Raw genomic sequence first — 210,877 nt, 5'->3', positions numbered from 1 at the left:
AGATCTTCCGGCAGCTCGCCGCCCGGCTCGGCTACGAGGAGGAGAACTTCAAGTGGACCGACTCCGAGTGCCTTGAGCACTACGTCGACTGGAACGCGCCGGCCTGCGAGGGCATCGACCTCGCCTATATGCGCGAGCACGGCTTCGCCGGCCTGAAGGTCGGCACGCCCGACGACCGGGCGCCGCACCGCGAGGGCAACTTCCCGACGCCGACCGGCAAGTGCATGCTGAAGGTCGAGGGCGCGACGAACTTCGTCGCGCCGCCGTTCCGCCAGATGTACGAGGGCTTCCAGCCCGGCGAAGCCCTTGACCCGCTGCCGGACTACCTCGGCCCGCGCGAGTCGCACACGAACGATCCGGAACTGGCCAAGCGTTTCCCGCTCAACATCGTCTCGCCCAAGAGCCACTACTTCCTGAACTCCTGCTACGCGAACATGGAGGACAAGCAGAAGGGCCAGGGCGAGCAGTTCGTGATGATCAGCGCCGAGGATGCGCGGGCGCGGGGCATCCTGGACGGGGACCGGGTGAAGGTCGCCAACGACCGCGGCGCCTTCAAGGGTGTGGCGCGCATCACCGACGACGTGAAGTCCGGCATCGTGGTGGCGACGCTGGGCTACTGGCGCCAGCTCAACGAGGGCACGGTGAACAGCATCTCGTCGGGCGCCTTCACCGACATGGGCCACGCGCCGTCCTTCTCGGACAACCTCGTCGAGGTCTCGCGCGCCAACTGAGGGGGAGTGGCGGGCGGGAAACCGCCCGTCACCCCGTTGGCACGCTCATCTCGAAGCGCAACCCGTCGCCGTCGATCGTGCGCGAGAAACGGCCACGCAGGCTGCGTTCGATGGTCTGCTTCAGCAGCCGCGAGCCGAAGCCCGTTCCCTCGCCCTTCACCGCGCCGGGATCGGCCCCGCCCTCGCGCCACGTGAGCCGGATCGTGTCGCCGGTCATGCTGCCCTCGACCCGCACCGCCCCGGAGCCGGACAGCGCCCCGTACTTCGCCGAGTTGGTGGCGAGTTCGTGGAAGATCATCGCGTAGTCGTTGGTGTATTCGGACCCGACGACGACACCCTCGTCGATGGCGACGGCGATGTTGTAGCCCTGGTGGTAGGGCGACAGGATCCGCTGCGCGAGGTCCTTCAGGTGCACGTGGCCCTGGTCTGACTTCTGCGAGCGCGTCGCCAGGGTCGTGGCCTCGTGGAGCACGCCGAAGCGGCGGGCGAGGTCTTCCGCGAAGGCGGGCGTCGAGGTCGCCTCCCGCGCGACGATGGAGGTCAGGGCGCGGGCCACGCTGAACATGTTCGAGACCCGGTGCGCCAGTTCGGCGGTGAGGAGGCGTTCGGCCTCCTCCGCGCGCTTGTGCTCGGTCACGTCCATGAAGATGGCCTGGAGCCATTCGCCGACGCGCCCGGCCTCGCCGCCGACGCCCCGCGCCGAGATCCACCGCGCCTCCGGCCCCACACCGATGCGGAAATCGAAGCTGTAGGGCTGCGGGTCGGTGGCGCTGGCCTCCCATTCCCGGACCATCCCGAGGCGGTCTTCGAGGTTCACCTTCGCGAACAGCTCATCGATGCCGATGACCGTCTGCGTGGTGCCCCAGAATTCCTGGCAGAGGCTGTCGAGCCGCGCGAGGCGCCGCACGGGCGACCACGCCCACAGGGCGACGCCGCCGCGATGGATCGTGTCGCTGAAGCTCGCCAGCGTCCACGCCTCGTCGGCCGTTCCACCCCGCTCGGTCATGGCTGTCCGGGTTTGCTCTGTCAGGTCGGAGGGATCGAGACCCATGGGCGGGATACTGTCTCCATAGCTCCCCGCGAGATGGCGGGCGGCGGGGCTTCGGCAAGGGGATCACGGTCATGCCTCACCGCGCGCGCCTATCAAACACGGCGGATTGCCGCCCGCCGGCCGATTAGCCATTTTCATTCACGCTGTGGCGAAGAAACCGCTGGTTGCGCAGATTCTGGCAATGCTCGTGTCTTAAACCGTGTGCCATAGCAGCTTCGACAACCAGTCGTCGCATCTTGCCGTTGGCACGAATGAAGATCATCGCCCTTGCAACCGCCCTGACCCTGGCGGGTATAGGCCTCATCACCGGCCGAGCGACGGCCGAGACCGGCCCGAGCGATCTCGGAAATCTGGTTTGGAGCGGGGAAGCGACCTCCCGCCGGGACGTACAGGGCAGGGACATCTCGCCCGGCGACCTCCGGGACCGGCTGACCGTCGTGTCCTTCGCGAGCGCGGGCTGCACGATCCTCTGCGTCACCCGGACGATGGACCTCGACAAGCTCGCCCGCGACCTGCCCGCGTCGCTGCGGGACCGTGTCCGCTTCCTCGTGATCGGCACCGACCCCGCCGCCGACGATGCCGCCCGGCTGCGGGCCTTCGCGGACGGGCTCCTCGGGCCGAACCGGCGCCTGCGCTTCCTCGCCTCCGATGCCGCGGAGACCAAGGCGCTCGCGGAGCGGCTGCGCTACCCGGCCGACCGCCTGCCGGAGCCGCCCCCGACGATCCTGCTGTTCGACCGCCGGGGCAACGTCGCCATGACCTACGGCGGCGACGCCGTGGACGCGTCCCGCCTGCAGCGGGACCTCGCGACCCTCGACACCTTCCCCCAGGGCATCGGCCAGCCGGCCACGCCCGCCTCTCACTGACCCCCAGCCCACGACTCCGGACCCCGACATGACCGTCTCGACCCCCTCCCACGCCGCTTCGCGGGCGCGCCGGATCGCGCTCCTCTCGGCCACGATGCTCGCGGGCGGGCTGATCCAGCCTGCCGACGCAGCCCTGTTCAAGGTGGTCGTGAACCAAGTGCCGGACCCGCTCCTGTCGGGCCTTTCGATCCCCGCCTCGGCGGCGACGACCGGCATGTTTTCGGGCGTCTCCACGTGGCCGATCAACGCCATCACCCTCGGCCTGCTGCCGAACGGCAAGATCGTCTCCTACGGCACGCCGGTGAACAACCCCGGCACTCAGGATGGCCGCACCTTCGACATCTGGGACCCGACCCGCGCGGGCGCCGCGAACGCGCACGTCACCGTGCAGGGCGTCGTCGGCGTGAACAGCTTCTGCGGCGCGCAGGCGTTCCGCTTCGACGGCTCGCTCATCTCCTCCGGCGGCATCTTCGACAACGGCCAGGACAAGGGCAGCGTCATCCTCAACAGCAGCGCCACCGCCATCGGCGCGGTGAAGGCCCAGATGGCCAACGACCGCTACTACTCGACCTTGCTCACCCTGCCGAACGGCAAGCAGATCATCCTCGGCGGCACCTATCCCTACGCCGCCGGCTACGGGAACCCGCAGGCCTCGATCAACAACGGCGAGATGAAGGCGATGACGCCGGAGATCTTCGACGGCAACCAGTGGAACAGCCTATTCGGCGCCAACAGCCGCGATGCGTTCGGCCCCGACAACAGCCGCTACTGGTATCCGCGCGCCTGGAACGCCCCGAACGGCAAGGTCTTCGGCATCACGTCCGACAAGATGTGGTACCTCGACATAAACGGGAACGGCTCCGTCACAACGATGAATTTCCGCGATGGGCAGAAGAACGTCGCCAACGCCGTGGACGCGCCGAATGTCGGCCCCGGCTCGACGGCCGTGATGTACGATTCCGGCAAGATCATCCAGGTCGGCGGCAATGCCTGGACGAACGGCGAAGGCTACACCGCCTCAAGCCGCGCCACCACCGTGGACATCAGCGGCGCGAACCCCGTCCTGAAGGACGTGGCGCCGATGAAGTACGGCCGCTCCTTCGCCAACGCGACGGTGCTGCCCCCCGGCCAGGTCGTCGTGAACGGCGGCAGCACGCATGTTGACGATGCCGGCAACGCCGCCGTCCTGCAGACCGAGATCTGGAACCCGGGTAGCGGCCAGTGGACCGTCGCCGCGTCGGCCGCGATCTATCGCGGCTACCATTCCACCGCGATCCTGATGCAGAACGGCGCCCTGCTCACGGCCGGCGGCGGTTCGCCCGGCCCGGTCGCGAACCAGAACGCGGAAATCTACTACCCGCCCTACCTGTTCACCTCGTCCAACGGCGCCGCCGCCCTCGCGCCGCGCCCGCAGATCGTCAGCCTCGCCTCGCTGCAGATGGCCTATGGCCAGAGCACGCAATTCGAGCTGACCTCGCAGAACGGCCTGTCGCAGGTGGTGCTGGTGGGGCTCAGCCTCGTCACGCACAACTTCAAGTCGACGCAGCGCCGCTACGTCGCGCAGTATTCGCAATCCGGCAACGTGGTGACGGTGCAGACGCCGTCCTCGGCCAACGTCGTCCCGCCGGGCTATTACCAGCTCGTCGCCGTCGATTCGAAGGGCGTGCCCTCGCCGGGCATCATCGTGGCGGTCGGCAACACCGTCGCCGCCCCGGCGCAGGCGACGACCTACGTCGCCTCTTCGCAGGGCGGTTCCGGCGGGACCAATGGCGGCGGGACCGGCGGCACGGGCAGCGGCGGTTCGGGCAACGGCACCGGAGACACCGGGACGGGTGGGACCGGCGGCGGGACCGCCAGCGTCCTGAAGGCCTCGCATTCCGGCCTCTGCCTCTCGGTGCCGGCCGGCAACACTGCCGACCGCACCCCCGTGACCCAGCAGGCCTGCACGGGCGGAAACGAGCAGTTGTGGCGCCAGACCTCGACCGTCACCGGCACGGCGTTCGTGAACGTCGCCTCGGGCAAGTGCCTCGACATGACCCTCGACAACCAGCCGGTCAATCCGGGGGCGCAGATCTATCAGTACGCCTGCCACGGCGGCAGCAACCAAGCGTGGACGCCCAAGGCCCAGGGCGCGGGCAACGCCCTCGTCTCGGCCTACAACAATTTCTGCGTCGGCGTGTACGGCGCCTCGACCCAGGCGGGCGCGGGCGTGGTGGGCTGGACCTGCACGGGCGTCCCGGACCAGACCTATACGGGTCCGAGCGCCAGCAGCACCGCGACCGGCCAGCCGCTGGTGTCGGCGCAATCCGGCCTCTGCCTCGCGGTGCCGGCCGGCAACAAGAACGACCGGGCTCCGGTGACGCAGCAGTCCTGCACGGGCGCGGCCGAGCAGATGTGGCGCCCGACGAGCGGCAACGGCGGCACGGCCTACGTGAACGCCGCCTCCGGCAAGTGCCTCGACCTGTCCCTCGACAACCAGCCCGCCGCCCCCGGTGCGCAGGTCTATCAATACGCCTGCACCAACGCGACGAACCAGGCCTGGACGCCGAAGGCCCAGGGCACGGGCAACAGCCTCGTCTCGGTGAACGCTAAGCTCTGCCTCGGCGTCTACGGCGGCACGGGTCAGGTGGGATCGGCGGCGGTCGGCTGGACCTGCAATGGCGCGGCCGACCAGCTCTTCACCTCAACTGCCTCGAAGCTCTGAGGTCGTCAGCGCCGCGCGGATCGCGGCGCAGGCGGGATGATCGGCGCCGGGCGTGGCGGACAAGGCCACGCCCGGTTGCCAGACGAGGAAGTCGGTTCCGGTCCGGGTGCCGCCGAGGGCATAGACCCCGACGCGCCCGGCCCGCGCCGTCCCCTGCACGAGGGTGACGGACATGCGGAAATATTGGCGCGGGGAGGGTGATCGTTTCCCGTCCTGCGGCGGCATCGGGCCCGAGGGCCGCAGCCTCCGCACCAGGGAGGCGAGGTCGAACGACCCGGCCTCGTTGTAGACCGTGAGCGCCGGCTGCAGCCGCGCCGCGATCTCGGGCGTCACGGACGGAAGCCGCCCGATCTCATCGACGCTGAGGAAGGGTCCGTTGCGCGGGCCGTAGGCGAGGCCCCGGGCGCGGTACTGCGCCAGTTCGGCGCCGCCATTGGGCTCCGGCACATCGTCCGCGTCGCGGTAGTCGGCGATCTCCGCGCCGAGGGCGAGGGCGGTGGAATCGGGCACGCCGAGAAGCCGGAAGACCTCCTCCATCGCCGGGCGCGGCGTGCGGTTCAGGTCGATCAGGCGGCCCTGATCCTCCAGGGACAGGACGGCCACGCGGCCGGAGGGGAGGGCGCAAGCGATGGGGCTGCCGTCTTCCGGCAGGCCGAGCCCGGCGAGGCGGTAGGTCCGGCCCACCGCGAGGTCGTGGGCGAGGAGGCGGGTGATGCCGTCCGCCATGCCCTGTAGGTTAACGAGGTCGGCGCGGGTGCGGGCAAGGGCGGCGTTGGCCCGCGTCTGCAGGATCGCCGTGGCGAGGACCGCGCTGACGACGGCGAGCACCATCACCACCGAGACGAGGACGAAGCCGTCCTCCCCCTGCCGGTCGCCGACGCTCACCGGATGTCTCCCGTGGCGATGAGGAGCGGTGGCCAGCGCCGGGCGTCCGCCGGGGCGAAGGCGACCCGCACCTCGATGAGGTCGGGTTGACGGTCGCGGCGCGCCCAGGCCTCCGCCCAGGTGGCGGGCATCCCCTTGGCCGGCGCTCCGAAATAGCGCAGCCCGAGGCCGGCGACCCGTTCGAGCAGCACCTCCGAGCGCGCCGTCGCCGCCGTGCCCTGGAGGGTTTCGAGGGGGATGCGCCGCTCCACGAGATCGAAGCCGCCATCCCCGCGCGGGATTCCCGCCAGCGTCGCGACGAGTTCGGCCGGGCGCTCGACGGCGCGGTCCGGGGCGATGGCCGCCGAGAGGCCGTCCGGCCCGCCCTGCAGGACCGGTTGGGTGCCGTCCATGTGACGGCTGGCGAGGCTCCCGAAGGTGCGGGTCAGGTGATCGCGCACCGCGCGGACCTGTCCCGATCCCTCGGCGGCGGCGACGGCGGCGGAGGTCCGCCCCGCGACGCGCACCGTCTCGATCAGCAGCACGCCGACGAGCGCGGCGAGCGCCAGGGAGACCAGCACCTCGACCAGCGCGAAGCCATCCTGCGAGCCGGGCTTGCCCTCACGCATCGGGCTTGCCCGGCACGAGGGTGGTGTAGACCGGCCGCCCCTCCGGGCCGCCGAGCGTCAGGACGAGGCGCCACACCGCCGGGCCGCGCCGCGCGGGCAGGGCGGCGCGCACGTCGCTCACCATGAGCGTCCAGGGTCGCCCATCCGCGAACCGCCCCTCGCCGATTCCCGCCGCCAGGGGGCCCGCCGCGATCCGGTGCAGGCAGATCGATTCGGCCTCGTCGGCTTCCGTCTGCCAGAAGGCCGCGCGGCGCAGGCCCGTCACCGTCTCCCCCGCGATCTGCAGGGCGAGGATCATGCCGATGGCGGCGATGGCGAAGGCCACCAGCACCTCGACCACGGTGAAGCCGTCCTCCCCGCCGGATCGGGATGCGCTCACGGCAGCGTCCCCCGCGAGACGCGGCCGAGCAGCATGCCGACGGTGAGCACCCGCCCGCCGATGACGATGCGCCCGCCGCTCGATCCGCCGTCCGGCAGGAAGCGGATCTCGCCCGGCGTCGCCGTCGCGGCCTCCTCGACCTGCACGAGGACCGGGAGGGGTACCGTCGCGATGGGCGCCGCGCCGGGCCTTGAGGAAAGGAAGCGCCCCGAATCGGGCTCGAACACGAGATGCGCGGTCTCGCCGGAGCGCAGGGCCTGCACCCGCAGCAGGGCCATCTCCGCGCCGAGGGTGGCGGCGATCCGGTCGGCCCGGCGCCCGACGCCGCTGCCGGCGAACTGCGTCGCGACCGCCGCCGCGAGGCCGAGAATCACCAGGGTCACGAGCATCTCCACCAGGGTGAAGCCCGCGTCCTCGCCTGCCTCCTCCGGGATTGCTCGGGCCGACACGTTCGCGAATTCTCCCAACCCCGGCGCGAGGTTGCCCGCGCGTGAGACAACCGGAGCGTGGTGAAGATTCGGTTTCGAGGCTTGGCCGGTGCCAATGGCCCGGCCCATGCTACGCTCGCGTGCCTTCCACAACGGAGCGTGTGATCGTGCTGAACAGACGTCGTTTCATGGCCGTGTCCGGGGCCGCGCTGGCCGCGCCGGCGCTCGCGCAGGGTGCGAACTCGCGGGTGCTCAAATTCATCCCGCAGGCCGACCTGACGGTCCTCGACCCGATCTGGACCACCGCCTACGTCACCCGCAACCACGGGCTGGCGGTCTTCGACACGCTCTACGGCCTCGACAGCAGCTTCCGCGCCCAGCCGCAGATGGCGGCGGGCCATGTCACGGAGGACGACGGCAAGCGCTGGAAGATCACCCTGCGGCCGGGCCTGAAGTTCCACGACGGCACGCCGGTCCTGGCGCGGGATTGCGTCGCCAGCATCGGCCGGTGGGGCAAGCGCGACGCCATGGGGCAGTCGCTCCTGAGCTACACGGACGAACTCACCGCGCTGGACGACACGACCATCCAGTTCCGGCTGAAGAAGCCCTTCGTCCTCCTGCCGGATGCGCTGGGCAAGGTCGGATCCAACATCTGCGCGATCATGCCGGAGCGGCTCGCCAAGACCGACGCCTTCACGCAGGTGACGGAGATGGTCGGCAGCGGCCCGTTCCGCTTCAAGGCGGACGAGCGCATCGTCGGCGCCCGCGTCGTCTACGAGAAGTTCGCCGACTACGTCCCCCGCGAGGGCGGCGAGGCGCAATGGACCTCCGGCCCGAAGCGCGCCTACGTCGACCGGGTGGAGTGGACGATCATCCCCGATCAGGCCACCGCCGCCTCCGCGATGCAGACCGGCGAGATGGATTGGTGGGAGCAGCCCCCGGCCGATCTCGTGCCGACGCTGCGGGGCCTCACCACCACCATCAAGGACCCGACCGGCCTCATCGGCACGCTGCGGATGAACCAGCTCCTGCCGCCGTTCGACAACCCGGCGATCCGCAAGGTGCTGCTCAAGGTCGTGGACCAGACCGACTTCATGCAAGCGGTGACGGGCACCGACCCGAAGCTGATGCACGCGCCTGTCGGCTATTTCTGCCCGAAGCTGCCGATGGCGAACGATGTCGGCCTCGAAGCCCTGACCTCGAAGCGCGACTTCGAGGCGGCCAAGAAGGAACTCGCCGCCGCCGGCTACAAGGGTGAGAAGATCGTGCTCATGGGCGCGTCCGACTTCCCGACCCTCAAGGCGCTGGCCGATGTCGCCGCCGACATGCTCTCCCGCGCCGGGTTCAACGTCGATTATCAGGTCATGGATTGGGGCACCGTCGTGCAGCGGCGGGCGAAGAAGGACCCGATCGCGCAGGGCGGCTGGAACGCGTTCTGCACCTTCTGGGCGGGGCTCGATCAGGCGAACCCGGCCGTCAGTTCGTTCCTGCGCGGCAACGGCGCGGGCGCGGCCATCGGCTGGCCGACCAGCGAGAAGATCGAGGCCCTGCGCTCGCAATGGCTCGATTCGCCCGATGTCGCGAGCCAGAAGACGGTGGCCGCCGAGATCCAGAAGCAGGCCTTCGTGGACCTGCCCTACCTGCCCCTCGGCCAGTACTTCGTGCAGACCTCCTACCGGCCCAACATCTCGGGCGTGCTCGAAGGCGTGCCGGTGTTCTGGAACGTCAAGAAGGGCTAAGCCCTGCGGCGTCCCGCCGGGCCTGCTGGCGGGGCGCCCTCCCGAACCTATCTCGGGGGCGGGAGGAGCACCGATGCAGACGATCGACCACGGCAGCCATGGCGAGATCCGCGATGCGGTGCGGGCGCTCTGCGCCGACTTCCCGGCGGAGTATCACCGCCGCATCGACGAGGCGCGCGGCTACCCGGAGGCGTTCGTCGAGGCCCTGACCAAGGCCGGCTGGATGGCCGCGCTGATCCCCGAGGCATACGGCGGCTCCGGCCTCGGTCTGACGGAAGCCTCCGTCATCATGGAGGAGATCAACCGCTCGGGCGGCAATTCCGGCGCCTGCCACGGCCAGATGTACAACATGAACACCCTCGTTCGGCACGGCTCGGAGGAGCAGCGCCGACACTACCTGCCGCGCATCGCGGCGGGGGAGTTGCGGCTGCAATCGATGGGCGTCACCGAGCCCGGCGCCGGCACCGACACCACCAAGATCAAGACCACGGCCGTGCGCCGGGGCGACCGCTACGTCATCAACGGGCAGAAGGTGTGGATCTCGCGGGTCCAGCACTCGGACCTGATGATCCTGCTCGCCCGCACCACGCCGCTCGATCAGGTGAAGAAGAAATCCGAGGGGATGTCGATCTTCATCGTGGACCTGCACGAGGCCATGAAGAAGGGCCTGACGGTGCGGCCGATCCTCAACATGGTCAACCACGAGACCAACGAGCTGTTCTTCGACGAGCTCGAGATCCCCGCCGAGAACCTGATCGGCGAGGAGGGCCAGGGCTTCAAGTACATCATGACCGGGCTCAACGCCGAGCGGGCCTTGATCGCCGCCGAATGCATCGGCGACGGCTACTGGTTCATCGACAAGGTCACCGCCTACACAAAGGAGCGCGTGGTGTTCGGCCGCCCCATCGGCCAGAACCAGGGTGTGCAATTCCCCATCGCGGAGAGCTTCATCGAGGTAGAGGCGGCCAACCTCATGCGCTACGAGGCCTGCCGCCTCTACGATGCCGGCGAGCCCTGCGGCGCGCAGGCCAACATGGCGAAATATCTCGCCGCCAAGGCGTCCTGGGAGGCGGCCAATGCCTGCATCCAGTTCCACGGCGGCTTCGGTTTCGCCGCCGAATACGACGTGGAGCGCAAGTTTCGCGAGACGCGCCTCTATCAGGTGGCGCCGATCTCCACGAACCTGATCCTGTCCTACGTCGCCGAGCATATCCTCGGGCTTCCGCGCTCGTTCTGAACCGCCCGGCCCGATTGGGCTTGAACCGGAGCGCCAACCTTGGCACTCCCCTTGGGGGCATGCACGCACCCCGCACGTTCCGTCGCCCGGCCTCCGCCCTCCGACGCCTGCTCGCCAGCGAGGCCGGCGGCGGGCTCGTGCTGATGGCAAGCGCCGCGCCGGGCGGCATCGAGACCCTGCGCGGCCGAGCGCGCGGTCGACCCCGTCCACCGCGACCGAACCGATCCCCGCTCGCCTGCCAGCCGCAACGTCGGGGCAGGGGAACCGGCCCCAGCCTTGGGCATTGCACAACTCAGGCTTTCAGAAGAGACGTGTGAAGGGTCGTGCTCGTGCCGAATTCCCGGCAACCGCTACAGTCTGAGCCCGCTGCGATCCGGCCGCTACCGACGCTGCGCCATGCGGGCCAGTTGTTCGAAACCGAGCGGCGGCTCAACGCGGTCCTCAACAACGCGTCGGTGTCCATCTTCCTGATGGATGACCGCCAGCATTGCATCTACATGAACCGCGCCGCCGAAGAGCTGACCGGCTGGACGCTGGACGAGGTCCTGGCGCGGGATTGCCCGCTGCACGACATCGTCCACCACACCTATCCCGACGGGCGCCCGTTCCCGCTGCACGAATGCGCCATCGACCGCGCCTTCCCGGAGAACAACCAGGAGCGCGGCGAAGAGGTGTTCGTCCACCGCGACGGGCATTTCTATCCGGTCGGGTTCACCGCGAGTCCGATCCGCGACGATTCCGCCAACATCATCGGCACGATCATCGAGGTGCGAAACATCAGCGAGGAGAAGGCCGCTGCCGAGCGTCAGCGCCTGCTGATCAACGAGTTGAACCATCGGGTGAAGAACACCCTCGCGACGGTGCAATCCATCGCCGCGCAGACCTTCCGGGGCCGCACCGATCTGGCCGTGCGCGCCGTGTTCGACGCACGCATGACCGCCCTCTCCACCGCCCACAACGTGCTGGTCGAGGACAATTGGGAGAGCGCCAGCTTGATCAGCGTGATCGAGCGGTCGCTCGCCCCCCATCTCCTGGCGGAGGTCGACATCAACCGCTTCCGGCTCAACGGCCCGGATGCACGGCTCCACCCGAAAGTCGCTGTGACCCTGGCGATGGCGCTGCACGAGCTGATGACCAACGCTGCCAAGTACGGCGCCCTCTCGACCGGCGAGGGCAGGGTCTCCGTCACCTGGGCGCTGTCGGACCTCGGCGGCGGGCAGCAGCAGCTCGACCTAACGTGGCAGGAACAGGATGGACCGCCCGTCACGCCGCCCACACGGAAGGGGTTCGGCTCCCGGCTGATCGAGCGGCAATTGCCGCTGGAGTTCGACGGCAGCGCCGTCATCACCTACGCGCCGGCCGGCGTCGTCTGCGCCATGCGCATCCCGCTGACGCAACTAGGCTGGATCGGCCAAGAGACGGTCGAAGGGTCCCTGGCCCCATGACCATGCTGACCGGACGCCGGGTGCTACTGGTCGAGGACGAGAGCCTCGTGGCCATGTTCGCCGAAGACATGCTTCTCGATCTCGGCTGCGAAGTCGTGATCGCGATGCGCCTCGAACAGGGGCTGGCCCTCGCGCGCAACGAGGACTTCGATTTCGCGGTGCTGGACGTGAACCTCGGCAACACGCGCAGCTACCCGATCGCGGATCTGCTGTTCGAGCGGTGCATCCCGTTCCTGTTCGCCACGGGCTACGGGCGGCAGGGCCTGGAGGCCGCCTATCAGGCCGTGCCGGTGCTGCAGAAGCCGTATCAGGCGGACCCGCTGGAGCACCTGCTCACCCGCCTGCTCACCTGCGAGGCTCCGGCGCACAAGGGTGCCTCGTCCGTGCCGGCGACCTGCCGGTGCCAACCCGCCGAAGCGGAACAGGGCCGCTTCCGCGCCGACCCGATTAGGTAGGGGTCGGCGCGGCCGCGCGATAGCGCGTCCGCTGCGTGCGCCCGTCGCGATCCGTGACCGCCACGTGGCCGGCTTCCTCCAACTCCGACAGGGCGCGCAGGACGAGGGCGTGCTCCACCGCGAAGGTGCGGGCGAAGGCGCGGCTGTCCCCCGGCAAACCGAGGGCGAGGGCGGCGAGGAGCCCCGCTTCGAGCGGGGGCAGCTCGGGGTGAACGGCCGACACCCGGCCGAGGGCGGCGACGAACGCCGCCTCGTCCAGTGTTTCGCTCACGCCGCCGCGCGCGGCTGAAGGGTCACGAGAACCGATTTGGAGGTCGGCGTGTCGCTCTTCTCGCCGAACGTCGAGAGCGGCACGAGGACGTTCAACTCCGGGTAGTAGCCCGCCAGCGAACCGCGCGGCATGTCGAAGGGCACGAGGCGGAAATCCTCCGCCCGCCGCGTGATGCCGTCGTCGTGGGTGCCGAGGATGTCGACGCGCTCCCCGAGCCGGTCGCGGATCTCCGCGAGGTCGTCGGGATGGGCGAAGATCACCCGGCGCTCGCCGTACACGCCGCGGTAGCGGTCATCGAGACCGTAGATCGTCGTGTTGTACTGGTCGTGGCTGCGGAAGGTCTGCAGCACGAACGTGTCGCGCGTCTTGGTCGCAGCCTGATGCTCCGTCTCGGCGGGCAGGGGCACGGCGGCGAAGTTGGCGCGGCCGGTACCGGTGTCGAAGACCCGCTCGGCGGCGAGGTTGCGCAGCATGAAGCCGCGCGGCTTGCGCACCCGCGCGTTGTACCCGGTGAACCCCGGGATCGTGGCCGCGATGGCCTCGCGAATCCGGTCGTAATCGGCGGCGAAGCCCGCCCAGTCGATGGCTGCGGAGCCCACGGTGGCCTGCGCCATGCCGGCGATGATGCCGATCTCGGAGCGCAGCTCCTTCGAGGCCGGTTTGTTGATGCCGCCGGAGCCGTGGACCATGCTCATCGAATCCTCGACGGTCACGATCTGGATCTTGCCCTCGGCGTTGCGGTCGATCTCCGTGCGGCCGAGGCAGGGCAGCAGGTAGCCGATCGCGCCGGGCACGAGATGAGCGTGGTTGAGCTTCGTGGCGATGTGCACGGTGAGCCGGCAGGAGGCCAGCGCCTTCGCCACCACCGGCGTGTCCGGCGTCGCCCGCAGGAAGTTGCCGCCGAGCCCGATGAAGGCCTTCGACGTGCCGTCGCGCATCGCGCGGATGGCGGCGAGCACGTTGTGCCCGTGCCGGCGCGGCATCGGCAGGCCGAAATGCTGTTCGAGCGACGCGAGGAAGGCCTCGGCGGGGCGCTCGTTGATGCCGACCGTCCGGTCGCCCTGCACGTTCGAATGGCCGCGCACCGGGCAGAGGCCCGCGCCCGGACGGCCGATATGGCCGCGCAGGAACAGGAGGTTGGCGATCTCCCGGATGGTCGCCACCGAGTGCCGGTGCTGGGTCACGCCCATCGCCCAGGTGGCGATGACGCGCTGCGCCCCGAGATAGACCTCCGCCATCGCGTCGATCTCGTCCCGGGTCAGGCCGGACTGGTCGAGGATCGCCTCCCAGGAGGTCGCCTCGACGGCGGCGCGATAGGCGTCGAGCCCGGCCGTGTGGTGTTCGAGGAAGGCGCGGTCGAGGATCGACGGGCGGCCCGCCGCCAGGGCTTCGGCATCGCGGGCGAATACGATCTTGGCGATGCCCCGGAAGGCGGCCATGTCGCCGCCGGAACGCGGCTGAAGGTAGTGGCTCGCGATGGGCTGGCTCGCGCCGCGCAGCATCTCGACGGTGTTCTGCGGGTCGGCGAAGCGCTCCAGCCCCCGCTCGCGCACCGGGTTCAGCACCACGACCTTCGCGCCGCGCTCGGCCGCCCGGCGCAGGTCGCCGAGCATGCGCGGATGGTTGGTGCCGGGGTTCTGCCCGACGCAGAAGATCGCGTCCGCCTTCTCGAAATCCTCGAGGAGCACGGTGCCCTTGCCGACGCCGATCGCGTCGATGAGGGCGACCCCGCTCGCCTCGTGGCACATGTTCGAACAATCGGGGAAGTTGTTGGTCCCGTAGGCGCGGGCGAACAACTGGTAGAGGTAGGCGGCCTCGTTCGAGGCGCGGCCGGACGTGTAGAACTCGGCCTGATCGGGGGAATCGAGCCCGCGGAGGGTCTCGCCGATCTCCGCGAACGCCGTCTCCCAGCTCACCGGAAGGTAGCGGTCGCTCGCCGCGTCGTAGCGCATCGGGTGGGTGAGGCGGCCCTGGCCTTCCAGGGCGTAGTCGCTCCAGCCCCGCAGCTCGGTGAGCGTGTGCCGGGCGAAGAAGGACGGCTTCGTGCGCTTGTCGGTGGCCTCCCAGGAGACCGCCTTCACGCCGTTCTCGCAGAATTCGAACGACGAGCCATGCTCCGGGTCGCCCCAGGCGCAGCCAGGACAATCGAACCCGTCGGGCTGGTTGGCCTTCAGAAGGGCGCGGGCTCCCGTCAGCGGCGCACGGCTGCCGAGCAGGTGCTTGCCGCAGCTCTTCAGCGCACCCCACCCGCCAGCGGCCGATGAGCGCTTGGAAGACCCTTCAGACTGGGCCATGAACCATCCTGGTTGGCTGACACGAGCAATCTCGCAGACGCGAGATAATCGTGCCGCGGCTCACGTCACAATGGCGTGCGCGCGCAGGCCCCTCATGCACAGAACACAGGCTAAGCTCCCGCTTCGCAAAGTCTTTCTAAACTGAACCGCGTTCGCGGACACTCGCATGATCAGGAGATCACCACCGTGACACGGATCGGTTACCACGTCTCGCACGAGCAGCATGCTCCCTCGGCGCTGCTGCGCGACGTCCAGGCGGCCGAGGCGGCGGGCTTCACCTGCGCCATGTCCTCCGAGCATTTCCGCCCCTGGAGCGTGAAGCAGGGTCACGCGGGCCACGCGTGGTCCTGGCTCGGCGCCGCCCTCGCGACGACGCGCCTGCCGTTCGGGATCATCACCGCGCCGGGCTACCGCCACCACCCGGCGGTGCTGGCGCAATCGGCCGCGACCCTGTCCGAGATGTTCCCGGAGCGCCTTTGGCTCGCCCTCGGCTCCGGCCAGCGCCTCAACGAGGACGTCACCGGCCTGCCCTGGCCGGACAAGGCCGAGCGCACGGCCCGGCTGGCCGAATGCGCCGCCGTGATCCGCGCGTTGTTCGAGGGCGAGACCGTCACTCACCGAGGGCGCGTCACCGTCATCGACGCCAAGCTGTACTCCCGGCCCGAACGCCCACCCCTGCTGATCGCCGGCGCGGTGACGCCGGAGACGGCCCGCAAAGTCGCCGCCTGGGCGGACGGGCTCGTCACCGTGGGCATCGACCCCGCCAAGCTGCGCCCGGTCTTCGAGGCGTTCCGCGAGGGCGGCGGCGCGGGCAAGCCGATCTTCATGCAGACGAAGGTGTGCTGGGATCCCGACCCCGCCAAGGCGCTCGCGCAGGCCCACGCCCAATGGGCAAGCAACATGCTCGAAGGCGACGCGAACTGGGATCTGCGCCGGCCGGAGGATTTCGACACGGCCTCGCGCTTCGTGCGGCCCGAGGACGTGCCGGGCTACGTGCGGGTCTCGGAGGATTTCGGGCGCCATGCCGCGTGGCTCGCCGAACTCATGGAGTTGGGCCCGGCCGAAATCATCATCCATCAGGTCGCGGGTGATCAGACCGCGTTCGTAGAGGCGTTCGGCCGGCATGTCCTGCCGGCCCTCGGCCATCGGGGATAATCAAGGAACGACTGCACAAACCTCCGGTTGTACTATCATACCGGAATGACCCGGCAGAAAGAATTGAGCACGCCATGATCAACCGTACCCTTCAATCGTCGGTCCTCGCGCTCGCCGTTCTCGCTGGCACGGTCGGCATGGCCGCCGCGCAAAGCACGCCGAACGGCAACACCTCGACGTCCGGCGCCGCCGCCGGTTCGGGCAGCACCGGCAACGGCGCCACCGGCAGCGGCGCGGCCCCCAGCGGGAAGTGACGGCGGCGGGGCCGCCATCGCGCGGCCCCACCACACCCGGGCGGTGATTCGCCAACTCGACAAGACCAGCCTCGGGCCGAGTCTTGTCGAGACATGATGCAAGGACATCGCAGACTGAGATTGTCTGCGGACTGACCTTCGTGGAAACACCACCGATAAAGGGTTGGCGTGCCACTCATTGACCGACTTGGTCGGAAAGATCACACGATCTTCGATCATCCCAAGCCGGTCGACCGCCTCTCAAGACGGTCCGGCGGCTGACGCGAGGTCGTCTTGATGCGGTTGCGGACGCTCCTTGCCCTCGTCTTTGCCGGTGGGGCATTGCTCCTCACCGTCGCCGCCACGCTCGTCGTGTCCCAGTTCGTCGCCCAGCGGGTGCAGATCCGCGCCGAGGCACACACGGCGGAACTCGCGGAACACCTGCGGCAGATCATCGACGCGAACATCACCGAGCGCCTCGGCGACATGACCGTGCTGTCCTCCGTGGCCCGCACCAACGCGACCACGCCCGAGGCCCGCCGCACCTGGGTCGATGCCCTGCGCGAGAGCTATCCCGCCTATGCCTGGATCGGCTTCGCCGACAGCAACGGCATCGTCCTCGCGAGCACTGGGGGCATGCTGGAGGGCGAGAGCGTTGCGGCACGCCCGTGGTTTCAGGAGGGCCTCCAGGCGCCGACCGTCATCGACATCCACGAAGCGAAGCTGCTCGCCACGCGTCTGCCGGCTCTGCCATACGGCGAGCCGCACCGCTTCGTGGACGTCGCCATGCCGTTCCGTAACGCGTCGGGCACGAAGGTCGGCGTCGTCGGTGGCCATCTGAGCGTCAGCTGGATGCGGGAGATGAGCCAAGCGGCCATCGCGACGGCGCTGAAGCGGGAGCCGAGCGTCGAGGTGATGATTCTCGCCGGGGACGGGACCGTCGTCCTCGGCCCGGGCGATCAGACCGGCCGCCGGATCGACACCGATCTGCCGGCCCTCTCGGCGCTCGCCGCCGGGGCCGAACTCGCCAGCGCCCGGGGACGGTGGCCCGATGGCGGCGATTACTTCACCGGCGCCAGCCGTGGCCAACCCTCCCTCCGGAGGCCGACGCTGCCCTGGACCATCCTGGTCCGGCAGCCGGTCGAATTCGCGCGGTCCATCTCCGATCCGATCATCAACCGGCTGGTGCTCGGCGGCGTCGCCTTCGCGCTGCTGTTTGCGCTCCTCGGCTGGTTGGCCGCCGAGCGGCTGGCCGATCCCCTCCGCGCTCTCGCGCGGGCGGCCGGCGTCATCGGCAACGCCCCCGCCCATGGCCAGTTGCCGAAGCCGCGCGGCTATCTCGAAATCACCGTGCTGACGGATGCGCTGAGTAAGCTGCTCGCGCGCCTCAGCGAGCGCGACCGCGCCCTCGAACAGGCCAATGCGGACCTTGAGGTGCGCGTCGCCGCCCGGACGACGGAACTGGCCGAAGCCTGCGACCGGGCCGAGGCGGCGCAGTGTCGCGCCGAAGCCGGCGAGCGCGCCAAGAGCGACTTCCTCGCCACGATGAGCCACGAGGTGCGCACGCCCCTCAACGCCATCGTCGGCTTCGGCGATCTCCTGCGCGACGATGCCAGCCTGACCCCGGAGCAGCGGCGCTGCATCGACCAGATGCGGGTCGGATGCGAGGTCCTGACCACGGTGGTCAACGACATCCTGGATTACGCCCGCATCGAAGCGGATGGCGTCACCCTGGAAGCTACCCCCTTCTCGCCGTTCGGCCTCGTGGAGGAAACCGTAGCGCTGGTCGCGGGCGCCGCCGAGCGCAAGGGCCTCGCCCTGGTGATGGAGGGCGACGCGGCGGACGATCATCCCGTCATCGGCGACAAGACCCGACTGCGGCAGGTTCTACTCAACCTCGTGAACAACGCGGTGAAGTTCACGCAGGCCGGCTCCGTCACCACCACGATCACGCAGACGGCGACGCCGGAGGGTATCGCGCTCCGCGTCACCGTCCGCGACACCGGCATCGGCATTCCCGAAGACGCCCAGGCCAGGCTCTTCGCGCGCTTCGTCCAGGCCGACAGCAGCACGACGCGACGCTTCGGCGGCACGGGCTTGGGCCTCGCCATCGCCAAGGGCCTCATCGAGGCGATGGGCGGCACCATCGGCTTGGAGAGCCGCGACGGCGAAGGCTCGACCTTCTGGTTCGATCTCGTCCTGCCCGCAGCACCGGCCGAGCAGCGGAGGCTCGACCCACCATCGCCCAGCGCGCCGCTTCCCGCATCCGGGACAGCGAAGACGCGGCCGGCGCATCTCCTCCTCGTGGAGGATGGCGCGATCAACCGCGAGATCGCGCAGATGGTGCTGGAGGCGATGGGCTACCGGGTCTCCACCGCCTGCGACGGACAGGAGGCCGTCGCCCTGGTCGAGGCCGAGCCCTTCGACCTCATCCTGATGGACATCGAGATGCCGGTGATGGACGGCATCACCGCGACGCGCCTGATCCGTGGCTTGCACAGCGAGATCCGCGATGTGCCAATCCTCGCGATGACGGCGCATGTGCTGCCGGAGCAGGTCCGCGCCCTGATCGCAGCCGGCCTGGACGACCATGTCGGCAAGCCCTTCGACCGGACCCGTCTGCAGACGCTGATCGAACGCCACCTCGCGAGGTCCCGCGCACGGGCGATGTCGGCGGCGTGACGGGGGAGCGAGACCGACGACGCCGGCGGGCCACAGGTCGCGAGGACGGGAATGGTGGGCCCGGTAGGACTCGAACCTACAACCAGACCGTTATGAGCGGTCGGCTCTAACCATTGAGCTACAGGCCCAAGCCGTTCACCCGGAACAGCGATTCGGCTTCCGCATCTTCGCAGCGAGCAGACACGACGACAGATGCGTCCAATTCAGTAGCCGCCGGGACAGGGCGGAGCAAGGGGTTGCGCCCCCTGACAAAGCCGGGGGCGCTCACTCTCGCGGGCGAACTGGAACGATGCGGTGTCGCGTTACGACGGAGGCCGCTCAGCGATGCTGGTTTTGCCGGCGCATCCGGGCTTCGCTGGCGAGCTTCTCGGTACGCAGGTCCGAGATGTGCTTCTGGCTCGCTTCCTTCTGAATCCGAAGCTCGCTTACCTCTTTCTCGGACCGCAGCTTCGCGACACGCGCCTCACTGGCCGCTTTCTCCGAACGCAGGCGAGCCACTCTAGCCTCGCTGGCCTGCTTCTCGACGCTCAACCGCTCCGCCCGATTCTCACTGGCGGCTCTGCCATCCTGAGCCTGGCTCACGGACTGCCCCATCGCGGAAACGACGGCAGCTACCAGAATGTACTTGGCAAAAGTCAGCTTTGTCCGGGACGAATCGTTCATATCGGCTACTTTCCCCTCACAACACAAATCTTCAACCTGCGATTTGTGACGATCACTGGCTAAATGCCAAATGTGTCGGCGTGAGGCTCGGCGGACGCACGAACGCTTGCCCTCACGCAGTTGTGCGAGCGGGGCGTCACTTCTGGAGATGGGCTTTTCGGCTGGGAACCTAACCGTCGGTGAGTTTCGCGAGCGGCGATGCAGGCGCCCTTTGCCTCCGCGCCTCAGTCGAGGTCAGGGCGCGGCAAACGGCGGATGTCTCTCCGTGGTCTCGCCGTGAGATTGGCCGGCCTAGATGCGGAAAACACCGATCTCGTGGTCGCCACGCCACACGATCTCGACAGCAAACATCTCCGCAGTCGATGGAATTTGCAGGACGAACTGATCCGGTACGCCGCTGAGGCTGGCAAGCTGAAGCAGCGCACCGCTCTCGGACCGGTTCCTCACCTTACAATCGAGGACACCGCCGTTGGGGAGAACGATCTTGCCGGCCTGCAGGACTTTTCGAAACCGCGCTTCCGAACGCCGATCGGACCGCGATCCTTCGGACGCCGTGGGCCTTCGAGAGTCGTGGGGTTTCGCCTCGCTGGGTTCCTCCGGTCGGGCACCTCCCTCTGCGCGGCCAGCGAGGATGCGCGCGAGATCATGTAGATCGAGGTTATCTGCGGCGAGCGCCCGGCGGATGGCCCTGGCCGCACCGGCGACTTCGCCGTCCTGATCGCTCGCCAGCAATGGGAGCAGCTTCACGAGTTTACGAGTTGATTCCGTCGAAAGCACTGTGGCTCCCTACCGTTCTTTTGCTTGTCTCCACTTCTGATGGCCCCCCGGTTTTGAGGGCGTTAATGGCTCAAATCGGCCTGTCTTGAGGGTTGATGGAGTCTTCAAATTCCTGGTTATTTTTACAATCCGTTATCGAGTTGGTGCTCACGCCACGGCGCGGGCCGGCGCGGCGGGCTCGTCCTCCTGCACGGCGTCGTCACCGTCGGCGTCCTCGCACAGGGCCGTCGCCAGCACTCGGGAGCGGTAGCGCCAGAGGTCGCGCTGCTCGCGCAGGTGATCGAGCCGGCCTTCGGCTTCGGCCAGGGCGACGCGCAGGGCGTCGAGTTCGCTGCGCAGGGTCGTCGTGCGGGTGCGCTCCTCCGCCAGGGCCGCCTTCAGGATGGCGATGGCCGCGGCATCGCCCGCGATCCGCGCGGGAACGGGCTCGGGCGCGGGTGACGGCACGACCTGCGGGCGAGGGAGGGGGGCGATCTCCTCGCGCAGGCGGGCGGTGTCGAGGGCGCGAGGGGCGGGGGGCGGGGCGGCCGGCGGGGCGGCCATGCCCTCTTCCTCGAGGACGAGGCCGTGCAGCATGGAGAAGACCTCGTCGCCGTCGAGGCGGCGCAGGTCGAAGCCGCTCTCGGTGGCGAGGCGGCTCCAGGCGGCCTGTCCGCCGGTCGAGCGGCCGACGAAGGCCATCGACCATTCCGCGAAGCTGCGTTCCGTCACCGGGCGGCATTCGAGCACCGTCACGTCGCCGTGGCGCAGGTCGCGCTGGATGCGCTCGAACGTGTCCTCGACGCCCTTCTGCGGGCCTTCCAGCACCTGGGCGAAGGCGCCGTCGTTGAACATCAGCGCCCCCGTCACACCGACCCGGGGATTGTTGCGGCGGGAGGCGTCGAGGATCGTCTCCACGGCCGCCCGGGCCTCCGGCTCCGAGCCGTTGAGCAGGTTCTTGCTGGCGTAGACGAGGCGGTAGAGGTCGCTCATGGGTGAACTCCCGGGGCGGACGGGTTGTCGTGCGGATCGCGCGGCAGCAGGCGCATCAGGTCGTCGAGGGGCACCGGCCGGCTGATGAGGTAGCCCTGCACGTCGGTGCAGCCTTCGGCCTGGATGCGGCGCATCTGCTCCTCGGTCTCCACCCCTTCCGCCACCGTCGTCATGCCGAGGCTGCGGCCGAGCCCGGCGATAGCGCGGATGATCGCGTCGCCGTCCGGCGCGGTGGCGATGTCCTTCACGAAGGAGCGGTCGATCTTGATCTTGTCGAAGGGGAAGCTGCGCAGATAGCTCAAGCTGGAATAGCCCGTGCCGAAATCGTCCATCGAGACGCGCACACCGAGCTTGCGCAGCCGGTGCAGGGTGTCGAGCGTGTGATCGTTGTTCTGCAGCAGCACGCCCTCGGTGATCTCGACCTCCAGGCGGCGCGGGGGCAGGCCGGATGTGGCGAGGGCGGAGACGATCATGTCCACCAGCCGGTCGCTCTTGAACTGGGCGGGCGAGACGTTCACCGCCACCGAGACCGTGTCCGGCCACAGGGCCGCGTCCCGGCAGGCCTGCCGCACCACCCATTCGCCGATCGGCACGATCAGCCCGACCTCCTCCGCCAGCGGGATGAAATCCGCCGGGGAGACCGTGCCGCGCTCGGGATGCTTCCAGCGCAGCAGCGCCTCGCAGCCGGTGACGCTCTGGTTCTTCAGGTTCAATTGCGGCTGGTAGTGCAGCACGAATTCCCGCCGTGCGAGCGCCTGCCGGATGTCGAGTTCCAGCCGGCGCCGAGCCTGCATCCGCACGTCCATCTCCGGCTCGAAGAACCGGAACGTGGCGCGCCCGTCGAGCTTGGCGCGGTAGAGGGCGAGGTCGGCATGCTTGAGCAGCCGCTCCGCGTCGGTGCCGTCCTTGGGCGCGAGGGCCGCGCCGACGCTGACGCCGATGGTCAGCAACTGCCCGTCGATGATGTAGGTGCGGCCGATCAGGTCCACGAGTCGCCGGGCGAGGATCGTCACGTCCTCCTGCCGCGCGGCGCCGGCCTGGATCACCACGAACTCGTCGCCACCGATCCGCGCCACCGTGTCGGCGCTGCGCACGGCCGAGCGCAGGCGGTCGGCCACTTTCTCCAGCAACGCGTCGCCCACGGCGTGGCCGAGGGTGTCGTTGATCGGCTTGAAGCGGTCGAGGTCGAGGAGGAGCACGGCGCAGGGCTCGCCGTAGCGGTTCAGGCGGTCGAGGGAGGCGCTGAGGCGCTCGCGCAGCATCAGCCGGTTGGCGAGGCCGGTGAGCGGATCGATCCGCGCCAACTCGGCCGAGTTCGCCTCGCGCGCGCGGACCTCGGTCATGTCCTCCAGGGCGACGGTCCACCCCCCGTCCACGGGGTGGATGCGCAGGGCGATGGTGCGCCCGGCCGTCACCGTCTCGAAGGCCTGCGGGCCTTCCTCCGCGCGGGCACGGCGCAGCATCGCGAAGCCGTCGCGTAGGCCGGAGCCGGTGATCGCCGCCAGGATGCGCAGCAAGTCTCGGCCCGAGGAGCCGGTGGTCGCGGTGAAGCCGAGGCCCGAGAGGATGGCGCGGGCGGGGGCGGTGGCGACCACGACGCGGCCCCGCCGGTCGATGGCGATCACACCCTGGTCGAGCCCATCGAAATAGGTGGCGAGCCGGCGTACGGGATCGGCCTCGACGGAGGGATTCGTGGAGACGACGCGGAGCGGCTGGGGGGCGGGCATCGGGGACCGATCGGACGTGACGGCGCACCGGGGCGCGCCGCTTCTCCACCAGAAGTGCAGGCAAGCGTCACCAATTCGTGACCAAACCGAAAAAGTCGGTGAAACGACTGCACGAATCGGCGGCGATACGCGTTCGCAATTGCCTATGTTTGCGGGCCGCCACCCTTTCCGTGATGTCGGCTCCGTCCGAGGCAAGTACAGCCGCAGGGAAGCTGCCCGATCCGGAAACGAAACGGCCCCGCCCGCACCGCCTCGCGAGAGACGGCACGACCGGGGCACGGGGCGGTGAGGCCGCGTCAGGTGTTACCAACGGCGCCAGCCGTGGTGCCAGCCACCGCGCCAGCCGACATGGCGGTGCCAGCCCCAGTGGCGATGCCAGCCATAGTGCCGACGCCAGCCGTAGCCATAGGCCGGACGGAACGCGTAGGGGCGGTAGAAGCCGTTCGGACGGCAGAAGCCGTAGATCGTGCGGTGGAAGCCGAGTCCGCACCCGTCGCGGGCTTCCGCGCTCCCCGCCGTGGCGGTGATGGTGCCGAGCGCGAGAAGGGCCGCGCCAATCAACTTCATTCGCATGGAAGTCTTCCTCCTTCGTGAGTGCCTGGAAACACCGGATGCTGAAGGGGAGTTGCAACTCAGCTTTGAAGGTTGTGTATCATTTTGTTTCAGGGGCGGAGTAGCCTGACATCCCTGCTCGGAGACTGTAGACGTGCCTTGTAATCCATCGAAAAACTTGGCCGCCCCGCCGCCGATCCGCGCGCCCGGTCGGCGCAGCATTCATCGTTCTCGACATTCTCGACGAGGCCAAAACCTACCTTAGATCTCTTATAATCAAGCAAAGTGCTGGCATTTCACGCCTGCAATGCTTGGGAAGGGCGCTTGATCGGGCCGGCTCCATCACCTACCCGGTGCCGCATGCTGCCGTCCCGGCGGACAGCCCGGAGCCCTTGCGATGCCGAGCCCCCGCGCGATCCTCTTCCGCCTGCATTGGGCGCTCGGCCTCACGGCCGGGCTGATCCTGGCGGTGATGGGCGCGACCGGGGCACTCCTCAGCTACGAAGAAGCCCTCACCGATTGGGCGAACCATGACCGCCTGACGGTGGCGACGCGGGAGGCGCCGCCGCTCGCCCTGCCGGATCTCACGAGGCGCGTCGAGGCGCAGAGGCCCGGCCAGCGCGTCTCGCGGCTGACCCTGCAGGACGACCTGACCGCCAGCGTCACCATCCGCTTCGCCCGCGATCCGGCGACGCGCCAGCGGCCGGACTCGGTCTTCGCCGACCCCTATGACGGCGCGGTGCTCGGGCCGGTGCGGGGCGAGCCCCTGTTCGACACGGTGCTCGCCCTCCACCGCTTCCTGCTCCTGCCCGGCAACGGCAATGGGTGGGGACGGCAGATCACGGGCGCCTGCGCCATCGCCCTGCTTGTGTTCCTCGTGACGGGGATCGTGCTGCGCTGGCCGCAGGTGCACCGCCTCAAGATCTGGCTGCGCCCGAGCCTGTCCCGGCCCGGGCGGGCGCGGTGGTGGTCGCTGCACGCGGTGGCCGGGACGTGGCTGCTGCCGGTCTACCTGATCATCGCCCTGTCCGGGCTCACATGGTCCTACGGCTGGTTCAAGGACGGGGCGAACGCCCTGCTCATCGGCGGGGCCAAGCCCGCCGCGATGGGCAAGCGCGCCAAGGCCGGGCCGGAGGGGCCGCCCAGCCTCGATGCGGTCTGGACCGCGTTCCGCGAGGGCGAGGGGCGCCATGCCGCCCGCGCGCAGATCCTGCTGCCGGAGGAGGGGCGGCAGCCGATCCGCATCCGCTGGTTCTCCCGCGACGACGACCGCCCCGCCGCCCGCAACGAGGCGCGATACGAGGCCGCCACGGGCACCCTCATGTCGGCCGAGCGCGCGGCCGATCAGCCGCTGGGCAAGCGGATCGCCGGCAACATGCTGGAAGTGCATCGCGGCCGGTTCTTCGGCGCGGGCTTCGCCCTGCTGTTCTGCCTCGCGGCCCTGGCGATGCCGGGTTTCGCGGCGACGGGGATCGCCCTCTACGTCCTGCGCCGCCGGGCCGCCGGGCGGCGGACCGCGCGCAAGCCGCTGGTGGCCGCGCCCGCCGAGTGAGGGCGCGCTACAGCTTCACGCGGATCGCGGCGATGGCCGAGAACGGCGCCCCCGGCGTGTTGTTGAACTGGTTGAACGGCTGCTCGATGTAGCGCGCATCCGTCAGGTTGCGGATGTTGACCGAGAGACGCCAGCGCTCGTCGAAATCGTACCAGATCGCGGCGTCCACGCGTGCATAGGCGCCGACGGAGTAGCTGTTGTTGAGGTCGCCCGTCCGCTGGCCGACATAGGTGACGCCCGCCCCGAGGCCGAGGCCGCGCAGCCAGCCCTCGTGGAACTCGTAGGTCGTCCACACGCTGCCGCTGAAGGTCGGCACGCCGGCCAGGCGGTTGCCGATGGCGAAGGTGGTGTCGCGGGTGATCTTCGCGTCGAGGAAGCCGACGCCGCCGATCACGTTCCAGCCCGGCAGGATCTCCCCCGCGAGGTCCGCTTCGAACCCCTGCGATTGCTGCTGCCCGGTGATGACCGAGAAGCCGGTGTTCGCGGGATCAGTGGCGGCGACGTTGTCGCGGGTGATGCGGAAGGCCGAGCCGGAGAGGGTCAGGGTCGGCAGGATGTCGATGCGGGTGCCGATCTCGACCTGCTCGCCGGTCTCCGGCGCGGGGTTGGCGACGTTCAGGACATTGGCCGTCTGCGGCGCGAACGAGGTGGCGTAGCTCGCGTAGAAGGTCAGCGGCTCGAAGGGCCGGTAGATCAGGCCGATCCGGGGCGAGGCGCCGAACAATTCCTGATCCGGCGGGATGGTCCGCGAGGCCGTGGTGCGGCTGAAATAGAATTGCGATCCGAGGTCGAACCGGGCGCCGATCACAAGCTGCAATTGCGGCGTGAGGGCGATCTGATCCTGCAGGTAGAAGCCGAACAGTTCGAGTTTCTGCTTCAGGTCCGATTGCAGGCTGAGGCCCACCGGGGAGACGTTGGAGAGGATCGGGTTCAGGAAGCTGGTCGAGGGCAGCACGCCCTGGAGCGAGTACGGGTGGCGGAACCCGTTCGTGTACTCGAAGCCGAGCAGCGCCGTGTGACTGAAGCCGAACGTGTCGAACTTCAGCACCGCCTCGCTCTGGGTATCCACCGCCGCGAAGGTCGAATCGACGGTCGATTCCCGGCGGGCGACCGTCGTGCCGGCGGCGTTCACCCCCGTGGCGCGGGACGCGAAGACGTGGAACACGCCCCATTGCCCGTTCACGATCTGGCGCAGGGTCAGATTCTCGTTGACGTCGTGCTCGATGCGCAGCGTCGTGGAATTGACCTCGCCGTAATAGCGCGACCACGGCGTGCCGTAATACCGGCCGACATCGTCCAGCGGCACCCGCCCCCGGAAGGCGATCAGCCCCTCGTCGTACTGGCTGTACTGCTTCGTGAACTCGGAGTTGAGGTAGACCCGCGTGTCGGGCGTCGGCGTCCAGCTGATCGCCGGGGCGATGAAGTACCTGGAATTGGTGTTGTCGCCGATGTTGCGGAAGGTCGGGTCTTCCTGCGCGGCGAAGCTGATCCGGCCGGCGAGGGTGTCGGATTCGAGCAGCGCGCTCGACACGGAGCCCTGCAGCCGGCGCAGGCCGAAGCCGCCGCCGAGCACCGAGAGTTCGCCGGAGGGCTCCAGCGTCGGGCGCCGCGTGACGATGTTCACGACGCCGCCGGGATCACCCCGGCCGAACAGCACCGAGGCCGGGCCCTTGATCACCTCGACCCGCTCGGCATTCGCGAGGTCGCGCTCGACCGGATAGAAGGCGATGGCCGGATTGATCAGCACGCCGTCGACGGCAAAGATCTGCGTGCTGAAACCGCGGATGATGTAGTTCTGCGAGCGCCCCTGGACGATGCTGCCCGGCACGACGTTGCTGACATTCGTCACCGCATCGGTGAGCCGCAGATCCTGCTGATCGCTGATCACCTGCCGGGGCACGACGTTGATGGTCTGCGGCGAGTCGCGCAGGGCCGTGTCGGTCTTGGTGCTGGTGGCGGAGCGGGTGGCCCGGTAGCCGCTGACCGGTCCGGTGGCGATCTCCGGGACGGGGCCGCCCTGGCCGACCACGCTCAGTTCTTCAAGGACGACCTCGCTCGGCACTGGTTGCGCCCGTACCGGGCCGAGGCTCGCCGCCGCCAGGGCGAGGCCGAGGGGAAGCCGGACCCGAGAGGGGGAACGGCGGTGACATAGGCGGGACATGGCTCATCGACTCGAAGCGGCGCGGCACGCGCGCCCTGTCGCGTCTTCTGCGGCCACGCTTCCCGGATCAACCGAGTAACGGCGTTTAGTTCTGGGTTTCCGTCTATTGCCGCCGCCTGTTCCTCAAACACAACAAAGATGAATTAGATCAATTCCAGACAACATACACGCGGCAATGGCGAGGCTCATCGTTCGACACCTGCCTAATAAGATCGTGCGCGATGAAAACAGAGCCATGCGGCGCCGGCCCTTGAGCGCGGCAGGCGCAACCGCTACCTCTCCCGACGGGGGGCCCCGCCACCCTTGGGCCGGGTTCCCCGGCAGCCTGCGGCCGAGAGGGCAGTCGTGGCGTCGAGTCTTCCCCCGATTCCGTCCCCGGATATCGATCCGGCCGCGCCGAAACGGCGCGTGAGCGCCCGAGGGCGGCTGCGGACCTACTTCCTGACCGGCGTGATCGTCGCGGGGCCCCTGGCCATCACCGCCTACATCACATGGTGGATCATCGCGCTCATCGATTCCTTCGTGAAGCCATTGATCCCGGCGAGCTACCTGCCGGACCATTACCTGCCGTTCTCGATTCCCGGCATCGGCCTCGTCATCGCCTTCCTCGCGGTGACGATGCTCGGCTTCCTCACGGCCAACCTCGTCGGCCGCTCGATCATCGAGTTCGGGGAGGTGTTGCTCGCCCGCACCCCGGTCATCTCCGGCCTGTACAAGGGGCTGCGCCAGATCTTCGAGACGCTGTTCTCGGCGAACGGCACCTCGTTCCGCACCGTGGGGCTGGTGGAGTTCCCGGTGAAGGGCACGTGGTCCGTGGTGTTCCTCTCCGCGCCGGCCGCGCCGGAGGTGGAGAACGCCCTGCAGGGGAGGGGCGTCTCGGGGGGCGACCTCGTGGGCGTGTTCCTACCCTGCGCCCCGAACCCGACGACGGGCTTCTTCTTCTACCTGCCGCGCTCGGAGGTGGTGGAGGTGCCGATCAGCGTCGATGACGCGGCCAAGCTCGTGATGTCGGCGGGCGTCATCCAGCCGGAGGATCCGCAGGCGCGGCTCAACGCCATGGCGGCGACCCTGCGCTCCACCCACGCCCCAGGTCCCCACCCCGCCGAGACGCGGCACGCGGCGCCGGAGGATGCCTGATATGCGAAGGGCCGCTCTATCCGGCGGATGGAGCGGCCCTTCACGAAAAGTCTTGGACCCTTTGGTCCGATCAGCGCTGCAGGGAAGCCTGCTGGGGCGCGATGGTCGGCGGGGTCGCCTGCGCCACCGAGACGGTGGTGCGCTGTGCGGGGGCCATCCAGCCCGTGCTCGCCTGAACGGTGAGCGCGAGCCCGAGGGCCACCACGAGGCCATTGGCGGCGATCCAGAACGGGCGAGACGCCCGCTTCACGGCGGCGTGAAGCTCGTCCGCAGTCCGGTTCGCGACGGTCTCCCGATCCGAGATGGGCATCAACCACGGCTCATTGGGGAGCGCGAAGTGGCCGGCCATCTCGTTGGAGCCCGGCAGGTGCTGGAACAGTCCGTTCGACATGTCCGTCCTCCAGATTCGTCCGTGACGACCCGGCGTACCGGGCCTTTCGTTCATCTGGAGTTAAGGGACGATTGTGTCGGATGCAAGGTCTTAGCCTACCTGAAGCTCGCCTGAACGACTGCGCCAGCTTGGCAGGAAATTTCTAAGCCTCTGTAATTGCTCGCATATTTCTGAGCGGCCGTCGCGATCCGATCGATTGTGCAGTAATTTTCCGCACATTTTGATCCTGTCGCTTTTCTGAACGAACCCGTTCAGCCGGCCCCGATCAAGCGGATCGCCGCCTCCCGTTCGAACAGGTAGAGCAGCACCCGGAGGGCCTGACCGCGCGGACTTTCGAGGCGCGGATCGCGCTCCACCACGAGCCTCGCATCGTCGCGGGCGGTCTCCAAAAGATCTCCGTCGCTCTCGATCCGGGCGAGGCGGAAGGCGGCCATGCCCGATTGGCGGGTGCCGAGCACTTCGCCCTCGCCGCGCAGCTTCAAATCGGCCTCGGCGATGCGGAAGCCGTCCTCGGTCTCGCGCATCATCTCCAGACGCGCCCGCGAGACCTGCCCGAGCGGCCCGCGGTAGAGCAGCAGGCAGGAAGACGCCTTGGCGCCGCGCCCGACGCGGCCCCGCAGCTGGTGGAGCTGGGCGAGGCCGAAGCGCTCGGCGTGCTCCACCACCATGATCGTCGCCTGGGGGACATCGACGCCCACCTCGACCACGGTGGTCGAGACGAGGAGCGTCGTCTCGCCGGCCGCGAAGCGGGCCATGGCGGCGTCCTTCTCCGGCCCCGGCATCTTGCCGTGAATCAGCCCGACGACCCCGCCGAAATGCTGTTTCAGGTCCTCGAACCGTTCGGCCGCCGCCGCGAGGTCCACGAACTCGGATTCTTCCACTAAAGGGCAGATCCAGTAGACGCGCTCGCCCTGTGCCATGGCCCGGCCGAGCCCGGCCACGACCTCGTCCAGGCGCTCGGTCGACATCGTCACCGTGCGGATCGGCTGGCGGCCGGCGGGCTTCTCGTCGAGGACCGAGACGTCCATGTCGCCGAAGAAGGTCAGCGCCAGGGTGCGCGGGATCGGCGTCGCGGTCATCACGAGGAAGTCCACGGCCTCGCCCTTGGCGCCGAGGGCAAGCCGCTGGTGGACGCCGAAGCGGTGCTGCTCATCGACCACGGCGAGGCCGAGATCGCGAAAGGTCACGGCCTCCTGAAACAGGGCATGGGTGCCGACCAGGATGTCGATCTCCCCCGCCGCGAGGTCGGCGAGCGTCGTCCGGCGCTCGGCCGCCTTGTCGCGACCGGTCATCAGGCGCAGGCGCAGGGCGCCGGCCATGGGCACGAGACGTTCGAAATGCTGCCGGGCCAGGATCTCGGTCGGCGCCATCAGGGCGGCCTGCCGCCCGGCCTCCACCGCCGAGGCCATGGCGAGGAGCGCCACCGCCGTCTTGCCCGAGCCGACATCGCCCTGGAGCAGGCGCAGCATCCGGCGGGGCTCGGTGAGGTCGGTGCGGATCTCGCCCACCGCCCGCTGCTGCGCCCCGGTGAGGGCGAAGGGCAGATCGGCCGTAAGCCGCGCGACGAGGCGTCCGTCGCCCGCGTTCACCCGGCCCGCCTTCCGCCGCTGGCGGGCGCGGGTGAGGGCGAGGGCCAGTTGCGAGGCCAGAAGCTCGTCATAGGCAAGGCGGCGCCGGGCAGGGGTCACGGGCGCCGGCTGAAGCGGGTCGGCCGGGCGGGGCGGCACGTCCTCCGGGCGGTGCTCGACGCGCAGGGCGTCGGCGAAGGGCGGGTAGCGGTTCTTGGCGAGCCAGGCCGGGTCCTGCCATTCCGGCAGGGGCGCCAGCTTGTCGAGGGCGGCGACGGCGAGCTTGTTGATCGCCCGCGAGGTCAGCCCCTCGGTGGCGCCGTAGACCGGCTCGACGGCGGGCAGGTCCGCGAGCCCGGCCTCGTCCATGATGCGCGAGGGATGCACCATCTGGCGCATCCCCTCCCAGACATCGATCTTGCCGGAGACGTAGCGATGCGAGCCGAGGGGCAGCATCTTCTCGATGCGCGCCCGGGGCATCCCGAAGAAGACGAGCGTGACCTCGCCCGTCGCGTCTTCCGTCACCACCCGGTGCGGGCGCCGGCCCGCGCCGACCGTGGGCGGCCGGTGGCCCACCACCGTCACGCCGATGGTGACGGGCTCGCCGGCCGGCGCCTCGGCTACGGAGCCGACGAGCCGGCGCGACACCCCGCCCTGCGGCAGGTGGAACAGCAGATCGACGATCCGCGCCTCGCGCTCGGGCGAGCCGAGAAGCTTCTCGATCAGCGGCGCGACCTTCGGCCCGACGCCCGGCAGGGTGCGGGCCGGGGCGAAGAGCGGATCGAGGAGGCTCGGGCGGAGGCTGGGTTCGGACATCGCTTTCGGCGAGGCTAGACCGGAGGGGCTTACCGGAGCCTTCCCCGCCATGCCACTCATGACGAAGGCCGCTCGCTCGTCGCACGCCCTTGGCAGGGGCCGGTGGGGAGGACAGATAGGACCCGAGCGGAGACAGAGACGGTGCAGGGCGTGTCGGCGGGAACAACGAATCCGCAGGTCGAAGTGGCCGTGGTCGGGGCCGGAGCGGCGGGTCTCGCCGCCGCCCTGGCTTGCGCGCAGGCGGGCGTGCCGACGGCCCTCGTCGGCCGCCATGCCCCGGTGGCGGATGGGCGCACCGTCGCCCTGCTCGACGGGTCCGTGCGCTTTCTGAAGGCCCTCGGCGCCTGGGACGAGGTCGGCGTGAAGGCGAGCCCTCTCTGCACCCTGCAGATCGTGGACGACACCGGCAGCCTGTTCCGCCCGCCGCCCGCCCGGTTCAACTCCGCCGAGATCGGCCTCGACGCCTTCGGCTGGAACGTGGAATCGTCCCACCTCGTGGCGGCCCTGCGCCGCTGCGCCCGCAGCCAGCCCAATCTCACCCTGATCGAGAGCGACGCCGTGGGGGCCGTGCCCGGCGAGGCGGCTTCCCGCATCACCCTCGCCGATGGCGGCACGGCCGAGGCGCGGCTCGTCATCGGGGCGGATGGCAGCCGCTCGCCCCTGCGCGCCGCCAGCGGCGTCTCCGTGCGCGAATGGACCTACCCGCAATCGGCGATCACCACGATCCTCGCCCACACCAAACCGCACGGCGACGTCTCGACGGAGTTCCACACCCGGTCCGGGCCCTTCACCCTGGTGCCGATGAGCGGCGGCTTCCGTTCCAGCCTCGTGTGGGTGGCGGGGAAGGGTCAGGCCGAGCAGCTGGCCGCGATGGACGATGCCGGCCTCGGCGCGGCCGTCGAGCGGCAGGCGCGGGGGATGCTCGGCACGATGCGCATCGATGGGCCGCGCGGCCTCGTGCCGATGCGCGGGCTCCTCGTCACGACCCCGGTGTCGGCGCGGCTCGCGCTGATCGGCGAGGCGGCGCATGTCTTCCCGCCCATCGGGGCGCAGGGCTTGAACCTCGGCCTGCGCGATGCGGCCTCGCTGCGGGACATGGTGGCGCGAGCCCATCGGGACGGGCGCGATCCGGGAAGCCGGGCCGTGCTCTCGGCCTATGCGGGTGGGCGCCGAATCGATGCTGCCGCGCGCACGGCCGCCGTCGATGCACTGAACCGCTCGCTCCTCACGGAATTGCTGCCGCTCGATCTGGCGCGGGGGCTCGGCCTGCTGGCCATGGCCCATCTCGGGCCGCTGCGGCGGATGGTGATGCGGGAAGGGGTGTTGCCGCGATTCGGCGCGCCCGAACTCATGCGGGCGGACAGGCGGGCGGCGTCGGCCTGAGGGCTGCCGCGTCCGCCGGTTTCAGAAGTCGGGCTTGGCCGCCACGCAGGCACCCAGCCGCGTCGCGAGATCGACTGGCGCGCCGCTGCGCGTCTCGCCGTTCTCGCCGATCAGGATGACGGGGATGCCGCGCTCGCGCATCCGTGCCCGAAGACGGGCCGCCCGCCGCGCATAGGTCGGATCGCGCCGGGCGGGCGCCTGGACCAGGACTGCGGCGGGAGGAGCGATGACGGCCAGCACATCGTCCGCCGCCTCGAGGGAGGCGGTGACGCTGGCGTAACCCAGCCCGGCAAGCTCGCCGGAGAGCGAGTGGTCCACGGCCCGAACGCCGTCATCCACCACGAGGACTTGCTGCAGCGCAACCATAAGCTTGAGCGATACCCCATCGGTTGCGCGCTGAAAAGATAGCCGCGCTCGGAAACCTAAGCCAAACCCACGAAAAGGCTGTTGGATCCACCTCTCGCACTCTGCCGCGAAGGTGAATCGTACAATCTGAGCGGGGGCTGAACCGATCCCGGGATGGGGTTCAGGGGGTGGGGATGACGGTCAGAACGCCCTTGGCCTGATGGGCGCAATAGGCGGTTTCCTGCCAGATCGCGTCGCCGGACGAATCGTCCGTATCGCGGTGCGAAGGGGCGGCGCGGCAGAGGAGCTGCCCGTCCCGTGGCCGGCGCACGAGCGGGTGGGGGACCTCCGACGCGCCTGATTCGTCGAGGCTTGGGATCTCCCACCGGCCGCGGGGGCGGGTGAGGATCGCGTCCTCGTCGAGGACGAGCACATCGAGGCAGGGCGGGCCCGCCACGTCGCGGGCGCTGGGTTCCGGCATCCGCGTGGGCGCCCGGTGAACGATGTCGATGGCCCGTACCGTCCAGGGCAGGGTGGTCTCGGCCAGGGCCGCCTCGAAGGCGGCGGGCACGACGAGGCGCGTCGGGACCGGGCGCATGAGGGCGACCCGGAAGGCGGCCGAATCGAAGGGAATCAGCGTTTCGAGGCTCGCGCCCGAGGCCACGGCCATGCCGAGGCCGGTGACGAGCCCGCGCAGGTCGTGCGGCGGCAGGAGGGTGAGCACCCGTTCCGGGGAGGGCAGACGCTCCCTGTGGGCGGCGACCGCCGCGCCGAACAGGGCGGCGTCCCGCCGGACGGGGCGGCGCGGATCGCCGCCGGCGAAGGTGAGAAGGCCGAGGCCGGGCGCGGGGTCGATGATGCCGCGTTCCAGCGCCATGGCGTCGAGGCTGATCACGCCGTCGGGCAGGCCCGGCCCGAAGGCGGCGAGGAAGCGCAGGCCGAAATGGCGCAGGGCCGTGAAGGCGAGTTCCTCCGCCGGGCGCCGCGTCCCGCGCCGTCCTTCGGTGAGGACGGCGACGAGCCCGGCCGATTCGATGGCGGCGGACAGGGCCTCGCCCTCCCAGACCGGCGAGAGCGGGCAGGGCAGGTGGCCGGCGGCCTCGACCGCGAGATGGGCGAGGGAGGATTCGGCGCCGCCCGCGAAGAAAAGGCCGATTCGGCTGCCCGGCGCGAGGCGCCATGCGGCGATCCCCCGCGCCAGCCGCCCGACGATCTCGGCGGCGGCCTCGTAGGTCCAGGTGATCGCGGGCCGGCCGCACCACGCGCGGCGGTCTCCGGCATCGCGCAGAAGTGTCCGCTGCGGGGCGAGGCGCGCCGCCGCCATCAGGGCGATGGCCAGCCCCTGCCGCAGCGGCTCGTCGGCCGGCTGTGACGGAAAATGCGCCGCGTGCGCGCTCACTCGGCCCCCTGACGGACAGCGTTCGGGGGCACCATTCCCCCTTCATGGTTAATCCCGCGTTGACGCTCGCCGGGCCGCGCCTCTTGCGGCGGAACGGCATGCGGCCTAGGGAGGCCCGCGTCCGCACGCGGATTCCCAAGAGACGACAGCGTCATGCCTTCGCCTCATTCGGAGGGAAAGCAGCCGCCCGGCCCTCCGGGTGGATCCATCCGGTTCGCAGCGGCCGACGGCCATACCGTTCCGACCGGGTTTCGAGTGGCGATCGTCATCGCGGCACGCTCCCCGGAGGCTTCGGCAAGCCGCCGCGCAGGTTCCACGTCCAGGTAACGAACGCCCTAAGGAATAAGAGCCGATGTCCTTCACCCGCTCCGCGCCGTTCGCGCGCGCCGCCTTCCTCGGCCTCGCGGGCCTCGCGCTGGCGACGGTTCCGGCCTCGGCTCAGCCGAAGAAGCCCGCCGCCCCGGCGGCTCAGGCCCCCGCTCCCACTGCTCCCGCCCCCGGCCAGACGCCGGCCGCGCAGACCCCCGCCGCCCAGACCGGGCCGCAGATCGTCACGCTGAAGTCCGAGCCGAGCCAGGCCGACTGGACCAAGGTGTGCGGCAAGGACCAGGGTTCAGGCACCGACATCTGCTACACGACCCGCGACTTCGTGTCGGACCAGGGCCAGCCGGTGCTCGCCGCCGCCGTCTACGACATGAAGAACCCGGCGCAGAAGCAGGAAATCCGCGTCGTCCGCTTTCTGCTGCCCCTCGGCCTGCTCCTGCAGCCCGGCATCCGCTTCAGCGTCGATGGTCAGGGCGCCACCGCCGGCCGCTTCGCCGTGTGCTTCCCGAACGGCTGCTTCGCCGAAGTCGGCGGCGTCGATGCGGCCGTGATCGCCGCCCTCAAGAAGGGCACGACCCTCAACGTCTCCGTGCAGAACCAGACCCAGCGCGAAGTGACCTTCGCCGTGCCGCTCGCCGGCTTCGGCAAGGCCTTCGACGGCCCGGCCATGGACCCGAAGGTGCTCGAGGAGCAGCAGAAGAAGCTTCAGTCCGAGCTGGAGAAGCGCAGTGAAGAGATGCGCAAGAAGCTCGAGACGCAGCAGGGCGCCGCTCCGGCCGCCCCCGCCGCCAAGTAAGCCAGCACAACAAAAGGGGCGCCCCAGGGCGCCCCGATACGACCGGAAAGGGTCGGGCAGGAATGCCCGGCCCTTTTTCAGTTGGTCGCCCTGTCGCGCATCCGATAGGTGCCGGAGGCGTCGCGCTCGAAGATCTCCTTGATCCCGGCATGGCGCAGGGCCTCCCCCGACGTGTCGGGCAGGAGGTTCTGCTCGGAGACGTAGGCGACGTATTCCGTCTCCGCGTTCTCGGCGAGCAGGTGGTAGAACGGCTGGTCCTTGCGCGGCCGGACTTCCTCCGGGATCGCGAGCCACCATTCCTCCGTGTTGTCGAACACGGGATCGACGTCGAACACGATGCCGCGGAAAGGATAGACCTTGTGCCGCACGATGGCACCGATGCCGAATTTTGCGGTCTTGAGTGTCACGTCCGTCATCAGTCGTTCCGTCCTCCGCGTGAGATAAGCGCGATGGACGGTTCTGTCACCGTGGACGCGGTGAGCTTCACGCCCCTGTCACGATCCCAAATTCCTGGGCGATGGCGCGGGCCGTGGCCTCCCGGCGGGCGATGAGGGTGGCGGACGCCGCCCGCACCGCCGCCACGGTCTCTGGCGAGGCGGTGTGCGGCGAGCCGCTGTCGAAGGGCGGCTCGGGCGCGTATTGCATCATGAGCTGGATCGCGCGGGCGGCCTCCTCGCCGCGCAGGATTGCCGCGAGGCGCAGGGCCCCGTCGATGCCGGCGGTGACGCCCGCCGCGAAGACCCAGTCCCCGTCGATCACCACGCGCTCATCGACGGGCGTCGCGCCGAAATGCGGGAGCAGGTCGACGGCGCTCCAATAGGTCGTCGCACGCCGCCCCCTGAGAAGGCCCGCCGCGCCGAGGAGCAGCGCCCCGGTGCAGACCGAGAACACCATCCTCGCCCCGGCTGCTTGGTCCCGCAGCCAGCCGAGGACAGCCTCGTTGCGCATCAGCGCCTCCTGCCCGGCACCGCCGGGGACGTGGAGCACGTCGAGTTGCGGCGCCTCCGCGATGGCCCCATCGGGCACGAGGCGCAGGCCTCGCACGTCGCGCACCGGAGCCCCGTCCGGCGAGTAGAGCCGCACGGTGGAGTTGGGCAGCCGCCCGAACACCTCGAACGGGCCGGTGAGGTCGATCTGGTCGATGCCCTCGAAGAGGAGCGAGCCGATGGCGAGCGGCTGGTCGTGGGGGATCATGGGAGCCTCCTGTCTGGACCCGCCGATCCTAATGCGGCATCGTCTGGCCGAAATGCCAAAGACCCCACACATTCCGCCAAAGCCGCGCATCGTCGAGATCCTGGCCTTCCCGCAGGTCCAGATCCTCGACGTCGCCGGGCCGTTGCAGGTCTTCGCGACGGCGAACGAGCGGTTGGGCTTGGCCCTGCCGCCCTACGCGCCGCGCGTGGTCGCGCCGGGCGGTGAAACGGTGTCGGCGTCCGCAGGACTCGGCCTCGCGACTCTGCCGTTGCCGGAGACGAAGGCCCCTATCGACACGTTCATCGTGGCCGGCGGCCCCGGCGTCACGGCGGCGTCGGGCGACCCCGCCCTCGTGGCGTGGGTCGCGGCGCGGGCGGATCGCGCGCGACGGGTCGCCTCGGTCTGCACCGGAGCGTTCCTCCTCGCGGCCACGGGCCGTCTGGACGGCCGGCGTGCCGCGACCCATTGGGCGCATTGCGACCGGCTGGCGGCCCTGCATCCGCGAGTCCGGGTGGAGGCCGACCCGATCTTCGTGCGGGACGGCGCGATCTGGACCTCGGCGGGCGTCACCGCCGGCATCGACCTCGCCCTGGCCCTCGTGGAAGAAGACCTCGGGCGGGACGCGGCTCTGGCGATCGCCCGCCACCTCGTGATGTTCCTCAAGCGCCCCGGCGGGCAGGCGCAGTTCAGCGCCGCCCTGGCGCTCCAGGGCGGGGAGGACCGGTTCGCGGCTTTGCATGAATGGGTCGGCGCGAACCTTGCCCGCGACCTCTCCCTGCCGGCGCTCGCGGCGCAGGCGGGGATGAGCGAGCGCAGCCTCAGCCGGCGCTATCGCGAGGCGACGGGATTGACGCCGGCCAAGGGCGTCGAGCGCCTGCGGCTGGAAGCGGCGCGGCGGGCGCTCGGGGAGACGCGGGCGCCGGTCAAACGGATCGCCCGCGAGTGCGGCTTCGGCACGGAGGAAACGATGAGACGGGTCTTCCTGCGCCACGTCTGCGCGACGCCGCAGGATTACCGGGCGCGGTTCGGAGCCTGACGGATCAAGCCGGCAGGGTGAGGAGCCCGGCCTTGCCGTCGCCGCAGCCGAAGATCAGGCGGGCGCCGCGCCCGTCCCAGGCCAAAGCGGTGACGCCGCTGCCGGCGACCGCCGGGCGGACCAGCAGTTCCGCCGCATCGGTGAAGCGCACCAGCAGAATGCAGCCGTCCTCGTAGCCCATCGCCAGCACGGGCGCCTTCGGATGGAAAGCGACGCAGGAGACGCGAGCCGGGCGCACGCCGCATTCGCGCGGGGGCTTGCCGGTCGGGCCTTCCTTGGAATCGAACGGCCAGACGATGGCCGCCTCGGCGCCGCTGGTGGCAAGCCAATTGCCGTCCGACGACCACGACAGGGAGCGGACCTTGCCGGGGTAGCCCGACATCCGCATGTGGCCCTTGTCGGGCTGGAGGCGCCAGCCGTGCAGGGAGTTCTCCTGCATGGTGGTGACGACGAAGCGCCCATCCGGCGACCACGACACGTCGATATGCGAACCCTTCCACGACAGGTCCTCGGGGGCCGTCTCCAGGTTCGGGTACCAGAGGCTCGCGCCGTTGTAGTGGGACACCGCAAGGCGGTAGCCCTTGGGGGCGAAGGCGAGGCCGCGCGCGGAGGAGGGGGCCTGGAAGGTCTTCTCGCGGCCCTTGGCATCGACGGCCACGACGTTGCGCCCGGCCGAGAAGGCCACCGCGCCGTCCCCGTGCAGGGCGATGGCGTCGATCCAGGCATTGTTCTTGGCGCTGGCGACCTCGCGGGTGGTGCCGTCGGCGCGGGTCTCGACCACGCGGCCGTCGTCGCCCCCCGTCACGAGGCGCGCCGGGCCGCCCGCCGCTACGAGCACGCCCGCTTCGGGATGGGCCGCCACGCGGGACACGTCACCGTCGCGGATCAGGGCGACATGGCCGTCGGCCAGCGCGAGGCAGGGGACGTCGCCGAGCCAATGGGCGGCGACCGCATGGGCGCCGGGTTCGAGATCGGCGACATGGCTCGTGAGCGAGGCGGTAGAAATGGAAGAGCTCATGAGGAAACCTTTGCGGCCGGACCGGCGCGGGCGACGATCAGGGTGGTGATCAAGGCCAGGAGCCCCGCGACGAGAGCCGGCGGGACCAGGGCGTAGAGGTTGACGGCCTGATAGGCCAGGGCGCCGCACAGGGCACCCACGAGAAGCGACAACCAGACGACGCCGTCGCCGGCCCAGCCGAACGGCGAGCCGGTGCGGGTCAACGCCTCGGCGATCTTCTGGCCGAAGCTGAACAGCGCGCCGGTCACGAAGGTGGTGCCGGCGCGGAACCCCTTCACGCGGGCAAGCACCGCGTTCTGCGCGCCCATCGCGGCGGCGAGGGCGAGGCTCGCGTTGCTCGGCTCCGGGAAGGACAGGCCGATGGCGAGGGCGGCGGCGATGAGAATCGTTTCGAAGGCCAGCACGGCCGGTGTCGCCCAGCGGTCGGACACGAGGATCGCCACCACGCTGCCGAGGATGGCGCCCGCCAGGAAGCAGGCGACGAGCCCGAGGGGCAGCAGCGTCCGGTTCCAGTCGGTCTCCCCGGCATAGACCGCCAATTGAGTCGTGTTGCCGCTCATGAACGACGTGTAGAGGCCACCGAGCCGCACGAAGCCGAGGGCATCGACGTAGCCGGCCAGCGCAGTCAGGACCAGACCCGCGCCCAACTGCCACCTGCGGTTCACGAACCGGCTTCCCACACGCAGCGCGTCAACCCTTCGTTAACCAAACCAGCGCCTCCGTTTACCACCCCGCCGACGCGGTTAACGCAACGCTCACCTAACCTCTGCAATTCGATGCAAATCCGGCGAACGCCGAGCCGCGGGGCTCCGTTTCCCCTGCGATCTGACACCGGGGCCGTATGCCCTGGCCAGGTGAGTTGGAGTTGCGTCATGATCCCGTTCGCGTTCGCCGTACCGGCCGTCCCGCACCTCGCCCCCGCCGCCACCACGGTGCTGGTCGTGGAGGACGAGCCCACCGTCTGCGAGCTCGCCGCCGAGGCGCTGCTGGACGAGGGCTACCGGGTGCTCACCGCCGCCGACGCCTGGGAGGCCGAAGCCATCCTCTCCCGCGAGAGCGTGGATCTGCTCTTCACCGATATCGACTTGGCCCGCAACACGAACGGCATCGTGCTGGCCCGCCACGCGCGGGAGCAATGCCCGCACTTGGCCGTTGTCTACACCTCCGGCGGCCGCGCCTGCCTCGCCACCGGCGAAGCGGTGCCGGAATCCCTCTTCGTCCCGAAGCCCTACCGTCCGAGCCAGCTCGTCGCCCTGACGAACGAGATCCTGCGCCCGGCGGATTCCCACCACGCCTGAGAGGACACACGACCCATGCGGCCCCGCTTCACCGCCCTGTTGTGCCTGATGCTCGGCACGCTGATGACGCCGGGGGCTGCCTTCGCCGCCTGTGACGTGCAGGGCGCGAAGATCGAGGAACAGATCGCCGCCAAGGCGGAACTGCAGAAGGATGCCAACGCCCAGACGGTGCGCGACCTGCGCACGCTGCGCGACGCGGCCATCGTGCTGGAGACCTACAAGTATCCCGGCGAGTGCGAGGTGCTGCTCGGCATCGCCCGTTCGCTCCTGTCCGACCCCGCCAAGACCATCGAGCAGGGCGGCGACACCGACGAGGACAAGGCCGAGACCCTGGTGGAGGCCCGCAAGCCCAAGGGCGGTGCCGAGAAGGCCCCCGAGAAGGCGCCGAAGTCCGAGTAGCCCGGCCCCTACTTGCCCCCGCCGCCCGCGTTGATCCTCGCCTTGGCGAGGGCGCGGGCGAGCTTCGCGGCGATCTCGCCCCGCAGGGCGTCGGCCATCTCGATGTCGGCGAGCCGCCACGTGAAGCCGCGCAGGCGCAGGCGGATCCGGGTTCGCTGCGCCCGCGGCCCCTCCGGCGGGATCGGGATCACCACCGCCCGGAAGCCCCGCATCTCGGCCGCCGCGTAATAGGACATCAGCCGGCCCGCGTTGCGGATCGACAGGCCGGTCGTCCTCGCGCTCTCCGGCTTCTTCAGGTCGAGTTTTTCCGGCCAGCCGTCATCGAGCAGATCGATCACCGTGTCCGGCGTCACGAGGCTCTCGGCCAGGGCGAGGGCGAGGCCGTAGGCCGCCTCGTTCAGCCGCTGCCGGTCCTTCGGGTCGAGATCCTCGTCGGCGTCCGTCGCCACGCGCACGGCGGCGACGATCTGCCGGACCAGCGACAGCCGCAGGGTGCGGAAGTTGACGTGCGTCTCGACATAGGCGGCATCGTGCCGCCGCACCGCGTCCGCGAGGCTGTAGAGCGACCACAGGGGGCTCAGCGTGAACAGGAGCCACGCGACCGCGATCGCGAGGGGGATCGCGAGCCAGCGCCGCATGGCTCAGACCGGACCGGGCCGGATCATACCCGCTCCGCCCAGGCGGACAGGCCGGCGAAGGCCGCCACCACCCGCTCGTAGACCGGACGCTTGAACGGGACGATCAGCCCCGGCAACTCATCGAACCGCGCCCAGCGCCACGCCTCGAATTCGGGCTTGTGCGCCCCGCCGCCGGGATTGAGCACGTCGATGACGTCCTCGCTGCCGACGAACCCGTAGGCGAACCATTTCTGCGTCTGGCCCCGGTAGCGGCCCTTCCAGGCCTGCTTCATCACCGCGGGCGGCAGATCGTAGGCGAGCCAATCCGGCACTTCGCCAATCAGCCGCACAGCCTCGGGCGGGACGTTAGTTTCCTCGAACAATTCGCGCCGGGCCGCCGCCTCGGGATCCTCGCCGGGATCGATGCCGCCCTGGGGCATCTGCCAGCTATGAGGGCCGTCGACATGCTCGGGGCCCGCATCCCGCCGCCGCCGGCCGACGAGGACGCCGCCCTCGGGGCCGATCAGGGTGATTCCGACGCAGGGTCGGTAGGGCAGGTCGTTCGAGTCGCTGTCGTGAGCCATCGCGGGCGACCATAGGCCGGCGCCCCGAGGCGCGGCAACGCGCATTCACGCCCGCGCCACGATCAATCGGCCTTGGAGACGCGTTTCGGCGTCCCGCGCAGGGCGACGCTGGCCGGCACGAGGCGGATGCCCCGCGCGTCGAGGTCGCGCGCCCAGCGCACGATGCGGTCCACCGCCATCAGCGAGCCGCCCGTCGAGACGAGGACGAAGCTGTTGCTGCGGGCCAACCCCTCGGCGCGGGCGAGTTCGGCGTCGATGGCGTCGGGGCGGGGCGTCGCGTCGAGGACGATCTCGGCGCGGGCCGAGGGCGTGCGCGACTTGTTGGCCAGGGGAGGGGACTTCGGCACCGTGCCGTCGTCCACGAAGCCGAGGCCCCGCGCGCCGATCTCTCGCAGGATCGGCTCGAAGGCGGGATCGCCCATCATCTTGCCGCCCATCAGGTTGACGAGGCCGACATAGCCGGGAAACCGCGCCAGGACCCAGGCGAGGCGATCCGCGTTCTCCGGCCCCTTCAGGGCGGTGAGCAGGGCCTGCGGGCCGGGATCGCTGTCCGGATAGTCGAAGGGCTCCATCGGCAATTGCAGGAACACCTCGTGCCCGGCATCGCGGGCGCGGGCGGCGGCGCGCTCCACCTCGTTGCCGTAGGGCGCGAAGGCGAGGCTCACCGCCTGCGGCAGGCGGGCGGTGGCGGCGGCCGTGGCCGATTGTCCGATCCCGAGCCCCGTCACGAGGATCGCGATGCGGGGGCCGGTGCCGGGCTCGTCGGGGCGGGCATAGACATCGAGGGCGCGCAGACGGCCCTCGCCGATGCGGGGCATGAGGCCGTGGCGGCCCGGCTCCGTCAGGCGCGGATCGGGCGCCGCCGCGAGGCGCGGCGCGTTGGCGGGCGGCACGCGGATCACCACGGCCTCGCTCGGGGCCGAGCCGGGCGGGCGCACCACCGTCACGCCGGAGGCGGTTTCGACTTCCTCGGCGCTGCGCTGCGCCGGTGGCGCGACCGCGTCCGGGGCGGGCATGGCGACGACCGCCTGGGGCGCGGGCTTCGCCGGAGGGGGATCGCGCAGCTCGATCATCGCCCGCGCGCTGGGCTCGCCGGCCTGCGGATCACCGAAGGCGAAGACGAGGCCGAGGGCGGCGACAAGGCAGCCCGCGCCGAGACCCGCCGCGACGCGCGGCTGGCGGGCACGGGCGATCAGCCCGGCGGCGCGACCGGTCGGCGGCGCCTTGGCGCCGGCTGCGGCGACCCCAAGGGGCCGGGTCAGGATATCGTCTGCGGGCTCGGTCACACGGAACTCGTCGCAGGAGCCATCCCGCAACCGAGAGCAGCGGGCGATCCTCGTCCATATCTGCCGGTCGTTGTAGTTAACGTTCCGCTAATGCCGCCCGACTGTTCAATCCCGTGACGTTTTCCGGCCACGCTGGATCAATCGTGCCGCCCCCAATCGCGACCCAATTATCATAGATCAGCACGCGTTGACTTATGTTGTTTCGATCATGCTTGGCAATATTCCCAAGCAAATGCGGCGATAAGCTCGGGCGGGAACTTTCACTCGGTGAAAGCATCGACGGAACGACGCCGTGATCGACGATCCCGGCCCCGGAGCGGAGCCATACAATGTCCACCAGCGCCAAAGAAATCTACGTCACAGCCCTCAAGAATACTCATGCCGTCGAGATGCAGGCGCTTCAGATCATGGAGCGGCAGGTCGAGCGGCTGGAACGCTATCCCGAAATGACGGATGCCCTGCGCAAGCACATCGACGAGACCCACGGGCAGCGCCGCCGACTCGAAGAGGCGCTTCACAGCTTCGACGAGACGCCCTCGGCTATCAAGGAGGGGTTTCTCGGGTTCGTCGGCAACATGATGGCCCTTGGCCATACGCCCGCGCAGGACGAGATCCTAAAGAACACCTACGCGAACCACGCCTTCGAGAATTTCGAGATCGCGGCCTACACCTCGCTCCTGGCGATCGGTGACGCGGCGGGTCTCTCGGCGCATCGGGCCGGGCTCACCCAGTCCCTGGACGAAGAAAAGGCCATGGCGCAGCGCGTCCATGACCTCATCGTGCCGACCACGCAGCGTTACGTCCAGTTGACCGCCAGCGGCGAGAAAGCCGACCGGTAGTCGACCGACAGCCGGTGCCCGCGCAAGGCGGGCACCGGCCGTGGCGGGTCTTAGTTCGGCAGGCTCGGCTTCGGCTGCGGGGCCTGGGTGCCGTTGGCGGCGCCCTTCTGGATGCCGTGCAGGAAGTCCACCGCCGAGATCAGCTGCTTGTCCTTGGCCGGATCCGGCGGGACGTAGGCGGACGATCCACCCCGCTCGTCGGTATCCTTCTGCTTCAGGTGGCCCTTCAGCCCGGCCTCACCCTTGGTCTCGTCCTTGCCCTTCAGCTCGTCCGGCACGTCCTGCAGCACCTCGACGTCGGGCTCGATGCCCTTCGCCTGGATCGAACGGCCCGACGGCGTGTAGTAGCGCGCGGTGGTCAGGCGCAGGGCGCCCGAGCCGCCCAGCGGGATGATCGACTGCACGGAGCCCTTGCCGAAGGAGCGGGTGCCCATGATGGTCGCCCGCTTGTGGTCCTGCAGGGCGCCGGCCACGATCTCGGACGCCGAGGCCGAGCCGCCGTTCACCAGCACCACGATCGGCTTGCCCTTGGTCAGGTCGCCGGACTTGGCGGAGAAGCGCTGCGTCTCGTCCGGGTTGCGGCCACGGGTGGAGACGATCTCGCCGCGATCCAGGAAGGCGTCGGAGATCATCACCGCCTGATCGAGCAGGCCGCCGGGGTTGTTGCGCAGATCGAGGACGAAGCCCTTGATCTTGTCGTTGCCGATATCGGTCGTCAGCTTGTCGATGGCGGCGCGCATCCCGTCGAAGGACTGCTCGTTGAACTGCGTCAGGCGGATGTAGCCGACGTCGTTGCCCTCGACCTTCGAGCGCACCGGCTTGATCTTGATGGTGTCGCGGGTGAGCGTGACCTCGATCGGGTCCTTCGACTCCTTGCGGGAGATCTTCAGCTTCACCTGCGAGTTGACCGGGCCGCGCATCTTGTCGACCGCCTGGTTCAGGGAGAGGCCCTGCACCTGATCGTCGTCGATCTGCGTGATCACGTCGTTGGCGAGCAGCCCGGCCTTCGAGGCGGGGGTGTCGTCGATGGGCGTCACGACCTTGATGAGGCCGTCCTCCATCGTGACCTCGATGCCGAGGCCACCGAACTCGCCGCGGGTCGTGGTCTGCATGTCACGGAACGCCTTGGCGTCCATGTAGCTCGAATGCGGATCGAGGGAGGTCAGCATGCCGTTGACGGCCGCCTCGATCATCTTCGACTCGTCGGGCTTCTCGACGTAGTCCGTCCGCACCTTTTCGAACACGTCGCCGAACAGGCTGAGCTGGCGGTAGGTCTCGGCGGAGGCCGCGACCGCACGGGGACCGGAGAGGAACTCCGTCTGCGTGGCCACCATCGAGGTGCCCGCGCCCAGGAAGGCGCCGAGCATAATCAGGGATGTCTTGCGCATCAGCCGCGAACCTTCTCGCCAAGAACCTTGTCATTGGGGCTTTTCGCCCAGAACGGCTCCGGATCGATGGAGCCGCCGTCTTTCTTGAACTCGACGTACAGGGTCGGATCCCCATCGGGTCCGGGCGTCCCCTCGCCCATAGAGCCCAACGGTTCGCCGGCCAACACGAACTGGCCGACCTCGACGCTGATCTGGTCCATACCTGCCAGCAAAAGATAGTAGCCGTCGCCAGCGTTGATGATCAAGAGTCGGCCGTAAGAGCGGAACGGGCCGGCAAACTGGACCCAGCCGTCGGCCGGGGAGGCCACGGTGGCCCTGGGCCGCGTAGCGAAGGAAACGCCCCGCGTCGAGCCGCCATTGCCGTCCGGCTGGTTGAACGCCCGCACCAGACGGCCCGCGACGGGGCGCGGCACTTCGCCCCGCGCCTCGGCGAACTTCACCTTGGGGGCCAGCCGGGCCGGATCACGGAAACCCGCTGCGGCAAAGCGCTCCTGCGTCACGCGCACCTCGCGCTCGGCCGCTGCCTTGGCTTCCTCGGCCGTCCGCTTGGCGGCGCTCACCTCGCCCTCGACCCGTTCCAGCAAGTCCTTCAGGCTCTTGGCCTGGACCCCGAGTTCCGCCGACCGCCTGCGCTCGGCCGCGAGCCCGCTCTCCACCTCGGCCTGCCGCGCCCGCCGGGCGGTCACGAGGGCCTTCAGACGCTGCTGCTCCCGCGCCCAGCCGGCGAGGTCGGCGGAGAGGCCTTCCTTGTCGCGGGCGATGGCATCGCGCAGGCGCACCATCTCGGTGAGGTCGGCGGCGAGCGTGTCGAGTTCGCCGCGCAGTTCCGGCACCACCGCGCCGAGGAGCATGGAGGTGCGGATCGCCGCGAGCACGTCCTCCGGGCTCGTCAGCACCGCCGGGGGCGGGCGCCGCCCCATCCGCTGGAGGGCGGCCAGGATCTCGGCCACCGTGCCGCGCCGTGCCTGGAGGGAGCGACGGATCGCCGCCTCGCTGTCGGTCATCGCCTTCAGGCGCTCCTCCAGGCGGGTCATCCGCTCCTCGGTCGCCTGCGCCTGGCGCCCGGCATCGAGCAGGGCCGCGTCGAGCTTGGCGCGGTCCGTACCGATGGACGCGATTTCCTTCTCGAACTGCGCCCGCTGGCCCTCGCTCGCCGAGAGGGCATCCTGCACGCGCTTCAGGTTCTCAGCGCGGCGGTCGCGCTCCTCGGTCGCCTGTCGGATCTTGTCCTGATCGAGCGCGTCCTGGGGGAGGGCGGGGGCCGGCGCGAGAACGAGGAGGGCCGTGCAGGCGAGCCACGCCAGCCGTGAACGATGCACCACGCTCACCCCGGCTCGCCGCGGTGATAGGGATGGCCCGCCAGGATGGTGAGGCTGCGATAGATCTGTTCGAGGGCGAGCACGCGCACGAGTCCGTGGGGCAAGGTGGCGGCCCCGAAGGACAGGATCAGGTCCGCCCGCGTCCGAAATGAGGCGTCGAGTCCATCCGGCCCGCCGATCACCACCGCCAGGGCGGGCTTGGCGGCATCGCGCCATGCGGCGATCCGCCGGGCCAGATCCTCGCTCGGCAGATCGGCCCGGCCGCGCTCGTCGTAGGTAAGGAGGGCGCTGCCCGGCGGCAGGAGCGGCAACAGCGCGGCCGCCTCCTCGGCGGCGCGGTCGGCGCCACGCCGCGCCCGCGATTCCGGGATCTCGATGAGGTCGCAGGCCGGGAAGCCGAGGCTGCGGCCGAGTTGCCCGGCGCGCTCGCGATATCGTGACGCCAAATCCCGCTCGGGACCGGCCTTCAGCCGGCCCACCGTGGCGACGACGAAACGCAACGGGGGTGTCGATCAGCCGGCGGCGACACCGAGGGGACGGTCTGCGCCCCACATCTTTTCGAGGTTGTAGAAACCTCGAACCTCCGGCCGGAAGATGTGAACCAGGATGTCGCCGGCATCGATCAACACCCAGTCGCAGGCCGGCAGGCCTTCGACGCGGGCGGTGCCGTAGCCCTGGTTCTTCATCTCCTGGATGATCTTGTCGGCGATGGAGCCGACATGACGCTGCGAGCGCCCCGAGGTGATGATCATCGTGTCGGCCAGCGATGTCTTGCCGGCGAGGTCGATTTCGACCGTCTCCTCGGCCTTCATCTCGTCGAGGCAGCCGAGCGCGAGGTCCCTCAGGGCTCCCACGCGGGCAAGGCCGTCATCCTCGGCGCCGGGGCGGGAAGGGGCATCGGTGCGCACGGTCTCTGTGCGAAGGGTCTCGGGCAGCGTCCTGATTCCTCGTGGGGCCGTCTCCCGGCCTTATCGCCTGAAAGTGGCGGCTTCGCACGGCGATTGCAACAGGTCTGTGCGACGGATGCACCGGATCGGGGCACCGAGCGGCTACCAGCCGCGCCGTTTCTCGCGGATCGCGGTCGAGGACAGTTTCGAGCGCGGCCCGTGCAGGAACACCCAGGCGGGGGGCCTGTGCCCGGCCAGCGTCGTCGCCGCCGCTTCGGGGATCCGCGCCCCGGCGAGCCGCCGGGCGGCCTTGGCCGAGACGGGCGTGAGGGTCGAGCCCGGCCGGTCGATCACCGCGATGGGCATCAGCCGGGCGATCTCGGCCGCCCCCTTCCAGCGGTGGAACGTCGCCAGCGAATCGGCCCCCATGATCCAGACGAACCGCACCCCCGGTCGCCGCCGGGCGAGATAGCGCAGGGTCTGCACGGTGAAGCGCACGCCCAGCGCCGCCTCGAACCCCGTCACCGCGATGCGCGGATGCGCGGCCACCCGCGCGGCCTGTGCGCAGCGGACCTCCAAGGGGGCGAGGCGGCTGCGGTCCTTCAGCGGGTTGCCGGGGCTCACGAGCCACCACACCCGGTCGAGGCGCAGGCGCCGCAGGGCGGTGGTGGAGACGTGGAGGTGCCCCTCATGGGCGGGATCGAACGACCCGCCATAGAGGCCGATCCGCATGCCGGGCGCGCTCGGCGGCAGGATCAGCCGCACGAGGCCCAACCGGAGATGGCGTGGATCACGGACGCGTCTGGCCGCGACCGTGGACCCGGTACTTGAAGGTGGTGAGTTGCTCGACGCCCACCGGGCCGCGCGCATGCATCCGCCCGGTGGCGATGCCGATCTCCGCGCCGAAGCCGAACTCGCCGCCATCGGCGAATTGCGTCGAGGCGTTGTGGGTGACGATGGCCGAATCGACCTCCGCGAGGAAGCGGCGGGCGGCCTCCTCGTCCTCTGTGATGATCGCATCGGTGTGGTGCGAGCCGTAACGCTCGATATGCGCGATGGCCTCGTCGAGCCCGTCGACCACCCGCGCGGCGATCACCGCGTCGAGGTATTCGGTGCTCCAATCGGCATCGCTGGCCTCCGTCACGCGCGGATCGACGGCGCGGGTCGCCGCGTCGCCGCGCACGGCGCAGCCGGCTTCCAGCAGCGCCGTCACGAGGGGCTTCAGGTGCGTCTCGGCGCAGGCCCGGTCCACGAGCAGCGTCTCGGCGGCGCCGCAGACGCTGACACGGCGCATCTTGCTGTTGAGCAGCACCGTGCGCGCCATGTCGAGGTCGGCCGCGCGGTCGATATAGACGTGATTGATGCCGTCGAGATGGGCGAAGACCGGCACCTTGGCCTCGGCCTGGACCCGCTCCACGAGGCTGCGGCCGCCGCGCGGGACGATGACATCGACGCAGCCGTCGAGGCCGGCGAGCATCAGCCCTACCGCCGCCCGGTCGCGGGTGGGGACGATCTGGATCGCGTCGGCCGGCAGCCCGGCCTCTTCGAGCCCCTGGCTCATGGCGCGGGCGATGGCCTGGGAGGTGCGGAAGCTGTCGGAGCCCGCGCGCAGGATCGCGGCGTTGCCGGCCTTCAGGCACAGGGCGCCGGCATCGGCGGTGACGTTGGGCCGGCTCTCGAAGATCACGCCGATGACGCCGAGGGGCACGGCGACGCGCTCGATCAGCAGCCCGTTCGGGCGCTCGATGGCCGCGAGCTGCCGCCCGACCGGATCGGCCAGCGCGCCCACCTTCTCCACCGCCTCGGCGATGGATTCGAGCCGCCGTCCGTCGAGCTTCAGCCGATCGATCAGCGCTGCGCTCTGCCCGGCCTCCTGGGCGGCGGTGACGTCGCGCTCGTTCTCGCGGAGGATGGCCTCCCGGTCGGCGCGCAGGCGCTCGGCGATGCGCTGGAGGGCAATGTCCTTGGTCTGGGCCGAGGCCAGGGCCATCTTGCGCCCGGCCTGCCGCGCCCGGCGGCCGATGGCGGCCATCTGCTCCGGCAGCGAATCCGCGCCCGCGAAATCGGATCTGAGATTCAGGACGGGCACGGCGGGGCCTCCGGGTTCCGAGGCTGAGGGGGCCGTCGTCTTGACACATCGCGGCGAGCCCCGACAAGGCCCGCCCCGTGCGCTAGAACATGGCAAGATCGTCCCGGTGCACCATCCAGGCGCGACCGGGATAGTTCAGCAAGTCCGGGATCCGCGCGCTCGGATGGCCGATGATGAGCGCGGCCTCCCCGCTGTCGTAGCCGACGAGGCCACGCCCGATGGCCCGCCCCTCGGCGTCGCGGATCAGCACCGCGTCGCCCCGCGAGAAATTGCCCTCGACCGCGCGCACGCCCACCGGCAGCAGGCTCGCGCCCCCCGCCAGGGCCTTCGCGGCGCCTGCATCGATGGTGAGGCTGCCGCGCGGTTCGAGGGAGCCGGCGATCCAGGTCTTGCGCGCGGCGTTGGGCGTCGAGCCCGAGAGGAACCACGTGCAGCGCGCCCCGTCCTGCACCGCCTTCAGCGGGTTCTTGGCCCGTCCGTCCGCGATGACGAGATGCGTGCCGCCGGCCACCGCGATCTTGGCCGCCTCGACCTTGGTGCGCATGCCGCCCCGCGACAGCTCCGAGGCCGGGCCGCCGGCCATGGCCTCGATCTCCGGGGTGATGCGTTCCACCAGCGGGAGGTGCTGCGCCGTCGGGTCCGCGTTCGGCGGCGCCGTGTAGAGGCCGTCGATGTCGGAGAACAGCACCAGCACGTCGGCGTCGATCATCGTCGCGACGCGGGCGGCGAGGCGGTCGTTGTCGCCGTAGCGGATCTCAGCGGTGGCCACGGTGTCGTTCTCGTTGACCACCGGCACCGCCCGCAGTTCGAGCAGCTTCTGCACCGTAGAGCGGGCGTTGAGGTACCGGCGGCGCTCCTCCGTGTCCTGCGGCGTCACGAGGATCTGGCCCGCGACGATGCCGTGATGGCCGAGCGCCTCCGCCCAATGGCGGGCCAGCGCGATCTGCCCCACCGACGCCGCGCCCTGGCTCTCCTCCAAGCGCAGTGCCCCTGGCGGCAGGCCGAGCACGGTGCGCCCGAGGGCGATGCTCCCCGAGGACACGACCAGCACGTCCACGCCGCGTGCGTGCAAATCGGCGATGTCCTCGGCCAGGGCCGCGAGCCACGCATGGCGCAGGCGGCCACGGGCACGGTCGACCAGCAGGGCCGACCCGACCTTGATGACGACGCGGCGGAAGGTGTCGAGGGCGGGGATCATGGGACTCGTCTACGAAAGCGCGGCCGAGATGTGGCCGAAGACGACGCCTTTGAACAGCGCTTACAGCGCCGGCATCAGAGACTTGGTCATCGCTTTAAAAGTCGCAACCTTAAGCCAAGATAATTATCCCAGCCTGTCCCTGATGTCACTCACGGCTGCCACTCCGCTGCAACCGGAGCCTCCTCCGCGCGGCCCGTCTCAATGGCGTCCTGCAACGCTCGCAGCGCCTCCGGCACGCCCTTCCGGCTGGCCGAGGAGAGCAGCAGCGGCGCCTTGCCCGCCGCCCGCTTCAGCTTGGCGGCCTGGCTCTTGAGCGTCTCCGGGTCGAGGGCGTCGACCTTCGACAGGGCGACGATCTCCGGCTTGTCCGCGAGGCTGTGGCCGTAGGCCTCGATCTCGCCGCGCACCAGCTTGTAGGCCTTGCCGGCATGCTCGCTCGTGCCGTCCACGAGGTGCAGCAGAACCCGGCAGCGCTCCACGTGCGCGAGGAACTTGTCACCGAGGCCGACACCCTCGTGGGCGCCCTCGATCAGCCCGGGAATGTCGGCCAGAACGAACTCGCGCTGGTCGTTGCGCACCACGCCGAGGCCGGGATGGAGCGTCGTGAACGGGTAGTCGGCGATCTTGGGCTTGGCCGCCGTGACGCTCGCGAGGAACGTCGACTTGCCGGCATTCGGCAGGCCCACGAGCCCGGCATCGGCGATGAGCTTCAGGCGCAGCCAGATCCACATCTCCTGGCCTTCCAGGCCGGGATTGGCATGTTTCGGCGCCCGGTTGGTGGAGGTGGTGAAATAGGCGTTGCCGAAGCCGCCGTTGCCGCCCTTGGCGAGGCGCACCCGCTGGCCGATCTCGGTCATGTCGGCGATCAGCGTCTCGCCGTCCTCGGCCAGGACCTGCGTCCCGGCGGGCACCTTGAGCACGGCGTCGGCCCCGGACGCGCCGTGGCAGTTCGAGCCCATGCCGTGCTCGCCCTTCTTGGCCTTGAAGTGCTGCTGGTAGCGGTAGTCGATCAGGGTGTTCAGCCCTTGGACGCACTCGATCCAGACATCGCCGCCCCGGCCGCCGTCGCCGCCGTTCGGACCGCCGAACTCGATGAACTTCTCGCGCCGGAACGACACGCAGCCTGCCCCGCCGTCACCGGAGCGGATGTAGACCTTAGCTTCGTCGAGAAATTTCACGGCACCGTCTCGTTGTCGCGGGCGGGCCGCCCGCGGCGGCCCTGCCTCAATACCTCATTCCGCCGCCGCGAGGGCAGGGGGTTCACCGGCCGCCCGGGCGAACCAGCGGCCCCGGTCCAGGCGGAACCGGTCGACTTCGTGCTCGCCGCCCCGGAGCGGGAAGGGCGTCATCGCCCGGCCGGTCCAGACAAAGCCGGTCTTCTCCAGCACCCGCCGGGAGGCGGCGTTCGTGACCCGCGCCGAGGCGTCGAGGCGCGTCGCCGGCGTCCACTCGAACCACGCCCGGACCAGGGCGTCCGCCGCCTCGGTCATCAGCCCGCTGCCCCAGGAGGAGCGGCCGAGCCAATAGCCGAGATGGGTGGGGGCGTCCGCGGCCTCCCGCGTGATGGAGACCACCCCGATGGCCCGGCCGGGCCGCGCCCGTTCGGCGAGCACCAAGATCAGGCCGGAGCCCGCGGCGTTGCCGGCCCGGCTCGCCACGATGAAGGCATCGGCGGCCGCCCGCTCGAAGGGCAGGGGAATGCCGGCTGTCATGTCCGCCACCGCCGGATCGCCGGCCAGCCGCAGGATGGACTCGGCGTCGCGGGCGGTCGGCCAGCGCAGCCACAGGCGGCGGGTCTCGATCCGGAAGACGTCGTCGCGAAACAGATCTGGGAACATGGCGCCCTCACCGGCGCCGCTCCCCTCGGGATGGCGGCGCCCAGAGACGACGAAGGGGAGGATGGTGTCCCATCCTCCCCGGCGTTCCGTCAGACCCATCCCGGTGAAGGGCGGCTCACGTCTCCGGTCCGGTGTGGGACACCGTCGCGGGACGCTCGCTTCGCCTTTCGGGCGCCCGCCTGTTACTCTGCGGCCTCGGCCAGCGGCACCACCGCTACGAAGGCACGCCCACGTCGCGTCTGGAACTCGACGGTGCCGGGTTTCAGGGCGAACAGGGTGTGGTCCTTGCCCATGCCGACATTGGCGCCGGGGTGCCACTTGGTGCCGCGCTGGCGCACGATGATGTTGCCCGGAATCACGGATTCCGAACCGAACTTCTTGACGCCGAGGCGCCGGCCTTCCGAGTCGCGGCCGTTGCGGGAGGAACCGCCTGCCTTTTTATGTGCCATCTCTCGAACTCCGAATCTGTCAGGGGGATCGCGCGGATCGCAGGCTTCCGGTCAGGAAAGCCCGCGCTCGATCACGCGGAAATGCCGGTGATGCGGACCACGGTGTGGTCCTGGCGGTGGCCGCGCTTGCGGCGCGAGTTCTGGCGGCGGCGCTTCTTGAAGGCGATGACCTTCTTGTCCCGGCCGTGACGGACGATCTCACCCGTGACGTTGATGCCCGACAGGGTCGGCGCGCCGACCTGGGTGGCGCCGGCGCCGTCGGCGAACAGGAGGACCTCACCGAAGGTCACGGCCTCGCCGGCCTCGCCCGGAAGGGTGGCGATGGTAATGGTGTCGTTAGCGGCGACGCGGTACTGCTTACCGCCCGTCTTGATGACTGCGAACATCGTTCTCTCGTGCTCTCGAACGGCCTCTGGGAGCCTTGCGGCGGCCCTGGACCGGCTTCTTGTTTGAGTCATTGGCCGGGCCGAGCCGGACAACGCGAAGACGCGCGAAAACCTACGGGAGGCCGCGCGTGCTGCGGGCTCTCTAGTGCGCGGAGCGGGCGAATGTCAATCCGGGCTCAGCGGGTCAGCACGTCCCTGGCCACGGTCCCCGCAGGCCCGAACGCGTCGTAGGCGGCATCGCACCAGGTCGCCTGCCCGTCCGCCGCGAGGCGCTGCCGCAATTCGGTGGCCCGGCTGCGGAGCTTGGCTTCGAGGGCGGCCTCCTGCGCCGGCACGACCTTGGCGGCGAGGCGCAGGGTGGTGAGCCGGCCCGCCTTGAGATGTGTGCGCGGGCAGTTCTGCTCGGCCAGGATCGTGGTCGCCGCCGCCTCGGCATAGGCGTCTAGGGGGCTGAGCGCCGCCGGCTGCTCGGCGGCGGAGGCGCCCGCCGCGCCGAGGGACGAGATCAGCGCGAAGAGGACGCTCCGTCTCATCACGGCGCCGCCTTGAACTCGCCCGCGATGCGCAGCGTCACCTCGTCGCCGACCATGGGCAGGAACGCGCTCACCCCGAAATCGGAGCGCTTGATGATCGTGCGCCCCTCGAATCCGACCGTGTAGCGGCGGTCGATCGGGTTGGTGCCGGCCTGGGTGAAGGTGGCATCTACCGAGACGGGCTTCGTCACGCCCCGCAGAGAGAGGTTCCCGGTGATGCGGGCCGTGGTGGGGCTCGTCGGCTCGACGCCCGTGCCCACGAAGGTCGCCTCCGGAAATTTCGCCGCGTCAAAGAAGTCCGGCCCGGCGAGGTGCTGGTCGAGGCGCTGGCTGCCGGTCAGCACGCCGCTCAGGGGCACCGTGGCGGTCAGGCGGCTCTTGGCCGGCGCCTTCGGGTCGAGGTCGAGGCGGGCGCTCACCCCGGTGAACTGGCCGTAATAGGTCGAGTAGCCGAGGTGGTTCACCGACCACGTGATCTTCCCGTGGTCGGGATCGAGCACGTAGGCGCCCGCCCGGACCTGATTCGGATCCTGGGTCGGGTCGGCGGCCTGCTCCTGCGCGAGGGCTCCGGTCGCGTGAAGGAGAAGGGCCGCGAGGGCGAAAGCGGTGGCGCGCATCTGGGCTCGTCGGTCGGTCTGGCCTGGACGGGCTCTTTCCACGAAGCCGCGCGCCACTCAAGGTTCGGCGCGTCCGTTCCCCTTTCGACCGCCGTGCTCTATCCCCCCGGGGATCGGACGGATGGGCAGGGCATGATCGGCAAGCTGAAGGGCGTAGTCGATTCCTACGGCGAGGATTTCGTGATCCTCGACGTGCAGGGGGTGGGCTACGTGGTGCATTGCTCGGCGCGCACGCTCCAGCGCCTGCCGACGGCGGGGGAGGCAACCGCCCTGTCGATCGAGACCTTCGTCCGTGAGGACATGATCCGCCTCTACGGCTTCCGTTCGGATGCGGAGCGGGAATGGTTCCGCCTGCTCCAGACGGTGCAGGGCGTCGGGGCCAAGGTCGCCCTCGCGCTGCTGTCGGTGCTGGAGCCGCCGGCCCTGGCGAGCGCCATCGCCACGGGGGACAAGGGGGCCGTCGCCCGCGCGCCGGGCGTCGGGCCGCGCCTCGCCGCGCGCCTCGTCGCGGAGTTGAAGGACAAGACGCCGGCCTTCGCGCCCATCGATCCGGCCCTCGTCGCGCTCTCCGGCGCGGTGGAGGAGAACCGCGCGCCCCAGCCGGTGAGCGATGCGATCTCGGCCCTCGTCAACCTCGGCTACCAGCAAGCCCAGGCTTCGGCCGCCATCGCCACCGTGATGAAGGGTGCGGGGGAGGGCGCGGAGGCCAAGGTGCTGATTCGCCTCGCCCTGCGGGAACTCGCCCGCTAGTTGCTCACGCCGAGGCCACCCGAAACGCTCATCGGCAGTGTGACTCCGGTGACACCGGGGCGTCATGCGCCCATGCGATCCCTTCGGCCGAGGCGCGGAATGGACTGTCCATCGCGGGGGCGTGAAGAGGTCGCGCTTGACCAAACGGCTCGGCGCTGTCATCTCCCCCCTCGCGCTAAGAGCTTGAAACTCTTGTAGTTTTTAAGAATTCCAAACTGCGCACGACCGGAACATGGATATAACGATCGCATGATCGTCTGCTCCTGCAACGTCCTGTCGGACGGCGCCGTCCGCGATTGCCTCGGCCCCGGACCCGGCTGTCCGCGCACCCCCGCGCAGGTCTATGCCTGCCTGGGTTGCAGCCCGAAATGCGGACGCTGCGCCCGCACGATCCGCGAGATCATGCGCAGCGCCCTCGGCGCCGTCGTGGGCGAAGACATCCCCTCCGCAGAACCCGCCCATGCCTGTACGACCGCTTGCGCTAGCGCTTGTACTCTGGTGAAGGTCCAAAAAGCGGAGGAGCGGGTCGGCGCCTGATGGGGCGGGTCGTCCTCCGAGGACAATCTCGGGGAGTATGGGGATGAAGGGCGACACCAAGGTCATCGAGTATCTCAATCGCGGCCTGCGCAGCGAATTGACCGCGGTGAGCCAGTATTGGCTGCATTTCCGCATGCTCAACGACTGGGGCTACGTCGAACTCGCGAAGTTCTGGCGCAAGGAATCCATCGAGGAGATGAACCACGCCGATCGGTTCATCGACCGGATCCTGTTCCTGGACGGTTTCCCGAACCTGCAGGAACTGGACCCGCTGCGCATCGGCCAGAACGTCGAGGAGATCCTGCACAGCGATCTCGCCGCCGAGAACGAGGCGCGCTCGCTCTACCTCGAAGCCGCCAAGTACTGCGATTCGATCAACGACCGCGTGTCGAAGCGCCTGTTCGAGGATCTGGCCGAGGACGAGGAAGGCCATATCGACTTCCTCGAGACCCAGCTGGAGTTGATCAAGCAGGTCGGCCTGCCGCTCTACGCGCAGAAGCACATCGGCGGCCTGGAGCAGATCGCGCCCGAGAAGGAGTAAGCCTCAGGGGCTTCCTCCGCGCGAACGGGTTCCGCCTCCGGGCGGAGCCCATGGCACATTCCGAGACGGACAGGTTCACGATGCGGCTCGTCGTGGTCGGCGCCGATGGGCGCATGGGGCGGATGCTGATCCGCGCGGTGGCACAGGCCGAGGGGTGCAGCCTCGCGGCCGCCATCGAGCGCGAAGGATCGGCCGCCCTGGGGCAGGATGCCGGCACCCTGGCGGGCCTGCCGGCTTTGGGCGTCCCGGTGACGGACGACCCGTTGCGGGCCTTCGCCGCCGCCGACGGCGTGCTCGACTTCACCGCGCCGGCCGCGACGGTGCATTTCGCCGAACTCGCGGCGCAGGCGCGCATCGTCCACGTCGTGGGCACGACCGGCCTGTCGGAGGACGACCACGCCAAGCTGAAGGCCGCCTCGTATCACGCTCGCATCGTGCGCTCCGGCAACATGTCGCTCGGCGTGAACCTGATGGCGGCCCTGGTCCGCAAGGTCGCGGCGACGCTCGGCGCGGAGTTCGACATCGAGATCCTGGAGATGCACCACCGGATGAAGGTGGATGCGCCCTCCGGCACGGCGCTCCTGCTGGGCGAGGCGGCCGCCGAGGGGCGGGGCGTCGACCTGCCCGCCGTGCGCGTCTCCACCCGCGACGGCCATACCGGCGCGCGCAAGTCCGGCGACATCGGCTTCGCGACCCTGCGCGGCGGTTCGGTGGTGGGCGACCACAGCGTCCTCTTCGCGGGCGCCGGCGAGACCCTGACCATCACCCACCACGCCGCCGACCGGGGCCTGTTCGCGAACGGCGCGGTGAAAGCAGCGCTCTGGGCGCAGCCGAAGCCGCCGGGCCTGTATTCGATGGCGGACGTACTCGACCTGTAAACGGCCACGCTCTTTTATAACCGTAAGCGGATCACCACCCTTTGGGCTCCGGCCTGGGGCTGTTACGAGCCCCTCGCAACAGCGGCATATCCGCCGCCGATCAGAGACCGAAGAGACCCGATTATGGAGCGCCTGCTCGTCCTCGCTCGCCACGGCCAGAGCGAGTGGAACCTCAAGAACCTGTTCACGGGCTGGCGCGACCCCGGTCTCACCGAGCGCGGCGTCGAGGAGGCGGTGAAGGCCGGGCGCTGGCTGAAGGGCGAGGGCTACGGCTTCGACGTCGCCTTCACCTCGAATCTCGGCCGCGCCCAGCGCACCTGCGCCCTGATGCTCGAAGAGATGGGCCTGTCGAACATCGAGGTGCTGCGCTCGCAGGCCCTCAACGAACGCGATTACGGCGACCTCTCCGGCCTGAATAAGGACGACGCCCGCGCCAAGTGGGGCGCGGAGCAGGTCCACACGTGGCGCCGCTCCTATGACGTGGCACCCCCCGGCGGCGAGAGCCTGAAGGACACCGCCGCCCGCGTGCTGCCCTACTACATCGAGACCATCCTGCCGCGCGTCATGGACGGGCAGCGGGTGCTCGTGGCCGCCCACGGCAACTCCCTGCGTGCCCTGGTGATGGTGCTCGACCATCTCGGCCCGGCGACCATCGCCGGCCTGGAGATCGCCACCGGCGTTCCGCTGGTCTACCGCATCAAGGGCGACACGACGGTGGCCTCGAAGTCCGTCCTGGAACGCGACATCGACGACGCGTGAGCGTCGAACTCCGCCCCGGCCTGATCCACCATCCGGGCTTCCTCGACGAGGCGGCCCGGATGCGGCTGGCCGGGGAGGTGGCGGCGGTGCTGAGGGCGTCGCCGCCCTTCACCCCCCGGATGCCACGCACGGGCAAGCCGTTCTCCGTGCGCATGGGCAATGCCGGGCCGCTCGGCTGGGTATCGGACGAGGGCGGCTACCGCTATCAGCCCACCCACCCGGAGACGGGCGAGCCCTGGCCGGCGATCCCGCCGATGGCGCTCGCGGCCTGGGACCGTTTGGCGGGCGACGCGCCGCCGCCGGAGGCCTGCCTCATCAACCTCTACGGGCCGCAGGCGCGGATGGGCCTGCATCAGGACCGGGACGAGGAGGATTTCACCGCCCCCGTCCTCTCCCTGTCCCTCGGGGCGCCGGCCCTGTTCCGCTATGGCGGACTCGCGCGCTCCGATCCGACCCGCTCCGTGCGGCTTCAGCCCGGCGATGCGGTGGTGATCGGCGGGGCCTCGCGGCTGGCTTTCCACGGAATAGACCGCCTCTACCCCGAGCCCGGCCTTCTCGCGCAGGATCTTCTCCCCGGTTTGCTGCCCGCAGGCGGACGCTGCAACCTCACCCTCCGGCGGGTGAGGCCGCACCATGCGGTAACGTGAACCGCCGGAACCGGCGCGGGTCGCTTGACTCCGGGCACGCGGCGTCGGACCCATCGTTCCCGTCCGTCCCCCCGTGGACGGCAGGTGGAGAGCGTTGAGTTCCATGCCGGTGCGCGATCTCAGGTGGTCTCTCGCGGCGCTCGTCGTCGCCGCCGGGCTGATCCCGGCATCGGCGGCGGACAGGGTGTTTCCAGCGGGCTCCCGCTTCGGCTTCGAGCCCCCCTCGGACATGGTGCTCTCGAAGCGCTTCACCGGCTTCGAACGCGAGGGCGGCGGGGCGACCGTCTCGGTGGTGGAACTGCCGCCGAACGCCTTCCCGGAACTCGTGAGCGGCTTCACCGACGCCAACCTGCGCAACCAAGGCTTCGCCGTCGCCAAGAAGGAGCCGATCAAGGTCGGCGACAACGAGGCGATGCTCTACACGGGCGAGCAGCCGAGCGACCCGGCCAATCCCGGCCAGACGATCCGCAAATGGATCACCGTCGTCGGCACCCCGACCGTCACCGGCCTCATCATCGCCCAGGCGACGCCGGAGGCCGAGACCGAGGAGACGATGCGCAAGCTCGTCACCGACATCGCCGTCCGCGCGCCCCTGTCGCTGACGCAGCAGGTGGATGCGCTGCCGTTCCGCATCGCCGACCCGGCGGGCTTCCGGCCGGTTCGCGTGCTGGCCGGCAATTCGGTCCTGCTGACCAAGGGCCCCAAGGACCAGATGCAGAATCTGGAGCAGCCGATCCTCGTGATCGCCCAGGCGGTGCAGCCCCCGCCCACGGCCGAGCAGCGCGACGCCTTCGCCCGCACGGCCCTCTACGCCAACCAGACCATGAAGGACTTCGTGATCGAGCGCGCCCAGAGCTACCGCTCGAACGGCGTCGATTGGCACGAGATCGTGGCGCGGGCGACCGACATGCCCACCAACAAGCAGGTGGTGGTCGCCCAGACGATCCGCTTTAACCCGGACGGCTACCTCCGCGCCGTCGGCGTGGTGCGCGAGGATCAGCGGGACGGCGTGCTCGCCGCCTTCCGGCAGGTGGTGGACAGCATCCAGATCAAGTGAGACCCATGCGGCGCCGGGGCCTGAGACCTGCATAGGCCCCGGTGACGGGTCCGGACGGTCGCGCGATGGCGGATTTCCGCAGCTTGGAAGTGTTTTACTGGGTCGCCACGCTCTCCAGCTTCCGCCGGGCGAGCGAACAGGTGAACACGACCCAGCCGGCCGTCTCGCAGCGCATCGCCGCCCTGGAGCACGAGTTCGGCACCCTGTTCGAGCGCCGCAGCCGCGATGTGGCCCTCACCGAGCGGGGCCGCGTGCTGCTGGGCTTCGCGGAACGCTTCCTCGCCCTGCAAGCGGAGATGGCCTCGGCCCTCGACGAGACCGGGCGGACCACGGGCACGCTCCGCCTCGGCGTCTCTGAAACCATCGTCCATCTCTGGCTGTCGCGTTTCATCGAGCGGATGAGGGCGGTGCATCCGGGGATCAGCGTCGACATCACCGTCGACATCTCACCGAACATGCAGGCGGCCCTGGTCGCCAACGAACTCGACCTCGCCTTCCTCGTCGGCCCCATCACCGTGCCGAGCCTCGTGAACCGCACGCTCTTCGCGGTGCCGGTCGCCTGGATCGCGGCCCCCGGCCTCGTGCCGGACGCGGAGCCCCTGAGCCTTGGGGCGCTGATGCGCCACCCCCTCGTCACCTATCCCCGCAACACCAGCCCCTACGTGGAATTGCGCGACCTCGTGCTGAAGGCGAACCTCCTGCCGAGCCAGATCCACACCAGCGCGTCGCTGGCCACCATCGTGAAGATGGGCGTGGAGCGGCTCGGTATCTGCGTGATCCCGCCGGCCATCGTCCGGAACGAGTTGGCCTCCGGCGCCCTGCGCATCCTGCCGACCGAGCAGGCCCTCTCGGACCTCACCTTCACCGCCACCCACGCCAAGCGCCCCGAGGGGCATTTCGTGGCCGATGCCGCCCGCATCGCGGAGGAGGTCGCGCGGGATTGGGCCGCCGCCCGATAAGGCCGGGTTATCGCCCGCCATTCGCAATGACGATTGGCGCGCAAAGCGGCAGGGTGGGATCGTGTCTCATAAGGCGGCAAATCGACCGCCCGACAGGGAGACATGCCGGTGCTCGCGCAACCCGACGCCCCCCGAGCGGCCATGGCCTTCGACGATGCCCGCGCCGCCCGCCGGGCGATCCGCCACGGTGAATGGCGCGGCCACACCTCCGGCCTCGCCCCGGCCCACGTCCAGGGCAACCTCATGATCCTGCCGGCGGCGCTCGCCCCGGACTTTCAGCGCTTCTGCCAGCAGAACCCGAAGCCCTGCCCGGTGATCGGCGTGTCGCAGCCCGGCGCCCGCGACCTGCCCGCCCTCGGCGCCGACCTCGACATCGCCACCGACGTGCCGGGCTACCGGGTCTACGAGCACGGCGAGATGGTCGCGGAGGTGCCGGACCTGACGCGGCACTGGCGCGACGACCTTGTGACCTTCGTGCTCGGCTGCTCCTTCTCCTTCGAGGCGGCGCTGATCGAGGCGGGCATCCCCCTCCGCCACGTCGCGGAAGGGCGCAACGTCGCCATGTACCGGACAGCGATTCCGACAGTGCCGGCCGGGCCGTTCCACGGCCCCCTGGTGGTCTCGATGCGGCCGATGAAGGCCGCCGACGCGATCGAGGCGGTGCAGGTGACGGCCCGCGTGCCCGCCGTTCACGGCGCCCCGGTCCATCTCGGCGATCCGAGCCTGATCGGCATCCGCGACATCGGCAAGCCCGATTTCGGCGACCCGGTCGCCATCGCGCCCGACGAGATCCCGGTCTTCTGGGCCTGCGGGGTGACGCCCCAGGCGGTGGCGATGGCCGCGCGCCTGCCCCTCTGCATCACCCATTCCCCCGGCTTCATGCTGATCACCGACGTGCTCAACCGGGACCTGCCGTACCGCTAGGGCGCCATCGCTGCCCCCACCCCGTCATTGCGAGCGGAGCGAAGCAATCCAGGGATCCGCCACGTCCTGAAGCGTCCCGCTGCCCTGGATTGCTTCGCTTCGCTCGCAATGACGGCGGAGACAAATGTCCCATCTGAAGAATGACCTGACCACCGATCCATCCTGAGGGAGCCAAACCATGTGGTTGAAAGACACGAGCCCGCCTGAACGCCGGGTGTTGGGTGCGGCATTCGCCGGATACGGCGTCGATGCCTTCGATTACATGATCTATACCTTCCTCATCCCAACGCTCGTCGTGGTGTGGGGGCTCACGAAGGTCGAGGCGGGCAACATCGCCACCGCCGCCCTCGTCACCTCGGCCATCGGCGGATGGGCCGCCGGCATCCTCGCGGATCGCTACGGCCGGGTGGTGATCCTGCAGGCCACCGTGGCGTGGTTCACCGTCTTCACCGTGCTCTCTGGTTTCACCCACTCCTACGAGCAGTTGCTTGTCACCCGCGCCCTGCAGGGCTTCGGCTTCGGCGGGGAATGGTCGGTCGGCTCGGTGCTGATCGCCGAGACGATCCAGGCCCGCTACCGGGGCAAGGCGGTCGGGCTCGTGCAATCGAGCTGGGCGGTCGGCTGGGCCTGCGCGGCCATCGCCTTCTGGGCGGTCTTCGCCCTGGCCGAGCCGGCCCAGGCGTGGCGCATCCTGTTCTGGCTCGGGGCCGCGCCCTCGATCCTGATCTTCTGGATCCGCCGCAACATCGAGGACCCGGAGGTCTACCGGCAGACCCGCGCGGAGATGCGCATCGTCGGCGACGGCGGCAACTTCCTCGACATATTCTCCCGTGACCTCATCGGCCGCACGGCCCTGGCGAGCCTCCTCGCGACGGGGATGCAGGGCGGCTACTACGCCGTGACGACGTGGCTGCCGACCTACCTGAAGACCGAACGCAACCTCTCGGTGCTCAACACCAGCGGCTACCTGCTGATGCTGATCTTCGGCTCGTTCCTCGGCTACCTGACGAGCGCCTACCTCTCCGACCGGATCGGCCGCCGCAGGGGCTTCATCCTGTTCGGTTTCTGCGCCGGCGTCCTCGTGCTCGCCTACACGCTGATCCCGATCACCGATACGGCGATGCTGTTCCTAGGCTTTCCGCTCGGCTTCTTCCTCTCCGGCGTGTTCTCCGGCATGGGCGCCTTCCTCAGCGAGCTGTTCCCGAGCCGGGTGCGCGGCTCGGCGCAGGGGTTCTGCTACAATTTCGGCCGGGCGACCGGCGCCGTCTGCCCCGCCCTCGTCGGCTCTCTCAGCGCATCGCTGACGCTGGGCGTCGCCATCGGCGTCGTGGCGGCCTGCGCCTATTGCCTCGTGATCGTGGCGGCGCTTCTCTTGCCTGAGACGGCCGGGCGCGAACTCGACACACAGGTCGAGTCGCCGACTGAACCCGTCCCGGCGGCGATAGCCTGAGTGGAGTGACGACGATGGGAAACGTCGATCTCAACGCGGACCTCGGCGAGGGCTACGGGGCCTATGCCTGCGGCGACGACGCGGCGATGCTCGCCGTCGTCACCTCGGCCAACGTCGCCTGCGGCCTCCATGCTGGCGACCCCGAGATCATGGCGAGTACCTTCCGCCTCGCGAAGGAGAAGGGCGTGGCGGTGGGCGCCCATCCGGGCTTCCCCGACCTGTGGGGCTTCGGACGGCGGCGGATGCCCTTCACCCCGGCCGAGATCGAGCGGCTGGTCGCGTATCAGGTCGGCGCCGCCGCCGCGCTCGCCGCCTATGCCGGCCACCGCATCACCTACGTGAAGGCGCACGGGGCGCTGGCCAACCTCGCCGCCGAGGACCGCGCCGTGGCCGATGCCATCGCGGGGGCGGTGCGGGCGGTGGACCGCGACCTCGCGCTGCTCGCCATCGCGCTGACCGCGCAGGTCCCGGCCGGCGAGGCGGCGGGGCTCGACGTGCATCAGGAGATCTTCGCGGATCGCGGCTACACCGAGGACGGGCAGCTCATCGCCCGCAGCCAGCCCGGCGCCCTCATCACCGACCAGGACGAGGCGGCCAGCCGCGTGCTCACCATGGTGCAAGAGGGCGCGATCCTCACCGCTTCGGGGAAGCACCTGCCGACGCCGATCCGCTCGATCTGCGTCCACGGCGATTCGGCCCACGCGGTCGGCACCGCCCGCGCGGTGCGGGCGACACTGGAAGGCGCGGGCGTCACCCTCGCTCCGTTCAAGCCGTGAGCGCCGCGCCCCGCATCCTCGACGCGGGCGAGGCGGCCCTGGTGGTCGAGTTCGGCACGCGCGTCGATCCCGCGATCAGCGACCGCGTGCTCGCCCTCGACGACGCGCTCCTGGCCGACCGGCCGGAGGGCATCGCCGAGACCGTGCCGACCTACCGCTCACTGATGATCCATTATGACCCGCTCATCCTCGACCGGGACACCCTGACGGGCCACGTCCTGGCGCTGGCAGGCGGCGCATCCCAGCGGGCCACGGCCCCGACCCGGTGGATCCTGCCCTGCTGCTACGAGGCGCCCCACGGGGAAGACCTCGCGGCGGTGGCGGAGCAGATCGGCCAGTCGCCGGAGCAGGTCGCCGCGCTCCATGCGGGGGCGACGTTCCGCGTCTACATGTACGGCTTCGCACCGGGCTTCGCCTATTGCGGCGGCCTGCCCGAGGCTCTGGCGGTGCCGCGCCGGCCGAGCCCGCGCCCGCCGCATCCGATGAACGCGGTGATGATCGGCGGCGGCCTCGCGGCGGTCGCCACCGTGCCGATGCCGACCGGCTGGTACGTCCTCGGCGCGACGCCCTCGCGCCTCTACGCGCCGGAGCGGGAGGAGAGCTTCTTCGTGCGCCCCGGCGACACGATCCGGTTCGAGCCCATCGACGCGGCGACCTTCGCCCGGCTCGCGGCGCGCGAGGCGGCGGGCGAGCGGGTCGCCCAGCGGGAGGAGGGGGTCTCGTGAGCGTGCTGGCGATCGAGGCCGCCGGGCCCGGCGTGACCCTTCAGGACGGCGGCCGGAAGGGCTACCTCCGCTTCGGCATCACCGCCGCCGGGCCGATGGACCCGCTGATGTTCGCCACCGCCAACCGGGCGGTGGGCAACCCCCTCGATGCCACGGCGATCGAGGTCTCGACAGGCGGCCTCACCATCACCGCGCGGGAGGGGCCGCTCGGCCTCGCCCTGGTCTCGGGCGGCTTCCGAGCCACCCTCGACGGCGCAGCACTGCCGCCGGCCTTCGCGCTCACCCTCGAACCCGGCCAGACCCTCACCGTGCGGGCGGGAAGCACCGGAGCCTGGGGCTACCTCGCCGTGGCGGGCCGGCTCGACGTGGCGCCGGTCCTCGGCGCGACCGCCACCCACACCCGCTCCGGCCTCGGCGGCCTGGACGGGCGCGGGCTGCGGGCGGGGGATCGCCTCGGCGTGTCGGAGGCCCGCGCGGGTGACGGGGCGCCGCAGCGTCTGCTCGCCCCCTGGCTCGACCGCGACCCGTCGCGGATCCGCGTCGTGCTTGGGCCGCAGGACGATTACTTCTCGGACGATCAGATCGCCGCCTTCCTCGCCGGGCCGTGGACGGTCTCGCCGCGCGGCGACCGGATGGCCTGCTTCGTCGACGGCACGCCGCTCACCCATGCGAAGGGCCACGACATCGTCTCAGACGGGGTGGCGATGGGGGCGATCCAGGTGCCGGGCAACGGCCTGCCGATCATTCTCATGGCCGACCGGCAATCGACCGGCGGCTATCCGAAGATCGCCACGGTGATCGGGCCGGATCTCGGGCCGCTGGCGCAGGCCCAGGGCGGCACCCGCATCGCGTTCGCTGCTGTCTCCGTCCCGGAGGCCGTCGCCGCCCGCCGCGCCGAGGCAGAGGCCCTGCGCCACGAAATCCCGCGCGAGCCGTTGCTGCGCACCGACTTCCCGGCGGAATTCCTGCTCGGGCTGAACCTCGTCGGCGGCGTCACCGATGGGCGGGACGGCGTCGCGAAGGTCGCCTGAGCCCACGAAAAAGGGCGCGGACCCTCTCGGATCCGCGCCCTGTGTTGAGAAACCGCCGAACCTTAGTACGGGCGGCCGTAGAGCGGCGAGGTCGGGTCGAGCCGGTCCACGAAGGACAGGTCGACGTTGCGCACCGCGCTCGACCGGGCGCCGATGAACGGGCCGTTGGTGATCGGATCGGGCAGGATGCCGGCGCCGTAACGGTCGCTCGGGCCGTAGGGCGGGGTCAGGGCGTTCGAGGCCGCGATCAGGTAGGGGTTCGTGGCCGGGTTCCGCGAGCCGCCGGCGCCGGGAACACCGGACGACAGCGGGACGTTGCCGGCATCGAGCCACGAGCGCGGACGGACGCGGATCGGGAGCGGGCGGCTGACGCGGTAGAACGGGCCGGGAGCGACGCCGTCCTGCGCCTGGGCCGGCGCAGCGGTCACGGCGGAGAGGCCGGCAGCGGTGAGGGCGCCCAGGAGGGCGATCTTAAGGGAGCGCATGGCCGTCCTTCGGATGAGAGTGCCATCATTGTGGCGGCCGAAGCTTAACAGTTCGCCGCCGTTGTGGAGAAGACGTTCGAGACCGGTCATAGTTCCGCTTGAATGGCTGCGCTTGTGCGCTTTGCCACATTGGTGCCTCAATTTTTCGTGGATGGCCGGCGCCGCTCGATGGAACCGGTTCGCCCGGTCGGGTCCGCGGTGGCCGTGCCGGCGGGCTCGCATGCGCTGCGGCCCTTGGCCTGCCGGAACAGGGCGCTGGCGGTGGGGTCCGACTGATCGTCGAAGTCGAGGGCGTCGAGGGTGCAGGCGAGCGCCTTCGGCTCGGCCGCGCCCCCGAGCGGCGCGCAGAGGAACCCGTCGATCCGCAGGCCCGCCTGGGCGAGCACGAAGCCGGTGCAGGTGCGGGTGAGGGGGCCGGAGAGGGTCGCCTCCGCAATCTCCGCGGGCCCGAAGCGGGTCGCGACGACGCCGCGCGGGACCATCCGCGACAGGGAGAGGGGCAGCTCGCCCCGCGCGGCCATCGCCGCCCGGCGGGCGACGAGGACGAAGAGGCCCGGCGCCCGTTCGGCCCCAATACCCCGCGTCACGGCGAGCCGCAGCACGGGCGCCTCGAGGGCGGAGAAGCTGCCGCGCCCGAGCACGTCCTCGCGCAGGCCGGTCTTCGGGTCGATGCGGCCGGGCTCGACGCGGACGGGGTCGATGCCGGGCTCGGTGAGCCGCAAGGGCGCCGTGCCGACGATGGCCGGCACCTCGCCGGTCCGGTTGAGCATCGGGACCGGCGCGGGGGCGGAGGGCATCCGTGCCGCGATGGCGATGAGGGCGACGATCAGGGACCCCACCGCGATGCGGACGGGCAGGCCGATCGCGGAGAATCCGCGCCCGGAGGGCCCCTCGTCCGCGTCGTCGATGGCTCCGATCCGCATGTGTGTCCCGTGTCCCTCGGCGCCCTGGCCGGCGCCACCCTGCACGGGGCGCAACGACCGAAGGGTTTCCGGGGCGGGGCTTTCGCGGGACAGGGTGAATCGTTGCTTGCCGTCGCGGTGGCGCCGCCATGCGGCCTTGACAGGCTCCCGCCTTCCTGTGCCTTGCTGACGCCCTGGCCGTCGATGCCGGCCCCACTGGGGACCGGGTCTGCGGCCGCGCCCGTTTGCGGGCGAGACGGACCGGTGCGAACGATCCCGCCGCCGGCACAACCCCGAGGAGAGGCGCAACCCCCGGATCGTTCGGGGTTCAGGACGCGCGGAGACGAGAGATGGGTTACAAGGTCGCCATCGTCGGCGCCACGGGCAACGTGGGCCGCGAGATGCTCGATATCCTGGCCGAGCGGGCTTTCCCCGCCGACGAGGTCGTGGCGCTGGCTTCGCGCCGCAGCCAGGGTCAGGAGGTCTCCTTCGGCGACAAGACCCTGAAGGTCAAAACCCTCGACACCTACGATTTCTCCGACACGGACATCTGCCTGATGTCGGCCGGCGGCGAGGCCTCCAAGGAGTGGTCGCCCCGCATCGGCCAGCAGGGCTGCGTCGTGATCGATAACTCGTCGGCCTTCCGCTACGACGCCGACGTGCCGCTGATCGTGCCCGAGGTGAATGCCGACGCCGTCGCCGGCTTCACCAAGCGCCACATCATCGCCAACCCGAACTGCTCGACGGCCCAGCTCGTCGTCGCCCTCAAGCCGCTGCACGACGCGGCGACGATCAAGCGCGTCGTGGTCTCGACCTACCAGTCGGTCTCCGGCGCCGGCAAGGAGGCGATGGACGAGTTGTTCCAGCAGACCCGCGCCGTCTTCACCGCCGGCGAGATCAAGCAGGGTGGCAAGTTCACCAAGCGCATCGCCTTCAACGTGATCCCGCACATCGATGTCTTCATGGAGGACGGGTACACGAAGGAAGAGTGGAAGATGGTCGCCGAGACCAAGAAGATGCTCGACCCGAAGATCAAGCTCACGGCCACCGCCGTGCGCGTGCCGGTCTTCATCGGCCACGCCGAGTCGGTGAACGTCGAGTTCGAGCAGCCTCTGTCGGCCGAGCGGGCGACCGAGATCCTGCGCGCGGCGCCGGGCATCCTGGTGATCGATAAGCGCGAGAACGGCGGCTACATCACCCCGCACGAGGCGGCGGGCGAGGATGCCACCTACATCTCCCGCATCCGCGAGGACGCGACGATCGAGAACGGCCTGAACTTCTGGTGCGTCTCGGACAACCTGCGCAAGGGCGCCGCCCTGAACGCGGTACAGATCGCCGAGGTGCTCGTGAACCGCAAGCTCATCAAGCCGAAGTCGGCGGCGTAGGCGCCAAACTCTCCCTTCTCCCTGGCGGGGGAAGGGAGATCGCTCTGCCGGTGTCCCGCATGGCCGCGTCATACGAAGTATGATAGCGTATGACTTCCCTTGGGAGGCGGTGAATGCCTGACCTCGAGCGTCTGACGGTCACCGTGCCGGCCGAGATGGCAGTCAGCATCAGGAATGCGGTCGAGGCCGGCGATTACGCCTCGACGAGCGAAGTCATGCGGGCCGCCCTGCGGGATTGGAAGACCAAGCGCGCCCTTCAATTGGACGAGTTGGCGGCGCTCAAGGCCGATATCGACCAGGGCCTCGCCGATGTGGCCGCAGGGCGTGTCAGGGACTTCGATTCCGATCGCATCGTTGCCCGGGGGAAAAAGCTATTAGCCGACCGCTCGTCCTCCGTCTGACCGAGGCGGCGGAGGACGATCTCGCCTCGATCTGGAGCTACCTCGCATCCGAAGCGTCGGAGGACGTGGCCAACCGGCTGATCGCCCGGATCGAAGGCGCCTGTCGGTCGGCCTGCCAATTTCCGGATTCGGGACCGGCTCGCGCGGCCCTGGCCATGGGGCTCCGCGTGACGTTCGAGGGTCGGTACGCGATCTACTACACCCATGACGAGGTCGCGCTCACGGTTGTACGTGTGCTGCACGGTGCCCGCGATCTCACCGCGCTTGTGAACGGGGGCACCTTCACCTGAGCGTCGTCAGCCTTTCCGTCATTGCGCGCGCCGCGAAGCAATGACGGCGAGGCTTGGCTCAATGCCCGCCGAGATAGGCGGCGCGCACCGCCGGATCGTTCTTCAGCTGCGCCGCCGGGCCCTGGAAGCGGATGCGGCCGTTCTCCAGCACGTAGGCGTGATCCGCCACACCCAGCGCCGCCATGGCGAATTGCTCCACGAGGAGCATCGTCACCTTCTCTTCCTTTAGCTGCCGAATAATACGGAAAACCTCCTCCACCAGCTTCGGCGCGAGGCCCATCGAGGGCTCGTCGAGGAGAAGGATCTCCGGCTTCAGCATCAGCGCCCGGCCCATGGCCAGCATCTGCTGCTCGCCGCCCGAGAGGGTGCCGGCCAACTGGTTGCGGCGCTCCTTCAGGCGCGGAAACAGGGCGAAGGACCGGTCCCGGTCGGCGGCGATGTCGCCTTTCGGCCGGGAGCCCGTCAGGCGCGGGAACGCGCCGAGCGTCAGGTTATCCTCCACCGACAGCGTCGGGAACACCCGGCGCCCCTCCGGCGAATGGGCCAGCCCCTCACGGGCGACATCGTGGCTCTCCAGCCCGGCGATGTCCTTGCCGTTCAGGCGGATCGTGCCCGAACGCGGACGGATCATGCCCGAGAGCGCCCGCATGGTCGTCGTCTTGCCGGCGCCGTTGGAGCCGATCAGCGTGACCACCTGACCCTTCGGCACTTGGAAGGTCAGGCCGTGCAGCACCTCGACCAGGCCGTAGCCGGCGTGGAGACCCTGGACCTCAAGCATGGGCGGCCTCCGTGGTGGTGCCGCCCATTTCGCCGGGTGCACCGAGATAGGCTTCGATCACCTTCGGGTCGGCCTGCACCTCGCGGGCGCCGCCCTCGGCGATCTTGTGGCCGAAATCGAGGACGCTCACCCGGTCGCAGAGACCCATGACCACGTCCATGTGGTGCTCGATCAGGATGACGGTGATGCCCGCGTCCCGGATCTTGCGGATGATCGCCACGAGGTCGGCGATGTCCGGCGCCGTCAGGCCCGCCGCCGGCTCGTCGAGGAGCAGCAGCACCGGATCGAGCGCCAGCGCGCGGCCGATCTCCAAGAGGCGCTGCTTGCCGTAGGGGAGGTTGCGCGCTTCCGTCTGCGCCAGGGCATGCAGCCCCATGAAGTCGAGGATCGCCATGGCGCGGGCGCGGGCCTCGCGCTCCTCCCGGCGCCGCCGGGGCGTGCCGAGGATCGCGTCGAACAGCGTGCCCTTGAAGGTGTGGTGGAGGCCGACCAGCACGTTCTCCAGGGCGGTCATCTCCCGGAAGAGCTGCACGTTCTGGAAGGTCCGCGCCACGCCCGCGAGGGCGATCTCGGACGGCGTGCGTCCGTCGAGGCGCTGGCCGCCCGCCACGGCGAGCGTCACCGTGCCGGCGGTGGGTTTGTAGATGCCGGTGAGCACGTTCATCATCGTGCTCTTGCCCGAACCGTTCGGGCCGATGAGCCCGTGGATCGTGCCGGGCTTTACCGTCAGGTCGACGCCAGCCAAGGCCTTCAAGCCGCCGAACTGCATCAGCGCCTGATCGACCTTGAGAAGCGCCTCGGCCCCCGCATCGCCGCGCTGGGCGATGAGCGCCGAGCCCTCGGCCGCCACGCTGCGGCCCTCGGCGGTGTGGGCTGGGCGCAGCGCCGGGATCATCTGGCGCAGGAAGCCCACGATGCCGTCCGGCAGGTAATAAACGACGAACAGGATCAGCAGGCCGAACACCGTCAGGCGGTAGTCGGTCACGGATTCCATCGCCATCGTGGCCGGGAAGAACAGGATGCAGAGGGCGACGGGGATGAGGATCGCGTAGCGGTTCTCACGCTTGCGCAGGAAAGCCTGCGCCCCCACGACCACGGCGGCGGCCGCGATGATGCCGGCCATGATCCGCACGAGGCCGATATCCGCCAGGATGTTCGGCATCATCACGATGATCACCGAACCGATCAGCGGCCCGGAGCGCGACTTGCGCCCACCCATGGTGACGGCGAGCAGGAACAGCACCGTCAGTTCGAAGCTGTAGGTGTTGGGCGAGACGTAGCGCTCCGACCACGCGAACAGCGCCCCCGCGAGGCCGGCGAGGCCCGCCGAGACCACGAAGGCATAGACCTTGTAGCGGTAGACCGAGACGCCCATGCAATCGCAGGCGATGGGGGAATCGCGCAGGGCCTCGAAGGCGCGGCCGAAGGGCGAGCGCACCACCCGATTCACCAGCACGATGGTGGCGAGCAGGCAGGCGCAGACGAGGTAATAGAATTCGAGCTTACGGCCGGCGGAGCCCCAGGGGGCCTGCATGCCGATCAACGAGAAGTCGAGGACGCGCACCGGGGGCAGGGTGATGCCCAGCGGACCGTTGGTGATCGGCGTCAGCTCGTTGATGAAGATCTGGATGATCGTGCCGAAGGCCAGCGTCACCATGGCGAGGTAGGGGCCGCTCACCCGGAGTGCCGGCACCGCGAGGATGGCGCCGAAGGCGGCGGTGAGCCCGATCCCGGCCACGAGGCCGAGCCAGATGCCGATCTTGAAGTGGAAGAACAAGGCGGCGGCGGCATAGGCGCCGATACCGAATAGGCCGGCATGACCCAGCGAGACCTGCCCCGTGTAGCCGACGACGATGTCGAGGCCGAGGATCAGTATGGCGTAGATCGCGATCACGATCATCAGATGCACGTAATAGGTGCTCGTGACGACGTGCGGGAAGCCGGCGAGGAAGGCGACGAGCAGCAATCCCCCGACCCAGCCGATGCCACGGCTGAGCGATGGGGTGGCGGCGGGCTCGGCCGCCGGCGCGAGGGCGGTGTTCGCCATGGCGGTCAGACCTTCTTGATCACGGCCTTGCCGAACAGGCCGACCGGGCGAATCGAGAGCACGACGAGGAGGAGGATCAGGCCCGGCACGTCCTTGTAGCCGGTCGAGATGTAGAAGCCGGTCAGCGTCTCCGCGACGCCGAGGATCAGGCCGCCGACGATGACGCCGAGGCCGGATTCGAGGCCGCCGATGATCGCCACGGCGAAGGCCTTCAGCGCCAGCACCGAGCCCATCGTCGCGCCCGTCAGGGTGACAGGGGCCACCAGCACGCCCGCGAAGGCGGCCGTCATGGCGCTGATAGAGTAGGAGAGGGTGATGACGCGCTTGGTGTTGATGCCCATCAGCCCGGCCGCGTCGATGTCGTTCGAGGTGGCGACGACCGCCTTGCCCCAGATCGACTTGCGGTTGAAGATTTCGACCGCGAGCATCATCAAGAGCGCGCCGCCGACGATCAGCATCTCCATGGGGAGGATGCGCACGCCGCCGATCTCGATCGGCGCGTCGGGGAGCGGGGAGGGGAAGGGAAGGTCATCCCGGCCCCAGATGTTCTCGGCGACGTTCTTGAAGATGATGCCGAGCGCGATGGTGGCCATGATCCACCCGTACTCGGACTTGATCGCGATGGCGGGGCGCACGCCCAGCCGCTCGACCACGGCGCCGAGGCCGAAGCCGAAGACGAGGACGAGCGGGATCATCAGCCAGTAGCCGGTGAAGGGCACCAGCGTGAGGCCGAACAGGGCGCCGACGGCCAGCGCCTCACCCTGGCCGAAGTTCAGGGTCTTCGACGTGGCGAAGGTGAGCTGATAGCCGAAGGCGATGGCGGCATAGATCATGCCGACCGCGACGCCCGAGGCCACGAGTTGCAGGAAGATGGTCATGGACGGCCGTCTTGATGAACGGGCAACGGGAATAGTCGCGAACGGCGCCCCGGGCTCTCACCCGGGGCGCTTAACCTCGAACGATCAGTTCGAGGACTTTTCCTTCACGCGGACGGTGCTCGCGTTCTTGGCGTCGTCCGGGTTCGCGTAGACGATCTTGCCGTCCTGCACCTTGCCGAACACGACCATGTTCCGCGAGATCGCGTTGTGGTCCTTGTCGGTGAACGGGTGATCGTAGGTCGTCACCACGCCCTCGACCTTGGTGTTCAGGTTCTCGAGGGCTGCGCGGATCTTCGGCCCGTCGGTCGAGCCGGCCTGCTTGATCGCGGCGGCGATCAGGTAGATCGAATCGTAGCCCTGCGCGCCGGCGACCGGGGTCGGAATCTTCGAGACGCCGTAGCTCTTGTAGTAATCGTCGAGGAAGGCGGCGCGCTTCGGCACGGACTTATCCTCGATGAAGGTCTGCGGCATCACCACGCCGTTGCCGTTGGTGCCGGCGATATCGATGAAGCTCTGCATCGAGGCCGGCCACGACGCGATCATCGGCACCTTCCAGCCGAGCTTGGCCATGCCGTTGGTGACCTGCGCCAGTTCCGGGCCGATGCCGTAGGCGAGGATCACTTCGGCGCCGGCTTCCTTCGACTTCAGGAGCTGGGCCGTCATGTCGACGTCCTTGATGTTGAACTTCTCGACGGCGACCGCCTTCATCTTCTTGGCGGCGAGCTGCTTCTCGATGTCCTCGCGGCCGAGCTGGCCGTAATTGGTCGAATCCGCGAGCACCGCGATCTTCTTGAAGCCCTGGCGCAGGGCCTCGTCGACCATCATGCCGGCCTGCAGCACGTCGTAGGCGGAGTTCCGGAAGACGTAGTTGTTGTCGTAATCCGGCGCCTTGAACTGCTCGGTGATGACCGTGCCGGTGGCGACGTTGTTGAACACCGGAATTTCGGCTTCCTGGTAGAAGCGCTGGGCGGCCAGCGCCACGCCGGTGTTGATGAAGCCGACGGTCGCGACGACCTTTTCCTTGTTGATGAGCTCCTGCGCGACCTGCGCGCCGACCTCGTTCTTGGCCTCGTCATCACGCTCGACGAGCTGGATCTGCTTGCCCAGGACGCCGCCGTTCTTGTTGATCTCGGCGGCGGCGAGCTTGGCGCCGTCGCGCATCGAGACGCCCATGGAGGACGAGCCGCCGGTAAAGGGTCCGGTCAGGCCGATCTTGATCGCGTCGGCGGCGAAGGCGGCGTGGAAGGGGGCGACGCTGAGGGCGGTCGCGCAAAGCAGCGCACCCACGAGGGCGCGTTTGGTCACGATCATCGTTTCCTCTCCCATGCCGGGACGGCGTTACGGCTCTGACGGTCTTTGAGTCGTACGACCGGCCGCGCCGTGTGCCGTCGAGGGCTACGTCGTCGCGGTTCGGTGCCCGCGCGGTATGCCCTTCAGCGTGGCAACTTTCGTGCGGTAACGCACCTTTGAAGGCAACGTCACCGTAACGTCAAGGTCTGGAAGAGGTTTCTGCGTAATGGATACAGGAAAGATCCCGGGAGACGTCACGTCTCCCGGGGTTCCTGGTATATTGGCTACGCCATACCCAGGGCCTGCAGGTACAGCTCCAGGATGGCTTCCTGCTCCTGGCGCTCGCTGTGGTCCTGTTTGCGGATGCGCAGGATGGTGCGGACGGCCTTCGAGTCGAAGCCACGGCCCTTCAGTTCGGCGAACACCTCCTTGATGTCGCCCATGATGCCGGCCTTCTCCTCCTCCAGGCGCTCAAGCCGCTCGATGAACTGCTTGAGTTCGTCGGCGGCCACGCCCTCGGCGGAGGAGACGTCGCCGGAGGCCGGCGTGCCCGCTCGGGGCATCGAATGCGCGTTCATGGAGATCTCCGCTGTTGCGCCAGATCGGGCGCCTCGGACCCGCTGGTTAAGCGGTCAAGCTTACCCGATTCTTATTGCGGGAGTCCCCGTTCAGTGGCCGCCCTCGCGGGTGGAGAAAGCCGCCTGCTGCGCCGGGCTGGCTTCCGTCTGGTGCTGCGCCTTCCACGTCTCGTAGGGCATGCCGTAAACCGCCTCGCGGCTCTCGTCCTTGGTGAGGGCGATGCCCTTCTCGTCGGCCGCGTCCTTGAGCCAGTTCGACAGGCAGTTCCGGCAGAAGCCGGCGAGGTTCATCAGGTCGATGTTCTGCACGTCCGTGCGGTTGCGCAGGTGCGAGACGAGCCGCCGGAACACCGCCGCCTCCAGCTCGGTCTGGGTCGCTTGGTCGATCTCGGCCATGGGATGGGTCCTTCGGTGACGGGGTCAGGCGGCGATGAGCGGCGCGAGGACGCGGGCGAACCTGTCCGCCCATTCGCGCTGCCCGTCCTCGCCCGCGATGAGGTCCTGGCGGATCTCCACCAGGGCGTTGGGCAGGCCGCGCAATGTGGCATGGCGGTCGATCGTGTCGCCGGGCAGGCCGCCGCCATAGGGGTCGTTGTCGCCCACGATGAGACCCGCCGGGTCGGCCTTCAGGGCGTCGATGAGCGGCCGGGCGAGGCGGTCGTCGCGGTCGTAGAGGATACCGACATGCCAGGGCCGGGGCACGCCGCGCCAATAGGGCGTGAAGCTGTGGATCGTCACGAGCGAGGGCACACGCCCCGCGCCCTCGGCCGCTGCCAGCGCGCCGGCGATGCCGGCATCGAACGGATCGTAGAAGCGGGCGATGCGCGCCGCCTTGCCGGCCTCATCGATCCGGGCGTTGCCCGGCACCACGGCGCCGTCCGAGAGGCGCATGACGAGGGTCGGGTCGGCCCGCCCGCGATTCGGATCGATGATCAGGCGCGAGAAGTGCGTGAGCACGGCCGGTGCGTTCAGCGCCCGGGCGAGCGCCCGCGTCACGCCGGCGGCGCCGATGTCGTAGGCGATGTGCCGGCTGAACTCCTCCGGCGCGACGCCGAGATGGATGTCCGGCGGCACGAAGTTCGAGGCATGGTCGCAGGCGAGGACCAGCCCGCAGGCGGGGTCGCCCTCGATGATCTCGCAAGGGTGGGAGGGCGCGTCAGGCTCCGGGCGGATCACGCAAAACTCGCTGGCCGGGACGGGAAGGGCGAAGAGCGCGGCGGATAGCGCGGGCGGCACGCTTGCCGTCGCGCGACGGCTCGGGCACAGCACCTATCAAGGATCGTGCGCTCACGGCAAGGAACGGGCCCGCCGCCCCGGGAGGGGCGGGGATCGCACGGCCTGGTCGGGCGCTCCCGCCGACGGGAGGCCCCCGGCAATCAAGAAACGCGCGCCGGCCCCGGGCCACGGCGCCGAGGGAGCCCGTTGCACGCCATGTCCGAGACCCCCGCCACCGACGTCCAAACCCAGCGCGCCCATCTGGACGCCTTCCTCACCGCCGCGATCCGCGCCGCCCATCCGGATCTCTGCCTGCCGGCCCACCTGCCGCCGCCAAGCCCCGGCCGGTTGATCATCCTCGCCGCCGGCAAGGCCGCCGGCAGCATGAGCGCCGTGGCGAGCCGGTTCTACCGGCAGGAACACGGCCTGGGCGATGATCGCATCGTCGGCCTCGCCGTGGCGCGCCACGGCTACGGCCAGGAGGCGCCCGGCATCCGCATGGTCGAGGCGGGCCACCCGGTCCCCGATCAGGCGGGCATCGACGCCACGGAGGAGGTGCTGCGCCTTGCGGCAGCCGCCGGGCCGGACGACGAGGTGCTGGTGCTGCTCTCCGGCGGCGGCTCGGCCAACTGGATCGCCCCGGCCGGCGACCTCACCCTCACCGAGAAGCAGGGCATCACCCGCGCGATCCTGCGCTCCGGCGCGCCGATCGGCGAGTTCAACACGGTGCGCAAGCACATCTCGCGGATCAAGGGCGGCCGCCTCGCCCGCGCCGCGCGCAACGCCCGTTCGGTGCTGACGCTCGCCATCTCCGACGTGCCCTTCGACGATCCCGCCGTGATCGCCTCCGGCCCGACCGTGCCCGACCCCTCGACGCTGGCCGATGCCCGCGAAATCTGCGAGCGCCGGAACATCCCGCTCCCCGAGGCGGCCAAGCGGCTGCTGAACGATCCCAATAACGAATCGCCGAAGCCCGGCGACCCGCTCTTCGCCAACAGCACGTACAAGATCATCGCCCGTCCGCAGGACGCCCTCGACGCGGCGGCGGCGGCGGCGCGGGAGGCCGGCTACGAGCCGGTGATGCTGGGCTCCGACCTCGAAGGCGAGGCCCGCGCCGTCGCCGCCGAGCACGCGGTGCAGGCCAAGCGCTATAAGGATGCGGGCCGGCGCGTCGCGCTCATTTCCGGCGGCGAATTGACGGTGACGATCCGGGGCGAGGGCCATGGCGGCCCGAACCAGGAATACGCCCTGGCCCTCGCCATCGCGCTGGACGGCACGCCCGGCATCAGCGGGATCAGCGCCGACACGGACGGCACCGATGGCGGGCGTGGCCTCGCCACCGACCCGGCCGGCGGCCTCGTGGACCCGACGACCCTCGCACGCGCCCGCGCCGCCGGCCTCGATCCGGCCGCGATGCTCGACCAGAACGACTCCACCGCGTTCTTCGCCGCCCTCGGCGATCTGGTGAATCCCGGCCCCACCTGCACGAATGTCAACGACTGCCGCATCATCCTCGTCGGCTGACCGCCTGCGCCCCCTCGTGCTCGCCCTCGGCCTCGCGCTCCTCGGCGCGGGGCCGGCGCGGGCCGACCTCCGTCTCTGCAACCAGACCGAGAGCAAGGTCGGGGTGTCCCTGGGCTACCGCGACACGCAGGGCTGGGTGACGGAGGGCTGGTGGGAGTTGAAGCCGAAGGGCTGCGAGACGCTGCTCTCCGGCTCCCTGGCGGCCCGGTTCTATTACGTCTTCGCCGTGGACTACACGCGCGGCGGCGAATGGGGCGGACGCTCGCTGATGTGCACCCGCGACGCGGAGTTCACGATCCGGGGGATCGAGGATTGCCTCGCCCGTGGCTTCGACCGGAATGGCTTCTTCGAGGTCGATACCGGCGAGCAGAAGAATTGGACGATTCAGCTCACCGAGCCGGACCGCTCGACGGCCAAGCCAATGGACAAGCCTTGAGGGTTGCCTCCGGGGGACGAATCCTGATATGGCGACGCCGATCCCGCGATGCCTGAGCCGTCATCGCCGGGCGCGCCTTGCGCGACCGGAGACCGGCCGGACGTTTTCGACGAACCCCGTTCCTGGACGGCCCCTCGCGGGCCGAGAGACCCATGAAGATCCGCAACTCCCTCAAGTCCCTGCTCGGCCGCCACCGCGACAACCAGCTCGTGCGCCGCAAGGGCCGCGTCTACATCATCAACAAGACGCAGAAGCGCTTTAAGGCCCGCCAGGGCTGAAGCCCGCCGCCCGGCTCCGGTCGGACGCGCGATTGCGATGGTTTGCGAAGCCGCGTCCGCGAGGGCGCGGCTTTCGCGCGTCGGGCTGCGCGGCACGACGGCGCGTTGACGGGAGCGCCCGTCCGCCGCAGCTTACAACCATGGCGCGCGTGAACCCCTTTCTGCTTCTTCTGGCCGTCCTGCCCCTGGCTGGTGCGGCCGTCGCGGCCCCGTCCGACGGCATGGGACGGGCTGGCCCCCGGTCCACGCCCGAGAGACAAGCACCCGAGAAACCGGCGGCCAAGCCCGTTCCGAAGCCGCCGAGCCTCGACGACCTGTTCGCCCGGTTGAAGGCCAGCGACGACCCGGCCGAGGCCAAGGGCGTCGCCCGTCTGATCGAGCAGCGCCTCGACCGCTCCGGCAGCGCCACCGTCGATCTCCTCACCGACCGGGCACGGCAGGCGATGACCGGCCGCGATTTCGCGCTGGCCGCCGAGCTGATGGACCGGGCCACCGCCCTCGACCCGACCTGGTCCGAGGGCTGGAACCGCCGGGCGACCGTGTTCTGGCTGCTCTCCGACAAGAGCGAGGCCCTGGCGGACCTGCAGCGGGCCCTGGTGCTGGAGCCGCGCCATTTCGAGGCGTGGTCGGCCATGGGCAAGATCTACGAATCGATGGACGACAAGGGCCGCGCGCTGGCCGCCTTCCGCCGGGCGCTGGCGCTGTATCCGAAGATGGACAAGGTGCAGGACGCGGTGGACCGCCTCGCCCCCGACGTGGACGGCCGCGACCTGTGATCGCCAGCACCGGCGCCCCGGTGGGCCTGTGATGGCGCGCGCCTCCGGTCTCCTGCTCGTTCTCCTCGCGCTGCCCTTCGCGGTGGCGGGGCTCGTCCTCGCCCTCGGGGCGGTGGCGAGCCTCGTCATCTCGTTGCGGGTCGGCTCCCTCTATCCGCCGGCCGGGCCGTTCGTGGATGTGCCCGGCGGACGGCTCGCGACGATCCAGGCCGGACCCGCCGACGGCAAGCCGATCGTGCTGCTGCATGGCGCCTCGGCCAATGCTGCCGACCCGATGGGCGGCGTCGGGTACCTGCTGGCCGCGCGGGGGTTCCGCGTCATCGCCTTCGACCGGCCGGGCTTCGGCTGGAGCGACCGCCCCCAGGGCGGTGCCGACGCCGCGCCGCAGGCCCAGGCGACGCTGATCGCGGACGCCCTCGCGGCGATGGGGGTCGGCCCGGCCATCGTCCTCGGCCATTCCTGGGCAGGGGCGCTGGCCCTGGCCCTGGCCCTCGACCACCCGGAGCGGGTGGCGGGGCTGGTCCTCGCGGCGCCGGTCGGGATGCCGATGCCGGGGCCGATCACCCTGCCGTGGTACTGGCGTCTCGCGTTGAAGCCGCCGATCCTCTGGGTGCTGAGCCGGACGGTGGGGCCGCCCATCGCCCTGGCCTATTTCCGCGAAGCCGGGAACCGGGTGTTCAAACCCGAGGAGCCGGTGCCCGGCTACATCGAGACCTCCCGCGCTGCCCTCGTCCTGCGCCCGCACACGCTGCTCGCCAACGTGCAGGACCTCGTGGGCCTGACGCCGAGCCTCGCCGCCATGAGCCCGCGCTACGGCACCCTGCACGTGCCGACCACCGTCGTCTCCGGCGCGGCCGACCCGATCGTGCGGCCGGACCTGCAGGCCCAGCCCCTGGCCCGCGCCATCCCCGGCGCCCGCCTCGTCCTGCTCACGGGGCAGGGGCACATGATCCACTACACCGCCCCGGAGGCCCTGGCCGGCGCGGTGTCCGACCTCGAGGCGACCATCCGGCGCGACGCGGTGCCCGCCGCGTTGCCGTAGGGGCGGGAGGTCACGCCTTCTCGGCGTGCTCCCGCGTGATGAAGGTGAGGCGCACGAGGTTCGTCGCGCCCGGCGTGCCGAAGGGCAGGCCGGCGACGACGATGATCCGGTCGCCCACCGCTGCGAATTTTTCGCGAACGGCGAACTTGGCGGCGCGGAACGACATGTCGTCCACGTCGCTCGCATCCTTCGTCACGATGGGGTGGACGCCCCAGGCGATGGCCAGCCGCCGGGCCGTCTCGCGGCGGGGCGTCAGGGCGATCACCGAGGCGTTCGGGCGCTCGCGGGTCAGGCGCAGCACCGTCGAGCCGGAATTCGTCCAGGCCATGATCGAGCGCAGATCCAGGGCGTCGACCATCTGGTGCGCGGCCGCCGCGATGGCGTCCGCGGCGGTGTGGTCGGGCGTGTCCTTCTGCGCGCGGATGATCGACCAGTAGAGCGCGTCGCGCTCCACCTGCTCGGCGATCCGGCTCATCGTCGTCACCGCCTCGATGGGGAAGGCGCCGGCCGCGCTCTCGGCCGACAGCATCACCGCATCCGCCCCCTCGTAGACGGCGGTGGCCACGTCCGAGACCTCGGCGCGGGTCGGGACCGGCGCGGTGATCATCGATTCGAGCATCTGCGTCGCGACGACCACCGGCTTGCCGGAGCGGCGGGCGCCCCGGGTGAGACGCTTCTGCACCCCCGGCACCTGTTCGAGGGGCATCTCTACGCCGAGATCGCCGCGGGCGACCATCAGCCCGTCCGAGACCTCGATGATCTCGTCGAGCCGCGCCAGGGCCTGCGGCTTCTCGATCTTGGCCATCACCAGGGCACGCCCGGCGCAGACCTTCTTCACCTCGGCCACGTCCTCCGGCCGCTGCACGAAGGACACCGCGATCCAGTCGGCCCCGGCATTGAGCCCGGCTTCGAGGTCCAGGCGGTCCTTCTCCGTCATGGCCGGCACCGGCAGGACGGTGTGCGGCAGGGACACGCCCTTCTTGTTCGAGATGCGCCCGCCGACCTCGACGCGCGTCACCGCGCGGTCGCCCGTGGTCTCCAGCACGGTGAGGCGCAGCTTGCCGTCATCGAGCAGGATCGCGTGGCCCGGCTCCAGCGCCTGCAGGATCTCCGGGTGGGGCAGGTGGCAGCGACCGATGTCGCCCGGCGTGGTGTCGCCGTCGAGGATGAAGGTCGCGCCCTTCTCCAGGATCGCCGCGCCCTCGGCGAAGACGCCGAGCCGCAGCTTCGGCCCCTGAAGATCGACCAGAATGCCGATCGGCCGCTTAGCCTCGCGCTCGATGGCCCGGATCACCTCGACCTTCTCGGGCAGCTTCTCCCGCGAGAGGTGGCTCATGTTGAGGCGGAAGACGTCGGCGCCGGCCCGGAACAGCCGCTCGATCATCTCCGGCGTGTCGGAAGCGGGGCCGAGGGTCGCGACGATCTTGGTGCGACGGGAACGTTTCAAAACGGCGGCCCTCCCGGACTCGTCTCGGCCGCCCGCGGCGACCCCTTGGTCCGTTCCGGCGGTCTGAGCATCGGCCGCGCCACGCCGTCAAGCCGCGCCGTCATCCCGGCACGAAAAGCTACCCACAGATCCTTTGGTCGCAGCCCGGAACGCTGCCCGGGGCGTGAGGTTGCCGAAGGGCCGGGCAGGTACCGCCCAAGGCGTAAGCGTTCCTGAGTAATCGAGCAGCAGACCACCAATGGAATTTCCGCGCGACGACCGTGAGCATCCGCAAGCCCAGGCTTTGCGAGCGTTCATCCAAGATCCGCCTTTCCCCTGCGTCGGCGCGAAATCGGCGCTGTCTCGCGGAAAATTGAGGATCGTCGTCGCCCGCGACATCCGATCGGGGTGGGACGACATGCGGATTTACCCCGCTCTTCTGTCGTTCATTGCCAGCTACCGCGAGGCGCCGGACCTGTTCCAGAGCTTCGCCGTGGTGTTCGAAGAGCCCGAGCGGCTTTCCGAGGAGGCGTTCGAGACCTGCCTGTGGCAACGGGCGCAATCGCTGTCCGACAAGGATTCCTGGCTCGGCCAGCCCCATGACGGGCGCGTCGCCACCGATCCGGACAACCCGCATTTCTCCCTGAGCTTCGGCGGTGAGGCCTTCTTCGTCGTCGGCCTGCATCCCAATGCGAGCCGCCCGGCCCGGCGCTTCCCCTCACCGGTCATGGTGTTCAACCTGCACGCGCAGTTCGAGCGGCTTCGCAACGAGGGCCGCTATGAGAAGCTACGCGCCTCGATCCTGCAGCGCGACGAGGCCCTGGCCGGCAGCATCAACCCGATGCTCTCCCGCCACGGCGAGACCTCCGAGGCGCGCCAGTACAGCGGGCGGCAGGTCGGCCCGGAATGGCAATGCCCCTTCACCCCGCGCGCGGAGCGCGCCCCGGCGGACATCGCCAAGCTGCGGGAATCGATCCACCCGTTCGATCTCCCCCTGATCGGGAGCGGCGCGTGACCCAGATGGCGGGCACGGGGACCGGAGGGACGGGCGTGAGCGGCGAGCACCAAGAGATTTCACCGCGCTCCGGCGTGGCCTTCACCCTGAACAAGGGCGACCGGCTGACGGTGATCGACCCGCGCGGCGAGCAGGTCGCCGACCTCGTGGCCTTCAACCGGCACGATCTCGATGAAGTGATCTCGAACGGCCGCACCCTCGATTACGCGAGCAAGATCTATCTCACGACCGGCGATCCGCTCTACTCCAATCGCTCGAACGTGCTGCTGCGGATCGTGGAGGACACGGTGGGCCGGCACGATTTCCTGCTCACGCCCTGCTCGGCGGACACGTTCCGCATCATCTACGGCGACACGAACCCGCATCGCGGATGCTTCGGCAACCTCGCGGCGGCCCTCGACCCGTACGGTATCGCGCCGGATCGGATCCCGGTGGCGTTCAACTGCTTCATGAACGTGCCTGTGGATGGCACGACGGGCGCTCTGACCGTCGAGCCGCCCCTCAGCAAGGCGGGGGACCACATCGTGTTCGTGGCGGAGGCCGACCTCATCGTCGGCCTCACCGCCTGCTCGGCGCTGCAATCGAACAACGGCAGCTTCAAGCCGATCCACTACCGGATCGACCCGGCCGGCTGAGAATCAGGTCCGCGCGTAGGTGCCGATCAGGCCGCCCTTTGCGAGGACCTTGTCCCGCATCGCATCGACCAGCGCCTCACGGCCCGAGCCATCCTCCAGATCGAGGCGCTGCGACAGCGCGTAGACCTGGAACAGATATTCGTGGTCGCCGTGGCCGGTGGGCGGGTCCGGCGGGAGCCAGCCGGTATTCATGAAGCTGTTCTTGCCGAATATCGGGCCGGTGGCGCCCTCCGGGAGGGACGCGGCGGGGTCGAGGTTCCAGGCGAGGAGGTGGACGAGGGGGCGCGGCGTCGGGCTGCCGGCGTCCTCCACGATCACCGCGACGGACACGGCGCCCGTGGGCAGGCCGTCCCACGACAGGGGCGGCGAGACGCCCTCGCCATCGGCGGTGAAGCGCGGGGGCAGGGCGGCGCGGTCGGCGAAGGCCTCGCTGCCGACGCGGATCGTCTCCGCCACGCCGGGGAATTCGGAGAGGTAGGTGGTTCCGTCGAGACCGGCCTTCAGGCCCGACAGGGCCTCGCCCAGCACGCGGGGCATCTTCTCAAGCATCGGGCACTCCTTCTGACGCCGGTCAACGGCGGAAGGGTCCCACGGTTCAAGCGGGGCGGGCGGCGCTCAGCATGTAGTTCACCGCCGTGTCGCGCCCCATGCGCCAGCCGTCGGTCAGCGGGTTGTAGACGACGCCGGTCGTGTCGGTGACGTCGAGCCCCCCAGAGCGGATCGCGGCCGCGAGTTCGTCCGGCTTCACGAACTTCTCCCAGTTGTGCGTGCCCTTCGGCAGCCAGCCGAGGACGTATTCCGCCCCGACGATGGCCAGCGCGAAGGAACGCATCGTGCGGTTGAGGGTGGCGGCGAAGAGCAGCCCGCCGGGCTTCACCGCTGCGCAGGCGCTGCGCACGAAGGCCGGCATGTCGGAGACGTGCTCCACCACTTCCATGATGAGCACGGCGTCGAACGTCTCGCCGGCCGCGACGATCTCCTCGATGGTCCGCGCGCGGTAATCCACTGGCACGCCCGCCGCCTCGGCATGGGCGCGGGCGACGGCGAGGTTGCGCTCGGCCGGGTCGAGCCCCGTCACGGTGGCGCCGAGGCGGGCCAAGGGCTCGGACAGGACGCCGCCGCCGCAGCCGACATCGCAGATCGTCAGGCCGTCGAGGGCGAAGGGCACCGCCGGGTCGCGGCCGTGATGGCGGCACAGGGCGTCGCGGATGTAGCCGACGCGCACGGGATTGAAGCGGTGGAGCACCCGCATCGGCCCGGCCTCATCCCACCACGTGGCGGCCATGGCGTCGAACCGCGCGACCTCCTCCCGGTCGACGAACCCGCCCTTGCCTTCACCCGCCGAGACCATGCCGCTTCACCTCAAGGACCCTTCCGCGACCTCCACCCCATCCCGCGCCCGAGCGCAAGACGCCGGGCCTGCGGCGCGGCCTCGCGGGCGGGGGCCATGCTTGACCGGCAATTGACAGTGCAGGCAGGCCCGAGTACCCGCGAAACCCGTCCGGGGGCGGGCCCTGGCCGGTCTTCGGCGGGATGCCCGCTCCGGCTGCACGGGCTTGGAAACGTTCGAAGAATGCCCCGTCTGGTAATGAAGTTCGGCGGTACGTCCGTCGCCAACGTCGAGCGCATCCGCAACGTCGCGCGCCACGTCGCCCGCGAAGTCGCGGCCGGCTACGAGGTCGCCGTCATCGTCTCGGCGATGTCCGGCAAGACCAACGAGCTGGTCGATTGGGTGAAGGACGCCAACGCCCTCTACGACACCGCCGAGTACGACGCCGTCGTCGCCTCCGGCGAACTCGTGACCGCCGGCCTCCTCGCCATCGCCCTGCGGAAGGAGGGCATCGCGGCCCGTTCCTGGCAGGGCTGGCAGATCCCGGTCCTCACCTCGGACGCGCACGGCTCCGCGCGCATCGCCGACATCCCCTCCGCCAACCTCGACGCCGGGTTCGCGCGGGGCGAGGTCGCGGTGATCGCCGGCTTCCAGGGCATCCACCCCGAGAGCGGCCGGGTGACGACCCTCGGGCGCGGCGGCTCGGACACCTCGGCCGTGGCGATCGCGGCGGCCATCGGCGCCGAGCGCTGCGACATCTATACCGACGTGGACGGCGTCTACACGACCGACCCCCGCGTCGTGCCGAAGGCTCAGCGCATGGAGCGCGTGACCTTCGAGGAAATGCTGGAGATGGCCTCGCTCGGCGCCAAGGTGCTGCAGGTGCGCTCCGTCGAACTCGCGATGGTGCACCGGGTGCCGACCACCGTCCGTTCCTCCTTCGACCCGCCGGACGCCGCGCGCCCGGGTACCCTCATCTGCGACGAGGACGACATCGTGGAACAGCAGATCATCACCGGGATCGCGTTTTCCCGGGACGAGGCGCAGATCACCCTGCGCCGCGTCAAGGACAGCCCCGGCGTCGCCGCCGCGATCTTCGGGCCGCTGGCCGATGCCAACATCAACGTCGACATGATCATCCAAACGGTCTCGGGCGACCAGTCGACCACCGACATGACCTTCACGGTGCCCTCCGCCGAGTACGAGCGCGCCCGCGCCATCCTCGATCAGGCCCGCGAACATATCGGTTATGCGCAGATCGAGGGCGCCACGGACGTGGTGAAGGTCTCGGCCATCGGCGTCGGGATGCGCAGCCATGCGGGCGTGGCCGCCAAGGCGTTCCGGGCGCTGGCCGAGAAGGGCATCAACATCCGCGCGATCACCACCTCCGAGATCAAGTTCTCGGTCCTGATCGACGCCGCCTACACAGAGCTTGCGGTGCGCACGCTCCACTCGCTCTACGGGCTCGACCAAGCCTGAGGCGCGGAGGAGGCCGGCTCAAGCGCCGCCGGCCTTTGATAAGCCGTGCTTTGATGAACTAAACGCCCCGGGACGGATTGCCGTCCCGGGGCGATTGGCGCCAAGGTTGCAGGGGGCCGACGCCACGGCCGCCCGCCGACGCTGGAACGACGATACGATGCCCGCTGCGCTCGGAGGCCCGCGCCTTCTGCTGCGCCGCCTCCGCGAAGCGATGGCGGAGCCGGTGAGCCCGCAGGCGCGTCTCGACCGGATCGTCGTGTTGATCGCCGCGAACGTGGTGGCCGAGGTCTGCTCGGTCTACGTCCTGCGCGACGACAACATCCTCGAACTCTTCGCCACCGAGGGCCTGAACCGCGAGGCGGTGCATCTCACGCGGCTGCGCGCCGACGAGGGCCTCGTCGGCCTCATCGCCTCCACCGCCGAACCCCTCGCCCTCTCGGACGCGCAGAAGCACCCGGCCTTCTCCTACCGGCCGGAGACGGGGGAGGAGATCTACCACGCCTTCCTCGGCGTGCCGCTCCTGCGCGCGGGCCACACGCTCGGCGTGTTGACCGTCCAGAACAAGACCTACCGGGTCTATTCCGAGGAGGAGATCGAGGCGCTTCAGACCACCGCGATGGTGCTCTCCGAGATGATCGCCTCGGGCGAGCTCGACGGGCTCGGCTCGCAGGCGAGCACCGCCAACCGCCGCCCGGTCATGGCGCGGGGCGTCGCCCTCTCGGACGGAATCGGCCTCGGCCACGTGGTGCTGCACGAGCCGCGCCTCGTGGTGAAGACCCTCATCGCCGAGAACGTCGACCGCGAGGTCGCCCGTCTCGATGCGGCCATCGAGGGCGTGCGCTCGGCCATCGACGCCCTGGTGGAGCGGGGCGACCGGATCGGCACCGCCGAATCCCGCGAGGTTCTGGAAACCGTGCGGATGTTCGCCCACGATCAGGGCTGGCTGCGGCGGATGCGCGAGGCCGTCGCCTCGGGCCTCACCGCCGAAGCCGCCGTGGAGCGGGTGCAGTCGGACAACCGGGCGCGGATGCTGCGCCAGTCCGACCCGTACCTGCGCGAGCGCCTGCACGACCTCGACGACCTCGCCAACCGCCTCCTGCGGGCGCTGATTGGCCCCGGCGCGGCGGGGACGGCGCCGTTGCCGGAGAACGCGATCCTCGTCGCCCGCACCATGGGGCCGGCGGCGCTGCTCGATTACGATGCGGGGACGCTCCGGGGCATCGTGCTGGAGGAGGGCGGCCCGACGAGCCACGTCGCCATCGTGGCGCGGGCGCTCGGCATCCCCGCCGTGGGCGAGGTCGAGAACGCCACGGCGCTCTGCGAATCCGGCGACGCGATCATCGTGGATGGCGTCGCGGGCGAGATCCATGTCCGGCCGGGGCCGGAGATCGAATCCTCCTATGCCGAGATGGTGCGCCTGCGCGCCCGGCGGCAGGAGCAGTACCGTGCCCTGCGGGACGTCCCCGCCATCACCCGCGACGGGGTGAAGGTCGGCCTCAACCTCAATGCCGGGCTGCTCATCGACTTCAGCCATCTCGACGAGACCGGGGCGGAGGGTGTCGGCCTGTTCCGCACCGAGTTGCAGTTCATGGTCGCCCAGCGGATGCCCTCGGCGGCGGAGCAGCAGGCGCTCTATTCCCAAGCCTTCGCGGCCTCGGGCGGGCGGCCGGTGACGGTGCGCACCCTCGACATCGGCGGCGACAAGATCCTGCCGTACATGGCCAAGCTGGAGGAGGAGAACCCGGCTTTGGGCTGGCGGGCGATCCGCATCGGCCTCGACCGGCCGGCGCTCCTGCGGATGCAGCTGCGCGCCCTCCTGAAAGCGGCCGAGGGGCGGCCCCTGAAGATCATGTTCCCGATGGTCGCGACCGTGCACGAATTCGTGCAGGCGCGGGAGATCGTGGACCGGGAGAAGGCCCATCTCGCCCGGCACGGCTACAGGCTGCCGCAGCCCTGCGAACTCGGGGCGATGGTCGAGGTGCCCTCGCTCCTGTTCCAGATCGACGAGATCGCCCGCGAGGCGGATTTCCTCTCGGTCGGCTCCAACGACCTGATGCAGTTCCTGTTCGCGGTGGACCGCGAGAACCGGCGCGTGGCCGACCGGTTCGATCCGCTCTCCGTGGCGGCCCTGCGCGCCTTCCGCCTGATCGCCGAGCGGGCCAACGCGGCCGGCTGCCCGGTGACGGTCTGCGGCGAGATCGGCGGGCGCCCCCTCGACGCGATGGCGCTGATCGGGCTCGGCTTCCGCAACCTGTCCATGTCGCCCGCCGCCATCGGCCCCCTGAAGGCGATGGTGCTCAGCCTCGACGCGGGGGAGGTCGCCCGGCTGATCGAGGCCGAGATGGCGACGATGCACGACGGCCAGACCCTGCGGCCGCTGCTCACCGCCTACGCCCGCGACAACGGCGTCCCGATCTAGCGACGCCCGCCGCACCTTGCGAAACCTTCCGCCGGGGTTGTACCCCCTCGCGGAACCGGGCCGACACACCGACGTCCCTACAGAACAACCGGGCGATGATACCTTTTCCCCCCGAACGCCTCGACGCCATCCTTGTCCGGCACGACCTCGTCACCGCGCAGCTCGCCTCCGGCGAGGGCGATGCCGAGACGGTCGTGCAGCTCTCGCGCGAATTGTCCGACCTCGATCCCGTGGTCGCGGCGATCCGCGAGTACCGCTCCGCCCTCGATAACCTGAAGGGCATCGAGGCGATGATCGAGGAGGCCGGCACCGACCCGGAGATGCGGGCCTTCGCCGCCGAGGAGAAACCGCCGGCCGAGGAGGCTCTGGAGGCCGCCCACCGCGCCCTGCAACTGATGCTGCTCCCCAAGGACGCGGCGGACGAGAAGAGCGCCATCCTCGAAATCCGTGCTGGGACCGGCGGCGATGAGGCGGCCCTGTTCGCGGGCGACCTGTTCCGCATGTACGCCAAGTACGCCGAGACGAAGGGCTGGCGGGTCGAGTTGGTCTCGGAGAGCGAGGGCACGGTCGGCGGCTACCGCGAGGTGATCGCCGAGGTGAAGGGCCGGGGCGTGTTCGCCCGGATGAAGTTCGAGAGCGGCGCCCACCGGGTGCAGCGCGTGCCCGACACGGAGACGCAAGGGCGCATCCACACCTCCGCCGCCACCGTCGCGGTGCTGCCGGAGGCCGAGGATGTCGACATCGTCGTCAACGACGCCGACCTGAAGATCGACACGATGCGGGCGCAGGGGGCGGGCGGTCAGCACGTCAACAAGACGGAATCGGCGATCCGCATCACCCACCTGCCGACGGGGATCGTGGTCTTCGTCCAGGAGGAGCGCTCGCAGCACAAGAACCGGGCGCGGGCGATGTCGCTCCTGCGCGCGAAGCTCTACGACGCCGAGCGCACCGCCAAGGATTCCGCCCGCGCCGCCGACCGCAAGGCGCAGGTCGGCTCCGGTGATCGCTCGGAGCGGATCCGCACCTACAATTTCCCGCAGGGGCGGGTGACGGACCACCGCATCAACCTCACCCTCTACAAGCTCGAAGAGGTGATGGCCGGCACGGCCCTGGACGAGGTGGTGGACGCGCTCATCGCCGAGCACCAGGCGGAACTGCTCGCCGCCGAGGGGATGGCGTGAGCGGGGAGGGCGGCCTCGACGCCTCCCTGTCCCTGCGCGACGCGATCCGCCGGGCGGGCGCGGTCCTCGCCGCCGCCGGCATCGAACACGCCGAGGGGGATGCGCGCTTCCTCGTGCTCGGCCTGCTCGGTCTGTCCTCCCGCGACCTCGCCCTCGACGGCCACCGCCCCATCGGCGGGGAGGCACCCCGCCTGTCGGAGGCCCTGGCGCGGCGTGTGGCCGGGGAGCCGGTGTCGCGCATCCTCGGCGCCTGGGAATTCTGGGGCCTGCCCTTCGCCCTCGGGCCGGACACCCTGGTGCCGCGCCCGGACACCGAGACCGTCGTGGAGACGGCGCTCGCCGCCTTGCCCGACCGGCGGGCGCCCCTTCGCATCCTCGATCTCGGCACCGGCTCGGGTTGCATCCTCGTGGCGCTGCTCAGCGAGTTGCCGAACGCCACTGGCTTCGGCCTCGAGCGCTCGGAGGCGGCCCTGCGCACCGCCCACGCCAACGCCGGGGCGAACGGCGTCGGCGGGCGGGCCTGTTTCGTGCGGGGCGATTGGTGCGCCGCCCTGCGGGGGCCCTTCGACCTCGTCGTGTCGAACCCGCCCTACATCGCCGCCGCCATCATCGACGGGCTCGACCGGGAGGTGGCCGAGCACGACCCCCGCGCCGCCCTCGACGGCGGGGCGGACGGTCTCGACGCCTACCGCCAGATCCTCGGCGCCCTCGGGCAGGGCGGGATACTGGGGCCCGGCGCGCCCGCGATCCTCGAGATCGGATACGATCAGGCCGAGTCCGTCCGAGCAATCGGCGTGGCCAACGGGCTTCGCGTCACGGGATTGTTTCAGGATCTTGCCGGACGCGACCGTGCTCTCAGCTTCGTGCATTGAATTTGGCCGAGAGGGCGCCCAGATCGAGCCTTCGAATACAAGTCGAGCCGTCGCCCGCAGCCTGCGTAGCGCCCGCGAGGAGCCGCAAACCGAAAAAAGCTTGTTGCAGCGCGCATGAGACGGTAGACTCCGCTTGAAGATCGCGAACGTTTCGTTAAGACGAGCCGCGATAGGGTCGGTGGAGACCACGGCCGCCACGTAGTTCGCCGACCCCCTCAAGATCCGGAACAGGGTGTACGCGAGGCTCGCGCGCCGGTCCGGTACCGCTCGAATCTGACAATCGCCTTGTGGTCCGCGCCGATGCTTCGGCCTGCGACGCAAGCGGTGGCTCAGGCGAACGGTGAGGTTCGTGCGAGGTGTTGCACGGCTGCTTTTGGGCAGTACGGGTCGGGACGACGCACCGCAGCCGTGCGCGACCCCGAACGTCCCTTTGACTTGTCTGGCGTGAACTGAGGGTCACTGAAGACCGATGAGACCGAACCAGAATCGACGGATGCGCGGGCGTAATCGCCCCAAGGGTCCCAATCCGCTGACGCGCTCGTACGAATCGAACGGCCCCGACGTCAAGATCCGCGGTACCGCTCAGCACATCGCCGACAAGTACGCGCAGCTCGCCCGCGACGCGCTGGCGGCCGGCGATCCTGTCGCCGCCGAGAACTACTTCCAGCACGGCGAGCATTACTTCCGCATCATCTCCGGTGCGCAGGAGCAGACGCGCCCGGTCGCCGGCGGCTATGCCGCCCGTCCCTTCGACGAGGAGTTGGACGAGGGCGACGAGGAGGCCCAGGGCCAGGGCGGCCAGCCGAACGGGCAGGCCTATAACGGCCAGGGCTACGGCCAGGACGAGTACGGCGACCCCGGCCACCAGCCGCAGCCCTACGAGGGCCGCCAGGATTACCAGGACAACGGGCGCCAGAACCGCGACCGTTTCCAGAACCGCGACCAGCGCCGCTTCGACGGCCAGCCGCGCCAGGACAATGGACGCCAGGATTACAACCGGGACCGTCCGCGCCAAGAGAATCGACAGGACGGGAACCGGCAGGATTACAACCGGCAGGACCGGCAGGACTATCAGCGCCAGGACCGTCAGGAGTATCGCGGTCAGCAGGAGAACAACCGGCAGGACCGTCCGCGCCAGGATTACCAGCGCAGCGAGGGCCAGGAGTTCCGGCAGGAGCGCCAGGATCGTCCCGAGCGTCAGGATCGCGCCGAGCGGCAGGACCGGCCCGAGCGTCAGGACCGGCCCGAGCGTCAGGAGCAGCGGCGCGAGTTCCGCCCCGAGACGCCGCGCGCCGAGTTCCCGCGTTCCGAGGCGGCGCCCCGCCGTGAACGCCGTCGCGAGGAGCCGGCCGCCGTCACCGAGGAGGCCGCAGCCCTGCCGGCCTTCCTGATGGCGCCCGCCCGCCCGATCGCCTCGACCTCTCCGGCCGTCCCGACCACCGCGCCGGAGCCCGAGCCGCCGCCTGCCGTCGAGGCCACCGCCGCCGACGAGGCGCCCGCGGCGAAGCCCCGCCGCCGCCGCCGTCCGCGCTTCGAAAGTGCCGCCGCCGAGGCGGGTGAGGGCGGCGCCCCGTCCTCCGACGAGACGCCCACCGAGTGAGCCTTCCCCCGCCGCCCCGCCGTCATGGTGGGGCGGCGGGGATTGTCCTGCTCCCCAGGGCTGTCTATCTCGCGTCGGCCGTGAAACCCTGGATTCCGATGGCCGCTCTGCCCCGACGTCTCCTCGCAGGCCTGCTGGTGCTCGCGAGCCCCGCGCTCGCCGCCCCCGCCACGCCGGAGCCTACCGAGGCGCCAGCGCCCGCGCAGGCCCCGGTCGTCCTGGCCAACCACCGGGCGGTCTACGACCTCTCCCTCAGCGGCAGCACGAGCACCCGCGCCGTCGAGGCGGCGCGCGGGCGCATCGTCCTCGATTTCCGGGGGGATGCCTGCCGGGGCTACACGATGCAGACGCGGCAGGTCACGGAGCTGACCTCCGGCGAGACCGGCACCCGCGTCTCGGACCTGCGCAGCACGACCTTCGAGAGCGGCGACGCGCGGGAATTTCGCTTCAAGACGACCACCGTGTCCGACGGCGACAACGCGGCCCCCGTGGACGGGACGGCCACCGAGGATGCCAGCGGGCTCACGGTGAAGCTGAAGGGCAAGCCGAAGCCCGTCACGGCCTCGGGGCCGGTGCTGTTCCCGAGCGCGCATATGCGCAAGCTCGTGGAGATGGCCCGGGCCGGGCAGACCACGCTCTCGGTCAAGGTCTACGACGGTTCGGACGACGGCCGGAAGGTCTACGACACCTTCGCGGTGATCGGCCACGAGGCGGTCTCCGGCACCGATCTGGAGAAGCCGCTTCAGACGGGGCCCATCGCCTCGGTGAAGCGCTGGCCGGTGAAGCTCACCTACTACACCGAGGGCGCCGGCGAGCGCACGCCGATCTACACCCTGAGCTTCGACCTCTACGAGAACGGCGTCAGCGGCCGGATCAAGCTCGATTACGGCGAGTTCGTCCTGGCCGGCACGATGACCACCCTCGATCTGGACACGACGCCGCCGAAGGCGGGCAAGGGCTGCACGCCGTAGGCGTCACGCCCACTCGTCGTCAGGCCGGGGTGACAGGCGCTGCCACGCGGCGACGATCCGCTCCGGCTTGATCTCCAGGGCCTGCGCGCAGGCGAGCAGCACCGGCTCGTTCCCCGCGACATGATCGAGCACGCCCGCGAGGAACGCGGGGTCCTTGGCGCCGGCCCGAACCGCCTCCAGATCGAGTCCGGTGGCGGCGAGGAAAGGAAAAAGCCGGTCTTCATCCCCAAGGATCCACAGCAGAACATCGAGAGCGATGCCTTCCGCAGGGTCATCCGCTTGGTGCAATTTGCCTTTCGTCAACATGTAACCCTTAAAACCGACGCAATGGGGCTGATGGGTCCTTAATCATGATCGGCTCTGACCGAGGCAAGGAACCATGTCGAAGACGGTGCTCATCGTCGAGGACAACGAACTGAACATGAAGCTGTTCAACGACCTCCTGGAGGCGAACGGCTACGCGACCCTGAAGACCGCCAACGGCATCGAGGCGATCGAGCTGGCGCGCGCCCATCATCCCGACCTGATCCTCATGGACATCCAGTTGCCCGAGGTGTCCGGCCTGGAAGTCACGAAGTGGCTGAAGGAAGACGACGACCTGAAGTCGATTCCGATCATCGCCATCACGGCCTTCGCCATGAAGGGCGATGAGGAGCGGATCCGCGAGGGCGGCTGCGAGGCCTATCTGTCCAAGCCCATCTCCGTCGCGAAGTTTTTGGCAACCGTTCGCGCGTATCTTGAACCGAAATGATGCGGCGCAGGGCCGTCTCCCCCGTCGCGAGACCTTGAGTCGCGCCCGAGGTTTGGCGACGGCGAGCGACGCAAGCGAGGTAGCATGTCGGCCCGCGTCCTGATCGTCGATGACCTCTTCCCGAACGTCAAACTGCTCGAAACGAAGCTCGGCCTGGAGTATTTCGACACCCTCGCGGCGATGAACGGCCCCGATGCCATCGCGATCTGCGAAAAGGGCCTCTGCGACATCGTCCTGCTCGATGTGATGATGCCGGGCATGGACGGATTCGAGGTCTGCCGCCGCCTCAAGAGCAACCCCGTCACGGCGCATATCCCGGTGGTGATGGTCACCGCCCTCGATCAGCCCTCCGACCGGCTGAAGGGGCTCGATGCGGGTGCCGACGATTTCCTAACCAAGCCGGTCGACGACACCGCGCTGTTCACCCGCGTGCGCAGCCTCGTCCGCCTGAAGGCCGTCACCGACGAATTGCGCCAGCGCGCGCTCGCCTCCCGCGCCATCGGGATGGGCGATCCCCTCACCACCGCCGCCGCCGAGACCGGCCTCGACGCGCGCATCCTCCTCGTGGAGGATCGCCCCGGCGCCACGGAGCGGATGGCCATGGCGCTCAGCCAACTCCACCGCGTGACCGTGGAGGCCGACCCGCTCGTCGCGATCCAGGTGGCGGCCGAGGGCGATTTCGACCTCGCCCTGGTGAGCCTCGACCTGCAGGGCCATGACGGCCTGCGCTTGTGCAGCCAGCTTCGCTCCCTCGACCGGACGCGGGGCATGCCGCTGATCATGGTGGCGGAGGCGCACGACCGCGCCCGGATCGTCCGGGGCCTCGATTTCGGCGTCCACGACTACCTGATGCGGCCCGTCGACCGGAACGAGCTGCTGGCACGCGCCCGCACCCAGGTCCGCCGCAAGCGCTATTCCGACGTCCTGCGCGGGGCCATGCAGGCCTCCCTGCAGATGGCGGTGACGGACGGCCTCACCGGCCTGCACAACCGCCGCTACCTCGACAATCATCTCGGCGTGCTGTTCTCCGAGGAGGCGATGCGCCACCGGCCGCTCGCCGCGCTCATCCTCGACATCGACCGGTTCAAGGCGATTAACGACACCTACGGCCACGAGGCCGGGGACGAGGTGCTGCGCGCCTTCGCCGAGCGCGTGCGCCAGCACACGCGGCCCATCGACATCGTCGCCCGCTACGGCGGCGAGGAGATCGTGGTGATCCTGCCCGATTCCGGCCTTGCCGAGGCCCATGCCATCGCCGAGCGCATCCGCGAGCGGATCCAGGCCGTACCCTTCGCCGTCCAGCGCGACACGCGCAGCCTGTCCGTCACCGTCTCCATCGGCGTCGCGACCCGCTGCGCCGACGACGCCTCGCCGGGGGACATGCTGCGCCGGGCCGATGAGGGGCTGTACGAGGCCAAGGCCGGCGGGCGGAACCGGGTCGTCGCCCAGGCGGCCTGACCCGCCGCAGAGGTTGACAGCGTCGGCCTTTGCGCCAACACCTCGCGCCGGCCGCGGCCGGGCTCCCCACCGGGCGTGCGACATCCCACGACTCGGTTACGGAACTCCATGGCGGTCACGCGCTCCTATCTCGACTTCGAGAAGCCGGTGGCTGAGCTCGAAGCGAAGCTCGAAGAACTGCGCGCCGTCGGCAACCAGGACGGCGCCGTCTCGATCAGCGAGGAAGTCGGCCGGCTGGAAGCGAAGGCCCGTCAGGCCCTCGCGGAGATCTACGCCGCCCTCACGCCCTGGCAGAAGACGCAGGTGGCCCGCCACCCGCAGCGCCCGCATTTCGTGGATTACTGCGCCGGGCTCATCACCGAATTCACCCCGCTGGCGGGGGACCGCACCTTCGGCGAGGACGAGGCCATCGTCGGCGGCTTCGGCCGCTTCAACGGCCGCCCGGTCTGCGTCCTCGGCCAGGAGAAGGGCGCCACCACCGAGGCCCGCCTGCGCCACAATTTCGGGATGGCCCGCCCCGAGGGCTACCGCAAGGCCGTGCGCCTGATGGAGACCGCCGACCGGTTCGGCCTGCCGGTCATCGCCTTCGTGGACACGGCCGGCGCCTATCCCGGCATCGAGGCCGAGGAGCGCGGGCAGGCCGAGGCCATCGCCCGCTCCACGGAAGCTTGCCTCGGCCTCTCGGTGCCGAACGTCGCGCTGGTGATCGGGGAGGGCGGTTCGGGCGGCGCCATCGCGCTCGCCACCGCCAACCGGGTGCTGATGCTGGAACACGCGATCTACGGCGTGATCTCGCCGGAGGGCGCGGCCTCGATCCTGTGGCGCGATGGCGGCCGGGCGCATGAAGCCGCCACCGCCATGAAGATCACCGCGCAGGACCTGCTGCGGCTGGGCGTCATCGACGCCATCGTCCCCGAGGCGGTGGGCGGTGCGCACCGGGATCGCGAGGGTGCGGTGCAGGCGGCCGGTCAAGCCATCGCCGAATCCCTCGCCATGTTCGACGGGCTCGACGGAGCCGCAATCCGTGGGCGCCGGGCCGACAAGTTCCTCGAAATCGGCAGGCGCCTGTGACGGCAGCGGCCGGGCTGCGCGGCGCGCTCGGCCGGCTCGGCCGCCGTCTCGGCCGCCGCGACGGCCGCGAACCGGGGGCGTTCAACACGATCTCCCTCGGCTGCAATTGTCAGATGGCGCATGTCCTCAAGACCCTGGACCTGCGCACGTGGTCCGGCCCGTTCGACTGGATCTTCACCCTGCCGGGCATGGTGCGGGACTGCCTGGAGGACGATTTCTCCGCGCTGACAGACCGCCGCGAATTGGAGAGCATCCCCGCGCCGGAGCGCCGGGGGGAGGGCATCTGGAAGGGCCGCCACCGCCTCTACCGCGAGCGGCATGGCCTCGAATGCGTGTTCAACCATCACGATCCGGCTGCCGACCCGGCGGATTACGCCTTCCTCACCGAGGGCGTGCGCCGGATGCGCGTGGCCCTCGACACGCCCGGCACGCGCAATCGCCTGTGGATGATGACCCATCTCTACACCCCCCGCCCGGTGGTGGAGGAGATCGACGCGCTCCTCGGCCGGCGGGCGAGCACAAACCACCTGACCTTCGTGCAGCTCATGCCCGGCCAGGGACACGTGGAGCTGGCCGAAGCCGTGGACGTCTCCGCAAGCCTACGCTGTCTGACGATCCACAGCCCCACCGAACCGGTCGGCCTGCGCCTCGCCGATCCGGCCGACGATGCCGCCCTGCTCGGGATCCTTCGCGCCGAGGCCGACCGCAGTCCCGCGCGGCTGGCGTGATCCACAGATCGCGGCGCCGTGTTGCAACGGCGCCATTGCGGTAACGAAGGCGCAAGCTTAACGCAGGTAGACGGTTGGGGAGTGATGCCTGAAGCCGGCCGAGTCCAACGGCCTCCGGGCGAGAGTTCGAGGACGAGGTTCCCCATGACGGCGCGTCCCGCCTTTGCGAGGATGCTGGCGGCCGCTGCCTTGACCGCCCTACTGCTCGGCGCCTGCCAGGATGGCAGCGGGATCAACGGTCCCACGGCGCGCAGCATCGCACCCATCGCCCCGCAGACCCTGGCTCTGATGCAGACCAAGGGGATGCAGCAATCCGACCCGATCACGATCCGCGCCTACAAGAAGGAAGCGGAGATGGAGGTGTGGAAAAAGGGCGGCGACGGAAAGTACGCCCTGCTCAAGACCTTCCCGATCTGCCGCTGGTCCGGCCAGCTCGGCCCGAAGACGCGGGAAGGGGATCGCCAGACGCCCGAGGGCTTCTACACGATCACGCCGGGCCTGATGAACCCAAATTCCTCGTACTACCTCTCGTTCGACACCGGCTTCCCGAACGCCGTGGACCGGGCGAACGGGCGCTCCGGCCGCTACCTGATGGTGCACGGCACTTGTTCGTCGGCCGGCTGCTTCGCGATGACGGATGCGACGATCGCCGAGATCTACGCCATCGCCCGCGAAGCCTTCATCGGCGGCCAGCGCAGCTTCCAGTTCCAGTCCTACCCGTTCCGGATGACGGCCAAGAACATGGCCAAGTTCAGGAACGACCCGAACGCCCCGTTCTGGCGCAATCTGAAGGAAGGGTCGGACTACTTCGAGGCCCTGCGCGAGGAGCCGAAGATCGGCGCCTGCGGCACCCGCTACGTGTTCGGCGGGGCGGATGTCGCGGCCGGCTCGTGCAAGCCCAAGGTCGAGCCGCTCGTCGCGGAGAAGCGCGCGGAGGACGAGCGCGAGATCGCCGAACTGGTGGCCAAGGGCACTCCGGCGGTGCGCATGGCGTATCTGGACGGGGGCCAGAACGCGGTCTTCCGCCCGCAGAACAACCCGACCACCTTCGCGAGCCTCGGCGGCACCGAAACGGTCCTGCCCTACGACGCGAAGGAATACGGCCGCCACAACCTCGGTGAGGTGAGCCGGCCCGAGACCCTGGCCGCCGGGCCGGAGGAGGTCGAGATCGATGTGAAGGGGCGTCCGGTGATGCTCGCCGCCGTCCCGTCGCCGACCACCACGGCCTCCACCACGCCGAAGGCCGTGGCCGCCGCCAAGCCGGGAGAGAAGGCGAAGGGTCCCGTGCGACCGGCGCCGACGACGCTCATGGCCGCCCGCCCAACGGAACCCGCCGCCGAACCGGAGAAGCCCGCGCGGATCGCCATCGCAGACGCAGACGGCAACTCGGACGGCTACCAGCAACTGCTCGGGAAGCTGTTCACGAAGGACAAGCCGGCCCCGGTCGTCACCCCCGCCACCGACGCGGCGACGGTGGAGCCGATCAAGCTCGCGGCCCGGATCGAGCCCCCGGCGGCGAAGCCTGCCGCCAAGCCCGCTCATGCGGGCAAGGAGCACGCGGAGCACAAGGCCGAGGCCAAGAAGACCGAAATCAAGAAGACCGAGACCAAGAAGGTCGAAGCGAAGAAGGCGGATGCGAAGCCGTAACGGCTTGCCTCCTCAGAGCAGCGGCCGGTCGCGGTTCATCAGCCACAGGGCGTGGACCGTGCCGGGCAGCCAGCCTAGAATCCAGAGCACGATGTTCAGCAGGAACTGAATGCCAAAGCCCGTCGTGACGAGCACGGCGATGGGCGGGAAGAAGATCGCGAGCAGGATACGGATCAGGCTGGACACGGGAACTCCGTGGGAGGAGAGGGCAGTTGCGCTGCAGCAACGACGCGGGGCGGTGCCGGTTCCGCTGAGAGACTTGCCGCCTTGCTGGCAATGCAGATTCGCCTTACCTCTTGCGAGGAGGAGCACAGGCGAATGGCGATTCTCACCGTGACGGCGCGGGGCCAAGTGACCTTCCGCAAGGAAGTGCTCCAGCACCTCGGCATCAAATCCGGCGACAAGATCGAACTGGAATTCCTGCCCGATGGCCGGGCGGAGCTTCGCGCCGCCAAGCCTGCCGGCGGCTGGCAGGATCTGAGCGGCTGCCTGAAAGGCAAGGGCAACGGCGCGGCGCTCTCCCTCGACGACCTGAACGAGGCCATCGCCGCGATGGGCGCCGAGGCCGGACGCGGACAACCGTGAAGATCACCGCCGACACCAACGTGCTGGTTCGGCTGCTGATGGCCGACGACGCGGTGCAGAACGCCATCGCGGTCCGCACTGTCGAGGAGGCCGACACCGTGGCGATCGGCGTGCACAGTTTCTGCGAACTGGCCTGGGTGCTCCACCGCCATTACGGCGTGCCGCGCCCCGATATCGCGCGGGCGATCCGCCAACTCAGCGACACCCGCAATGTCGTGATCAATCGCCCGGCGGTCGAGGCCGGGCTCGAGGTCCTGGAAGCCGGAGGCGACTTCGCGGATGGGGCCATCGCCTATGAGGGGCGATGGCTCGGGGGCGACACCTTCGTTTCGTTCGATGCGAAGGCAGTGAAGCTCCTCGAGCGCCAGGGCAAACCGGCGCTCGTCCTCTCGTAGGCCAACGCGCGAAAGCTACTTCGGCGGCGTGGTCGCGCCCGGCATGGAGGTCGGCACGTTCGCCGCCTGCTTCTCCGGGTTCTTCACTTGGCTGTAGGCGACGTTCGAGAACGTGCCGATCACCGCCGGCCAGCTCGGGTTCGCGTATTGCGGGTCGTCGCGGCCGACCTTGCAGAAGGCGGTGGTGAGGCCGTTGACGATGTCGTCGTCGGTCACGCCGGTCTGCTCGGCCTTGATCTGCGGCGTCAGCCGGGCCAGCGTCGGCACGAAGTCCTGCTGCTTCAGGCCCTTCAGGCTGTCCTGGATGTTCAGCTTGTCGAAGGCAGTCTTGAGCTTGTCCTGCTCGATCTCGGCGCAGGGCGCCGTGCCGGACAGCATCGTCTTGGTCGCCGCCCGCGCGTCGGAGGCCTCGGAGCCGGACAGGACCGGCGCCTTGTTACCCCAGGCGTTGCGGATGTAGTCGGTGACGTTCTTCACCTCGACATCGGTCATCTGCTGGCCGATGGCGACCATCGGGGCGAGGCCGCTCTGCGCGGCGAGCCCGCCATAGATCACCCGCAGCACGGTCTCCGGCCCATGGGACTGCACGGAGGTGTTGCCGGCCAGCGCGGGCACGGCACCCTCGATGCCCTTGCCGTCCGGCTGGTGGCAGGACGAGCAATAGGTCAGATAGGTCGAGGCGCCGGGGGCGTCCTTGGTGTCGAAGGCGGCGAGGTCCTTCGCCTTGTAGGTCTGCTTGGCGGGCACCGTGCGCAGGTAGGCGACCATCGCCTTCAGGTCCTCCTCCTTCACCTTGGAGAGGGATTCCATGATGGTCTGGCGCATCGGGCCGGCGGCGACGCCCGGCCGGTCGCCGGGGGCGGTGCCGGTCTTGAGGTAAGTGACGACCTGCTCGTCGGTCCAGGCGCCGATGCCCTGGTGGCCGTCCGGGGTGATGTTCGGGGCGTACCAACCGTCGATGACGCCGCCGCCGAAGCGGCCCGCGAAGCTCGAATTGCCGACGAGCTTGTTCTCGTTATGGCACATGGCGCAGTGGCCAAGGCTCTCGACGAGGTAGGCGCCGCGGTTCACCTCGGCGCTGGCGTTCGGATCGGGCTCGAAGCGCTTCTCGGTGAAGAACGCCGTGCGCCACGTCACGAGGGCCGTGCGGACGCTGAACGGGAACGGGATCTGGCTTTCCTGCCGCTTCTCGTTCACCGCCGGAATCGACTGGAGGTAGGCCCAGATCGCCTTCGTGTCCTCGTCGGTGACCTTCGTGAACCAGCCGAACGGGAAGGCCGGGTAGAGATAGCCAACGTGTTTGCTGTAGCCCTGGCGGAAGGACTTGTCGAAATCCTCGTAGGAGTAATCGCCGAGGCCGGTTTCCTTATCGGGCGTCAGGTTCGGGGTCATGATGACGCCGAAGGGCATGTTCAGGGCGTAGTTGCCGGCGAGGTACTTGCCGCCGGGCGCCGTGTGGCAGGCGGCGCAATCGCCCATCGTGACGAGATACTTGCCCCGCTCGACGGGGTCCTGGCTGTCCTGCGCCCAGGCGGGCGCCCCGAGGATGGTTCCGGCAAGCAAGCCGGACGCAAGGACTAAGCTGCGCTGCATGGCCTGCACCTCCGGGGCGAGGACTTCAGAAGGATTCAAAACGGTTGCCGCGCGTGAACGCGGGGTCGGAAACTGTTGTTCCTGCCGCGCTAGCGCCGAACCTGCGGCCAAGCGTCCTTTTGTGGAGCGCAGTGCGAGGATGCCGCAGGGCGCAGGCTGTTCCGGCGCAGGATCAAGTCGGCGACGTGGGCCACGAGCCCGGCGAGCATGAAGCCAGCCACCACCGGCCAGGCCGAGCCGGTGAGGGCGGCACGCAAGGCCAACATCAAAGCGGCCCCGGCGGCGATGGTCGCGCCGAAGGGGGCGAACCGAGCCGCCCCCCGGCAGAGGAGGGCGAGCAGCACCGCCTCGGCCGCGACGCCGATGAGGATGAGATCCACGATGCGGCCGGAGGCGAACAGCCCCTCCATCACGCGAGGCTCCGTCGCGGGTTCAACTGCACGATGCGCAGGTTGAGGCAGGCCGCGACGCTGACCCAGGCGAGATAGGGGATGTTCAGAAGCGCGGCGGTGAGGCTCGTGCGGCCCACGGCGAGCATCAGCGCGAGGATCGAGAGCCACAGCATCGCGACCTCGACCAGCGCCCAATCGGGCCGGCGGAAGCGGAAGAACAGCACGCTCCACGCAATGTTGAGCACGCCGTTGACGGCGAAGACGGTGGCGATGAGAGGCCGGGCTGCCGGATCGGCGGTCCAGGCGAGGACGCCGGAAGTCGCGGTCATGGCGAAGATCGTGGTCCAGACCGGCCCGAAGGCCCAATCCGGCGGCTTCCAGGCCGGCACGCGCAGGCGCTGATACCAGCCGTCGGTGCGCGTTGCGACGCCGCCCGCCACCGCGACCAGCACGGCGCAGACGGCGGCGACGAGGGCCGTGCGCCAATCCACCTGCGCCAGGGCGCTCACGGCGACACCCAGCGGAACAGGTGGGCGAGATCCTTGAAGAAGATGCGGACGTGGGCCGCCGGCTTCGCCCGGACCAATTCCTTGTTCATGTAGGAATCCCAGGTGAGCTGCTGCACGTCCTTGTCACGGCAGATCGAGACGAAGCGCTCCCGCAGGCCGTCGCTGCGGTACCAGACCCACTGCATGATGCCGAGGATCAGGAACACGCGCCCGTGTTGCTTCATGAAGCGGCGGCGGGCGAGGCCGAGCGCCTTCGCGTCGCCCGTGGCGAGGAACGCCTCCGCCGCCTCCGCCGCGAGGCGCCCGCCGAGCATGGCGTAATAGATGCCCTCGCCGGAGGCCGGCGCCACGACACCCGCCGCGTCCCCAGCGAGGAGCACGTCGCGGCCATTGTCCCAGCGCTTCAGGGGTTTCAGGGGCAGGGGCGCCCCCTCGCGCCGCACCGTCTCGGCGTCGGCGAGGCCGGTCGCCTCGCGCAGGGCGCGGATCGAGGAGCGGAGCGAGAAGCCTTTGCGGGCGCTGCCCGTGCCGATGCTCGCGGTCTCGCCGTGGGGGAAGATCCACGAGTAGAAATCCGGCGAGTGCCGGCCCTGGTAGAACACGTCGCAGCGCGCGGGGCCGATGGCCGCCTCGCCCGCCTCTCCGGCGCGGGGCACCCGGACGATCTCGTGATAGGCGAAGACCTGCCGCATCTTGTCGTGGCCCGGCACCTCGGCGCGACCGACCGGCGAGGTGGCCCCGTCCGCGCCGATCACCAGCGTGGCGCGGACGCTGTGGTGTTCCAGGCTCTCGCCCTTACCGGTGGTGAAGTGGACCACGGCCGGGCCGGTATCCGGGCGCGAGAGACGGTCGAACGCGGCCTCGCGGAGGTCGGCACCGGCCTGCGCCGCGCGCTCGCGAAGCCACGGGTCGAAATCCTTGCGGTCGACCATGCCGACGAACCCGTCGCCGACCGGCATATCCACTTCCTTGCCGCTCGGCGCGATCATGCGCGCGGCGCGGATGCGGGCAACGAGGAGATGGTCGGGAATCGCGAAATCGCGGATCAGCCGGGGCGGGATCGCGCCACCGCAGGGCTTGATCCGGCCCGGCTTGTCGAGGAGCAGCACCGAGCGGCCCGCTGCGGCGAGGTCGTGGGCCGTCGTCGCCCCCGCCGGCCCGCCGCCGACCACCACGACGTCGAAGGTTTCGACCGCGCTATCGTGTTGGGTCATGGCTCACCTCGCCTCGAATGCCGGATTGAGCGGGAAGGAGGAGGGCGCCGCGTCGAGGCGCAGGGCCACCGCGACCGCCACGAGGAACAGCATGCCCTCGGCCACGAAGACGGTGGCGTAGGCATGGACCGGATCGGCCACGACGAGGCGCATGGCATCGACGGCGAAGGCGCCGAGCACCCCGCCGCCGCCGAAGGCGACGCCCTGCGCCGCCCCCCAGACGCCCATGCGGGTGCCGCGCTCGCGCTCGCCGCCGCTCCCGGCCAGCGCCATCATCGAGCCGATGGCGGCGACCGCGTAGATGCCGTTGGCGAGGCCGAGGGCGAAGACCGCACCGCGCAGGGGAAAGTCCGGCCCGGAGGGTCCGCCCGCCGCGATGGCGAACAGGGCGAGGCCCGAGGCGCCGCAGCCGATGGCGATCCAGAGCCGCAGGGAGGCGAGGGCGGTGCCCTTGGCCAGCAGCGTCACCGCCGCCACGAGGAGCATCCCCACGAGCACGCCGCCATGCTGGAGCCCGGCGAGCTTCGTCGTGGCACCCGGCCCCATGCCGAAGACGAGCCCGGCATAGGGTTCGAGGATCAGTTCCTGCGCGCTGTAGGCGAGCATGGAGACGAAGACGAAGACCGTGAAGCGCCGGGCGACGGGGTCGGCCAGCACCTTGCGCAGCACCTGCATGAAGGGCGGCTTGGCCTCCGGGGCCTCGGGCCGCGCGGCCGGCAGCCGGGCCTCGATCCCCATCACCGCGAGGCTCGCGACGCAAAGGGCGATGAGAGAGACGGTGCCGGAGACCGCGACGAGGCGCATCACCGTGAAGGGTTCGAGGAAATGCCCGGCGAGCGGCGCGGTGAGCGCGAAGCCGAAGATCATCATCACCCAGACGAGGGTCGCCGCCGCCCCGCGCCGCGCCGGGGCGACGCCGCCCGCGAGCAGGACGAGGAGCGAGGTGCCCGCCGCCCCGACGCCAAGGCCGACGAGGAGGAAGGAGAGGGCGGCGAGCGCCAAGCCGGCGACGAGATGCGTCTGCGCCAGCGCCGTGCCGCAGGCCGCGCCGAAGCCGCCGAGGCAGAGGGCGGCCATGCCGCCGAGGATCCACGGCGTGCGTCGGCCCGTCCGGTCGGAGCCGTAGCCCCAGCGCGGGCGCAGCACCTGCACGGCGTAGTGGATCGCCACCAGCAGCCCCGGCACCAGGGCCGGCAGAGCCAGTTCCACCACCATCACGCGGTTCAGCGTCGAGGTCATCAGCACGACGACGCCGCCCAGGGAGGTCTGCACGAGGCCGAGTCGCAGGATCGACGGCCAGGACAGTTGCGCGGGTTCGCGGGCCATCAGGCGCCTCCCACCAGCGGGCGCAGGGCGAAGGCGGTGGCGAGCATCCCGAGCACGTAGAGGGTCGTGCCGGTGCCGTTGTACCACGCCGCCCGGCCGCGGGGGTCGTCGAGGAAGCGGACCATCAGCGCCGCCTGCCCGGCGAGCAGCGCGACGATGATCGCGGCATGCCACGGCCGCCCCCAGGCGAAGAGCAGGCCGATCACCACCACCTGCGGCAGCGCCATGACGAGGCAGGCGAAGCGCGCGGCCCGCGCCGGGCCGAGTTGCACGGGCAGGGAGCGCACGCCGGTCGCAATATCCCCCTCCACCGACTTGAAGTCGTTGAGGGTCATGATGCCGTGGGCACCGATGGAATAGAGCAGCGCGGTGAGGAGCACCCGCCAATCCGGCATGGCGGCGGCCATCACCGCCGCGCCCGTGAACCAGGGCAGGCCCTCGTAGCAGATCGCCACCGCCGAGTTGCCCCACCAGCCATTGCCCTTCAGGCGCAGGGGCGGCGCGGAATAGAGCCACGCCAGCACCAGCCCGAACAGGGCGGCGCCGAGGATCCACGGTCCGAGCGCCGCCGCGACGACGAGGGACAGGGCGGTCCAGCCGAGGGCGAGGTAGAGGCCCCAGCGGCCGGGTATCCGGCCCGAGGGAATCGGTCGGTTCGGTTCGTTGATGGCATCGACATGCCGGTCGAACCAATCGTTCGCCGCCTGGCTCGTGGCGCACACCAAGGGGCCCGCCAGCACGATCCCCGCCGCGATCACCGGCCATTGGCCGTGGGCAGGCACGCCGGACGAGACCACGCCGCAGGCGAACGCCCACATCGGCGCGAACCACGTAAGCGGCTTCAGAAGCTCGACGACGGCACTGGGAGCGGGCGTGGCGGCCATGGCGGGAGGCTATGCGAGCCCCGCGAGGTGTCAAGTCAGAATGACACCTCGCGCGTCATGTCGCGGTGGTTTAACGAGGAGCGTGAAACCCGCCAGCGTGACGGATATAATATTCGTCTACTTGTCAGACGTCGTCGCCGGCATCGAGATCGCCGACGCCGTAGCGGCGCATCTTGGCGTAGAGACCCTGCCGCGACAGGCCCAGCATCTCGGCCGCCGACGCCCGGTTGTCGCGGGTGATCCGTAGGGCGGCCTCGATGCACAGCTTCTCGATTAGGTCGGTGGTCTCGCGGACCAGGGTCTTCATGGAGACGCGGCCGACGAGTTCGGCCATCTGCTCCACCGAGCGCGGCTCGGCGCGTGTGCCGACATTGAGCGCGGAGCGGGGCGGCAGCGCCCGGATCGAGAGGCCGATGCAGGCGGGAGACCCGGCCGACGCCACGGCGGCGACCTCGACATCCTCCATGCCGCCATAGGCGCCGCGCACCACGGTCGCGAATCGGCGGACGGAGCCGTGATCCTGCAAGGTCGCGAACAGCGTGCGCGCCTCGGTCTCGTCGCGGGCGAGCCATTCCTCGATCGGGCGGCCCCGCGCCTGCCCCTCGGCGGCGAGTTGCGCCAGTTCGAGGAAGGCGGCGTTCGCCCAGACCACCTTGTGCCCCGAATCGGTGATGACGAAGCCTTCCGGCATCGCCTCGATCAGGGCGCGGGTCGGCAGGGCGGCGGAATTCTCCTGGTTGAGACCGTCGGATGCGCCCTGTTCGGGGATCAGCCGCAGGATCGCGCTGGTCCCGCCCTCACCACGGAAGAGGGAGGCCGAGATCGTCACCTCGCCCCGTCCCTGAAGTAAGGCGGCGCGGATGTCGGCGGCCTGACCGGTCGCGCGCAGCGATCCGTGCTGCGCTTCGAGGGTCCGCAGGCTCGCCGGATCGAACAATTCCACCACATCGACGCCGATGAGTCGGCGCACGGCCCGGCCCAGCAGCCGCGCGGCGGAGGGATTCGCCTCGATGACCCGGCGGGTGGTGGAATCCACCACCAGCACCGCCTCGCCGCAGATCTGGAAGAGCAGGCGGTAGCGGGTCTCGGCCGCACGGAGGCGGTCGTAGTCGCGCTCCAGCGTCTGCTGCGTGTCGGCCAGCCGACGCTGCAGGGCGGCGACGGTGCGCATGTCCCGCCCGAGGACAAGGATCGGCCCGTCCGCCTCGGGGCGCAGGGCGGCATAGCGAATCGGGAGGTCGATGCCGGTGGGCGAGGGATGGTTCACCTGCCGCCAGCGGGTAACTGCCCCCGGCCCGGCATCGCGAAGCAATTCATCGACCTTGGTGCGGCTCTCGATGGTGACGGTGTCCACGAGGCGCCGGCCGAGCCAGCCGCCGATCTTTTCCTCGGCGAACTCCGCCGCACCCGTCGCACCACGAATCACCCCGTCCGCATCCACGATGAGCGACAGGTCTGAAGCAGCGGTCACGGCGAGCCCCGCCGCGTTGCCGCCGAGGAGAGCGGCGACTTTGGGCAGGGCCTCGTTCGAGACCGGCTCAGCGGTGCGTGGTCGTGGCGTCACGAGAATCTGTCGCAGTGCGTCGATTGGACTACCTTTCAGCAAGCCAGTGCCGGTCTGTCCAGCATGGCTTCCGCAAGACCGGGCGCCGACCACGCATCGGGAGCGTAGGCATCGGCGCCGAAGGTGGACGGATCGGCGCCGGTGCGCGCGAAGTACGGTCCGCCAACCAACACGAACAGCGAAGGGTTGCGTGAAGCACGCCGAAGAGCCGGGACGAGGGCCTGAAGCGCGGGCGCGCAGACATCGCAGGAGAGCGACAACCCGAGCATGTCGTACCAGCCGGAGCTGAGGAGTTCGGCCGCGTCCGCATCGGAATGGCCGAGATTCGTGACCTCCCACCCCGATTCGCGGAAGAAGCTCGCGAGGATCGACAGGCCGTAGACGTGGGTCTCGCCGGGGCAGGGCATCAACAGGATACTGCGTCCGCTCGGGGCCGCCGAACGCTCCATGCCCGCACAAAGGCGCCGCGTGAGCGCCTGGAGCCGGCCGAGCCCCTCCGTCACCGCGAGGAAGTCGCAGGTATCCTCCTCCCACATCGTGCCGAGGCGCTTGGCGGCCGGGGCGAGGATGTCGAGGAGCAGGTTGTCGAGGGTGAGGCCGCAGCCGAGCAGGGCCTCCACCGCCGTGTCGAGATCGAATGAGCCGGGATGCAGCAGCACCGCGGCCAGCGCCTCGGGATCGTGCAGCGGCGCCACCGGCACGGTGCGCGCCGGACGGCTGTGGGCGAGCATGAGGCGGGGAAGGATCTCGGCCTCGACCAGCCAGGACAGCACGTCCCGGTCGTCGTCGTTCCGGTCCCGGTCGAGCGTCATGCCCGAATAGCCGTCGTCACAGAGGTGCCCCAGATCGTCCATCGGCATCCCTCCCGGCATGACGGGCTCTGACGGCCCGCTCTCTAGGATCGCGTCGTCATACTTGGCTTGTCGCTTAAAACCTGCCGTCCCACGGCTGTAACGGGCGGACCCGGCAGCACAGGCGGGAACCGAACCTCGACAGCACCACACTAGCCCAGAATTAGACTTTGGCAACGCGTCGATGCGGACACCTCTCGTAAAAGTGTCACCAACCCAGACCGTCAAGCGGGATTGACACTTTCGGGCGGCTCGATAGGTTCGAGGCCAACCGGGACGGGTCACGGACCGGATTGGCAGGCGAGGGCGAACCCATGGGTCGGCAGGACCTCGGTCGCGGAACCCGGCCGGCACTTCCGCTCTACACGGCAGACGAGCGGCTGAGGCGGGATGCCTCGCCTTGGACGCTCGTGCAGGGCGTGCTCGCCCCCCTGCAATTCGCGATCTTCCTCGTGAGTCTCGGCCTCGTCCTGCGCACGCTGCTCACGGGGGAGGGTGCCGCCGCCGCCCAGGCCTCCGTCGTCGTCAAGACGCTCGCCCTCTACGCGATCATGATCACGGGCTCGATCTGGGAAAAGGACGTGTTCGGGCGCTACCTGTTCGCCCCGGCCTTCTACTGGGAAGACATGGTCAGCATGCTCGTGCTGGCCCTCCACACCGCCTACCTCGCCGCCCTGACGACCGGGGCGCTGGGCGAGCGGGGCCTGCTGCTCCTCGCGCTGGCCGCTTACGCCACCTACGTCGTCAACGCCGGGCAGTTCGTCCTGAAGCTGCGCGCCGCCCGGCTGCAGGGCGGTTCGGCGCTTCATCCGGCCGGGGCCCTGTCATGAACGCCCCGCTCCCCCATACGCCCGGCTGCGGCGGCATCGACCTGCACCGGGAGGATGGCCAGCGCGCCGTCTTCTGCGGCCTCACCGGCATCGTCTGGCTGCACCGGAAGATCCGCGACGCCTTCTTCCTCGTGGTCGGCTCGCGCACCTGCGCCCACCTGATCCAGTCGGCGGCCGGCGTGATGATCTTCGCCGAGCCGCGATTCGCCACCGCCATCATCGACGAGCGCGACCTCGCGGGGCTGGCCGATTGCAACGAGGAGCTGGACCGCGTGGTCGCGCGCCTCGTGGAGCGGCGGCCGGACATCAAGCTCCTGTTCCTTGTGGGCTCCTGCCCGTCGGAGGTCATCAAGCTCGATCTCAGCCGGGCGGCGCAGCGCCTCTCGGCCAAGCTCTCTTCGGTGAAGGTGCTGAACTATTCGGGCTCGGGCATCGAGACCACCTTCACCGAGGGCGAAGACGCCTGCCTCGCCGCCCTGGTGCCGGACCTGCCGGCCGAATCGCCCGACGCGGCGCCGTCGCTCCTCGTGGTCGGCGCGCTGGCCGACGTGGTCGAGGACCAGTTCCTCCGCCTCTTCGCCGCGATGGGCATCGCGGATGTGCGCTTCCTGCCGGCCCGGCACGCCGACGCGATGCCGGCGGTGGGGCGGAACACCCGCTACCTCCTGGCGCAACCCTTCCTCACCGGCACGGCGCGGGCGCTCGACGAGCGCGGCGCCAAGCGGCTGGCTGCCCCGTTCCCGCTGGGGGCCGAGGGCACCACCGGCTGGCTCGCCGCTGCGGCGGAAGCGTTCGGCGTGTCCCAGGCGACCTTCGAAGCCGCCACCGCCGCCGGCCGGGCGCGGGCCGAGACCGCGCTTTCTCCGTATCGCGAAAAGCTCGGCGGCAAGCGGGTGTTCTTCTTCCCCGATTCGCAGCTGGAAGTGCCGCTGTCGCGGTTCCTGGCGCGGGAGGTCGGGGCGGAACTGGTCGAGGTCGGCACGCCCTACCTGCACCGCGCCCATCTCGCCGCCGAGATCGAGCTTCTGCCGGAGGGCACGCGCGTCACGGAAGGCCAGAGCCTCGACGATCAGATGGACCGCTGCCGCGCCGCCCGGCCCGACCTGACGGTCTGCGGCCTCGGCCTCGCCAACCCGCTGGAGGCGGAAGGGCTGACGACCAAGTGGTCGATCGAACTGCTCTTCACCCCCGTCCAGGGCTACGAGCAGGCGGGCGACCTCGCCGAACTCTTCGCGCGGCCGCTCGGCCGGCGCGCGCTGCTGGAGGTGTAGGGCGATGCAGCTCACCCTCTGGACCTACGAAGGCCCTCCCCACATCGGCGCGATGCGCGTGGCGACCGCCATGAAGGGCCTGCACTACGTGCTGCACGCGCCCCAGGGCGACACCTACGCCGACCTGCTGTTCACGATGATCGAGCGGCGGGACCACCGCCCGCCCGTCACCTACACGACCTTCCGCGCGCAGGACCTCGGCCGCGACACGGCCGAACTGTTCAAGACCGCCTGCGCGCAGGCCTACGCCCGGTTCCAGCCGCAGGCGATGATCGTCGGTGCCTCCTGCACCGCTGAGCTGATCCAGGACGATCCGGGCGGGCTCGCCAAGGCGCTGGACCTGCCGGTGCCGGTGATCCCGCTGGAACTGCCGGCCTACCAGAAGAAAGAGAACTGGGGGGCGTCCGAGACCTTCTACCGGCTGGTCCGCGCCCTCTCCGGCCAGGTCGAGAAGCGCCCCGCCGGCAGCCGCCCGCTGTGCAACATCCTCGGCCCCACCGCGCTGGGCTTCCGGCACCGGGACGACCTGATCGAGATCCGCCGCATCCTCGTGGAACTCGGCATCGACGTGAATGTGGTGGCGCCGTTGGGCGCGAGCCCCGCCGACCTCGCCCGCCTCGGCGCGGCCGACTTCAACGTGGTGCTCTATCCCGAGACCGCCCGCTCGGCCGCGGAGCACCTGAAGCGCGCGCTGGGCCAGCCCTTCACCAAGGCGATTCCCATCGGGGTCGGCGGCACCCGCGCCTTCGTGGAAGAGGTCGCGGCTCTGGCCGGCGTCGATCCGGCGCCGGTCCTGGAGGGCGAAGGCTCGCGCCTGCCCTGGTACTCGCGCTCGGTCGATTCGACGTATCTCACCGGCAAGCGCGTCTTCGTGTTCGGGGACGCCACCCACGCGCTCGGCCTCGCCCGGGTCGCGACCAAGGAACTCGGCTTCAAGCTCGTCGGGCTCGGCACCTACACCCGCGAGTTCGCCCGCGAGGTCCGGGCCGAGGCGGAGGCCCACGGCATCGAGGCGACGATCACCGACGATTACCTCGACGTGGAGGCCGCCATCCGCGCCGCCGCGCCGGAACTGGTGCTCGGCACCCAGATGGAGCGGCACGTCGCCAAGCGGCTGGGCCTGCCCTGCGCCGTCGTCTCGGCACCGGTCCATGTGCAGGATTTCCCCGCCCGCCACTCGCCGCAGATGGGGTTCGAGGGCGCCAACGTCCTGTTCGACACCCTCGTCCACCCGCTGATGATGGGTCTCGAAGAGCATCTCCTGGGCATGTTCCGGGAGGATCCCGAATTCCACGATGGCGTCGGGCCGTCGCATCTCGGCGCCGCGCCGGTGGTGCGGCCCGAGGCCGTGGAGCGGGCGCCGGCTTCTCCCCCTCCGACACCGGCGCCCGCTTCCGAGGCCAACGGCCCGATCGTCCTCTCCTGGGCGCCCGAGGCCGAGAAGGAACTGAAGAAGATCCCGTTCTTCGTGCGCGGGAAAGCGCGCAGCAACACGGAGACCTTTGCCCGCGAGCGGCGGCTCCCGCTCATCACCCTCGAGACCTTGTACGATGCAAAAGCGCATTTCGGTCGCTAGACCTGACATCCGCGTCGTCATCGTCACGCTCGACAACCATTTGGCGAGCGCGGTGGAGCGGGCGCGCCTGCGCCTGCGCGGCGCCATGCCGGGCCTGCACCTCGCCTTCCACGCCGCCGCCGAGTGGGACAACGACCCCGCCGCGCTGGAAGCCTGCAAGGCCGACATCGCCCGCGCCGACATCGTCCTCTCGGCGATGCTGTTCCTCGACGAGCATGTCCGCGCGATCCTCCCCGCCCTGAAGGCGCGGCGGGATTCCTGCGATGCCATGATCGGCTGCCTCTCGGCGGGCGACGTGGTGAAGACCACCAAGCTCAACCGCTTCGACATGAGCGGCACGAAGCGCAGCGCGCTGGATTTCCTCAAGAAGCTGCGCGGCAAGCCCGGCGCCGAGGGCAACGCCGCCCGCCAGATGGCCCTCGTCCGCAAGCTTCCGAAGATCCTGCGCTTCATCCCCGGCTCGGCGCAGGACGTGCGAGCCTATTTCCTGACCCTGCAATACTGGCTCGCGGGCTCGGACGAGAACGTCGCCGCGCTGATCCATTTCCTCGTGCAGCGCTACGCGGCGGGCGAGCGGGCGGTGTGGCGGGACCTCCCCGCCGCCCCGTCGCCGCTGCACTACCCCGAGACCGGCCTCTACCACCCCCGCATGGCGGGCCGCGTGGCCGAGGACGCGGCGCGCCTGCCCCGGCGCCAGGGCACGAAGGGCCGCGTCGGCCTGCTGCTGATGCGGAGCTACGTGCTCGCCGGCAACACCGCCCATTACGACGGGGTGATCGCCGCCATGGAGGCCAAGGGCCTCGACGTAGTGCCGGCCTTCGCCGCCGGCCTCGACAACCGCCCGGCGGTGGAGGCCTTCTTCATGGCCGATGGGCGGCCGACCATCGACGCCCTCGTCTCCCTCACCGGCTTCTCGCTGGTCGGCGGCCCGGCCTACAACGATTCGAAGGCGGCCGAGACGACGCTCGCGCGTCTCGACGTGCCCTACCTCGCCGCCCACGCCCTGGAATTCCAGACGATCGAGCAATGGGAGGCGGGCGCGCGCGGCCTCTCCCCGGTCGAGGCGACGATGATGGTCGCCATCCCCGAACTCGACGGCGCCACCGCGCCGACCGTGTTCGGCGGACGCTCCATCGCGTCCGGCGCCGACAACGCCCGCGACATGCGCGCCCATCCCGAGCGCGTCGCGCAATTGTCGGAGCGGGTCGCGCGGCTCGTCGCCCTGCGCCGTACCGCGAAGGCCGCCCGCAAGGTCGCGGTGGTGCTGTTCAACTTCCCGCCGAATGCCGGCGCCACCGGCACCGCCGCCTTCCTGTCGGTCTACGCCTCGCTCCTCAACACCCTGAAGGGGATGAAGGCCGAGGGCTACAGCGTCGAGGTGCCCGACAGCGTCGATGCCCTGCGCGACGCGATCCTCGCCGGCAATGCCGGCCGCTACGGCACGCAGGCCAACGTCCACGCCCGCATCCCCGCCGAAGACCATGTCCGCCGGGAAAAGCACCTCGCCGAGATCGAGGCGCAATGGGGCCCGGCGCCGGGCCGCCACCAGAGCGACGGCGCGGGCCTGTTCGTGCTCGGCGCGCAGTTCGGCAACGTGTTCGTCGGCGTGCAGCCCGCTTTCGGCTACGAGGGCGATCCGATGCGGCTGCTCTTCGAGAGCGGCTTCGCCCCGACCCACGCCTTCAGCGCCTTCTACCGCTACCTGCGCGAGGATTTCCGCGCCGACGCCGTGCTGCATTTCGGCACCCATGGGGCGCTCGAATTCATGCCCGGCAAGCAGACCGGCCTCTCGGAGGCCTGCTGGCCGGAGCGGCTGATCGGCGCGATGCCGAACGTCTACCTCTACGCGGCCAACAACCCCTCCGAGGGCACGCTGGCCAAGCGCCGCTCGGCGGCGACTTTGGTGAGCTACCTGACCCCGAGCCTCGCGGCGGCCGGGCTCTATCGCGGCCTCCTCGATCTCAAGAGCAGCATCGAGCGCTTCCGGGGCCTCGACGCCGAAGCCACGAGCGAGCGCGCCGACCTCGCCGCCCTCATCCAGGCGCAGGGTGCGGGCGTCGATCTCGTGCCGGCCGAACCGGCCTGGGACGGCGACTTCACCACCCGCGTCGGAACCCTCTGGGCTGCCGTCAGCGAACTCGAACAGACGCTCATCCCGTACGGCCTCCACGTCGTGGGCGAGGGCGTGCCGGCGGAAGAGCGCGCCGACCTCCTCGCCGCCGTGGCGGAAGCCTCGCACGGGCTGAAGCCGGAGCGGGCCGCGATTCTCGCCCTGGTGGCAGGGGAGGGCGCGGAGGCGGCGTTGCGCCTCTCGGGCCTGCCCGCGACCGACGAGACCCGCGCCGCCTTCGCGAGCCTCGCGCAGACCGACGCGCTGCTCTCGACCGATCACGAGGTGGCCGGCATCCTCACAGCCCTCGACGGGCGCTTCGTGCCCCCGGTGGCGGGCGGCGATCTGCTCCGCAGCCCGGCGATCCTGCCCACCGGCCGCAACATCCACGGCTTCGACCCCTGCCGCCTGCCCTCCGCCTTCGCGGTGGCCGACGGCGCGCGGCAGGTCGCCCGCATCCTCGCCCGGCACGCCGAGGAGGGGAAACCCCTGCCCGAAAGCGTCGCCATCGTCCTGTGGGGCACCGACAACCTCAAGAGCGAGGGCGGCCCCATCGCCCAGGCGCTGGCGCTCCTCGGCGCCGCCCCGCGCTTCGACGGCTACGGCCGTCTCGCGGGCGCCGAACTGATCCCGCTCGAAACGCTGGGCCGCCCGCGCATCGACGCGGTCGTGACCCTCTCGGGAATCTTCCGCGATCTGCTGCCGCTGCAGACCAAGCTCATCGCCGAAGCCTGCTACCTCGCCGCCACCGCCGACGAGCCGGTCGAGCAGAACTTCGTCCGCAAGCATGCCCTGGCCATCCAGGCCGAGCAGGGCTGCGACATCGAGACGGCGGCGCTCCGGGTCTTCTCCAACGCCGAGGGAGCCTACGGTGCCAACGTGAACCACCTCGTGGATTCCGGCGCCTGGGACGACGAGGACGAGCTGTGCGAGGCGTTCTCCCGCCGCAAGAGCTTTGCCTATGACCGCTCGGGCAAGCCGGCGCCGCAGCGGGCCTTGATGAAGGCGGTGCTCGCCTCCGTCGATCTCGCCTACCAGAACCTCGATTCCGTCGAGGTCGGGGTCACGAGCGTCGATCACTACTTCGACGGCCTCGGCGGCATGGGCCGCGCGGTCGCCCGCGCCAAGGGCGAGGCGGTGCCGATCTACATCAGCGACCAGACCCGCGGCGAAGGCCGGGTCCGCACCCTGCCGGAGCAGGTGGCGCTGGAAACCCGCACAAGGATGCTCAACCCCAAGTGGTACGAGCCCCTGCTCGGCCACGGCTACGAGGGCGTCCGCCAGATCGAGGCGCATCTCACCAACACGGTGGGCTGGTCGGCGACCGCCAACGCGGTGCAGCCGTGGATCTACGAGCGCATCACCGAGACCTTCGTCCTCGACCCGGCCATGCGCGAGCGCATCGCCTCCCTCAACCCCACCGCCTCCGCCAAGGTCGCCCAACGGCTGATCGAGGCTCACAAACGCGGCTTCTGGACCCCCGACGCGGAGACCCGCGACGCCCTCGACCGGGCGGAGGAGGAACTGGAAGACCGGCTCGAAGGCGTCACAGCAGGAGTGGCCGCATGAACATCGCCATCCGAAACCCCGTCCCCGTGCGGAAAGAGGAAGGCAGCCTGCAGGTCGCCCTCGATCCCGATCTCAAGATCGACACCGCGAAGGTCTTCGCCGTCTACGGCAAGGGCGGCATCGGCAAGTCGACCACTTCGTCGAACCTGTCGGTGGCCTTCTCGAAGCTCGGCAAGCGGGTGCTCCAGATCGGCTGCGATCCGAAGCACGACTCGACCTTCACCCTCACCAAGCGCCTCGCCCCCACGGTGATCGACGCGCTGGAATCCGTGAACTTCCACTCGGAAGAGTTGCGGGTCGAGGATTTCGTGGTCGAGGGCTACAACGGCGTGATGTGCGTCGAGGCGGGTGGGCCGCCGGCCGGCACCGGCTGCGGCGGCTACGTCGTCGGCCAGACGGTGAAGCTCCTGAAGGAGCACCACCTGCTCGAAGACACCGACGTGGTGGTGTTCGACGTGCTGGGCGATGTGGTCTGCGGCGGCTTCGCCTCGCCCCTCCAGCACGCCGACCGGGCGCTGATCGTCACCGCCAACGACTTCGATTCGATCTTCGCGATGAACCGGATCGTGGCCGCGATCCACGCCAAGTCGAAGAATTACGGCGTGCGCCTCGGCGGCGTCATCGCCAACCGCTCGGCCAAGACCGACGAGATCGACCGGTTCAACGAGGCGGTCGGCCTCAAGCGCCTCGCGCACTTCCCCGATCTCGACGTGGTGCGCCGCTCGCGGCTCAAGAAGTCAACGCTGTTCGAGATGGACTCGTCCCCCGAACTCGACGCCGTGACCGCCGAGTACATGCGCCTCGCGGAAACCCTCTGGGCCGGCGGCGAGCCCTGCGAGGCGGCCCCGATGAAGGACCGCGACCTGTTCGAGTTCTTAGGGTTCGATTGATGGCCAGCGCCAGCTACGACGCCCGCCGGGGCGAACTCACCACCTATTTCGACCGCACCGCCGTCGAAGCGTGGTCGCGGCTGACCTCGGACGCGCCGGTCAGCAAGGTCCGGGCGACCGTCCGGGCCGGGCGGGACGCGATGCGCGGCACGCTGCTCTCCTGGCTGCCGGCCGACATGACGGGCCTGCGCCTGCTCGATGCCGGCTGCGGCACCGGGGCGCTCTCGGTGGAGGCGGCCAAGCGCGGGGCGGAGGTGGTCGCCATCGACGTCTCCCCGACGCTGATCGGGCTGGCGCGGGAGCGCCTTCCGGCGATCGCCGGCGCCGGCCGCATCGATTTTCGCGTGGGCGACATGCTCGATCCCGTCCTCGGCCGGTTCGACCATGTGGTCGCGATGGATTCGCTGATCCATTACCGCGCCGCCGACATCGCCCGCGCCCTGGCCCGGCTCGCCGAGCGGACGGACAACTCGGTGCTGTTCACCGTGGCGCCGCGCACCGCCCTGCTGACCGTAATGCACGCGGCCGGGAAGCTCTTCCCCCGAGGCGACCGCTCGCCCGCCATCGTGCCGGTGACGGAGCGCGGCCTGAAGCGCCGCATCGCCGCCGAGCGCGCGCTCGACGGCTTCGCCTGGGCGCAGAGCCACCGGGTGAACAGCGGGTTCTACCTGTCGAACGCCGTGGCGCTGACGCGGAGCGCGTCACGATGAACCTCACCCGCACCCTTATGCGCCTCGGCCCGTCGATCCTGCCCTTCGCGGATGCGGCCACCGTCGAGCTGCCGATGGGGCGGTTGCTGCGGCTTGCCCTGTTCCAGGTGACGGTCGGCATGGCCGCCGTGCTGCTGATCGGCACCCTGAACCGGGTCATGATCGTGGAACTCGGCGTGCCGGCCTGGGTCGTGGCGGTGATGCTGTCGCTGCCGCTGGTCTTCGCGCCGTTGCGAGCGATCGTCGGCTTCCGGTCGGACACGCACCGCTCGGTGCTGGGCTGGCGGCGGGTGCCCTACATCTGGTTCGGGACGCTGCTGCAATTCGGCGGCCTGGCGATCATGCCCTTCGCCCTGCTGATCCTGTCCGGCGATACGACCGGCCCGCTCTGGGTCGGGGACGTGGCGGCGGCGCTGGCTTTCCTCCTCGTCGGCGCGGGGCTCCACACCACGCAGACGGTGGGCCTCGCGCTCGCCACCGATCTCGCGCCCGCCCATGCCCGGCCGAAGGTGGTGGCGCTGCTCTGCGCCGCGCTCCTCGTCGGGATGATGGCGAGCGCCGTCGTCTTCGGGCTGGCGCTTGCGAACTTCTCGCAGGTGCGCCTGATCCAGGTGATCCAGGGCGCGGCCCTCGTCACCATCGTGCTGAACGGCCTCGCCCTGTGGAAGCAGGAGCCCCGCGACCCCAACCGCAGCCGCGAGGCCCCGCGCCAGAACTTCAAGGACTCCTGGCACGCCTATGCCGGCCAGGGCCATGCCCGGCGGCGGCTCATCGCCATCGGCCTCGGCACGGCGGGCTTCTCGATGCAGGACATCCTGCTCGAACCCTATGGCGGGCAGATCCTGCACCTGCCGGTGGCGGCCACCACGGCGCTCACCGCCATGCTGGCGGCGGGCGGCGGCCTCGGCCTGCTCGTCGCCGCGCGCTGGCTGAACCGGGGCGGCGACCCGTTCCGGGTCTCGGCGGCCGGCGCCGGCATCGGCATCCTCGCCTTCTCGGCGGTGGTCTTCGCCGCGCCGCTCGCCTCGCAGAACCTGTTCGCGGTCGGCGTCACCCTCATCGGCCTCGGCGGCGGCCTGTTCGCCCACGGCACGCTCACCGCCTCCATGGAGAAGGCGGGGCCGGAGGATACCGGACTCGCGCTCGGCGCCTGGGGGGCGGTGCAGGCCACCGCCGCCGGGCTGTCCATCGCCGCCAGCGGCATCGTCCGCGATGTCGGCGCCGCCATCGCCCAGACCGGCATCCTCGGCGAGGGGATGAACGAGCCGGCCATCGGCTACCTCATCGTCTACCACATCGAAATCGCGCTGCTCTTCGCCGCCCTCGTGGCCCTCGGGCCACTGGTGCGCAGCAGCGAGCGTCGCCGGCTCATCGAGAGAACCGCCTGAAGCCAGGGGGAGGATCACATGCCAACGGGTGCCTTGACCGGATATGTCGACGTCGCACAGGTCGTGCTCTACGCGTTCTTCCTGTTCTTCGCGGGGCTGGTCTTCTACCTGCGCCGGGAGGATCGCCGCGAGGGTTACCCCCTCGAGGACGAGGCGGTGGGCCTGCGCCATGCGCACAACCCGTTCCTGATTCCCCCGTCGAAGACCTTCCGCCTGCCCGGCGGCGAGGAGACCTTCGCCCCGCAGGCGATGCAGGGCCGCACGGACATCGAAACCGGCATCCCGGCCCGTAAGGTCGAGCCCTGGCCCGGCGCGCCCTACGAGCGCACCGAAGGCTCGCTCGCGGCCGGCGTCGGCCCCGGCGCCTACGTCATCCGCCACGACGTGACGGACAAGACCTGGGAGGGCGAGGACCGGATGGCCCCCCTGCGCGTCGCCACGAATTTCGTCGTCCACGAGCAGGGCCCGAACCCGATCGGCATGACCGTGTTCGGCACCGACAACGCGGTGGCGGGCGTCGTCGCCGACCTCTGGGTCGACCGGGGTGAGTCCCTGGTGCGCTACTACGAGATCGAGCTCACCGACGGCTCCCGCCGGCTGATGCCCTCGGTCTTCTGCCGGGCCGGGCGCTTCACGCGGACGGTGAAGTCCGAGGCGCTGCTCGCGGAACAGTTCGCGGGCATCCCGACGACCAAGAACCCCGATGTCGTGACCTTCCTCGAGGAGGAGCGGATCATGTGCTACTTCGGCGCCGGCACGCTCTACGCCACGCCCGAGCGCGCGGAGCCGATCCTGTGAGCGGCGGCGACTTCCTCCCCGAGGGCACCCTGCGCGGGATGCCCGGCCCGCTGCCGCGCGGCGAGCGGCTGCTCTGGCAGGGCGCGCCGACCACGGCCGGCGTGTTCGTGCGGGTGTTCCACGCCCGGCTCGTGGCCCTCTGGTTCTGCGCCTGGGCGAGCGTCTTCGCCGCCGGAGCCGGGTCCCCGGGCCGCGCAGTGGTCACGGCGGGCGCAATCCTGTTGACGGGCGCCGCCGCGCTCGCCCTGCTGTGGGGGCTGTCGTGGCTTACCCACCGCACCACCGTCTACACGATGACCAACCGGCGGGTCGTGCTCCACGCGGGCATCGCCCTGCCGGTGACGCACAACCTGCCCTTCGCGCAGATCGAGAACGGCGCCCTGCGCGGCTTCAGCGATGGCAGCGGCGACATTCCGCTGCGGTTGCAGCCGGGGCTGCGGATCGCCTACCTTCACCTGTGGCCGCATGCGAGGCCCTGGCATGTCTCGCGCACCGAGCCCATGCTCCGCTCGGTGCCGGAGGCCGAATCGGTCGCCCGTCTCCTGGTGCAGGCGTTGAACGCCTTCGCCGAGGATGGGGAGCCGCTGGTGCCGGTGGTCGTCGCACGGCCCAAGCCGCAGGCGCCTCGCCTCGTGGCGGCAGAATAGGGAGGACGCGATGGGTGGAGCCATCCCAGGCAGGGGTGCTCGGCGGCAGGAGGTCGGCCCGGTGCCGGCGCTGCTCCTGATCGGCGCGGGCGCGCTTCTCGGCTTCACCATGCTCGCCGTGGCCATCGGCCGGGGGGAGGGCGTCGGCCTGACGCAATTGCCCCCCGCCAAGCCGGTCGCCCGCCTCGAATTCCGCGCCGAGGATCAGGCGGACGGCTCCATCGCCCTGCGCAACGCGGCCGATGCGAAGATCGTCGCCTGGATCCGCCCCGGTGAGGACGGCTTCGTGCGCGGCACCCTGCGGGGCCTCGCCCAGGCCCGCCAGCGCGACGGGCTCGGCCGCGAGCCGCCGTTCAGCCTGACCCGCTTCGACGACGGGCGCCTCGATCTCGCCGACGAGGCCACCGGCCGGCACGTGCCCCTCGAAGCCTTCGGCCCGACCAATTCCGGCGCCTTCGCCCGGCTGCTGCCGGGGCAGGGCGCCCCGGCGACGGAGACCCGCTGATGGGCTGGCCCGGCTCCCGCACCGTCACCGTGCCCTGCACGGTCGAACTCGAGAACACGCCCGAGAGCCTGCACGCGCATGTCACCCTCGATGCCGGCTTCGACATCGAGCCCGGCGACGAGGTGCAGGTTCACGACGCCCCGACGGAAGTGCCCTACGGCGAGCGCCTCACGGTGCGCCGCACCGCCACCGTGGTCCGGGCCGGCGCGCTGGAGCGCGCCTGGACCAAGCTCATCGCCCATCTCGAACTGACCGAACTCTACGAGGTCAGCTTTTCCGAACGGAGGACGCTGTGAACGCTCCCGTCCCGAAGTTGCCGATCAACGAATCGACCAAGGCCGCCCAGGAGACGACCTTCCTGTCGCCGCGCTTCTACACGACCGATTTCGTGGAACTGGACCGCACGAATGTCGAGCCGGTCCGCCGCGATTGGGACGTGCTGATCGCGGAGCTGAAGGCGGACCCGAACAAGCGCCACTTCACCCGCAACGAGGAGTTCGATTGCGACCTCTCGGCCATGGAGCCGGAGCTGCGCAAGGAATTCCTCGACTTCCTCGTCTCCTCGATCACCGCCGAGTTCTCGGGCTGCGTGCTCTACGCGGAGATGCGCAAGCGCGCGAAGAACAAGGACATCAAGGAGTTGTTCGGCCTGATGAGCCGCGACGAGGCCCGCCACGCCGGCTTCATCAACGACACGCTCAAGGATTTCGGGATCGGCGTCGACCTCGGCTTCCTGACGAAGTCGAAGAAGTACACCTTCTTCAAGCCGAAGTTCATCTTCTACGCCACGTACCTCTCCGAGAAGATCGGCTACGCCCGCTACATCACGATCTACCGGGAGCTGGAAAAGCACCCGGAGCGGCGCATCCACCCGATCTTCAAGTGGTTCGAGAAGTGGTGCAACGACGAGTTCCGGCACGGCGAGGCCTTCGCCCTGCTGATGCGCGCGAACCCGAAGCTGACGAGCGGCGTGAACCGCTACTGGATCCGCTTCTTCCTGCTCGCCGTGTTCGCGACGATGTATGTCCGCGACCATCACCGGCCCGCCTTCCACGCGGCTTTGGGCGTCGATCCGTCCGACTACGATTACAAGGTCTTCCGCATCACCTCCGAGATCTCGAAGCAAACGTTCCCGCTGGAACTCGACATCGACAACCCGAAGTTCCGGGCCGGTCTCGACACGCTGCTGGCCCATTCCCGCGCCATCGCGGCGGCGCGGGCCAAGGGTGGGCTGATGGGCAAGGTCTCGCACGGGCTGCACGCGGCCGGCGCCGCGCTCACCTTCGCGCGGCTCTACCTCCTCCCGGTCAAGGCCAACGCCCTGCCGGCCGACATCCGTCTCCAACCGGTCTGGTAGAATGGCGACATACGCCGCCCCGGTCGTCTATGCGGTCCTGCTCTGGTGGTTCTCCACCGGGGTGATCCTGCTTCTCGACCACGCCCCCCGGCGGACCCATCCGTGGAGCATGGCGGCGGCGACGCTGCTGCTCGCCGGGGCGCTGGTGATGGTGCGGGGGAGCGCCGGGGATACGGGCGCGGGCGGAGCCTACACGGCCTTCACCGCCGCCCTGGTCGTCTGGGGCTGGCAGGAGATGAGCTACTACATGGGCTTCATCTCCGGCCCCCGGCCGGTGGCCTGCCCGCCCTCGCTGCGGGGGAGCGAGCGGTTCTTCGCGGCGCTGGCGACCAGCCTGTGGCACGAATTCGCCATCGTGATCGGCGGGCTCGCGATCCTGGCCCTTGTCTGGGGCCAGCCGAACAAGTTCGCCCTCTGGACCTACGCCACCCTGGTGGTGATGAACCTGTCGGCCCGGCTCAACCTGTTCCTCGGGGTGCGCAACCTCCATTCCGAGTTCCTGCCGGACCATCTCGGCTACCTCGCCTGCTACCTGACGCGGGCGCCGATGAACCGGCTCTTCCCGGTCTCCGTCACCCTCGGCACCGCCGCCGCCGCCCTCCTCGGGCGGGCGGCGATCGCCGACGAAGTGCTGGCGCATGAACTGATCGGCTTCACGGTGCTCGCGACGCTGATGGCGCTCGCGACCCTGGAACATTGGTTCCTGATGCTGCCGTTGCCCTCCGCCGCCCTGTGGCGCTGGAGCCTGCCGGGTCGCGGCCTCGACGGCGCGCGCGGCACGCCGGACTGATCCACCGTGCACGGTTTTCGCTCACGCGGGCGCCGTGCACCCCTCGATTTGGAATTCGTCGTATGCGAGTTCTAGAGCGAAGCGAGTCTAACGAAACAAGCGGGCCGAACCTGCGGCAACCGGGGAGTAGGGGAATGGACTACGAGGCCTTCTTCGGCGCCGAGATCGCCGGTCTCCACCGGGAGGGGCGCTACCGCGTCTTCACCGATCTGGAGCGCCATGCCGGCCGCTTCCCCCACGCCACCCACCACCATGCCGGCGGCACGCGGCCCGTGACCGTGTGGTGTTCGAACGACTATCTCGGCATGGGCCAGCACCCGACGGTGCTCGGCGCGATGCACGAGGCCCTGGACCGCTGCGGCGCGGGCGCGGGCGGCACCCGCAACATCTCCGGCACGAACCACTACCACGTGCTGCTGGAACGCGAGCTCGCCGACCTCCACCGCAAGGAAGCGGCGCTGCTCTTCACCTCGGGCTACGTCTCGAACTGGGCGGCGCTCGGCACGCTCGCCTCCCGCCTGCCGAACTGCGCGGTGTTCTCCGATTCCGAGAACCACGCCTCGATGATCGAGGGCATCCGCTTCAGCCGGGCCGAGCGCCACATCTTCCGCCATAACGACCCGGAAGACCTCGACCGCAAGCTCGGCCTCATCGACCCGTCCCGCCCGAAGCTGGTGGCGTTCGAGTCGGTCTACTCGATGGACGGCGACATCGCCCCGATCGGCGAGATCTGTGACGTGGCCGAGAAGCACGGTGCGCTGACCTATCTCGATGAGGTCCACGCGGTCGGCCTCTACGGCGAGCGCGGCGGCGGCATCTCCGAGCGCGACGGCGTCGCCCACCGGCTGGACGTGATCGAGGGCACGCTGGGCAAGGCGTTCGCGGTGCATGGCGGCTACATCACGGCGTCCGAGAAGCTGTGCGACTTCGTGCGCAGCTTCGCCTCGGGCTTCATCTTCACCACGTCCCTGCCGCCCTCGGTGGCGGCGGGCGCGGCGGCCTCGATCCGCCACCTGAAGGAGAGCGGCGTCGAGCGCGCCCGCCATCAGGAGCGCGTCGCCAAGACCCGCGCGGCCTTGGAGGCCGCCGACATCCCGACCATGCCGAACGACAGCCACATCGTTCCGGTGATGGTCTGTGATCCCGTGCTGTGCAAGGGGATCTCGGACACGCTGCTCGACGAGTTCGGCATCTACGTGCAGCCGATCAACTACCCGACCGTGGCGCGCGGCACCGAGCGCCTGCGCATCACGCCCTCGCCGCTGCACACGGACGAGGATATCGGTCATCTGGTCGATGCGCTCTCCACGATCTGGGGCCGCATCGGCCTCCGGCAGAAGGCGGCGGAGTAGGGAACCCGTCGTCCAACTCTCCCCCTCATCCTGAGGTGCCCGCGCCAGCGGGCCTCGAAGGAGCCCTCCAGAGGGCACCGCGATCCCTGGAGGCCTCCTTCGAGGCCTCCGCTGCGCTCCGGCACCTCAGGATGAGGGCGGTGAAGGGAGCGAGGTCGCCCTTCAACCTTGAGCGTATCCGTGCCCCCCTTTCCCTTCTCGGCCATCGTCGGCCAGGACGAGATGCGCCAAGCGCTGCTGATCGCGGCGGTGGATCCTGCGGTCGGGGGCGTGCTGGTCTTCGGGGACCGGGGAACCGGCAAGTCCACCGCCATCCGGGCGCTGGCCGCCCTCCTGCCGCCGATGAACGCGGTGGCCGGCTGCCCCTACAATTGCGACCCCGCGAGCCCGGCGGACCTCTGCCCGCACTGCGCGACCACACCCGGCGCGCGGAAGAAGTCCGAAAAAAAAGCCGTGCCGGTGGTGGACCTGCCGCTCGGCGCCACCGAGGACCGGGTGGTCGGCACCCTCGACCTCGAACGGGCGCTCGGCGCCGGGGTGAAGGCGTTCGAGCCGGGGCTGCTCGCCCGCGCCAACCGGGGCTTCCTCTACATCGACGAGGTGAACCTGCTGGAAGACCACCTCGTGGACCTGCTCCTCGACGTGGCGGCCTCCGGCGTGAACACCGTGGAGCGCGAGGGCCTGTCCCTGCGCCATCCGGCGCGGTTCGTCCTCGTCGGTTCCGGCAACCCGGAGGAGGGCGAGTTGCGCCCGCAGCTCCTCGACCGGTTCGGGCTGGCCTGCGAGGTCGCCACTCCCACCGACATCGCCACCCGCATCGCGGTGGTCCGCGCCCGCGACGCCTACGAGCGCGATCCGGACGCCTTCTGCGCCGCCCACGCGAAGGAGGATGCGGCAACCCGCAAGCGGATCGAGGCGGCGCGCAAGCGTCTCCCCGCCGTCACCGTGCCGGATGCGGCCCTCGAACAGGCGGCTCGCCTCTGCCTCGCGCTGGGCACGGACGGCCTGCGCGGCGAACTCACGCTGATGCGCACCGCCCGCGCGCTCGCCACCCTCGACGGCGCCGGCACCGTCACCGACGACCATCTGCGCCGGATCGCCCCGGCGGCGCTGCGGCACCGGCTGCGCCGCAACCCGCTCGATGAATCGGGCTCGACGGTGCGCGTCGAGCGGGCGCTGGCCGAGGTGTTTGCGTGACCACGGCGGGCGAGCCGGAGCGCGTCTGGGCCGACGCCCTCCTCGCCCTCCGACTCCTCGCCCAGGACCCGCACGGCCTCGGCGGCATCGTGGTCCGCGCCGGGCCGGGTCCGGTGCGCGAGGCCTGGATCGAGCGCCTGCGCGACGCCCTCGGGCCGGAGCGCGCCTTCCGCCGAATGCCCCCCGGCATCGGCGACGAGGGGCTGCTCGGCGGGCTCGACCTCGCCGCGACCCTCTCCGCCGGGCGGCCGGTGACGCGGACGGGCCTCCTCGCGGCGGCCGATGGCGGGGTGATCGTCGTGCCCATGGCCGAGCGGCTGGAGCCCGGCACCGCCGCGCGCCTCGCCGCCGCCCTCGATACCGGCCGCGCGGGGCCGGAGAATACGCCAGCCCGGTTCGGCCTCGTGCTCCTCGATGAAGGCCGGGACGACGAGGCCGCGCCCGTGGCCCTGGCCGACAGGCTCGCCTTCCGCATCGACCTCGATTCCGTGCCGCCGCGCGTCGCCCTCACCGAGGGTCGCGGGGTGGAGGAACCGGAGGTGGAGGAGGCCGATCCGGTCGCGATGCTGTGCAGCCTCGCGTCGGCCTTCGGCATCGCCTCGCCTCGCGCGCCGATCCTGGCCCTGCGGGTGGCGCGGGCGCTGGCCACGGACAACGCGGCCGTCACGGCGGCGCGGCTCGTCCTCGCCCCCCGCGCCGAGCGCCTGCCCGAACCCGCGCCGCCGCCGGAGACACCGCCGGAGAACGAGCGCGAGGAAACCCCGCCGGGGCAGGGCGAGGAGCGCGAGCCTGCGCCGCCGGAGGATGTGGTGCTGGACGCCGTGCGCGCCGCCATTCCCCCGCGCCTCCTCGACCTGCTGCTCGCCGGGGGCCTGCGCCGGTCGGACGCGAGGGCGGGGCGAGGGGGCAGACCGGAGGCGGTGTCGCGCACCGGGCGGCCGGTGGGCCACCGGCCCGGCGACCCGCGACGGGGCCGGCTCGATCTGCTGGCGACGTTGCGCGCCGCCGCCCCCTGGCAGCGCCTGCGCCAGGGCGAGGGACGCCTCACGATCCGGCGGGACGACCTGCGCATCCGCAAGCTGCGCCGCCGGGTCGAGACGACCACAGTGTTCTGCGTCGATGCCTCGGGCTCGGCCGCCCTGGAACGGCTCGCGGAGGCGAAGGGTGCCGTCGAAGCGCTGCTCGCGGAAGCCTATGTCCGGCGGGACCGGGTCGCACTGGTGGCGTTCCGGGGGACGGTGGCGGATCTCGTCCTGCCGCCGACGCGCTCGCTCACGCGGGCGAAGCGCGGCCTCGCGGGGTTGCCCGGCGGCGGGGGCACGCCCCTGGCCTCCGGGCTCGACGCCGCGCTCACCGTGGCGCTCGGCGTGCGCCGGGGCGGGGGCAACGCCGTCGTGGTGGTGCTGACGGATGGGCGGGCCAACGTCGCCCGCGACGGGGCGGGCGGACGGGCGAGGGCCGGCGACGAGGCGTTGCAGGCAGCCCGCGCCCTCCGGCAGGCGGGGCTCCCGGCCCTGGTCGTGGATACCGGCGCCAGGGGGGGCGGCGCGAAGGCCATGGCCGAGGCCATGGCGGCGCGCTACCTCGCGCTGCCCCGGCTCGACGGCGGCGCCATCGGCGCCGCCGTGAAGGCGATCCGGTGAGGGGCCTACGGCTCGCTGGCGATGCCGAGATCGGCAAGGCGCTGGTGATGGGCGATCCAGGATTCGAACGCCCCGCGCAAAAGGGCGGCGAAGTTCCAGCCGGCGAAGCTGGCGGCGTGCGGGCTGGTGGGGACGAGAGGTATCATGACCTGCTCCTGAGGTGGGGGCGCGTGTTCTTGTTGAGTGACCCTAGGGTGCGCCTCATCCCGCATCGCAACAAGCACCCTAAGATCACCCGTGGCATGCGGAGATCGCATGGTTCGCCAATACCTTACGAAATACTTCCGCCCATGAACGATAACGCCGGACCTGCTCTCGCCTTGCCCCGCCATGCTGCGATGCGGCAAGATCGGGCGGTCCACCCGGCGATTTTTGCGAGGCCCGTGCTGTGAGCGTCGACACCCGAGACCGGCCGGATTGGGAGCGGGACGGCCACGATTGGCCCCACCGCGCGGCGAGCCGCTTCGTGACGGCCGGCGGCCTCTCCTGGCATGTGCAGGAATTCGGCCCGGCCGACGCGCCCGTGCTCCTCCTCCTGCACGGCACGGGGGCGGCCAACCATTCCTGGCGGGGCTTCGCGCCACTGCTCGCCGGCCCGTTCCGGGTGATCGCGCCGGATCTGCCCGGCCACGGCTTCACCGATCCGCTGCCGGATGGCACGCTCTCCCTGCCGGGCATGGCGAAGGCGGTCTCGGCCCTGGTGCAGGGTCTCGGGGTGGCGCCCGCCATCGTGGCGGGTCATTCGGCCGGGGCGGCGATCCTGGCGCGGATGTGCCTCGACGGGATGGTCGCCCCGCGCCTGTTCGCGGCGTTCAACGGGGCGCTGGCGCCGCTGCCGGGGGCGGCGAGCTTCCTGTTCCCGAGCATGGCGCGGCTGCTGTTCCTGAACCCCTTCACCCCGCGCCTCTTCGCCTGGACCGCCGACAGCGCCGCCGTGCGCCGGCTGATCGAGGGCACGGGCTCGCGCCTCGACCCGGTGGGGCTCGACCTCTACCGGCGGCTCTTCGCCCGCGCCGGGCATGTGCGGGGGGCGCTCGGCATGATGGCGAACTGGGATCTCGACCGGCTGCACCGCGACCTGCCGAGGCTCGCGACGCGGACGCTCCTGATCGTCGGCGGCGACGACAAGGCGATTTCGCCCGACACCGCCTTCACCCTCGTGAAGCGCCTGCCCGATGCGCGGGTGAAGCTGGTGCGCGGCCTCGGCCATCTGGCGCACGAGGAAGCGCCGGAGCGTGTGGCCGAGATCCTGCTTGAAGAGGCGCGGGGGCTCGGGATCGTGTCGGCCCCGGGGTAGCGCCCAAACCCCGGCGCGCTTACCTCTGTATGCGAAATACGGTCGACGGGGAGACTGGTGCGAGGATGGGCAGGCCCGTAATCGGCGTGATCGGCAATGCGCGCCTGCTCGAGAATCGCTTCCCGGCCCAGATCGTGGGCATGAACAACCTGCGCGCCCTGGCCGAGGTGGCGGGCGCCCTGCCGCTGGTCTTCGCCGGCTGCCCGCAGGTGACGGATCTCGGCGACCTCCTCGACACGGTGGACGGCGTGCTGCTCACAGGCGGCCGGGCGAACGTCCACCCGCACCGCTTCGGCCTGCCGGCGGACCCCGCCCACGAGCCCTACGACGAATCCCGCGATGCCCTGGCCCTGCCGCTGGTCGAAGCCTGCGTGGCGCGCGGGGTGCCGCTCTTCGGCATCTGCCGGGGCTTCCAGGAGATGAACGTCGCCTTCGGTGGCACCCTCGACCCGGAGATCCGCAACCTGCCGGGGCGGCTCAACCACCGGATGCCGCGCCTGCCGAACGGCGAGCTGCACCCGGATTTCGAGGTGCTGTTCGCGGATCGCCACGACGTGACGCTGACGGAGGGCGGCGTGTTCGCCCAGTTGATCGGCCGCGACCGGATCCGCGTGAACTCCCTCCACGGGCAGGGCATCCGCGAGAAGGGCGAGCGCGTCGTCGTCGAGGGCATCGCGGAGGACGGGACCATCGAGGCGATCCGCATCGACGGGGCGCCGGGCTTCGCGCTGGGCGTCCAGTGGCACGCCGAGCACGGTACCGCCACGAGCGACGTCAACCGGCCCCTGGTGGCGGCCTTCGGCCGGGCCGTGGCGGAGAAGGCAAGAACCCACCGATAGGGCGCGATGTCGCCCTCGACAAAACCGCCGCGCGCCCGACCTCTGGCGGAATGCAGATCCATCTCGATGCCTTGGGCGGCGTCGCCGGCGACATGGTCGTGGCCGCTCTCCTCGACGCCTTCCCCGAGCACGAGGCCGGGGTCGCCCGCAGCGTGCGCGCCGCCCTCGCCGAGGCCGTGCCGGACGCGGCGGGCAGCGTTGCGTGCACCCTCTCCGCGCATTCCGACGGCATCCTCACCGGCCGCCGCTTCGCGGTGACGCGCGACGGGCGCCCGGCCGAGGAGAACGGGCACGATCACGGCCATCACCATCACGGGCATCACCACCATCACGCCCACCGGCATTGGGCCGAGATCCGCGATGGGCTGCGCCGGGCGGACCTCGCGCCGGAGGTGGCGCGGCATGCCCTGGCGATCTTCGGGCACCTCGCCGAGGCCGAGGCGCGGGTCCACGGCATCCCGGTGGATCGGGTCGCCTTCCACGAGGTCGGCGCCTGGGATTCCATCGCCGACATCGTCGCCACCGCCCATATCGTGGCGGCCCTCGGTGCGAGCGCCTGGACCGTCTCGGCCCTGCCGCTCGGCGGCGGGCGGGTGAAGACGCAGCACGGCTCCCTACCGGTCCCCGCGCCGGCCACGACGCTGCTCCTCGACGGCTTCGCCCTGATCGATGACGGCATCCAAGGCGAGCGCGTGACGCCGACCGGCGCCGCGATCCTGCGCCATCTCTGCGGGACGGCCCGTGTGCCCGGCGCGCGGGTGCTCGCCCGCTCCGGCACCGGCTTCGGCACACGGCGCCTGCCGGGCATCAGCAATTGCCTGCGCATCCTCGCCTTCGAGGAGGGCGCGGGGAGCCAGCCCGCCGGAGCGCGGGAGATCGGCATCGTCGAGTTCGAGGTGGACGATCAGACCGCCGAGGATCTGGCGCAGGGCCTCGACCGGATCCGCGCCCACGAGGCGGTGCTCGACGCGGTGCAGATGCCGGTCTTCGGCAAGAAGGGCCGGATGATGACCCATGTCCGCGTGCTCACCCGCGCCGACGCCATCGACGCGGTCATCGGCGCCTGCTTCCGCGAGACCACGACGATCGGCCTGCGTTACCGCAAGGAAGCCGGCATCGCCCTGGAGCGGGACAGCGTGAGCGTCGAGGCGGAAGGCCGGGAGGTCCGGGTGAAGCGGGTGGCGCGGCCGGGCGGGCGCACCGCCAAGGCCGAGGCCGACGACGCCCTCGCGGGCGAGGACCACGCCGCCCGCGCCCGCCTTCGCCGCGCGGCCGAACGCATCGCCCTCGATCAGGGAGACGGGGAATGACACGCCTCGAAGAGGTGCTGGCCGGCATCGGCCCCCTCGCCGTCGCGGTGAGCGGCGGCGTCGACAGCCTGACGCTCGCCGCACTGAGCCACCGGGTGCTCGGGGACGGCGCCGCCATGGTCCACGCCGCCTCGCCCGCCGTGCCCGCCGAGGCGACGGCGCGGGTGCGGCGCGAGGCGGAACGCGATGGCTGGGCGCTGACCGTCGTGCAGGCCGGGGAGTTCGACGATCCCCGCTACCGGGCGAACCCGGTGAACCGCTGCTTCTTCTGCAAGACGAACCTCTACGGCACGATCCGCACGGTGACGGATCGGCAGATGGTGTCGGGCGCGAACCTGAACGACCTCGGCGAGTACCGCCCCGGCCTCGATGCCGCCCGCGAGCACGGGGTGCGCCATCCCTATGTCGAGGCGGGGCTCGACAAGGCCGCCGTGCGGGCGCTCGCCCGCGCTCTCGGCCTCGGCGACGTGGCGGAACTGCCCTCCGCGCCCTGCCTGTCGAGCCGCGTCGAGACCGGCCTGCGGATCGAGCCGGAGACGCTGGCCTTCATCCACGCGGTGGAGGGAATGGTCGGCGGCACCCTTGGCGCAGGCGATGCCCGCCGGGCCGTGCGCTGCCGCGTCCGCGCGGCGGGTGTGGCGATCGAGCTCGACCCCGCGAGCCTCGCCGCCCTCGACGCATCGACGCGGGACGACCTCGCCGGCCGGATCGCGGCGGTAGCCCCCGTGGGCCTCGTCGGCGGCGGCGTGCGCTTCCTGCCCTACAAGGTCGGCAGCGCCTTCCTCACCGGAGACGCGGCGTGAGCACCAAGGACGAATTCCTCCTCGATTTCGGCCGGGCCGAGCGGATCGGCCTGGAAGAGGCGATCTACTGCGCCGGCAAGTCGGCGGCGCAGATCGACGCCATCCTCGATGCGGCTGCGGAGCGGGGCGCCCGCTTCCTCCTCACCCGTCTGGATGCCGACAAGCTCGACGCCCTGCCGGGCCACCACCGCCGCGCCCTCGATTACTGCCCGGTCTCGCGCACCGCCTTCTTCGGCGAGCCGCGCCCGGTGGAGGCGGTGCCCTCTGTGGCCGTGGTGGCGGCCGGCACCTCGGACGTGCCCGTCGCCCGCGAGGCCCTGCGCACGCTGCACTACCAGGGCCGGGGCGCGACCCTCATCGCCGATGTCGGCGTCGCCGGCCTGTGGCGGCTGACCCAGCGGGTCGAGGAGATCCGCGCCCACCCCATCGTCATCGTGGCGGCGGGGATGGATGCCGCCCTGCCGAGCGTCGTCGGCGGCCTCGTCGCCTCCCCCGTGATCGCGGTGCCGACCTCCGTCGGCTACGGCGTCGCGGAGGGCGGGCACACCGCCCTGAACTCGGTGCTGGCGAGCTGCGCGCCCGGCATCACCGTCGTGAACATCGACAACGGCTACGGCGCCGCCTGCGCGGCGCTCCGCCTCCTGCACGCGGCGGAGCGTCTCGCCCGCGCGGCCGAACGATGACGCCCTGCGGCGGTTGATCCCCACAGCCCGGAGCGCCCCGATGACAGACCCGAAGCGACCCTCACGGAGACCGACATGGAACGCCGCGACTTCCTCAAGGGCGCTGCCCTCGGCGCCGGCCTCGCTGCCGCAAGCCCTGCGGGGGCGGCCGTGAGCGACCCCGGACTGCCCAACACCCGCCCGCAGGATCCGGCCGACCTGCCGCTCATCACCGACGCAGGTGAGCGCCGGGGCGAGATGCTCTACCGGAATTTCGGCAAGACCGACGAGAAGATCTCCGCCATCGGCATGGGCGGGTTCCACCTCGGCAAGAGCGCCGTGACCGACGACGAGGCGACCCGGCTGATCCATGCCGGCATCGACCGCGGCATCACCTTCATGGACAATTGCTGGGACTACAACCAGGGCCGCTCCGAGGAGCGGATGGGCATCGCCCTGGAGCAGAACGGCTACCGCAACAAGGTCTTCCTGATGTCCAAGATGGACGGGCGGACCAAGGAGGAAGCCCTCAAGCAGATCGAGCAATCCCTCCGGCGCCTGCGCACCGACCATATCGACCTCGTGCAGCACCACGAGATCCTGCGCTTCGACGATCCCGACCGGGTGTTCGCCGAGGGCGGCGCCATGGAAGGGTTCATGGAGGCCAAGAAGCAGGGCAAGCTCCGCTACATCGGCTTCACCGGCCACAAGGACCCGCGCATCCACCTGCAGATGCTGTCGGTCGCGCAGGAGCGGGGCTTCCACTTCGATTCCTGCCAGATGCCGCTCAACGTGATGGACGCGCATTTCCGCTCGTTCGGCCATCTCGTGCTGCCGCACCTCGTGCGCGAGGGCATCGCGCCGCTGGCCATGAAGACCTTCGGCGACGGGGTGATCCTGAAGTCGGACGCGCCGATCAAGCCGATCGAATACCTGCACTTCTCCCTGAACCTGCCGGTCTCGGTGGTGATCACGGGCATCCAGAACCAGCGCGACCTGGATCAGGCCTTCGAGGCGGTGAAGACCTTCCAGCCGATGGACAAGGCGAAGGTGGCCGAGTTGCTGTCGCGCTCGAAGCCTTATGCCCTCGAAGGCAAGTACGAGCTGTTCAAGACCAGCGCGACCTTCGACGGCACCGCCAAGAACGCGGCGTGGCTGGGAGAGGACGTGCAGAGCGTCAAGAAACTCGCCCCCGTCATGGAGTGAGGCCCCTTGTCCCGCGCCTCCGGGCGCGGGACAGTGCCCGTGACGCCGCACAGACGGCGCGCGAGGGGAGACGCCGATGAACCCGCGCTGGACCCGCCGGCCGGAGGGCTCGACCTGGGGCGATTTCGGCCCCGACGACGAACGCGGCCGGCTCAACCTGCTGACGCCGCAGAAGGTGCTCCAGGGCGTCGCGGAGGTGCGCGAGGGCCTGACCTTCTGCCTCAGCCTGCCCCTCGACCTGCCGGGCGGCAACATCCTGAATGCCCGCCGCCACCCGCCGCGCATCACCCCGACCAAGCGCGCCAACGGCAAGCCGGTGACGAACTTCCTCGTCTGCGAGGAGGTGGACGGCGCGAGCGACGTGATCTGCGACGACCTCGCGGTGATCCACCTGCAATACTCGACGCAGTGGGATTCCCTCGCCCATGTCGGCTGCCTGTTCGATCCGGACGGGCGCGGCGCGGGGCCGACCTTCTACAACGGCTTCCGGGGCGGGCGGGACATCGTCGGCCCGAGCACCGCCGAGGACGCGAACAGTCCCTCGCGGGCGAAGCATCTCGGCATCGAACGCCTCGCCGAGGCCGGGATGCAGGGCAGGGCGGTGTTGATCGACCTGCGCGCCCATCTCGGCGACGCCAGGACGGTCGTGTCCTGGGAGATGCTGCGCGGCATCCTCGACGCGGACGGGATCACCGTCGAGGAGGGCGACATGGTCTGCCTCCATACCGGCTTCGCGCAGCGGCTGGTGGAGATGGGCGGGAACCCCGACCCGGACCTCGTGCACAGCCTCTGCGCGGCGCTCGACGGGCGCGACCCCGGCATCCTCGACTGGATCACCCGCTCCGGCCTCGTCGCCCTCATCGCCGACAATTACGCCGTCGAGGCCTATCCGGCCCGCCCGGCCAGGGGTGAGGGCTGCGCCATCCTCCCCCTGCACCAGCATTGCCTGTTCAAGCTCGGGGTGAATCTCGGCGAGTTGTGGCACCTCACGCCGCTGGCCGACTGGCTGCGCGCGCACGGGCGCCACCGCTTCCTCCTCACCGCGCCGCCCCTGCGCCTGCCCGGCGCCGTCGGCTCGCCCGCCACCCCCATCGCCACCGTCTGAGGAGCCAAGCGCCATGGAGATCGCTGTCGTCGGCGGTGGGCTGATGGGCCACGGCATCGCCCTGGTCCTCGCGCTGGCCGGGCATGGGGTGCGCCTCACCGACACCCGACCCGAGACCCGCGCGGCGGTGCCGGGCCTGATGGCCTCCGCCCTCGCGACGCTCCGCGAAGCCGGCGCCACACCGGAGGGCTGGGACGAGACCCGCCTGTCGCAAGCGGTGCGGATCGAAGCGGATCTGGCGGCCACGGTGGCGGGCGCGGGCCTCGTCATCGAGGCGATCACCGAGAACCCGGAGGCCAAGCGCGCCCTCTTCGCCGAACTCGACCGGCTGTGCGGACCGGAAACGATCCTCGCCAGCAACACGAGCTACCTCGACGTCTTCCCGCTGATGCCGGACTCCCGGCAGGCGCGGGCGCTGGTGATGCACTGGTACACCCCGCCCTACATCATCGACCTCGTGGACGTGGTGCCCGGCCCCGGCACCGATCCGTCGGTGATCGCGGCGATGAGCGACCTCGTGGTCGGCCTCGGCCAGAAGCCGGTGGTGCTGAAGCGCTTCGTGCCGGGCTACATCGCCAACCGCATCCAGCAGGCGATCAGCGCCGAGGTGTTCCACCTGCTGGACGAGGGCTACGCCAGCCCCCGCGAGATCGACGAGGCGATGATCCACGGGCTGTCCTTGCGCATCGCGATCCTCGGGCACCTCGCCAAGGCGGATTTCACCGGGCTCGAACTCACGCAGCGGGCGCTCGCCAACGGCAGCTACGCGCCCCCGCCGCAGCGCGAGCGCTCGGAGACCCTGGACGCCCTCTGCGCCGAGGGGCGCACGGGGGTGATGGCGGGGAAGGGCTATTTCGACTGGGGCGGCCGCGACCCGGCCGACCTGTTCCGCGAGCGCGACCGCAAGCTCCTGGCGCTCAAGGCGGCCATGGCCGGGATCGGCCGGATGGAGGGCACATGATCGGCGCCGACCTCTCAGGCAAGCGGGTGCTCGTCACGGGCGCCTCGTCCGGCATCGGGCTCGCCACCGTCGCCCTGTTCGCCCGCAACGGCGCGAGGGTCGCCCTCAACCACCTGCCCGACGATGCGCGCGGCCCCGCCGAGGCGGAGCGGCTGTCGGTCCTCGCCGTACCGGGGGACGTGTCGAAGCCCGGCGAGGCCGAGGCGATGGTGGCGCAGGCCATCGACCGCCTCGGCGGGCTCGACGTGCTCGTGAACAATGCCGGCACCTCCGGCACCACTGCGCCCATCGCCTTCGAGGATCTCGACGCGATGACGGAGGCGTTCTGGGACACGATCCTGTCCACGAACCTCATCGGGCCGTACCGCTGCGCCCGCGCCGCCGCCGAGGCCCTGCGGGAGACGCGGGGGGCCATCGTCAACACCGCCTCCGTGGCGGGTCTCGGGCGGCGGGGCTCGTCCATCGCCTATTCGGCGAGCAAGGCGGGGCTCATCAACCTCACCCGCAGCCTCGCACGGGCGCTGGCGCCGGAGATCCGCGTGAACGCCGTGGCGCCGGGCCTCGTGGAGACGCCCTGGACCAGCGCATGGCCCGCCGAGCGCAAGGTCGCCACCCTCGACCGGACCATGCTCGCGCGCCTCGCGACGCCGGAGGACATCGCGGAGACGATCTTCTTCCTCGGGGCCGGCGCCGCCTACATCACGGGCGAGACGATCACCGTGGACGGCGGGGCGAAGTAGGGACGCGCTTCGCCCCCGTCATCTCGGCCTCCCCCTCATCCTGAGGTGCCGGAGCGCAGCGCTGTCTGGAGCCCTCCTTCGAGGCCGCTGCGCGGCACCTCAGGATGAGGGAGAGGGCTGGAAGGACTTTCCCCTCAAGCCACCACCGGCTCCGCGTCGAGGTCGAGTTCGATCGTCGCGCAGTTCTCGAGGAACGTGCCGGTCAGGTGGTAGAAGAACGTGCCGTGGCCCACCACCGCGATGGTGCGCTCCGGCCGCGCCCGCAGCCATTCCCGGAAGGCGACCACCCGGTCGTCGAACAGATGACGGGGCTCGATCGGCAGGCCGAAGGTGGTCTCCGCGCCGTCCTCGGCGTGCCACCACACCTCCGGCAGGTGCCCGATGTCGAGATGCGGGAAATCCGCCGCCAGCTCGGAGGCCGCCCGGCCGACGTCGCAGCTGCTCTCCTGGCATTCCCGGTGCAGCACCTCCACGAGGATGCGCGGCTCGCTCGGGTGCCCCTCGAACGCCAGCGCAGCGGTCTGGATCGCCCGGGTGAGCGGCGAGACCACCACGAGGTCGAAGGGGATGTCGCGGAGCGCGGCGGCGGCGGCGCGTGCCTGCGCCTCGCCCTTGGGGGTGAGGCGCGCATCGCGGTGGTCCGGGTCGATCCCCGTCGCCCGGTGGGCGGCGTTGAAGGTCGATTCCCCGTGCCGGAGGCAGACGATGCGCGTGGTCTCTCTCATGGTACCTGAAGCTGGCCTGTGAAACGTGTGAGGGTGGAAGGCGTTACGAGAAGCGCCCGCCACGCTGGATGACCTCGATCTTGTAGCCGTCCGGGTCGGTGGCGAAGAAGAACGTCGCGAGCTGCGTCTCGCCGTGCTTGAGGGTCTTCACGTCGGTGACGGTGAAGCCCGCCTGCTTGTGCTTGGCGTGCTCGGCTTCGAGATCGTCCACCACGAAGGCGATGTGCCCGTAGCCGTCGCCGATGTCGTAGGGCTTCTCCCGGTCCTTGTTGACCGTCAGTTCCAGCTCGAAGGGCGAGGACGGGTCCTTGAGGTAGAGCAGGGTGAAATCCGGGAAGTCGTAGCGGTCGGACGGCTCCAGGCCGAAGGCGCGGGCATAGTAGTCGCGGGAACGCGCCTCTTCGCGCACGCGGATCATGCTGTGGACGGGCTTGGCCATGGTCTCGTCGCTTCCGTGGTCGGGTGGTGCCAATGTGGTGCACCGGGGCGATGCCTCAATGGCCGATGCGGACGGTCTCGATCATCGCCCCTGCCGGGGCGAAAGCCTCCGGGTCGGTGCCGGTCATCCACACTTGGCCGGAGAGGGCGTCCAGCGCCTCGAACAGGCCGAGCCGGCGGCGCGGGTCGAGATGGGCGGCGACCTCGTCCAGCAGGATCGCCGGGGGGATACCGCTCATCGCCCGCACCAGCCGCGCATGGGCGAGGACGAGGCCGATCAGCAGCGCCTTCTGCTCCCCCGTGGAGGCCGTGCCCGCCGGCACGTCCTTGGGGCCGTGGCGGACCACGAGGTCGCTGGTCTGCGGCCCGCTCAGGGTGCGCCCCGCCGCCCGGTCGCGGGGGCGGCCGTGCCGCAGGGCCTGCCGGAAGCGGTCCTCGGCCTCGATGGCAGGCCAGACGGCGACGAGGTCATCGAGGTCGCCTTCGAGGCGCACCGAGGCCCAGGGGAAGGGCTGCGCGTCGTCGCGGCTCTGGGCGATGAGGCGGTCGAGGCGTTCCACCGTCTCCCGGCGGGCGAGCGCCACCGCGACGCCGAGTTCCGCGATCTCCCGCTCGATGGCATCGAGCCAGCGGGCATCCTGGCCCGGCTCCTCCAGCAAGCGATTCCGGGAGCGCAGCGCCCGTTCGAGAGCCGAAACCCGCGTGCCGTGGCCGGCATCGACGGCCAGAACCAGCCGGTCGAGGAAGCGGCGGCGGTCGCCCGCCGGCCCCCGGAACAGGGCATCGAAATCGGGGGTGAGCCACACCACCCGGAAGAACTCGCTGAACGCCACGGGCGAGGAGGCGGCGGCGCCGTCGACCCGGCACAGGCGGCTCGCCCGGCCGTCGAAGCCCGGCGGCTCCATGCCGGTGCCGAGGCGGTGCTCCGCTCCGTCCCGGTCGAGGGTGAGGGAGACGGCGAAGCCCCCCGGCCCGCCGTTGCGCGCCATGGCCGAGAACTCGGCCCGGCGCAGGCCTCGGCCGGGGGCGAAGAGGGAGATCGCCTCCAGAATGTTGGTCTTGCCCGCCCCGTTCTCTCCCACCAGGGCGACGAGGCGCGCCCCCGGCTTCAGGTCGAGGTCGGCATGGTTGCGGAAGTCGCGCACGATCAAGCGGCTGAGGCGCTGATCGGGGACAGCCGAGGGGGACTCGTCGGACATGCGGGGCGCGCCGAGACCGGCCGTCAGGCCGCCCGGCCGGGATCGAGCAGGGCCGAGACACGGGTGGCGAGGTCCGCCGACCGGAACGGCTTGGCCAACACCGGCAGGTCCGCCGGGATCTGCATCGCCTCGGCATGGCCGGTGAGGATCAGCACCGGCATGCCGGGCACCCGCGCCTTCACCTCGGAGGCGAGTTCCACCCCGCTCATGCCCGGCATGGCGAGGTCGGCGACCACGAGGTCGAACCGTTCCCGCGTCAGCAGATCGAGGGCGGCGTGGCCGTTGCCGGCCTCGGTCTCGTCGTAGCCGAAGCCCGACAGGAACGAGGCGGTGACGTGGCGGACCTCCGGGTCGTCATCGACCACGAGGATGCGGGCCGGGCGGGCGGCGGCAGGCGCGGCGGGCTCACTGGCCTCGTCCACCTCCGGCGCCGAGGCGGCGAAGGGCAGGGCGAGTTCGACCCGCGTGCCCTTACCGACCTCGCTCTCGATGACGAGCCGCCCCTTCGATTGCTGGGCGAGGCCGAACACCATGGCGAGGCCGAGGCCGGTGCCCTGGCCCACGGCCTTGGTGGTGAAGAACGGCTCGCAGACCCGGCGCAGGATCTCCTCCGGGATGCCGGTGCCCTCGTCGCTCACGCGGATGGCGAGGTAGGTCCCGTCCCCGATCTCGGGATCGCCGTCGATCGCCATCTGCCGCGTGGCGATGGTGATGCGGCCGCCGTCCGGCATCGCGTCGCGGGCGTTGATGCAGAGATTGAGCACCGCCAGTTCGAGCTGGTCCGGGTCGACCTGCGCGGCGGGAAGGTCGGGGGCGAGGTCGGTGCTGACGGCGACGAGTCCGCCGAGGCTGCTCTTGAACAGCTCGCTCATGCCCTCGATCAGGGCGTTCACGTCGGTGGCCCGCGCCTGAAGGTCGTGGGCGCGGCTGAAGCTGAGGAGCCGCTTGGTGAGGGACGCGCCGCGCTCGGCCGCCCCGCGGGCGTTCTCGATCAGGCGCTGGACGCGCGGCAGGTCGGCGACCTTCGGCGCCGCGAGTTCGAGGCTGCCGAGGATCGCGGTGAGCAGGTTGTTGAAGTCGTGGGCGATGCCGCCCGCGAGGGTGCCGAGGGCCTGCATCTTGTCCGATTGGCGCAGCCGTGCCTCCAGGCTCTTCTGCTCGGTGACGTCCCGCTCGATCACCGCGATATGCGAGACCGCGCCGCTGGCGTCGCGGATCGGCACACGGGTGAAGTGGCTCCACGTCTCGGCGCCGGGCGGCCCCTCGCTGACGAGGGTTTCCGCCACCGTGCCGAGGCGCATCGCCTCCTCGTCGGCGGAGGCCTCGGCCTGGGCCTTGGGTTCGGGCAGGTCGGCCTCGCGCAGGCCGAGGCAATCGGGCAGGTCGCGCTTGAGGAGGGTGGCCTTGCGCGCGTTGAGGCGCACGAAACGCCCGCCCGCGTCCTTAAAGCTGATCGCGTCGGCGGCGTGGTCGAGGAGGCCGCGCAGCAGCGCCCGTTCGGTGGCGAGGTCGCGCCCGAGCTGATGCCGCTGGTAGGCCTGGGCGACGGTGCCGCGCAGGATGCCGGGGTCCCACGGCTTCGTCACGTAGCCGACGATGCCGCCCCGGTTGAGGGCCGCGATCACGGCGGTGATGTCGGCATATCCGGTGAGGAGGATCGCCTGCGCATCGTGGAAGGCGCGGGCCTCGGCGAGCAGGGCGTCGCCGGTCAGGCCGGGCATCCGCTGGTCGGAGACGATGACGGCGATGTCCGGTTCGGCGCGGAGGATGTCCAGGGCGTCGGCGGGCCGGCTCGCGGTCAGGACGCGGTAGGAATCCTCGAACAGGTCCTCGAGGGCGATGAGGATATCGGGCTCGTCATCGACAGCCAGAATCGTGCCCGTGCGAGCCGAAAGACCTCCCCCGATGTCACTCATGAGCGCGCGCCGCCTGCCGCGGAATCCCGATCACGAAGCAGGCACCTCCCCCTGGGGCCGTCTCCACGGTCAGCGAGCCGCTATGCGCCTGAACGACGCTGTATGCAATCGCCAGACCGAGGCCCGTCCCGGCCCCGACCGGCTTCGTGGTAAAGAACGGCTCAAAGATCTTCTCGCGCAGATCTTCGGGAATACCGGGGCCGGTGTCGCTGATGCGGATCTCGTCGCAAGTGTCGTCGGAATGGGTGGCCACGCGCACCGTGCCGCCCTCCGGCATCGCGTCGGCGGCGTTGCCGAGGATGTTCATCACCACCTGATTGAGCAGCGCCGGGGTGCAGTGGATCTCCGGCCGCCCGGAGAAGGTGCGCTCCACCGCGATCCGGTCCCCGAGCTTGTGCTGCAGGAGCGCGAGCACGGTCTCGATCGCCTCCGGCACGTTCACGAGGGAGCGCTCGCCCTCGTCGAGGCGCGAGAACTTGCGCAGGTTCAGGACGAGGTCCTGGATCCGCGTCAGGCCGAGCCGCATGGCGCCGACGCGGCTGCGGGCCTTCTCGATGGAGCGGGCGGCGGTGGGATCTCCGGTGGTGGGGAGTTCGCCCAGCACGCGCTCGACCGTACCCTGGTGCGCCAGGATGAAGGCCAGCGGGTTGTTGATCTCGTGCGCGATGCCCGCGACCAGCTCGCCGAGGGAGGCCATCTTCGCGGCCTGGACCAGCTTCGCCTGCGCATCGGTGAGGCGGCGGTTGGCGTCGGCGAGGTCGCGGTTCGCCCGCTCCAGGGCGTCGGCGAGGCTAGCCCGCGCCTCGGCGGCCTCGGCCTCGGCCAGCGCCCGCTCCACGGCGCGCTCGCGCTGCCCGAACTCCCCCGCGATGCGGCGGTCGTCCTCTTCGAGTAGGCGGCGGCGGACGTAGCCGCGCACCCGTAGCGCCAGCACCTCCGCATCGGTCTTGGAGATGACGTCGTCGGCGCCGGCCGCGAAGGCCTGGACGAGGAAATCCTTGGCCGGATCGCTGCCGGAGATGGCGACGAGGTGGAAGCCCGCCCCGGCCGCGCCTTCGCGCCGCCGGCCGATCTCCGCGCAGAGGGTCAGCCCGTCGTAATCGTGGCCCAGCAGGTCGAGGGTCACGCAATCGAAGGCGTTGCCGTCGCCGTCGAGGGCGGCCAGGGCCGCCCCGGCGCTCTCGGCCACCGTGACCTGATGCCCGTCCTGGCCCAGGAGGCCGGCGAGGAAGGTGCGGTAGGTGGCGCTCCCGTCGATCACGAGGACGCGGCCCCGGCGGAAGGCCGCCGCGCCGGGGTTGTCGTCCCCCGCCCGGCGCTCGCGCAGCAGGGCGCGGATGCGCAGGATCATCAGGTCGCGGTCGGCGGATTTCGGGAGGTAGGCGTCGGCGCCGCTCTCCAGCCCCTGGCGCTCGCCGCCGTTGCCGCCCGTCAGCATCAGCACCGGCAGGGCGCGGGTGCGCAGCGACAGGCGCATCTGCCGGATCAGCTCGTCGCCGTTCATGCCGGGCAGGTGATAATCGGCCACGACGAGGTCGGGCTGCGCCTCGTTGAGGGCGTCGAGCGCGGTCTCGGCGCTGGCGCAGCGCGACACGCCGAAGCCGTTGGCTTCGAGGAACAGCCGCAATTCGAGGGCCTGGGTCTCGGAATCCTCGACGAGGAGGATCCGCGCCGGCTCGCCTGCGGCCGGCGCCGTCACGGCACCGAACCCGGCACGGCGAGGCGCATGACGTGGGCGGCGATCCGGTCCAGCGGCAGCACCGCCCGCGCCGCGCCGAGGCGCACCGCCGCCGCCGGCATCCCGTAGACCACCGCCGTGCTCTCGTGCTCGGCCACTGTCTGGGCGCCGGCCCCGTGCATGTCGAGGAGCCCCGCCGCGCCGTCCTCGCCCATGCCGGTGAGGAGCGCGCCGATGGCCGAGGCCCCCGCCTGCCTCGCGATGGAGCGGAACAGCACCGTCGCCGCCGGGCGCTGGCCCGAGACGGCGGGGGTGTCGACCACCCGCAGCACCCGGTTGGAGCCGAGTTCGAGGTGGCGATCCCCGGGGGCGACGTAGACCCGGCCGGGCTCCGCGCGCTCGCCGTCGCGGGCGAGGCCCACGGGCAGGGCGACGACGCTGTCGAGCCACGCGGCGAAGCCTTCCATGAAGGCCGGGCCCATGTGCTGCACCAGCAGGATCGGCAGGGGGAAGGTCTCGGGCAGGGCGCCGATCACCTTGGCGAGCGCCGGCGGCCCGCCCGTCGAGGCGGCGATGCCGAAGACGCTCGGCGACTGGCCCGGCACGACGGGCATGGGCGATGGGGCGGCGGCGGGCGCGGTGCGCCCGGCCCATTCCGCGCCGATCGGCCGGCGCCGGATCACCGGCACCTGGGCCATGATGCGCAATTGCGTGCAGATCTCGCCCGCCACCGCCTCGTAGCCCGCATGGGTCGTAGCGACGGGCTTTTCCACCACGGAGAGGGCGCCGGCACGCAGGGCATTCATCGAGATGTGGAGGGAGGAATCCTCCACCGCGTCGGCGATGACGACGATGGGGGTCGGCCGCTCGGCCATGATCCGCCGCGTGGTCTCCAGCCCGTCGATGCCGGGCAGGCGGATGTCCATCGAGATCACGTCGGGGCGGTTGCTGGCGATCGACGCCAGGGCCTCCTCGCCGGAGGCGACCGCCGCGACGAGTTCGAGCCGGGGATCGCGCGAAACGATGTAGCGCAGCAGCTCCCGCACCACGAGGCTGTCCTCGACGATCATCACCCGGACGGGACTCACGGCAGGTCTCCTTCGGGAGCTTCTCGGGCGAAAGCGGGCCGGGTCACAGCAATTGTCCGATCGTGTCGAGGAGCTTGCGCTGGTCGAAGCTCTGCTTGGTCAGGTAGGCGTCGGCCCCGAGGTCGAGGCCGCGCGCCACGTCCTCGGCGTCGCCGCGCGAGGTCATCAGCACCGTCGGCAGGCGGGCGAAGCGCTCGTCGGCGCGCAGGGCCTTGAGCAGGCCGAACCCGTCGAGGCGGGGCATCTCCACGTCGGCGAGCACGAGGTCCACCGGCTCGACCTCGGCGCGCAGCCGGTCGAGGGCGTCCTGTCCGTCCACGCAGACGACGACACGGTAGCCTGCCGCCTCCAAGATGCCCTTCTCCAAGGTGCGGGTGGTGATCGAATCGTCCACGACGAGGATCGTCGTGCGCCCGGCGGCACGCCCGCCGGGTTTCGGCGTGGTGTTCGGGTCCGAACGTGGCGCCTGCCCCTGGGTTCCGGCCGCTCCCGCACGCGCGGCGAGACCGTCCGGGTCGAGGACGAGGACCGGCCGGTCGCCCGGCAGGATCGCGGTGCCGCCGATCAGCCCGGAATCGCCCCCGACCTCGGGCGCGGGCAGGACGAGGAGGGAGCGCACGTCGCTCAGGCGGTCGACCGCGATCGCCGCCCGCCCATGCTCAGAGCGCAGGACGATGGCGGTCAGCCGCGCGGCGTCGGGATCGGGCGCGGCGCCGAGCATCGCGGCGAGGTCGGCGATGGGCAGGGCCTCGCCGTCGCCCTCGGCGGGCAGGACGGTGCGGCCCATGGAGTGGGGCAGGTCGGCGCGGGGCAGGCGCACCAGCCGCTCCACCGCCGCCGAGGGCAGGGCGCAGGTATGCCCGCCGGCCTCCACGAGGAGCAGGCTGCGCCGCGCCGCCGAGAGGGGCAGGCTGAAGACGAGGCTCGTGCCTGCGGGGGAGCGGGGCTCCAGCCGGGCGCTGCCCTGGAGCGAGCGCGCGGCGTCGGCGGCGACCGACAGGCCGTAGCCCCGGCCCGACAGGGTGTCGATGGCGTCCGCCGTGGAGAAGCCCGGCTCGAAGACGAGGCGCAGCAGCGTCTCCGCGTCGGGGGTGGATTCGGGCGCGAGGAGCCCGCGCTCCCGCGCCACCGCCTCGATCCGGCCGAGGTCCGGCCCCGGCCCGTCGTCGTGGACCGCCACCCGCAGCCGGCCGCCGCGCAGGGCGACTTCCAGCACGAGGCCGAGCGTGTCCGGCTTGCCCGCCGTGCGACGGGCCTCCGGCGGCTGCCACGCATGGCTCAGGGCGTTGCGGAGCGCGTGGAGGAGGGGGTCCTTGAGCGCCTGAAGGGTCGCGCGCTCCACCGGGATGTCGAGGCCGGCGACGGCGAGATCGACCTCGCGGCCCTGCTCCCGCGCCGTGTCGCGGATCGTGCGGGCGAGGGGGCCGAGCACGGTCTCGGCCGGCACCAGGGCGAGGCGTTCCGTCTCGGCGCGCACCCGCGCCGCCGCGCCCTCGACGGCGCCGAGGGAGGCCGATTGCCGCCGCGCATGCTCGGCGGCTTCCCGCGCCAGGGTCGCGAGGCCGGCGGCCACTGCCCGCTGCCCCGGCCCGGTCTGGTCGAGGGAATCGGCCTTGGCCTGAAGGTCGCGCAGGGCGGCGGCGATCCGGCCCATCCCCTCGGCCACCGAGGCCTTGGCGGAGAGGGTCGTGGAGAGGTCGGCGCTGGCCCGCAGGAGGGCGGCCACCGTCTCCGCCGGCACCCGCAGGAAGGCGGTGGCGGGCTCCTGCAGCTCGGCCGGACGCTCCGGCGCGGGCTTCTTCGGGGCGGGAGCAAGAGCGGGCTGAGGCGGGGGCGCAGGCGAGGGAGGCGGCGGCTCCGCGGCGGCGGGGGCCGGGGGCGCGCTCGGGGTCAGGCCGAGGAGTCGGCCCAGCGCGTCGAGGCCGTCGCCCGGCATGTCCGGGCCGGTGCCGCCGTCGAGGCCCGCAACGTAGGCCTCGATCCGGTCGAGGGCGAGTTCCACCGCCGAGGCGGCCTCGCGGTCCAGCGCCATGCCGCCGGTGCGGACGCGCTCGAACAGCGTCTCCAGCCGGTGCGAGACCGCCTCCACCGGGGGCAGGTCGACGGCGCGGGAAGCGCCCTTCAGGCTGTGCGCCCGGCGGAACACGTCGTTCCAGTCGGGCGCGTCGGCGCGGAGTGCCGCCCGGATCGCCGTGATGTGCTCCCGGTGCTCGACGTCGAAGGCCGCGAGGAGCAGCTGGCGGATGTCCGTCGCCATGAATTACGCCTTCAGGTGCGGTACCGCTCCGCGAGCGCCATCAGCGCCTGCGCGAGCTCGGTCATGTTGGCCGAGGCGGTCTCGACCTGCCGCGTCCCCGCCGCCGTCTGCTGGCTCGCCTGACGGATGTTCTGCAAAGCCCCCATCACCTGCTCGATCCCGAGCTGCTGCTGGTTCGTCGAGGCCACGATCTGCTGGAACGTCTGCACGTTCTCCTCGAACCGCGCCGTGATCTCCTCGATGGTCCGCTGCGTCGTGTCCGAGCGCGTCTTGCCCACCGCCGAGCGCTTCACCGCCTCCTCCGTCAGCATCACCGAGGTGTTGATGCCCCGCTGGATCTCCCCGAGGATCGCCCGCACCTGACCCGTGGCCGCCTTCGCCTGATCGGCGAGCAGCTTCATCTCCGAGGCCACCACCGCGAAGCTGCGCCCGCTCTCGCCGGCCGCCGCCGCCTCGATGGCCGCGTTCAGCGCCAGCAGGTGCGTGCGCTCCGAGATGTCGTTGACGCTCTCGATGATCTCACCGATCGCCTGGGTCTTCTCCGAGACGCCGACGATGTTGCCGGCCACCGCCTCGGCCTGCTCGCGGATCGCATCCATCGCCTGGGCGGTGTCGGAGACGGCGCGCAGGCCCTGCCGCGAGGTCTTGGCCGTGGCCTGGGCGGTGGCGATGACCTCGCTGGCGCGTTTCGAGATCTGCGCCCCGGAATGGGTGATCTCGTCCACCGTGGCGGCGGTCTCCTGCACGGCGGCGAATTGCTCCTCGACCGAGGCCGCCTGTTCCTGCGCCGAGGCGCGGATCTCGGCCGCCGCCGCGTTCAAGTCGGCGGTCGCCGCCCGGTTCGTGCGGGCGAGGTCCGACAGGCTCTCGACCATGCCGTCGAGGGTGCGCCCGAGGCGGGCGATCTCGTCCTGCCCGCCGAGGCGCAGGCGCCCGGTGAGATCGCCGTCGCCGACCTTGCCGACGAAGGCCATGACGGTGTTCAGCGGCCGCACCACGGCGCGGGTGACGAGGTAGGTCACGAGGAAGGCGAGCAGCACCGCCGCCAGCAGCGTTAGGGTGATCGACAGGCGCGAGCGCTCGTAGATCTCCGTCGCCACCCGCTGGCCGACCGTGACGCTCTCGTCGAGGGAGGCGCGGGCACGCTCCACCGCCGCCGTGGTCGCCGCGTATTGCCGGCCGAGCTCGTCGTTGCCGTCCTCGACCGCCTGGATGTTGCCGTCGACCGCCGCCTGGATCTGCCGCTCGCCGCTGTCGCGGTAGCGGCGGAACGTGTCGCTCGCCAGGGTCAGGGCGGCCTGCAGCTTCTCGAAGGTGGCCGCCCGGTCGGACGAGATGGCGGCCTTCTGGAACTCCGCAGCCTCGCGCGACAAATCGCCGAACAGCTTGTCGGAGGACGCGCTGTTCTTGCGCCACTGCGTGAGGATATCCGCCTCGCGCGCCTGCCGGCCCTGTGCCTTCAGGAGCGAGGCGATCACCGCGTCCCGCCGGAGCACGCCGAGGTCGCGGGTCTGGTTCCCGAGCTCGTCGAGCTGGCGCATGATCAGCAGGTCGCGCGCGACGATGCGGTCCGTCGTCTCGCGCACGGCGCCGACCTGCCCGATGGCGTAGAGGCCCAGCGCCACCAGCACGGCCGTGACGGCGAAGAAGCCGAGGAGGATGCGTCGTCCGATCGAGATGGTCAGGGCCGGGCTCCGGAGGGTCAGAGGGTCAGGCGATCACCCGTCGCAGCACCTGCGCCGGGTCGATGATGGTGAAATCCAGGCTGCCCTCGGCGGCCGGGACATAGGCGGAAGCGGAGCCGTTGCCCAGGGAGCCGTCCTCGCCCTCGGGCTGGGCACCGTCCTGCACGGCACGCACGATGGCGAGCGCCCGCCCGACGCTGAGAGCCACGGGCGGCTCCCGGCGCAGGACCACGAGGTGGTCGCGGGTGCCGTCGGACGCGTCGGGCCGCCCCAGGGCGCGGGCGAGGCCGATCACCGGCACGATCCGCCCCGAGAGGGCGACGTAGCCCGAGAGGGCCGGGGCCGTCCCCGGCACGGGGGTGCAGGGGCGGCCGGGCAGGACCTGCGCCACGCTGGCGAGGGGCAGACCGATCCGGTCGTCGCCGCAGGTGCAGACGAGATACGGGAAGGTCGCCCGCTCCGGCGCGGCGGCGCCCTCCGCGCGGCGGGCGAGGGCGAGGGTGCGCGCGGCCTTGATGTCCCGGATGCGGGTGGAATCGCGCTCCGTCGCGTCGCGCATGGTCAGGCCCGCCCCCGCATCGTCTCAAAGCTCCGGCCCAGGGCGGCGGAGACGCCGGCCGCGACGTCACGCGCCAGCGCCCCGTCGCCTTCCGGCAGCACCGTGTCGGGGGGAAGGGATTGGCTGAGGGCGAAGGCATTGTCGAGGGCCCTGACCGCCTCGACCCGGCGGCCGAGGCCAAGGAGCAGCAGGCCGAGATGGTAATGGGCCATCACGAAATGGCGGTCGAGGTAGAGCGCCGCCCGCAGCGCCCGCTCCGCTTCCGCCTCCCGCCCGAGGCTTACGGCGACGAGCCCCTCGTAGAAACGCAGGCCCGCATGGGTCGGGTCCGCGTCGAGGGCTTCCCGCAGGACCCGCCACGCCGCGCCGGTCTCACCGGCATCGGCCAGTATCCGCACGCGGTCGAGGGGCGCGGCGTCCTCGTTCCCCTCTTCGGTCTCTCCCTCAACCTCATCCTGAGGTGCCGCGTCAGCGGCCTCGAAGGAGGGCTCCAGGATTGGCTTTGAGACCTCGACCGCCCTTTCGACGCTCGCCAGGACGGGCAGTTCGGGGAGTATGAACGGCACGGGAGGCACCGGCTCGGGAGACAAACGTCCCCCCGGCCGGTAGGCGACGGTGCCCGGCAGGCTGACCGGATCGAGGAAGGCCGAAAAGGTCGGGTTCGGCTCGGCATGGCCCAGCAGGAGCCAGCCCTCCGGCCGCAGCCGCCGGCCGAGGCCGTGGACCACGCGGGTGACGGTGGCCGCGTCGAAATAGATGAGCACGTTGCGGCAGAGGATGAGGTCGTAGCCCTCCTCCCCACCACCCGGAGGCTCGGCGACCTTGAGCAGGTTGCCCTGCGTGAACCGGACCATCGCCCGGAACTCGGGCCGCAGGGCGAAACCGCCCTCCCGGCGCAGGCCCGGCTCCGGCGGGAGGTGGGTGAAGTAGCGCAGGCGCTCCTCCGGCGGCATCGTCCGCAGGGCCCAGCGCCCATATTCGGCCGCCCGCGCCGTGGCGATGGCCTCCGCGCTGATGTCGGTGCCGAGGATCGTCACCCGCCATTCGGGCAGCGCCTCGCCCAGGATCTCACGCACGAGGATCGCCAGGGAATAGGGCTCGGCCCCCGTGGAGCAGCCCGCACTCCAGATCCGCAGCCGCTTCTCCGACCGGCGGAAGTCGACGAGATCGGGCAGGATCGTGCCGCGCAGGGCGGTGAACTGCTCGCTGTAGCGGAAGAAGAACGTCTCCCCGATGGTGATCTCGGCTTCGAGCCGCGCCCATTCCGCCTCGCCCTGGGTCGGCTCGTCGAGGAGGGCAGCGAAGCCCGCGAGATCGGGCGCCCCCGTCGCCCGCATCCGGCGATACAGGCGCTCCAGCAGCAGGTCGTCCTTGTCGCTGTAATAGGCGTGGCCGGTGCGCGCGATAATCCGCGCCTTGAGCGCGGCGTAGGCGGGCTCGACGGCGGGGTCGGGTCGGGGCTTGCCCGGCCGGCGCATCCGGGGTCAGGCCGAAGCGGGATCGGGCAGGGCGGACAGGCGCGCGGCGGCGGCACGGGCCAGCCCCTCGACGCGCGCACGCTCGGCATGGGTGAGAAGGCGCTCGGGGTCGAGGGCGGGCACGAGGCGGTCCTTGATGACGAGGCCTGATGCGACGCAACCGTTCAGACTCGCCTCCGGATCCGCCGCGCGGTGCGCGTCGGGCGTCACGGTCGCGAGATCCGCCACCCGGTCGACGAGCCACGCGAGGGAGCGGTCGCGGGCCAGGATCAGATGGGCATAGAGTCCTGGCCCGGCGGAGGCGTCGCGCAGGCCGAGCAACGCGGCGAGGTCGAGCACCGGCACGGGGCGCCCGCCGAGGTTCACGAGGCCGAGGAGCCAGCCGCCGGAGGCCGGGGCGGCCTGCAGTTCCGGCAGAGGCAGCACCTCCGCGACGGCCTCGCGGGGCAGGGCGCAGGCCGTGCCGGCCACGTCCAGGATCAGATAGGCCGTCGATTCGCCCGCCACGTCAGCCTCCCGAGACGGCTCAGGGTAAGCCGACGTTCTCGATCGGTCATTGCCCACCGAAAATGTCTTAACTGCGGAACCATGTCCTCGTTAGGGGCTTTGGCGAGGCGCGGCGCCGCTGTTCATGCGAGGGGCGAGCGCTCGCGGATGGAAGGACTACACCCATGAGGAGCATTCTGCTCGGCGCCGCGGCGCTCACCCTGATCGCCGGCTCGGCCTTCGCCCAGGGCGGCTCGCCCTACAACACGTCCGGCGCGCAGGCCGGTGGCCCCCGTGGCGGCATGGAGCGCCGCATGGGCGATGCCCCGATGACGGGCGCCCCGATGGCCGGTGCCCCGATGGCGGAAGGCCGCCCGATGATGAAGCGTCACCGGATGCACAAGCGCATGCACCATCGCAAGATGCATCACCGCAAGATGATGCGCCACGGCATGTAAGCCGATCAGGCCCGCGCCTCGCGGGCCTTTTTTTCGCGACGAGCCTCCCGGACGGCGCGTTTGCGCGCCCGCGCAACACCGTTATGTTGCGAAGCGAAAACGAGCCGGGCGGGAGGAATCGATGGCGCAGCCGGTGGAGCACCGGGGCGAGGGCGGCGTCGAGGCGCGGCGCGAGGCCATCGTCACCGCCGTGCGCCAGCGCGGCTTCATGACCATCGAGGCCCTGGCCGGTCAGTTCGGCGTAACCGTCCAGACGATCCGCCGCGATCTCAACGAACTCAGCGCCGAGGGCCGCCTGGAACGCTACCGGGGCGGCGGCGGCCTGCCCTCCAGCGTCGAGAACATCGACTACGCCGACCGGCGGGTGACGCTGCTCGCGGAGAAGACACGCATCGGCCGCCTCGCCGCGAGCCGGATCCCGTCGCACTGCTCGGTCTTCGTCAACATCGGCACCACGCCGGAGGCGGTCGCCCGCGAGCTGACCCGCCACGACGACCTCAGCGTCATCACCAACAACCTGCACGTGGCGCTGTCGCTCGCCGACGCCACCGCGTTCCGCATCGTCGTGGCCGGGGGAACCGTGCGCAACCGCGACGGCGCCGTGCTCGGGCAGCTCACCAGCGACACGCTGGGCCAGTTCCGGGTGGACGTGGCCGTGATCGGCATCAGCGGCATCGACGCGGACGGGGCGCTGCTCGATTACGATTACGAGGAGGTCCGCGCCACGCAGGCGATCCTGGCCCATGCCAAGCGCACCTTCCTTGTGGCCGACCACACCAAGTTCACCCGCCGCCCGATGGTGCAGGCGGGTCATCTCTCGCAGATCGACACGTTCTTCACCGACAGGCCGCCGCCGGCCGGCATCGCCGCCATGATGGAGCGGGAGGGCGTGACCCTGGCCGTCGCCGATGAGCCGTAACGAACATTCAATTTTCGCTTGCGAAAATCCGAATCGGGTCTAGGATCGCCGCCAACGAACAAGCGGAGGAACCCATGGCGACCGCCTCGCCCCCACGCGGAGAGCCCGACGTCTACGATCTCCTCGTCGTCGGCGGTGGGATCAACGGCACCGGCATCGCCCGGGATGCGGCCGGTCGCGGCCTCTCGGTCCTGCTCGCAGAGCGGGGCGATCTGGCCGGGTCCACCTCCTCGTCCTCGACGAAGCTGATCCACGGCGGCCTGCGCTACCTCGAATATTACGAGTTCCGCCTCGTCCGCGAGGCCCTGGCCGAGCGGGAGCGCCTGCTGCGCCTCGCCCCCCACGTCATCTGGCCGCTGCGCTTCGTGCTACCGCACGACAAGGGCCTGCGCCCCGCATGGCTGCTGCGGATGGGCCTGTTCCTCTACGATCACCTGGCGCGGTTGCGAACGCTGCCGGGTTCGGAATCGGTCGATCTACACCGCTCGCCCGTTGGGCGCCCGCTGCAGGACCGCCTGACCAAGGGCTTCCTCTATTCGGATTGCTGGGTCGAGGACAGCCGCCTCGTCGTGCTGAACGCCATGGACGCGCAATCGCACGGCGCCACGATCCTGACCCGCACCGGCGTCGCCTCGGCGCGGCGCGAGGGCGACCTCTGGGTGGCGCGGCTGCACGACGAGCGCAGCGGGACCGACCGCACCGTGCGCGCCAAGGCGGTGGTGAACGCCGCCGGCCCCTGGGTGAGCAAGACGCTCGGCGGCACGCTGGGCATCAACTCCCGCGCCGCCGTGCGGCTCATCAAGGGCAGCCACATCGTGGTGCGCAAGCTGTTCGAGGGCGATCAGGCCTACATCCTGCAGCAGCCCGACAAGCGCATCATCTTCGCGATTCCCTACGAGCGCGACTTCACGCTCATCGGCACCACCGACGTGCCCTATGATGGCGAGCCCGGACCGGTTTCGATCTCGGGGGAGGAGACCGACTACCTCTGCTCCTGCATCAACCGCTCTTTCAAGACGGCGATCGGCCCGTCCGACGTGGTGTGGAGCTATTCGGGCGTGCGCCCCCTCTACGACGACGCGGCGGAGAACGCCTCGGCCGTCACGCGGGACTACGTGCTCGATGTCGAGGATGCGGGCGGGCGGCTGCCGGTGCTCTCGGTGTTCGGCGGCAAGATCACGACCTATCGCCGCCTCGCCGAGCACGCGCTGGAGAAGCTGGCGCCGTATTTCCCCGGCCTGAAGCCGGCCTGGACGGGGGAGGGCGTCCTCCCCGGCGGCGACATGCCGGACGCCGACTTCGACACCTTCCTCGCGGACCTGAAGCGGCGCCGGCCCTTCCTGCCGGACGAGCTGGCCCGGCGCCTCGCCCGCGCCTACGGCACGAAGGTCGAGATCCTGCTCGGCCACGCGACCACGATGGCCGATCTCGGCGAGGCCTTCGATGGCGGCCTCACGGCGGCGGAGGTCGATTACCTGCGCGACCACGAATGGGCGGTGAGCGCCGAAGACATCCTGTGGCGCCGCTCGAAGCTCGGCCTGCGCACCAGCCCCGAGAGCGCGGCGCGGCTCTCCACCTATCTCGACCGCCACGCCGTGGCGGCCTGACCGCACCACATCCCACGACCCCGAACCGGCCTGAGACCGGAGGGGACCGACCAAGGAGGAAACGATGAGCCGTTACGTCGGGGCCATCGACCAGGGCACGACCAGCACCCGCTTCATGGTGTTCGACCGTGAAGGCACGGTGATCACGGTCGCGCAGGAGGAACACGCGCAGATCTATCCGGCGCCGGGCCATGTCGAGCACGACGCCGCCGAGATCTGGGCGAAGACGCGGAAGGTGATGCGGGAGGCCCTGGCCAAGGGCAACCTCACGCCGCAAGACCTCGCGGCCATCGGCATCACCAACCAGCGCGAGACGACGGTCATCTGGGACCGGACGACCGGCCGCCCCCTGCACAACGCCCTGGTCTGGCAGGACACCCGCAACGACCGGCTCGTTTCGGAATTCGCCCACCAGGGCGGGCGCGACCGGTTCCGCGACCTCACCGGCCTGCCGCTGGCGAGCTACTTCTCCGGCCTGAAGCTGCGCTGGCTCCTCGACCACGTGGACGGCGCCCGCGAGAAGGCGGAGGCCGGCGACGTGCTGTTCGGCAACGTCGACACGTGGCTGCTCTGGAACCTGACCGGCGGGCCGGAGGGCGGCCTGCACGCCACCGACGTGACCAATGCCAGCCGCACGCAGCTGATGTCGCTGAAGACCCTCGACTGGGACGAGGGGATGCTCAGGGAGTTCGGCATCCCCCGGGCGATGCTGCCGAAGATCGTCTCCTCCAGCGAGGTCTACGGCGAGGCGAAAGGCGATTTCGCGGGCGTGCCCATCGCCGGTATCCTCGGCGACCAGCAGGCGGCCCTGTTCGGCCAGACCTGCTTCACCCCCGGCGAGGCCAAGAACACCTACGGCACCGGCTGCTTCGCGCTGATGAACACGGGCGAGGAGGCGGTGCCCTCGAAGGCCGGTCTCGTCACCACGCTGGGCTACCGCCTCGACGGGCAGAAGCCGGTCTACGCGCTCGAAGGCTCCATCGCCATCACCGGCGCCCTGGTGCAGTGGCTGCGCGACAACCTGCACATGATCAAGGATTCGGCCGAGGTCGAAACCCTGGCCGCCACCGTCGAGGACAATGGCGGCGTCTACTTCGTGCCAGCCTTCTCGGGCCTCTACGCGCCGCATTGGAACGAGGGCGCGCGCGGCCTGATCATCGGCCTCACCCGCTACGCCAACCGGGGCCACATCGCCCGCTCGGTGCTGGAGGCGACCGCCTTCCAGACCCGCGAGGTGCTGGCCGCCATGGCCAAGGATTCCGGCATTCCGGTGAAGGAGTTGCGGGCCGATGGCGGCATGGTCGCCAACGGGACGCTGATGCAGTTCCAGGCCGACATCCTCGACGTGCCCGTCGTCCGGCCGAAGGTCTCGGAGACGACGGCACTGGGTGCCGCCTACGTCGCCGGCCTCGCGGTGGGCTACTGGAAGGGGCTCGACGACCTCAAGCGCAACTGGGGCGTCGACAAGCGCTGGACGCCGCAGATGGACGCCGCCCGCCGCGAGACCACCGCGGCCATGTGGAGCCGCGCGGTGGAGCGCTCCTTCGATTGGAAGGCCGACGAGGACTGATCGGCCGCCGAACCAGAACAAGACTGCAACTACGGGGAGAATACGTCATGGCATCGCCGTTCCTGGGCGAGATGCTGGGCACGATGACGCTCATCGTGCTCGGCGACGGTGTGGTGGCGGGGGCGCTGCTGAAGCGCTCCAAGGGCGAGGCGATGGGCTGGATCGGCATCACCGCCGGCTGGGCCTTCGCGGTGCTCGCAGGCGTGTTCGTGGCGAACGCCACCGGCAGCGCCGACGCTCATATCAACCCGGCGGTGACGCTGGGCGGGGCGATCAGCACGGGCGATTATACGAGGCTCGCAATCTACCTGCCGGCGCAGTTCCTCGGGGCCTTCCTCGGCGCGGTTCTCGTGTGGCTGCATTACCTGCCGCACTGGGCGGAAACGCCGGACAAGGACCTGAAGCTCGCCGTGTTCTGCACCGGCCCGGCCATCCGCAACGCGCCGGCCAACATGATCTCCGAGATCGTGGGTACCTTCTTCCTCGTCCTCACCATCGCCGCCCTGGTGGCCACCACCTCCGGCAATGCCGGCGCCTTCCCGCGCGGCGTCGCGCCCTACCTCGTGGCGATGCTGGTCTGGGGCATCGGCCTCTCGCTCGGCGGCACCACCGGCTACGCCATCAACCCCGCCCGCGACCTCGGCCCCCGCATCGCCCACGCCGTGCTCCCCATCGCGGGCAAGGGCTCGTCCGATTGGGGCTACGCGCCGATCCCCGTGGCGGGGCCGGCCATCGGGGCGATCCTGGCGGGATTGTTCGTGCGGCTGCTCGGGATCTGATCCGCACCAACCCCGTGACACCGCCCGCATTCGGTCGCGCTCCGTGGTCGCGCCCGTTTGCGGCGGCGGCGTGAAGCGCCTAAGTCAGCGGCATCCTTTCTGAATGCGCGCCCCGGCGCGACCCGGTTGCCCATGGCCGTCGTCCTCGACATCCTCAAGAATGACCCGCGGCCGCCGCGCCATCCGGAAAAGGCCCACCGGCCCGACCAGCAGGTCGCGCTGAAGAAGCCGGACTGGATCCGCGTCAAGGCGCCGGGCTCGAAGGCCTGGGGCGAGACGCGGGCCATCGTGCGCGAGCACGGCCTCGTCACCGTCTGCGAGGAAGCGGGCTGCCCGAACATCGGCGAGTGCTGGGAGAAGCGGCACGCCACCTTCATGATCATGGGCGACACCTGCACGCGGGCCTGCGCCTTCTGCAACGTGCGCACCGGCCTGCCGGAGGGCCTGGACGCCGCCGAGCCGGAGAAGATCGGCGACTCGGTCGCCAAGCTCGGCCTGCACCATGTCGTCATCACCTCGGTCGACCGCGACGACCTCAAGGATGGCGGCGCCGAGCATTTCGCCCGCACCATCGCGGCGATCCGCCGGGCGAGCCCCGGCACCACCGTCGAAATCCTGACCCCCGATTTCCTGCGCAAGGACGGCGCCCTGGAAACGGTCGTCGCGGCCCGGCCCGACGTATTCAACCACAACCTGGAAACGGTGCCCGCGAAGTACCTGACGGTGCGCCCCGGCGCCCGCTACTTCCACTCGGTGCGCCTGCTGCAGCGGGTGAAGGAGCTCGATCCGACGATCTTCACCAAGTCCGGCATCATGGTCGGTCTCGGCGAGGAGCGGAACGAGGTGCTGCAACTGATGGACGACCTGCGCTCGGCGGACGTCGATTTCCTCACCATCGGCCAGTATCTCCAGCCGTCGAAGAAGCACCACGCGGTGATGCGTTTTGTCCCGCCGGACGAGTTCAAGGGTTACGAAACCACGGCCTATGCCAAGGGTTTCCTCCTCGTGTCGGCGACGCCGCTGACGCGCTCGTCCCACCATGCCGGCGAGGACTTCGCCCGGCTTCAGGCGGCCCGGCTCGCCAAGCTGTCGCCCGCACTGTCCGCCTGAGGAAAGTCCCTTCGGAATGCCATCCTTCCGGGTCACGCGCCGGGTGCGGCACACTGCCCAGCAGATGTACGACCTCGTCGCCGACGTCGAACGCTATCCCGAGTTCCTGCCGCTCTGCGAGTCCCTGCGCGTCATCCGCCGCCAGGACATGCCGGAGGGCGGGCATGTCCTGATCGCGGAGATGGGCGTCGGCTACAAGGCGATCCGCGAGCGGTTCACCACCCGCGTCTCCCTCGATCCCGGGGGGCGGAAGATCGTGGCCGAATACATCGACGGCCCGTTCCGGCATCTGGAGAACCGCTGGACGTTCAAGGAGGCCGAGGGCGGCACCTGCGACGTCGACTTCTTCATCACCTACGAGTTCAAGAGCCGGGCGCTCGGCCTGCTGATGGGCTCGATGTTCGACCGCGCCTTCCGCAAGTTCACCGACGCCTTCGAGGGCCGGGCGGCGCGCATCTACGGCGTCGCCTGACCGCTCAAGCCGCCGCCGGCCCCGCCACCTCGACGCGGTTCCGCCCGAGCGCCTTCGCCCGGTAGAGCGCCCGGTCGGCGTTGGCGAGAAGCTGGCCGAGATCGCCCCGGCCGGGCCGCCCCTCCGCGAGGCCGACGCTCACCGTAGCCCGGATGCCCTCGACGGAGGTCTCCGCGAACCGCGCGGCCACCGCCTCGCCGATCCGGCGCGCCTCCGCGAGGCCGCGCCCCGGCAACAGCGCGGCGAACTCTTCCCCGCCGAGCCGCGCGACCACGGGGTCCGGCACCTCGACGTCGCGGATGAGGTCGCGCACCACGATGGCGAACAGGCGGATCACCGCGTCGCCGGCCGCATGGCCGTGGCGGTCGTTGATCGCCTTGAAGTGGTCGAGGTCGAAGGCGAGCAGCGAGACCGGGGCGTCGGTGCCGCGCGCGGCCAGCATGAACTCCCCCTGCTCGAAGAAGCCGTGCCGGTTCGAGAGGCCGGTGAGGTAATCCGTCCGCGCGGCGGCGCGCAGGCGGTCCTGAGCCTCCTCGCGGACCAGGGAGACGAAGGTCATCGGCACCGCGATGGAATACAGCACCGCCTCGTACATCGTGATGTTGGCGACCACCGAGAGGATGTCGGCACCGTAGGTGGCGGCCAGCGGCGGCACCACGAAGGCGCGGGCGCAGTAGAACAGGGCGTGCCCGGCGGGGATCGCCACGGCGAGGGGCCGGGAGCGCAGGCGCCGCAGGGCGCGGCTGCGATAGGTGACGAGGGCGGTCAGGCCGCAGATCGCCGCGATAGGCAGCGCGGCGACGTGGTTCCAGAAGGCCGCCGGGAAATGCACCCCCGCCACGGCCCAGAGCAGGGCGAGGCCGAGGAGCAGGGCCGCGTACCAGCGCAGCCCCCCGACCGGTCCGTCGAGAAGGCGCACGCCGTGTAGCCACGTCAGGTAGCCGGAGACGAACAGGATGTTGGCCGCCGCGAGCCCGGTGATGCCGGGCAGGCTGAAGCGGTTCATCGCCATGATGGCGCCGGCCGTGAAGATCACGGAGCCGGAGGCCCAGAAGCCGAGCTCCGCCGCGCGGAACGGCTGTGCCATCCGCTCCCACAGCATCATCGCCGCTCCGGTGAGCAGCGTGCCGACGAGCAGGAAGTAGAGAGTGTGAAGATCGATCTGCATCGTGGTCACAGCGAGATGCATCGGCAGTATCACCACCGCGCTCGAATAATCCCTTACTGCACCGCCATCGCGTTCGATCGTGGTTAAGGCCGCTTGTTTGCTTTCGCTTGAAAGCCCACAGTCGCCCTCTACTCGGCCGGTGTGAGCGCGCCTTCGAGGAGACCGAGCGCGTCGGCGACGGCGGCGCGGCGGATGCCGGCCCGGCCGAGATCGCCATAGCGGCGCGCGAGGTGGCGTGTCCCGAGCGGCCCGGCGACGGCGAGATGAACGAGGCCCACGGGCTTCTCCGCGCTGCCGCCGCCCGGCCCGGCGATGCCGGTGATGGCGACCGCGACGTCGGCGCGGGAGGCCGTCCGCGCGCCCTCGGCCATGGCGCGGGCCACCGGCTCGCTCACCGCACCGTGGCGCGCGATCAGGTCCGGATCGACGCCGATGGCCTCCGCCTTGGCCGCGTTGGAATAGGTGACGTAGCCGCGCTCCACCACCGCCGAGGAGCCCGGTACCGCCGTCAGCAGCGCGGCCACGAGGCCGCCGGTGCAGGATTCCGCCGTGGCGAGGGTGCGCCCGGCGCGGGCATAGGCCGCCACGAGGGCGTCCGCGCGGGCGAGGAGGTCGGGATCGTCGATCACGGGCGAGGACTTCCTTGGGCCGCAGGCGCCCTATGTCGCGGAAGCTTCGACCTTAGCCCCGCGTTGCAGGGCTGCTCAACCATGGAGACGATGGCCTCATGATCTTTCCGGCAACGACGGCTTATTACGCGGCGATCCTCGCCTTGGTCTATCTTGGTCTGTCGGGGTGGGTGATGGCCGGGCGCCTCTCCGGCAACGTCCTGCACGGCGACGGCGGCGATGCCGATCTGCAGAAGCGTATCCGCAGCCAAGCCAATTTCGGCGAGTACGTGCCGATCGCGCTGATCCTGATCGGCCTGCTGGAAGGGCGCGGCGCCAGCCACACCACCGTCCAAGCCCTGCTGATCGCGCTGCTCGTCGGCCGTCTGCTGCATCCGGTGGGCATGTTCGCCCCCGCCAACTCCCCGCGCCAGTTCGCCTGCCGGGGCGGCGGCATCCTGCTCACCTTCGGCGCGGTGCTGGTCGCGGCGGTGCTGCTGCTGGTATGACGCGGGACGGGGCGCCCTCAGGCGCCCGCCTCCTCGTCCGGCAGCCGGATGGTCGCAGCGGCCTGCGCGGCCAAACCCTCGGCGCGGCCGACGAAGCCGAGCTTCTCGGTCGTCGTCGCCTTGATCGACACCGCGCTCAGCGGCACCCCGGCGATGGCGGCGATGCGGGCGCGGATCTCCTCGCGGTGCTTGCCGATGCGCGGGGCCTCGGCCAGCACGGTGATGTCGAGATGGTCGATCCGGCCGCCCCGCGCCCGCACCAGCCCGCAGGCATGGGCCAGGAACTGGTCGGACGAGGCGCCGCGCCACTTTTCGTCGGAGGGCGGGAAGTGGGTGCCGATGTCGCCGTCGGCGATGGCGCCGAGCAGCGCGTCGGTGAGGGCGTGCAGGGCCACGTCCCCGTCCGAATGGGCGAGCACGCCCCGGTCGGCCGGGATGCGGATGCCGCCGAGCCAGACATGATCGCCCTCGGTGAAGGCGTGGACGTCGAAGCCCGTGCCGAGGCGGGTCACATACTGGGTCATGGCTGGCGCTCCGGCGCGGCGGCTGAGAAGGCCCGCTCGGCCTCGATGAGGTCGGCGGCCTGGGTGATCTTGCGGTTGTCGAGGTCGCCCGCGAACACCACGACGGGCAGGCCCGCCCATTCGGCGAGGGCCCCGTCGTCGGTGAAGGCGTGGAGGTCCTGCGCCGCCGCCGCCCGGTGGGCGTCCAGCAGCGGGCCGAAGGCGAAGGATTGCGGCGTCTGCACCGCGCGCAGCGTCTCCCGCGCCGGGGTCTCGACCACGCGGCCGATGCCGGGCTCGATCTCCTCGACGCGCTTGACCGTATCGGTCACGGCCACGCCCGGCACGGCGGCGCCGTAATCCCGCCCGGCGCGGATTGCCCGCGCGATCAGCTCCGGCCGGATGAACGGCCGCGCCGCGTCGTGGACGAGGACGATGGACGGCGCCTCGCCCCCGGCCAGGGCCTCGAGCCCGGCGCGCACCGACATCTGCCGCGTCGCGCCGCCCTCGACGGGCGCGGCGATGCGGGCGCGAATCGCCGGGTCGAGGTCTTCGAGGCATTCGCGGAAGAAGTCCGCCGCGTCGGCGGCGATCACCGGCTGGATCGTCGCGATGGCCGGGTGGGCGGCGAGCGCGGCGAAGGTCCGGGTGAGGACAGCCTGCCCGCCGACGCGCCGGTATTGCTTGGGCACCCCGCCGCCGATGCGGATGCCGCGCCCGGCCGCCACGACGATGGCGGCGACGCTCTCACTCTCTGCGGGGGCGGACATGGGGCGGTGGAGATCCTGGCGCGGACGGCGGCAGACCTGCCGCGCGGCCGGCGCCATACCTGTGAAACGTGCCCTGCGTTTAAGCGGGGGAGGGGGCGAAATCAACGCGAAGGCCGCGCTTGCGTCCGGCCCCGCTTTGCCTCATTGTTGAGCAGAATGAAGACTGACCATTATTTGGGCGCCCTGCGCCGCGGACGTTCGGCAGAGGATCCGCCTCTCTGCCTGCTGGCGCCGCTGTCCGGCGTGACGGACCTGCACATGCGCCGCATCGCCCTGCGCTGCGGGGCGAGCGCGGTCGTCTCCGAAATGGTCGCCGCGCGGGAATTCGCGAAGGGCTCGGCCGAGGCGACGCTTCGGGCGGAAGGGGCGGGCATCGACACCCACATCGTCCAGCTCGCGGGCTGCGAGGCCGCTCCGCTCGCCGAGGCCGCCCGCCTCGCGGAGGCGAACGGTGCCGACGCCATCGACGTGAACATGGGCTGCCCGGCCAAGATCGTGACGGGCATCGCCTCCGGCTCGGCGCTGATGCGCGACCTCGACCATGCGGAGCGCCTGCTCGCCGCCGTGCGCGCGGCGGTGGCGATCCCGGTAACGGTGAAGATGCGCCTCGGCTGGGACGATGCGACCCGCAACGCCGCCGACCTCGCCGCCCGCGCGGAGCGGCTGGGGCTCAACGCGGTGACGGTCCACGGCCGCACCCGCCAGCAATTCTACAAGGGCCGGGCCGACTGGCCGGCGATCCGCGCCGTGGTGGAGGCGGTCTCGATCCCCGTCATCGCCAACGGCGACGTCACCGGCCTCGACGAGGCCCGCGCCTGCCTGTCCGCCTCCGGCGCGGCGGGGGTGATGATCGGCCGGGCCGCGACCGGGCGTCCCTGGCTCGTGGGGCAGGTGGCGGCGGCGCTCGCGGGCCGCGAGGCGCCGTCCCCGACCCGCGCGGAGCAGGCCGCCCTGGCCGCCGAGCATTACGAAGGGCTGCTGTCGCTCTACGGGCCGCAGATGGGCGTGCGCCACGCGCGCAAGCACCTCGCCGCCTATGCCGAGACCGGCGGGGCCTTGAGCGGGACGGAGCGCACGGCACTCCTGACCACCACCGATCCGCAGGCGGCGCTCGCCCTTCTGACGCGCGCCTTCGCGGGCGCGGAGCCCATGATGAGGGAAGCGGCGTGAGCGGCGACGACTTTCCCCCTCCCGGCTACAAGCTCTCGGGGAGCGAGGCCGTGCTCAACGCCCTGCCGCTGCCGGTGCTCACCATCGGCGGGGACGAGCGCATCCTCCAGTGCAACCACGCGGCGGAGGCGTTCTTCGAATACTCGGCGCGGCTGATGCAGCGGCGGCGCCTGCGGGACATCATCCCCTTCGGCTCGCCGATCATCTCCCTGGTGAACGAGGTGCGCCGCCGCCGGGCGAGCGTCAGCGAGTACCGGGTCGACCTCACGCAGCCGCGCCTCGGCACCGAGCGCAGCGTCGACGTGTTCGCGACGCCCCTCGACGAGGGCGACGCCGTGGTGATGATGCTGCAGGAGCGCACCATCGCGGACAAGATGAACCGCCAGCTCACCCATCGCGGCGCGGCGCGCTCGATGGTGGCGCTCGGCGCGATGCTCGCCCACGAGATCAAGAACCCGCTCGCCGGCATCCGTGGCGCGGCGCAGTTGCTGGAGAGCACCGGCGCCGAGGAGGACCGGCTGCTCACCCGCCTGATCTGCGACGAATCCGACCGGATCGTGCGCATCGTCGAGCGGATGGAATTGTTCGGGGACGAGCGCCCGGCCGAGCGCGGCCCGGTGAACGTCCACGGGGTGCTCGATCAGGTGAAGCGCTCGGCGCAATCGGGCTTCGCCCGTCACATCCGCTTCGTCGAGACCTACGATCCTTCGCTCCCGCCGGTCCTCGGCAACCGCGACCAGCTGGTTCAGGTGATCCTCAACCTCGTGAAGAACGCCGCCGAAGCCATCGGCCCGGACGCGGTGGAGGGCGAGATCACCCTGGCCACCGCCTTCCGCACCGGCCTGCGGCTGCAGATTCCCGGTTCGCGGGAGCGGGTGAGCCTGCCCATCGAAGTGGCGATCCGCGACAACGGCCCCGGCATCACCAGCGAGATGCTGAGCGACATGTTCGACCCGTTCGTGACCACCAAAGCACAGGGTTCCGGCCTCGGTCTTGCTTTGGTCGCCAAGATCGTCGGCGACCATGGAGGGATCGTCGAGTGCGATCCCGCCCCACGCCGGACGACGTTCCGCATTCTCCTTCCGATGTCGAGCGCACGCGACGGGCGCGAGCCGACGGTCGAGCCATGATCGGGATGCCTGCCGGAGGTTCTGAGTAACAGTCATGCCGAACGGCCACATCATCGTCGCGGACGACGACGCCGCCATCCGTACCGTCCTCAATCAGGCGCTGTCCCGGGCGGGCTACGAGGTCCGCTCCACGGGCAACTGCGCCACCCTCTGGCGCTGGGTCGCCCAAGGGGAGGGCGACCTCGTCATCACCGACGTGGTGATGCCGGACGAGAACGTGTTCGACCTGCTGCCGCGCATCAAGCGCGTGCGGCCGGAACTGCCGATCATCGTGATGAGCGCGCAGAACACGTTCATGACCGCGATCCGCGCCTCGGAGCGCGGGGCCTACGAATACCTGCCAAAGCCCTTCGACCTGAAGGAGCTGATCGCCATCGTCGGCCGCGCCCTGTCGCGGCCGCGCGGGGCGCCTGCGCAGGGGGCCGGGCCCGAGAACGAGGACATCCCGCTGGTCGGCCGCTCGCCCGCCATGCAGGAGATCTACCGGGCGCTCGCCCGGCTGATGCCCACCGACCTCACCGTGATGATCACGGGCGAGTCGGGCACCGGCAAGGAGTTGGTCGCCCGCGCGCTCCACGATTACGGCCGCCGCCGCACCGGCCCGTTCGTGCCGGTCAACATGGCGGCGATTCCGCGCGACCTCATCGAATCCGAACTGTTCGGCCACGAGAAGGGCGCCTTCACCGGGGCGCTCCAGCGCTCCGCCGGCCGGTTCGAGCAGGCCGAGGGCGGCACGCTGTTCCTCGACGAGATCGGCGACATGCCGATGGAGGCGCAGACCCGCCTGCTCCGCGTGCTGCAGCAGGGCGAGTACACCACCGTCGGCGGCCGGGTTCCAATCCGCACCAACGTGCGCATCATCGCGGCCACCAACAAGGACCTGCGGGTCTCGATCCAGCAGGGCATCTTCCGCGAGGATCTGTTCTTCCGCCTGAACGTCGTGCCGCTGCGGTTGCCGGCCCTGAGGGAGCGCTCGGAGGACGTGCCCGACCTCATCCGCCACTTCTTCGTGCTGGTCGAGCGCGAGGGTCTGACCCGCAAGACCCTCGACGGCGACGCGATGGAGAAGCTCAAGCGCTACCGCTGGCCGGGCAACGTCCGCGAGCTGGAAAACCTCGTCCGCCGGCTCGCCGCCCTCTACCCGCAGGAGACGATCACCGGCCCTGTCATCGAGGCCGAACTCGACACCCTGCCGCTCGCGCAGCCTGCCTCCGCGGGGGGCACCAACGGCGCGTCGCGCAAGGCCGCCGGGGAATCGGAGAGCCTGTCGAGCGCGGTGGAGCGGCACCTGTCCGACTATTTCTCGGGCTACCGCGACACTCTGCCGCCGCCCGGCCTCTATCACCGCATCCTGCGGGAGATCGAAGGCCCGCTGATCGGCGCGGCCCTCGCGGCGACGCGCGGCAACCAGATCCGGGCCGCCGAACTGCTCGGCGTGAACCGGAACACCCTGCGCAAGAAGGTGCGCGACCTCGACCTGCAGGTGTTCCGCACCGCCCGCTGAGGCAAGGGGGCGGGGCCGGCCTACCGGCCCCGCATGATCGGATCGCCCGCCATCAGCGCGCGCAGCCGCTCGGTGTCGTAGCCGTTCGGGATCGCCGGGGCGACCTTCTTGGGCGCGGCCACGGGGGCCGGGAGCGGCGCCGGGATCGAGCCGGTTGCGGAGGGTTCGAAGGCGACGGCGCGGGCCACCGGCGCCGGAGGCGCGAGATGGGTGAGCCTATCGGCGCTGATCAAGACCACGATGGCGGTCGACAGCGTGACGACGAGGCCGCCGAGGAAGGGACGCAGGATACGCACGCCGCAGGACTCGGGAACACGGGATCGGGACGGCAACAGAATAGGCCCGTGGCCGTTAACGAAGCCCCACCCCAGACGCCCGCGAGACTTCATGTCGAACGTCCAGGCCACCGCCAGCGACAGCCCCTTCATCCAGGGCCGCAACGCCCGGCTCTACGGCAAGCCGAAGAGCGAGTGCCCCTATGCCGAGGGCACCGAGGACTACAAGGCCTGGATGCAGGCCTACGACGAGGCGCAGCAATGCGACCCGCCGCAAACACTCCGCTAAGCTAAAGTCGCGGCACATGGCGCTTTTCGGCCGTTACTGCGAGAATCCGAAGATCGACCGGACGGCCTATTAAGGAACGGCTCCCCCATTATTCGCCCATGAGTTGTGGTGGAGCGAGTCCGATGAGCGCGAGGCAGGGAAAGCGGGTACCCCTCGACCGCCCCGGACGGGTCGTGGCGGGCGAGGGCGCACAGCATGCCTGCATCGTGCGGGACATCTCGGCGGCGGGCGCCCGCCTGCTCCTGCCCGAGGCGGGGCATGTGCCGGAGACCTTCACGCTGTCCCTCGATCCCGGCGGCGATCCCTGGACCTGCCGGGTGGTGTGGCGCAGCCTCGGCGAGATCGGCGTGCGGTTCAACTGACCGTATGTCTTGACGGGGGAGGGCGGCCTCGGCTTCGTGCCGGGAACCCTTCACCCTCACCCATGGTCCCGATGTCCCTGACGCCGAAGCCTGATTCGAAGAAGCGGTTTGGCCCCGCCACGCGCCTCGTCCATGCGGGCCGCGATCCGTCCGAGCAGCACGGCTTCGTCAACACGCCGATCTATCGCGGCTCCACGGTCCTGTTCCCGACCTACGACGACCTTCAGCATCGGCGCGGGCGCTACACCTACGGCACCCACGGCACGCCGACCTCGGACGCGCTCTGCGACGCCTGGAGCGAGATCGCCGGGGCCGCCGGCACGGTCGCGACGCCCTCGGGCCTCGCGGCCCTCTCCATGGGCCTGATGGCCGCCGTCTCGGCGGGGGACCATCTCCTCGTCACCGACTCGGCCTACCGCCCGACCCGCATCTTCTGCGACGAGGTGCTGAAGCGGTTCGGCGTCGAGACCACCTATTACGACCCGCTCGTCGGCGCCGGCATCGGCGACCTGATGCGCGGGAACACGAAGGCCGTGCTGGTCGAGGCGCCGGGCTCGCTGACCTTCGAGATGCAGGACATCCCCGCCATCGCCGAGGCGGTGCATGCGCGCGGCGCCTGCGTGATCATGGACAACACCTGGGCGACGCCGCTCCTGTTCCCGCCGCACGAGCGCGGCGTCGACATCGCGGTGGAGGCGGGCACCAAGTATCTCAGCGGCGGCTCGGACCTGCTCCTCGGCCTCACCTCCGCCAACGCCCAGTACTGGCCGGCGCTGAACCGCACCTACCACCAGTTCTCGGTCTGCGCCGGGCCGGAGGACATGTTCCTCGCCCTGCGCGGGATGCGCACGATGGGCCTGCGCCTGCGCGAGCACGAGCGCCAAGCCCTGGACATCGCCCGCTGGCTCCAGGCCCGGCCGGAGGTGCTGCGGGTGCTCCACCCGGCCCTGCCGGAGGATCCCGGCCACGCCCTGTGGAAGCGCGACTTCTCCGGCGCGTCGGGCCTGTTCGGCGTGGTGCTGAAGCCCGTGCCGGAGGCGGCCGTGGCCGCCATGCTCGACGGGCTCGAACTTTTCGGGATGGGCTTTTCCTGGGGCGGCTTCGAGAGCCTGTGCATCCCCTTCGACTGCACGAGCTTCCGCACCGCCACCCGCTGGCAGCCGGGCGGGCCGACGCTGCGCTTCCATATCGGCCTGGAAGACCTCGCCGACCTGAAATCGGACCTCGATGCCGGCTTCGCGCGGCTGCGGGCGACGGCCGGCGGGATTTGACTTTCCCCGCCCGATCCCGATTGAGGAACCGGGATCGGAGAGCCGCGACCCGGAGCTTATGACCACACGTCTCTCAGCCGGCGCGCTCGCGCGCGACGGCGACGCCCCGTCCGGTCCTCTGCGCGAAGGCCGCATCGCCCTGCTCGACCGGCTGTCCGCCAGCCATGCCCGCGCCTGCGCTGGCCTCGCCCTGCTGTGCCTGCTCCTGTTCCTGCCGGGGCAGATTTCCCTGCAGCCGATGGACCGGGACGAGCCGCGCTTCGCCCAGGCCTCCAAGCAGATGCTGGAGACCGGCGACTTCGTGTCGATCCGCTTCCAGGACGAGGCGCGCAACAAGAAGCCGGTCGGCATCTACTGGGCGCAGGCCGCCGCCGTCGCGGCGGGCGAGGCGCTGGGCGTGCCACACGCCCGCACGCAGATCGCCCTCTACCGCCTGCCCTCGCTCCTCGGGGCGCTGGGCTCGGTGCTGCTCGCCTATTGGGGGGCGCTGGCCTTCCTGCCGCGCCGGAGCGCGCTCCTCGCCGCCGCCCTCTACGGCGCTTGCCTGATGCTGAACGCCGAGGCGCATCTCGCCAAGACCGACGCACTGCTGGCCGCCTGCGCCACCGCGAGCCTCGGGGCGCTGGCGCGGGTGTGGCTGGGGCGGGAGTCGCGCCTCGGCAACCCGATCTTCCTCGCCTTCTGGCTCGGCCTCGCCGTGGGCATCCTCGTGAAGGGGCCGATGGTGCCGCTCTTCGTGGCGCTGCCCGCCCTCTTCCTCTCGTGGAAGGCGCGATCCGGCGCGTGGCTGAAGCCCCTGCGCCCCTGGGCCGGGCTCGCGCTGACGGCGCTGATCGTCGCCCCGTGGTTCGTGGCGATCACGCTCAAGAGCGGCGGCGCCTTCTATGCCGAGGCGGTCGGGAAGGACATGCTCGGCAAGGTCGGCGGCGGGGCCGAGCGGCATTGGGGTCCGCCCGGCGCCTACAGCCTCGCCTTCTTCGCGACCTTCTGGCCCGGTGCCGCCTTCGCCGCCATGAGCCTGCCGCTGGCGTGGCGCGAGCGCCGGGACGATGCCATCGCCTTCCTGATCGCGACGGTGCTGCCGGCCTGGCTCGTCTTCGAGGCCGTGCCCACGAAGCTGCCGCATTACGTCCTGCCGCTGATGCCCTGGATCGCCGTGCTCACGGTGATCGCCCTGGAGCGGGGTGAGATTACGCCCCGCCGTCGCGGCGCGCGGGCGGTGGCCTTGCTGGTGCCGGCGATCCCGATCGGGCTGACGCTGGGCCTCTGCGCCACCGGCTGGAAGCTCGACAACCACGCGATCCCCTGGTTCGCACTGCCGGTACTGGGCGCCGCCTGCCTCGTGGCCGGGGCGAGCTGGCTCGCCTTCGCCCGCGCCCACCCGGAGCGGGCCTTCGGTCTCGCGATCCTCGCCTCCTGCCTGCTCGGTCCGGCGGTGCTCGGCCTCGCGCAGCGGCAATTGCCGGCGCTGAAGGTCTCGCCGCGCCTTGCAGCCTTGAAGGACACGCTGCCCTGCCGCGACCCGCTGATCGCGAGCCTCGGCTACCGTGAGCCGAGCCTCGTCTTCCTCACCGGCACCAATCTCGACCTCCTGCCCGACGCCGACGCGGCCAAGGCCTTCCTGCAGGGGGGCGGCTGCCGGCTGCTCTTCGTGGAGGGCAAGGAGCGCGATGCGTTCAACTTCGCCTGGCCCGTGGGCCGCCCCGCTCCGCCGCCGGTCGGCGTGGTCGAGGGCTTCAACCTCAACACCGGCCGCCGCGTGTTCGTGACGGCCTATGCGGCAACCCCATGATGTCCCCGGACGCCCTCCGCCTGACCGTCGTCGTCCCCGTCAAGAACGAGGCCGGCAACATCGCCCCGCTGGTGGCCGAGATCGAGCAGGCCTGCGCCGGCCTGCCCTTCGAGGTGATCTACGTCGATGACGGCTCGACCGACGCGACCCCCGCCGCCCTGGAGGCCGCCCGCGCCGGCCGCCCCTGGCTGCGGGTGCTGCGGCATCAGGCCAGCGCCGGCCAATCGGCGGCGGTGCGCAGCGGGGTGCTGGCCGCGCGCGGCGCCATCGTCGCCACCCTCGATGGCGACGGCCAGAACGATCCAGCCTTCATTCCGGCGCTGCTGGAGGCCCTGGAACAGGCCGGGGAGGGCGCCGGCCTCGCACAGGGCCAGCGGCGCGGCCGCAAGGACGGGCGCTTCAAGATGATCCAGTCGCGCATCGCCAACGGGGTGCGCGGGCGGATCCTCAAGGATTCCACCCGCGACACCGGCTGCGGGCTGAAGCTGTTCCGGCGGCACGTCTACCTGCGCCTGCCCTACTTCGACGCGCTCCACCGCTTCATGCCGGCCCTCGTCGCCCGCGAGGGCTACACGGTCGTCCACCGAGACGTGATCGACCGGCCGCGCCTCACCGGCACCTCGAATTACGGGCTGTTCGACCGTCTCTGGGTCGGGCTCCTCGATCTCGCCGGGGTGTGGTGGCTGATCCGGCGCAAGCGCGCCACCCCGCGCGCCGTCGAGGCGGCGGCGGGGGAGGCGGATGCCACGAGGGACGAAGACGTCGGATGCTGATCCAACTCGCGCACGACCTACCGGACTACTTCTACGACGTGTTCGTCACGCGCTTCGATTTCTGGCTCGTGTTCGGCATCCTGGCGCAGCTGATCTTCGGCTCCCGCTTCATCCTGCAATGGATCGCCAGCGAGCGGGCCGGGAAGAGCGTGATGCCGCTCTCCTTCTGGTTCCTCTCCATCGCCGGGGGCTTGATGACCCTGGTCTACGGCTTCGTGCGCAAGGAGCCGGTGATCATCATCGGCCAGGGGCTCTCGACGGGCATCTATGTCCGCAACCTCGCGCTGATTTTCCGCGAGCGGCAGCGCAAGCGCGGCGCGGCGGCATGACCCCGCTGCCGCCCTTCTACGACGACCTCGACGCCACCCTGTCGGAGCTCTGGCGGCTCCTGGCGGACGGGGCCGCGCACGGGCGCAGCGGCTTCCACCTGCCGACCCTCGCGACCGTGGCGGGGGAGGGGCCGCGCCTGCGCACGGTGGTGCTGCGCGAGGCCGATCCCGTCGCCGGGACCCTGCGGTTCCACTGCGACCGCCGCTCGGACAAGGCATTCGAGCTGGCCGAGAACCCGGCCTGCGCGCTCGCCGTCTACGATGAGGCGGCGAAGATCCAGATCCGCATCGAGGGCCGGGCCGTCCTGCACACGGACGACGCATTGGCCGAGGCGGCCTGGGCCGGCTCCCGGGCGATGAGCCGGGTCTGCTATGCGGCCGAACCGCCCCCCGGCACGGCGCTGACCGCCGGCAACGCCTACACCCTCCCCGACGAAGCGACAGCGGAGACGGCGGGCCGCCGGCATTTCTGCGCGGTGGTGGTGCGGGCGCAGCGCCTCGATTTCCTCTACCTCGACCGCAGGGGCCACCGCCGCGCGGCATGGTGCCGGGACGGGGCCGATTGGGAGGGGGGCTGGGTGGCGCCGTAAGCCTTGCCGGGGTGCAGCTCGTCTCCTAATGTAGGCAATCTCACTAGATTGGGGGTCGCCCATGGAGAAGACCATCTCGGCGGCGGAAGCCAACCGCGGGTTCTCCGAAATCCTGCGTGGCGTCCGCGACGGTCACAGCTACGTCGTGACGAACCACGGACGCCCCGTCGCGCGCATCGTCCCGGCCGAAAGTGACGATGCCGCGCGCGACGCGAAGAAGGAAGCTTTGCTTGAACGCCTGAGAAATCAGCCCCTCATGAATGCTGGACGTTGGACGAGGGAGGAATTGTACGAGGATGAACCGTGAAGGTCGCCTTCGACACCAATGTCCTGATGTATGCGGAAGGCATCGACACGGCGGAGAAGCGTGACATCGCGGTCAGGATGATCAACGAGATCCCCAGGGACAAAACGATCATTCCCCTTCAGGCCTTCGGAGAATCCTTCAACGTCCTGGTCCGAAAGGGAAGACGGACGCGAGATCAAGCCCGCGCCACGGTTCTCGGCTGGCTCGATCTCTATACCACCGTACCGACGACGCCTGAGATCTTGGCGGCGGCGACGGATATTGCCACCGAGCATCGCCTCGCGATCTGGGACGCGGTGATCCTCGCCGCTGCCTCGCAGGCGGGCTGCCGCCTCCTCCTCACCGAGGATCTTCAGGACGGCTTCCGCTGGGGTGGCGTCACCGTCGCCAACCCCTTCGCGTCCCCGCGCCATCCTCTGCTCGAGGCCGCTCTCGCCAGATCCGGCCCGCTGTCCTGAGGAAGCGGGCCGGCGAAGGAGCGATCAGGCGAACATATCCGGCTGGGTCGCCGCGATGTGGTTGTAGATGGTCTGGAAGTGCAGCCAGCCGATATAGTCGCTGCCGACATGCTCGCGGCTGTAGCGGGCGGTCTTCTCGGAGAGCAGCTGCGGCTTGATGCCGGTGGCCTCGACCATCAGCTGCTGCTTGCAGGCGCGCTCCAGGGCGATGAACCAGAAGGCCGCGTCGTCGATGCTGTGCTGCGAGCAGGTCAGCAGGCCGTGGTTCTGGTGCAGCACGCCGCGGTTGCGGCCGATCTGCTGGGCCACCGACATCCCGCTGCCCTTCTCCACCGCCACCGCGCCGGCCGAGGCGCCGATCACCGCGTGGCTGTTGTAGAAGGCGGCGGCGTCCTGGCTGATCATGTCGAGCGGACGGCCCGTGGCGCACCATGCGGTGCCGTAGGTGGTGTGCGCGTGGCACATCGCCATGACCTCGGGATACTCCTCGTGCACGGCGGCGTGCAGCACGAAGCCGGCCCGGTTGATCGCGTAGCGGCCCTCGACCACCCGGCCGTTATGGTCGGCGAGGATGAGGTTCGACATGTTCACCTGCGAGAAGTGAACGCACATCGGGTTGGTCCAGTACAGCTCGGGACGCTCCGGGTCGCGGATCGTCAGGTGCCCGGCGAAGCCGTAATCGAAGCCGTGCATCGCGAAGGAACGGCAGGCGGCGACGAGGTGCTTCTTGCGGTACTCGCGCTCCTCGGCGTGGTTGGCGAAGTCCGGGATTTCCGGGAAGATCAGGCCGGCCTGCTCGGGCTGGTAGATCGAGGTCCGCTTGCGGCCGGAATCGTCGTTCGGCAGGTCGATGGCGACGGTGTCGTGGTGATCGTGTTCGTCGAGCATGGCGTGTCCTTTCGGTGAGGGTGAGGGGTCGAGGAGGGAGACGCGCCGTCAGCGGTTGACGAGGCGCTTGGGCATGGTGAGAGCGAGCATGCTGCCGATCGCGAGGCAGGCGGCCAGGGTGTAGACACCGAGGCTCGTCGACTTCGTCGCGTCGATGATCCAGCCGATCAGGTAGGGGCTGACGAAGCCCGCGAGGTTGCCGACCGAGTTGATCACCGCGATCCCGGTGGCCGCCGCCGCGCCGGCGAGCACCGCGGTCGGCAGGCACCAGAACTGGGCGAGGGTGACGAGCACGCCGATGGTGGCGACGGTGAGCGCGGCTTCGGCGATGACGAGGTCCCGGCTGAACCAGATGCTCACCAGCCAGCCGGCGGCGCCGACGAGGCCGGGGACCACGATGTGCCAACGCCGTTCGCGGGCCGCGTCCGACATCCGGCCGACCGCGATCATCGCCGCCGCCGCCGCGCCGTAGGGGAGCATGGTGAGCAGGCCGATCTGCAGAGGATCAGAGACGCCCGCGCCCTTGATCAGCGTCGGCAGCCAGAAGCCGACACCGTAGAGGCCCATGATGAAGAAGAAATAGATCCCGCTCAGCAGCCACACCCAGCCGCTGGTGAAGCCGTCACGGAAGCGATGCGCGGCCACGGTCGAGGCGTCGGCGGCGATGTTGCGCTGAAGCAGCGCCTTCTCGTCGGCGCTGAGCCACTTCGCCTTGGCGATGCCGTTGTCGAGGTAGGCAAGCACGCAGAAGCCGAGGACGAGCGAGGGCAGGGCCTCGATCAGGAACAGCCATTGCCAGCCGGCGAGCCCGTGCATCCCGGTGAAGGCGTTCATGATCCAGCCCGAGAGCGGGCCGCCGATCAGGCCGGCGATCGGGATGCCGGTCATGAACAGGGCGATGATGCCGCCCCGGCGCTCGGACGGGTACCAGTAGGTCAGGTACAGGATCACGCCCGGGAACAGGCCGGCTTCCGCCACGCCGAGCAGGAAGCGCAGGACGTAGAAGATGGTCGGGCTCGTCACGAACATCATCGCGGCCGAGATGATCGCCCAGCTGATCATCACGCGGGCGATCCACACCCGCGCGCCGACCTTGTGCAGGATCATGTTGCTCGGCACTTCGAACAGGAAGTAACCGATGAAGAAGATGCCCGCGCCGAGGCCGTAGATGGTCTCGCTGAACTGAAGATCGTTCAGCATCTGCAGCTTGGCGAAGCCGACGTTGACGCGATCGAGATAGGCCGCGACGTAACAGGCGAACAGGAACGGCACGAGACGCCACGTCACCTTTCGGTAGACCCGTGTCGCCTCGTCGATGACCGGTCCGGCAAGAGTTGCGACCCCCTGCGCCATTGTCGTTATCCTCCCAGGATCATTGGTTTTGTGTCTGCCGTCTGCGCGGCATGGGAATTATTTTTCTGCCTCTCGCCGCCCTTTGACAAACGACGATTTTTCACCGACAGGTGAATGGAATTCATGGATCGGGCGATGCGGCGGATCCCGAGCTTTCCGGCGCTTCGCGCCTTCGAGGCGGCCGCGCGGCTCGGCAGTTTCGCGCGGGCAAGCGAGGAACTGTGCCTCACGCCCTCCGCGATCAGCCATCAGATCCGGGCGCTCGAACGGCAGTTCGGCCGGGCCCTGTTCCGGCGGGAGAACCGGCAGGCGAGCCTCACCGCCGACGGGGAACGCCTGCTCGCCGGCCTGTCGCGGGCCTTCGACGGGATCGAGGCGGCCTGCGCGGAGCTGATGCCGGCCACGGGTCAGGCGCTCGCCGTCCATTGCACCCCGAGCTTCGCCACGAAATGGCTCGGCCCGCGCCTGCCGGGCTTCGTGGCGGCCAACCCAGCCATCGCGATCCGCCTGTCCTCCGGCGCCGAACCCGTGGACCTGATGCGCCACGCCGAGATCGACGTGCTGGTCGCCTACGGCCAGCCGCCGCGCGGGGCGGGGCTGCGGGTCGAGCCCCTGGGGCCGGAGGAGATCGCCGCCCTGTGCCGGCCGGACCTCGCGCGCACGGCCGCCGACCTCTCCCCCGCCGCCATCGCCCGGCTGACCTGGCTCGAATCCTCGTTCAGCCCCGTGCGCTGGGCGGATTGGTTCGCGCAGAACGACCTCGCGCCGCCGAAAGCGCGCGGCGGCCCGGCCTTCGACCGGGGCTCCCTCGTGATCTCGGCGGCGGTGCAGGGGCTGGGCGTCGCCCTGGAGACCCTGCGCTTCGCGGAGGACGAGATCGCCTCCGGTGCCCTGGTGCGCCTAGGCGAGGGCCGCTGCACGGGGATCCGGCGCGACCTGCATTTCCTCTGCTGGCGCGCCCGTGACGACGACGCCCCCGGCATCCGCCGCTTCCGGGATTGGATCCTGGCGGAGGAACGCCGCCGGGGTGACGCCCGGATGGCAGCTTTGCATCCAGGCGCCTGACGACAGGGCCCCGTCTCGGTTAGAGACGCACGAGCCGGTTCCTCGAACGCGAGCCGGGTTGAGGGAAACGCCGTGGGCCTCGTCTACGCGCTCGCCGCCTATCTGAGCTGGGGCCTCGTGGTCCCGCTGCATTTCCGGCTGCTCGGCGGGTTCAGCCCCTGGTACATCCTGGCCGAGCGCGTCGTGTGGTCGACCGTCTTCGCCGGGTGCCTCGCGCTCGCCTGGCGCAACCGCCTGCGGCTGCCGATCCCGCTGACGCGCAAGCACGGGCTGCTCGTGCTCTCGGCGCTGTTCATCGGCGTGAACTGGCTGCTCTACCTCATCGCCATCGACCGGGGGCACCTGCTCGATGCGAGCCTCGGCTATTACATCAACCCGCTGATGAACGTGGCGCTCGGCCGGCTCATCCTCGGGGAGCGGCTGCGGCCGGTGCAGGCGGTCGCCATCGGCATCGCGGCGGCCGGGGTCTTGGTGGCGGTGATCTGGGCGGGCGACCTGCCGCTCATGTCGCTGGCGCTCGCCACCTCCTTCGCCCTCTACGGGCTGGTGCGGAAGATCGTGGCGGTGGATTCCCTCGTGGGCTTCCTGGCCGAAACGCTGCTCCTCCTGCCCATCGCCATCGTCTGGCTGGTGCTGACGCCGGAGCCATTCCTGCCCGCCGACCCGCACAAGCTCGGCCTGCTCCTGCTCACCGGCCTCACCACGGCGCTGCCGCTGATCTGGTTCGCCGCCGCCGCCGTGCGCCTGCGCCTGACGACCCTCGGCCTCCTCCAGTACGTCGCCCCGACCTGCCTGCTGATCCTGAGCTTGATGGTCTTCGGCGAGCATGTGGAGCCGCACCGGGCGGCGATGTTCGGGCTGATCTGGCTCGGCCTCGCCCTCTACACCGTCGATGCCCTGCGCGGCCGGCGGGCCGAGATGAAGGCGGCACCGCTGCGCGCGTGAGCCGCGCGGATACCTTTCGCGGGCACGCGCCCTACCTCTTGCGCAATCCAGGACCGGCGGGACCGATGAGCGAACCAGTGGGCGGCGATGCCGTCACCGACGACGATTTCCGCAACCTCGCGGATGCCCTGCCGCAGCTCGCCTGGATCGCCCGGGCCGATGGGCACATCGTCTGGTACAACGCCCGCTGGTACGCCTACACGGGCACGACCTTCGACGAGATGCAGGGGTGGGGCTGGCGCAACATCCACCACCCGGACCACATCGCCGCCGTGGAGGTGCGCTACCGCCTGTCCGTCGAGGCGGGAGTGCCGTGGGAGGACACGTTCCCCCTTAAGGGCGCCGACGGCGAGTACCGCTGGTTCCTGTCCCAGGCGATGCCGCACCGGGCGCCGGACGGGACGATCCTGCGCTGGTACGGCACCAACACCGACATCTCCCGCCGCCGCGTCACCGAGGAGCGGCTGCGCCATTCCGAGGAGCGGTTCCGGGCGTTGGTCGATGCCTCGGCGGCGGTGATCTGGAACACCAACGCGGAGGGCGAACTGCTGCCGCCGCAGCCGCGCTGGGGCGCCTATACCGGCCAGACCGAGGAAGGCTACCAGGGCTGGGGCTGGATCGATGCGATCCATCCCGACGACCGGGGGGAGATCGCCGAGGCCTGGGCACGCTCCGTCGAGGAGCGGGTGCCCTACGCGGTGACGCACCGCCTCCTGCGGCACGACGGCGTGTGGCGGGACATGGAGGCGCGGGGCGTGCCGGTCTTCGCCACGGACGGGTCGCTGCGGGAATGGGTCGGCACCCATACCGACATCACCGCCCGCAAGGAGGCCGAGGCCGAGGCCGAGCGGGCGCGGCAGGCCGCCGAGGCGGCGAACCGGGCGAAGAGCCAGTTCATCGCCAACATGAGCCACGAGTTGCGCACGCCGCTCTCGGCGGTGATCGGCTATTCGGAGATGCTGGGCGAGGAGCTGGAGGATATCGGCCAGGCGGCGCTGCTGCCGGACCTGCGCAAGATCGAGTCGGCCGCCCGCCACCTGCTCTCGCTCATCAACGACGTCCTCGACATCTCGAAGATCGAGGCCGGGCGCGTCACCGCCTCCGCCGAGACCTTCACGGTCGCCGACCTGCTGCAGGACGTGACCGACGCCACCGGCTCCCTCGTGGAGAAGAAGGCGAACCGCTTCGTCCTCGATGCCGGCCCGGATCTCGGCGCCATGCATCAGGACCAGACCAAGATCCGCCAGTGCCTGCTGAACCTCGTCGGCAACGCCGCGAAGTTCACCGAGAACGGCACGATCACCCTCACCGCGCGCCGCCACCGGGAGGACGGCGCCGACTGGCTCTCCTTCGCCGTGTCCGATACCGGCATCGGCCTGACGAAGGAGCAGATGGGCAAGCTGTTCCAGCGCTTCGTGCAGGCCGACGACTCGACGACGCGGCAATTCGGCGGCACCGGGCTCGGGCTCGCCATCACCCGCGCCTTCTGCATCACCATGGGCGGCGAGATCGGCGTCGAGAGCCAGCCGGGCCAGGGCGCGACCTTCACCATGCGCCTGCCCTCGATCCTCATCACGGAGGACGATCCGGCGGAGGAGCTGCCCGCCGTGGAGGCGCATGAGCAGCACGACACCGTGCTCCTCGTGGACGACGACCCGGCCGCGCGGGAACTGCTCCAGCGCTTTCTCGAACGGGAGGGTTTCCATGTCCGCACCGCCGCGGACGGACGCGCGGGCCTCACCCTGGCGCGGGCGCTGCGGCCGCGGGCGATCCTCCTCGACGTCGAGATGCCGCGCATGGACGGCTGGGCGGTGCTCCACGCGGTGCGCAACGACGCGGACCTCGCCGGCACCCCCGTCATTATGACCTCGGTGGTGGCCGAGCAGGGACTCGGGCAGGCGCTCGGCGCCACGGATTACTTCGTGAAGCCCATCGATTGGGACCGGCTGAAGGGGCTGATGGAGCATTACCGGCCCCAGGCGCCCAACGAGGCGCGGGTGCTGGTGGTGGACGACGACGCGGACGGGCGCGAGCGCCTGCGCCGCTCCCTCTCCCGCGAGGGCTGGACCGTGGACGAGGCCGCCAACGGGCGCCTCGCCCTGGAGCATTACGACCGCTCGCGGCCGAACCTGATCCTCCTCGACCTGATGATGCCGGAGATGGACGGGTTCGGCTTCCTCCGCGCCCTGCGCTCGCGGCCGGACGGCGACGTGCCGGTGGTGGTGCTGACGGCGAAGGAGATCACTCCCGCCGAGAAGGCGAGCCTCGGCGCCCAGGCCGACCGGGTGATCTCGAAGGGCTCGCTGAGCCTCGCGGAGATCGGCCGGCAATTGCGGGTGCTCTATGCCCGGTCGGTCAACGAGACCGTTCCCGGCCGGATTCAGGGCCTCATCGAACAGTTGGCGGAGAAGGACGGATGAGCGACACGGTCGATCCCGACAAGGCGGTGGCGATCCGCCTGCGCGCGCGCCTCGCGGTGGTGGAGCGGGCCGCATGGTTCGGCCTCGTCCACGCCATGCGCACCCGCCCCGAGGAGACGGAAGCCTTCATCGCCTCCGAACGCGCCCGCTGCGCGGAGGGGTTCGGCGGCCCGGCCTGGGCAAGGGACCTGACCGACGCCGAACGCGCCCTGCTCGGCGCCGAAGTCGACAAAGGTCTCGCGGAGTTGCTGGCGGACGCGAAGGACGCGGTCTGATCGGGTCCGGGCGCCCCGTGCGGGGCGCCCGGGGTGTCGGCTAGCGGCGGCAGAGGCCGCGCGGGGTGCGGTAGAGGCCGGGCGGGCAACCGCGCGGGGCGCCGCTGATCGCCCGGCGGATGGCGCCGCGCGGGCCGCGGTTCAGGCGGCAGCCGCCCATCGGGCCACGGTGGGCGCCGAAGCCGCAGCCGCCGCGGACGAGCACCACCGAGGCCTCGCCGTTGGAAAGGGGGGTGGGGGCGAAGGGCGCCGCCTGAGCGGCACCGCCCGCGAACAGGGCCACGGAAGCGGCCAGGATCATCCCGGACAGTCGCATGGGTCGTTTCTCCCTTAAGGGGCGGAAACCCGTGACGCGGGTCCGCCCGTGGCTGCCCCTCTGGTCCGGGCAGCGACAGGAAACGGCCAAGCTGGGTCGTCCGTTCCGCGCCTCAGGGACGCCCGTAGAGATCGCGCCATGCGGGCGGCAGGCCCTCGTAACGGCCCTCGCCAGGGGGTGTCGGGGTCACGCCGGGCAGGCTCGTCGCCGCGTGGATGCCGATGGCGATGGCCCGCGCCAGCACCCGCGCCGCCGCGTGGCCGAGCCGGGCCGTGTCGGCGATGGGGTCGGTGAGGGGCCGCTCGCCCGTCGCGGCGGCGAAGACGAGGTCGCCGTCGAGCGGCGTATGGGCGGGTACAAGGGCACGGGCGAGGCCGTCCTGCGCGGCCACCGCGAGGCGGCGGCACTGCGCCTTGGTGAGGCGGGCGTCGGTCGCCACGACGGCCAGCGTCGTCGCGGAGCCGGCGGCGACGCGGGCGGGGAAGGCGTGGGCCTCCTCCGGCACCGGACCGGGCAGGCCGAGCCCGCCGAACTCGTCCCCCACCTCGAAGGGCGCCGCCCAGAAATGCGGGCCGTTCCCCACCACGGCGCTGCCGAAGGCGTTCACCGCCACCAGCGCGCCGACCTGGAACGGCGTGCCCGGCACCGCCGCCGAGGCCGAGCCGAGGCCGCCCTTCAGGGTGGCGGTGCGCGCCCCCGTCCCGGCCCCCACCGAGCCGAGGGCGAAATCCCGCGCCGCCGCCTCGGCGGCGTGCCGGCCGAGGGTGCGATAGGGCGGGTCGGCGCCCCAGCCCTTGTCGCCGCCGTTGAGGAGGTCGAACAGGATCGCCGCCGGCACGATGGGCACGCGCATCCCGCCGACCGGAAAGCCGCGTCCCTGCTCCGCGAGCCAGCCCGTCACCCCGGCGGCGGCGTCGAGGCCGAACGCGGACCCACCGGAGAGGACCAGCGCGTCGATGGCCTCCACCGTGCGCTCGGGATCGAGCAGGTCGGTCTCGCGGGTGCCCGGCCCGCCGCCGCGCACATCGACGGAGGCCACCACCGGCCGGTCGAACAGGATCGCGGTGACGCCGCTGCGCACCGCCAGATCCTGGGCGTGGCCGACCGTGATGCCGGGAATGTCGGTGAGAAGGCCGCTCCGGCGGGAATCGCTCATGGCCCGACTGTGCCACGGGCCGGGACCGGCCGGAACGGGAGGCCCATGCGCCACCGCACTTTCCGGGCGCCGGATGGTTTCCATCATGGCGACCGTCTTCGAGGGAGAGTCACATGGATGTCGGGTTCATCGGAATGGGGCGCATGGGCCGCGCCATGGCGACCCGCCTCGCGGAGCAGGGGCACAGCGTCCGCGCCTGGAACCGCTCGCCGGAGGCGGCGCGGGGCCTTCCGGGCGTCACCGCCGTGGCCAGCGCGGCGGAGGCGTTCCGGGGCGACGCGGTGATCACCATGCTCGCCGACGACGCAGCGCTGGAATCGGTGCTCGTTCAGGGCGGGCTCCTCGACGGCGCCGGTCGGCCGGGCGTCCATCTCGGCATGAGCACGATCTCGGTGGCGCTGGCCGAGCGGCTGACCGCGATCCACGGGCGGGCGGGCATCCCCTACGTCTCCGCGCCGGTCTTCGGCCGTCCCGACGTGGCCGAGGCGGGCAAGCTCAACATCGTCGCCGCCGGCCCCGATGCGGCGATCGACGCCGCCGCGCCGCTCCTCGATGCGATGGGCGCGAAGACCTGGCGCTACAGCGAGGAGCCGAAGCGCGCCAACGCCGTGAAGCTCGCAGGCAACTTCATGCTGATCGCGGCCATCGAGGCCATGGGCGAGGCCTGCGCCTTCACCGAGGGCCACGGCGTCACCGGCGCCGAGTTCCTCGACCTGATGACGAATACGATCTTCGCCGCGCCGGTCTACAAGAACTACGGCGCGGCCATCGCCGCCCGCCGCTACGAGCCGCCGGGTTTCGGCCTGCGCCTCGGCGCCAAGGACGTGCGCCTCGCCCTCCAGGCGGGGGAGGCGGCCGGCGTGCCGATGCCCTTCGCCAGCGTGCTCCGCGACGGGCTGATCGAGGCGATGAGCCACGGCGACGGCGAGAAGGACCTTTCCGCCCTCGCCGAAGTGGCACGGCGGCGCGGCGGCCGGCGCTGACTGCGACATGGCCTGCGACATTGTGCACTGAGTGACATTCGCGTGATCAGATCCAGTCGATTTTAATCGAACGTTGAGTTGCGCGAGCGAAATACGGGTTCTCGATATCCGGGGACCCGTCATGCTTTCATTCGTCCGCCGCAAGTCTCGAGCGCTCACGCTCTCGGCCAAAGTCATCCTCCTCGCAATGCTCGCCGTGACCCTCACCACGGGCGCGATCTGGGCATCGGTCTCGCGCCAAACCTGGTCGCAGATGGAGGATCGGCAGCGGCTGAACGGCGAGCGCAACCTGCGGACGCTGGCTCTCGTCCTCGCCGGACGCCTGCCGGGGGCGAAGACGGACCTCGACGGCACGCGCGTCTCGCGCGTGACCTCGCCCGATCTCGCGGGCTTCGCGGACACGTCGGTGGTGGACGATGCGGTCGCCTATACCGGCGGCGTCGCGACGATCTTCTCCTACGACGCGGGCAAGGACGCCTTCGTCCGCCGGCAGACCACCGTCCGCAAGGAGGACGGCTCACGCGCGGTCGGCACGGCGCTCGCCGCCGACAGCCCGGCCCAGGGCGTCCTGCGCGCGGGCAAGACCTACGAGGGGCCGACGGTGCTGTTCGGGCGCCGCTTCTACACCGTCTACCAGCCGGTCTTCGACGGCGCCGGCAAGGTGAACGGCGTGCTCTTCGTCGGCCTGCCCATCGAGATGTACTACGACGCCCACGCCGAGACGATGCGCCAGTTGAGCCTCGCCGCCCTGGTCATCGCCGTCGTCGCCTGCACGCTGGTCGGCATCGCCGCCTCGCGCCTGTTCCGCCCCTTCGCGGCCATGTCGAGCCGGATCGAGGCGCTCGCGGCGGGCGACACCGACAGCCCGGTGGGCCACACCCAGCGCGGCGACGAGATCGGCGCCGTGGCGCGCGCCCTGGAGACCCTGCGCGAGGCCGTGCGCCGGACCCACGAACTCGAAGGCCTGCAGAGCACCGACGCCGAGAAGGCCGCCCATCGCCGGATGATGCTCGACCAGACCATCGCCGCCTTCCGTAGCCGGGTCGATGTCCTCAAGGGCACGCTGACCGCCAGCACCGGCGACATGCGCGGCCGCGCCGAGGAGATGCGCCTGCGCGCCGGAGAGGCCGAGGCGGCCGTGGCCGGCACGGCGCGGGCTTCGCAAGAAACCTCATCGAGCGTGCAGACGGTGGCGAGCGCCGCCGAGGAGTTGCACGCCTCCATCGCCGAGATCGGCGGCCAGCTCGGGCAGGCCGAGACCCTGGTCTCGTCGGCGGCCGGCGAGTCCTCCGCCATGGAGCAGGAGATCGGCGGCCTTGCCGAGGCGGCCTCGCGGATCGGCACCGTGGTCGGCCTCATCCGCACCATCGCGGAGCAGACCAACCTGCTCGCCCTCAACGCCACGATCGAGGCCGCCCGCGCCGGGGAGGCCGGGCGCGGCTTCTCCGTCGTCGCCGCCGAGGTGAAGCAGCTGGCCGCGCAGACCGCCCGCGCCACGGAGGAGATCGCGGATCAGATCGGCGCGGTCCAGGCCGCCACCGGGACGACGGTCGCCGCCATCGGCCGGATGGGCGAGCAGATGCGCGCCGTCCAGGCCACGACCGCCGGGATCGCACTCGCCGTCTCGGCCCAGGGCGACGCCACCGCCGAGATCTCGCGCAACGTTGCCGAAACGGCGCAGGCCACGGGCGCCATCGCCCACGGCATGAGCGTGGTGAGCGACGCGACCCAGCGCTCGGCGCGGCTGTCCGAGGCGGTCACGGCCGCCGCCGGCTCGGTGGACAGCGTCGCCTCGGAACTGGAAAGCGAGATCGGCCAGTTCCTTGCCCAGGTCGCGGCCTAGAGACCGAAGCGCGCGAAGGCCGCCCTTTCTTCGAGGGCGGCCAGGGTTTCCCCGGGCAGGGCGGCGACGGCCTCGCCGATCCCGCCCGGCGCCCCCCGGCGCAGGATGCGGCTGAAGAAGCCGCCCTTTGCCTCCGCGACCACCACGAGATCGACCTTCTCCCCGAAGCGGGCGCGCATCGTGCCGCGCAGGTCGCCGATGGCGTCCACCAGCCCGAGGGGCAGGGCCTGACGTCCGGTCCAGACGGCCCCCGTGAACAGGTTCTCCCCCGCCGGCAGGCCCGTCCGCCGGGAGGAGACGAGTTCGGTGAACAGGCCCTGCACGTCGGCCTGGATGCGCTTCAGCCGCTCGATGTCGGCGGGGTCCTCCGGCCGGAACGGATCGAGCATCGCCTTCGCCTCGCCGATCGTGTGCACCCGGCGCTCGATGCCGAGCTTCTCCAAGAGGCCGGGGAAGCCGAACCCTGCCGAGACCACGCCGATGGAGCCGACGATGGAGGTCGGGTCCGCGACGATCTCGTCGGCGGCGCAGGCGATCATGTAACCGCCGGAGGCCGCGACATCCTCCACGAAGGCGACGACCGGCAGGCTCTTCTCCTCGGCGAGCGCCCGGATGCGCCGATGGATCAGGTGCGATTGGGCGGGCGAGCCGCCGGGCGAGTTGATGACCAGCGCCACCGCCTTCACCCCCGGCAGGGTGAAGGCCCGCTCCAGGCTGCCCGCCACGGAGGCGATGGACAGGCCCGGCCTCAAGGGCGAGGCCGCCCCGATCGTCCCCGAGAGGCGGACCACCGCGACGCGCGGGCGCCGCTTGCGCAGGCGGCCCGGCAGCAAGGCACGAAAACGTTCGGACAACGCGGTCATGAGGGCTCGACTCGACGGATTTCGGTCACGGGGGAGCATAATGGGATTTCAGTCCGCCGCCGCAAGGGCGGGTGCGGCGACGCGGCGGTCCCCGAGTCACCTCCGGTTAGCCGTCTGCGCAGTCTGCGACACAAGCTATGCGGGAACGATCGAACCGTTTCCCGCCTCCCGCCGTTGCTCGCGGACGGACCTGCGATCCTGCGGGCCGTCTGCGATGACCGGGAGGAAGACGAGATTATGCGCTCCTTGAGACTGCCGCGCTGGCCGATCCTGATCCTGCTGGCCGCCTTCTTCTTCGGCCCGACCGCCGCCCCGGTGAGCGCCGCCCCGCTCCCCGTGCCGATGGCCGCCGCCGAGACCGCCCCGGCCGCCGCCGTGGAGAAGACCCAGTACTACGGCTACCGCCGCCACTACGGCTACCGCCCCTACGGGTTCCGCCGTCATTACGGCTTCCGTCGCCATTACGGCTATCGCCGTCACTATGGCTACCGTCGCCATTTCGGCCCGCGCTACTACCGTCGCGGCCCGGCTTTCTTCTACTGAGTGACACCGTCGCGCCCCGGCCGAAACGCCGGGGCGCGCCTTGCGCGCGCACGCGAAAGCCCTTAACCAACCGTCTGATATCTCTGCGCTTCCACAGCGACCCGCGTGGCCCCGGCAGGACGCTGCCTGAGGTCTGGACACAGACGGACAGACAACTTGGCCGAGACCGATCCGACGGGCGCCCCGCCGCCCGCCAGCGACATCCGCCCCGTTTCCATCACCGACGAGATGCGCCGCTCCTACCTCGATTACGCGATGAGCGTGATCGTGAGCCGCGCGCTGCCGGATGCCCGCGACGGGCTGAAGCCGGTGCATCGGCGCATCCTCTACTCGGCCTTCGAGTCGGGGCACCTACCGGAGCGCAAATACGTCAAGTCGGCGCGCATCGTGGGCGACGTGATCGGCCTCTACCATCCGCACGGCGACCAATCGATCTACGACGCCCTGGTCCGCATGGCCCAGGACTTCTCGATGCGCCTGATGCTCATCGACGGGCAGGGCAATTTCGGCTCGGTGGACGGCGATCCGCCGGCCGCCATGCGCTACACCGAATCCCGCCTGGCCAAGCCGGCCATCGCGCTGCTCAGCGACATCGACAAGAACACCGTCGATTTCGGACCGAACTACGACGAGTCCCGCGAGGAGCCCCTGGTCCTCCCGGCGCGGTTCCCGAACCTCCTCGTCAACGGGGCGGGCGGCATCGCGGTCGGCATGGCGACCAACATCCCGCCGCACAACCTCGGCGAGTTGATCGACGCCTGCATCGCCCTGATCGACGAGCCGGAGCTGACCATCGAGCAACTGAACCAGATCGTCCCCGGCCCGGACTTCCCGACCGGCGGCATGATCCTCGGCCGGGCCGGCACCCGGCAGGCCTACACCACCGGCCGCGGCTCGGTGATCATGCGGGCGAAGTCCCATGTCGAGGAGCTTCGCAAGGAGCGCGAGGCGCTGATCTTCACCGAGATCCCGTATCAGGTGAACAAGGCGACGCTGGTCGAGAAGATCGCCGAACTCGTCAAGGAGAAGCGGGTCGAGGGCATCTCGGACCTGCGCGACGAATCCGACCGCAGCGGCATGCGCATCGTGGTCGAGATCAAGCGCGACGCCATGGCCGAGGTGGTGCTGAACCAGCTCTACCGCTTCACGCCGCTGCAAAGCTCCTTCGGCTGCAACATGGTCGCCCTCAACGGCGGCCGCCCCGAACTGATGAACCTGAAGGACCTGCTCCAGGCCTTCGTGGACTTCCGCGAGGAGGTCGTCTCCCGCCGGACCAAGTATCTCCTCGGCAAGGCCCGCGAGCGCGCCCACGTCTTGTGCGGCCTCGCCATCGCCGTCGCCAACATCGACGAGGTGATCCGCCTGATCCGCACCTCGCCGGACCCGAACTCGGCCCGCGAGGCGCTGATGGCCCGCGACTGGCCGGCGCACGACATCGCCCCGCTCATCGCCCTGGTGGACGATCCGCGCCACCGGGTCGCCGAGGACGGGACCTACCGCCTCTCCGAGTTGCAGGCCCGCGCGATCCTCGACCTGCGCCTGCAGCGCCTCACCGCCCTCGGCCGGGACGAGGTCGGGGACGAGTTGAAGAAGCTCGCCGACGAGATCGCGGATTACCTCGACATCCTGCGCTCGCGGGCGCGGATCCAAAGCATCGTGAAGGGCGAACTGGCGGAAGTCCGCGAGCAATTCGCCACGCCGCGCCTGACCGAGATCGTCGACTTCGACTCGAGCGTCGAGGACGAGGACCTGATCCAGCGGGAGGACATGGTCGTCACCGTGTCCCATGCAGGCTACGTGAAGCGCGTGCCGCTCTCGACCTACCGGTCGCAGCGGCGGGGCGGCAAGGGCCGCTCCGGCATGGCCACCCGCGACGAGGATTTCGTCACCCGCCTCTTCGTCGCGAACACCCATACGCCGGTGCTGTTCTTCTCCAGCCAGGGCCAAGCCTACAAGGAGAAGGTGTGGCGCTTGCCGATGGCCGCGCCGAACGCCCGGGGCAAGGCGCTCGTGAACATCCTGCAATTGCAGGACACATCGGAGCGCATCACCACGATCATGCCGCTGCCGGAGGACGAGGCCTCCTGGGAGACGCTGGACGTGATGTTCGCCACCGCGAGCGGCAACGTCCGTCGCAACAAGCTGTCGGACTTCGTGCAGGTGAACCGCAACGGCAAGATCGCGATGAAGCTCGATGAGGGCGATCACATCGTCCATGTCGAGATCTGCCGGCCGGACCAGAACGTGCTGCTGACCACGGCGCTTGGGCAATGCATCCGCTTCCCCGTCGAGGACGTGCGCGTGTTCAAGGGCCGCGACTCGACCGGCGTGCGCGGCATCAACCTCGCGCAGGGCGACCGGGTGATCTCGATGACCATCCTCAACGCCTTCGAGGCCACGCCCGAGGAGCGTTCGGGCTACCTGAAGATGCGCCGCGCCGTGACCGGCGAGGTCGAGGAGGGCAACGAGGAGCCGGAGGAGGGCGCCGAGGCCGCCGCGATTTCCCTCGATCGCTACAACGAGATGGGCGGGGCCGAGCAATACGTGCTGACGATTTCCGAGCGCGGCTACGGCAAGCGGTCCTCGTCCTTCGAGTACCGGACATCGGGGCGCGGCGGAAAGGGCATCACGGCGATGCGGGTGAATGCCCGAAACGGGCACCTCGTGGCGTCGTTCCCCGTGGAGGCATCGGACCAGATCATGCTGGTCACGAATGGCGGTCAGCTGATCCGCGTGCCGGTGGACGACATCCGCATCGTGGGCCGCGCCTCGCAGGGCGTGACCGTGTTCAACACCGACAAGACCGAGAAGGTCGTCTCGGTGGAGCATATCGAGGGTGAAGAGGAAGGCGAGGGCGAGGCCGAGACGGCCTGATCGCCCTCACCGTCGTCGGGCGCTCAGCGCCCGGCGGCCGCCCGCCGGTTGGCGATGCGGGAGAACATGTTGCCGGTGTAATCGGCGACCTTGGGCTTCTCAGGCTCGCCGACCTGAGCCTCGAACGCCTCGATTCGCTTCAGCAGGGCGGCATCATTGAACAGCGACGAGTTGAACGTCTTGTGGGCACGGGGGCCGAGGGCGGCCTGGACCGCGTCGAGGCGGGCGAGGAGCTCTTTGCGCGTCACGGGTTTCTCCGGGGGCGGGACGGCAGCACGCCACCCCAGGGCCACCACTCGACGCCCCGAGGGTAAACGCGGGGTTAACGGGGGGTGAAAGCCGCCTCGATTTGATCCTGCGACCGGCCGATCCTATCGCGCGGTCGCGGCGCGGAGCACGTCCTCGCCCCACTGGTTCAGACTCTTGCCGGAGAGTTCCGCCGCTCGCGCCGCCTTGGCGTGGAGATCGGGCGGAACGCGCAGCATCAGCTTGCCGGAATAGGCGCGCTCCGGCTCCTTCCCGCTCTTGAGGCAGGTCTCGATGTAGTCGTCCACGGCCTCCTCGAACGCGGTCTTCAACTCGGACACGCTCTCCCCGTGAAAGCCGACCACGTCATCGATTCCCGCGATCCGACCGACGAAAAGACCGTCCTCGGCGTCGAACTCAACCCGGGCGTGGAGGCCCTTGTGGCTCATCGTGCTCATGGCGTGACACCAATCTTGCTCAAGAACTCGCGTGCGTCGCGAACCTGATACCGCTTGGCTTCCTTGGTCGGGTGCGGACGGTGGAACGAGGCGATGATGCCTTCACACTCGAACCTCACCCGAGAACCGGATCCCTCGATCACGCGGCAGCCAACGGCGACGAACAGCGACTCGATGGCCTGCCACTCGATGTCAGGTGACACCGGGTCGGCGAAGACCGCGCGCAACGTCTTCAGCTGCCGGCTGTTCATGATGGCAAATTATGCCTGCACCTCACACAGTGCAAGCACATTGTGCTATCACAACCCCTTCATGAACCCGGCCAGCCGCATCAACCCCTCCGGCCAGGGCCCGTGGCCGCTGGCGACGTTGATGTGTCCCGATTCGCCCGCATCGACGGTGAGCGCGCCCCAGGAATGGGCGAAATCGTCGGCGCGGTCGTAGGTGCAGTGGGGGTCGGTGCGGCTTGCGACCAGCAGGGACGGGAAGGGCAGGGGATCGCGGGGCACGGGGGCGAAGGCGCGCACCGCGTCGGGGAGGTTGGGCGCGTCCTCCACATCGGGGAACGCCACGAACAACGCGCCGCGCACCACGCCCTCGGGAAAGCGCGGCACCGCCTCGACGCAGGCCACGACGCCGAGGCTGTGGGCGATGAGGATGACGGGCTTCGTTGCCTCTCCAACCGCCTCGGCCACACGCCCGCACCATTCCTCGGGGGTGGGGACGTGCCAGTCGTCCTGCGCGACGATCCGGGCCGTCGGGAGGCGCCCGGCCCAGCGCGCCTGCCAGTGGCCCTCCTCGGAGCCCCCGAGTCCGGGCACGATCAGGATGTCGCAATCGGCGGTCTTCATGACAGGATGCCTAGAGCAGCCCCCCGGCGCCGCGCAAGCCTCGATGCTCAGGCCGCCGCCGCCTGCTCCAGGGCCAGGATGTGCGCGGCGATCTGCATGGAGGCGAGGTTCTTGTGCTTGGCCTCGATCTCGAAATCCGCCCAGGCAAGGTGGCGGGACACGAGATCGTTCACCGCCCGGTTCCACATCAGATCCGAATGGGCCGCGAGGTCGCGCACCGAATGGCCCGCCTCGCGCAAGGCGGGGAAGTCGGGGAGGCGGCCCTCCGCGCCGTCGGTGATGACGGCCTCCCGCGAGACGCTAATATGCGCCACCGGCCGTACGCCGCGCCAGGATTCGATCACCCGGCCGATCCGGGCATCGTCCGGCTCGAGATACTCGCCGCCGCTCTGCACCCAGTGGTGGTGCAGGTCGAGGACGACGGGCACGAGGTCGGCGAGCCGCAGCACCTCGTCGAGGCCGAACAGGTTCTCGTCGTTCTCCACCGTCACGAGGTCGCGGGCGAGGCGGCTCGCCCGCGGCAGGGTCTCGCGAAAGCCCGCGACGCCGGGGTCGCCCGCGCCGACATGGATGTTGATGTGCGCGCCGTGCCGGTGCCAGCCGTCGCCGTAGCCCATCAGGCCGAACAGCTCGGCGTGGTAGTCGAGTTCGGACAGGCCGTTCTCGATCGCCGCCGGGTTGCGGCTCGCGATCAGGCAGAACGGGCCGGGGTGGAAGCTCAGCCGCACCCCGAGCTTGCGCGCCAGCGCCCCGGCCTCGGCGAGGCCCGTCTCGACGGTCTTGCGCATCTCCGGCTCGGCATAGAGCGCCTGCACGGACAGGTGCGTGTAGCCGGGCAGGACGTTGCTGCCCATGCGCAGCAGCCGCTCCAGGGGAGGGCGGGCGCCGACCCAGGCGATCTGGCGCGACAGGGCCGTCAGATTATGCGTCACGACGCCGACAAGCTTCTCCCGCCGGGCGGCGGGGTCGAGCTTGGCGAGATGCGCCATGGTCACCGTCGTCAGGTTCATGGCGCGGGTGGCCTCCCGCGCCGCCTTGAGGGTGGCATGGGTGCCCGGCGGCTCGTCGAGAACGAAGGTGCAGCAGAATCCGAGGCGTGCGGGCGAGGGGGCGCGGTTTGGCATGGGGGCACAACGCGCGAAGTGCCGTTCCGTCACGCGGAACGGGCGCGCGGGGCCGACGTTTGCGAAACAGCGGAGCGTGGCAATACCGCCCACCTCGCCCCGGCCGAACCCCGATGACGACGCCTTCCCCCCGCCCGGGCGGCCCGCCCGATCAAGCCTCGACCCTGTGGATCCTGATGCTCGGCTCGGCGCTCGTCGCGCTGACCCTCGCCCAGCCGAAGCGGGACGCCGCGGCGATCCCCGCACCGGAGCCGGAACCGAAGGGCAACCGCAAGCCGGCCTCGACCCTCGGGGCGCGCTCCATCGAGGGTCACGCCGCGAAACTCATCGCCGCGACCCAGCCCGAGCGCGGGCGCCATGCCGAGCACCCGGCAGATATCCCCGCCTCCGGCTGGAAGGACATCCTGATCCGCGTCTACCTGGAGTTCATCAAGGACCGGGTGCTCGCCGTCGCGGCGGGCGTGACCTTCTACACCCTGCTTGCCCTGTTCCCCGGCATCATCGCCCTGGTGACGCTCTACGGCCTGTTCGCGGATGCCAGCGTCATCAACGAGCATCTCGCGCAGCTCCACGCGGTGCTGCCCTCGGGCGCGGTGGAGATCATCGGCGATCAGGTGAAGCGCATCGCCTCGAAGCCCAGCGGCACGCTGGGGCTCACCTTCTTCACCGGCCTTCTCGTGTCGATCTGGAGCGCGAACGCCGCGATGAAGGCGATGTTCGATGCCCTGAACGTCGTCTACGAGGAGGAGGAGAAGCGCAACTTCTTCATGCTGAACCTGCGCTCCCTCACCTTCACGGTGGGCGGGCTGATCTTCGCGATCATCGCCCTGAACGCCATCGTCGTGGTGCCGGTGGTGTTCAACTTCCTCGGCCTCGGCTCGGAGGCGTGGCTGATCGCGGCCCTCCGCTGGCCCGCCCTGCTGCTGGTCATCCTCGGCGCGCTCTCGGTGCTCTACCGGTTCGGGCCGAGCCGGGAGCACGCCCGCTGGCGCTGGGTCGGCGTCGGGAGCCTCGTGGCGGGACTGCTCTGGCTCGTCGCCTCCCTGCTCTTCTCTTGGTACGTGTCGAGCTTCGGCACCTACAATGAGACCTACGGGTCGCTGGGCGCCGTGATCGGCTTCATGACCTGGATCTGGATCTCGTCCACGATCGTGCTGCTCGGCGGGGAGATCAACGCCGAGATCGAGCACCAGACCGGGCGCGACACCACCACCGGCCACCCCCTGCCGCTGGGCGCCCGCCGGGCGCGGATGGCCGACACGGTCGGCGCGGCGGCATGACGGGCGGGGGGAGGCTTCCTATATCCGGGGAAAGGAGATCCCCATGTCCGACAGCATCACCGCCCCCGCCGAGACTCTGAGCGACGCGGAATGGCGCGCCCGCCTCAGCCCGGACCAGTATCGCGTGCTGCGCGAGCACGGCACGGAACGGGCCGGCACGTCCTGCCTCCTCGCCGAGAAGCGGGCCGGCACCTTCGCCTGCGCCGGCTGTGGCCAGCCCCTGTTCGAGCAGGGCACCAAGTATGAGTCCGGCACCGGCTGGCCAAGCTTCTTCGCGCCCCTCGAAGGCGCGGTGGAGACCACCACCGACCGCAGCTACGGCATGTCCCGCACCGAGGTCCATTGCGCGCGCTGCAAGGGCCATCTCGGCCACGTCTTCGAGGACGGTCCGGCGCCGACCGGCCTTCGCTACTGCATGAACGGCGCGGCCCTGGCTTTCGAGCCCGCCTGACGAATCCCGTGGATGGGGAGCGGGGATCGTGGGGAAACTCCCCTCACGATCCCCCTCGCCTCACGTCTCACGCCTTGATTTCGGCGCCATTTTGCGTAGTCGCTCTAAAGACTACGGGATTGGTCATGCGCCTGTTGCGGAAAGCTACAGTCAGGCTTTGCTTTTTCGCGATGCAGCGCAAGGTCGAAACCCACCGAACCGTTCGCTCGACTTGCACGTGACTCGGTGCGTCGAAGGTGACCGGACCAATCGGTCGTACCCGAGCGCCATGCCGGGCCGGGCGTGAGGAGTGAAACAGTCCATGAGCACAACCCGCAGGTTCCTCGTCGCCCCGGCCCTCGTGAGGCTCCTCCGCAAGGAGCGGGGCAGCAGCCGCATCACCGAAGGTCATTTCGCCCCGCAGGGCGGCCGCAACTCCTTCGTCCGCGTGGACGGGCAGGCCTGCCAGCTCATCCTCGTGAACAACGGCGTCGAGGAGCGCACCGAGGTGCCGCGCGCCCACGGCGACGCCTTGCTCGACGTCTGCCCCGGCAAGGCCGCCTACGACCGCACGACCCTGGCCGCCGGCGGCCGGGAGATCGTGGTGGACCGCTACGTCTCCCCCGGCAGCATCGACCTCGTGAGCGTCGTGTTCGACGATGCCGGGCAGGCCTCCGCCTTCCAGGCCCCGGTGTGGTTCGGCCGCGAGGTGACGACAGAGCCGACCTTCGAGCGCTCCGCCCTGGCGATCCAGGGCGTGCCGGCGGCGGTCGAGCTGTCGCTCAGCAACGCCGCCCTCGATGCGGTGCTGGACATCATCGAGCCGCGCTTCGGCTTCGGCCGCTACAACTCCCCCACGCGCGCCTCGGAGAACATCGACAGCCTCGCCGGCACCCTGCGCCGTCCGGCCCCGCCGCCGGCCCCCGAGCCCGCCCGCCCGGCCCCCGAGCCGGAGATCCACATGCCGGCCCCGCTGCCGATCCCGGCCCCCGAGCCCGCCCCGGCGCTGGCCGAGCTGCCGGCCCCCGAGCCCGAGCCGCAGCACGAGCCGGTCGAGGAGCCCCGTCACGAGGCGCCCCGCGCCGAGGATCACGGCCAGCCGGTCGCGTCCGGCACCCCGGCCGAGGCCGTGCATGGCGATGCCCGCATCGACGACGTGATCGAGAGCCTGTCGGCGGCCCTCGGCGCGGCGATCCACCAGAACCCGGCCCAGGCCGAGAAGCCGGAGGATCCGGGCGCGGTGTTCGAGCGCTGGACCGTCCGGCCCCGCCGCACCCAGAACCAGGGCTGAGGGGGAAACCCCCTCAGTTGCGGATGATCACCGCCGCCCCGCCATAGTTCCTGGCGAGGCGGAACAGGGTCGCCGCATGGCCGGGCGAGAGGCGGATGCATCCGTGGCTCGCCCGCCGGCCGAGCGCGCCGGTGGCGTAGGTCCCGTGGATGGCATAGCCGCCCCGGAAGAACATCGCGTGTGGCATCGGCGAGCCGTGATACTTGCGCGAGCGCCACATCGTGGCCATCCGGCCGACCCGATACGCGCCGTTCGGCGTGACGAAGCCACGCCGCGCGGTGGAGACCGGCCATTCGAAGGCCGGCGCCCCGTCGACATAGACCCGCATCCGCTGCTGCCCCTGATCGATCCGGGCGACGACGCCCGCTGCGGCGGGGAGGGCGGGCAAAAGGCAGGTCAGCGCCGCCCCGAGGAGGGCGGCACGGAGATGGAAAGTCCTCGACATGGGGTGTCACCGGAGGCTGTCGCGGCGGCCGGCGTCGACACGAACCCTCTTGGTTGCAGTATCGCGCACGCCTACAGCCAAGGTGACGCATTGCCGGTCCGGTGAAGACCGCGCGGCGGCGGCAATTGACAGGTTTTTGTCACCGACGGCTCGCGGCGGACTACGGAGACGCCGTTGAGAAGGCTTCCGAAGCCGGATAGCGTGACACACAGGGAGGCGCGCGGGGATCGCGCGGAGGATAGAAAATGGCACAGGCGATCCACGCGACGGGAGGCACGACGACCCCTCCCAAGGAGCCCTGGTACAAGGTGCTCTACATCCAGGTGCTGATCGCAATCGCGCTCGGCATCCTGCTCGGCTGGTACGATCCGGCGACCGGCAAGTCGCTCAAGTGGCTCGGCGACGCCTTCATCGCGCTCATCAAGATGATGATCGCGCCAATCATCTTCTGCACCATCGTCCACGGCATCGCCTCGATCGGCGACCTGAAGAAGGTCGGCCGGGTCGGCCTGAAGGCGCTCATCTACTTCGAGGTGGTCTCCACCCTGGCGCTGCTGATCGGCATCATCGTCGGCGAGGTCATCCAGCCCGGCGCCGGCTTCCACGCCGACCCGTTGAAGCTCGACGCCAGCAAGGTCGCGAGCTACGCGAGCAAGGCCGCCGCCGACTCGACCGTCGCGCACATCATGGCGCTGATCCCGAAGAGCTTCTTCGACGCCTTCGCCACGGGCGACCTGCTGCAGGTGCTCCTCGTCTCGATCCTAACCGGCTGCGTCGTCACGGGGCTCGGCGAGAAGGCCGCGGTGGTCAGCAGCGCCATCGACACCGCCGGGCAGATCTTCTTCCGCATCATCGGCGTCATCGTGAAGCTCGCGCCGCTCGGCGCGTTCGGCGCGATGGCCTTCACCATCGGCGAATACGGCATCCAGAAGGTCTACGACCTCGGCCAGCTCGTCGCGACCTTCTACCTGACCTCGCTGCTGTTCGTGCTCGTGGTCCTCGGCACCATCGCGCGGGTGTCGGGCTTCTCGATCCTGAAGTTCCTCGCCTACATCAAGGACGAGTTGCTGATCGTGCTCGGCACGTCGTCCTCCGAGACGGTGCTGCCGCACATGATGACGAAGATGCGCCGCCTCGGCGCGTCGGATTCGGTCGTAGGCCTCGTGGTGCCGACCGGCTACTCGTTCAACCTCGACGGCACCAACATCTACATGACGCTCACCACGCTGTTCCTGGCGCAGGCGGTGGGGGCGGACCTGTCGTTCGGCCAGTACGCGACGATCATCCTCGTGGCGATGCTGACCTCGAAGGGCGCCTCGGGCGTGACGGGCGCGGGCTTCATCACCCTGGCCGCCACCCTCTCGGCCATTCCGAACAACCCAGTGCCGGTGGCCGCGATGACCCTGGTGCTCGGCATCGACAAATTCATGTCCGAGTGCCGCGCCCTCACCAACCTCGTCGGCAACGGCGTGGCCTGCGTGGTGGTCGCCCGCTGGGAGGGCGAACTCGACCGGACCAAGCTCAACGAGGTGATGGCCAACCCGATCGGGATCGGCACGGCGGTGACGGACAACTCGCCCGCCCCGGTCGCGACCGACACCAAGGTCGCCGCCGCGGAGTGACGACGACGGCAAAGGGACCTGCAAGGCTCGGGATCGACCTCGGCGGCACCAAGATCGCCGGGGTCGTCCTCGCTCGGGACGGGAGCCGCCTCGCGCAGGCGCGCGTCCCGGCCCCCAGGGGCGATTATGGGGCCACCGTCGCGGCGGTGGCCGATCTCGTTTTGCGGCTGGAACGGGAGGCGGGGCGCCCCTGCAGCGTGGGCATCGGTATGCCCGGCAGCCTGTCGCCGGCCACCGGCCTCGTCCGCAACGCCAATTCCCACTGGCTGATCGGTCATCCCTTCGGCGCCGACCTCGCCGCCCGGCTCGACCGCCCGGTGCGGGTCGCCAACGACGCCGATTGCCTTGCCGTCTCCGAGGCGACGGACGGGGCGGGGGCAGGGGCGCGCGTAGTCTGGGCGATCATCCTCGGTACGGGCGTCGGCTCCGGCCTCGCCATCGAGGGGCGGCTGCATGCGGGGCGCAACGGCATCGCCGGGGAATGGGGCCACGGCCCGCTGCCCGGCCCAAGCGACGACGAGCGGCCGGGCCCGGCCTGCTATTGCGGCCGGCGAGGCTGCGTCGAGACCTGGGTCTCGGGTCCCTCGCTCGCCGCCGACCACGCCCGGCGCCACGGCGGGACGCCGACCGCCGAGGCCGTGGTGGCGGCCGCGCGCAACGGCGACGCGGCGGCGCGGGAGACCCTGGCGCTCCATCTCGACCGCCTCGGCCGGGCGGCGGCGCAGGTGGTGAACGTCCTCGATCCGGACGTGATCGTGGTCGGAGGCGGGCTCTCGCGCATCCCGGAGTTGATCGCCGGCCTGCCGGACGCCATGCGCCCGCACATCTTCTCCGACGCGTTCGACACCCCCGTCCGCGCAAGCCTGCACGGCGACGATTCCGGCGTGCGCGGGGCCGCGTGGCTGTGGGGCACCGAGACGGTGTGAGGGATGGGGCGGGACGAGGCCGCCCCGCCTCACCCCAGGTCGTAAACCTTCGCCAGATCCGGATCCTTGGCGGCCACGAGCTTGGCGAGGTCGACGATGACCTTGGCCTGCTTCCACGTGGCGTCGTCCTGCATCTTGCCGTCGAGCATCACCGCGCCGGTCCCGTCGGGCATGGCGGCGACGATGCGGGCGGCGAAGGCGACCTCGGCCGGGTCCGGCGCGAACACCGTCTTGGCCAGCGCCACCTGGCTCGGATGGAGCGTCCAGGCCCCGGCGCAGCCCATGAGGAAGGCGTTGCGGAACTGGACCTCGCAGGCGGCGAGATCCGAGAAGTCGCCGAACGGGCCGTAGAAGGCCTTGATGCCGTTCGCCATGCAGGCATCGACCATCCGGGCGATGGTGTAGTGCCAGAGGTCCTGCTGCGCGCTGGCGCGGGGGGCGTCGCCCGCCGGATCGGCGATGACCCGGTAATCGGGGTGGCCGCCGCCGACGCGGGTGGTCTTCATGCCGCGCGAGGCCGCGAGGTCGGCGGGCCCCAGGCTCATGCCGTGCATCCGCGGCGAGGCGCAGGCGATGGCATCGACGTTGGCGACACCCTCGGCGGTCTCGAGGATGGCGTGGACGAGGATCGGCTTCGTCACCCCGTGGCGGGCTTCGAGCTGCGCCAGCAACTGGTCGATGTAGTGGATGTCCCACGGGCCCTCGACCTTGGGCACCATCACCACGTCGAGCTTGTCGCCGACCTCGGCGACGATGGTGAACAGGTCGTCCAGAATCCACGGGGAGTTCAGGGCGTTGATGCGCGTCCACAGCCCCGTCTGGGTGGCGGCGAAGTCAGTCGCCTGCGCCATGGCGACGAAGCCCTTGCGCGCGGCCTCCTTCTGGTCGGCCGGCACCGCGTCTTCCAGGTTGCCGAGCACCACGTCGACGGTCGGGGCGAGGTCCGGCACGCGGGCGCGCACCTTGTCGTTGTGGGGCGGCACGAAGTGGATCATCCGCTCCAGCTTCACGGGCAGGTCCCGGAAGGGGGCCGGCGCGCCGGTCGCGAGCGGCTGGAAGAAGCGGCGGGGCAGTTTCATCGCGTGCGGCCTTCGGCTCTGGCGTTCCTCAAGACGGGGTTATGGCACGGCAACGGCCGAGGTAAAGGCGTGCTTTCGTCCTGTAACGTTTTGTGACGACGGCTTTTCCGCCGTTGCGGGCGGGGCCGGGGCGCCTATTCTTCCCCGTATGAACGAGGGCACCACGCTCGCCATCGTCGAGGACGATCCCGAAATCCGGGCGCTGCTCGGCGGCTTCCTGGAGGGAGAGGGTTTTCGCGTCGAGAGTCTCGACGGGGGCGCCGCCCTCGACAGGCGCCTCGCCCAGGGGCCGGCGCCGGACCTGATCGTGCTCGACTGGATGCTGCCCGGCGAGGACGGGCTGTCCATCTGCCGCCGCCTGCGCGAGGGCGGTGGTCCGCCGGTGGTGATGCTCACCGCCAAGGACGAGGACATCGACAAGGTGCTCGGCCTGGAAATGGGCGCGGACGATTACGTCTCGAAGCCGTTCAACCCGCGCGTGCTGCTCGCCCGCATCCGCGCGGTGCTGCGGCGGACGCGCGGAGGCGCCGTCGCGGAGGCTCCGAGTGCGGAACGGCTGCGGGCCGCCGACCTCGTGATCGACCCCGCCGCCCGCTCGGTCCACGCGGACGGGGAGGGTGGGGCGCCGCGCGAGGTGACGCTCACCAGCGCCGAGTTCGACCTGCTGATGTGCTTCGTCACGCGGCCGCAGCGGGTGCTCTCCCGCGACCAGCTCCTCGATTGGACGCGGGGCCGCGTCGCGGACGTGTTCGACCGGACCATCGACGTGCAGGTCAGCCGCCTGCGCAAGCGGCTGGACGAGGCGGGCAGCGGACTGCCGGCTCTGATCAAGACGGTGCGCAACGCCGGCTACATCCTCGCCGCCCCCGTCCGCCCGGCCTGACCCCATGTTGAGCCGTATCGGCCTGCTCGGCCGGATCATGCTGATCCTGATGGCCGCCCTCGGGGCGGTGATCGTCGGCGCGATCCTCGTGGGGCGCATGGAGCCCGCCAGCCCGCGCAGCACGCAGGTCGCGCCCTATCCGCGCCTGGAGCAGGCGGCGGGGGTGATCGACCTCCTCTCCCGCACCGACCCGTCGCTGCGGCCCACCATCCTGCGCGCGGTGAGCGGCATCCGCCTGCACGCCGCCCTCGCGGACGCGGCCCCGCCCGGCGAGGGGCTGCGCCGGCTCCCGCGCTCGGAGGCGATGCTGCGGGCCTTCTCCGAGGCGCTGCAGCGGCCGACTCCCGGCAAGGACGACGGGCTTCGCGCCTATGCGGATGGCGAGGGCGGGCGCGTGACCCGCATCGTCGCCCGTCTGGACGACGGGTCGGTCCTCGTCCTCGACGAGATCGAGCCGCAACGTGCGATCTCCTTGAAGCTGTTCGGTCTCGCGCCGGGGATGTGGATCGGCATCCTCGGCATCGCCGTGGCGGGGCTGGCGCTGCTCGGGGCGCAGCGGGAGATGCGGCCCCTGCGCCGCCTGAGCGCGGCGGCGGAGGCCTTCGATGGCTCGCCCCCCGCCGGTCCCGTGCCGGTGTCCGGCGCGCCGGACGTGCAGCGCCTCGCCCGGTCGGTCCACGCGATGCAGGAGCGGGTGGCGGCCCTGCTGCAGGAGCGCTCGTTCCTGATCGGCGCGATTTCGCACGACCTCAAGACGTACCTGACTCGCCTGCGCCTGCGCGCCGAATCCTGGCCGGACGCGCAGGGCCGCGAGCGCATGGCCGCCGACATCGACGGCATGACGGACCTGATCGAGACCTCGCTCGCCTTCGCGCGGGGCACCACCGTCTCGCAGATCCGGGGGCGGGTCGATCTCGCCGACCTCGCGGCGGTGGAGGCGGCGGAACGCTCGGCCCTCGGCCAGCCGGTCGCCCTCGTCGGCGAGGAGGTGGCCGAGGCCACCGTGCCGGGGGATGCGGTCGCCCTGCGCCGGGTGATCGCCAACCTCCTCGACAACGCGGTGAAGTTCGGGCGCGGCAAGGTCGAGATCGCCGTCGAGGCCGGGCCGGAGCAGTGCAGCCTGCGGGTCGAGGATGACGGACCCGGCGTCGGAAGCGCCGAGGCCGCCGCGATCTTCAGCCCGTTCTACCGGATCGAGGGTTCCCGCAACCGCCGCACCGGCGGCAATGGGCTCGGCCTCGCCATCGCCCGCCAGATCGCCGAGGCCCATGGCGGCACCATCGCCGTCTGCGCCGGCCGGCTCGGCGGGGCGTGCTTCACGCTGACATTGCCGCGCGCGGGGGCGTGAGGGCGAGAACGCCCCTCACAGCAACTCCCGCACCGCCTGCGCGAAGGCCTCCGGCGCCTCCTGCGGGACGTTGTGGCCGATGCGCGGCAGGCGGCGGTAGCGGTAGGGGCCGCTGAAGCGGGCCGCGTCGCCGTCGTCGGATTTTGGCGGGAAGACGCCGCCGTCGCTGCCCTCCAGCACGATGGTCGGCACGCCGATCTTCGGCTGGGCCGCGAGCCGGGCCTCGATCTCCGCATAGGCGGGGTCGCCCGGCACCACGCCGTAGCGGACGCGGTAGGAGTGGATCACCACCTCCACGAAATCCGGGTTGTCGAAGGCCGCGACCGTGCGGGCGAGCGTCGCCGCGTCGAAATCCCAATGCGGCGACCATTGCCGCCACAGCAGTTCCGCGATGCCGGCGCGGTTCTCCGTCAGGCCCGCCCGGCCGCGCTCCGTGTGGAAATAGTACTGGTACCAGAGCCGGCTCTCGGACTCGGCCGAGACCGGGCGGCCGGAGCGGGCCACGTCATGGATGTTGTAGCCGCTGCCGCCCGAGACCAACCCGCGCACCCGCTCCGGCCACAGGGCCGCGACGACGCAGGCCGCGCGCCCGCCCCAATCGTAGCCCGCCACCACGGCCCGCGCGATGCCCAGCGCATCGAGGAAGGCGAGAAGGTCGGCCCCCAGGGCGGCCTGCTCCCCGGAGCGGGGCGTGGCGGCATCGAGGAAGCGCGTCGGCCCGTAGCCGCGCAGATACGGCACGAGGCAGCGCACGCCCTGGCCGGCGAGGATCTCGGCCGCCGGCAAGCAGGCGTGGATGTCGTAGGGGAAGCCGTGGAGCAGGATGGCCGGAGGCCCGTCCGTCGGTCCGGTCTCGTGATAGGCGATGTCGAGGACACCGGCGTGGATGTGCTTCACGGAACCGGCTGCGGCCATGTCCTGTCGCTCCCTCGCGGCGGCACGCGTGACGTGCCGCACGTGCTCCGCGTCGCACAGGCTTGCCGACCCTGTCCAGCGCCCGAACTTCAGGCCTCAGATGATTTTTTTCGATGGAAGGACGGGTGGCGATGGGGCTCTTGGACGGGGTGAAGACGGTGATCGGCGATCTCGCGGCGGCGACCGAGCGGACCATCGCGGAGGTCGGGGGCCGTGACATCCCCATGGCCTTCGCGAAGTTCTACCCCGGCGGCCTCGCCGGCTTCCTCGACCGGCTGCGGCAGGACGGCCACGGCACGCAGGTCGAGTCCTGGCTGAACGGCACGGACCCGAAGCCCGTGCCCGCCCCCGCCATCGCGCAGGCGCTGCCGGATCGCGTGGCCGACAGCCTCGCGACGGACCTTTCCCTATCGCGGGAGCGTCTGCCCACGGCCCTGTCGGAGTTCCTGCCCGCCGCGGTGACGGGCCTCAGCGAGAACGGGCGGCTGAAGCCGCAGCCGGTGTTTGCCAGCACGCAAGTGGTGGACAAGCCGGCCGGCTGAGCCTTCGGCCGGTCTCCGTGACGACGCGGTCGCGGAAGGTCACTATGGTCGCCGCCGTGGGCCACCCGGCCCCGGCGGAGATCAGCAGATGAGTGTATTCGATTCGCTCGGCGGCTCGTTGCAGCAGATGGCGATGAAGGCGCTGCCCGGCATCATCCAGCAGGTGCTACCCGGCGGTCTGAACGCCCTGCTCGACCAGTTGCGGCAGCACGGCTACGAATCGCAGGTGAATTCCTGGCTCGGGCGCGGCCCCAACGAGCCGATCACCGCCGAGGATCTGCAGAAGGTCATTGGGAACGAGCAGGTCCGCGCCATGGCGACGAAGCTCGGCATCCCCGTGGAGCAGCTGTTCCCCACCCTGGCCAAGGCCCTGCCGGACACGGTGGATCAGCACAGCCCGAACGGCGAATTGCAGCCGCCGAAGGCCTGAAACGCGAAACGGCGGCCCTTGGGGGACCGCCGTTTGCCTGCGAGGCGCCGGCCTCAGTTGCTGGCGAGCTGCGACATCGGATCGACCGGGGCGCCGCTCTTGCGGATCTCGAAGTGCAGCTGCGGCGAGGTCACGTTGCCGGAGGCGCCGGACTTCGCGATAGTCTGGCCGCGCTTGACCTTGTCGCCGGGCTTCACGTCCAGCTCGCCGTTATGGGCGTAGGCCGAAACGTAGCCGTTGGAGTGCCGCACGAGCACCAGCTTACCGTAGCCCTTCACGTCCGAGCCGGCATAGGCGACGGTGCCGTCCTCGGCGGCCTTGACCGGCGTGCCCTCGGGCAGGGCGATGTTGATGCCCTCGTTGCCCGACGAGCCGTAGCCCGCGATCACCCGGCCCTTGGCGGGCCAGCGGAAGTTGTCGCTGCTCGCCTGGGCGGGCACCGAAGCGGTGGTGGCCGGCTCGGCCTTTGCCGGAGCGGGCTCGGCCTTTGCCGGAGCGGGCTCGGCCTTGGCGACCTCGACCTTCGGCGCCTTGGCGGCCTTCTCGGCGGCGGCCTGCTTGGCCGTCTCCTTGGCGCTTTCCTTCGCGGCCTCGCGCGCCGCCTTGGCTTCGGCGAGCTTCTGGGCCGCCTCGGCCTTGGCCGCGCTCTTGGCGGCGTCCTTGGCGGCTTCCTTCGCCGCGTCCTTCGCGTCCTTCGCCGCGACCTTGACCTTGTCGGCAGCCTTCGCGTCGGCAGCCTTCGCGTCCGCCGTCTTGGTCTGGCCGGGGCGGACGTGCTTCTTGTCGCCGTCCTTCAGGGCCGCGAGCTTGCGCGCCTTCTCCTCGGCGGCCTTGGCCTCGGCCGCCTTGTGGGCGGCGAGTTCCTTGGCCTCGCGGGCCTCCTTCTCGCGGGCCTCGCGGGCTTCCTTCTCGCGGGCTTCCTTGGCGTCCTTCTCGCGGGCGGCGACGCGCTTGGCTTCCTGCGCCCGGGAATCCCGCTCACGGGCTTCCTTGGCCTCCAGGGCCTTGGCATCCTCGCGCTTCTCCTCGACGGCGCGCGCGGGGCGGGCGGTCATGGCGGCGGCGGAGGGGTTGAGGCCCGAGACGTTGTTGTAGGACGGGATGACGATCTCGCGGCCGGGGGTGATCTGGCTGGCGCTGGTCAGGCCGTTGGCCTGCAGGATCGCCGAGCCCGGCACGCCGTAGCGGGTCGCCATCTGGGTGAGGCTGTCGTTCTTCGAGACGGTGATGCGCGTGCCGCCCTGGGCGCTCCAGCCGGAGGAGCCGACGGAGGCGACCCGCGTCGGGCTCGCGGCGGCCGGCGGCGGCAGCGTGCTCGCCACGGGGGCGGGCCGCGACGCGCCGGGGGCGCCGAGGGCTTCGGACTGGATGCGGCCGGTGCGCAGGGGCGCCACGGGCTTGATGTCGTCATCCGGCAGGCTGCCCGTCGCGGCAGGCTCCGAGAAGGGGTTGGTGAAGGGGCTGCTCAGCCGCGACGCATCGGACGAACAGGCCGCCGCGCCACCACCGATGATCCCCACGAGGGCGACGCGCGACAGCGTCTGAAACCCCCTGACCGCTCCACGCACCCGCATCGACGCACCCGCCAGCACAACGCCACCCGATGCCGTCATGAAGCCGGATTCAGGTTAAGCAACCGTTCCCGTTCACCATGAGATGGCCTTGGAAACGGCGGGATGTGCGGTGCAGCGACACGCTGGGCGTGTGGGCGCTGGCTTCCCCGGGCGGCCCGGCACCCCACATCTCCGCGATGTTCAACCTGTCCTCCCCGCGAGACAGCCTCGCCGACCTGCCGCGCCTCGAAACCGCGCGGCTGACCCTGGGCGGGCTGGCGCCGGAGGATGCCCCCGCGCTCGCCCGCCTCACGGACGATCCGGCCATCACCGGGGCCATCGACTTTCTGCCGGAGCCCTTCACCCTCGAGGATGCGAAGGGCCTGATCCACGGCGGCAACCGCGAGCGCGACCGCTTCCTCGGCGCCTGGATCCGGGGGGAGGGCGGGGCCGCCGCCCTCGTCGGCGTGGTGGGGGCGCACCTGTGCGGCCCCGGCTTCATCGAGATCGGCTACTGGATCGGCGGCGCCGCCCGGGGCCGGGGCTTCGCCTTCGAGGCGGTCTCGGCGCTCGCGGGCCATCTCGCCCGGCGCTTTCCCGCCCGCACCCTGGTGGCGGAGTGCCGCCCGGCCAACACCGCCTCCTGGGGCCTCCTGCGCAAGCTCGGCTTCGAGGATACCGGCGAGGAGGGCCACCGGCCCGGCCGCCGCCTCCTCACCCGCGCGCGGGCCTGAGCCCAAACGAAAACGCCCCGGACCAGGGTCCGGGGCGCTTCGGCGTCGGTGAGGCGCAGATCAGAAGGTGACGCCGGTCTCGACCATGTAGCGGTCCTGCGAGGTCCGGTTGCCGTCGCGGCCGAAGCCGGTGCCCAGCGTGCCGTTGGCGAGGCTGCCGCGGGTGATGCCGCCGAGCTCGACGTGGGCGTATTCGACCCGCAGGAAGTAGCGGTCGAAGGTGAAGGTCGGCGTGATGGTGATGGAGAAGGCGTTGCTGCCCGCGCCGTAGAGGAGGCTGGTCGTGCCCGAGCCGCGCACGCCGCTCTGCTCCTCGTACTCGACGCGACCCGCCAGGGCGAAGTTGTCGGTGAAGGAATAGGCCGCCAGCAGCGCGCCGCCGTAGGTCGAGGCGCTCTGCAGGATGCCGATGCGCTGGTCCGCCTCGACGTTCGTGAACTGGAAGTACGGCGTGACGATCCACGGGCCGTTCGAGTAGGTGTAGTTGATGTTGAAGATGCCGCTGTTCTGCTGGTTCAGCGGGGTCGCGAACTGGTAGCGCAGGCTGCGGTTGAGGACGTTCTGGCTGCCGAGATTGACGCCGCCGTTCACGCCGATCGTGTTCGAATCGTCGATCTTGTAGGCGACGTTCCCCGTGAACCACGTGATGTCGCCCGCGAAGAACCCGTCCGTGCCGGCCACCGACACCGACCACGGGCCCTCGGCCCAGTTCAGCTGCACGCCGTGGTTGATCACGTTCTCCTGCGCGAAGAGCAGGCCGCGGTTGATGTTGAGGTTCTGGAAGGTGAACGGCGCCTCGGAGCCGATGATGGTCGGCATCCGGCCGCCCTGCACCGACCACGCATCGTTGATCTGGATCTTGCCGAAGGCCACCGGGAGGGGCGTGAACAGCAGGTCCGTCTGGTCGATGGAGCTCAGGTTCTGCACGCCGAGGCCGGGGATCGCGTAGCCGCCGCCCTGCACGTAGAACTGGAAGGTGCCCTCGGGCTTCTGGATCCAGCCCTGGAGGTTCGAGAAGTCGAACCGGGCCGCCCGGTCGGGGGCGTAGCCGGGGGGCGCGAAGGCCGTCGGGAACGGGTTGCTCTGGGTGTAGCCGTAGCCGGTCAGCGCGCCGCCGATGTAGATGTCGCCGAGGCCGCCGACGCCGAAGCAGGTCGGGTTCGGGTTCGCCTTGATCACGCCGCCATAGGCCGGGCCGATCAGCGTCGCCTTGCACGGCTCGACCGGCGCCGGGACGGGCACGGGGGCCGGCATGTCGGCGGCGAAGGACACCGTGGAGGAGAGCAGCGCGGCGGCCAGACCGGCCAGGGTGGAACGCTTCGACATCGGCTTGCAGCTCGGTTCTGAGAATCTACGGCCAAGCTGCCATCACGTGCGTTTCGGCACAAAAGCAAAGAATTTGCACTTGCACACTTTTTGGGCAAATTTCGCGTTGCCGCAACGTTCGTTTCAGCGTTGTGGCTTGGGCGCCACATCTAGATGACGCGCCACGAATGCTTGAAGCTGCATCGAAGGTACAGATTAATTCAATCGATACCTTTGGCACCGAGCGGATCGCACCGAAAACCACCATAACCCGACTGGGCGAGTCGCTCCGCCAGCGCCGGCAGGAACACCAGGGCCTCCTCGGCGAGGCGCCAGGGCGGGTTCACCACGATGAGGCCGCTGCCGGAGAGGCGGGTCGGGTCGTCGGGCCGCGCGATGAGCAGGTCGAGGCGCAGCGCCGGCCGGGCGAGGCCGGCATCGAGTTCGGCGGCCATCCGGTCGATCGCCGCCGCATCCTTCACCGGGTACCACGCGAGGAAGATCCCGGTCGGCCACTTGGCCACCGCCTTCAGGAGATGCGTGCCGAGCCGCTCCACCTCGCCCGGCACCTCGTAGGGCGGATCGATCAGCACGAGGCCGCGCCGCTCCGGGGGCGGGATCTGCGCATTGACCGCGGTCCAGCCGTCGAGATGCAGCACCTTGGTGCGCGAATCGCTGTTGTAGCGCTCCTTCAGCACGGCCGCGTCCTGCGGGTGCAGTTCCACGAACACGCCCCGGTCGCCCGGCCGCAGGAACTCGCGGATCACCGCCGGGGAGCCGGGATAGGTGCTGGCACCGTGCCGCTCCTGCGTCGCCGCCACCGCCGCGCGGTAGGGCGCGAGCAGCGCCTCCACCGGCTCCGGGAAGGGCGCGGCCAGCCGGCCCCAGCCGCCCTGCCATTCCCCGGTGCGGCGGGCCTCGTCGGCCTGCAGGTCGTAGATGCCGAGGCCGGCGAAGGCGTCGAGCGCCCGGAACGGTTTGTCCTTGAGGCCGAGATGGGCGAGGACACGGGCCAGCACGAGGTGCTTGAGCACGTCGGCGTGGTTTCCCGCGTGGAAGGCGTGCCGGTAATTCATGGCTGTGGCTCAAGCGGATCCGGCCCCGCCCGTCCAGGGCCGGGCGCGAAAAGATTCCGCTCTAGCGGGGCGGATCGAGGGCGATGTCCGGCGAGCGGCAATTGCTGCGGGCGAGTTCGGGGCAGGGCGTGTAGCCGCGCAGATCCTTCGCGAAGCAGATCCGCACCTCGGTCAGCTGGCCCCGCGCGCAGTTCACCGACATCATGTCCGGCCGCAGGCCGGCGTTCGCGGCCACGAACTGGCGGGCGATGTCCACCGGCGCGAGCCGCTGCCCGCCGGCCTTCAGCCCGTCGGGGATCGTCACCGCCAGCCGCGCCTGCTTGGCGGCGGTGAAGTACGAGGACGGGTCGAGGCCCGAGCAGATGCCGTGCTTGCGCCACTCGTGCCGGGCGAGGCCCTCGCTCGGATAGACCTGCCCCGCTACCTCCATCGCCTGCTGGGTGATGGGGCGCTGCACGGCGGAGCAGTTCTGCGGGTAGCCGCGGGTGTATTGCGGCCAGAGCCCGTGCACGACGAAGCCGAGGCCCCGGCCGGGGGCGCATTGCGGCTCGTCCCGGCGGGCGCCGTCCCCCTCGCAGAAGGTCGGCGACCAGGAGAGGGCGAGGACGTAGAAGTCGAAATCGCCCGGCGCGGAGCGGCGGCCGAACCCGCCGTAATCCTGCGCGGCGGCGGGCAGCGACGCCAGGGCCGCCAACCCGAGCAAGGCGGCGCGGAGCGTGGGCCGGCGCACGATCGTCCGTCCGCTCAGGGCCGCGCCATCCGGCAGGCGGTGGCGTAGGCATAGGCGAGGTTGCGGTCGAGGCCGTGGACGCAGAACTCGACGCCCCAAGTGGCGCCGATGATGCCGAGGCTCTCGCGCACCGAGTAGTCGATCTTCCGGTGCAACCCGTCCGACGTTGTGGCGACGGCGGAGCAGAACCGGCGCGGGATGGCATCGAGCCCCCAGGGGCGCCACGCCGTCCGCTCGATCTTGTCGAAGGAGATGATGGTCATGGAGGAGTTCCAGAACTTCGCTTCCTTCTCGGCGAAGTTCGTCGCCACCTTCTCCAGCACGTCGGGATCCTGGCAGCCCGGAATCTGCGAATCGTAGGGGAAGACCCGCTCCTCGGCGGGCTCGACATCCTCACGGGCGGAGCGGGCCTCGGCGGCGCCGACGGCGGTCGCGCCGAGGGCGAGCCCGAGGGTGAGACGGACGAGGAAGGGGCGCATGACAAGGGTCCGAACCGGCATGGTGGGACGATGGCCGGGGCGGGCGATCAGTCAAGCCGCCGCCGCGCCGCGCCGGTGGATTGAGCGCCCGGTGCGGCCCGGACGCCACGGTGGCGCGTTGCCGGAGAACCACGAAGGGATTATATTGGAGTATAACACCGGAGGTTGCGCATGCATACGACGAACCTACGCAAGGTCGGCGGCTCGGTGATGCTGACGGTGCCGCCCGCCCTGCTCGATCTTCTCAGCCTCGGCGCCGGCTCGCGGGTGGCGCTGGCGGTCGATAACGGGCGCCTCGTGGTCGAGCCGCAGACGCGGCCCCGCTACACGATGGCCGAGTTGCTGGCCGCGTCGGACTATTCCGAGCCCCAGCCCCCGGGGGAGCGCGAATGGGTCGATGCGCCGTCCATGGGGAACGAGCCCCTGTGAAGCGGGGGGACGTCTACATGGTCGACCTCGAGCCGACCCGTGGCCACGAGCAGCGCGGGCATCGCCCGGTGGTGATCGTCTCGCCGGACGCGTTCAACCGGACCACCGGCCTTCCGGTGATCGCGCCGATCACGACGGGGGGCGAGTTCGCCCGCCGCATCGGCTTCGCCGTACCCCTCACCGGCACGCAGACCAGCGGCGTCGTGCGCTGCGACCAGCCCCGCGTCCTCGACCTCACCGCCCGCAACGGCCGCCGGGTCGAAAGCCTGCCGGCGCCCATCCTGGACGAAGTCCTGGCGCGGATGGCGACGCTGTTCGAGTAGAGACGCCCCGCCCTATCGCGGCGACGACGACGAGGCCGGGTCGGGTGGGGTGGCCGGGACGACGGGGGTCGCCTTCGTCCACCACAGGCCGATCAGCAGGATTCCAACGAAGATCGCGGCAATGAAGCCGCCGAGCATGAGGCGTCGCATGGGTCCGGTATAGGGCGGACCCGCCGGATCAGTAGATCGGGCCCTCGACGGAGGGAGGGGGCGCCCCAAGCTGTAGCGGCTCGCCGTACTCCTCGCCCGGCTCCTCCGGCACGGCCGCGACGCGCGGGGCCGGGCGGGGGGCGAGGCTCGGGCGCGGCTGCACCGAGGTGTAGGCCGAGGGCACCTGCGCCGGGACGCGCGAAGGCGCGCGGGCGACCTGCGTCGGGCTCGCGGCCTTCGACATCGGCGAGACGCCGTAGGGATCGTCCTCCTCGATATCCACAGGGGCCTGCGGCGGCGCGGGCTGGCGCGGTGGCGGGATGGGCTTCGAGAGCGGACGCGGGCCGTCGCCGCCGAGCTGCGGCGTGAACTTGATAAGCGGCTGGCAGATCCGGCGCAGGCCGCGCGGGTCGTGCCGGGCGAGGTCCACGTGGATGTGATCGTAGTGGAACACGTTCGAGCCCGGCGCCAGCACCGTGGTGAAGCGCTGGCACGCGCCCAGGAAGATCTCCCGGAGGAAGCCCTGCTCCGCCTCGGTGCCACGCCAGCCGCCCTTCACGGTGATGACATGGCCGTCCGCGAGCTTGAGCGACATCACGTCGATGGCGTTGCCGAAGCCGTGCTCGGAGAGCTTGGCGCCGGGCTGGTTGTTGCGCCCCCGGCAGGAATAGGTGCCCGCGTTGATCTCGGCCACGGGGACGCCGAAATAGAGTTCGGCCGCCGGCTGGATCGTGTCCGCGAGCCACGCCTCGGCCTCGGCGAGCGCCGGGCAGCCCAGCGTCATCCGCTGCTTCAGGAGCACGGAGCCGTTGCCGAGCCGCGTCACCCGGAAGGGCTGCTGCATGCCGCAGGGGCCGGGGCCATCGATGGCGGCCGCCGGCGTGATGAATTCGGTCTGCGTCACCAACTTCTTGGCGAGGCACACCTGCTCCGCCTGGTCCCGCCACGGCTCGCGCCGTTCGAACCGGTTGACCGAGCAGGCCGTGAGGGCCGCCCCGAACAGGGCCAGGCCTGAGAACGCGAGAACGCTACGCCGCATGAACCGGACGGTGCGCACGATCCCGTAAACGCTTCGTCAAGCGCGTTTCCGCTTTCCCGACCCCTGTGGCATGGCGCGATCCACGCCCGACGCGGTTGACAGGCCCCCACCCTGGTCGACCACATAAGCGATGCTTTCTCTCCTCGATCTCCGCGCCCGTATCGCCGCCGGCACCCTCACGCCGGCCGGCGCCGTCGACCTCTGCCGGGAGGCCATCGCCGCGCGCGATCCCTCCATCGGCGCCTTCGTCGCCATCGATCCCGATCCGGCGATCCCGCAGGACGGGCCGCTCGCGGGCATCGCGGTCGGCATCAAGGACATCATCGACACCGCCACCCTGCCGACGCAACTGGGCACCGCGCTCTACGCGGGCTGGCGCCCGAAGGCGGATGCGGCCGTCGTGGCGCGGCTGAAGGAGCGCGGCGCGGTGGCGCTCGCCAAGACCACCACCACCGCCTACGCCAGCTCAGACCCCACCGAGACGCGCAATCCGCACGATGCCGGCCACACGCCCGGCGGGTCGTCGGCCGGCTCGGCGGCGGCGGTGGGCGCCGGCATGCTGCCGCTGGCTTTGGGCACCCAGACGGCGGGCTCGGTGATCCGCCCGGCGAGCTATTGCGGCTGCGCGGCGATCAAGCCCTCCTTCCGGCTGATCCCGACGGTCGGGGTGAAGACGTGGTCCTGGGCCCTCGACACGGTCGGCCTGTTCGCGGCGGGCGTGGGCGACCTCGCCTATGCGCTCGCCGCCATCACCGGACGGGACGGGATCGACGGGGAATCCGCGTCCAGCCCCCGCATCGCCCTGGTGCGCCAGGACTTCGCGGAGGCGCCCGAGCCCGCCGCCGAGGCGGCGCTGGCCACGGCCCGCGCCGCCGCCGAGCGGGCGGGGGCACGGGTCTTCGACCTGACGCTGCCGCCGGACCTCGCGCAGGCCTGGGAGCGCCACGGCGCCATCCAGGATTTCGAGGCGCGGCAGGCGCTGGGTTGGGAGTTCACCGCCCATCGCGACAGCCTCCCGCCCCATGTCCGGCGGAACCTCGAGGCGGGCGACGCCACCGCCCCCGCGACCTACGACGACGCCCGCCGCCATGCCCACCGCGCCCGCCGGGTGCTGAAGGGGCTGTTCGGCGAGTTCGACGCCATCCTCACCTTCTCGGCCGCCGGCCCGGCCCCGGTGAGCCTCGCCTCCACGGGCGATCCGCGCTTCAACCGGCTCTGGACACTGATGGGCGTGCCCTGCGTGAACGTGCCGGTGCCGGGCGACGGCCTGCCGGTGGGCGTGCAGGTCATCGGCCGGTTCGGCGGCGACGGGCAGGCGCTCGCCGTCGCCAAGCTGATCGAGGACGCCCTGCGGGGGTGAGCCCCCCCTCAGTGCCCCGGATGCTCGCCGAGCGTGTCCTCGACGTAGAGCTGTTCGAGCAGCACCTTGATCACCGCAAGCAGCGGCAGGGCGAGCGCGATGCCCCACAGGCCGAAGATCACGCCGAGCACGAGCTGCCCGGCGAAGATCGTCGCCGGGGGGATGTCCAGCGCCCGCTTCTGGATGAAGGGCGTGAGCCCGTAGCTCTCCAGGCACTGCACCGCGAGGTAGACGCCGAGCGCGCCGAGCAGCGCCTTCGGCCCTGACGCCAGGGCGGCGAGCAGGATCACGAGGCCCGCCACCAGCGGCCCCACCGTGGGCACGAAGGCGAGGAGCCCCGCCTGCAGGCCGAGGATCAGCGCGCCGCCGATGCCGAGGAAGGCGAGGCCCGCCCAGGTGAACAGGAAGATCGCCGTCATGGTCAGCAACTGGCCGAACAGCCAGTGGCGCAGGGTCTCGCCCGCCCCGTCGAGCACCTTGGCGCCCCGGCGGCGCTTCGTGGGGGGAATGAAGCGCAGCACGCCGTCGCGGTAGCTGCGCGGGTCGGCGGCGAAGGCGGCGCCGAGGAAGACGATGACGAGGAGGTTGCCCACGGCGTCGAAGAGACCGAGCACCACCGCCGTCGCCGGGCCGAGCACGCTGCCCGCGCTCGACAGGACCGAGCCGGAACTCTTGAGCAGCCCCGAGGCGAGACCCCCGAGGCCGCCCTCCTGCTGGCCGGGCTCCCGCGCGGACCGGCCCTCGTCCTTCGTCGGGCCGAGGAGCGGCACGTCGATCCCGTGGTCGGCGAGCCAGGTGTTCACGGAATCGGCCTGCGTCTTGATGGTGCTGCCGAGGTCACGCCCCTGCTGCGCGACGGTGGTGCCGCCATAGGTGGCGAAGCCGAGCGCCAGGAGCGCGACGGTGATGCTCGCCAGCGTCAGACGCAGGCTGCGCGGCAGCGGCAGGACATAGGCGAGCGCCCGCGTCAGACCGTCGAGGAATACGCCGAGCAGCACGCCGGCGAAGATCAGGAGCAGCGTGCCCGCCGACATCCAGGCCAGGGCCAGGGCGGCGGTGAAGCAGACCACGGCGATGCCGGAGCCGGCGAGGGGGGCGGCCCCCCGCCATGGGCCGACCGGCCCGTTCAGGGCCTCGAGCTTCGATTCGGGCATTACGATCCTTGGCGGCCACTGAGCCCCACGTCGAACGCGTCGCAGGCGCCCCGGTCAAGCCCTGGGCGACGAATGCGGGGGATGTGCGTTGATGCCCGGAGACCTCATCCCAAGGAGCACCCGCGCATGGACAACCACGGCAGCACCCGGTTCAACCACCTCGCCCCCGGCGACAACATCGACAAGCGGGATCAGTTGAGCAGCGTGGTGCTGATGGGCCTCGCCATCGCGGGCGGGGCCGTCTCGCTGATCCTCACGGCGCTCCTGGGCGGCTAGTCCTTCACCAGCGCCCCGCCGCCGCGTCGTCGGCGGCGGTGGCCTCGACCCAGCCGCCGACCGTCTCGTCGGCCAGATGCTCTCGCTTCCAGAACGGCGCACGGGTCTTCAGGTAATCCATCAGGAAGCTGGCCGCCTCGAAGGCCGCGATCCGGTGGCCCGAGGCCGTCAGGACGAAGACGATGCCCTCGCCGGGCCGGACGAGCCCGTGCCGGTGGATGACCCGCACCGCCTGGAGCGGCCAGCGCGTCTCGGCCTCCTCGACCACCCGGCCGATCTCGGCCTCGGCCATGCCGGGGTAATGCTCCAGTTCGAGGGCGGCGAGGCGCCCGGCCTCGTCCCTGCACAGCCCCGAGAAGGTGACGACCGCCCCGGCCTTCCCCGCAAGCTCCGCCTCGACGCGGGCGACCTCCCGCGCGAGGTCGAAGGGCTCGGCCTGGATCGAGACCTTCGCGGGGGGCAGCGGAGATTCCATGGCGGACTTTCGGGGGCCGCCCCCGTGGGGCGCCTGACTGTTTGCGCTGCGCCCTATATGGCACGCAGGAGCCGGAGGCCGAACCGGGGCCGCGAGAGGCACGAGGCATCATGAACCCAGATCTGACGCTGCCATACGAGGGCGAGTCGCCGTCCTTCGCCAGCCGCCCGGTCTGGTGCGGACGCGGCAGCACCGTGATCGGCGCGGCGCGGATCGGCGATCAGGCCTGGCTCGGGGACGCGGCGGTGATCCGCGCCGACGGGCAGCGCGTGACCCTGGGGGACCGGTTCTGGCTCGGCCACCGCTCGACCGTCCACATCGCCACCTTCACCCACGGCACGACCTGCGGCGACCGGGTGACGGTGGGGCGCAACAGCGTGCTCCACGCCTGCACGATCGGCGCGGACGTGGTGGTCGAGGACGACGTGGTGATCCTCGACGGGTCGAGCATCGGCGACGGCGCGGTCATCGAGGCGGGGGCGACCGTGTTCCCCCGCTCCGACCTCGCGGGGGGCTTCGCCTATGCCGGCAGCCCGGCCAAGGCGGTGCGCCCGATCACGCCGGGGGAGGCGGCCGAGCGCGCCGAACGGGTCCGCGAGCGCAGCGCCGAGGGGCTGGGCGCCGATCCCGAGCCGCCGCAGGACCTCGACCCGGACGTGTTCGTGGCCCGCACCGC

217 protein-coding genes, 1 tRNA gene and 2 pseudogenes (1 of these 220 only partly in view) are annotated in these 210,877 nt (G+C 70.6%); 122 read left to right on the top strand and 98 right to left on the bottom strand.

Translation table 11 applies throughout. From position 1 onward, the window contains the following. On the top strand, nucleotides 1-731 hold a 731-nt coding region (locus AAHF99_RS09305; RefSeq protein ID WP_342163907.1), incomplete at its 5' end, for a molybdopterin dinucleotide binding domain-containing protein. A gap of 28 nt (nucleotides 732-759) precedes the next feature. Here the strand turns inward: AAHF99_RS09305 and AAHF99_RS09300 are convergent. Further along, the gene (locus AAHF99_RS09300) at nucleotides 760-1,782 is read right to left on the bottom strand and encodes a sensor histidine kinase (RefSeq protein WP_342163905.1); all 1,023 of its coding nucleotides are present in this window, start codon (nucleotides 1,780-1,782) and stop codon (nucleotides 760-762) included. A 251-nt stretch (nucleotides 1,783-2,033) separates the two neighbouring features. Between AAHF99_RS09300 and AAHF99_RS09295 the strand changes: the two genes are divergently transcribed. Further along, on the top strand, nucleotides 2,034-2,648 hold the full coding sequence (locus AAHF99_RS09295; protein ID WP_342163903.1) for an SCO family protein: 615 nt from the start codon (nucleotides 2,034-2,036) through the stop codon (nucleotides 2,646-2,648). A gap of 28 nt (nucleotides 2,649-2,676) precedes the next feature. Next, a complete protein-coding gene (locus AAHF99_RS09290) occupies nucleotides 2,677-5,352 on the top strand; it encodes an RICIN domain-containing protein (protein WP_342163900.1) in 2,676 nt (891 codons plus the stop codon). On the opposite strand, the gene AAHF99_RS09285 is transcribed toward AAHF99_RS09290, so the two are convergent. The 4 genes from AAHF99_RS09285 to AAHF99_RS09270 are packed head-to-tail and all read right to left on the bottom strand — an operon-like array spanning nucleotide 5,332 to nucleotide 7,673. Further along, a complete protein-coding gene (locus AAHF99_RS09285; RefSeq protein WP_342163898.1) occupies nucleotides 5,332-6,237 on the bottom strand; it encodes a type II secretion system protein GspK in 906 nt (301 codons plus the stop codon). The genes AAHF99_RS09290 and AAHF99_RS09285 overlap by 21 nt on opposite strands. Then, a complete protein-coding gene (locus AAHF99_RS09280; RefSeq protein ID WP_342163896.1) occupies nucleotides 6,234-6,845 on the bottom strand; it encodes a hypothetical protein in 612 nt (203 codons plus the stop codon). The genes AAHF99_RS09285 and AAHF99_RS09280 overlap by 4 nt, the downstream gene beginning before the upstream one ends. Then, entirely contained in the window at nucleotides 6,838-7,224 is a 387-nt protein-coding gene (locus AAHF99_RS09275; RefSeq protein WP_342163894.1) for a type IV pilus modification PilV family protein, read from the bottom strand. The genes AAHF99_RS09280 and AAHF99_RS09275 overlap by 8 nt, the downstream gene beginning before the upstream one ends. Beyond that, nucleotides 7,221-7,673: a pilus assembly FimT family protein gene (locus AAHF99_RS09270; RefSeq protein ID WP_342163892.1), complete on the bottom strand. Its 453-nt coding sequence runs from the start codon at nucleotides 7,671-7,673 to the stop codon at nucleotides 7,221-7,223. Before AAHF99_RS09270 ends, AAHF99_RS09275 begins: the two co-directional genes overlap by 4 nt. A 146-nt stretch (nucleotides 7,674-7,819) precedes the next feature. Between AAHF99_RS09270 and AAHF99_RS09265 the strand changes: the two genes are divergently transcribed. The 4 genes from AAHF99_RS09265 to AAHF99_RS09250 all read left to right on the top strand — a co-directional run bounded on the left by AAHF99_RS09265 (nucleotide 7,820) and on the right by AAHF99_RS09250 (nucleotide 12,528). Beyond that, nucleotides 7,820-9,391: an ABC transporter substrate-binding protein gene (locus AAHF99_RS09265; RefSeq protein ID WP_412759855.1), complete on the top strand. Its 1,572-nt coding sequence runs from the start codon at nucleotides 7,820-7,822 to the stop codon at nucleotides 9,389-9,391. Nucleotides 9,392-9,464: 73 nt separating this feature from the next. Beyond that, on the top strand, nucleotides 9,465-10,628 hold the full coding sequence (locus AAHF99_RS09260) for an acyl-CoA dehydrogenase family protein (protein WP_342163890.1): 1,164 nt from the start codon (nucleotides 9,465-9,467) through the stop codon (nucleotides 10,626-10,628). A 329-nt stretch (nucleotides 10,629-10,957) separates the two neighbouring features. Then, nucleotides 10,958-12,073 (top strand): sensor histidine kinase, encoded by a 1,116-nt coding sequence (locus tag AAHF99_RS09255; RefSeq protein ID WP_342163889.1) that lies wholly within the window; start codon nucleotides 10,958-10,960, stop codon nucleotides 12,071-12,073. Further along, on the top strand, nucleotides 12,070-12,528 hold the full coding sequence (locus AAHF99_RS09250; protein ID WP_342163887.1) for a response regulator: 459 nt from the start codon (nucleotides 12,070-12,072) through the stop codon (nucleotides 12,526-12,528). Before AAHF99_RS09255 ends, AAHF99_RS09250 begins: the two co-directional genes overlap by 4 nt. On the opposite strand, the gene AAHF99_RS09245 is transcribed toward AAHF99_RS09250, so the two are convergent. Both AAHF99_RS09245 and AAHF99_RS09240 read right to left on the bottom strand, forming a co-directional pair. Continuing rightward, nucleotides 12,521-12,799, bottom strand: coding sequence for a hypothetical protein (locus AAHF99_RS09245; RefSeq protein ID WP_342163886.1), 279 nt, complete (start codon nucleotides 12,797-12,799; stop codon nucleotides 12,521-12,523). The two genes, AAHF99_RS09250 and AAHF99_RS09245, sit on opposite strands and share 8 nt — an antisense overlap. Beyond that, nucleotides 12,796-15,093, bottom strand: a complete 2,298-nt coding sequence (locus tag AAHF99_RS09240) for an FdhF/YdeP family oxidoreductase (protein WP_342163885.1) — start codon at nucleotides 15,091-15,093, stop codon at nucleotides 12,796-12,798. Before AAHF99_RS09240 ends, AAHF99_RS09245 begins: the two co-directional genes overlap by 4 nt. Nucleotides 15,094-15,279: 186 nt before the next feature. Between AAHF99_RS09240 and AAHF99_RS09235 the strand changes: the two genes are divergently transcribed. The 3 genes from AAHF99_RS09235 (at nucleotide 15,280) to AAHF99_RS09225 (ending at nucleotide 19,163) form a co-directional block, all read left to right on the top strand. Beyond that, on the top strand, nucleotides 15,280-16,248 hold the full coding sequence (locus tag AAHF99_RS09235; RefSeq protein WP_342163884.1) for a TIGR03885 family FMN-dependent LLM class oxidoreductase: 969 nt from the start codon (nucleotides 15,280-15,282) through the stop codon (nucleotides 16,246-16,248). 74 nt (nucleotides 16,249-16,322) lie between these two features. Beyond that, the gene (locus AAHF99_RS09230; protein ID WP_342163883.1) at nucleotides 16,323-16,502 is read left to right on the top strand and encodes a hypothetical protein; all 180 of its coding nucleotides are present in this window, start codon (nucleotides 16,323-16,325) and stop codon (nucleotides 16,500-16,502) included. 276 nt (nucleotides 16,503-16,778) lie between these two features. After that, nucleotides 16,779-19,163, top strand: a complete 2,385-nt coding sequence (locus AAHF99_RS09225; protein WP_342163882.1) for a hybrid sensor histidine kinase/response regulator — start codon at nucleotides 16,779-16,781, stop codon at nucleotides 19,161-19,163. Between the two features lie 52 nt (nucleotides 19,164-19,215). Here AAHF99_RS09225 and AAHF99_RS09220 read toward each other — a convergent pair. The 6 genes from AAHF99_RS09220 to AAHF99_RS09195 all read right to left on the bottom strand — a co-directional run bounded on the left by AAHF99_RS09220 (nucleotide 19,216) and on the right by AAHF99_RS09195 (nucleotide 23,875). After that, nucleotides 19,216-19,291, bottom strand: a tRNA-Ile gene (locus AAHF99_RS09220). A gap of 190 nt (nucleotides 19,292-19,481) precedes the next feature. After that, the gene (locus AAHF99_RS09215) at nucleotides 19,482-19,826 is read right to left on the bottom strand and encodes a hypothetical protein (protein ID WP_342163881.1); all 345 of its coding nucleotides are present in this window, start codon (nucleotides 19,824-19,826) and stop codon (nucleotides 19,482-19,484) included. A 291-nt stretch (nucleotides 19,827-20,117) separates the two neighbouring features. Further along, entirely contained in the window at nucleotides 20,118-20,603 is a 486-nt protein-coding gene (locus AAHF99_RS09210; protein ID WP_342163880.1) for a hypothetical protein, read from the bottom strand. A gap of 147 nt (nucleotides 20,604-20,750) precedes the next feature. After that, on the bottom strand, nucleotides 20,751-21,575 hold the full coding sequence (locus AAHF99_RS09205) for a BLUF domain-containing protein (RefSeq protein ID WP_342163878.1): 825 nt from the start codon (nucleotides 21,573-21,575) through the stop codon (nucleotides 20,751-20,753). After that, nucleotides 21,572-23,302, bottom strand: coding sequence for a putative bifunctional diguanylate cyclase/phosphodiesterase (locus AAHF99_RS09200; RefSeq protein ID WP_342163877.1), 1,731 nt, complete (start codon nucleotides 23,300-23,302; stop codon nucleotides 21,572-21,574). Before AAHF99_RS09200 ends, AAHF99_RS09205 begins: the two co-directional genes overlap by 4 nt. 303 nt (nucleotides 23,303-23,605) lie before the next feature. Beyond that, nucleotides 23,606-23,875: a GCG_CRPN prefix-to-repeats domain-containing protein gene (locus AAHF99_RS09195; protein WP_412759854.1), complete on the bottom strand. Its 270-nt coding sequence runs from the start codon at nucleotides 23,873-23,875 to the stop codon at nucleotides 23,606-23,608. Nucleotides 23,876-24,251: 376 nt separating this feature from the next. On the opposite strand from AAHF99_RS09195, the gene AAHF99_RS09190 reads away from it, so the two are divergent. Next, nucleotides 24,252-25,406, top strand: coding sequence for a PepSY-associated TM helix domain-containing protein (locus AAHF99_RS09190; protein ID WP_342163876.1), 1,155 nt, complete (start codon nucleotides 24,252-24,254; stop codon nucleotides 25,404-25,406). Nucleotides 25,407-25,413: 7 nt separating this feature from the next. Here the strand turns inward: AAHF99_RS09190 and AAHF99_RS09185 are convergent, their stop codons facing one another. Beyond that, on the bottom strand, nucleotides 25,414-27,567 hold the full coding sequence (locus tag AAHF99_RS09185) for a TonB-dependent siderophore receptor (protein ID WP_342163874.1): 2,154 nt from the start codon (nucleotides 27,565-27,567) through the stop codon (nucleotides 25,414-25,416). A 345-nt stretch (nucleotides 27,568-27,912) separates the two neighbouring features. Here AAHF99_RS09185 and AAHF99_RS09180 point away from each other — a divergent pair, with 345 nt between their 5' ends. Continuing rightward, entirely contained in the window at nucleotides 27,913-28,704 is a 792-nt protein-coding gene (locus AAHF99_RS09180) for a DUF502 domain-containing protein (RefSeq protein WP_342163873.1), read from the top strand. Between the two features lie 70 nt (nucleotides 28,705-28,774). Here AAHF99_RS09180 and AAHF99_RS09175 read toward each other — a convergent pair whose 3' ends face one another. Then, nucleotides 28,775-29,095, bottom strand: a complete 321-nt coding sequence (locus AAHF99_RS09175) for a hypothetical protein (RefSeq protein ID WP_342163872.1) — start codon at nucleotides 29,093-29,095, stop codon at nucleotides 28,775-28,777. A 251-nt stretch (nucleotides 29,096-29,346) separates the two neighbouring features. After that, nucleotides 29,347-31,479: an ATP-dependent DNA helicase RecG gene (gene recG, locus AAHF99_RS09170; RefSeq protein WP_342163871.1), complete on the bottom strand. Its 2,133-nt coding sequence runs from the start codon at nucleotides 31,477-31,479 to the stop codon at nucleotides 29,347-29,349. A gap of 150 nt (nucleotides 31,480-31,629) precedes the next feature. On the opposite strand from recG, the gene AAHF99_RS09165 reads away from it, so the two are divergent. Next, complete coding sequence (locus AAHF99_RS09165) at nucleotides 31,630-32,862, top strand: FAD-dependent monooxygenase (protein ID WP_342163870.1); 1,233 nt, start codon at nucleotides 31,630-31,632, stop codon at nucleotides 32,860-32,862. Between the two features lie 21 nt (nucleotides 32,863-32,883). Here AAHF99_RS09165 and AAHF99_RS09160 read toward each other — a convergent pair whose 3' ends face one another. Beyond that, nucleotides 32,884-33,228: a hypothetical protein gene (locus AAHF99_RS09160; protein WP_243953292.1), complete on the bottom strand. Its 345-nt coding sequence runs from the start codon at nucleotides 33,226-33,228 to the stop codon at nucleotides 32,884-32,886. 160 nt (nucleotides 33,229-33,388) lie between these two features. Beyond that, nucleotides 33,389-34,606 carry an AMP-binding protein gene (locus AAHF99_RS09155; protein ID WP_342163869.1) on the bottom strand — a complete coding sequence of 406 codons (1,218 nt, stop codon included), beginning with the start codon at nucleotides 34,604-34,606 and terminating at the stop codon, nucleotides 33,389-33,391. A 352-nt stretch (nucleotides 34,607-34,958) separates the two neighbouring features. Here AAHF99_RS09155 and AAHF99_RS09150 point away from each other — a divergent pair, with 352 nt between their 5' ends. Continuing rightward, the gene (locus tag AAHF99_RS09150; RefSeq protein WP_342163867.1) at nucleotides 34,959-35,726 is read left to right on the top strand and encodes an invasion associated locus B family protein; all 768 of its coding nucleotides are present in this window, start codon (nucleotides 34,959-34,961) and stop codon (nucleotides 35,724-35,726) included. A gap of 77 nt (nucleotides 35,727-35,803) precedes the next feature. Here AAHF99_RS09150 and hspQ read toward each other — a convergent pair whose 3' ends face one another. Together hspQ and AAHF99_RS09140 are read right to left on the bottom strand one after the other, a co-directional pair. Then, the gene (gene hspQ, locus AAHF99_RS09145) at nucleotides 35,804-36,142 is read right to left on the bottom strand and encodes a heat shock protein HspQ (protein WP_342163866.1); all 339 of its coding nucleotides are present in this window, start codon (nucleotides 36,140-36,142) and stop codon (nucleotides 35,804-35,806) included. 67 nt (nucleotides 36,143-36,209) lie between these two features. Next, nucleotides 36,210-36,920, bottom strand: a complete 711-nt coding sequence (locus tag AAHF99_RS09140) for a DJ-1/PfpI family protein (protein WP_342163865.1) — start codon at nucleotides 36,918-36,920, stop codon at nucleotides 36,210-36,212. Nucleotides 36,921-36,972: 52 nt separating this feature from the next. Here AAHF99_RS09140 and AAHF99_RS09135 point away from each other — a divergent pair, with 52 nt between their 5' ends. Next, nucleotides 36,973-37,956 (top strand): GlxA family transcriptional regulator, encoded by a 984-nt coding sequence (locus tag AAHF99_RS09135; protein WP_342163864.1) that lies wholly within the window; start codon nucleotides 36,973-36,975, stop codon nucleotides 37,954-37,956. 4 nt (nucleotides 37,957-37,960) lie between these two features. Here AAHF99_RS09135 and AAHF99_RS09130 read toward each other — a convergent pair whose 3' ends face one another. Together AAHF99_RS09130 and AAHF99_RS09125 are read right to left on the bottom strand one after the other, a co-directional pair. Beyond that, entirely contained in the window at nucleotides 37,961-38,974 is a 1,014-nt protein-coding gene (locus AAHF99_RS09130; protein WP_342163862.1) for a WD40 repeat domain-containing protein, read from the bottom strand. Next, nucleotides 38,971-39,639, bottom strand: coding sequence for a YoaK family protein (locus tag AAHF99_RS09125; protein ID WP_342163861.1), 669 nt, complete (start codon nucleotides 39,637-39,639; stop codon nucleotides 38,971-38,973). Before AAHF99_RS09125 ends, AAHF99_RS09130 begins: the two co-directional genes overlap by 4 nt. A 207-nt stretch (nucleotides 39,640-39,846) precedes the next feature. On the opposite strand from AAHF99_RS09125, the gene AAHF99_RS09120 reads away from it, so the two are divergent. Both AAHF99_RS09120 and AAHF99_RS09115 read left to right on the top strand, forming a co-directional pair. Beyond that, entirely contained in the window at nucleotides 39,847-40,272 is a 426-nt protein-coding gene (locus AAHF99_RS09120) for a response regulator (RefSeq protein WP_243953300.1), read from the top strand. Nucleotides 40,273-40,287: 15 nt separating this feature from the next. Continuing rightward, nucleotides 40,288-40,671, top strand: a complete 384-nt coding sequence (locus AAHF99_RS09115) for a photosystem reaction center subunit H (protein WP_412759853.1) — start codon at nucleotides 40,288-40,290, stop codon at nucleotides 40,669-40,671. A gap of 8 nt (nucleotides 40,672-40,679) precedes the next feature. Here the strand turns inward: AAHF99_RS09115 and AAHF99_RS09110 are convergent, their stop codons facing one another. The 3 genes from AAHF99_RS09110 to AAHF99_RS09100 form a co-directional block, all read right to left on the bottom strand. Then, nucleotides 40,680-41,309 (bottom strand): DUF2939 domain-containing protein, encoded by a 630-nt coding sequence (locus AAHF99_RS09110; protein WP_342163859.1) that lies wholly within the window; start codon nucleotides 41,307-41,309, stop codon nucleotides 40,680-40,682. A gap of 23 nt (nucleotides 41,310-41,332) precedes the next feature. Beyond that, complete coding sequence (locus AAHF99_RS09105) at nucleotides 41,333-41,872, bottom strand: RNA pyrophosphohydrolase (protein ID WP_342163858.1); 540 nt, start codon at nucleotides 41,870-41,872, stop codon at nucleotides 41,333-41,335. 62 nt (nucleotides 41,873-41,934) lie between these two features. Continuing rightward, the gene (locus AAHF99_RS09100; protein ID WP_342163857.1) at nucleotides 41,935-43,158 is read right to left on the bottom strand and encodes a divergent polysaccharide deacetylase family protein; all 1,224 of its coding nucleotides are present in this window, start codon (nucleotides 43,156-43,158) and stop codon (nucleotides 41,935-41,937) included. Nucleotides 43,159-43,487: 329 nt separating this feature from the next. On the opposite strand from AAHF99_RS09100, the gene AAHF99_RS09095 reads away from it, so the two are divergent. Beyond that, nucleotides 43,488-43,997, top strand: coding sequence for a ferritin-like domain-containing protein (locus AAHF99_RS09095; protein WP_342163856.1), 510 nt, complete (start codon nucleotides 43,488-43,490; stop codon nucleotides 43,995-43,997). A 50-nt stretch (nucleotides 43,998-44,047) separates the two neighbouring features. Here AAHF99_RS09095 and AAHF99_RS09090 read toward each other — a convergent pair whose 3' ends face one another. The 13 genes from AAHF99_RS09090 to AAHF99_RS09030 form a co-directional block, all read right to left on the bottom strand. Then, the gene (locus tag AAHF99_RS09090; RefSeq protein WP_243953306.1) at nucleotides 44,048-45,385 is read right to left on the bottom strand and encodes a S41 family peptidase; all 1,338 of its coding nucleotides are present in this window, start codon (nucleotides 45,383-45,385) and stop codon (nucleotides 44,048-44,050) included. Next, nucleotides 45,385-46,704 (bottom strand): murein hydrolase activator EnvC family protein, encoded by a 1,320-nt coding sequence (locus tag AAHF99_RS09085; RefSeq protein WP_342163855.1) that lies wholly within the window; start codon nucleotides 46,702-46,704, stop codon nucleotides 45,385-45,387. The genes AAHF99_RS09090 and AAHF99_RS09085 overlap by 1 nt, the downstream gene beginning before the upstream one ends. Nucleotides 46,705-46,709: 5 nt before the next feature. Continuing rightward, entirely contained in the window at nucleotides 46,710-47,204 is a 495-nt protein-coding gene (gene rlmH, locus AAHF99_RS09080) for a 23S rRNA (pseudouridine(1915)-N(3))-methyltransferase RlmH (protein WP_342163854.1), read from the bottom strand. Nucleotides 47,205-47,216: 12 nt separating this feature from the next. Continuing rightward, the gene (gene rsfS, locus AAHF99_RS09075; RefSeq protein ID WP_342163853.1) at nucleotides 47,217-47,612 is read right to left on the bottom strand and encodes a ribosome silencing factor; all 396 of its coding nucleotides are present in this window, start codon (nucleotides 47,610-47,612) and stop codon (nucleotides 47,217-47,219) included. Nucleotides 47,613-47,753: 141 nt separating this feature from the next. Beyond that, nucleotides 47,754-48,356, bottom strand: a complete 603-nt coding sequence (locus tag AAHF99_RS09070) for a nicotinate-nucleotide adenylyltransferase (protein WP_342163852.1) — start codon at nucleotides 48,354-48,356, stop codon at nucleotides 47,754-47,756. Nucleotides 48,357-48,381: 25 nt separating this feature from the next. Further along, a complete protein-coding gene (locus tag AAHF99_RS09065) occupies nucleotides 48,382-49,680 on the bottom strand; it encodes a glutamate-5-semialdehyde dehydrogenase (RefSeq protein ID WP_342163851.1) in 1,299 nt (432 codons plus the stop codon). 82 nt (nucleotides 49,681-49,762) lie between these two features. After that, nucleotides 49,763-50,878, bottom strand: a complete 1,116-nt coding sequence (gene proB / locus AAHF99_RS09060) for a glutamate 5-kinase (RefSeq protein WP_342163850.1) — start codon at nucleotides 50,876-50,878, stop codon at nucleotides 49,763-49,765. Between the two features lie 149 nt (nucleotides 50,879-51,027). Further along, nucleotides 51,028-52,056 carry a GTPase ObgE gene (gene obgE, locus AAHF99_RS09055; RefSeq protein WP_342163849.1) on the bottom strand — a complete coding sequence of 343 codons (1,029 nt, stop codon included), beginning with the start codon at nucleotides 52,054-52,056 and terminating at the stop codon, nucleotides 51,028-51,030. A 54-nt stretch (nucleotides 52,057-52,110) separates the two neighbouring features. Continuing rightward, nucleotides 52,111-52,716 carry a GNAT family N-acetyltransferase gene (locus AAHF99_RS09050; RefSeq protein ID WP_342163847.1) on the bottom strand — a complete coding sequence of 202 codons (606 nt, stop codon included), beginning with the start codon at nucleotides 52,714-52,716 and terminating at the stop codon, nucleotides 52,111-52,113. Between the two features lie 182 nt (nucleotides 52,717-52,898). Further along, nucleotides 52,899-53,165: a 50S ribosomal protein L27 gene (gene rpmA / locus AAHF99_RS09045; protein ID WP_243953314.1), complete on the bottom strand. Its 267-nt coding sequence runs from the start codon at nucleotides 53,163-53,165 to the stop codon at nucleotides 52,899-52,901. Nucleotides 53,166-53,236: 71 nt separating this feature from the next. Next, nucleotides 53,237-53,551 carry a 50S ribosomal protein L21 gene (gene rplU, locus AAHF99_RS09040; RefSeq protein WP_243953315.1) on the bottom strand — a complete coding sequence of 105 codons (315 nt, stop codon included), beginning with the start codon at nucleotides 53,549-53,551 and terminating at the stop codon, nucleotides 53,237-53,239. 176 nt (nucleotides 53,552-53,727) lie between these two features. Continuing rightward, the gene (locus AAHF99_RS09035; protein WP_342163846.1) at nucleotides 53,728-54,084 is read right to left on the bottom strand and encodes a hypothetical protein; all 357 of its coding nucleotides are present in this window, start codon (nucleotides 54,082-54,084) and stop codon (nucleotides 53,728-53,730) included. Continuing rightward, nucleotides 54,084-54,701 (bottom strand): YceI family protein, encoded by a 618-nt coding sequence (locus AAHF99_RS09030; protein ID WP_342163845.1) that lies wholly within the window; start codon nucleotides 54,699-54,701, stop codon nucleotides 54,084-54,086. The genes AAHF99_RS09035 and AAHF99_RS09030 overlap by 1 nt, the downstream gene beginning before the upstream one ends. Before the next feature lie 132 nt (nucleotides 54,702-54,833). Between AAHF99_RS09030 and ruvA the strand changes: the two genes are divergently transcribed. The 13 genes from ruvA (at nucleotide 54,834) to AAHF99_RS08965 (ending at nucleotide 65,735) form a co-directional block, all read left to right on the top strand. Further along, a complete protein-coding gene (gene ruvA, locus AAHF99_RS09025) occupies nucleotides 54,834-55,451 on the top strand; it encodes a Holliday junction branch migration protein RuvA (protein ID WP_342163844.1) in 618 nt (205 codons plus the stop codon). A 249-nt stretch (nucleotides 55,452-55,700) separates the two neighbouring features. After that, nucleotides 55,701-55,988 carry a (2Fe-2S)-binding protein gene (locus tag AAHF99_RS09020; RefSeq protein ID WP_243953320.1) on the top strand — a complete coding sequence of 96 codons (288 nt, stop codon included), beginning with the start codon at nucleotides 55,701-55,703 and terminating at the stop codon, nucleotides 55,986-55,988. 43 nt (nucleotides 55,989-56,031) lie between these two features. Then, complete coding sequence (gene bfr / locus AAHF99_RS09015) at nucleotides 56,032-56,529, top strand: bacterioferritin (protein ID WP_243953321.1); 498 nt, start codon at nucleotides 56,032-56,034, stop codon at nucleotides 56,527-56,529. A gap of 80 nt (nucleotides 56,530-56,609) precedes the next feature. Next, nucleotides 56,610-57,407, top strand: a complete 798-nt coding sequence (dapB, locus tag AAHF99_RS09010) for a 4-hydroxy-tetrahydrodipicolinate reductase (RefSeq protein WP_342163929.1) — start codon at nucleotides 56,610-56,612, stop codon at nucleotides 57,405-57,407. Nucleotides 57,408-57,530: 123 nt separating this feature from the next. After that, the gene (locus AAHF99_RS09005; protein ID WP_342163843.1) at nucleotides 57,531-58,166 is read left to right on the top strand and encodes a 2,3-bisphosphoglycerate-dependent phosphoglycerate mutase; all 636 of its coding nucleotides are present in this window, start codon (nucleotides 57,531-57,533) and stop codon (nucleotides 58,164-58,166) included. After that, a complete protein-coding gene (locus AAHF99_RS09000) occupies nucleotides 58,163-58,813 on the top strand; it encodes an alpha-ketoglutarate-dependent dioxygenase AlkB (RefSeq protein ID WP_342163842.1) in 651 nt (216 codons plus the stop codon). Before AAHF99_RS09005 ends, AAHF99_RS09000 begins: the two co-directional genes overlap by 4 nt. Nucleotides 58,814-58,916: 103 nt before the next feature. Next, a complete protein-coding gene (locus AAHF99_RS08995; protein WP_342163840.1) occupies nucleotides 58,917-59,870 on the top strand; it encodes a hypothetical protein in 954 nt (317 codons plus the stop codon). A 65-nt stretch (nucleotides 59,871-59,935) separates the two neighbouring features. Continuing rightward, nucleotides 59,936-60,829, top strand: coding sequence for a LysR family transcriptional regulator (locus AAHF99_RS08990; protein ID WP_342163839.1), 894 nt, complete (start codon nucleotides 59,936-59,938; stop codon nucleotides 60,827-60,829). Nucleotides 60,830-60,931: 102 nt separating this feature from the next. Continuing rightward, a complete protein-coding gene (locus AAHF99_RS08985; protein ID WP_342163838.1) occupies nucleotides 60,932-61,753 on the top strand; it encodes a putative hydro-lyase in 822 nt (273 codons plus the stop codon). Between the two features lie 178 nt (nucleotides 61,754-61,931). After that, the gene (locus tag AAHF99_RS08980; protein ID WP_342163836.1) at nucleotides 61,932-63,203 is read left to right on the top strand and encodes an MFS transporter; all 1,272 of its coding nucleotides are present in this window, start codon (nucleotides 61,932-61,934) and stop codon (nucleotides 63,201-63,203) included. Nucleotides 63,204-63,217: 14 nt separating this feature from the next. Further along, nucleotides 63,218-63,979: a LamB/YcsF family protein gene (locus tag AAHF99_RS08975; protein ID WP_342163834.1), complete on the top strand. Its 762-nt coding sequence runs from the start codon at nucleotides 63,218-63,220 to the stop codon at nucleotides 63,977-63,979. Beyond that, complete coding sequence (locus AAHF99_RS08970; protein ID WP_342163833.1) at nucleotides 63,976-64,704, top strand: 5-oxoprolinase subunit B family protein; 729 nt, start codon at nucleotides 63,976-63,978, stop codon at nucleotides 64,702-64,704. The genes AAHF99_RS08975 and AAHF99_RS08970 overlap by 4 nt, the downstream gene beginning before the upstream one ends. Beyond that, nucleotides 64,701-65,735 (top strand): 5-oxoprolinase subunit C family protein, encoded by a 1,035-nt coding sequence (locus AAHF99_RS08965; RefSeq protein WP_342163831.1) that lies wholly within the window; start codon nucleotides 64,701-64,703, stop codon nucleotides 65,733-65,735. Before AAHF99_RS08970 ends, AAHF99_RS08965 begins: the two co-directional genes overlap by 4 nt. A gap of 62 nt (nucleotides 65,736-65,797) precedes the next feature. On the opposite strand, the gene AAHF99_RS08960 is transcribed toward AAHF99_RS08965, so the two are convergent. After that, the gene (locus AAHF99_RS08960) at nucleotides 65,798-66,220 is read right to left on the bottom strand and encodes a hypothetical protein (RefSeq protein WP_342163830.1); all 423 of its coding nucleotides are present in this window, start codon (nucleotides 66,218-66,220) and stop codon (nucleotides 65,798-65,800) included. 137 nt (nucleotides 66,221-66,357) lie between these two features. Beyond that, nucleotides 66,358-67,143, bottom strand: a complete 786-nt coding sequence (locus AAHF99_RS08955; RefSeq protein WP_342163829.1) for a hypothetical protein — start codon at nucleotides 67,141-67,143, stop codon at nucleotides 66,358-66,360. 329 nt (nucleotides 67,144-67,472) lie between these two features. Between AAHF99_RS08955 and AAHF99_RS08950 the strand changes: the two genes are divergently transcribed. The 3 genes from AAHF99_RS08950 to AAHF99_RS08940 all read left to right on the top strand — a co-directional run bounded on the left by AAHF99_RS08950 (nucleotide 67,473) and on the right by AAHF99_RS08940 (nucleotide 69,198). After that, entirely contained in the window at nucleotides 67,473-68,507 is a 1,035-nt protein-coding gene (locus tag AAHF99_RS08950; RefSeq protein WP_342163828.1) for an aspartate-semialdehyde dehydrogenase, read from the top strand. 113 nt (nucleotides 68,508-68,620) lie between these two features. Beyond that, a complete protein-coding gene (locus AAHF99_RS08945; RefSeq protein WP_342163827.1) occupies nucleotides 68,621-68,908 on the top strand; it encodes a ribbon-helix-helix domain-containing protein in 288 nt (95 codons plus the stop codon). Beyond that, nucleotides 68,881-69,198 carry a type II toxin-antitoxin system RelE/ParE family toxin gene (locus tag AAHF99_RS08940; protein ID WP_342163928.1) on the top strand — a complete coding sequence of 106 codons (318 nt, stop codon included), beginning with the start codon at nucleotides 68,881-68,883 and terminating at the stop codon, nucleotides 69,196-69,198. Before AAHF99_RS08945 ends, AAHF99_RS08940 begins: the two co-directional genes overlap by 28 nt. Before the next feature lie 58 nt (nucleotides 69,199-69,256). On the opposite strand, the gene AAHF99_RS08935 is transcribed toward AAHF99_RS08940, so the two are convergent. The 7 genes from AAHF99_RS08935 to AAHF99_RS08905 form a co-directional block, all read right to left on the bottom strand. Further along, nucleotides 69,257-69,976 (bottom strand): ABC transporter ATP-binding protein, encoded by a 720-nt coding sequence (locus tag AAHF99_RS08935; protein ID WP_342163825.1) that lies wholly within the window; start codon nucleotides 69,974-69,976, stop codon nucleotides 69,257-69,259. After that, nucleotides 69,969-72,023 (bottom strand): branched-chain amino acid ABC transporter ATP-binding protein/permease, encoded by a 2,055-nt coding sequence (locus AAHF99_RS08930; protein ID WP_342163824.1) that lies wholly within the window; start codon nucleotides 72,021-72,023, stop codon nucleotides 69,969-69,971. Before AAHF99_RS08930 ends, AAHF99_RS08935 begins: the two co-directional genes overlap by 8 nt. A 5-nt stretch (nucleotides 72,024-72,028) precedes the next feature. After that, nucleotides 72,029-72,901, bottom strand: coding sequence for a branched-chain amino acid ABC transporter permease (locus AAHF99_RS08925; protein WP_342163823.1), 873 nt, complete (start codon nucleotides 72,899-72,901; stop codon nucleotides 72,029-72,031). 84 nt (nucleotides 72,902-72,985) lie between these two features. Next, the gene (locus tag AAHF99_RS08920; protein WP_342163822.1) at nucleotides 72,986-74,212 is read right to left on the bottom strand and encodes an ABC transporter substrate-binding protein; all 1,227 of its coding nucleotides are present in this window, start codon (nucleotides 74,210-74,212) and stop codon (nucleotides 72,986-72,988) included. A 263-nt stretch (nucleotides 74,213-74,475) separates the two neighbouring features. Then, entirely contained in the window at nucleotides 74,476-74,754 is a 279-nt protein-coding gene (locus AAHF99_RS08915) for a DUF2312 domain-containing protein (RefSeq protein WP_243953404.1), read from the bottom strand. Nucleotides 74,755-74,859: 105 nt separating this feature from the next. Beyond that, a complete protein-coding gene (locus tag AAHF99_RS08910) occupies nucleotides 74,860-75,165 on the bottom strand; it encodes a DUF1244 domain-containing protein (RefSeq protein WP_243953339.1) in 306 nt (101 codons plus the stop codon). A 24-nt stretch (nucleotides 75,166-75,189) separates the two neighbouring features. Beyond that, nucleotides 75,190-75,945, bottom strand: a complete 756-nt coding sequence (locus tag AAHF99_RS08905; RefSeq protein WP_342163927.1) for an N-formylglutamate amidohydrolase — start codon at nucleotides 75,943-75,945, stop codon at nucleotides 75,190-75,192. A gap of 255 nt (nucleotides 75,946-76,200) precedes the next feature. On the opposite strand from AAHF99_RS08905, the gene AAHF99_RS08900 reads away from it, so the two are divergent. The 5 genes from AAHF99_RS08900 to AAHF99_RS08880 all read left to right on the top strand — a co-directional run bounded on the left by AAHF99_RS08900 (nucleotide 76,201) and on the right by AAHF99_RS08880 (nucleotide 80,040). After that, on the top strand, nucleotides 76,201-77,508 hold the full coding sequence (locus tag AAHF99_RS08900) for a glycerate kinase type-2 family protein (protein ID WP_342163821.1): 1,308 nt from the start codon (nucleotides 76,201-76,203) through the stop codon (nucleotides 77,506-77,508). Continuing rightward, complete coding sequence (locus AAHF99_RS08895; RefSeq protein WP_342163820.1) at nucleotides 77,474-77,944, top strand: DUF1036 domain-containing protein; 471 nt, start codon at nucleotides 77,474-77,476, stop codon at nucleotides 77,942-77,944. Before AAHF99_RS08900 ends, AAHF99_RS08895 begins: the two co-directional genes overlap by 35 nt. Nucleotides 77,945-78,096: 152 nt before the next feature. After that, complete coding sequence (ykgO, locus tag AAHF99_RS08890; protein ID WP_238207227.1) at nucleotides 78,097-78,222, top strand: type B 50S ribosomal protein L36; 126 nt, start codon at nucleotides 78,097-78,099, stop codon at nucleotides 78,220-78,222. A 140-nt stretch (nucleotides 78,223-78,362) separates the two neighbouring features. Beyond that, entirely contained in the window at nucleotides 78,363-78,998 is a 636-nt protein-coding gene (locus tag AAHF99_RS08885) for a tetratricopeptide repeat protein (RefSeq protein WP_412759852.1), read from the top strand. A gap of 31 nt (nucleotides 78,999-79,029) precedes the next feature. After that, nucleotides 79,030-80,040 (top strand): alpha/beta fold hydrolase, encoded by a 1,011-nt coding sequence (locus AAHF99_RS08880; protein WP_342163818.1) that lies wholly within the window; start codon nucleotides 79,030-79,032, stop codon nucleotides 80,038-80,040. Between the two features lie 10 nt (nucleotides 80,041-80,050). On the opposite strand, the gene pyk is transcribed toward AAHF99_RS08880, so the two are convergent. After that, on the bottom strand, nucleotides 80,051-81,487 hold the full coding sequence (pyk, locus tag AAHF99_RS08875; RefSeq protein ID WP_342163817.1) for a pyruvate kinase: 1,437 nt from the start codon (nucleotides 81,485-81,487) through the stop codon (nucleotides 80,051-80,053). A gap of 238 nt (nucleotides 81,488-81,725) precedes the next feature. On the opposite strand from pyk, the gene gntA reads away from it, so the two are divergent. Further along, nucleotides 81,726-82,481, top strand: coding sequence for a guanitoxin biosynthesis heme-dependent pre-guanitoxin N-hydroxylase GntA (gene gntA / locus AAHF99_RS08870; protein WP_342163816.1), 756 nt, complete (start codon nucleotides 81,726-81,728; stop codon nucleotides 82,479-82,481). Between the two features lie 5 nt (nucleotides 82,482-82,486). Beyond that, the gene (locus tag AAHF99_RS08865) at nucleotides 82,487-83,116 is read left to right on the top strand and encodes an urea carboxylase-associated family protein (RefSeq protein WP_342163926.1); all 630 of its coding nucleotides are present in this window, start codon (nucleotides 82,487-82,489) and stop codon (nucleotides 83,114-83,116) included. 3 nt (nucleotides 83,117-83,119) lie between these two features. On the opposite strand, the gene AAHF99_RS08860 is transcribed toward AAHF99_RS08865, so the two are convergent. After that, nucleotides 83,120-83,665, bottom strand: a complete 546-nt coding sequence (locus AAHF99_RS08860) for a YbhB/YbcL family Raf kinase inhibitor-like protein (RefSeq protein ID WP_342163815.1) — start codon at nucleotides 83,663-83,665, stop codon at nucleotides 83,120-83,122. Between the two features lie 46 nt (nucleotides 83,666-83,711). Beyond that, nucleotides 83,712-84,467 carry a bifunctional 2-polyprenyl-6-hydroxyphenol methylase/3-demethylubiquinol 3-O-methyltransferase UbiG gene (ubiG, locus tag AAHF99_RS08855; protein ID WP_243953348.1) on the bottom strand — a complete coding sequence of 252 codons (756 nt, stop codon included), beginning with the start codon at nucleotides 84,465-84,467 and terminating at the stop codon, nucleotides 83,712-83,714. 222 nt (nucleotides 84,468-84,689) lie between these two features. Here ubiG and AAHF99_RS08850 point away from each other — a divergent pair, with 222 nt between their 5' ends. The 6 genes from AAHF99_RS08850 (at nucleotide 84,690) to AAHF99_RS08825 (ending at nucleotide 92,968) form a co-directional block, all read left to right on the top strand. Continuing rightward, nucleotides 84,690-85,925: an aspartate kinase gene (locus AAHF99_RS08850; RefSeq protein ID WP_342163814.1), complete on the top strand. Its 1,236-nt coding sequence runs from the start codon at nucleotides 84,690-84,692 to the stop codon at nucleotides 85,923-85,925. Between the two features lie 157 nt (nucleotides 85,926-86,082). Next, on the top strand, nucleotides 86,083-88,344 hold the full coding sequence (ptsP, locus tag AAHF99_RS08845) for a phosphoenolpyruvate--protein phosphotransferase (protein WP_342163813.1): 2,262 nt from the start codon (nucleotides 86,083-86,085) through the stop codon (nucleotides 88,342-88,344). Between the two features lie 95 nt (nucleotides 88,345-88,439). After that, the gene (prfA, locus tag AAHF99_RS08840) at nucleotides 88,440-89,525 is read left to right on the top strand and encodes a peptide chain release factor 1 (RefSeq protein WP_342163812.1); all 1,086 of its coding nucleotides are present in this window, start codon (nucleotides 88,440-88,442) and stop codon (nucleotides 89,523-89,525) included. Continuing rightward, entirely contained in the window at nucleotides 89,522-90,397 is an 876-nt protein-coding gene (gene prmC / locus AAHF99_RS08835; protein ID WP_342163811.1) for a peptide chain release factor N(5)-glutamine methyltransferase, read from the top strand. Before prfA ends, prmC begins: the two co-directional genes overlap by 4 nt. A 493-nt stretch (nucleotides 90,398-90,890) precedes the next feature. Continuing rightward, nucleotides 90,891-91,997: a DUF4167 domain-containing protein gene (locus tag AAHF99_RS08830; protein ID WP_342163810.1), complete on the top strand. Its 1,107-nt coding sequence runs from the start codon at nucleotides 90,891-90,893 to the stop codon at nucleotides 91,995-91,997. Nucleotides 91,998-92,095: 98 nt separating this feature from the next. Continuing rightward, complete coding sequence (locus AAHF99_RS08825; RefSeq protein ID WP_342163809.1) at nucleotides 92,096-92,968, top strand: cell envelope integrity EipB family protein; 873 nt, start codon at nucleotides 92,096-92,098, stop codon at nucleotides 92,966-92,968. Between the two features lie 3 nt (nucleotides 92,969-92,971). On the opposite strand, the gene AAHF99_RS08820 is transcribed toward AAHF99_RS08825, so the two are convergent. Next, nucleotides 92,972-93,274 (bottom strand): DUF3572 domain-containing protein, encoded by a 303-nt coding sequence (locus AAHF99_RS08820; protein WP_342163808.1) that lies wholly within the window; start codon nucleotides 93,272-93,274, stop codon nucleotides 92,972-92,974. A gap of 73 nt (nucleotides 93,275-93,347) precedes the next feature. Here AAHF99_RS08820 and AAHF99_RS08815 point away from each other — a divergent pair, with 73 nt between their 5' ends. The 5 genes from AAHF99_RS08815 to AAHF99_RS08795 all read left to right on the top strand — a co-directional run bounded on the left by AAHF99_RS08815 (nucleotide 93,348) and on the right by AAHF99_RS08795 (nucleotide 98,623). Further along, complete coding sequence (locus tag AAHF99_RS08815; protein WP_243930743.1) at nucleotides 93,348-93,719, top strand: response regulator; 372 nt, start codon at nucleotides 93,348-93,350, stop codon at nucleotides 93,717-93,719. Nucleotides 93,720-93,803: 84 nt separating this feature from the next. Further along, complete coding sequence (locus AAHF99_RS08810; RefSeq protein ID WP_243953356.1) at nucleotides 93,804-95,177, top strand: PleD family two-component system response regulator; 1,374 nt, start codon at nucleotides 93,804-93,806, stop codon at nucleotides 95,175-95,177. Between the two features lie 108 nt (nucleotides 95,178-95,285). After that, the gene (locus AAHF99_RS08805; protein WP_342163807.1) at nucleotides 95,286-96,248 is read left to right on the top strand and encodes an acetyl-CoA carboxylase carboxyltransferase subunit alpha; all 963 of its coding nucleotides are present in this window, start codon (nucleotides 95,286-95,288) and stop codon (nucleotides 96,246-96,248) included. Next, on the top strand, nucleotides 96,245-96,976 hold the full coding sequence (locus tag AAHF99_RS08800) for a DUF1796 family putative cysteine peptidase (protein ID WP_342163806.1): 732 nt from the start codon (nucleotides 96,245-96,247) through the stop codon (nucleotides 96,974-96,976). The genes AAHF99_RS08805 and AAHF99_RS08800 overlap by 4 nt, the downstream gene beginning before the upstream one ends. Before the next feature lie 144 nt (nucleotides 96,977-97,120). Further along, nucleotides 97,121-98,623: a murein L,D-transpeptidase family protein gene (locus AAHF99_RS08795; protein WP_342163805.1), complete on the top strand. Its 1,503-nt coding sequence runs from the start codon at nucleotides 97,121-97,123 to the stop codon at nucleotides 98,621-98,623. Nucleotides 98,624-98,635: 12 nt separating this feature from the next. On the opposite strand, the gene AAHF99_RS08790 is transcribed toward AAHF99_RS08795, so the two are convergent. Next, complete coding sequence (locus AAHF99_RS08790) at nucleotides 98,636-98,809, bottom strand: YqaE/Pmp3 family membrane protein (protein WP_243953360.1); 174 nt, start codon at nucleotides 98,807-98,809, stop codon at nucleotides 98,636-98,638. 132 nt (nucleotides 98,810-98,941) lie between these two features. On the opposite strand from AAHF99_RS08790, the gene AAHF99_RS08785 reads away from it, so the two are divergent. After that, complete coding sequence (locus AAHF99_RS08785) at nucleotides 98,942-99,208, top strand: AbrB/MazE/SpoVT family DNA-binding domain-containing protein (RefSeq protein ID WP_342163804.1); 267 nt, start codon at nucleotides 98,942-98,944, stop codon at nucleotides 99,206-99,208. After that, nucleotides 99,205-99,603 (top strand): type II toxin-antitoxin system VapC family toxin, encoded by a 399-nt coding sequence (locus AAHF99_RS08780; RefSeq protein WP_342163803.1) that lies wholly within the window; start codon nucleotides 99,205-99,207, stop codon nucleotides 99,601-99,603. The genes AAHF99_RS08785 and AAHF99_RS08780 overlap by 4 nt, the downstream gene beginning before the upstream one ends. A gap of 15 nt (nucleotides 99,604-99,618) precedes the next feature. Here the strand turns inward: AAHF99_RS08780 and AAHF99_RS08775 are convergent, their stop codons facing one another. The 8 genes from AAHF99_RS08775 to AAHF99_RS08740 all read right to left on the bottom strand — a co-directional run bounded on the left by AAHF99_RS08775 (nucleotide 99,619) and on the right by AAHF99_RS08740 (nucleotide 107,939). After that, nucleotides 99,619-101,196: a cytochrome c gene (locus tag AAHF99_RS08775; RefSeq protein WP_342163802.1), complete on the bottom strand. Its 1,578-nt coding sequence runs from the start codon at nucleotides 101,194-101,196 to the stop codon at nucleotides 99,619-99,621. Between the two features lie 89 nt (nucleotides 101,197-101,285). Then, a complete protein-coding gene (locus tag AAHF99_RS08770) occupies nucleotides 101,286-101,606 on the bottom strand; it encodes a hypothetical protein (protein ID WP_342163800.1) in 321 nt (106 codons plus the stop codon). Beyond that, a complete protein-coding gene (locus AAHF99_RS08765; RefSeq protein WP_342163799.1) occupies nucleotides 101,606-102,097 on the bottom strand; it encodes a TspO/MBR family protein in 492 nt (163 codons plus the stop codon). The genes AAHF99_RS08770 and AAHF99_RS08765 overlap by 1 nt, the downstream gene beginning before the upstream one ends. Beyond that, on the bottom strand, nucleotides 102,094-103,311 hold the full coding sequence (locus AAHF99_RS08760) for a geranylgeranyl diphosphate reductase (RefSeq protein ID WP_342163798.1): 1,218 nt from the start codon (nucleotides 103,309-103,311) through the stop codon (nucleotides 102,094-102,096). Before AAHF99_RS08760 ends, AAHF99_RS08765 begins: the two co-directional genes overlap by 4 nt. Before the next feature lie 3 nt (nucleotides 103,312-103,314). Continuing rightward, the gene (locus tag AAHF99_RS08755) at nucleotides 103,315-104,637 is read right to left on the bottom strand and encodes a BCD family MFS transporter (RefSeq protein WP_342163797.1); all 1,323 of its coding nucleotides are present in this window, start codon (nucleotides 104,635-104,637) and stop codon (nucleotides 103,315-103,317) included. Then, complete coding sequence (gene chlG, locus AAHF99_RS08750) at nucleotides 104,637-105,521, bottom strand: chlorophyll synthase ChlG (RefSeq protein WP_342163796.1); 885 nt, start codon at nucleotides 105,519-105,521, stop codon at nucleotides 104,637-104,639. The genes AAHF99_RS08755 and chlG overlap by 1 nt, the downstream gene beginning before the upstream one ends. 124 nt (nucleotides 105,522-105,645) lie before the next feature. Beyond that, nucleotides 105,646-107,091, bottom strand: coding sequence for a transcriptional regulator PpsR (ppsR, locus tag AAHF99_RS08745; protein WP_342163925.1), 1,446 nt, complete (start codon nucleotides 107,089-107,091; stop codon nucleotides 105,646-105,648). Nucleotides 107,092-107,120: 29 nt separating this feature from the next. Next, on the bottom strand, nucleotides 107,121-107,939 hold the full coding sequence (locus tag AAHF99_RS08740; RefSeq protein WP_342163794.1) for a cobalamin B12-binding domain-containing protein: 819 nt from the start codon (nucleotides 107,937-107,939) through the stop codon (nucleotides 107,121-107,123). Nucleotides 107,940-108,250: 311 nt separating this feature from the next. Between AAHF99_RS08740 and bchF the strand changes: the two genes are divergently transcribed. The 16 genes from bchF (at nucleotide 108,251) to AAHF99_RS08660 (ending at nucleotide 126,569) form a co-directional block, all read left to right on the top strand. Further along, entirely contained in the window at nucleotides 108,251-108,766 is a 516-nt protein-coding gene (gene bchF, locus AAHF99_RS08735) for a 2-vinyl bacteriochlorophyllide hydratase (protein ID WP_342163792.1), read from the top strand. Continuing rightward, nucleotides 108,763-110,037, top strand: coding sequence for a ferredoxin:protochlorophyllide reductase (ATP-dependent) subunit N (locus tag AAHF99_RS08730; protein WP_342163791.1), 1,275 nt, complete (start codon nucleotides 108,763-108,765; stop codon nucleotides 110,035-110,037). Before bchF ends, AAHF99_RS08730 begins: the two co-directional genes overlap by 4 nt. Before the next feature lie 4 nt (nucleotides 110,038-110,041). Next, nucleotides 110,042-111,613, top strand: coding sequence for a ferredoxin:protochlorophyllide reductase (ATP-dependent) subunit B (gene bchB, locus AAHF99_RS08725; protein WP_342163790.1), 1,572 nt, complete (start codon nucleotides 110,042-110,044; stop codon nucleotides 111,611-111,613). Further along, nucleotides 111,588-115,292 (top strand): magnesium chelatase subunit H, encoded by a 3,705-nt coding sequence (locus AAHF99_RS08720; RefSeq protein ID WP_342163789.1) that lies wholly within the window; start codon nucleotides 111,588-111,590, stop codon nucleotides 115,290-115,292. Before bchB ends, AAHF99_RS08720 begins: the two co-directional genes overlap by 26 nt. Further along, entirely contained in the window at nucleotides 115,289-116,182 is an 894-nt protein-coding gene (bchL, locus tag AAHF99_RS08715) for a ferredoxin:protochlorophyllide reductase (ATP-dependent) iron-sulfur ATP-binding protein (protein WP_342163788.1), read from the top strand. The genes AAHF99_RS08720 and bchL overlap by 4 nt, the downstream gene beginning before the upstream one ends. Beyond that, on the top strand, nucleotides 116,182-116,892 hold the full coding sequence (bchM, locus tag AAHF99_RS08710) for a magnesium protoporphyrin IX methyltransferase (RefSeq protein WP_342163786.1): 711 nt from the start codon (nucleotides 116,182-116,184) through the stop codon (nucleotides 116,890-116,892). The genes bchL and bchM overlap by 1 nt, the downstream gene beginning before the upstream one ends. Continuing rightward, entirely contained in the window at nucleotides 116,889-118,280 is a 1,392-nt protein-coding gene (locus AAHF99_RS08705; protein WP_342163784.1) for a BCD family MFS transporter, read from the top strand. Before bchM ends, AAHF99_RS08705 begins: the two co-directional genes overlap by 4 nt. A gap of 18 nt (nucleotides 118,281-118,298) precedes the next feature. Continuing rightward, entirely contained in the window at nucleotides 118,299-119,078 is a 780-nt protein-coding gene (puhA, locus tag AAHF99_RS08700; protein WP_342163783.1) for a photosynthetic reaction center subunit H, read from the top strand. Then, nucleotides 119,075-119,725, top strand: a complete 651-nt coding sequence (gene puhB / locus AAHF99_RS08695) for a photosynthetic complex putative assembly protein PuhB (RefSeq protein ID WP_342163782.1) — start codon at nucleotides 119,075-119,077, stop codon at nucleotides 119,723-119,725. The genes puhA and puhB overlap by 4 nt, the downstream gene beginning before the upstream one ends. Nucleotides 119,726-119,735: 10 nt before the next feature. Continuing rightward, nucleotides 119,736-120,230 carry a photosynthetic complex assembly protein PuhC gene (puhC, locus tag AAHF99_RS08690; RefSeq protein WP_342163781.1) on the top strand — a complete coding sequence of 165 codons (495 nt, stop codon included), beginning with the start codon at nucleotides 119,736-119,738 and terminating at the stop codon, nucleotides 120,228-120,230. Next, on the top strand, nucleotides 120,230-120,526 hold the full coding sequence (locus tag AAHF99_RS08685) for a hypothetical protein (RefSeq protein ID WP_342163780.1): 297 nt from the start codon (nucleotides 120,230-120,232) through the stop codon (nucleotides 120,524-120,526). The genes puhC and AAHF99_RS08685 overlap by 1 nt, the downstream gene beginning before the upstream one ends. Next, nucleotides 120,523-121,587, top strand: a complete 1,065-nt coding sequence (gene acsF, locus AAHF99_RS08680) for a magnesium-protoporphyrin IX monomethyl ester (oxidative) cyclase (protein WP_243953381.1) — start codon at nucleotides 120,523-120,525, stop codon at nucleotides 121,585-121,587. The genes AAHF99_RS08685 and acsF overlap by 4 nt, the downstream gene beginning before the upstream one ends. 1 nt (nucleotide 121,588) lies before the next feature. Continuing rightward, nucleotides 121,589-122,377 carry a putative photosynthetic complex assembly protein PuhE gene (gene puhE / locus AAHF99_RS08675; protein ID WP_342163779.1) on the top strand — a complete coding sequence of 263 codons (789 nt, stop codon included), beginning with the start codon at nucleotides 121,589-121,591 and terminating at the stop codon, nucleotides 122,375-122,377. A 134-nt stretch (nucleotides 122,378-122,511) separates the two neighbouring features. Then, nucleotides 122,512-123,729, top strand: a complete 1,218-nt coding sequence (gene hemA / locus AAHF99_RS08670) for a 5-aminolevulinate synthase (RefSeq protein ID WP_342163777.1) — start codon at nucleotides 122,512-122,514, stop codon at nucleotides 123,727-123,729. A 180-nt stretch (nucleotides 123,730-123,909) separates the two neighbouring features. After that, nucleotides 123,910-124,926, top strand: a complete 1,017-nt coding sequence (bchI, locus tag AAHF99_RS08665) for a magnesium chelatase ATPase subunit I (protein ID WP_342163776.1) — start codon at nucleotides 123,910-123,912, stop codon at nucleotides 124,924-124,926. After that, a complete protein-coding gene (locus tag AAHF99_RS08660; protein WP_342163775.1) occupies nucleotides 124,923-126,569 on the top strand; it encodes a magnesium chelatase subunit D in 1,647 nt (548 codons plus the stop codon). The genes bchI and AAHF99_RS08660 overlap by 4 nt, the downstream gene beginning before the upstream one ends. A gap of 5 nt (nucleotides 126,570-126,574) precedes the next feature. Here AAHF99_RS08660 and AAHF99_RS08655 read toward each other — a convergent pair whose 3' ends face one another. Beyond that, the gene (locus tag AAHF99_RS08655; protein ID WP_342163773.1) at nucleotides 126,575-126,715 is read right to left on the bottom strand and encodes a hypothetical protein; all 141 of its coding nucleotides are present in this window, start codon (nucleotides 126,713-126,715) and stop codon (nucleotides 126,575-126,577) included. A gap of 242 nt (nucleotides 126,716-126,957) precedes the next feature. Between AAHF99_RS08655 and bchO the strand changes: the two genes are divergently transcribed. The 9 genes from bchO to AAHF99_RS08610 all read left to right on the top strand — a co-directional run bounded on the left by bchO (nucleotide 126,958) and on the right by AAHF99_RS08610 (nucleotide 135,492). Continuing rightward, nucleotides 126,958-127,866: an alpha/beta fold hydrolase BchO gene (bchO, locus tag AAHF99_RS08650; protein ID WP_342163772.1), complete on the top strand. Its 909-nt coding sequence runs from the start codon at nucleotides 126,958-126,960 to the stop codon at nucleotides 127,864-127,866. A 65-nt stretch (nucleotides 127,867-127,931) separates the two neighbouring features. Next, complete coding sequence (locus AAHF99_RS08645; protein WP_342163770.1) at nucleotides 127,932-128,705, top strand: gamma-glutamyl-gamma-aminobutyrate hydrolase family protein; 774 nt, start codon at nucleotides 127,932-127,934, stop codon at nucleotides 128,703-128,705. A gap of 50 nt (nucleotides 128,706-128,755) precedes the next feature. Then, nucleotides 128,756-130,015 (top strand): nickel pincer cofactor biosynthesis protein LarC, encoded by a 1,260-nt coding sequence (gene larC / locus AAHF99_RS08640; protein WP_342163769.1) that lies wholly within the window; start codon nucleotides 128,756-128,758, stop codon nucleotides 130,013-130,015. Beyond that, on the top strand, nucleotides 130,012-130,818 hold the full coding sequence (gene larE / locus AAHF99_RS08635) for an ATP-dependent sacrificial sulfur transferase LarE (protein WP_342163768.1): 807 nt from the start codon (nucleotides 130,012-130,014) through the stop codon (nucleotides 130,816-130,818). Before larC ends, larE begins: the two co-directional genes overlap by 4 nt. Then, nucleotides 130,815-131,501 carry a nickel pincer cofactor biosynthesis protein LarB gene (gene larB / locus AAHF99_RS08630; RefSeq protein WP_342163767.1) on the top strand — a complete coding sequence of 229 codons (687 nt, stop codon included), beginning with the start codon at nucleotides 130,815-130,817 and terminating at the stop codon, nucleotides 131,499-131,501. Before larE ends, larB begins: the two co-directional genes overlap by 4 nt. 75 nt (nucleotides 131,502-131,576) lie before the next feature. Next, a complete protein-coding gene (locus AAHF99_RS08625) occupies nucleotides 131,577-132,686 on the top strand; it encodes an aldo/keto reductase (protein WP_342163766.1) in 1,110 nt (369 codons plus the stop codon). A 76-nt stretch (nucleotides 132,687-132,762) separates the two neighbouring features. Next, nucleotides 132,763-133,791 carry a cyclase family protein gene (locus AAHF99_RS08620; protein WP_342163764.1) on the top strand — a complete coding sequence of 343 codons (1,029 nt, stop codon included), beginning with the start codon at nucleotides 132,763-132,765 and terminating at the stop codon, nucleotides 133,789-133,791. Between the two features lie 13 nt (nucleotides 133,792-133,804). Beyond that, a complete protein-coding gene (locus AAHF99_RS08615) occupies nucleotides 133,805-134,752 on the top strand; it encodes a 3-hydroxyacyl-CoA dehydrogenase family protein (protein ID WP_342163763.1) in 948 nt (315 codons plus the stop codon). Further along, nucleotides 134,749-135,492: an SDR family NAD(P)-dependent oxidoreductase gene (locus AAHF99_RS08610; protein WP_342163762.1), complete on the top strand. Its 744-nt coding sequence runs from the start codon at nucleotides 134,749-134,751 to the stop codon at nucleotides 135,490-135,492. The genes AAHF99_RS08615 and AAHF99_RS08610 overlap by 4 nt, the downstream gene beginning before the upstream one ends. A 134-nt stretch (nucleotides 135,493-135,626) precedes the next feature. Here the strand turns inward: AAHF99_RS08610 and AAHF99_RS08605 are convergent, their stop codons facing one another. From AAHF99_RS08605 to AAHF99_RS08555, 11 genes are all read right to left on the bottom strand, one after another. After that, a complete protein-coding gene (locus tag AAHF99_RS08605) occupies nucleotides 135,627-136,217 on the bottom strand; it encodes a histidine phosphatase family protein (RefSeq protein WP_342163761.1) in 591 nt (196 codons plus the stop codon). A 43-nt stretch (nucleotides 136,218-136,260) separates the two neighbouring features. After that, the gene (locus AAHF99_RS08600) at nucleotides 136,261-136,656 is read right to left on the bottom strand and encodes a VOC family protein (protein WP_342163760.1); all 396 of its coding nucleotides are present in this window, start codon (nucleotides 136,654-136,656) and stop codon (nucleotides 136,261-136,263) included. Nucleotides 136,657-136,711: 55 nt separating this feature from the next. After that, nucleotides 136,712-137,854 carry a DNA replication/repair protein RecF gene (recF, locus tag AAHF99_RS08595; protein WP_342163759.1) on the bottom strand — a complete coding sequence of 381 codons (1,143 nt, stop codon included), beginning with the start codon at nucleotides 137,852-137,854 and terminating at the stop codon, nucleotides 136,712-136,714. 23 nt (nucleotides 137,855-137,877) lie between these two features. Continuing rightward, a complete protein-coding gene (locus AAHF99_RS08590) occupies nucleotides 137,878-139,770 on the bottom strand; it encodes a response regulator (protein ID WP_342163758.1) in 1,893 nt (630 codons plus the stop codon). Further along, nucleotides 139,763-141,469, bottom strand: a complete 1,707-nt coding sequence (locus AAHF99_RS08585; protein WP_342163757.1) for a response regulator — start codon at nucleotides 141,467-141,469, stop codon at nucleotides 139,763-139,765. Before AAHF99_RS08585 ends, AAHF99_RS08590 begins: the two co-directional genes overlap by 8 nt. Beyond that, on the bottom strand, nucleotides 141,466-142,518 hold the full coding sequence (gene cheB / locus AAHF99_RS08580) for a chemotaxis-specific protein-glutamate methyltransferase CheB (protein ID WP_342163924.1): 1,053 nt from the start codon (nucleotides 142,516-142,518) through the stop codon (nucleotides 141,466-141,468). The genes AAHF99_RS08585 and cheB overlap by 4 nt, the downstream gene beginning before the upstream one ends. Before the next feature lie 61 nt (nucleotides 142,519-142,579). After that, nucleotides 142,580-144,793: a hybrid sensor histidine kinase/response regulator gene (locus AAHF99_RS08575; RefSeq protein ID WP_342163755.1), complete on the bottom strand. Its 2,214-nt coding sequence runs from the start codon at nucleotides 144,791-144,793 to the stop codon at nucleotides 142,580-142,582. Between the two features lie 11 nt (nucleotides 144,794-144,804). Further along, complete coding sequence (locus AAHF99_RS08570; RefSeq protein WP_342163923.1) at nucleotides 144,805-146,478, bottom strand: methyl-accepting chemotaxis protein; 1,674 nt, start codon at nucleotides 146,476-146,478, stop codon at nucleotides 144,805-144,807. A gap of 25 nt (nucleotides 146,479-146,503) precedes the next feature. Continuing rightward, nucleotides 146,504-147,037, bottom strand: a complete 534-nt coding sequence (locus AAHF99_RS08565) for a chemotaxis protein CheW (protein WP_342163753.1) — start codon at nucleotides 147,035-147,037, stop codon at nucleotides 146,504-146,506. A 2-nt stretch (nucleotides 147,038-147,039) separates the two neighbouring features. Continuing rightward, nucleotides 147,040-148,515, bottom strand: coding sequence for a CheR family methyltransferase (locus AAHF99_RS08560; RefSeq protein ID WP_342163752.1), 1,476 nt, complete (start codon nucleotides 148,513-148,515; stop codon nucleotides 147,040-147,042). Nucleotides 148,516-148,521: 6 nt separating this feature from the next. Then, on the bottom strand, nucleotides 148,522-149,022 hold the full coding sequence (locus AAHF99_RS08555; RefSeq protein WP_342163750.1) for a chemotaxis protein CheW: 501 nt from the start codon (nucleotides 149,020-149,022) through the stop codon (nucleotides 148,522-148,524). A 164-nt stretch (nucleotides 149,023-149,186) separates the two neighbouring features. Between AAHF99_RS08555 and AAHF99_RS08550 the strand changes: the two genes are divergently transcribed. From AAHF99_RS08550 to AAHF99_RS08520, 7 genes are all read left to right on the top strand, one after another. Next, nucleotides 149,187-149,459 (top strand): hypothetical protein, encoded by a 273-nt coding sequence (locus tag AAHF99_RS08550; RefSeq protein WP_243956161.1) that lies wholly within the window; start codon nucleotides 149,187-149,189, stop codon nucleotides 149,457-149,459. 121 nt (nucleotides 149,460-149,580) lie between these two features. After that, nucleotides 149,581-150,378, top strand: a complete 798-nt coding sequence (locus AAHF99_RS08545; protein WP_342163749.1) for a DeoR/GlpR family DNA-binding transcription regulator — start codon at nucleotides 149,581-149,583, stop codon at nucleotides 150,376-150,378. A 74-nt stretch (nucleotides 150,379-150,452) separates the two neighbouring features. Next, on the top strand, nucleotides 150,453-151,985 hold the full coding sequence (glpD, locus tag AAHF99_RS08540) for a glycerol-3-phosphate dehydrogenase (RefSeq protein ID WP_342163747.1): 1,533 nt from the start codon (nucleotides 150,453-150,455) through the stop codon (nucleotides 151,983-151,985). A gap of 64 nt (nucleotides 151,986-152,049) precedes the next feature. After that, the gene (gene glpK, locus AAHF99_RS08535) at nucleotides 152,050-153,555 is read left to right on the top strand and encodes a glycerol kinase GlpK (protein WP_342163745.1); all 1,506 of its coding nucleotides are present in this window, start codon (nucleotides 152,050-152,052) and stop codon (nucleotides 153,553-153,555) included. A 47-nt stretch (nucleotides 153,556-153,602) separates the two neighbouring features. Beyond that, the gene (locus AAHF99_RS08530; protein WP_342163744.1) at nucleotides 153,603-154,334 is read left to right on the top strand and encodes an MIP/aquaporin family protein; all 732 of its coding nucleotides are present in this window, start codon (nucleotides 153,603-153,605) and stop codon (nucleotides 154,332-154,334) included. Between the two features lie 132 nt (nucleotides 154,335-154,466). Then, nucleotides 154,467-155,444 carry a lipoyl synthase gene (gene lipA / locus AAHF99_RS08525; protein ID WP_342163742.1) on the top strand — a complete coding sequence of 326 codons (978 nt, stop codon included), beginning with the start codon at nucleotides 154,467-154,469 and terminating at the stop codon, nucleotides 155,442-155,444. A gap of 16 nt (nucleotides 155,445-155,460) precedes the next feature. Next, nucleotides 155,461-155,916: a type II toxin-antitoxin system RatA family toxin gene (locus AAHF99_RS08520; protein ID WP_243956171.1), complete on the top strand. Its 456-nt coding sequence runs from the start codon at nucleotides 155,461-155,463 to the stop codon at nucleotides 155,914-155,916. Between the two features lie 4 nt (nucleotides 155,917-155,920). Here AAHF99_RS08520 and AAHF99_RS08515 read toward each other — a convergent pair whose 3' ends face one another. Continuing rightward, the gene (locus AAHF99_RS08515; protein WP_342163739.1) at nucleotides 155,921-157,105 is read right to left on the bottom strand and encodes a GGDEF domain-containing protein; all 1,185 of its coding nucleotides are present in this window, start codon (nucleotides 157,103-157,105) and stop codon (nucleotides 155,921-155,923) included. A gap of 107 nt (nucleotides 157,106-157,212) precedes the next feature. Then, the gene (locus AAHF99_RS08510) at nucleotides 157,213-157,713 is read right to left on the bottom strand and encodes a CinA family protein (RefSeq protein ID WP_342163737.1); all 501 of its coding nucleotides are present in this window, start codon (nucleotides 157,711-157,713) and stop codon (nucleotides 157,213-157,215) included. 98 nt (nucleotides 157,714-157,811) lie between these two features. On the opposite strand from AAHF99_RS08510, the gene AAHF99_RS08505 reads away from it, so the two are divergent. Next, nucleotides 157,812-158,201: an MAPEG family protein gene (locus tag AAHF99_RS08505; protein WP_342163736.1), complete on the top strand. Its 390-nt coding sequence runs from the start codon at nucleotides 157,812-157,814 to the stop codon at nucleotides 158,199-158,201. A 17-nt stretch (nucleotides 158,202-158,218) separates the two neighbouring features. Here AAHF99_RS08505 and AAHF99_RS08500 read toward each other — a convergent pair. Then, a pseudogene (locus tag AAHF99_RS08500) lies at nucleotides 158,219-159,474 on the bottom strand (bifunctional 2-C-methyl-D-erythritol 4-phosphate cytidylyltransferase/2-C-methyl-D-erythritol 2,4-cyclodiphosphate synthase). A 156-nt stretch (nucleotides 159,475-159,630) separates the two neighbouring features. On the opposite strand from AAHF99_RS08500, the gene dusB reads away from it, so the two are divergent. From dusB to ntrC, 3 genes are read left to right on the top strand one after another with little or no spacing between them, the layout of a single operon-like run. Beyond that, nucleotides 159,631-160,644, top strand: coding sequence for a tRNA dihydrouridine synthase DusB (gene dusB, locus AAHF99_RS08495; protein WP_342163735.1), 1,014 nt, complete (start codon nucleotides 159,631-159,633; stop codon nucleotides 160,642-160,644). Beyond that, nucleotides 160,641-161,774: a two-component system sensor histidine kinase NtrB gene (locus AAHF99_RS08490; protein WP_342163734.1), complete on the top strand. Its 1,134-nt coding sequence runs from the start codon at nucleotides 160,641-160,643 to the stop codon at nucleotides 161,772-161,774. The genes dusB and AAHF99_RS08490 overlap by 4 nt, the downstream gene beginning before the upstream one ends. A 34-nt stretch (nucleotides 161,775-161,808) precedes the next feature. Then, nucleotides 161,809-163,278: a nitrogen regulation protein NR(I) gene (gene ntrC, locus AAHF99_RS08485; protein WP_342163733.1), complete on the top strand. Its 1,470-nt coding sequence runs from the start codon at nucleotides 161,809-161,811 to the stop codon at nucleotides 163,276-163,278. A 20-nt stretch (nucleotides 163,279-163,298) separates the two neighbouring features. Here ntrC and AAHF99_RS08480 read toward each other — a convergent pair whose 3' ends face one another. Next, entirely contained in the window at nucleotides 163,299-163,574 is a 276-nt protein-coding gene (locus AAHF99_RS08480; RefSeq protein WP_342163732.1) for a hypothetical protein, read from the bottom strand. 91 nt (nucleotides 163,575-163,665) lie between these two features. Here AAHF99_RS08480 and AAHF99_RS08475 point away from each other — a divergent pair, with 91 nt between their 5' ends. From AAHF99_RS08475 to AAHF99_RS08435, 9 genes are all read left to right on the top strand, one after another. Further along, on the top strand, nucleotides 163,666-163,842 hold the full coding sequence (locus tag AAHF99_RS08475) for a ribosome modulation factor (RefSeq protein ID WP_342163731.1): 177 nt from the start codon (nucleotides 163,666-163,668) through the stop codon (nucleotides 163,840-163,842). A gap of 122 nt (nucleotides 163,843-163,964) precedes the next feature. Then, entirely contained in the window at nucleotides 163,965-164,204 is a 240-nt protein-coding gene (locus AAHF99_RS08470; RefSeq protein WP_342163730.1) for a PilZ domain-containing protein, read from the top strand. Nucleotides 164,205-164,275: 71 nt separating this feature from the next. Further along, complete coding sequence (metC, locus tag AAHF99_RS08465) at nucleotides 164,276-165,475, top strand: cystathionine beta-lyase (RefSeq protein ID WP_342163729.1); 1,200 nt, start codon at nucleotides 164,276-164,278, stop codon at nucleotides 165,473-165,475. A gap of 58 nt (nucleotides 165,476-165,533) precedes the next feature. After that, nucleotides 165,534-167,267, top strand: a complete 1,734-nt coding sequence (locus tag AAHF99_RS08460) for an ArnT family glycosyltransferase (RefSeq protein WP_342163728.1) — start codon at nucleotides 165,534-165,536, stop codon at nucleotides 167,265-167,267. Continuing rightward, nucleotides 167,264-168,040: a glycosyltransferase family 2 protein gene (locus tag AAHF99_RS08455; RefSeq protein WP_342163727.1), complete on the top strand. Its 777-nt coding sequence runs from the start codon at nucleotides 167,264-167,266 to the stop codon at nucleotides 168,038-168,040. Before AAHF99_RS08460 ends, AAHF99_RS08455 begins: the two co-directional genes overlap by 4 nt. After that, nucleotides 168,034-168,369, top strand: coding sequence for a lipid-A-disaccharide synthase N-terminal domain-containing protein (locus tag AAHF99_RS08450; protein ID WP_342163725.1), 336 nt, complete (start codon nucleotides 168,034-168,036; stop codon nucleotides 168,367-168,369). The genes AAHF99_RS08455 and AAHF99_RS08450 overlap by 7 nt, the downstream gene beginning before the upstream one ends. Continuing rightward, nucleotides 168,366-168,959: a pyridoxamine 5'-phosphate oxidase family protein gene (locus tag AAHF99_RS08445; protein ID WP_342163724.1), complete on the top strand. Its 594-nt coding sequence runs from the start codon at nucleotides 168,366-168,368 to the stop codon at nucleotides 168,957-168,959. The genes AAHF99_RS08450 and AAHF99_RS08445 overlap by 4 nt, the downstream gene beginning before the upstream one ends. A 61-nt stretch (nucleotides 168,960-169,020) precedes the next feature. After that, a complete protein-coding gene (locus AAHF99_RS08440; RefSeq protein WP_342163722.1) occupies nucleotides 169,021-169,266 on the top strand; it encodes a type II toxin-antitoxin system Phd/YefM family antitoxin in 246 nt (81 codons plus the stop codon). Then, nucleotides 169,263-169,724, top strand: coding sequence for a PIN domain-containing protein (locus AAHF99_RS08435; RefSeq protein ID WP_342163721.1), 462 nt, complete (start codon nucleotides 169,263-169,265; stop codon nucleotides 169,722-169,724). Before AAHF99_RS08440 ends, AAHF99_RS08435 begins: the two co-directional genes overlap by 4 nt. Before the next feature lie 24 nt (nucleotides 169,725-169,748). On the opposite strand, the gene AAHF99_RS08430 is transcribed toward AAHF99_RS08435, so the two are convergent. Both AAHF99_RS08430 and AAHF99_RS08425 read right to left on the bottom strand, forming a co-directional pair. After that, nucleotides 169,749-170,612 (bottom strand): class II aldolase/adducin family protein, encoded by an 864-nt coding sequence (locus tag AAHF99_RS08430; protein ID WP_243956201.1) that lies wholly within the window; start codon nucleotides 170,610-170,612, stop codon nucleotides 169,749-169,751. Between the two features lie 48 nt (nucleotides 170,613-170,660). Continuing rightward, the gene (locus tag AAHF99_RS08425; protein WP_342163719.1) at nucleotides 170,661-171,965 is read right to left on the bottom strand and encodes an MFS transporter; all 1,305 of its coding nucleotides are present in this window, start codon (nucleotides 171,963-171,965) and stop codon (nucleotides 170,661-170,663) included. A gap of 114 nt (nucleotides 171,966-172,079) precedes the next feature. Between AAHF99_RS08425 and AAHF99_RS08420 the strand changes: the two genes are divergently transcribed. From AAHF99_RS08420 to AAHF99_RS08405, 4 genes are all read left to right on the top strand, one after another. Beyond that, nucleotides 172,080-173,030 carry a LysR substrate-binding domain-containing protein gene (locus AAHF99_RS08420; RefSeq protein ID WP_342163717.1) on the top strand — a complete coding sequence of 317 codons (951 nt, stop codon included), beginning with the start codon at nucleotides 172,080-172,082 and terminating at the stop codon, nucleotides 173,028-173,030. Between the two features lie 72 nt (nucleotides 173,031-173,102). Continuing rightward, a complete protein-coding gene (rarD, locus tag AAHF99_RS08415; RefSeq protein ID WP_342163715.1) occupies nucleotides 173,103-173,975 on the top strand; it encodes an EamA family transporter RarD in 873 nt (290 codons plus the stop codon). A gap of 65 nt (nucleotides 173,976-174,040) precedes the next feature. Continuing rightward, a complete protein-coding gene (locus AAHF99_RS08410; RefSeq protein ID WP_342163714.1) occupies nucleotides 174,041-176,395 on the top strand; it encodes a response regulator in 2,355 nt (784 codons plus the stop codon). Next, on the top strand, nucleotides 176,392-176,670 hold the full coding sequence (locus tag AAHF99_RS08405; protein WP_342163713.1) for a hypothetical protein: 279 nt from the start codon (nucleotides 176,392-176,394) through the stop codon (nucleotides 176,668-176,670). Before AAHF99_RS08410 ends, AAHF99_RS08405 begins: the two co-directional genes overlap by 4 nt. A gap of 40 nt (nucleotides 176,671-176,710) precedes the next feature. Here the strand turns inward: AAHF99_RS08405 and AAHF99_RS08400 are convergent, their stop codons facing one another. Beyond that, nucleotides 176,711-176,986, bottom strand: a complete 276-nt coding sequence (locus AAHF99_RS08400; RefSeq protein ID WP_342163712.1) for a GCG_CRPN prefix-to-repeats domain-containing protein — start codon at nucleotides 176,984-176,986, stop codon at nucleotides 176,711-176,713. 112 nt (nucleotides 176,987-177,098) lie between these two features. Beyond that, nucleotides 177,099-178,142: a P1 family peptidase gene (locus tag AAHF99_RS08395; RefSeq protein WP_342163711.1), complete on the bottom strand. Its 1,044-nt coding sequence runs from the start codon at nucleotides 178,140-178,142 to the stop codon at nucleotides 177,099-177,101. Nucleotides 178,143-178,234: 92 nt separating this feature from the next. On the opposite strand from AAHF99_RS08395, the pseudogene AAHF99_RS08390 reads away from it, so the two are divergent. Both AAHF99_RS08390 and AAHF99_RS08385 read left to right on the top strand, forming a co-directional pair. Further along, nucleotides 178,235-179,125: pseudogene (locus AAHF99_RS08390) on the top strand (NAD(P)-dependent oxidoreductase); the annotation flags it as partial. Between the two features lie 121 nt (nucleotides 179,126-179,246). Further along, on the top strand, nucleotides 179,247-180,968 hold the full coding sequence (locus AAHF99_RS08385; RefSeq protein WP_342163710.1) for a methyl-accepting chemotaxis protein: 1,722 nt from the start codon (nucleotides 179,247-179,249) through the stop codon (nucleotides 180,966-180,968). Here the strand turns inward: AAHF99_RS08385 and AAHF99_RS08380 are convergent. Beyond that, the gene (locus AAHF99_RS08380; protein WP_342163708.1) at nucleotides 180,965-181,831 is read right to left on the bottom strand and encodes a S49 family peptidase; all 867 of its coding nucleotides are present in this window, start codon (nucleotides 181,829-181,831) and stop codon (nucleotides 180,965-180,967) included. The genes AAHF99_RS08385 and AAHF99_RS08380 overlap by 4 nt on opposite strands. A 237-nt stretch (nucleotides 181,832-182,068) precedes the next feature. On the opposite strand from AAHF99_RS08380, the gene AAHF99_RS08375 reads away from it, so the two are divergent. Then, nucleotides 182,069-182,374: a hypothetical protein gene (locus tag AAHF99_RS08375; protein WP_342163706.1), complete on the top strand. Its 306-nt coding sequence runs from the start codon at nucleotides 182,069-182,071 to the stop codon at nucleotides 182,372-182,374. A 156-nt stretch (nucleotides 182,375-182,530) separates the two neighbouring features. Further along, nucleotides 182,531-185,248: a DNA gyrase subunit A gene (gene gyrA / locus AAHF99_RS08370; RefSeq protein WP_342163704.1), complete on the top strand. Its 2,718-nt coding sequence runs from the start codon at nucleotides 182,531-182,533 to the stop codon at nucleotides 185,246-185,248. Nucleotides 185,249-185,271: 23 nt separating this feature from the next. Here gyrA and AAHF99_RS08365 read toward each other — a convergent pair whose 3' ends face one another. The 5 genes from AAHF99_RS08365 to AAHF99_RS08345 form a co-directional block, all read right to left on the bottom strand. Beyond that, on the bottom strand, nucleotides 185,272-185,496 hold the full coding sequence (locus AAHF99_RS08365; protein WP_243956219.1) for a hypothetical protein: 225 nt from the start codon (nucleotides 185,494-185,496) through the stop codon (nucleotides 185,272-185,274). 123 nt (nucleotides 185,497-185,619) lie between these two features. After that, nucleotides 185,620-185,952 (bottom strand): type II toxin-antitoxin system HicB family antitoxin, encoded by a 333-nt coding sequence (locus tag AAHF99_RS08360; RefSeq protein WP_342163702.1) that lies wholly within the window; start codon nucleotides 185,950-185,952, stop codon nucleotides 185,620-185,622. After that, on the bottom strand, nucleotides 185,949-186,203 hold the full coding sequence (locus tag AAHF99_RS08355) for a type II toxin-antitoxin system HicA family toxin (protein WP_342163700.1): 255 nt from the start codon (nucleotides 186,201-186,203) through the stop codon (nucleotides 185,949-185,951). The genes AAHF99_RS08360 and AAHF99_RS08355 overlap by 4 nt, the downstream gene beginning before the upstream one ends. 48 nt (nucleotides 186,204-186,251) lie before the next feature. Then, entirely contained in the window at nucleotides 186,252-186,803 is a 552-nt protein-coding gene (locus AAHF99_RS08350) for an RBBP9/YdeN family alpha/beta hydrolase (RefSeq protein WP_342163699.1), read from the bottom strand. Between the two features lie 47 nt (nucleotides 186,804-186,850). Next, the gene (locus AAHF99_RS08345) at nucleotides 186,851-187,927 is read right to left on the bottom strand and encodes an apurinic/apyrimidinic endonuclease family protein (protein ID WP_342163697.1); all 1,077 of its coding nucleotides are present in this window, start codon (nucleotides 187,925-187,927) and stop codon (nucleotides 186,851-186,853) included. 113 nt (nucleotides 187,928-188,040) lie between these two features. Here AAHF99_RS08345 and AAHF99_RS08340 point away from each other — a divergent pair, with 113 nt between their 5' ends. The 3 genes from AAHF99_RS08340 (at nucleotide 188,041) to AAHF99_RS08330 (ending at nucleotide 190,928) form a co-directional block, all read left to right on the top strand. Next, a complete protein-coding gene (locus tag AAHF99_RS08340) occupies nucleotides 188,041-189,207 on the top strand; it encodes a YihY/virulence factor BrkB family protein (protein WP_342163695.1) in 1,167 nt (388 codons plus the stop codon). Nucleotides 189,208-189,250: 43 nt separating this feature from the next. Beyond that, nucleotides 189,251-189,658 (top strand): peptide-methionine (R)-S-oxide reductase MsrB, encoded by a 408-nt coding sequence (msrB, locus tag AAHF99_RS08335; protein ID WP_342163693.1) that lies wholly within the window; start codon nucleotides 189,251-189,253, stop codon nucleotides 189,656-189,658. Between the two features lie 301 nt (nucleotides 189,659-189,959). Continuing rightward, entirely contained in the window at nucleotides 189,960-190,928 is a 969-nt protein-coding gene (locus AAHF99_RS08330; RefSeq protein ID WP_342163692.1) for a hypothetical protein, read from the top strand. A 13-nt stretch (nucleotides 190,929-190,941) separates the two neighbouring features. On the opposite strand, the gene AAHF99_RS08325 is transcribed toward AAHF99_RS08330, so the two are convergent. Next, complete coding sequence (locus AAHF99_RS08325) at nucleotides 190,942-191,373, bottom strand: L,D-transpeptidase (protein ID WP_342163691.1); 432 nt, start codon at nucleotides 191,371-191,373, stop codon at nucleotides 190,942-190,944. 245 nt (nucleotides 191,374-191,618) lie between these two features. On the opposite strand from AAHF99_RS08325, the gene AAHF99_RS08320 reads away from it, so the two are divergent. Both AAHF99_RS08320 and AAHF99_RS08315 read left to right on the top strand, forming a co-directional pair. Next, nucleotides 191,619-192,995 carry a dicarboxylate/amino acid:cation symporter gene (locus AAHF99_RS08320; RefSeq protein ID WP_342163690.1) on the top strand — a complete coding sequence of 459 codons (1,377 nt, stop codon included), beginning with the start codon at nucleotides 191,619-191,621 and terminating at the stop codon, nucleotides 192,993-192,995. Next, entirely contained in the window at nucleotides 192,992-193,921 is a 930-nt protein-coding gene (locus tag AAHF99_RS08315; RefSeq protein WP_342163689.1) for an ROK family protein, read from the top strand. Before AAHF99_RS08320 ends, AAHF99_RS08315 begins: the two co-directional genes overlap by 4 nt. 29 nt (nucleotides 193,922-193,950) lie before the next feature. On the opposite strand, the gene AAHF99_RS08310 is transcribed toward AAHF99_RS08315, so the two are convergent. Beyond that, a complete protein-coding gene (locus tag AAHF99_RS08310; RefSeq protein WP_342163688.1) occupies nucleotides 193,951-195,000 on the bottom strand; it encodes an HpcH/HpaI aldolase/citrate lyase family protein in 1,050 nt (349 codons plus the stop codon). 148 nt (nucleotides 195,001-195,148) lie between these two features. On the opposite strand from AAHF99_RS08310, the gene AAHF99_RS08305 reads away from it, so the two are divergent. Both AAHF99_RS08305 and AAHF99_RS08300 read left to right on the top strand, forming a co-directional pair. After that, nucleotides 195,149-195,883, top strand: a complete 735-nt coding sequence (locus tag AAHF99_RS08305; RefSeq protein ID WP_243956230.1) for a response regulator — start codon at nucleotides 195,149-195,151, stop codon at nucleotides 195,881-195,883. Between the two features lie 4 nt (nucleotides 195,884-195,887). After that, complete coding sequence (locus AAHF99_RS08300; RefSeq protein ID WP_342163686.1) at nucleotides 195,888-197,231, top strand: sensor histidine kinase; 1,344 nt, start codon at nucleotides 195,888-195,890, stop codon at nucleotides 197,229-197,231. Between the two features lie 15 nt (nucleotides 197,232-197,246). On the opposite strand, the gene AAHF99_RS08295 is transcribed toward AAHF99_RS08300, so the two are convergent. Then, nucleotides 197,247-198,146 (bottom strand): alpha/beta fold hydrolase, encoded by a 900-nt coding sequence (locus AAHF99_RS08295; RefSeq protein ID WP_342163685.1) that lies wholly within the window; start codon nucleotides 198,144-198,146, stop codon nucleotides 197,247-197,249. 131 nt (nucleotides 198,147-198,277) lie between these two features. Here AAHF99_RS08295 and AAHF99_RS08290 point away from each other — a divergent pair, with 131 nt between their 5' ends. Further along, entirely contained in the window at nucleotides 198,278-198,688 is a 411-nt protein-coding gene (locus AAHF99_RS08290) for a YidB family protein (protein ID WP_342163684.1), read from the top strand. An 88-nt stretch (nucleotides 198,689-198,776) separates the two neighbouring features. Further along, entirely contained in the window at nucleotides 198,777-199,118 is a 342-nt protein-coding gene (locus AAHF99_RS08285; RefSeq protein ID WP_342163683.1) for a YidB family protein, read from the top strand. Between the two features lie 53 nt (nucleotides 199,119-199,171). Here the strand turns inward: AAHF99_RS08285 and AAHF99_RS08280 are convergent, their stop codons facing one another. Continuing rightward, nucleotides 199,172-200,692 (bottom strand): peptidoglycan DD-metalloendopeptidase family protein, encoded by a 1,521-nt coding sequence (locus AAHF99_RS08280; protein WP_342163922.1) that lies wholly within the window; start codon nucleotides 200,690-200,692, stop codon nucleotides 199,172-199,174. A gap of 176 nt (nucleotides 200,693-200,868) precedes the next feature. On the opposite strand from AAHF99_RS08280, the gene AAHF99_RS08275 reads away from it, so the two are divergent. After that, nucleotides 200,869-201,405, top strand: coding sequence for a GNAT family N-acetyltransferase (locus AAHF99_RS08275; RefSeq protein WP_342163920.1), 537 nt, complete (start codon nucleotides 200,869-200,871; stop codon nucleotides 201,403-201,405). A gap of 60 nt (nucleotides 201,406-201,465) precedes the next feature. On the opposite strand, the gene AAHF99_RS08270 is transcribed toward AAHF99_RS08275, so the two are convergent. The 4 genes from AAHF99_RS08270 to AAHF99_RS08255 all read right to left on the bottom strand — a co-directional run bounded on the left by AAHF99_RS08270 (nucleotide 201,466) and on the right by AAHF99_RS08255 (nucleotide 204,995). Continuing rightward, nucleotides 201,466-202,731, bottom strand: a complete 1,266-nt coding sequence (locus AAHF99_RS08270) for a porin (protein WP_342163682.1) — start codon at nucleotides 202,729-202,731, stop codon at nucleotides 201,466-201,468. Nucleotides 202,732-202,931: 200 nt separating this feature from the next. Then, nucleotides 202,932-203,786 (bottom strand): 23S rRNA (adenine(2030)-N(6))-methyltransferase RlmJ, encoded by an 855-nt coding sequence (locus tag AAHF99_RS08265; RefSeq protein WP_342163681.1) that lies wholly within the window; start codon nucleotides 203,784-203,786, stop codon nucleotides 202,932-202,934. A 61-nt stretch (nucleotides 203,787-203,847) separates the two neighbouring features. Then, complete coding sequence (locus tag AAHF99_RS08260; protein ID WP_412759858.1) at nucleotides 203,848-204,519, bottom strand: ribonuclease T2 family protein; 672 nt, start codon at nucleotides 204,517-204,519, stop codon at nucleotides 203,848-203,850. A gap of 11 nt (nucleotides 204,520-204,530) precedes the next feature. Continuing rightward, nucleotides 204,531-204,995 carry a hypothetical protein gene (locus AAHF99_RS08255; RefSeq protein ID WP_342163679.1) on the bottom strand — a complete coding sequence of 155 codons (465 nt, stop codon included), beginning with the start codon at nucleotides 204,993-204,995 and terminating at the stop codon, nucleotides 204,531-204,533. 171 nt (nucleotides 204,996-205,166) lie between these two features. Between AAHF99_RS08255 and AAHF99_RS08250 the strand changes: the two genes are divergently transcribed. Beyond that, entirely contained in the window at nucleotides 205,167-205,424 is a 258-nt protein-coding gene (locus AAHF99_RS08250) for an AbrB/MazE/SpoVT family DNA-binding domain-containing protein (protein WP_342163677.1), read from the top strand. Further along, nucleotides 205,421-205,747: a type II toxin-antitoxin system PemK/MazF family toxin gene (locus tag AAHF99_RS08245; protein WP_342163675.1), complete on the top strand. Its 327-nt coding sequence runs from the start codon at nucleotides 205,421-205,423 to the stop codon at nucleotides 205,745-205,747. The genes AAHF99_RS08250 and AAHF99_RS08245 overlap by 4 nt, the downstream gene beginning before the upstream one ends. Before the next feature lie 12 nt (nucleotides 205,748-205,759). Here AAHF99_RS08245 and AAHF99_RS08240 read toward each other — a convergent pair whose 3' ends face one another. Then, a complete protein-coding gene (locus AAHF99_RS08240) occupies nucleotides 205,760-205,897 on the bottom strand; it encodes a hypothetical protein (RefSeq protein ID WP_342163674.1) in 138 nt (45 codons plus the stop codon). A 28-nt stretch (nucleotides 205,898-205,925) separates the two neighbouring features. Then, nucleotides 205,926-206,936: an extensin-like domain-containing protein gene (locus AAHF99_RS08235; protein WP_342163672.1), complete on the bottom strand. Its 1,011-nt coding sequence runs from the start codon at nucleotides 206,934-206,936 to the stop codon at nucleotides 205,926-205,928. 130 nt (nucleotides 206,937-207,066) lie between these two features. Here AAHF99_RS08235 and AAHF99_RS08230 point away from each other — a divergent pair, with 130 nt between their 5' ends. Beyond that, nucleotides 207,067-208,296, top strand: coding sequence for an amidase (locus AAHF99_RS08230; protein ID WP_342163671.1), 1,230 nt, complete (start codon nucleotides 207,067-207,069; stop codon nucleotides 208,294-208,296). 8 nt (nucleotides 208,297-208,304) lie between these two features. Here AAHF99_RS08230 and AAHF99_RS08225 read toward each other — a convergent pair whose 3' ends face one another. Then, the gene (locus tag AAHF99_RS08225) at nucleotides 208,305-209,450 is read right to left on the bottom strand and encodes an AI-2E family transporter (protein WP_342163670.1); all 1,146 of its coding nucleotides are present in this window, start codon (nucleotides 209,448-209,450) and stop codon (nucleotides 208,305-208,307) included. A 126-nt stretch (nucleotides 209,451-209,576) separates the two neighbouring features. Between AAHF99_RS08225 and AAHF99_RS08220 the strand changes: the two genes are divergently transcribed. Then, nucleotides 209,577-209,726, top strand: coding sequence for a hypothetical protein (locus tag AAHF99_RS08220; RefSeq protein WP_342163669.1), 150 nt, complete (start codon nucleotides 209,577-209,579; stop codon nucleotides 209,724-209,726). 4 nt (nucleotides 209,727-209,730) lie between these two features. Here AAHF99_RS08220 and AAHF99_RS08215 read toward each other — a convergent pair whose 3' ends face one another. After that, entirely contained in the window at nucleotides 209,731-210,201 is a 471-nt protein-coding gene (locus AAHF99_RS08215; RefSeq protein ID WP_342163668.1) for a molybdenum cofactor biosynthesis protein MoaE, read from the bottom strand. A 110-nt stretch (nucleotides 210,202-210,311) separates the two neighbouring features. On the opposite strand from AAHF99_RS08215, the gene AAHF99_RS08210 reads away from it, so the two are divergent. Further along, a protein-coding gene (locus AAHF99_RS08210) for a gamma carbonic anhydrase family protein (protein WP_342163666.1) crosses the window boundary here: on the top strand, nucleotides 210,312-210,877 show its 5' portion. It continues 457 nt past the right edge of the window; 566 of the gene's 1,023 nt are visible here — the first part of the coding sequence; the start codon lies at nucleotides 210,312-210,314; the stop codon falls past the right edge of the window.

This window comes from Methylobacterium litchii (genome assembly GCF_038442315.1).
GTDB lineage: Bacteria > Pseudomonadota > Alphaproteobacteria > Rhizobiales > Beijerinckiaceae > Methylobacterium > Methylobacterium litchii.
Note: the sequence above shows the minus strand (reverse complement) of the source record. Positions and strands in the feature narration are given on the sequence as shown.

Bases quoted from the DNA above. Each gene is read 5' to 3' on its own strand.
- AAHF99_RS09300 (WP_342163905.1), bottom strand. From the start codon at position 1,782: ATGGGTCTCGATCCCTCCGACCTGACAGAGCAAACCCGGACAGCCATG.
- AAHF99_RS09295 (WP_342163903.1), top strand. From the start codon at position 2,034: ATGAAGATCATCGCCCTTGCAACCGCCCTGACCCTGGCGGGTATAGGC.
- AAHF99_RS09290 (WP_342163900.1), top strand. From the start codon at position 2,677: ATGACCGTCTCGACCCCCTCCCACGCCGCTTCGCGGGCGCGCCGGATC.
- AAHF99_RS09280 (WP_342163896.1), bottom strand. From the start codon at position 6,845: ATGCGTGAGGGCAAGCCCGGCTCGCAGGATGGCTTCGCGCTGGTCGAG.
- AAHF99_RS09260 (WP_342163890.1), top strand. From the start codon at position 9,465: ATGCAGACGATCGACCACGGCAGCCATGGCGAGATCCGCGATGCGGTG.
- AAHF99_RS09250 (WP_342163887.1), top strand. From the start codon at position 12,070: ATGACCATGCTGACCGGACGCCGGGTGCTACTGGTCGAGGACGAGAGC.
- AAHF99_RS09240 (WP_342163885.1), bottom strand. From the start codon at position 15,093: ATGGCCCAGTCTGAAGGGTCTTCCAAGCGCTCATCGGCCGCTGGCGGG.
- AAHF99_RS09230 (WP_342163883.1), top strand. From the start codon at position 16,323: ATGATCAACCGTACCCTTCAATCGTCGGTCCTCGCGCTCGCCGTTCTC.
- AAHF99_RS09225 (WP_342163882.1), top strand. From the start codon at position 16,779: ATGCGGTTGCGGACGCTCCTTGCCCTCGTCTTTGCCGGTGGGGCATTG.
- AAHF99_RS09215 (WP_342163881.1), bottom strand. From the start codon at position 19,826: ATGAACGATTCGTCCCGGACAAAGCTGACTTTTGCCAAGTACATTCTG.
- AAHF99_RS09205 (WP_342163878.1), bottom strand. From the start codon at position 21,575: ATGAGCGACCTCTACCGCCTCGTCTACGCCAGCAAGAACCTGCTCAAC.
- AAHF99_RS09200 (WP_342163877.1), bottom strand. From the start codon at position 23,302: ATGCCCGCCCCCCAGCCGCTCCGCGTCGTCTCCACGAATCCCTCCGTC.
- AAHF99_RS09195 (WP_412759854.1), bottom strand. From the start codon at position 23,875: ATGCGAATGAAGTTGATTGGCGCGGCCCTTCTCGCGCTCGGCACCATC.
- AAHF99_RS09190 (WP_342163876.1), top strand. From the start codon at position 24,252: ATGCCGAGCCCCCGCGCGATCCTCTTCCGCCTGCATTGGGCGCTCGGC.
- AAHF99_RS09185 (WP_342163874.1), bottom strand. From the start codon at position 27,567: ATGTCCCGCCTATGTCACCGCCGTTCCCCCTCTCGGGTCCGGCTTCCC.
- AAHF99_RS09175 (WP_342163872.1), bottom strand. From the start codon at position 29,095: ATGTCGAACGGACTGTTCCAGCACCTGCCGGGCTCCAACGAGATGGCC.
- recG (WP_342163871.1), bottom strand. From the start codon at position 31,479: ATGTCCGAACCCAGCCTCCGCCCGAGCCTCCTCGATCCGCTCTTCGCC.
- AAHF99_RS09160 (WP_243953292.1), bottom strand. From the start codon at position 33,228: ATGGTTGCGCTGCAGCAAGTCCTCGTGGTGGATGACGGCGTTCGGGCC.
- AAHF99_RS09150 (WP_342163867.1), top strand. From the start codon at position 34,959: ATGTCCTTCACCCGCTCCGCGCCGTTCGCGCGCGCCGCCTTCCTCGGC.
- hspQ (WP_342163866.1), bottom strand. From the start codon at position 36,142: ATGACGGACGTGACACTCAAGACCGCAAAATTCGGCATCGGTGCCATC.
- AAHF99_RS09140 (WP_342163865.1), bottom strand. From the start codon at position 36,920: ATGATCCCCCACGACCAGCCGCTCGCCATCGGCTCGCTCCTCTTCGAG.
- AAHF99_RS09135 (WP_342163864.1), top strand. From the start codon at position 36,973: ATGCCAAAGACCCCACACATTCCGCCAAAGCCGCGCATCGTCGAGATC.
- AAHF99_RS09130 (WP_342163862.1), bottom strand. From the start codon at position 38,974: ATGAGCTCTTCCATTTCTACCGCCTCGCTCACGAGCCATGTCGCCGAT.
- AAHF99_RS09120 (WP_243953300.1), top strand. From the start codon at position 39,847: ATGATCCCGTTCGCGTTCGCCGTACCGGCCGTCCCGCACCTCGCCCCC.
- AAHF99_RS09115 (WP_412759853.1), top strand. From the start codon at position 40,288: ATGCGGCCCCGCTTCACCGCCCTGTTGTGCCTGATGCTCGGCACGCTG.
- AAHF99_RS09110 (WP_342163859.1), bottom strand. From the start codon at position 41,309: ATGCGGCGCTGGCTCGCGATCCCCCTCGCGATCGCGGTCGCGTGGCTC.
- AAHF99_RS09105 (WP_342163858.1), bottom strand. From the start codon at position 41,872: ATGGCTCACGACAGCGACTCGAACGACCTGCCCTACCGACCCTGCGTC.
- AAHF99_RS09095 (WP_342163856.1), top strand. From the start codon at position 43,488: ATGTCCACCAGCGCCAAAGAAATCTACGTCACAGCCCTCAAGAATACT.
- AAHF99_RS09090 (WP_243953306.1), bottom strand. From the start codon at position 45,385: ATGCGCAAGACATCCCTGATTATGCTCGGCGCCTTCCTGGGCGCGGGC.
- proB (WP_342163850.1), bottom strand. From the start codon at position 50,878: ATGATCCCCGCCCTCGACACCTTCCGCCGCGTCGTCATCAAGGTCGGG.
- AAHF99_RS09050 (WP_342163847.1), bottom strand. From the start codon at position 52,716: ATGTTCCCAGATCTGTTTCGCGACGACGTCTTCCGGATCGAGACCCGC.
- rpmA (WP_243953314.1), bottom strand. From the start codon at position 53,165: ATGGCACATAAAAAGGCAGGCGGTTCCTCCCGCAACGGCCGCGACTCG.
- rplU (WP_243953315.1), bottom strand. From the start codon at position 53,551: ATGTTCGCAGTCATCAAGACGGGCGGTAAGCAGTACCGCGTCGCCGCT.
- AAHF99_RS09035 (WP_342163846.1), bottom strand. From the start codon at position 54,084: ATGAGACGGAGCGTCCTCTTCGCGCTGATCTCGTCCCTCGGCGCGGCG.
- AAHF99_RS09030 (WP_342163845.1), bottom strand. From the start codon at position 54,701: ATGCGCGCCACCGCTTTCGCCCTCGCGGCCCTTCTCCTTCACGCGACC.
- ruvA (WP_342163844.1), top strand. From the start codon at position 54,834: ATGATCGGCAAGCTGAAGGGCGTAGTCGATTCCTACGGCGAGGATTTC.
- AAHF99_RS09020 (WP_243953320.1), top strand. From the start codon at position 55,701: ATGATCGTCTGCTCCTGCAACGTCCTGTCGGACGGCGCCGTCCGCGAT.
- bfr (WP_243953321.1), top strand. From the start codon at position 56,032: ATGAAGGGCGACACCAAGGTCATCGAGTATCTCAATCGCGGCCTGCGC.
- dapB (WP_342163929.1), top strand. From the start codon at position 56,610: ATGCGGCTCGTCGTGGTCGGCGCCGATGGGCGCATGGGGCGGATGCTG.
- AAHF99_RS09005 (WP_342163843.1), top strand. From the start codon at position 57,531: ATGGAGCGCCTGCTCGTCCTCGCTCGCCACGGCCAGAGCGAGTGGAAC.
- AAHF99_RS08995 (WP_342163840.1), top strand. From the start codon at position 58,917: ATGCCGGTGCGCGATCTCAGGTGGTCTCTCGCGGCGCTCGTCGTCGCC.
- AAHF99_RS08990 (WP_342163839.1), top strand. From the start codon at position 59,936: ATGGCGGATTTCCGCAGCTTGGAAGTGTTTTACTGGGTCGCCACGCTC.
- AAHF99_RS08985 (WP_342163838.1), top strand. From the start codon at position 60,932: ATGCCGGTGCTCGCGCAACCCGACGCCCCCCGAGCGGCCATGGCCTTC.
- AAHF99_RS08980 (WP_342163836.1), top strand. From the start codon at position 61,932: ATGTGGTTGAAAGACACGAGCCCGCCTGAACGCCGGGTGTTGGGTGCG.
- AAHF99_RS08975 (WP_342163834.1), top strand. From the start codon at position 63,218: ATGGGAAACGTCGATCTCAACGCGGACCTCGGCGAGGGCTACGGGGCC.
- AAHF99_RS08960 (WP_342163830.1), bottom strand. From the start codon at position 66,220: ATGCGCTCCCTTAAGATCGCCCTCCTGGGCGCCCTCACCGCTGCCGGC.
- AAHF99_RS08955 (WP_342163829.1), bottom strand. From the start codon at position 67,143: ATGCGGATCGGAGCCATCGACGACGCGGACGAGGGGCCCTCCGGGCGC.
- AAHF99_RS08950 (WP_342163828.1), top strand. From the start codon at position 67,473: ATGGGTTACAAGGTCGCCATCGTCGGCGCCACGGGCAACGTGGGCCGC.
- AAHF99_RS08945 (WP_342163827.1), top strand. From the start codon at position 68,621: ATGCCTGACCTCGAGCGTCTGACGGTCACCGTGCCGGCCGAGATGGCA.
- AAHF99_RS08935 (WP_342163825.1), bottom strand. From the start codon at position 69,976: ATGCTTGAGGTCCAGGGTCTCCACGCCGGCTACGGCCTGGTCGAGGTG.
- AAHF99_RS08930 (WP_342163824.1), bottom strand. From the start codon at position 72,023: ATGGCGAACACCGCCCTCGCGCCGGCGGCCGAGCCCGCCGCCACCCCA.
- AAHF99_RS08925 (WP_342163823.1), bottom strand. From the start codon at position 72,901: ATGACCATCTTCCTGCAACTCGTGGCCTCGGGCGTCGCGGTCGGCATG.
- AAHF99_RS08920 (WP_342163822.1), bottom strand. From the start codon at position 74,212: ATGATCGTGACCAAACGCGCCCTCGTGGGTGCGCTGCTTTGCGCGACC.
- AAHF99_RS08915 (WP_243953404.1), bottom strand. From the start codon at position 74,754: ATGCCCCGAGCGGGCACGCCGGCCTCCGGCGACGTCTCCTCCGCCGAG.
- AAHF99_RS08910 (WP_243953339.1), bottom strand. From the start codon at position 75,165: ATGGCCGAGATCGACCAAGCGACCCAGACCGAGCTGGAGGCGGCGGTG.
- AAHF99_RS08900 (WP_342163821.1), top strand. From the start codon at position 76,201: ATGTCCGAGACCCCCGCCACCGACGTCCAAACCCAGCGCGCCCATCTG.
- AAHF99_RS08895 (WP_342163820.1), top strand. From the start codon at position 77,474: ATGTCAACGACTGCCGCATCATCCTCGTCGGCTGACCGCCTGCGCCCC.
- ykgO (WP_238207227.1), top strand. From the start codon at position 78,097: ATGAAGATCCGCAACTCCCTCAAGTCCCTGCTCGGCCGCCACCGCGAC.
- AAHF99_RS08885 (WP_412759852.1), top strand. From the start codon at position 78,363: ATGGCGCGCGTGAACCCCTTTCTGCTTCTTCTGGCCGTCCTGCCCCTG.
- AAHF99_RS08880 (WP_342163818.1), top strand. From the start codon at position 79,030: ATGGCGCGCGCCTCCGGTCTCCTGCTCGTTCTCCTCGCGCTGCCCTTC.
- gntA (WP_342163816.1), top strand. From the start codon at position 81,726: ATGGAATTTCCGCGCGACGACCGTGAGCATCCGCAAGCCCAGGCTTTG.
- AAHF99_RS08865 (WP_342163926.1), top strand. From the start codon at position 82,487: ATGGCGGGCACGGGGACCGGAGGGACGGGCGTGAGCGGCGAGCACCAA.
- AAHF99_RS08860 (WP_342163815.1), bottom strand. From the start codon at position 83,665: ATGCTTGAGAAGATGCCCCGCGTGCTGGGCGAGGCCCTGTCGGGCCTG.
- ubiG (WP_243953348.1), bottom strand. From the start codon at position 84,467: ATGGTCTCGGCGGGTGAAGGCAAGGGCGGGTTCGTCGACCGGGAGGAG.
- AAHF99_RS08850 (WP_342163814.1), top strand. From the start codon at position 84,690: ATGCCCCGTCTGGTAATGAAGTTCGGCGGTACGTCCGTCGCCAACGTC.
- ptsP (WP_342163813.1), top strand. From the start codon at position 86,083: ATGCCCGCTGCGCTCGGAGGCCCGCGCCTTCTGCTGCGCCGCCTCCGC.
- prfA (WP_342163812.1), top strand. From the start codon at position 88,440: ATGATACCTTTTCCCCCCGAACGCCTCGACGCCATCCTTGTCCGGCAC.
- AAHF99_RS08830 (WP_342163810.1), top strand. From the start codon at position 90,891: ATGCGCGGGCGTAATCGCCCCAAGGGTCCCAATCCGCTGACGCGCTCG.
- AAHF99_RS08825 (WP_342163809.1), top strand. From the start codon at position 92,096: ATGGCCGCTCTGCCCCGACGTCTCCTCGCAGGCCTGCTGGTGCTCGCG.
- AAHF99_RS08820 (WP_342163808.1), bottom strand. From the start codon at position 93,274: ATGTTGACGAAAGGCAAATTGCACCAAGCGGATGACCCTGCGGAAGGC.
- AAHF99_RS08815 (WP_243930743.1), top strand. From the start codon at position 93,348: ATGTCGAAGACGGTGCTCATCGTCGAGGACAACGAACTGAACATGAAG.
- AAHF99_RS08810 (WP_243953356.1), top strand. From the start codon at position 93,804: ATGTCGGCCCGCGTCCTGATCGTCGATGACCTCTTCCCGAACGTCAAA.
- AAHF99_RS08805 (WP_342163807.1), top strand. From the start codon at position 95,286: ATGGCGGTCACGCGCTCCTATCTCGACTTCGAGAAGCCGGTGGCTGAG.
- AAHF99_RS08795 (WP_342163805.1), top strand. From the start codon at position 97,121: ATGACGGCGCGTCCCGCCTTTGCGAGGATGCTGGCGGCCGCTGCCTTG.
- AAHF99_RS08785 (WP_342163804.1), top strand. From the start codon at position 98,942: ATGGCGATTCTCACCGTGACGGCGCGGGGCCAAGTGACCTTCCGCAAG.
- AAHF99_RS08775 (WP_342163802.1), bottom strand. From the start codon at position 101,196: ATGCAGCGCAGCTTAGTCCTTGCGTCCGGCTTGCTTGCCGGAACCATC.
- AAHF99_RS08770 (WP_342163800.1), bottom strand. From the start codon at position 101,606: ATGGAGGGGCTGTTCGCCTCCGGCCGCATCGTGGATCTCATCCTCATC.
- AAHF99_RS08760 (WP_342163798.1), bottom strand. From the start codon at position 103,311: ATGACCCAACACGATAGCGCGGTCGAAACCTTCGACGTCGTGGTGGTC.
- AAHF99_RS08755 (WP_342163797.1), bottom strand. From the start codon at position 104,637: ATGGCCCGCGAACCCGCGCAACTGTCCTGGCCGTCGATCCTGCGACTC.
- chlG (WP_342163796.1), bottom strand. From the start codon at position 105,521: ATGGCCGCCACGCCCGCTCCCAGTGCCGTCGTCGAGCTTCTGAAGCCG.
- AAHF99_RS08740 (WP_342163794.1), bottom strand. From the start codon at position 107,939: ATGGACGATCTGGGGCACCTCTGTGACGACGGCTATTCGGGCATGACG.
- bchF (WP_342163792.1), top strand. From the start codon at position 108,251: ATGGGTCGGCAGGACCTCGGTCGCGGAACCCGGCCGGCACTTCCGCTC.
- AAHF99_RS08730 (WP_342163791.1), top strand. From the start codon at position 108,763: ATGAACGCCCCGCTCCCCCATACGCCCGGCTGCGGCGGCATCGACCTG.
- bchB (WP_342163790.1), top strand. From the start codon at position 110,042: ATGCAGCTCACCCTCTGGACCTACGAAGGCCCTCCCCACATCGGCGCG.
- AAHF99_RS08720 (WP_342163789.1), top strand. From the start codon at position 111,588: ATGCAAAAGCGCATTTCGGTCGCTAGACCTGACATCCGCGTCGTCATC.
- bchL (WP_342163788.1), top strand. From the start codon at position 115,289: ATGAACATCGCCATCCGAAACCCCGTCCCCGTGCGGAAAGAGGAAGGC.
- bchM (WP_342163786.1), top strand. From the start codon at position 116,182: ATGGCCAGCGCCAGCTACGACGCCCGCCGGGGCGAACTCACCACCTAT.
- AAHF99_RS08705 (WP_342163784.1), top strand. From the start codon at position 116,889: ATGAACCTCACCCGCACCCTTATGCGCCTCGGCCCGTCGATCCTGCCC.
- puhA (WP_342163783.1), top strand. From the start codon at position 118,299: ATGCCAACGGGTGCCTTGACCGGATATGTCGACGTCGCACAGGTCGTG.
- puhC (WP_342163781.1), top strand. From the start codon at position 119,736: ATGGGTGGAGCCATCCCAGGCAGGGGTGCTCGGCGGCAGGAGGTCGGC.
- AAHF99_RS08685 (WP_342163780.1), top strand. From the start codon at position 120,230: ATGGGCTGGCCCGGCTCCCGCACCGTCACCGTGCCCTGCACGGTCGAA.
- puhE (WP_342163779.1), top strand. From the start codon at position 121,589: ATGGCGACATACGCCGCCCCGGTCGTCTATGCGGTCCTGCTCTGGTGG.
- hemA (WP_342163777.1), top strand. From the start codon at position 122,512: ATGGACTACGAGGCCTTCTTCGGCGCCGAGATCGCCGGTCTCCACCGG.
- AAHF99_RS08655 (WP_342163773.1), bottom strand. From the start codon at position 126,715: ATGATACCTCTCGTCCCCACCAGCCCGCACGCCGCCAGCTTCGCCGGC.
- AAHF99_RS08645 (WP_342163770.1), top strand. From the start codon at position 127,932: ATGGGCAGGCCCGTAATCGGCGTGATCGGCAATGCGCGCCTGCTCGAG.
- larC (WP_342163769.1), top strand. From the start codon at position 128,756: ATGCAGATCCATCTCGATGCCTTGGGCGGCGTCGCCGGCGACATGGTC.
- larE (WP_342163768.1), top strand. From the start codon at position 130,012: ATGACACGCCTCGAAGAGGTGCTGGCCGGCATCGGCCCCCTCGCCGTC.
- AAHF99_RS08625 (WP_342163766.1), top strand. From the start codon at position 131,577: ATGGAACGCCGCGACTTCCTCAAGGGCGCTGCCCTCGGCGCCGGCCTC.
- AAHF99_RS08620 (WP_342163764.1), top strand. From the start codon at position 132,763: ATGAACCCGCGCTGGACCCGCCGGCCGGAGGGCTCGACCTGGGGCGAT.
- AAHF99_RS08615 (WP_342163763.1), top strand. From the start codon at position 133,805: ATGGAGATCGCTGTCGTCGGCGGTGGGCTGATGGGCCACGGCATCGCC.
- AAHF99_RS08610 (WP_342163762.1), top strand. From the start codon at position 134,749: ATGATCGGCGCCGACCTCTCAGGCAAGCGGGTGCTCGTCACGGGCGCC.
- AAHF99_RS08605 (WP_342163761.1), bottom strand. From the start codon at position 136,217: ATGAGAGAGACCACGCGCATCGTCTGCCTCCGGCACGGGGAATCGACC.
- AAHF99_RS08600 (WP_342163760.1), bottom strand. From the start codon at position 136,656: ATGGCCAAGCCCGTCCACAGCATGATCCGCGTGCGCGAAGAGGCGCGT.
- recF (WP_342163759.1), bottom strand. From the start codon at position 137,854: ATGTCCGACGAGTCCCCCTCGGCTGTCCCCGATCAGCGCCTCAGCCGC.
- AAHF99_RS08590 (WP_342163758.1), bottom strand. From the start codon at position 139,770: ATGAGTGACATCGGGGGAGGTCTTTCGGCTCGCACGGGCACGATTCTG.
- cheB (WP_342163924.1), bottom strand. From the start codon at position 142,518: ATGATCGTCGAGGACAGCCTCGTGGTGCGGGAGCTGCTGCGCTACATC.
- AAHF99_RS08575 (WP_342163755.1), bottom strand. From the start codon at position 144,793: ATGGCGACGGACATCCGCCAGCTGCTCCTCGCGGCCTTCGACGTCGAG.
- AAHF99_RS08565 (WP_342163753.1), bottom strand. From the start codon at position 147,037: ATGCGCGACGCGACGGAGCGCGATTCCACCCGCATCCGGGACATCAAG.
- AAHF99_RS08560 (WP_342163752.1), bottom strand. From the start codon at position 148,515: ATGCGCCGGCCGGGCAAGCCCCGACCCGACCCCGCCGTCGAGCCCGCC.
- AAHF99_RS08550 (WP_243956161.1), top strand. From the start codon at position 149,187: ATGAGGAGCATTCTGCTCGGCGCCGCGGCGCTCACCCTGATCGCCGGC.
- AAHF99_RS08545 (WP_342163749.1), top strand. From the start codon at position 149,581: ATGGCGCAGCCGGTGGAGCACCGGGGCGAGGGCGGCGTCGAGGCGCGG.
- glpD (WP_342163747.1), top strand. From the start codon at position 150,453: ATGGCGACCGCCTCGCCCCCACGCGGAGAGCCCGACGTCTACGATCTC.
- glpK (WP_342163745.1), top strand. From the start codon at position 152,050: ATGAGCCGTTACGTCGGGGCCATCGACCAGGGCACGACCAGCACCCGC.
- AAHF99_RS08530 (WP_342163744.1), top strand. From the start codon at position 153,603: ATGGCATCGCCGTTCCTGGGCGAGATGCTGGGCACGATGACGCTCATC.
- lipA (WP_342163742.1), top strand. From the start codon at position 154,467: ATGGCCGTCGTCCTCGACATCCTCAAGAATGACCCGCGGCCGCCGCGC.
- AAHF99_RS08520 (WP_243956171.1), top strand. From the start codon at position 155,461: ATGCCATCCTTCCGGGTCACGCGCCGGGTGCGGCACACTGCCCAGCAG.
- AAHF99_RS08515 (WP_342163739.1), bottom strand. From the start codon at position 157,105: ATGCATCTCGCTGTGACCACGATGCAGATCGATCTTCACACTCTCTAC.
- AAHF99_RS08505 (WP_342163736.1), top strand. From the start codon at position 157,812: ATGATCTTTCCGGCAACGACGGCTTATTACGCGGCGATCCTCGCCTTG.
- dusB (WP_342163735.1), top strand. From the start codon at position 159,631: ATGAAGACTGACCATTATTTGGGCGCCCTGCGCCGCGGACGTTCGGCA.
- ntrC (WP_342163733.1), top strand. From the start codon at position 161,809: ATGCCGAACGGCCACATCATCGTCGCGGACGACGACGCCGCCATCCGT.
- AAHF99_RS08475 (WP_342163731.1), top strand. From the start codon at position 163,666: ATGTCGAACGTCCAGGCCACCGCCAGCGACAGCCCCTTCATCCAGGGC.
- AAHF99_RS08470 (WP_342163730.1), top strand. From the start codon at position 163,965: ATGAGCGCGAGGCAGGGAAAGCGGGTACCCCTCGACCGCCCCGGACGG.
- metC (WP_342163729.1), top strand. From the start codon at position 164,276: ATGTCCCTGACGCCGAAGCCTGATTCGAAGAAGCGGTTTGGCCCCGCC.
- AAHF99_RS08460 (WP_342163728.1), top strand. From the start codon at position 165,534: ATGACCACACGTCTCTCAGCCGGCGCGCTCGCGCGCGACGGCGACGCC.
- AAHF99_RS08455 (WP_342163727.1), top strand. From the start codon at position 167,264: ATGATGTCCCCGGACGCCCTCCGCCTGACCGTCGTCGTCCCCGTCAAG.
- AAHF99_RS08450 (WP_342163725.1), top strand. From the start codon at position 168,034: ATGCTGATCCAACTCGCGCACGACCTACCGGACTACTTCTACGACGTG.
- AAHF99_RS08445 (WP_342163724.1), top strand. From the start codon at position 168,366: ATGACCCCGCTGCCGCCCTTCTACGACGACCTCGACGCCACCCTGTCG.
- AAHF99_RS08440 (WP_342163722.1), top strand. From the start codon at position 169,021: ATGGAGAAGACCATCTCGGCGGCGGAAGCCAACCGCGGGTTCTCCGAA.
- AAHF99_RS08430 (WP_243956201.1), bottom strand. From the start codon at position 170,612: ATGCTCGACGAACACGATCACCACGACACCGTCGCCATCGACCTGCCG.
- AAHF99_RS08425 (WP_342163719.1), bottom strand. From the start codon at position 171,965: ATGGCGCAGGGGGTCGCAACTCTTGCCGGACCGGTCATCGACGAGGCG.
- AAHF99_RS08420 (WP_342163717.1), top strand. From the start codon at position 172,080: ATGGAATTCATGGATCGGGCGATGCGGCGGATCCCGAGCTTTCCGGCG.
- AAHF99_RS08410 (WP_342163714.1), top strand. From the start codon at position 174,041: ATGAGCGAACCAGTGGGCGGCGATGCCGTCACCGACGACGATTTCCGC.
- AAHF99_RS08405 (WP_342163713.1), top strand. From the start codon at position 176,392: ATGAGCGACACGGTCGATCCCGACAAGGCGGTGGCGATCCGCCTGCGC.
- AAHF99_RS08400 (WP_342163712.1), bottom strand. From the start codon at position 176,986: ATGCGACTGTCCGGGATGATCCTGGCCGCTTCCGTGGCCCTGTTCGCG.
- AAHF99_RS08395 (WP_342163711.1), bottom strand. From the start codon at position 178,142: ATGAGCGATTCCCGCCGGAGCGGCCTTCTCACCGACATTCCCGGCATC.
- AAHF99_RS08385 (WP_342163710.1), top strand. From the start codon at position 179,247: ATGCTTTCATTCGTCCGCCGCAAGTCTCGAGCGCTCACGCTCTCGGCC.
- AAHF99_RS08380 (WP_342163708.1), bottom strand. From the start codon at position 181,831: ATGACCGCGTTGTCCGAACGTTTTCGTGCCTTGCTGCCGGGCCGCCTG.
- AAHF99_RS08375 (WP_342163706.1), top strand. From the start codon at position 182,069: ATGCGCTCCTTGAGACTGCCGCGCTGGCCGATCCTGATCCTGCTGGCC.
- AAHF99_RS08360 (WP_342163702.1), bottom strand. From the start codon at position 185,952: ATGAGCACGATGAGCCACAAGGGCCTCCACGCCCGGGTTGAGTTCGAC.
- AAHF99_RS08355 (WP_342163700.1), bottom strand. From the start codon at position 186,203: ATGAACAGCCGGCAGCTGAAGACGTTGCGCGCGGTCTTCGCCGACCCG.
- AAHF99_RS08350 (WP_342163699.1), bottom strand. From the start codon at position 186,803: ATGAAGACCGCCGATTGCGACATCCTGATCGTGCCCGGACTCGGGGGC.
- AAHF99_RS08345 (WP_342163697.1), bottom strand. From the start codon at position 187,927: ATGCCAAACCGCGCCCCCTCGCCCGCACGCCTCGGATTCTGCTGCACC.
- AAHF99_RS08340 (WP_342163695.1), top strand. From the start codon at position 188,041: ATGACGACGCCTTCCCCCCGCCCGGGCGGCCCGCCCGATCAAGCCTCG.
- msrB (WP_342163693.1), top strand. From the start codon at position 189,251: ATGTCCGACAGCATCACCGCCCCCGCCGAGACTCTGAGCGACGCGGAA.
- AAHF99_RS08330 (WP_342163692.1), top strand. From the start codon at position 189,960: ATGAGCACAACCCGCAGGTTCCTCGTCGCCCCGGCCCTCGTGAGGCTC.
- AAHF99_RS08325 (WP_342163691.1), bottom strand. From the start codon at position 191,373: ATGTCGAGGACTTTCCATCTCCGTGCCGCCCTCCTCGGGGCGGCGCTG.
- AAHF99_RS08320 (WP_342163690.1), top strand. From the start codon at position 191,619: ATGGCACAGGCGATCCACGCGACGGGAGGCACGACGACCCCTCCCAAG.
- AAHF99_RS08310 (WP_342163688.1), bottom strand. From the start codon at position 195,000: ATGAAACTGCCCCGCCGCTTCTTCCAGCCGCTCGCGACCGGCGCGCCG.
- AAHF99_RS08305 (WP_243956230.1), top strand. From the start codon at position 195,149: ATGAACGAGGGCACCACGCTCGCCATCGTCGAGGACGATCCCGAAATC.
- AAHF99_RS08300 (WP_342163686.1), top strand. From the start codon at position 195,888: ATGTTGAGCCGTATCGGCCTGCTCGGCCGGATCATGCTGATCCTGATG.
- AAHF99_RS08295 (WP_342163685.1), bottom strand. From the start codon at position 198,146: ATGGCCGCAGCCGGTTCCGTGAAGCACATCCACGCCGGTGTCCTCGAC.
- AAHF99_RS08290 (WP_342163684.1), top strand. From the start codon at position 198,278: ATGGGGCTCTTGGACGGGGTGAAGACGGTGATCGGCGATCTCGCGGCG.
- AAHF99_RS08285 (WP_342163683.1), top strand. From the start codon at position 198,777: ATGAGTGTATTCGATTCGCTCGGCGGCTCGTTGCAGCAGATGGCGATG.
- AAHF99_RS08280 (WP_342163922.1), bottom strand. From the start codon at position 200,692: ATGCGGGTGCGTGGAGCGGTCAGGGGGTTTCAGACGCTGTCGCGCGTC.
- AAHF99_RS08275 (WP_342163920.1), top strand. From the start codon at position 200,869: ATGTTCAACCTGTCCTCCCCGCGAGACAGCCTCGCCGACCTGCCGCGC.
- AAHF99_RS08270 (WP_342163682.1), bottom strand. From the start codon at position 202,731: ATGTCGAAGCGTTCCACCCTGGCCGGTCTGGCCGCCGCGCTGCTCTCC.
- AAHF99_RS08265 (WP_342163681.1), bottom strand. From the start codon at position 203,786: ATGAATTACCGGCACGCCTTCCACGCGGGAAACCACGCCGACGTGCTC.
- AAHF99_RS08255 (WP_342163679.1), bottom strand. From the start codon at position 204,995: ATGCGCCCCTTCCTCGTCCGTCTCACCCTCGGGCTCGCCCTCGGCGCG.
- AAHF99_RS08250 (WP_342163677.1), top strand. From the start codon at position 205,167: ATGCATACGACGAACCTACGCAAGGTCGGCGGCTCGGTGATGCTGACG.
- AAHF99_RS08240 (WP_342163674.1), bottom strand. From the start codon at position 205,897: ATGCGACGCCTCATGCTCGGCGGCTTCATTGCCGCGATCTTCGTTGGA.
- AAHF99_RS08235 (WP_342163672.1), bottom strand. From the start codon at position 206,936: ATGCGGCGTAGCGTTCTCGCGTTCTCAGGCCTGGCCCTGTTCGGGGCG.
- AAHF99_RS08230 (WP_342163671.1), top strand. From the start codon at position 207,067: ATGCTTTCTCTCCTCGATCTCCGCGCCCGTATCGCCGCCGGCACCCTC.
- AAHF99_RS08225 (WP_342163670.1), bottom strand. From the start codon at position 209,450: ATGCCCGAATCGAAGCTCGAGGCCCTGAACGGGCCGGTCGGCCCATGG.
- AAHF99_RS08220 (WP_342163669.1), top strand. From the start codon at position 209,577: ATGGACAACCACGGCAGCACCCGGTTCAACCACCTCGCCCCCGGCGAC.
- AAHF99_RS08215 (WP_342163668.1), bottom strand. From the start codon at position 210,201: ATGGAATCTCCGCTGCCCCCCGCGAAGGTCTCGATCCAGGCCGAGCCC.